Origin of the sequence: Bradyrhizobium sp. ISRA436 (genome assembly GCF_029910015.1) — a bacterium.
Taxonomy (GTDB): domain Bacteria; phylum Pseudomonadota; class Alphaproteobacteria; order Rhizobiales; family Xanthobacteraceae; genus Bradyrhizobium.
In genome coordinates this window covers 6,610,737-6,841,422 of record NZ_CP094519.1, presented here as the reverse complement: position 1 = coordinate 6,841,422, position 230,686 = coordinate 6,610,737, and the positions used below count along the sequence as shown (strand labels likewise).

General features: G+C 62.8%; 211 protein-coding genes, 3 tRNA genes and 6 pseudogenes (2 of these 220 only partly in view). 134 read left to right on the top strand and 86 right to left on the bottom strand.

Going from position 1 to position 230,686, the window contains the following annotated elements:
• Together MTX23_RS31790 and MTX23_RS31785 are read right to left on the bottom strand one after the other, a co-directional pair.
• A protein-coding gene (locus MTX23_RS31790) for an RNA polymerase sigma factor (protein ID WP_280974033.1) crosses the window boundary here: on the bottom strand, positions 1-640 show its 5' portion. 50 nt of this gene lie to the left of the window's left edge; only the first 640 of its 690 coding nucleotides appear in the window; it begins with the start codon at positions 638-640; its stop codon lies beyond the left edge, outside the window.
• Positions 641-742: 102 nt separating this feature from the next.
• Positions 743-1,666, bottom strand: a complete 924-nt coding sequence (locus tag MTX23_RS31785; RefSeq protein WP_280974032.1) for a LysR family transcriptional regulator — start codon at positions 1,664-1,666, stop codon at positions 743-745.
• Positions 1,667-1,758: 92 nt separating this feature from the next.
• Between MTX23_RS31785 and MTX23_RS31780 the strand changes: the two genes are divergently transcribed.
• Both MTX23_RS31780 and MTX23_RS31775 read left to right on the top strand, forming a co-directional pair.
• Positions 1,759-2,826 (top strand): aromatic ring-hydroxylating dioxygenase subunit alpha, encoded by a 1,068-nt coding sequence (locus MTX23_RS31780; RefSeq protein ID WP_280974031.1) that lies wholly within the window; start codon positions 1,759-1,761, stop codon positions 2,824-2,826.
• Positions 2,827-3,004: 178 nt separating this feature from the next.
• Complete coding sequence (locus tag MTX23_RS31775) at positions 3,005-4,153, top strand: alpha/beta fold hydrolase (RefSeq protein WP_280974030.1); 1,149 nt, start codon at positions 3,005-3,007, stop codon at positions 4,151-4,153.
• A 78-nt stretch (positions 4,154-4,231) separates the two neighbouring features.
• Here the strand turns inward: MTX23_RS31775 and MTX23_RS31770 are convergent, their stop codons facing one another.
• Entirely contained in the window at positions 4,232-4,582 is a 351-nt protein-coding gene (locus MTX23_RS31770) for a RidA family protein (protein WP_280974029.1), read from the bottom strand.
• A gap of 243 nt (positions 4,583-4,825) precedes the next feature.
• A complete protein-coding gene (locus tag MTX23_RS31765; protein ID WP_280974028.1) occupies positions 4,826-6,484 on the bottom strand; it encodes an FAD-binding dehydrogenase in 1,659 nt (552 codons plus the stop codon).
• Between the two features lie 277 nt (positions 6,485-6,761).
• On the opposite strand from MTX23_RS31765, the gene MTX23_RS31760 reads away from it, so the two are divergent.
• The 5 genes from MTX23_RS31760 to MTX23_RS31740 all read left to right on the top strand — a co-directional run bounded on the left by MTX23_RS31760 (position 6,762) and on the right by MTX23_RS31740 (position 11,235).
• Complete coding sequence (locus tag MTX23_RS31760; RefSeq protein WP_280974027.1) at positions 6,762-7,232, top strand: hypothetical protein; 471 nt, start codon at positions 6,762-6,764, stop codon at positions 7,230-7,232.
• 107 nt (positions 7,233-7,339) lie between these two features.
• Positions 7,340-7,591 (top strand): hypothetical protein, encoded by a 252-nt coding sequence (locus MTX23_RS31755; RefSeq protein ID WP_348637539.1) that lies wholly within the window; start codon positions 7,340-7,342, stop codon positions 7,589-7,591.
• A 19-nt stretch (positions 7,592-7,610) separates the two neighbouring features.
• Positions 7,611-8,201 (top strand): SCO family protein, encoded by a 591-nt coding sequence (locus MTX23_RS31750; RefSeq protein ID WP_280974026.1) that lies wholly within the window; start codon positions 7,611-7,613, stop codon positions 8,199-8,201.
• Between the two features lie 147 nt (positions 8,202-8,348).
• A complete protein-coding gene (locus MTX23_RS31745) occupies positions 8,349-9,359 on the top strand; it encodes a transporter substrate-binding domain-containing protein (protein ID WP_280974025.1) in 1,011 nt (336 codons plus the stop codon).
• A 235-nt stretch (positions 9,360-9,594) separates the two neighbouring features.
• Positions 9,595-11,235: a lysine--tRNA ligase gene (locus MTX23_RS31740; protein WP_280974024.1), complete on the top strand. Its 1,641-nt coding sequence runs from the start codon at positions 9,595-9,597 to the stop codon at positions 11,233-11,235.
• Positions 11,236-11,799: 564 nt separating this feature from the next.
• On the opposite strand, the gene MTX23_RS31735 is transcribed toward MTX23_RS31740, so the two are convergent.
• Positions 11,800-12,828 (bottom strand): IS110 family transposase, encoded by a 1,029-nt coding sequence (locus MTX23_RS31735; RefSeq protein WP_280973967.1) that lies wholly within the window; start codon positions 12,826-12,828, stop codon positions 11,800-11,802.
• A gap of 474 nt (positions 12,829-13,302) precedes the next feature.
• On the opposite strand from MTX23_RS31735, the gene MTX23_RS31730 reads away from it, so the two are divergent.
• On the top strand, positions 13,303-14,088 hold the full coding sequence (locus tag MTX23_RS31730) for a class II aldolase/adducin family protein (RefSeq protein WP_280974023.1): 786 nt from the start codon (positions 13,303-13,305) through the stop codon (positions 14,086-14,088).
• Positions 14,089-14,249: 161 nt separating this feature from the next.
• Here MTX23_RS31730 and MTX23_RS31725 read toward each other — a convergent pair whose 3' ends face one another.
• Positions 14,250-14,903: a helix-turn-helix transcriptional regulator gene (locus MTX23_RS31725; protein ID WP_280974022.1), complete on the bottom strand. Its 654-nt coding sequence runs from the start codon at positions 14,901-14,903 to the stop codon at positions 14,250-14,252.
• Between the two features lie 205 nt (positions 14,904-15,108).
• On the opposite strand from MTX23_RS31725, the gene MTX23_RS31720 reads away from it, so the two are divergent.
• Positions 15,109-15,453: a DUF952 domain-containing protein gene (locus MTX23_RS31720; protein WP_280974021.1), complete on the top strand. Its 345-nt coding sequence runs from the start codon at positions 15,109-15,111 to the stop codon at positions 15,451-15,453.
• Positions 15,450-16,547 carry a quinone-dependent dihydroorotate dehydrogenase gene (locus MTX23_RS31715; RefSeq protein WP_280974020.1) on the top strand — a complete coding sequence of 366 codons (1,098 nt, stop codon included), beginning with the start codon at positions 15,450-15,452 and terminating at the stop codon, positions 16,545-16,547. The genes MTX23_RS31720 and MTX23_RS31715 overlap by 4 nt, the downstream gene beginning before the upstream one ends.
• A gap of 5 nt (positions 16,548-16,552) precedes the next feature.
• On the opposite strand, the gene MTX23_RS31710 is transcribed toward MTX23_RS31715, so the two are convergent.
• The 5 genes from MTX23_RS31710 to MTX23_RS31690 all read right to left on the bottom strand — a co-directional run bounded on the left by MTX23_RS31710 (position 16,553) and on the right by MTX23_RS31690 (position 21,878).
• The gene (locus tag MTX23_RS31710) at positions 16,553-17,878 is read right to left on the bottom strand and encodes an MATE family efflux transporter (RefSeq protein ID WP_280974019.1); all 1,326 of its coding nucleotides are present in this window, start codon (positions 17,876-17,878) and stop codon (positions 16,553-16,555) included.
• 2 nt (positions 17,879-17,880) lie between these two features.
• Positions 17,881-18,615, bottom strand: a complete 735-nt coding sequence (locus MTX23_RS31705; RefSeq protein WP_280974018.1) for an MBL fold metallo-hydrolase — start codon at positions 18,613-18,615, stop codon at positions 17,881-17,883.
• A gap of 22 nt (positions 18,616-18,637) precedes the next feature.
• Positions 18,638-18,943 (bottom strand): DUF6460 domain-containing protein, encoded by a 306-nt coding sequence (locus MTX23_RS31700; protein WP_280974017.1) that lies wholly within the window; start codon positions 18,941-18,943, stop codon positions 18,638-18,640.
• Between the two features lie 98 nt (positions 18,944-19,041).
• Positions 19,042-20,841, bottom strand: coding sequence for an ATP-dependent DNA ligase (locus MTX23_RS31695; protein WP_280974016.1), 1,800 nt, complete (start codon positions 20,839-20,841; stop codon positions 19,042-19,044).
• Positions 20,838-21,878 (bottom strand): ligase-associated DNA damage response exonuclease, encoded by a 1,041-nt coding sequence (locus MTX23_RS31690; protein ID WP_280974015.1) that lies wholly within the window; start codon positions 21,876-21,878, stop codon positions 20,838-20,840. Before MTX23_RS31690 ends, MTX23_RS31695 begins: the two co-directional genes overlap by 4 nt.
• A gap of 163 nt (positions 21,879-22,041) precedes the next feature.
• Here MTX23_RS31690 and MTX23_RS31685 point away from each other — a divergent pair, with 163 nt between their 5' ends.
• The 4 genes from MTX23_RS31685 (at position 22,042) to pdeM (ending at position 28,233) form a co-directional block, all read left to right on the top strand.
• The gene (locus tag MTX23_RS31685) at positions 22,042-22,968 is read left to right on the top strand and encodes a methyltransferase domain-containing protein (protein ID WP_280978287.1); all 927 of its coding nucleotides are present in this window, start codon (positions 22,042-22,044) and stop codon (positions 22,966-22,968) included.
• A gap of 144 nt (positions 22,969-23,112) precedes the next feature.
• Positions 23,113-24,339 carry an ABC transporter substrate-binding protein gene (locus MTX23_RS31680; protein ID WP_280974014.1) on the top strand — a complete coding sequence of 409 codons (1,227 nt, stop codon included), beginning with the start codon at positions 23,113-23,115 and terminating at the stop codon, positions 24,337-24,339.
• 293 nt (positions 24,340-24,632) lie between these two features.
• Positions 24,633-27,386 (top strand): ligase-associated DNA damage response DEXH box helicase, encoded by a 2,754-nt coding sequence (locus tag MTX23_RS31675; protein WP_280978286.1) that lies wholly within the window; start codon positions 24,633-24,635, stop codon positions 27,384-27,386.
• A gap of 175 nt (positions 27,387-27,561) precedes the next feature.
• Positions 27,562-28,233 carry a ligase-associated DNA damage response endonuclease PdeM gene (pdeM, locus tag MTX23_RS31670; RefSeq protein ID WP_280974013.1) on the top strand — a complete coding sequence of 224 codons (672 nt, stop codon included), beginning with the start codon at positions 27,562-27,564 and terminating at the stop codon, positions 28,231-28,233.
• 830 nt (positions 28,234-29,063) lie between these two features.
• Here pdeM and MTX23_RS31665 read toward each other — a convergent pair.
• Positions 29,064-29,926 (bottom strand): annotated as a pseudogene (locus MTX23_RS31665) (LysR family transcriptional regulator).
• Between the two features lie 98 nt (positions 29,927-30,024).
• Here MTX23_RS31665 and MTX23_RS31660 point away from each other — a divergent pair.
• Positions 30,025-30,949, top strand: a pseudogene (locus tag MTX23_RS31660) (DMT family transporter).
• The gene (locus MTX23_RS31655) at positions 30,946-31,713 is read left to right on the top strand and encodes an MBL fold metallo-hydrolase (protein ID WP_280974012.1); all 768 of its coding nucleotides are present in this window, start codon (positions 30,946-30,948) and stop codon (positions 31,711-31,713) included. The pseudogene MTX23_RS31660 and the gene MTX23_RS31655 overlap by 4 nt, the downstream one beginning before the upstream one ends.
• A gap of 35 nt (positions 31,714-31,748) precedes the next feature.
• On the opposite strand, the gene MTX23_RS31650 is transcribed toward MTX23_RS31655, so the two are convergent.
• From MTX23_RS31650 to MTX23_RS31630, 5 genes are all read right to left on the bottom strand, one after another.
• Entirely contained in the window at positions 31,749-32,504 is a 756-nt protein-coding gene (locus MTX23_RS31650) for a TIGR02186 family protein (protein WP_280978285.1), read from the bottom strand.
• A 23-nt stretch (positions 32,505-32,527) separates the two neighbouring features.
• Entirely contained in the window at positions 32,528-33,457 is a 930-nt protein-coding gene (locus tag MTX23_RS31645; RefSeq protein ID WP_280974011.1) for a sulfite exporter TauE/SafE family protein, read from the bottom strand.
• A 256-nt stretch (positions 33,458-33,713) separates the two neighbouring features.
• Positions 33,714-34,550, bottom strand: a complete 837-nt coding sequence (locus MTX23_RS31640; protein ID WP_280974010.1) for a hypothetical protein — start codon at positions 34,548-34,550, stop codon at positions 33,714-33,716.
• 111 nt (positions 34,551-34,661) lie between these two features.
• Positions 34,662-38,087: a hypothetical protein gene (locus MTX23_RS31635; RefSeq protein ID WP_280974009.1), complete on the bottom strand. Its 3,426-nt coding sequence runs from the start codon at positions 38,085-38,087 to the stop codon at positions 34,662-34,664.
• A 309-nt stretch (positions 38,088-38,396) separates the two neighbouring features.
• Positions 38,397-38,984 carry a PadR family transcriptional regulator gene (locus MTX23_RS31630; RefSeq protein ID WP_280974008.1) on the bottom strand — a complete coding sequence of 196 codons (588 nt, stop codon included), beginning with the start codon at positions 38,982-38,984 and terminating at the stop codon, positions 38,397-38,399.
• 153 nt (positions 38,985-39,137) lie between these two features.
• On the opposite strand from MTX23_RS31630, the gene MTX23_RS31625 reads away from it, so the two are divergent.
• From MTX23_RS31625 to MTX23_RS31610, 4 genes are all read left to right on the top strand, one after another.
• Positions 39,138-39,554 carry a nuclear transport factor 2 family protein gene (locus tag MTX23_RS31625; RefSeq protein WP_280974007.1) on the top strand — a complete coding sequence of 139 codons (417 nt, stop codon included), beginning with the start codon at positions 39,138-39,140 and terminating at the stop codon, positions 39,552-39,554.
• A gap of 96 nt (positions 39,555-39,650) precedes the next feature.
• A complete protein-coding gene (locus tag MTX23_RS31620) occupies positions 39,651-41,441 on the top strand; it encodes an acyl-CoA dehydrogenase C-terminal domain-containing protein (RefSeq protein ID WP_280974006.1) in 1,791 nt (596 codons plus the stop codon).
• Between the two features lie 73 nt (positions 41,442-41,514).
• Entirely contained in the window at positions 41,515-42,723 is a 1,209-nt protein-coding gene (locus MTX23_RS31615; protein WP_280974005.1) for an acetyl-CoA C-acetyltransferase, read from the top strand.
• Between the two features lie 19 nt (positions 42,724-42,742).
• On the top strand, positions 42,743-44,968 hold the full coding sequence (locus tag MTX23_RS31610) for an FAD-dependent oxidoreductase (protein WP_280974004.1): 2,226 nt from the start codon (positions 42,743-42,745) through the stop codon (positions 44,966-44,968).
• A 235-nt stretch (positions 44,969-45,203) separates the two neighbouring features.
• Here the strand turns inward: MTX23_RS31610 and gstA are convergent, their stop codons facing one another.
• Positions 45,204-45,821, bottom strand: coding sequence for a glutathione transferase GstA (gstA, locus tag MTX23_RS31605; RefSeq protein WP_280974003.1), 618 nt, complete (start codon positions 45,819-45,821; stop codon positions 45,204-45,206).
• Positions 45,822-45,949: 128 nt separating this feature from the next.
• On the opposite strand from gstA, the gene MTX23_RS31600 reads away from it, so the two are divergent.
• From MTX23_RS31600 to MTX23_RS31590, 3 genes are all read left to right on the top strand, one after another.
• Positions 45,950-46,474: a helix-turn-helix domain-containing protein gene (locus MTX23_RS31600; RefSeq protein ID WP_280974002.1), complete on the top strand. Its 525-nt coding sequence runs from the start codon at positions 45,950-45,952 to the stop codon at positions 46,472-46,474.
• Between the two features lie 90 nt (positions 46,475-46,564).
• A complete protein-coding gene (locus tag MTX23_RS31595; RefSeq protein ID WP_280974001.1) occupies positions 46,565-47,935 on the top strand; it encodes a glutamate--cysteine ligase in 1,371 nt (456 codons plus the stop codon).
• A 159-nt stretch (positions 47,936-48,094) separates the two neighbouring features.
• Positions 48,095-48,649 (top strand): PAN domain-containing protein, encoded by a 555-nt coding sequence (locus MTX23_RS31590; RefSeq protein ID WP_280974000.1) that lies wholly within the window; start codon positions 48,095-48,097, stop codon positions 48,647-48,649.
• Positions 48,650-48,715: 66 nt separating this feature from the next.
• Here the strand turns inward: MTX23_RS31590 and MTX23_RS31585 are convergent, their stop codons facing one another.
• The 4 genes from MTX23_RS31585 to MTX23_RS31570 all read right to left on the bottom strand — a co-directional run bounded on the left by MTX23_RS31585 (position 48,716) and on the right by MTX23_RS31570 (position 52,444).
• Positions 48,716-49,282 (bottom strand): nucleotidyltransferase family protein, encoded by a 567-nt coding sequence (locus tag MTX23_RS31585; protein ID WP_280973999.1) that lies wholly within the window; start codon positions 49,280-49,282, stop codon positions 48,716-48,718.
• 199 nt (positions 49,283-49,481) lie between these two features.
• On the bottom strand, positions 49,482-50,252 hold the full coding sequence (gene lepB, locus MTX23_RS31580) for a signal peptidase I (protein WP_280973998.1): 771 nt from the start codon (positions 50,250-50,252) through the stop codon (positions 49,482-49,484).
• A complete protein-coding gene (tldD, locus tag MTX23_RS31575; protein ID WP_280973997.1) occupies positions 50,252-51,676 on the bottom strand; it encodes a metalloprotease TldD in 1,425 nt (474 codons plus the stop codon). Before tldD ends, lepB begins: the two co-directional genes overlap by 1 nt.
• Before the next feature lie 231 nt (positions 51,677-51,907).
• On the bottom strand, positions 51,908-52,444 hold the full coding sequence (locus MTX23_RS31570; protein ID WP_280973996.1) for an invasion associated locus B family protein: 537 nt from the start codon (positions 52,442-52,444) through the stop codon (positions 51,908-51,910).
• A 487-nt stretch (positions 52,445-52,931) separates the two neighbouring features.
• Between MTX23_RS31570 and coxB (MTX23_RS31565) the strand changes: the two genes are divergently transcribed.
• The 8 genes from coxB (MTX23_RS31565) (at position 52,932) to MTX23_RS31530 (ending at position 59,613) form a co-directional block, all read left to right on the top strand.
• On the top strand, positions 52,932-53,771 hold the full coding sequence (gene coxB, locus MTX23_RS31565) for a cytochrome c oxidase subunit II (protein WP_280973995.1): 840 nt from the start codon (positions 52,932-52,934) through the stop codon (positions 53,769-53,771).
• 69 nt (positions 53,772-53,840) lie between these two features.
• A complete protein-coding gene (gene ctaD / locus MTX23_RS31560; RefSeq protein WP_280973994.1) occupies positions 53,841-55,457 on the top strand; it encodes a cytochrome c oxidase subunit I in 1,617 nt (538 codons plus the stop codon).
• 62 nt (positions 55,458-55,519) lie between these two features.
• Complete coding sequence (locus MTX23_RS31555) at positions 55,520-56,458, top strand: heme o synthase (RefSeq protein WP_280973993.1); 939 nt, start codon at positions 55,520-55,522, stop codon at positions 56,456-56,458.
• 38 nt (positions 56,459-56,496) lie between these two features.
• Positions 56,497-56,661, top strand: a complete 165-nt coding sequence (locus tag MTX23_RS31550; RefSeq protein WP_066512975.1) for a CoxF protein — start codon at positions 56,497-56,499, stop codon at positions 56,659-56,661.
• A gap of 5 nt (positions 56,662-56,666) precedes the next feature.
• The gene (locus tag MTX23_RS31545; protein ID WP_280978284.1) at positions 56,667-57,320 is read left to right on the top strand and encodes a cytochrome c oxidase assembly protein; all 654 of its coding nucleotides are present in this window, start codon (positions 56,667-56,669) and stop codon (positions 57,318-57,320) included.
• A 58-nt stretch (positions 57,321-57,378) separates the two neighbouring features.
• Positions 57,379-58,275: a cytochrome c oxidase subunit 3 gene (locus MTX23_RS31540; protein ID WP_280973992.1), complete on the top strand. Its 897-nt coding sequence runs from the start codon at positions 57,379-57,381 to the stop codon at positions 58,273-58,275.
• 193 nt (positions 58,276-58,468) lie between these two features.
• A complete protein-coding gene (locus MTX23_RS31535) occupies positions 58,469-58,855 on the top strand; it encodes a DUF983 domain-containing protein (protein WP_280973991.1) in 387 nt (128 codons plus the stop codon).
• Entirely contained in the window at positions 58,852-59,613 is a 762-nt protein-coding gene (locus tag MTX23_RS31530) for an SURF1 family cytochrome oxidase biogenesis protein (protein ID WP_280973990.1), read from the top strand. Before MTX23_RS31535 ends, MTX23_RS31530 begins: the two co-directional genes overlap by 4 nt.
• A gap of 73 nt (positions 59,614-59,686) precedes the next feature.
• Here the strand turns inward: MTX23_RS31530 and MTX23_RS31525 are convergent, their stop codons facing one another.
• Both MTX23_RS31525 and MTX23_RS31520 read right to left on the bottom strand, forming a co-directional pair.
• A complete protein-coding gene (locus tag MTX23_RS31525; protein WP_280973989.1) occupies positions 59,687-61,270 on the bottom strand; it encodes a DHA2 family efflux MFS transporter permease subunit in 1,584 nt (527 codons plus the stop codon).
• The gene (locus MTX23_RS31520; protein WP_280973988.1) at positions 61,267-62,538 is read right to left on the bottom strand and encodes an HlyD family secretion protein; all 1,272 of its coding nucleotides are present in this window, start codon (positions 62,536-62,538) and stop codon (positions 61,267-61,269) included. The genes MTX23_RS31525 and MTX23_RS31520 overlap by 4 nt, the downstream gene beginning before the upstream one ends.
• A 207-nt stretch (positions 62,539-62,745) precedes the next feature.
• Between MTX23_RS31520 and MTX23_RS31515 the strand changes: the two genes are divergently transcribed.
• Positions 62,746-63,462 (top strand): TetR/AcrR family transcriptional regulator, encoded by a 717-nt coding sequence (locus tag MTX23_RS31515; RefSeq protein WP_280973987.1) that lies wholly within the window; start codon positions 62,746-62,748, stop codon positions 63,460-63,462.
• A 51-nt stretch (positions 63,463-63,513) separates the two neighbouring features.
• On the opposite strand, the gene MTX23_RS31510 is transcribed toward MTX23_RS31515, so the two are convergent.
• Complete coding sequence (locus MTX23_RS31510; RefSeq protein ID WP_280973986.1) at positions 63,514-64,230, bottom strand: RibD family protein; 717 nt, start codon at positions 64,228-64,230, stop codon at positions 63,514-63,516.
• A 353-nt stretch (positions 64,231-64,583) separates the two neighbouring features.
• Between MTX23_RS31510 and MTX23_RS31505 the strand changes: the two genes are divergently transcribed.
• The 6 genes from MTX23_RS31505 (at position 64,584) to MTX23_RS31480 (ending at position 72,629) form a co-directional block, all read left to right on the top strand.
• Positions 64,584-66,146 (top strand): glycosyl hydrolase family 17 protein, encoded by a 1,563-nt coding sequence (locus MTX23_RS31505; RefSeq protein ID WP_280978283.1) that lies wholly within the window; start codon positions 64,584-64,586, stop codon positions 66,144-66,146.
• A 177-nt stretch (positions 66,147-66,323) separates the two neighbouring features.
• Positions 66,324-67,307 carry a hypothetical protein gene (locus MTX23_RS31500; RefSeq protein WP_280973985.1) on the top strand — a complete coding sequence of 328 codons (984 nt, stop codon included), beginning with the start codon at positions 66,324-66,326 and terminating at the stop codon, positions 67,305-67,307.
• 1,090 nt (positions 67,308-68,397) lie between these two features.
• On the top strand, positions 68,398-69,816 hold the full coding sequence (gene thrC, locus MTX23_RS31495; RefSeq protein ID WP_280973984.1) for a threonine synthase: 1,419 nt from the start codon (positions 68,398-68,400) through the stop codon (positions 69,814-69,816).
• Positions 69,813-71,102 (top strand): pitrilysin family protein, encoded by a 1,290-nt coding sequence (locus tag MTX23_RS31490; RefSeq protein ID WP_280973983.1) that lies wholly within the window; start codon positions 69,813-69,815, stop codon positions 71,100-71,102. The genes thrC and MTX23_RS31490 overlap by 4 nt, the downstream gene beginning before the upstream one ends.
• A gap of 171 nt (positions 71,103-71,273) precedes the next feature.
• Complete coding sequence (locus MTX23_RS31485) at positions 71,274-71,861, top strand: GNAT family protein (RefSeq protein WP_280973982.1); 588 nt, start codon at positions 71,274-71,276, stop codon at positions 71,859-71,861.
• Between the two features lie 123 nt (positions 71,862-71,984).
• The gene (locus tag MTX23_RS31480) at positions 71,985-72,629 is read left to right on the top strand and encodes a hypothetical protein (protein WP_280973981.1); all 645 of its coding nucleotides are present in this window, start codon (positions 71,985-71,987) and stop codon (positions 72,627-72,629) included.
• 86 nt (positions 72,630-72,715) lie between these two features.
• On the opposite strand, the gene MTX23_RS31475 is transcribed toward MTX23_RS31480, so the two are convergent.
• The 5 genes from MTX23_RS31475 to MTX23_RS31455 all read right to left on the bottom strand — a co-directional run bounded on the left by MTX23_RS31475 (position 72,716) and on the right by MTX23_RS31455 (position 75,310).
• On the bottom strand, positions 72,716-73,201 hold the full coding sequence (locus tag MTX23_RS31475; RefSeq protein ID WP_280973980.1) for an ATP F0F1 synthase subunit B: 486 nt from the start codon (positions 73,199-73,201) through the stop codon (positions 72,716-72,718).
• Positions 73,202-73,205: 4 nt separating this feature from the next.
• Positions 73,206-73,772 carry a F0F1 ATP synthase subunit B gene (locus tag MTX23_RS31470; RefSeq protein WP_280973979.1) on the bottom strand — a complete coding sequence of 189 codons (567 nt, stop codon included), beginning with the start codon at positions 73,770-73,772 and terminating at the stop codon, positions 73,206-73,208.
• Positions 73,773-73,829: 57 nt separating this feature from the next.
• Positions 73,830-74,060: a F0F1 ATP synthase subunit C gene (locus MTX23_RS31465; protein WP_016847054.1), complete on the bottom strand. Its 231-nt coding sequence runs from the start codon at positions 74,058-74,060 to the stop codon at positions 73,830-73,832.
• A gap of 56 nt (positions 74,061-74,116) precedes the next feature.
• Positions 74,117-74,866, bottom strand: a complete 750-nt coding sequence (locus MTX23_RS31460) for a F0F1 ATP synthase subunit A (RefSeq protein WP_280973977.1) — start codon at positions 74,864-74,866, stop codon at positions 74,117-74,119.
• A 72-nt stretch (positions 74,867-74,938) separates the two neighbouring features.
• Positions 74,939-75,310, bottom strand: a complete 372-nt coding sequence (locus MTX23_RS31455) for an AtpZ/AtpI family protein (RefSeq protein ID WP_280973976.1) — start codon at positions 75,308-75,310, stop codon at positions 74,939-74,941.
• Between the two features lie 275 nt (positions 75,311-75,585).
• Between MTX23_RS31455 and MTX23_RS31450 the strand changes: the two genes are divergently transcribed.
• The 3 genes from MTX23_RS31450 (at position 75,586) to MTX23_RS31440 (ending at position 77,335) form a co-directional block, all read left to right on the top strand.
• Complete coding sequence (locus MTX23_RS31450; protein ID WP_280973975.1) at positions 75,586-76,215, top strand: 2-hydroxychromene-2-carboxylate isomerase; 630 nt, start codon at positions 75,586-75,588, stop codon at positions 76,213-76,215.
• 76 nt (positions 76,216-76,291) lie between these two features.
• Positions 76,292-76,813 (top strand): hypothetical protein, encoded by a 522-nt coding sequence (locus tag MTX23_RS31445; RefSeq protein WP_280973974.1) that lies wholly within the window; start codon positions 76,292-76,294, stop codon positions 76,811-76,813.
• A 45-nt stretch (positions 76,814-76,858) separates the two neighbouring features.
• The gene (locus MTX23_RS31440) at positions 76,859-77,335 is read left to right on the top strand and encodes a secondary thiamine-phosphate synthase enzyme YjbQ (protein ID WP_280973973.1); all 477 of its coding nucleotides are present in this window, start codon (positions 76,859-76,861) and stop codon (positions 77,333-77,335) included.
• Between the two features lie 89 nt (positions 77,336-77,424).
• On the opposite strand, the gene MTX23_RS31435 is transcribed toward MTX23_RS31440, so the two are convergent.
• Positions 77,425-79,053: an MFS transporter gene (locus tag MTX23_RS31435; protein ID WP_280978282.1), complete on the bottom strand. Its 1,629-nt coding sequence runs from the start codon at positions 79,051-79,053 to the stop codon at positions 77,425-77,427.
• A 310-nt stretch (positions 79,054-79,363) separates the two neighbouring features.
• Between MTX23_RS31435 and MTX23_RS31430 the strand changes: the two genes are divergently transcribed.
• Together MTX23_RS31430 and MTX23_RS31425 are read left to right on the top strand one after the other, a co-directional pair.
• Positions 79,364-80,038, top strand: coding sequence for a response regulator transcription factor (locus tag MTX23_RS31430; RefSeq protein ID WP_280973972.1), 675 nt, complete (start codon positions 79,364-79,366; stop codon positions 80,036-80,038).
• A 194-nt stretch (positions 80,039-80,232) separates the two neighbouring features.
• On the top strand, positions 80,233-81,411 hold the full coding sequence (locus tag MTX23_RS31425) for a YncE family protein (RefSeq protein WP_280973971.1): 1,179 nt from the start codon (positions 80,233-80,235) through the stop codon (positions 81,409-81,411).
• A 365-nt stretch (positions 81,412-81,776) separates the two neighbouring features.
• On the opposite strand, the gene MTX23_RS31420 is transcribed toward MTX23_RS31425, so the two are convergent.
• The 3 genes from MTX23_RS31420 to MTX23_RS31410 form a co-directional block, all read right to left on the bottom strand.
• Complete coding sequence (locus tag MTX23_RS31420; protein ID WP_280973970.1) at positions 81,777-85,286, bottom strand: hybrid sensor histidine kinase/response regulator; 3,510 nt, start codon at positions 85,284-85,286, stop codon at positions 81,777-81,779.
• Between the two features lie 115 nt (positions 85,287-85,401).
• Positions 85,402-86,631: a 5-aminolevulinate synthase gene (gene hemA / locus MTX23_RS31415; RefSeq protein ID WP_280973969.1), complete on the bottom strand. Its 1,230-nt coding sequence runs from the start codon at positions 86,629-86,631 to the stop codon at positions 85,402-85,404.
• Positions 86,632-86,819: 188 nt separating this feature from the next.
• A complete protein-coding gene (locus tag MTX23_RS31410) occupies positions 86,820-87,881 on the bottom strand; it encodes an MBL fold metallo-hydrolase (RefSeq protein WP_280973968.1) in 1,062 nt (353 codons plus the stop codon).
• Positions 87,882-88,132: 251 nt separating this feature from the next.
• Between MTX23_RS31410 and MTX23_RS31405 the strand changes: the two genes are divergently transcribed.
• Positions 88,133-89,161: an IS110 family transposase gene (locus MTX23_RS31405; RefSeq protein WP_280973967.1), complete on the top strand. Its 1,029-nt coding sequence runs from the start codon at positions 88,133-88,135 to the stop codon at positions 89,159-89,161.
• 450 nt (positions 89,162-89,611) lie between these two features.
• On the opposite strand, the gene MTX23_RS31400 is transcribed toward MTX23_RS31405, so the two are convergent.
• The 3 genes from MTX23_RS31400 to MTX23_RS31390 form a co-directional block, all read right to left on the bottom strand.
• Positions 89,612-91,756, bottom strand: coding sequence for a HAMP domain-containing methyl-accepting chemotaxis protein (locus MTX23_RS31400; protein ID WP_280973966.1), 2,145 nt, complete (start codon positions 91,754-91,756; stop codon positions 89,612-89,614).
• Between the two features lie 222 nt (positions 91,757-91,978).
• Positions 91,979-92,719: an outer membrane beta-barrel protein gene (locus tag MTX23_RS31395; protein ID WP_280973965.1), complete on the bottom strand. Its 741-nt coding sequence runs from the start codon at positions 92,717-92,719 to the stop codon at positions 91,979-91,981.
• Between the two features lie 233 nt (positions 92,720-92,952).
• Positions 92,953-93,273: a hypothetical protein gene (locus MTX23_RS31390; RefSeq protein ID WP_280973964.1), complete on the bottom strand. Its 321-nt coding sequence runs from the start codon at positions 93,271-93,273 to the stop codon at positions 92,953-92,955.
• Between the two features lie 268 nt (positions 93,274-93,541).
• On the opposite strand from MTX23_RS31390, the gene MTX23_RS31385 reads away from it, so the two are divergent.
• Genes MTX23_RS31385 through MTX23_RS31360 form a run of 6 tightly spaced genes read left to right on the top strand, consistent with a single transcriptional unit; the run spans position 93,542 to position 97,427 of the window.
• Positions 93,542-93,910 carry a DUF2282 domain-containing protein gene (locus MTX23_RS31385; protein WP_280973963.1) on the top strand — a complete coding sequence of 123 codons (369 nt, stop codon included), beginning with the start codon at positions 93,542-93,544 and terminating at the stop codon, positions 93,908-93,910.
• A gap of 58 nt (positions 93,911-93,968) precedes the next feature.
• Complete coding sequence (locus MTX23_RS31380; RefSeq protein ID WP_280973962.1) at positions 93,969-94,856, top strand: DUF692 domain-containing protein; 888 nt, start codon at positions 93,969-93,971, stop codon at positions 94,854-94,856.
• Entirely contained in the window at positions 94,840-95,622 is a 783-nt protein-coding gene (locus MTX23_RS31375; RefSeq protein WP_280973961.1) for a DNA-binding domain-containing protein, read from the top strand. Before MTX23_RS31380 ends, MTX23_RS31375 begins: the two co-directional genes overlap by 17 nt.
• A 2-nt stretch (positions 95,623-95,624) precedes the next feature.
• Positions 95,625-96,140: a DoxX family protein gene (locus tag MTX23_RS31370; protein WP_280973960.1), complete on the top strand. Its 516-nt coding sequence runs from the start codon at positions 95,625-95,627 to the stop codon at positions 96,138-96,140.
• Complete coding sequence (locus tag MTX23_RS31365) at positions 96,127-96,759, top strand: sigma-70 family RNA polymerase sigma factor (RefSeq protein WP_280973959.1); 633 nt, start codon at positions 96,127-96,129, stop codon at positions 96,757-96,759. Before MTX23_RS31370 ends, MTX23_RS31365 begins: the two co-directional genes overlap by 14 nt.
• A complete protein-coding gene (locus MTX23_RS31360) occupies positions 96,756-97,427 on the top strand; it encodes a DUF1109 domain-containing protein (RefSeq protein WP_280973957.1) in 672 nt (223 codons plus the stop codon). Before MTX23_RS31365 ends, MTX23_RS31360 begins: the two co-directional genes overlap by 4 nt.
• Positions 97,428-97,469: 42 nt before the next feature.
• On the opposite strand, the gene MTX23_RS31355 is transcribed toward MTX23_RS31360, so the two are convergent.
• A tRNA-Thr gene (locus MTX23_RS31355) sits at positions 97,470-97,544 on the bottom strand.
• Between the two features lie 539 nt (positions 97,545-98,083).
• On the opposite strand from MTX23_RS31355, the gene MTX23_RS31345 reads away from it, so the two are divergent.
• The 8 genes from MTX23_RS31345 (at position 98,084) to MTX23_RS31310 (ending at position 104,334) form a co-directional block, all read left to right on the top strand.
• On the top strand, positions 98,084-99,781 hold the full coding sequence (locus MTX23_RS31345; RefSeq protein ID WP_280973955.1) for an FAD-dependent oxidoreductase: 1,698 nt from the start codon (positions 98,084-98,086) through the stop codon (positions 99,779-99,781).
• Positions 99,782-99,937: 156 nt separating this feature from the next.
• A complete protein-coding gene (locus tag MTX23_RS31340) occupies positions 99,938-100,360 on the top strand; it encodes a DUF2948 family protein (protein WP_280978281.1) in 423 nt (140 codons plus the stop codon).
• Positions 100,361-100,495: 135 nt separating this feature from the next.
• Positions 100,496-101,791, top strand: a complete 1,296-nt coding sequence (gene hisD / locus MTX23_RS31335; RefSeq protein WP_280973954.1) for a histidinol dehydrogenase — start codon at positions 100,496-100,498, stop codon at positions 101,789-101,791.
• Positions 101,788-102,291, top strand: a complete 504-nt coding sequence (locus tag MTX23_RS31330) for a UPF0262 family protein (RefSeq protein ID WP_280973953.1) — start codon at positions 101,788-101,790, stop codon at positions 102,289-102,291. The genes hisD and MTX23_RS31330 overlap by 4 nt, the downstream gene beginning before the upstream one ends.
• A gap of 54 nt (positions 102,292-102,345) precedes the next feature.
• The gene (locus tag MTX23_RS31325) at positions 102,346-102,810 is read left to right on the top strand and encodes a low molecular weight phosphatase family protein (RefSeq protein WP_280973952.1); all 465 of its coding nucleotides are present in this window, start codon (positions 102,346-102,348) and stop codon (positions 102,808-102,810) included.
• Positions 102,811-103,181: 371 nt separating this feature from the next.
• Positions 103,182-103,811 (top strand): Maf-like protein, encoded by a 630-nt coding sequence (locus MTX23_RS31320; RefSeq protein WP_280973951.1) that lies wholly within the window; start codon positions 103,182-103,184, stop codon positions 103,809-103,811.
• A gap of 122 nt (positions 103,812-103,933) precedes the next feature.
• Entirely contained in the window at positions 103,934-104,116 is a 183-nt protein-coding gene (yacG, locus tag MTX23_RS31315) for a DNA gyrase inhibitor YacG (protein WP_280973950.1), read from the top strand.
• Positions 104,117-104,258: 142 nt separating this feature from the next.
• A tRNA-Phe gene (locus MTX23_RS31310) sits at positions 104,259-104,334 on the top strand.
• A 273-nt stretch (positions 104,335-104,607) separates the two neighbouring features.
• Here MTX23_RS31310 and MTX23_RS31305 read toward each other — a convergent pair.
• Positions 104,608-105,674 (bottom strand): IS630 family transposase gene (locus MTX23_RS31305; RefSeq protein WP_280971795.1). Its coding sequence is split into 2 segments (ribosomal slippage): positions 104,608-105,188 and positions 105,188-105,674, totalling 1,068 coding nucleotides; the frame shifts between segments, so codons are not numbered across the junction.
• 433 nt (positions 105,675-106,107) lie between these two features.
• Between MTX23_RS31305 and MTX23_RS31300 the strand changes: the two genes are divergently transcribed.
• The 7 genes from MTX23_RS31300 to MTX23_RS31270 all read left to right on the top strand — a co-directional run bounded on the left by MTX23_RS31300 (position 106,108) and on the right by MTX23_RS31270 (position 114,522).
• Entirely contained in the window at positions 106,108-106,776 is a 669-nt protein-coding gene (locus tag MTX23_RS31300) for a LuxR C-terminal-related transcriptional regulator (RefSeq protein WP_280973949.1), read from the top strand.
• 175 nt (positions 106,777-106,951) lie between these two features.
• A complete protein-coding gene (locus MTX23_RS31295) occupies positions 106,952-107,233 on the top strand; it encodes a circadian clock KaiB family protein (RefSeq protein ID WP_280978280.1) in 282 nt (93 codons plus the stop codon).
• Positions 107,230-108,723 carry a circadian clock protein KaiC gene (gene kaiC / locus MTX23_RS31290; RefSeq protein ID WP_280973948.1) on the top strand — a complete coding sequence of 498 codons (1,494 nt, stop codon included), beginning with the start codon at positions 107,230-107,232 and terminating at the stop codon, positions 108,721-108,723. Before MTX23_RS31295 ends, kaiC begins: the two co-directional genes overlap by 4 nt.
• A gap of 43 nt (positions 108,724-108,766) precedes the next feature.
• On the top strand, positions 108,767-110,671 hold the full coding sequence (locus MTX23_RS31285; protein ID WP_280973947.1) for a response regulator: 1,905 nt from the start codon (positions 108,767-108,769) through the stop codon (positions 110,669-110,671).
• 37 nt (positions 110,672-110,708) lie between these two features.
• Positions 110,709-111,014, top strand: coding sequence for a hypothetical protein (locus tag MTX23_RS31280; protein ID WP_280973946.1), 306 nt, complete (start codon positions 110,709-110,711; stop codon positions 111,012-111,014).
• 384 nt (positions 111,015-111,398) lie between these two features.
• Positions 111,399-112,598, top strand: a complete 1,200-nt coding sequence (locus MTX23_RS31275) for an ABC transporter substrate-binding protein (protein ID WP_280978279.1) — start codon at positions 111,399-111,401, stop codon at positions 112,596-112,598.
• Between the two features lie 121 nt (positions 112,599-112,719).
• The gene (locus MTX23_RS31270) at positions 112,720-114,522 is read left to right on the top strand and encodes an AMP-binding protein (RefSeq protein ID WP_280973945.1); all 1,803 of its coding nucleotides are present in this window, start codon (positions 112,720-112,722) and stop codon (positions 114,520-114,522) included.
• A 129-nt stretch (positions 114,523-114,651) separates the two neighbouring features.
• On the opposite strand, the gene MTX23_RS31265 is transcribed toward MTX23_RS31270, so the two are convergent.
• Entirely contained in the window at positions 114,652-115,164 is a 513-nt protein-coding gene (locus MTX23_RS31265; RefSeq protein ID WP_280973944.1) for a helix-turn-helix domain-containing protein, read from the bottom strand.
• 227 nt (positions 115,165-115,391) lie between these two features.
• On the opposite strand from MTX23_RS31265, the pseudogene MTX23_RS31260 reads away from it, so the two are divergent.
• Positions 115,392-116,024 (top strand): annotated as a pseudogene (locus MTX23_RS31260) (2-hydroxychromene-2-carboxylate isomerase).
• A gap of 98 nt (positions 116,025-116,122) precedes the next feature.
• On the top strand, positions 116,123-117,322 hold the full coding sequence (locus MTX23_RS31255; protein ID WP_280973943.1) for a CoA transferase: 1,200 nt from the start codon (positions 116,123-116,125) through the stop codon (positions 117,320-117,322).
• Positions 117,323-117,354: 32 nt separating this feature from the next.
• On the opposite strand, the gene MTX23_RS31250 is transcribed toward MTX23_RS31255, so the two are convergent.
• From MTX23_RS31250 to MTX23_RS31225, 6 genes and pseudogenes are all read right to left on the bottom strand, one after another.
• Entirely contained in the window at positions 117,355-118,032 is a 678-nt protein-coding gene (locus MTX23_RS31250) for a glutathione S-transferase family protein (protein WP_280973942.1), read from the bottom strand.
• Positions 118,032-118,775 (bottom strand): SDR family NAD(P)-dependent oxidoreductase, encoded by a 744-nt coding sequence (locus MTX23_RS31245; RefSeq protein WP_280973941.1) that lies wholly within the window; start codon positions 118,773-118,775, stop codon positions 118,032-118,034. The genes MTX23_RS31250 and MTX23_RS31245 overlap by 1 nt, the downstream gene beginning before the upstream one ends.
• 208 nt (positions 118,776-118,983) lie before the next feature.
• Positions 118,984-120,244, bottom strand: a pseudogene (gene fabF, locus MTX23_RS31240) (beta-ketoacyl-ACP synthase II).
• A gap of 37 nt (positions 120,245-120,281) precedes the next feature.
• Entirely contained in the window at positions 120,282-121,094 is an 813-nt protein-coding gene (locus MTX23_RS31235; protein WP_280973940.1) for an oxidoreductase, read from the bottom strand.
• Between the two features lie 93 nt (positions 121,095-121,187).
• On the bottom strand, positions 121,188-121,991 hold the full coding sequence (locus MTX23_RS31230) for an SDR family oxidoreductase (RefSeq protein ID WP_280973939.1): 804 nt from the start codon (positions 121,989-121,991) through the stop codon (positions 121,188-121,190).
• Positions 121,992-122,021: 30 nt separating this feature from the next.
• Positions 122,022-122,555: a tautomerase family protein gene (locus MTX23_RS31225; protein WP_280973938.1), complete on the bottom strand. Its 534-nt coding sequence runs from the start codon at positions 122,553-122,555 to the stop codon at positions 122,022-122,024.
• A gap of 53 nt (positions 122,556-122,608) precedes the next feature.
• Here MTX23_RS31225 and MTX23_RS31220 point away from each other — a divergent pair, with 53 nt between their 5' ends.
• Entirely contained in the window at positions 122,609-123,211 is a 603-nt protein-coding gene (locus MTX23_RS31220; RefSeq protein WP_280973937.1) for a TetR/AcrR family transcriptional regulator, read from the top strand.
• A 374-nt stretch (positions 123,212-123,585) separates the two neighbouring features.
• Here the strand turns inward: MTX23_RS31220 and MTX23_RS31215 are convergent, their stop codons facing one another.
• A complete protein-coding gene (locus MTX23_RS31215; RefSeq protein ID WP_280973936.1) occupies positions 123,586-124,350 on the bottom strand; it encodes an NAD(P)H-binding protein in 765 nt (254 codons plus the stop codon).
• Positions 124,351-124,746: 396 nt separating this feature from the next.
• Complete coding sequence (locus tag MTX23_RS31210; RefSeq protein ID WP_280973935.1) at positions 124,747-125,679, bottom strand: LysR substrate-binding domain-containing protein; 933 nt, start codon at positions 125,677-125,679, stop codon at positions 124,747-124,749.
• A 179-nt stretch (positions 125,680-125,858) separates the two neighbouring features.
• On the opposite strand from MTX23_RS31210, the gene MTX23_RS31205 reads away from it, so the two are divergent.
• Positions 125,859-126,686: a class II aldolase/adducin family protein gene (locus tag MTX23_RS31205; RefSeq protein ID WP_280973934.1), complete on the top strand. Its 828-nt coding sequence runs from the start codon at positions 125,859-125,861 to the stop codon at positions 126,684-126,686.
• 286 nt (positions 126,687-126,972) lie between these two features.
• On the opposite strand, the gene MTX23_RS31200 is transcribed toward MTX23_RS31205, so the two are convergent.
• Together MTX23_RS31200 and MTX23_RS31195 are read right to left on the bottom strand one after the other, a co-directional pair.
• Positions 126,973-128,133: an iron-containing alcohol dehydrogenase gene (locus tag MTX23_RS31200; protein WP_280973933.1), complete on the bottom strand. Its 1,161-nt coding sequence runs from the start codon at positions 128,131-128,133 to the stop codon at positions 126,973-126,975.
• Between the two features lie 104 nt (positions 128,134-128,237).
• Entirely contained in the window at positions 128,238-128,816 is a 579-nt protein-coding gene (locus tag MTX23_RS31195) for a TetR/AcrR family transcriptional regulator (protein ID WP_280973932.1), read from the bottom strand.
• A 243-nt stretch (positions 128,817-129,059) separates the two neighbouring features.
• Between MTX23_RS31195 and MTX23_RS31190 the strand changes: the two genes are divergently transcribed.
• The 8 genes and pseudogenes from MTX23_RS31190 to MTX23_RS31155 form a co-directional block, all read left to right on the top strand.
• Complete coding sequence (locus tag MTX23_RS31190; RefSeq protein ID WP_280973931.1) at positions 129,060-130,169, top strand: efflux RND transporter periplasmic adaptor subunit; 1,110 nt, start codon at positions 129,060-129,062, stop codon at positions 130,167-130,169.
• A 40-nt stretch (positions 130,170-130,209) separates the two neighbouring features.
• Entirely contained in the window at positions 130,210-130,704 is a 495-nt protein-coding gene (locus MTX23_RS31185; RefSeq protein ID WP_280973930.1) for a nuclear transport factor 2 family protein, read from the top strand.
• Positions 130,705-130,785: 81 nt separating this feature from the next.
• Positions 130,786-133,896, top strand: a complete 3,111-nt coding sequence (locus MTX23_RS31180) for an efflux RND transporter permease subunit (RefSeq protein ID WP_280973929.1) — start codon at positions 130,786-130,788, stop codon at positions 133,894-133,896.
• A 120-nt stretch (positions 133,897-134,016) separates the two neighbouring features.
• Complete coding sequence (locus MTX23_RS31175) at positions 134,017-134,526, top strand: TetR family transcriptional regulator (protein ID WP_280973928.1); 510 nt, start codon at positions 134,017-134,019, stop codon at positions 134,524-134,526.
• A gap of 374 nt (positions 134,527-134,900) precedes the next feature.
• Entirely contained in the window at positions 134,901-135,110 is a 210-nt protein-coding gene (locus tag MTX23_RS31170; protein ID WP_280973927.1) for a hypothetical protein, read from the top strand.
• A gap of 72 nt (positions 135,111-135,182) precedes the next feature.
• A complete protein-coding gene (locus tag MTX23_RS31165; RefSeq protein ID WP_280973926.1) occupies positions 135,183-135,350 on the top strand; it encodes a hypothetical protein in 168 nt (55 codons plus the stop codon).
• Between the two features lie 60 nt (positions 135,351-135,410).
• The gene (locus MTX23_RS36500) at positions 135,411-135,632 is read left to right on the top strand and encodes a Flp family type IVb pilin (protein ID WP_348637538.1); all 222 of its coding nucleotides are present in this window, start codon (positions 135,411-135,413) and stop codon (positions 135,630-135,632) included.
• Positions 135,633-136,178: 546 nt separating this feature from the next.
• Positions 136,179-136,341, top strand: a pseudogene (locus tag MTX23_RS31155) (NYN domain-containing protein); the annotation flags it as partial.
• Positions 136,342-137,329: 988 nt separating this feature from the next.
• Here the strand turns inward: MTX23_RS31155 and MTX23_RS31150 are convergent.
• Positions 137,330-137,614 (bottom strand): hypothetical protein, encoded by a 285-nt coding sequence (locus tag MTX23_RS31150; RefSeq protein WP_280973925.1) that lies wholly within the window; start codon positions 137,612-137,614, stop codon positions 137,330-137,332.
• A gap of 482 nt (positions 137,615-138,096) precedes the next feature.
• On the opposite strand from MTX23_RS31150, the gene MTX23_RS31145 reads away from it, so the two are divergent.
• Complete coding sequence (locus MTX23_RS31145; protein WP_280973924.1) at positions 138,097-139,920, top strand: EAL domain-containing protein; 1,824 nt, start codon at positions 138,097-138,099, stop codon at positions 139,918-139,920.
• Positions 139,921-139,974: 54 nt separating this feature from the next.
• Entirely contained in the window at positions 139,975-142,089 is a 2,115-nt protein-coding gene (locus tag MTX23_RS31140; protein WP_280973923.1) for an EAL domain-containing protein, read from the top strand.
• A 21-nt stretch (positions 142,090-142,110) separates the two neighbouring features.
• On the opposite strand, the gene MTX23_RS31135 is transcribed toward MTX23_RS31140, so the two are convergent.
• The 3 genes from MTX23_RS31135 to MTX23_RS31125 are packed head-to-tail and all read right to left on the bottom strand — an operon-like array spanning position 142,111 to position 144,230.
• Positions 142,111-142,395: a hypothetical protein gene (locus MTX23_RS31135; protein WP_280973922.1), complete on the bottom strand. Its 285-nt coding sequence runs from the start codon at positions 142,393-142,395 to the stop codon at positions 142,111-142,113.
• A gap of 3 nt (positions 142,396-142,398) precedes the next feature.
• On the bottom strand, positions 142,399-143,349 hold the full coding sequence (locus MTX23_RS31130; protein ID WP_280973921.1) for an MFS transporter: 951 nt from the start codon (positions 143,347-143,349) through the stop codon (positions 142,399-142,401).
• Positions 143,346-144,230: an ArsJ-associated glyceraldehyde-3-phosphate dehydrogenase gene (locus tag MTX23_RS31125; RefSeq protein ID WP_280978278.1), complete on the bottom strand. Its 885-nt coding sequence runs from the start codon at positions 144,228-144,230 to the stop codon at positions 143,346-143,348. The genes MTX23_RS31130 and MTX23_RS31125 overlap by 4 nt, the downstream gene beginning before the upstream one ends.
• Before the next feature lie 198 nt (positions 144,231-144,428).
• Between MTX23_RS31125 and pstS the strand changes: the two genes are divergently transcribed.
• The 5 genes from pstS to MTX23_RS31100 all read left to right on the top strand — a co-directional run bounded on the left by pstS (position 144,429) and on the right by MTX23_RS31100 (position 149,597).
• Entirely contained in the window at positions 144,429-145,247 is an 819-nt protein-coding gene (gene pstS, locus MTX23_RS31120; RefSeq protein WP_280973920.1) for a phosphate ABC transporter substrate-binding protein PstS, read from the top strand.
• Positions 145,248-145,331: 84 nt separating this feature from the next.
• Positions 145,332-145,652: a helix-turn-helix domain-containing protein gene (locus MTX23_RS31115; RefSeq protein ID WP_280973919.1), complete on the top strand. Its 321-nt coding sequence runs from the start codon at positions 145,332-145,334 to the stop codon at positions 145,650-145,652.
• A 47-nt stretch (positions 145,653-145,699) separates the two neighbouring features.
• Positions 145,700-147,067, top strand: a complete 1,368-nt coding sequence (locus MTX23_RS31110; protein ID WP_280973918.1) for an NAD(P)-binding domain-containing protein — start codon at positions 145,700-145,702, stop codon at positions 147,065-147,067.
• Between the two features lie 11 nt (positions 147,068-147,078).
• Entirely contained in the window at positions 147,079-148,266 is a 1,188-nt protein-coding gene (locus MTX23_RS31105) for an MFS transporter (RefSeq protein WP_280978277.1), read from the top strand.
• 425 nt (positions 148,267-148,691) lie between these two features.
• The gene (locus MTX23_RS31100) at positions 148,692-149,597 is read left to right on the top strand and encodes an MFS transporter (RefSeq protein WP_280973917.1); all 906 of its coding nucleotides are present in this window, start codon (positions 148,692-148,694) and stop codon (positions 149,595-149,597) included.
• A 138-nt stretch (positions 149,598-149,735) separates the two neighbouring features.
• Here MTX23_RS31100 and MTX23_RS31095 read toward each other — a convergent pair whose 3' ends face one another.
• The gene (locus MTX23_RS31095; protein WP_280973916.1) at positions 149,736-150,218 is read right to left on the bottom strand and encodes a TetR family transcriptional regulator; all 483 of its coding nucleotides are present in this window, start codon (positions 150,216-150,218) and stop codon (positions 149,736-149,738) included.
• Between the two features lie 227 nt (positions 150,219-150,445).
• Here MTX23_RS31095 and MTX23_RS31090 point away from each other — a divergent pair, with 227 nt between their 5' ends.
• From MTX23_RS31090 to MTX23_RS31080, 3 genes are all read left to right on the top strand, one after another.
• The gene (locus MTX23_RS31090; protein ID WP_280973915.1) at positions 150,446-151,168 is read left to right on the top strand and encodes a hypothetical protein; all 723 of its coding nucleotides are present in this window, start codon (positions 150,446-150,448) and stop codon (positions 151,166-151,168) included.
• 295 nt (positions 151,169-151,463) lie between these two features.
• On the top strand, positions 151,464-152,015 hold the full coding sequence (locus MTX23_RS31085; protein ID WP_280973914.1) for a methyltransferase domain-containing protein: 552 nt from the start codon (positions 151,464-151,466) through the stop codon (positions 152,013-152,015).
• Between the two features lie 5 nt (positions 152,016-152,020).
• Positions 152,021-152,242 (top strand): hypothetical protein, encoded by a 222-nt coding sequence (locus tag MTX23_RS31080; protein WP_280973913.1) that lies wholly within the window; start codon positions 152,021-152,023, stop codon positions 152,240-152,242.
• 38 nt (positions 152,243-152,280) lie between these two features.
• On the opposite strand, the gene MTX23_RS31075 is transcribed toward MTX23_RS31080, so the two are convergent.
• From MTX23_RS31075 to MTX23_RS31065, 3 genes are all read right to left on the bottom strand, one after another.
• The gene (locus MTX23_RS31075) at positions 152,281-152,586 is read right to left on the bottom strand and encodes a hypothetical protein (protein WP_280973912.1); all 306 of its coding nucleotides are present in this window, start codon (positions 152,584-152,586) and stop codon (positions 152,281-152,283) included.
• A 161-nt stretch (positions 152,587-152,747) separates the two neighbouring features.
• Positions 152,748-155,606 (bottom strand): EAL domain-containing protein, encoded by a 2,859-nt coding sequence (locus tag MTX23_RS31070; protein ID WP_280973911.1) that lies wholly within the window; start codon positions 155,604-155,606, stop codon positions 152,748-152,750.
• Entirely contained in the window at positions 155,603-157,984 is a 2,382-nt protein-coding gene (locus MTX23_RS31065) for a CHASE domain-containing protein (RefSeq protein WP_280973910.1), read from the bottom strand. The genes MTX23_RS31070 and MTX23_RS31065 overlap by 4 nt, the downstream gene beginning before the upstream one ends.
• Positions 157,985-158,801: 817 nt before the next feature.
• On the opposite strand from MTX23_RS31065, the gene MTX23_RS31060 reads away from it, so the two are divergent.
• The 3 genes from MTX23_RS31060 (at position 158,802) to MTX23_RS31050 (ending at position 161,077) form a co-directional block, all read left to right on the top strand.
• Positions 158,802-159,011: a DUF2945 domain-containing protein gene (locus MTX23_RS31060; protein WP_280973909.1), complete on the top strand. Its 210-nt coding sequence runs from the start codon at positions 158,802-158,804 to the stop codon at positions 159,009-159,011.
• Between the two features lie 12 nt (positions 159,012-159,023).
• Entirely contained in the window at positions 159,024-159,572 is a 549-nt protein-coding gene (locus MTX23_RS31055; RefSeq protein ID WP_280973908.1) for a DUF488 domain-containing protein, read from the top strand.
• 245 nt (positions 159,573-159,817) lie between these two features.
• Complete coding sequence (locus tag MTX23_RS31050; RefSeq protein ID WP_280973906.1) at positions 159,818-161,077, top strand: serine hydrolase domain-containing protein; 1,260 nt, start codon at positions 159,818-159,820, stop codon at positions 161,075-161,077.
• 96 nt (positions 161,078-161,173) lie between these two features.
• Here the strand turns inward: MTX23_RS31050 and MTX23_RS31045 are convergent, their stop codons facing one another.
• Complete coding sequence (locus MTX23_RS31045) at positions 161,174-161,458, bottom strand: hypothetical protein (RefSeq protein ID WP_280973905.1); 285 nt, start codon at positions 161,456-161,458, stop codon at positions 161,174-161,176.
• A 376-nt stretch (positions 161,459-161,834) separates the two neighbouring features.
• On the opposite strand from MTX23_RS31045, the gene MTX23_RS31040 reads away from it, so the two are divergent.
• Positions 161,835-163,136 carry a sorbosone dehydrogenase family protein gene (locus MTX23_RS31040; protein ID WP_280973904.1) on the top strand — a complete coding sequence of 434 codons (1,302 nt, stop codon included), beginning with the start codon at positions 161,835-161,837 and terminating at the stop codon, positions 163,134-163,136.
• 58 nt (positions 163,137-163,194) lie between these two features.
• Here the strand turns inward: MTX23_RS31040 and MTX23_RS31035 are convergent, their stop codons facing one another.
• From MTX23_RS31035 to MTX23_RS31025, 3 genes are read right to left on the bottom strand one after another with little or no spacing between them, the layout of a single operon-like run.
• Entirely contained in the window at positions 163,195-164,049 is an 855-nt protein-coding gene (locus MTX23_RS31035) for an alpha/beta hydrolase (RefSeq protein ID WP_280973903.1), read from the bottom strand.
• Positions 164,050-164,093: 44 nt separating this feature from the next.
• Positions 164,094-164,693: a TMEM175 family protein gene (locus MTX23_RS31030; protein ID WP_280973902.1), complete on the bottom strand. Its 600-nt coding sequence runs from the start codon at positions 164,691-164,693 to the stop codon at positions 164,094-164,096.
• Positions 164,694-164,726: 33 nt separating this feature from the next.
• Positions 164,727-165,422 (bottom strand): alpha/beta hydrolase, encoded by a 696-nt coding sequence (locus MTX23_RS31025; RefSeq protein ID WP_280973901.1) that lies wholly within the window; start codon positions 165,420-165,422, stop codon positions 164,727-164,729.
• Between the two features lie 152 nt (positions 165,423-165,574).
• Here MTX23_RS31025 and MTX23_RS31020 point away from each other — a divergent pair, with 152 nt between their 5' ends.
• The 4 genes and pseudogenes from MTX23_RS31020 (at position 165,575) to MTX23_RS31005 (ending at position 169,939) form a co-directional block, all read left to right on the top strand.
• Positions 165,575-166,198, top strand: a complete 624-nt coding sequence (locus MTX23_RS31020) for an ABATE domain-containing protein (RefSeq protein WP_280973900.1) — start codon at positions 165,575-165,577, stop codon at positions 166,196-166,198.
• Between the two features lie 269 nt (positions 166,199-166,467).
• Entirely contained in the window at positions 166,468-166,815 is a 348-nt protein-coding gene (locus MTX23_RS31015) for a hypothetical protein (RefSeq protein ID WP_280973899.1), read from the top strand.
• A 416-nt stretch (positions 166,816-167,231) separates the two neighbouring features.
• Positions 167,232-169,094 (top strand): annotated as a pseudogene (locus MTX23_RS31010) (DEAD/DEAH box helicase); the annotation flags it as partial.
• Between the two features lie 90 nt (positions 169,095-169,184).
• A protein-coding gene (locus tag MTX23_RS31005) for an IS5 family transposase (RefSeq protein WP_280972604.1) occupies positions 169,185-169,939 on the top strand; the annotation gives its coding sequence in 2 pieces (ribosomal slippage) (positions 169,185-169,518 and positions 169,518-169,939; 756 coding nt in all).
• A gap of 740 nt (positions 169,940-170,679) precedes the next feature.
• Here MTX23_RS31005 and MTX23_RS31000 read toward each other — a convergent pair.
• Positions 170,680-171,378, bottom strand: coding sequence for a flagellar hook capping FlgD N-terminal domain-containing protein (locus MTX23_RS31000; RefSeq protein WP_280973898.1), 699 nt, complete (start codon positions 171,376-171,378; stop codon positions 170,680-170,682).
• A gap of 10 nt (positions 171,379-171,388) precedes the next feature.
• Positions 171,389-172,981, bottom strand: a complete 1,593-nt coding sequence (locus tag MTX23_RS30995) for a flagellar hook-length control protein FliK (protein WP_280973897.1) — start codon at positions 172,979-172,981, stop codon at positions 171,389-171,391.
• Between the two features lie 354 nt (positions 172,982-173,335).
• Here MTX23_RS30995 and mnmA point away from each other — a divergent pair, with 354 nt between their 5' ends.
• The 8 genes from mnmA to MTX23_RS30955 all read left to right on the top strand — a co-directional run bounded on the left by mnmA (position 173,336) and on the right by MTX23_RS30955 (position 181,221).
• Positions 173,336-174,532, top strand: a complete 1,197-nt coding sequence (gene mnmA / locus MTX23_RS30990; protein WP_280978276.1) for a tRNA 2-thiouridine(34) synthase MnmA — start codon at positions 173,336-173,338, stop codon at positions 174,530-174,532.
• A gap of 145 nt (positions 174,533-174,677) precedes the next feature.
• Complete coding sequence (locus tag MTX23_RS30985; protein WP_280973896.1) at positions 174,678-175,313, top strand: methyltransferase domain-containing protein; 636 nt, start codon at positions 174,678-174,680, stop codon at positions 175,311-175,313.
• A 53-nt stretch (positions 175,314-175,366) separates the two neighbouring features.
• Complete coding sequence (locus tag MTX23_RS30980; RefSeq protein ID WP_280973895.1) at positions 175,367-175,738, top strand: hypothetical protein; 372 nt, start codon at positions 175,367-175,369, stop codon at positions 175,736-175,738.
• A 116-nt stretch (positions 175,739-175,854) separates the two neighbouring features.
• Positions 175,855-175,931: transfer RNA gene (locus MTX23_RS30975), tRNA-Met, on the top strand.
• Positions 175,932-176,998: 1,067 nt separating this feature from the next.
• Complete coding sequence (locus tag MTX23_RS30970) at positions 176,999-177,430, top strand: (Fe-S)-binding protein (RefSeq protein ID WP_280973894.1); 432 nt, start codon at positions 176,999-177,001, stop codon at positions 177,428-177,430.
• A 281-nt stretch (positions 177,431-177,711) separates the two neighbouring features.
• Complete coding sequence (locus tag MTX23_RS30965) at positions 177,712-179,103, top strand: MmgE/PrpD family protein (protein ID WP_280973893.1); 1,392 nt, start codon at positions 177,712-177,714, stop codon at positions 179,101-179,103.
• Between the two features lie 13 nt (positions 179,104-179,116).
• A complete protein-coding gene (locus tag MTX23_RS30960) occupies positions 179,117-179,938 on the top strand; it encodes a phosphosulfolactate synthase (protein WP_280973892.1) in 822 nt (273 codons plus the stop codon).
• A gap of 413 nt (positions 179,939-180,351) precedes the next feature.
• The gene (locus MTX23_RS30955; protein ID WP_280973891.1) at positions 180,352-181,221 is read left to right on the top strand and encodes a CheR family methyltransferase; all 870 of its coding nucleotides are present in this window, start codon (positions 180,352-180,354) and stop codon (positions 181,219-181,221) included.
• Between the two features lie 75 nt (positions 181,222-181,296).
• On the opposite strand, the gene MTX23_RS30950 is transcribed toward MTX23_RS30955, so the two are convergent.
• Positions 181,297-181,662, bottom strand: coding sequence for an HIT domain-containing protein (locus MTX23_RS30950; RefSeq protein ID WP_280973890.1), 366 nt, complete (start codon positions 181,660-181,662; stop codon positions 181,297-181,299).
• A 514-nt stretch (positions 181,663-182,176) separates the two neighbouring features.
• Positions 182,177-182,803, bottom strand: coding sequence for a uracil-DNA glycosylase (locus MTX23_RS30945; protein ID WP_280973889.1), 627 nt, complete (start codon positions 182,801-182,803; stop codon positions 182,177-182,179).
• Between the two features lie 917 nt (positions 182,804-183,720).
• Between MTX23_RS30945 and MTX23_RS30940 the strand changes: the two genes are divergently transcribed.
• The 10 genes from MTX23_RS30940 to MTX23_RS30895 all read left to right on the top strand — a co-directional run bounded on the left by MTX23_RS30940 (position 183,721) and on the right by MTX23_RS30895 (position 189,183).
• Positions 183,721-185,154, top strand: a complete 1,434-nt coding sequence (locus tag MTX23_RS30940) for an NAD-dependent succinate-semialdehyde dehydrogenase (RefSeq protein ID WP_280973888.1) — start codon at positions 183,721-183,723, stop codon at positions 185,152-185,154.
• Between the two features lie 269 nt (positions 185,155-185,423).
• A complete protein-coding gene (locus MTX23_RS30935; RefSeq protein ID WP_280973887.1) occupies positions 185,424-185,645 on the top strand; it encodes a hypothetical protein in 222 nt (73 codons plus the stop codon).
• 119 nt (positions 185,646-185,764) lie between these two features.
• Positions 185,765-186,082, top strand: coding sequence for a hypothetical protein (locus MTX23_RS30930; RefSeq protein ID WP_280973886.1), 318 nt, complete (start codon positions 185,765-185,767; stop codon positions 186,080-186,082).
• Positions 186,083-186,146: 64 nt separating this feature from the next.
• Complete coding sequence (locus MTX23_RS30925; RefSeq protein ID WP_280973885.1) at positions 186,147-186,992, top strand: mechanosensitive ion channel domain-containing protein; 846 nt, start codon at positions 186,147-186,149, stop codon at positions 186,990-186,992.
• Between the two features lie 263 nt (positions 186,993-187,255).
• Positions 187,256-187,816 carry a type 1 glutamine amidotransferase domain-containing protein gene (locus MTX23_RS30920; RefSeq protein ID WP_280973884.1) on the top strand — a complete coding sequence of 187 codons (561 nt, stop codon included), beginning with the start codon at positions 187,256-187,258 and terminating at the stop codon, positions 187,814-187,816.
• Positions 187,817-187,825: 9 nt separating this feature from the next.
• The gene (locus MTX23_RS30915; RefSeq protein WP_280973883.1) at positions 187,826-188,155 is read left to right on the top strand and encodes a four-helix bundle copper-binding protein; all 330 of its coding nucleotides are present in this window, start codon (positions 187,826-187,828) and stop codon (positions 188,153-188,155) included.
• Positions 188,156-188,188: 33 nt separating this feature from the next.
• Positions 188,189-188,533, top strand: coding sequence for a cupin domain-containing protein (locus tag MTX23_RS30910; RefSeq protein WP_280978275.1), 345 nt, complete (start codon positions 188,189-188,191; stop codon positions 188,531-188,533).
• 10 nt (positions 188,534-188,543) lie between these two features.
• A complete protein-coding gene (locus tag MTX23_RS30905; protein WP_280973882.1) occupies positions 188,544-188,714 on the top strand; it encodes a hypothetical protein in 171 nt (56 codons plus the stop codon).
• A 56-nt stretch (positions 188,715-188,770) separates the two neighbouring features.
• Positions 188,771-188,938 (top strand): hypothetical protein, encoded by a 168-nt coding sequence (locus MTX23_RS30900; protein WP_280973881.1) that lies wholly within the window; start codon positions 188,771-188,773, stop codon positions 188,936-188,938.
• Between the two features lie 56 nt (positions 188,939-188,994).
• Positions 188,995-189,183, top strand: a complete 189-nt coding sequence (locus MTX23_RS30895) for a hypothetical protein (protein ID WP_280973880.1) — start codon at positions 188,995-188,997, stop codon at positions 189,181-189,183.
• Positions 189,184-189,408: 225 nt separating this feature from the next.
• On the opposite strand, the gene MTX23_RS30890 is transcribed toward MTX23_RS30895, so the two are convergent.
• From MTX23_RS30890 to MTX23_RS30855, 8 genes are all read right to left on the bottom strand, one after another.
• Positions 189,409-189,840, bottom strand: coding sequence for a CBS domain-containing protein (locus MTX23_RS30890; protein WP_280973878.1), 432 nt, complete (start codon positions 189,838-189,840; stop codon positions 189,409-189,411).
• A gap of 85 nt (positions 189,841-189,925) precedes the next feature.
• Positions 189,926-190,630, bottom strand: a complete 705-nt coding sequence (locus MTX23_RS30885; protein WP_280973877.1) for an MgtC/SapB family protein — start codon at positions 190,628-190,630, stop codon at positions 189,926-189,928.
• Positions 190,631-190,811: 181 nt separating this feature from the next.
• On the bottom strand, positions 190,812-191,564 hold the full coding sequence (locus MTX23_RS30880; protein WP_280973876.1) for a DUF72 domain-containing protein: 753 nt from the start codon (positions 191,562-191,564) through the stop codon (positions 190,812-190,814).
• A 32-nt stretch (positions 191,565-191,596) separates the two neighbouring features.
• Complete coding sequence (locus tag MTX23_RS30875) at positions 191,597-192,844, bottom strand: DUF763 domain-containing protein (protein ID WP_280973875.1); 1,248 nt, start codon at positions 192,842-192,844, stop codon at positions 191,597-191,599.
• Entirely contained in the window at positions 192,754-193,020 is a 267-nt protein-coding gene (locus tag MTX23_RS30870) for a hypothetical protein (protein ID WP_280978365.1), read from the bottom strand. The genes MTX23_RS30875 and MTX23_RS30870 overlap by 91 nt, the downstream gene beginning before the upstream one ends.
• A gap of 302 nt (positions 193,021-193,322) precedes the next feature.
• Positions 193,323-195,443, bottom strand: a complete 2,121-nt coding sequence (locus MTX23_RS30865; protein ID WP_280973874.1) for an MMPL family transporter — start codon at positions 195,441-195,443, stop codon at positions 193,323-193,325.
• Positions 195,425-195,883 (bottom strand): hypothetical protein, encoded by a 459-nt coding sequence (locus MTX23_RS30860; RefSeq protein ID WP_280973873.1) that lies wholly within the window; start codon positions 195,881-195,883, stop codon positions 195,425-195,427. The genes MTX23_RS30865 and MTX23_RS30860 overlap by 19 nt, the downstream gene beginning before the upstream one ends.
• Positions 195,884-196,164: 281 nt before the next feature.
• The gene (locus MTX23_RS30855) at positions 196,165-196,578 is read right to left on the bottom strand and encodes a hypothetical protein (RefSeq protein ID WP_280973872.1); all 414 of its coding nucleotides are present in this window, start codon (positions 196,576-196,578) and stop codon (positions 196,165-196,167) included.
• A gap of 636 nt (positions 196,579-197,214) precedes the next feature.
• On the opposite strand from MTX23_RS30855, the gene MTX23_RS30850 reads away from it, so the two are divergent.
• The 12 genes from MTX23_RS30850 (at position 197,215) to MTX23_RS30795 (ending at position 209,017) form a co-directional block, all read left to right on the top strand.
• Positions 197,215-197,868, top strand: a complete 654-nt coding sequence (locus MTX23_RS30850; RefSeq protein ID WP_280978274.1) for a cytochrome c3 family protein — start codon at positions 197,215-197,217, stop codon at positions 197,866-197,868.
• Positions 197,869-197,874: 6 nt separating this feature from the next.
• A complete protein-coding gene (locus tag MTX23_RS30845) occupies positions 197,875-200,718 on the top strand; it encodes a 4Fe-4S dicluster domain-containing protein (RefSeq protein WP_280973871.1) in 2,844 nt (947 codons plus the stop codon).
• Positions 200,719-200,720: 2 nt separating this feature from the next.
• Positions 200,721-202,100, top strand: a complete 1,380-nt coding sequence (nrfD, locus tag MTX23_RS30840) for an NrfD/PsrC family molybdoenzyme membrane anchor subunit (RefSeq protein ID WP_280973870.1) — start codon at positions 200,721-200,723, stop codon at positions 202,098-202,100.
• Positions 202,097-202,621: a DUF3341 domain-containing protein gene (locus tag MTX23_RS30835; RefSeq protein ID WP_280973869.1), complete on the top strand. Its 525-nt coding sequence runs from the start codon at positions 202,097-202,099 to the stop codon at positions 202,619-202,621. Before nrfD ends, MTX23_RS30835 begins: the two co-directional genes overlap by 4 nt.
• A 68-nt stretch (positions 202,622-202,689) precedes the next feature.
• Positions 202,690-203,151: a cytochrome c gene (locus tag MTX23_RS30830; protein WP_280978273.1), complete on the top strand. Its 462-nt coding sequence runs from the start codon at positions 202,690-202,692 to the stop codon at positions 203,149-203,151.
• 116 nt (positions 203,152-203,267) lie between these two features.
• Complete coding sequence (locus MTX23_RS30825; RefSeq protein ID WP_280973868.1) at positions 203,268-204,203, top strand: hypothetical protein; 936 nt, start codon at positions 203,268-203,270, stop codon at positions 204,201-204,203.
• Complete coding sequence (locus MTX23_RS30820) at positions 204,193-204,672, top strand: hypothetical protein (protein ID WP_280973867.1); 480 nt, start codon at positions 204,193-204,195, stop codon at positions 204,670-204,672. The genes MTX23_RS30825 and MTX23_RS30820 overlap by 11 nt, the downstream gene beginning before the upstream one ends.
• Positions 204,673-204,698: 26 nt before the next feature.
• Positions 204,699-205,469, top strand: a complete 771-nt coding sequence (locus tag MTX23_RS30815) for an SCO family protein (RefSeq protein ID WP_280973866.1) — start codon at positions 204,699-204,701, stop codon at positions 205,467-205,469.
• Positions 205,466-206,428 (top strand): cytochrome c oxidase subunit II, encoded by a 963-nt coding sequence (coxB, locus tag MTX23_RS30810; protein ID WP_280973865.1) that lies wholly within the window; start codon positions 205,466-205,468, stop codon positions 206,426-206,428. The genes MTX23_RS30815 and coxB (MTX23_RS30810) overlap by 4 nt, the downstream gene beginning before the upstream one ends.
• The gene (locus MTX23_RS30805) at positions 206,425-208,101 is read left to right on the top strand and encodes a cbb3-type cytochrome c oxidase subunit I (RefSeq protein WP_280973864.1); all 1,677 of its coding nucleotides are present in this window, start codon (positions 206,425-206,427) and stop codon (positions 208,099-208,101) included. The genes coxB (MTX23_RS30810) and MTX23_RS30805 overlap by 4 nt, the downstream gene beginning before the upstream one ends.
• The gene (locus MTX23_RS30800) at positions 208,098-208,730 is read left to right on the top strand and encodes a cytochrome c oxidase subunit 3 (protein ID WP_280973863.1); all 633 of its coding nucleotides are present in this window, start codon (positions 208,098-208,100) and stop codon (positions 208,728-208,730) included. Before MTX23_RS30805 ends, MTX23_RS30800 begins: the two co-directional genes overlap by 4 nt.
• On the top strand, positions 208,727-209,017 hold the full coding sequence (locus MTX23_RS30795; protein ID WP_280973862.1) for an oxidase: 291 nt from the start codon (positions 208,727-208,729) through the stop codon (positions 209,015-209,017). Before MTX23_RS30800 ends, MTX23_RS30795 begins: the two co-directional genes overlap by 4 nt.
• Positions 209,018-209,132: 115 nt before the next feature.
• Here the strand turns inward: MTX23_RS30795 and MTX23_RS30790 are convergent, their stop codons facing one another.
• Positions 209,133-209,348, bottom strand: coding sequence for a peptidoglycan-binding domain-containing protein (locus MTX23_RS30790; RefSeq protein WP_280973861.1), 216 nt, complete (start codon positions 209,346-209,348; stop codon positions 209,133-209,135).
• A gap of 233 nt (positions 209,349-209,581) precedes the next feature.
• Positions 209,582-210,736: a bacteriohopanetetrol glucosamine biosynthesis glycosyltransferase HpnI gene (hpnI, locus tag MTX23_RS30785; protein WP_280973860.1), complete on the bottom strand. Its 1,155-nt coding sequence runs from the start codon at positions 210,734-210,736 to the stop codon at positions 209,582-209,584.
• 403 nt (positions 210,737-211,139) lie between these two features.
• Between hpnI and MTX23_RS30780 the strand changes: the two genes are divergently transcribed.
• On the top strand, positions 211,140-211,850 hold the full coding sequence (locus MTX23_RS30780) for a hypothetical protein (RefSeq protein ID WP_280973859.1): 711 nt from the start codon (positions 211,140-211,142) through the stop codon (positions 211,848-211,850).
• Between the two features lie 35 nt (positions 211,851-211,885).
• Positions 211,886-212,935 carry a hopanoid-associated sugar epimerase gene (gene hpnA / locus MTX23_RS30775; RefSeq protein ID WP_280973858.1) on the top strand — a complete coding sequence of 350 codons (1,050 nt, stop codon included), beginning with the start codon at positions 211,886-211,888 and terminating at the stop codon, positions 212,933-212,935.
• Here hpnA and MTX23_RS30770 read toward each other — a convergent pair.
• The 5 genes from MTX23_RS30770 to MTX23_RS30750 all read right to left on the bottom strand — a co-directional run bounded on the left by MTX23_RS30770 (position 212,875) and on the right by MTX23_RS30750 (position 216,215).
• Entirely contained in the window at positions 212,875-213,561 is a 687-nt protein-coding gene (locus tag MTX23_RS30770; protein WP_280973857.1) for a hypothetical protein, read from the bottom strand. The two genes, hpnA and MTX23_RS30770, sit on opposite strands and share 61 nt — an antisense overlap.
• Positions 213,562-213,634: 73 nt before the next feature.
• A complete protein-coding gene (locus MTX23_RS30765; protein WP_280973856.1) occupies positions 213,635-214,309 on the bottom strand; it encodes an AI-2E family transporter in 675 nt (224 codons plus the stop codon).
• Positions 214,224-214,769: a hypothetical protein gene (locus tag MTX23_RS30760; RefSeq protein ID WP_280973855.1), complete on the bottom strand. Its 546-nt coding sequence runs from the start codon at positions 214,767-214,769 to the stop codon at positions 214,224-214,226. Before MTX23_RS30760 ends, MTX23_RS30765 begins: the two co-directional genes overlap by 86 nt.
• Positions 214,766-215,890 carry a glycosyltransferase gene (locus MTX23_RS30755; protein WP_280978272.1) on the bottom strand — a complete coding sequence of 375 codons (1,125 nt, stop codon included), beginning with the start codon at positions 215,888-215,890 and terminating at the stop codon, positions 214,766-214,768. Before MTX23_RS30755 ends, MTX23_RS30760 begins: the two co-directional genes overlap by 4 nt.
• Before the next feature lie 52 nt (positions 215,891-215,942).
• Positions 215,943-216,215, bottom strand: coding sequence for an AI-2E family transporter (locus MTX23_RS30750; protein WP_280973854.1), 273 nt, complete (start codon positions 216,213-216,215; stop codon positions 215,943-215,945).
• Positions 216,216-217,119: 904 nt separating this feature from the next.
• Between MTX23_RS30750 and MTX23_RS30745 the strand changes: the two genes are divergently transcribed.
• Positions 217,120-218,148 (top strand): tellurite resistance/C4-dicarboxylate transporter family protein, encoded by a 1,029-nt coding sequence (locus MTX23_RS30745; RefSeq protein WP_280973852.1) that lies wholly within the window; start codon positions 217,120-217,122, stop codon positions 218,146-218,148.
• 68 nt (positions 218,149-218,216) lie between these two features.
• Positions 218,217-218,750 carry a hypothetical protein gene (locus tag MTX23_RS30740; protein WP_280973851.1) on the top strand — a complete coding sequence of 178 codons (534 nt, stop codon included), beginning with the start codon at positions 218,217-218,219 and terminating at the stop codon, positions 218,748-218,750.
• Positions 218,751-219,006: 256 nt separating this feature from the next.
• On the opposite strand, the gene MTX23_RS30735 is transcribed toward MTX23_RS30740, so the two are convergent.
• The 4 genes from MTX23_RS30735 to MTX23_RS30720 form a co-directional block, all read right to left on the bottom strand.
• Complete coding sequence (locus tag MTX23_RS30735) at positions 219,007-220,170, bottom strand: IS481 family transposase (protein ID WP_280973850.1); 1,164 nt, start codon at positions 220,168-220,170, stop codon at positions 219,007-219,009.
• A gap of 182 nt (positions 220,171-220,352) precedes the next feature.
• Positions 220,353-221,963, bottom strand: coding sequence for a glycoside hydrolase family 28 protein (locus MTX23_RS30730; protein ID WP_280973849.1), 1,611 nt, complete (start codon positions 221,961-221,963; stop codon positions 220,353-220,355).
• An 89-nt stretch (positions 221,964-222,052) separates the two neighbouring features.
• Entirely contained in the window at positions 222,053-222,337 is a 285-nt protein-coding gene (locus MTX23_RS30725) for a GYD domain-containing protein (RefSeq protein ID WP_280973848.1), read from the bottom strand.
• Between the two features lie 105 nt (positions 222,338-222,442).
• Positions 222,443-222,733, bottom strand: coding sequence for a hypothetical protein (locus tag MTX23_RS30720; RefSeq protein WP_280973847.1), 291 nt, complete (start codon positions 222,731-222,733; stop codon positions 222,443-222,445).
• 369 nt (positions 222,734-223,102) lie between these two features.
• On the opposite strand from MTX23_RS30720, the gene MTX23_RS30715 reads away from it, so the two are divergent.
• The 4 genes from MTX23_RS30715 to MTX23_RS30700 all read left to right on the top strand — a co-directional run bounded on the left by MTX23_RS30715 (position 223,103) and on the right by MTX23_RS30700 (position 227,527).
• Positions 223,103-224,575: an ABC transporter substrate-binding protein gene (locus MTX23_RS30715; RefSeq protein ID WP_280973846.1), complete on the top strand. Its 1,473-nt coding sequence runs from the start codon at positions 223,103-223,105 to the stop codon at positions 224,573-224,575.
• Positions 224,576-224,589: 14 nt separating this feature from the next.
• On the top strand, positions 224,590-225,621 hold the full coding sequence (locus tag MTX23_RS30710; protein ID WP_280973845.1) for an ABC transporter ATP-binding protein: 1,032 nt from the start codon (positions 224,590-224,592) through the stop codon (positions 225,619-225,621).
• Positions 225,622-225,691: 70 nt separating this feature from the next.
• On the top strand, positions 225,692-226,669 hold the full coding sequence (locus tag MTX23_RS30705; protein WP_280973844.1) for a sugar ABC transporter permease: 978 nt from the start codon (positions 225,692-225,694) through the stop codon (positions 226,667-226,669).
• A 6-nt stretch (positions 226,670-226,675) separates the two neighbouring features.
• Positions 226,676-227,527 carry a carbohydrate ABC transporter permease gene (locus tag MTX23_RS30700; RefSeq protein WP_280973843.1) on the top strand — a complete coding sequence of 284 codons (852 nt, stop codon included), beginning with the start codon at positions 226,676-226,678 and terminating at the stop codon, positions 227,525-227,527.
• Positions 227,528-228,142: 615 nt separating this feature from the next.
• Here the strand turns inward: MTX23_RS30700 and MTX23_RS30695 are convergent.
• Positions 228,143-229,309 carry an SMP-30/gluconolactonase/LRE family protein gene (locus tag MTX23_RS30695; RefSeq protein ID WP_280973842.1) on the bottom strand — a complete coding sequence of 389 codons (1,167 nt, stop codon included), beginning with the start codon at positions 229,307-229,309 and terminating at the stop codon, positions 228,143-228,145.
• A gap of 936 nt (positions 229,310-230,245) precedes the next feature.
• Here MTX23_RS30695 and MTX23_RS30690 point away from each other — a divergent pair.
• Positions 230,246-230,686: the beginning of a PQQ-binding-like beta-propeller repeat protein gene (locus MTX23_RS30690; protein ID WP_280973841.1), read on the top strand. 1,281 nt of this gene lie beyond the right edge of the window; only the first 441 of its 1,722 coding nucleotides appear in the window; its start codon is at positions 230,246-230,248; the stop codon falls past the right edge of the window.

The following is a 230,686-nucleotide window of genomic DNA, read 5'->3' as shown; positions in this document are numbered from 1 at the left end:
AGCGCCGACCGGCGAAGGGGAAGGCCTCCATCACCACCGGACCGATCCTCCGCTCGACATTGTCGCGCAGCATGGTTCGGGCCCGGTGCAGGCGCGTTTTTACCGTCTCCGGCTTGAGGCTGAGAATTGCGGCGGTTTCCTCGATCGTCATGCCCTCGATCACGCGGGTGATGAAGACGAGGCGGAATGCTTCGGGCAATTCATCTATGGCATGTTCGACCACATGCTGGATTTCGCGCTGGGCCATGGATTTTTCCGGATCGTCAACTGACGACAGGGGGAACTGGATGATTTGGGCCTCGAGGGCGGCTTGTGGCAGGTCGGACCACTCCACGCTGGCCGACTTGCGGCGCACCCGGCCGAGCGCTTCGTTGATCGCGATCCGCGACAGCCAGGTCGACAGGCTGGAGTCGCCGCGGAACTGGTCGAGATGGGTGAAGGCGCGGACGTAGGTGTCCTGCACGACGTCCTCGGCCTCGCCGTCATTGCGCAGGATGCCGCGCGCCAGCCGGAACAGGCGGCGATTGTTCGCCTGCATAATGGCGCGCACCGCGGCCTCGTCCCGCGCGAGTGCGCGCTGCACCAATCCTGCATCTCCTGCGGCGATCGGGGTGGTGGTCATTACCTGGGCCTGGCGCATGACGGCTCTCACTCTCACGGTTGACGTACATTCGATGCCGGCTGAGCAGATAGGTTCCCGAAAAAACTGCCGTTTCGGAAAGGCAAAGCATCCGGACAGGGTCTATGGCCTGATATAGGCCTCGGGATCGCCGCGCGCGTGGGCTTCCATCGCGTCGAGGAAGCAGCGCACCTTGGCGGGGACAAATTGCCGCGCCGGCAGCAGCGCGTGCACGTTCAGCGGCTCGCAAGCATGGTCCGGCAGCAGCCGCCGCAACTGGCCGGCCGCGACCGCCGCGCGGGTGTAGCTCGCAGTCACCCGCAGCACGCCGTGGCCGGCGAGCGCCGCCTGCAGCCGGACATGGGCGTTTGAGCTGGTGAGGCGCGCGCGATCGACCGCGAGATGCTCGACCGCCCCGCCAGGGGCGGTGATCGCCCACGGCGGATCGCTCGGGCCGGTCAGCAACGGGAGTTTCTTCAGCTCCTCGAGCGTGCGCGGCTCGCCGAATTTCTCCAGCAACACCGGCGCCGCGAACAGGCCGCGCTCGAGGGTGAACACGCGGCGGATCACGATGCCGGCCGACGGCAGCGGCGCCTCCAGCATGGCGAACACGATGTCGTAGTTCTCGGCGATCGGGTTGACGATGTCGTGCTCGACATCGATCCGGATCGCGAGCTCCGGGTAGCGGCTCATCACCGCGCAGGCGACCGGCCCCGCATGATGGGCGCCGAATTCGTAGGGCGCCTTGATACGCAGGGTGCCTGCGACCGCGCTGCTCATCGCCAGCGCCTCGTTGTGAGTGTCGTGCAGCGCAGCGAACAGCGGGCGCACTTTGCGATAGATGGTCTCGCCGACGTCGGTCAGCCGCAGGTGCCGCGTGGTGCGCTCAATCAGCCGCAGCCCGAGATTGGCTTCCAGTCGCTGCACCGCAGCACTCAGGCTCGATTTGGGATGCCCGAGCACGCGCGCGGCGGCTGTGAAGCCGCCGTGCTCGACAACTTCGCAAAACAGCTCCCAGTCGCGCCACTCCATGGTTGGATTGTCCATCCACCGGTACAGTGTGTCCAGCTAAATCGGATTATCCTGACCATCGGGATCACCTAACCTCGCTGCAACGAATATTGCACCGGGAGGGTGATTTGACTGATCACGACGGAATCTTCCTGCGCAACGCCTGGTATGTGGCGGCGCTTAACCAGGAGCTGATCGACGGCAAGAAGCTGGCGCGCACCATCCTGGAGCGGCCGATCGTGCTCTATCGCGGATCGAGCGGAAAGGTGGTCGCGCTCGACGACCGGTGCTGCCACCGCGCCGCGCCGCTCTCGATGGGGCGGGTCGAGGGCGATGACATCAGGTGCATGTATCACGGCATGAAGTTCGCAGCCGACGGCAAATGCATCCAGATTCCCGGCCAGGACGTCATTCCCGCCAAGCTCGGCGTGCGCAGCTATCCGGTGGTCGAGCGCTACAACATGATCTTCATCTGGACCGGGGATCCCGAGAAGGCCGATCCGAAACTGATCCTCGATTATCCGCCGCTCGAAGATCCGAAATGGCGGGGATTGCCGGGCTATATGCACTACAAGGCCAACTGGCTGTTGATCGTCGATAATCTCAGCGACTTCGCCCATCTCGCCTTCGTGCACACCAATACGCTCGGCGGTTCCGAGGAATATGCTTACAAAACCAAGCCGGTGGCGATCGAGAAGCTCGACGACGGTTTCCGCGTCGAGCGCTGGCACATGGGCGCCGAGCCGCCGCCGTATCACAGGAAGGTCATCGCGAACAAAACCGACGCGGTCGACCGCCGCAATATCGGCCGCATGCTTATTCCCGGCATCTTCACGCTGGACACCACATTTGCGCCAGCAGGGCAGGGGGTGGAGAAGGGCGTTCAGGTTCCGGGGACGCGGCAATACCGCAATGCGCAGTTCATGACGCCGGAGACCCGCTCGAGCACTCACTTCTTCTGGAACTACCTGCACGACTTCGACATCGACAACCCTAACATCGCGCTCTCCCTGCGGCATTCCCTCGAGGAGGGCTTCAACGAGGATAAGGACTTCATCGAGGCGCAGCAGAAGGTGCTCGATGCGGACCCGAACCATCAGCTCCTTGCCATCGGTGCGGATGCGCCGCTGACCTATTTCCGCTGGCTGTTCGCACGGAAGCTCGAGGCGGAACGAGGCGCTGCGCAAGCGGCATAGCCGCTTTCACTGCTGGGTCGCACTGCCATGCCGGGATCGCGAGATCGTGACGTCCCGGCGTGGCTGCCGCGCCAGCGGGATTGGCGTAGACTGATGGATCTGAATTCGTCGGATCTTGATCGGGGTCGAGGTTGCGACCCGTGCGGGCCGAACCATCCCGCCGGCGATCGATCGGTGAATGAACTTGATCGAAAAGGTGAGCCCACCGGAACGGAGTCCGAGCGTCGACCCGACGCAGCACGTTTGGTTATGGCCGTTTGAAGCCACACGATTGGTGCTGGACTCATACTGGCAATGGTACGCCAGGCGCGCGCCCGGAGGAGCGCCTGACGAGGCGCCGCTGCCCTGGACCACGTCCAACACGGTCGCGCTGCAATTGCCGTCGATGCGCCTGCTGGACTTCTCGAGTGCGGTCGAAGGCCAGCCGTTGCTGGTGTGCGCGCCCTATGCGCTGCACCGAGCGCTGATCGCCGATCTCGCACCCGGCCACAGCCTGATGGAGGCGCTGCAGAAGGCGGGCGTTGCGCGTCTCTATCTCACCGACTGGCGCTCCGCTACAGCGGAGATGCGCTATTTCTCGATCGACACCTATCTGTCTGATCTCAATGTGGCCGTCGATGCGGTCGGGCCGCCGGTCGACCTTGCAGGCCTCTGTCAGGGCGGCTGGCTGGCGTTGCTTTATGCGGCGCGCTTCCCCGGCAAGGTACGGCGGCTCGTGCTTGCAGGCAGCCCGATCGATGTCTCGGCGCCGTCGCAGCTTTCGAGAATGGCAGCCTCGCTTCCGCAACAGGGCTTCGAGGCGCTGGTGCATCGGGGAGACGGCATCGTCAGTGGCAAGCACATGCTGCAATTCTGGAGCATCCCCTTCGGCTTGCATGATGTGGAGGCCGCGCTGCAGCGGCAGCTCGACGACAAATCGGAGGATGCAAGGGCGCTGCTCGATCGTTTCGCGCGCTGGAATTGCGAGGTGCTCGATCTGCCGGGCACCTACTACCTCGAAGTCACCGACTGGATCTTTCGCCAGAACCGCATCGCCGAAGGAAGTTTTGTCGCGCTCGGCCGCAAGGTCGATCCTGCCGCGGTCAAGCTGCCGGTCTTCTTGCTCGCCGCGGAGAACGACATCGTTGTCCCGCGCGACCAGGCGTTGGCGACAAGGCGGTTGTTGGGCACGCCACCCGCGTGGTTGGAATGCGAGACCGAGGCAGGTGGTCATCTCGGCCTGTTCATGGGCAGCAAGGCGTTGACGAATTCGTGGCGCCGGATCGTGCGCTGGCTTCAGTCCGACCTCGGCGATGCCTCGGGCGAGCGGCCGCGGATCAGCGCCTGAGCTGCGCATGAAAAATGCCCCGAATTGCAGTCCTGCAATCCGGGGCATCAGACATCTGTCGCGGTTGACGTGTTGCGTCTACTTCGCGGCGACCGCCATGATCTCGACATTGTATTGCGGGGCCGCGAGCTTGGCCTCGACGGTGGCGCGGGCCGGCGTGTTGCCCGGCGAGACCCAGGCGTCCCACACCGCGTTCATCTCGGGGAACGTCTTCATGTCGGTGATGTAGATCGTCGCGCTGAGGAGCTTCGACTTGTCGGTGCCGGCCTTGGCCAGGTGACCGTCGATGATCGAGAGGATGTCCTTGGTCTGGTCGGTGACGCTGCCGCCGGCGGCCTTGCCGGCGACGACGCCGGCGAGATAGACGGTGTTGCCGTGCACGACGGCCTGGCTCATGCGCGGGCCGGTTTCGAAACGCTGAATGCTCATTTGGGTCTCCACTTGAATGGCGGCAGTTTTCTATAGCGTTTTCGGGCGACGCGGCTACCGGTCCGCGTGAAGAAAACGCGTCAAGACAGGAAGGCTAGAGGTTGGGTTCTGATTTGCTCAGAACCGAACCTCTAGCGCGCCGGCGCGTCCGCCGCCACTGCGCGATTTGCAAGCCGCTTCACGGAAATCGCCTGGAGAAGGGGCGGATCGTCCCGACGCCGTCGGGCCGCGCGTCCCCACCATTCATCCAATGGCCCTTGCCGCCGCGCGGCCCGCATTGCGGCCCGAGAACAGGCAGCCGCCGAGGAAGGTGCCTTCCAGCGAGCGATAGCCGTGCATGCCGCCGCCGCCGAAGCCGGCGGCCTCGCCCGCCGCATAGAGCCCGCGGATGATCTGGTGGTCATGCCCGAACACGCGCGAGTCGAGATCGGTCTCGAAGCCGCCGAGCGTCTTGCGGGTCAGGATGTTGAGCTTCACCGCGATCAGCGGGCCGTGTTCGGGATCGAGGATGCGGTGCGGCCTCGCGGTGCGGATCAATTTGTCGCCGATATAGCGGCGCGCATTGTGCAGGTTCATCACCTGCGCGTCCTTCACGAAGGGATTGGCGATCTCGCGATCGCGCGCCTCGATCTGGGCCTTGATGGGGGCGAGCTTCAACAGGTCGTTGCCGGCGAGCGCGTTCATGGCGTCGACGAGGTCGGCGAGGTTGTCACGCACGATGAAGTCGGCGCCATGCTGCTTGAACGCTTCCACCGGCGCCGGCGCGCCCTTGTTGGTGGCGCGCTTGATCGTCATGCGCCAGCTCTTGCCCGTGAGATCGGGGTTCTGCTCCGAGCCGGAGAGCGCGAACTCCTTCTTGATGATGCTCTGGGTCAGGATGAACCACGAATAGTCGTGGCCGGTGCTCATGATGTAGTGCAGTTGCCCGAGCGTGTCGGAGCCCGGGAACAGCGGCGCCGGCAGCCGCTTGCCTGTGGCGTCGAACCACAGCGATGACGGCCCCGGCAGAATACGGATGCCGTGGCGCGGCCAGATCGGGTTCCAGTTCTGGATGCCCTCGACATAGTGCCACATCCGGTCGCGGTTGATCACCCGTCCACCAGCGGCTTCCGTGATGCCGATCATGCGGCCGTCGACATGTTCAGGCACGCCGGAAATCATGAACCTCGGCGGCTCGCCGAGCCGCTTCGGCCAGTTCTGCCGCACCAGAGCATGATCGCCGCCGATGCCCCCGGAGGCGACGATCACGGCCTGTGCGCGAAGCGAGAACTCGCCGATCACCGTCCGCGAGGAACTCTTGCCGCGTTCGATAGTGGTCGGTTCCAGGATCGCGCCGCTGACGCCATCGATGACGCCATTGGTGACGCTCAGCGCATCGACACGGTGGCGGAACCTGAAAATCAGCCGTCCGTTCTTCGCCGCCTCGCGTGCCCGCCGCGCGAACGGCTCGACGAGGCCAGGGCCGGTGCCCCAGGTGACGTGAAATCGCGGAACCGAGTTGCCGTGGCCCATCGCGTCATAGCCGCCGCGCTCGGCCCAGCCGACGATCGGGAAGATGCGATGGCCCATCGCGCGCAACCAGTCGCGCTTCTCGCCCGCGGCGAAGGCGACATAGGCCTCGGCCCATTTGCGCGGCCAGTGATCTTCATCACGATCGAAGCCTGCGGTGCCCAACCAGTCCTGTAGCGCAAGGTCGAGGGAATCCTTGATGCCGAGCCGTCGTTGCTCCGGCGAATCAACCAGGAACAATCCGCCGAACGACCAGAACGCCTGTCCGCCGAGGCTTTGTTCCCCCTCCTGATCGAGCACGATCACGCGCTTGCCGGCATCGGCGATCTCGGTTGCGGCGACGAGGCCGGCGAGCCCCGTGCCAACCACGATCACATCTGAATCGTCAGCCATTCCAGCCCTCCCCCAGCCCTGCCGTGATTCAAGACCGCCTCATTGCGCGCGGTCAACGTCAAACGGCCCTTGCCTGTGGCGGCGAGGCACCAAGCGGTTGCGGCAAGTTGTTCCAGTTTGGGACCTTGCAGTCTTCGACTGCAGCGTGCGCGCAACACCCAATTTGAATTTGATTTGAGGGGCCGCGCTCGTCTGGACAAAAATCCGGTCTCGCAACACGCTCACGCCCATCTTGCATCACAAGACAAGCAGATTCGGTTTCGACTGGGGCAGGCCAATGAAGTTGATGACGGGGTTGCTCGCTGCGGTTCTGCTGCTGGCGGGGATGGGGGCGTCGCATGCGGTGGTCAGGATCGCCGATGATCGTGGCGGACGGATCGGAACCTATGTCGACAGATATCAAAACCTGCGCTCATCGGGCGAGACCGTAATCATCGATGGGCTTTGCGCTTCGGCCTGCACCATCGTGCTCGGCGCCGTTCCCCACGACCGCATTTGCGTCACCTCGCACGCCAGCCTCGGCTTCCATGCCGCCTGGGACTTCGGCGCCAATGGCCGCGCCGTCACCAATCCCGAAGCAACCCATATGCTGTATTCAATGTACCCGCGCGCGGTGCGCAAATGGATCGCGGCGCGCGGTGGCCTGACGCCGCGCATGATCTTCCTGCGCGGCAAACAGCTGCAGGCGCTCTACAAGCCCTGCTATCTCGACGCCCAGGTGTCGGCGGGCAGGCCGTTCTCGCACTGAGTCGTCGGCGGTTTGGTTGGTCCTCGTCCCGTCACCGCCACGAGGTGGACTGGGATGATGGGCTGAGAGCCGGGGCGTTCCCTCGGCGGGCGCAGCCTCCGCATGACGTGATCACGCCTGCACCCATCGTGCTTGCCGGCCGGCGGAGCTCGGCTTATCTGAAATATATGGTTCAGCCGATCTTCGCCCAGCCCCGTGATATCGCCGCCCCGGCGCAGGGCCGGGTGGCGTCCGTGATCCTATGGGGCGCGGCCAGTGTCGGCGGATTGGCCCTGCTTGCCGCTGCCGTGCTCTGGTTCCATTACGGGACTGCGGTGTTCTTCGAAATGATCACCGCCGGCATCTCCGCCTGCTTCTGATAGGGGACGTATCGCCATCATGCCTCGGACCACCCGCCCGCTGGTGATCTTCGCCGCCTTCGCCGCCAGTCTGGCTGTCGGCCTTGCGCTCATGCTGTGGGCGGTCGGCGGCTTGCGCACCGTCGCCGCGCCGACCGCGATCGGCGGCCCGTTCCAGCTCACCGACCAGTCCGGCCGGACCGTCACCGACAAGGACCTCAAGGGCAAGCCGACGCTGATTTTCTTCGGCTTCACCCATTGCCCTGACGTCTGCCCGACGTCGCTATTCGAGATGTCGGAGGTGCTGAAGGCGATGGGCAAGGATGCCGACCGCGTGAATGCTTATTTCGTTTCGGTCGATCCCGAGCGCGACACCGCCGCCGCGATGAAGGATTACCTCTCGAGCTTCGATCCGCACCTGAAGGGTCTCACCGGCGATCCCGCGGCGATTGCCAAGGTGCTGTCGGAATATCGCGTCTACGCCAAGAAGGTGCCACTCAAGGATGGCGACTACACGATGGATCACACCGCGCTGATCTATCTGATGGATCGCGACGGCAATTTCGTCTCGCCGTTCAACCTGAAACGGACACCCGACGAAGCGGCGGCCGATCTGAAACGGTATCTCTAAGCCCCTCGCTGGGCACGCCCCGTGCGAGCAGCCGGCCTTCGCTTGTCGCGTCATGCCGTAATTCCGGTTCAGAATTAACCCAATCGGCGCTCGCTTCGGGCGCCGGATGGTCTATAAGCCCATCCAATTTCTTTTAAATTGCCTGTTATGCCCGATCAGTCTGTCCAGTCCGTTGCCGTCTCGTCTCGCCCCGCCGTCCGGCTGGCCGGGTGGGTGGTCGGGGCTGCGCTGCTGGGTCTGACCGGGCCGGCGACCGCTCAGACGCCGCTGGCGCAAACGGCGCCCGCGCAGACCCCATCCGCCAAGCCGGCTCCGGCGCCGGCGCCCCCCACGCCCGCCGCCCCGGCACCAACGGCGCAGGCCCCGACGCCGAAGACCGCAACCCAGGCCGCGCCGCAGGCGGTGCCCGGCTTCTGGGACCCGCGGCGGCGGCCGGATCGGCCAGACCTGTCGCGCCTCACCGTGATCCGCTTCCTGACCGAGACCGATTACCCGCCATTCAACTTCACCGGCCCCGACGGCAATCCGGCCGGCTTCAACGTCGATCTGGCCCGCTCGCTCTGCGACGAGATCAAGGTCACCTGCACCATCCAGATGCGCCGCTTCGAGACCCTGATCGATGCGCTCGCGACCAATCGCGGCGACGCCATCGTTGCCTCGATGGCGGTGACGCCGCAGCTTCGCACCAGGGTCGATTTCACCGATCCCTATTACCGCGCACCGGCGCGTTTCGTGTCGCGCCGCGATAACGTGATGGCGGAAATCCGTCCCGAATATCTCGAGGGCAAGAAGGTCGGCGTCATCGCCGGGACCTCGCACGAGGCCTATCTCAAGGCGATGTTCACCGACGCCGAGATCCATTCCTATCCCAATGACGACGCGCTGCGTGCCGCGCTGCGCCGCGGCGAGGTTGACTTCATCTTCGGCGACGCGATCTCGCTGGCATTCTGGATCAACGGCACCGACTCAGCGGAATGCTGCGTCTTCTCCGGCGGTCCTTTCGTCGAGAGCCGCTATTTCGGCGAGGGCATCGGCATTGCCGTGCGCAAGGGCAATGACCTGCTCCGGCAGTCGCTGAACTGGGCGCTGTTCCGGATCTGGGAGAAAGGCCGCTTCACCGATCTGTGGCTGCGCTATTTCTCGATCAGCCCGTTCTGACGCGGAGGTCTTCACCTCGCCCCGCTTGCGGGAGAGGTCGGAATTCAAGCGCAGCTTGAATTCCGGGTGAGGGGGGCCATCCGCGATTCCGTCTGCTGCAGCCGATGCGGATCGAGCCCCTCGCCAACGCTCTCCCCGCAAGAGCGGGGCGAGTGAGGTAAGCGCCGGTGGCGCGTTTTGCAATTTGCCGCGAAAGCGTTAGTTTTGCGGCCTTTTTTGGAGAGAGCCTGAAGAAATGTCCGTGATTGATCTTGCCGCCAGCCTGAGCGACCTGCGTGCGCTCGCCGAACAATCCAACGCCTGGCCGTTCGAGCAGGCGAAAGCGATCGTGGCGCGGCTGAAGAAAAATCCGAAGGACGAGGTGCTGTTCGAGACCGGCTACGGCCCGTCGGGCCTGCCGCACATCGGCACCTTCGGCGAGGTCGCACGCACCTCGATGGTGCGCCACGCCTTCCGCGTACTCACCGAGGACAAGATCAAGACGCGCCTGCTCGCCTTCTCCGACGACATGGACGGCCTGCGCAAGGTGCCCGACAACGTGCCGAACAAGGAGCTGCTGGAGAAGCATCTCGGCAAGCCGCTCACCAAGGTGCCGGATCCGTTCGGTACCCATCCGAGCTTCGGCCAGCACAACAACGCGCGGCTGCGCGCCTTCCTCGATCAGTTCGGCTTCGATTACGAATTCGCCAGCTCGACCGAGTATTACACCTCCGGCCGGTTCGACGCCGCGCTGCTGCGCATGCTGGAGCGGATCGAGAAGGTGATGGCGATCATGCTGCCGTCGTTGCGTGAGGAGCGCGCAGCGAGCTATTCGCCGTTCCTGCCGATCTGTCCGCGCACGGGCCATGTGCTCTACGTGCCGGTGACGGCGCATGACGCCAAGGCCGGCACGATTTCCTACGAAGATCCCGAGACCAAGGAAAGCGTCACCGTCCCCGTCACCGGCGGTCGCTGCAAGCTGCAGTGGAAGCCGGATTGGGCGATGCGCTGGTACGCGCTCGGCGTCGACTATGAAATGGCCGGCAAGGATTTGATCGACTCGGTCAAGCTGTCGGGCAAGATCTGCGCCGCGCTCGGCGGCACGCCGCCCGAGGGCTTCAACTACGAGCTGTTCCTCGACGAGAAGGGCCAGAAGATATCGAAGTCGAAGGGCAACGGGCTGACCATCGACGAGTGGCTGCGCTATGCCTCGCCGGAATCGCTGTCGCTGTTCATGTATCGCGAGCCGAAGGCCGCGAAGCGGCTGTTCTTCGACGTCATTCCGCGCAACGTCGACGACTATCAGCAGTTCCTTGACGGCTTCCCCAGGCAGGAAGCGCGTCAGCAGCTGCAGAACCCGGTCTGGCACATTCACGCGGGGAAGCCGCCGCAGGCCGACATGCCCGTCACCTTCCAGCTCCTGCTGACGCTGGTGTCGTCGTCGAATGCGGAAAACGCCGAGACGTTGTGGGGCTTCATCGGCCGCTACCGGCCGGGCGTGACGCCGCAGAGCCACCCGAAGCTCGATGCGATGGTCGGCTATGCCATCAACTACTATCGCGACTTCGTGGCGCCGACCAAGCAGTTCCGTGAGCCCACCGAGAGTGAACGCGCCGCGTTGCAGGATTTGCGCGATGCGCTCGCCAATATGGCTCCGGACGCGACCGCGGAGGACATCCAGAACGTGGTCTACGAGATCGGCCGCCGCGAGCCGTTCCTCGACCTGAACAAGAAGGGCAGGGACGGCCGCCCCGGCGTCTCGCTCGACTGGTTCAACATGCTCTACCAGGTCCTGCTCGGCCAGGAGAAGGGCCCGCGCTTCGGCTCCTTCGTCGCGGTGTATGGCGTGACGAACGCGGTCAACATGATCGACGGCGCGCTGGCGCGGTCGTCGTAGTTTTCGGGCTGGGCGCAGTTCTCCCTCGTCCCGCTCTTGTGGGGTCGAGACGGGCGAAGCTCGCTCTTGGAGGGTTAGGGTGAGGAGCTCTTTCCGCAAAGACGGTGAGAGACAGACGTGCGGAAGCTCCCCCTCACCCGGATCGCATTCCGCTCTGCTGTATGCGCTCCGGCCTCTCCCCGCAAGCGGGGCGAGGCTAGCCGGGACCGGCTGCAGCGCAATCCGGGAATCTTGCAAGCGGTCTCAGTTGTCCCGGATTGCGCGGAGCCATCGGGCGCGCATTCGCGCTGCCCGTTGGCTCCATCCGGGCTTCTGTAACGGGCCTTGGTTAGTCAATCCCTTTTTGCGTGGTCCACTTGCCGGGCACTTGCTTCTGTACGGGATCGGCGCAGTGGCCGTCGCCTGATGGGGTGCATTGAGGAGCCGGCCGGCCAATCTACGGAAGCGTGGTTGTGAACCGACTTCCCGGATGGCGGCCTGACCGGATCCGTCGTCCCGGCAAAGGGACTTCGCTCGGGGAAGGCCTGGTGTCGTGGCCTGCCCAGATCGGTTGAGGCTCCTTCCTTAGGTTGCGTGGGCCATCGGATTGAAGGGTTTCGCATCAGCCAGCATCCGATGCAGGATGACTGCGAGCTTGCGCGCCAGCGCCACCTTGGCCTTGCGCATGCCCGCACGTTTGGCAAGCCGCATGGCCCAGCTCTTCAGCGCCGAGCAGTTCCTGACCGGCTTGGTCAGCATGACGTGGGCGGCCTGGTACAGCGCCTCCCGCACCGACGCGTCGCCGATCTTGCTGATGCGGGCAGTGTAGTCGGTTTGCCCCGACTGATACTTCTTCGGGGTGAGCCCAAAATGCGCGCCGGTCGCCTTCGAGGAACGGAACCTGATCGGATCGTCGATCGCGGCGGCATAGGTGAGCGCCACGATCGGGCCGACGGCCGGCGTTGTCATCAGAAGCCGGGCCGGGGGATGCGATCTGGCGAGCTTCTGGGTGTGTCTGTCCAGGCCATTGAACTCGCGCAGCAACACGGCATGGGCTTCGAGCAGGGCCTGCGCCACCAGCTCAAGTCCGGGGTGGCCGGCGACGAGCTCCCGGATCCGGTTGGCGAACGTGCGCTCGGTGGTCTTGCCGACCTTCAGGCCAAAGCCCCGCAGCACGCCACGTACGCTGTTCTCGATGTCGCGCAGCTTCGACTGCAGCAGCTTGCGGGCCGTCAGAACCGCCCGCGTCTCCTGCGCTTCAATCGACTTGCAGTGGACCGGCCGGAACCAGCCGAGCCGCATCAGTTGGGCGATGCCGCGGGCATCGTTGCGGTCCGACTTCACCGGCATCGCCTTGAAGGCATCGCGGACGTGCCGGGTCTCCAGCAGCTCGACGGCAAGCCCGGCCGCGCGCAGCGCCGTGGACAGCCATTGCGACAACGGACCGGCCTCCAGTCCGATCCGCTCCATCGCCTGGCCCAGCGATCGGAACCAGGCGATCAGCGCTTCCGGCTCGCTGGCAACCTTCGCCTCCCGCAAAATCTTGCCCGCGCCATCGACAACGCAAACGCTCGAGCTTTCCAAAGACACGTCGATTCCTGCATAGTGGTACATGGTCGTCCCTTAATGATGCTTGGAGCGGGCTCGCCCGACTCCGTTTGAACACCATCAGTTTGAGGGACGACCGCCTGCCCGAAAAGCCGCACGCGAGCGCGCTTCCACATCGCGCCGTCGCGACCGGGCGACTATATCCGTCGGCCCGTTACCCCATCTACGGCGGTACGAAGCCTACAACGGCTCGCCCCTCTTCGTCGTGAACTTGTACACGCCGGCGGCTCCGAGCGCGGCGTGCATGTCGACGTCGGGAGAGCTGATCTCGTCACCAGTGTTTGGCTGAGTGTTCCTATATCGGACCGCCAAAGCGGCCATCTTCGCAGTGCATCATCCCATAACCGTGGCGGGCCCGCAAAATCCGGATGGCAGGCCATCGGCAATTTCACCGGAGCTCGCGGCCGGATTGCGTTACAATTGTGCTTATAAAATCAACACGGCCGCCATCGAGGGGCCGGCATAGACGGGAGCACGCGCATGCAGTTCAGAGTTTCGCCGACATCGCTGCAGGACAGCTCGAGCGCCGAGGAGTGGCAGGCGCGGGTCGATCTCGCGGCGGCGCATCGGCTCGCTTACATCCACGGTTTCTCGGAAGGCATCTTCAACCATCTCACCTTCGTGATGCCCGGCCGCACCGATCGCTACTACCAGATCCCGTTCGGCATGCACTGGTCGGAAGTGACCGCATCGTCCTTCATGGAGGTCGGCATCGACGACGCCGAGGTGAAGCGGGGCGAGGGCGAGGTCGAGCGCTCCTGCTATTGCATCCATGCGCCGATCCACAAGGCGCTGCCGCAAGCGAAGGCGGTGTTCCACACCCACATGCCGTTCGCCAGCGCGCTGACGCGGCTCGAAGATCCGCGCATCAAGGAGATCGGGCAGACCGAGGTCGGACTGTCCGAGGCGATCGCCTATGACGATCTCTACACCGGTCCTGCGCTCGATCCGGCCGAAGGGGCGCGGCTCGCCAAGGTGATCGGCAACAAGAGCATTCTGTTCATGGCCAATCACGGCATCTCGACTGTCGGCGAAACCATCGCCGATGCCTATGACAGGCTGTATTACATCGAGCGCGCCGCACAGGTGCAGATCTACGCGATGTGGACCCACCAGCCGCTGAAGCAATTGCCGCAGCAGGTGGTTGAGAAGACCAAGCGCGATTTCCGCGACGATCACCTCTACAAGGGCCCGAGCCCGTCGCAGCGGCACTTCGATGCGCTGAAGCGGATGCTGGACCGCAGGGAGCCGGACTACGCGACATAAGGCAGGCTGCGAGGCGCACCGCCATCTCCGCCGTCGTCCCTGCTTTCGTGTTTGGTCCCGTGGGTCCCGGGTCGCGCGGAGCCTGTCATCGGGCGCGCATTCGCGCGACCCGTTGGCTTGCCCGGGACGACACCGGCGCAAGTGGCGTCTTGCGATGCCAATTACTGGCTCGCCCACACGATGCGTGCGATCCACTCGACCTCGTCTGCGTCGAGCGTGCGGTCGGGATGTGCCGGATTGAGGGAGGCGAGCTCCAGCACCTTGGCAGTGCGCCGCCTCAGCTCCTTCACCATTACCTCGCCGCCTGTCGTGCGCACGACAACACGATCACCGCGGCGGATCGGGGTGCCCGGCGAGACCACGATGATGTCGCCCTCGCGATAGGCGGGCTTCATCGAGTCGCCCTCGATCTCCAGCGCATAGGCATGCTCGTCATTGGTCGCCGGCAGCGCCACCTCGTCCCAGCCCTTGCCGGAGGGAAAGCCGCTGTTGTCGAAATAGCCGCCGGCGCCGGCCTGGGCGAAGCCGATCAGCGGCACCGACTGGCCGCCGCGCCCGCCGTCGCCGAGCAGCTGCACGAAGGCTTCCATGCTGGAATTGGTCGCGGCCAGCGCCTTCGACACCGATTCGGTGGATGGCCAGCGCTCACGGCCATCGCCGGTGATGCGCTTGGACCTGTTGAAGGTGGTGGGGTCGAGGCCGGAGCGCTTGGCGAGGCCTGAGGGCGACAGGCCAGCGCGTTCGGCGAGCCGGTCGAGGGCGGCCCAGACCTGGCTGTGGGTCAGCGGTCGAGCGGCTTTCGGCTGTTTGGCCATCGCGAGGATCCGGTGTGGGAGACCTAGGAATTATTACCCCAAAACAGGCGGCGTCTGCAATTCTGCTCCGGTGTTGCACCGCGCCGCTTGAGTTGCGCCGCCGCCGCCGATACGGTCGCTGGCTCGCCCGGTGGCGTCTGGGGCTTTTCGCCCCAATCCGGACAAAACCCCAAGAGACTCAAGGACAAAAAGGGAAGGCCGGCACGTGCCTATGATCTACAAAATCACCCCTGCCTCGGCCTGGCGCGAGGCCGAGCGGCAGGGCGTGTACCGGGGCAGTGCGGACGACAAACGCGACGGCTTCATCCACTTTTCCACCGCGTCCCAGGTCGCCGAGACTGCGCGCAAGCATTTCTTCGGGCAGACCGGCCTGTTCCTGGTCGCGGTCGATGCGGACGCGCTGGGCGACGCCCTGCGCTGGGAGCGGTCGCGCAACGACGAGCTGTTCCCGCATCTTTATGGCGAGCTCGACCTCGGCGCGGTCATCGAGATCCTCGAGCTGCGCGCGCGGTCTGACGGTGGTCACGACGTTCCGGAGCTCAAGCCGTGATCCGCGCCTTCGATGCCTTCTCGCTGTCGCTGCTCCGCTGGTTCGATCCCGAAGATGCCCATCGCATGGCGATCCAGGGATTGAAACTGCTGCCGCCGATCAGGCAGCGGCCGGATGATCCAAAGCTCGCGGTGCGCGCCTTCGGGCTCAACTTCCCGAACCCGATCGGGATGGCGGCGGGCTTCGACAAGAGCGCGGAAGCACCCGACGCCTTGCTGCGGCTCGGCTTCGGCTTTGTCGAGATCGGATCGGTGACGCCGAAGCCGCAGGCCGGCAATCCGCGGCCGCGGCTGTTCCGACTCGAGCGCGACGAGGCCGTGATCAACCGCATGGGCTTCAACAATGACGGCGCGGAGGCCGTGCTGCGGCGGCTCGCCTCGCGCGCCAGCCTCGGCGGCATCGTCGGCGTCAATGTCGGGGCCAACAAGGATTCGCCCGACCGCATCGCCGATTACGTGAAGCTGATCGAGACCTTTGCGCCGGTTGCGAGCTATTTCACCGTCAACGTCTCCTCGCCGAACACGCCCGGCCTGCGCAACCTGCAGCAATCGGCCATGCTCGACGACCTGCTGTCACGCGTCATCGACACCCGCGAGCGGGTGCGTAAAAACGCCGGCGATTCACCTGTTCTGCTGAAGATCGCGCCGGACCTCAGCCTTGCCGAGCTCGACGACGTCGTGCACATCGCGCGCTCGCGCCGGGTCGACGGCATGATCGTCTCCAACACCACGCTGGCGCGTCCCTCGAGCTTGCGCGAGGAGGGCCGGGCGAAGGAGCAGGGCGGCCTGTCGGGCCGTCCGCTGTTTCGGCTCTCGACGCGGATGGTGGCCGAAACCTATGTGCGCGTCGAAGGCGCATTCCCGCTGATCGGTGTCGGGGGCATCGACTCGGGCGGCGCGGCGCTGACGAAGATCCGCGCCGGCGCCAGCCTGATCCAGCTGTATTCATCGCTGGTCTACAAAGGCCTCGGGTTGGTCGATGATATCAAGCGCGACCTGTCCTCGACCTTGCTGCGCACCGGGCGCGACTCGCTGTCCGAAATTGTCGGCGCCGATGCCGCGACGATCACGGCCGAGGACTGGCCGGTACGGTAGCTGATCTATACCGCCTTGAACGACTTCCGGAATAGCGCCGCATAGCGCAGGCCCTGCAGGCCGCCGCGCGCAACGTAGAAGCCGAGCAGCGCCGTCCAAAGTCCGGCGTTGCCGAACGCGCTGAACGCCCACCAGCTGGCGAGGAAGATCGCAAGCGACAGCAGCATCAGGTTGCGCATCTCGCGCGCCCAGGTCGCGCCGACATAGATGCCGTCGAAGCCGAACGCGAAGACGCCGGGCAGCGGCGCCAGGATCACGAACAGCAGGAAGTCGCGCGCGCTGCGGCGGACACCGTCGCTGGTCGTCATCAGGTCGATCAGGACGGGCCCGAACAGCGCGAACAGCGCGCAGACGACCAGCGCAAAGCCGATCCCCCACAGCAGCACCAGTCGGGTCGAGTCGGCAAAGCCTCTGGCGTCGCGCGCTCCGAAGGCGCGGCCGCAGAGCTGCTGGGCGGCGTTGGCGAGGCCGTCGAGGAAGAAGGCCGACACCAGCAGGAAGTTGTTCAACACGGAATTCGCCGCCAGCGTCACGTCGCCTTCGCGCGCGCCTTTCGCGGTGAAGAACAGAAACACGATGATCAGCGCCGCTGTGCGGATCATGATGTCGCGGTTGACGGCCAGCATCCGCATCAGCTTGGCGCGATCGAACAGGGTGGCACGCGGCACCGCGAAGCCGCCTCCGGCGAGATGCCACGCCACCACGACGCCGAGCGCGAAGCCGGTCGCCTCCGCCAGCACGGCGGCGATCGCAGCACCCGCGATACCTGCGCCATAGACCAGCACCAGAAGCACAGTGGCCGCCATGTTGATCAGGTTGATCACGATCTGCAGCATCAGCGCCAGATTGGGACGGGCCTGTCCGACCAGCCAGCCGAGGATCACGTAATTGGCGAGCGCCAGCGGCGCCGACCAGATCCGGATCATGAAATAGGTCCTGGCCGCGTATGTCACGCCCTCGCTGCCGCCCATCACGCTGAACGTGACAGCGGCCAGCGGCAGTTGCAGCGCGATCAAGGCTGTGCCGATCAGGCCGGCGACGATGAAGCCGCGCACCAGGATCGCGGCGAACTCCCGCGTCTCCCCGGCGCCTTGCGCCTGGGCTGTGAAGGCCAGCGTGCTCATGCGCAGGAAGGCGAACAGCCAGAACAGGCAGTCGAAGATCGCCGAGGCCATCGCCACGCCGCCGAGCAGCGCGGCGTCGTCGAGGCGGCCGACGGCCGTGGTCGAGACGATACCGATCAGCGGCGTCGTCAGGTTGGCGACCATCGCGGGGCCGGCGATGGCGAATACCTGCCGCGTCGTGATCCTGGGATGAATGGGCGCGTGCATGGTCAGAGTTTGATCGTCATGCCGTCGCTGGCCGCGGTATAGGGCAGGTCACCGACGCGGCCGAGCATGTCGTCGCTCATATGGGTGAGTACGACGCGCTTCGCGTTGATGGCGGGGAGATGCGTTTCCAGCGTTTTCAGGCTGAGATGATTCTTGACCATCCTGTCGTAGGTATAGGCTTCCGCGATGAAGAGATCGGCATTCGTTGCGGCCGGGATCAGCGCGTCGGTCCATTCGGTGTCGGCGCTATAGGTGATGACGCGGCCTTCCGCTTCGATGCGATAGGCCAAAAACGGCCCGCCGGACTCACCGTGTACGACCGGGTAGGGCGTCACGGTCACAGCACCGAAGCTGCTGGTATGCAAAGGTTCGAGCGTGACCACTGAGAGATCGAAGCGCTGCTTGGTCTTCGACGAATGCTCGAACATCACCTCCATCACCTGCGGCAGCTTGGTCGCGATGCCTTTCGGCCCTGCGATGGTGAGCGGCCGGGTGCGCCGAGAGAACTGCGCGTCGAGCAGCAGGAACGGCAGGCCGGCGAAATGGTCGCCGTGGAAATGCGTGATCAGGATCAGGTCGATCGTGTCGCGGTCGATCCCGAGCCGCTTCATCGCGGGAAGTGAGGACGCGCCGCAATCGATCAGGACATTGACGCGCTCGCCCGTGACGTGAAAGCAGGTGTTGAAGCGGCCACCGGAGCCGAACGCGTCGCCGCAGCCGACAAATCGCAATTGCATCGGCTGCCAGCGCTCCTCTGGGTCAGCGGCCGCGCGGCGCGCCGAACAGCCGCGACAGCAACCAGACCGGAATCACGACCACGGCACCGAGCAGGAAGTAGCGCCAGGCCCAGTTAATCGCGTCGAAGCCGAAATCCCAGATGTTCTGGAACAGCTTGCGAATGCTGTAGAGGATATTCCAGGGATCGAAGCCGATCGCGGCAAGCACGACGCCGACGAGGATCGAGAGCAGGATCAGCCGGAACGCCACCGAAAGCGGCGATCCGCCGAGGAAGCGGTACAGGCCGTCATTCTGGCTGGCCGGCAAATCCCGGACGTCATTTGGCATCTCTGTCTCCTTGCGGAATCGCCGCGCATTATATGTCACGGCCGGGCACGTGGGGAACCCGGGAACCGCGATCAATGGCTGCCATGCATCGGCGGGATTTAATTTCCTGTCATGCTCATTAACAGCCGTTCAAGCGTCTCCAGCCGGTCGGCCTCGCGCGGCTTCTTGTCCCAGCGCAGACGATTGATGCGCGGAAAGCGCATCGCGACGCCGGATTTGTGACGCGGCGAGCGCTGCAATCCCTCGAACGCGACTTCCAGCACCAGGCCCTGGTTCGGCTCGTGCACGACATGGCGCACGGGGCCGAACTTCTCCGTCGTGTTGCGGCGAACGAAGCGGTCGATCTGCAACAGCTCCTCGTCGGTGAAGCCGAAATAGGCCTTGCCGACCGGCACGAGCTCGTCGCCATCGGTCCAGACGCCGAACGTGTAGTCGGAATAATAGGACGAGCGCTTGCCGTGGCCGCGCTGCGCATACATCAGCACGGCGTCGATGATGTGCGGATCGTGCTTCCACTTCCACCACGGTCCCTTCGGCCGCCCCGGCAGATAGGGCGCATCGCGCCGCTTCAGCATCACGCCTTCGACCGCGTCGGCATCATCGCCCGCGCCGGCGCTGCGCGGATCGGCCCGCGCCGCCGCGAGCTCCGTCCAACTCGCGAAGGGAATCGTCGGCGACAGGTCGATGCGCGGGTCGTTCAGTTTCGCGATGAAGCTCTCGAGATGCGCGCGGCGCTCGACGAAAGGCAGCTCGCGCAGATCGTTCTCGTCGTCGCCGAGCAGATCGTAGGCGCGCAGATGGATCGGGAATTCCTTGATGAGTTTTGGCGAGACCACTTTGCGGTTCAGCCGCTGCTGCAGCACGTTGAAGGTCTGCACCCGTCCGTCGCGCAGCACCAGCAGTTCGCCGTCGATCGCGCCGGGCAGATGCAGCGACGGTACGAGATCCGGGAAGCCGGCGGTGATGTCCTCGCCGGTGCGCGAATAGAGCCGCGCCTGGACGTGGCCGCGGTCGTCGCGGCCGGACACCGCCTGCACACGGATGCCGTCCCACTTCCATTCTGCGCTGAAGTCGGCGACGTCGAGATTGGCGAAATCCGCATCCTCGATCGCATGCGCCAGCATCACCGGGCGGAATGGCGCAGGATCGCGGTTGATCGGCTTGTCGCCGCGGCCTTCCAGCCAGGCGAACAGGTCGAGATAAGGCGGCGACAGGCCCGGCCACATCAGCTCGATCTCGTGCGGGTCCTTATTCCCGAGCGCGGCCGCCGCGGTCTTCGCCAGCCGCGCCGAGATCCCGATCCGCATCGCGCCGGTGACGAGCTTTAATAGCGCCCAGCGCCCGGTTTCATCGAGCTCATCCAGCCAGCGCGCGAGCTGCGCGGGCAGTTCGGTTTTGCCCAGCGTGCGCAGTGTGCTGACGACTTCGGTCAGTGTCGGAGGGGGCGGGTTGTTGTGGAGGGAGCTGTGTAACGGATTTTCTTCACCTCTCCCGCTTGCGCGGGAGCTCGGATCGTTCGGCGGCGGGTAAGCGCGGTCGAGCGATCCGGGTGGGGGCTCTCCCCGCTTGTCCATTGGGTGGAGAGACCCCCACCCCGGCCCTCCCCCGCAAGCGGGAGAGGGGGAACTCTTCGGCCACATCAGCGCGACCGTCTCCGAGAGGTCGCCGACGTAATCGTAGGAGTATCCGAACAGCACAGGATCGGCGCGCTCCGTAATCAGGTCGCGGATCAATCCGGGCTTGGCGTGCTTGAACGACAGCGCGCCGGTCAGCGCCGCCAGCGCGTAGCCGCGGTCGGGATCCTCTGTCCCCTGAAAATAAGCGACCAGCAGCTTGATCTTGTTGTTGCGGCCGGGCTCGTAGGCGAGGCGGTCGAGCAATTGAGCGAAGCGGTTCATGCACCGGCCTCGCCGGTCAGTGCCGCCGTCTCGCCTTCATCCTCATCGCCATAGCCGACGAGATCGAGCGGCCGCGCCGCGAGTCCCCTGGTCGTGCACCAATGCACCAGCGCGTCTTCCTGGCCGTGCGTGACCCAGATCTCGCCGGCGCCGGTCGCGGCAATCGTTGCCGTCAGCCCGTCCCAGTCGGCATGATCCGAGATCACCAGCGGCAGTTCGACGCCGCTCTGGCGGGCACGGGCGCGCACGCGCATCCAGCCCGAGGCAAAGGCAGTGACCGGATCGGGGAAACGCCGGGTCCAGATATCGGAGGTCGCGCTCGGCGGCGCCACCGTGATGGTGCCGGCAAGATCCGCCTTCTTCATGCCACGCGCGGGTCTGAGCTCACCGAGCCGGATGCCGCGCTCCTGATAGTAGTAAGTGATCTTCTCCATCGCCCCGTGCAGATAGATCGGCGCGTCGTAGCCGGCCTCGCGCAGCAGCGCCATGACGCGCTGCGCCTTGCCGAGCGAATAGGCGCCGACCAGATGCGCGCGCTCCGGAAACAGCTTCACCGAGGCCAATAGCTTTCTCACCTCGTCGGCCGCGTCGCCGTGGCGGAACACCGGCAGCCCAAACGTCGCCTCGGTGATGAAGACGTCGCAGGGCACGAGCTCAAATGGCGCGCAGGTCGGATCCCGCGTGTCCTTGTAGTCACCGGAGGCGACGATGCGGGTGTCCTTGCAGGTAACGGAGATCTGCGCCGAGCCCAGCACGTGGCCTGCGGGATGGAACGAGACTGTGACACCGCCGAGCTTGATGGTCTCGCCATAGCTGACCGCCTGGGTCGAGCCGGCGAAATTGTCGCCGTAGCGCAGCCGCATCATGTCGAGCGTCTCTTGCGTCGCAAGCACGGCGCCATGGCCGGAGCGCGCATGGTCGGAATGGCCGTGGGTGATCAGCGCACGCTCGACCGGCCGGACAGGATCGATATGGAAGCCGCCGGGCTTGCAGCAAAGCCCGGCCGGGACGGGCATCAGGATGTCTTGCGGGCGCATTGCCCCTATATAGGCGCTCGATCCGCCATGTTTAGCCGTCACGCGCAGGCTTGACCCGCACATCCATCTCCGGAAAAAGTCGCTGCTTTGATGGCTGGCCGGGTCTCCCCGAACGGGTGTGGACCGGCATCAGGCCATGGCAAGATTGGTTTCTTTAGACGAAATGCCTCTGCGCCTGTTCCTGACCTCCGGCGATCTCGTTGCCGACCGCCGCTTCGAGTTCGCGCGTGACCTGCAATTGAAAGGCGATCTGCCCGCCGCCGCCGAGCTTCTCGAGCAGGCGATCGAGATCGCGCCGAAATTCGCCTCCGCCTGGTTCACTCTGGGCGAGATCCGGCGGCAGCTTGGCCGCGATGAGGCGGCGATCGCAGCCTTCCGTGCCGCGCGCGATGCCGACCCTGAGGATCGCCACGGTGCCGGCCTGCGTCTGATGCATCTCGGTGCGGAGGCGGTGGCGCCGATGCCGCCGGCCTATGTGCGAACGCTGTTCGACCAGTATGCGCCGCGCTTCGAGGCCGCGCTGGTCGGTGATCTCGGCTATCGCGGCCCGGCGCTGTTGTTCAAGGCGGTGCTCTCGGTGCGGGCGGCCGCGAGGAAGCCCGCCTTCTTCAAGCGCGCGATCGACCTCGGCTGCGGCACCGGGCTCGTGGCCGGCGCCTTCGCGAAGAACGTCGACCGCTTCATCGGCATCGACCTGTCGCCGCGCATGATCGAGAAGGCGCGGGCCACCGGGCACTATGCCGAGCTCGAGGTCGACGACATGGTGCAGGGCATCCGCAGCAAGCCCGATGCCAGCGCCGAATTGGTCCTCGCCGCGGACGCGATGATTTACCTCGCCGATCTTGCGCCCGTGCTGGCCGAGGCGAGACGCGTGCTGGTCGCTGGCGGCGTGCTGGCCTTCACCACCGAGACCCATGACGACGAGGGCGTGATCGTCGGCGAAGGCCTGCGCTACGCGCACAGCGCGGCCTACGTGCGTGCGTCCGTTGCCGCCGCCGGTCTGACATTGGTGCAGTTCGAAGATCTCTCCGCCCGCAACGAAGACAATATTCCAGCTCCCGGACTCGTCGCCGTCGCGATCAAGCCGTGATGTCCTCCCCTCGTATGCTCACAACTTGAGTCTACACGCTACGTATTTGCCGTCGCGCGGCATTGCGTCGCGAGCTTGCGACTTCCCGCTTGCCCGGCGCGAAGCGGAATGCGAGAGCTTTCGCTCCAGGGAGAGAAAACCAAAATGAAGAAGCAAACACGGCGCGAGTTCGGCGCCACCACGTTGTCGGCCATCGCAGCCTCCGTCCTGCCGGCGCCTTTCGTCCGGGCCGCGGACAAGACATACGATCCCGGCGCGAGCGACACCGAGATCAAGCTTGGCCAGACCGTGCCGCATTCCGGCCCGGGCTCGCTCTATGGCGTGTTGGGGCGCGTCGGCGAAGCCTATTTCCAGATGCTGAACGAGAAGGGCGGCATCAACGGCCGCAAGATCAAATTCCTCACCATGGATGACGCCTACAGCGCGCCGAAATGCGTCGAGGCGACGCGACGGCTGGTCGAGCAGGAGGAGGTGCTGGCGCTCTACGGCTCGCTCGGCACCGCGCCGCAGACCGCCGTGCACAAATACCTCAATTCCAAGGGCGTGCCGCAGCTCCTGCTCAACACCGGCGCCTCGAAATGGAATGATCCGAAGAACTTCAGATGGACCATGGCCGGCCTACCGCTCTATCCGACCGAGGCGCGCATCCTGGCCAAGCACGTCGTCAGCGTGAAGCCGAACGCCAAAGTCGGCATCCTCTACCAGAACGACGATTTCGGCCGCGACTTCCTTGGTCCCTTTAAGAAGGTGCTGGCCGATGCCGGCGGCACCGCGAAGGTGATCATGGAGCAGACCTACGATCTCACCGATCCGACGGTCGATTCCCAGCTCATCAATCTCTCGAAGTCGGGCGCCGACGTCTTCTACAACATCACCACCGGCAAGGCGACGTCGCAGTCGATCCGCAAAGTCGCCGAGCTCGGCTGGAAGCCGCTGCAGCTCTTGTCGGCCGGCTCGACCGGCCGCTCGATCCTGAGCGCCGCAGGATTGGAGAATGCCAAGGACATCGTCGCGATCCGCTACAACAAGGAAGTCGGCGTGCCCCGCTACGAGAAGGACGCGGACGTGATCGCGTTCGAGGAGCTGCGCAAGAAGTATTTGCCGAACATCGATCCCGACAACACCATCGCCTTTGCGGGCTACGGCCAGGCGGCGACGATGGCGGAAATCCTGCGCCGCTGCGGCGACGACCTGACCCGCGCCAATGTGTTGAAGCATGCCACCACCTTGGCCGGCTTCCACTCGCCCTATTTCCTCGACGGCATCAACTATGCCTACACGCCCGACGACTACACGCCGATGAAGACGCTCTACATCGCGATCTTCAACGGCAAGGATTGGGACCTCTCCGGCCAGCCGATGACGGAGTAGGGAGCGGCACTCTCTTCCCCGTCATTGCGAGCGAAGCGAAGCAATCCGTCGATCCCCTCGGGGAAAGATGGATTGCTTCGTCGCTTCAGCGCAAAATTGCTTTGCAATTTTGTCGCGAGCTCCTCGCAATGACGGCGGAGACGGCCCCATAGGCCGGCCGGCTGCCGCGAGGCGGTTACTGCCACCTGCTGCCATCCAGCCCGCCCCTCGACGAAGCCGCCTGAACCGCCTACCTCTTGGGCGTGTCGACGCTCGATCTCTTCTCCGTCACGCCGTCGGAAACGGCCGACCCGCTGCCGCGCCGGTTTCGCGACTGGTTCACCGCTCGCGGCTGGTCGCCGCGCAAGCATCAGCTTGCGCTGCTGGCGAAAGCGCGCGAGCAGCGATCGGCGTTGCTGATTGCGCCGACCGGCGCCGGCAAGACGCTGGCGGGATTCTTGCCGACATTGGTGGAGTTGTCGGGGGAGGGCGAGGAGAGAGGCGGAAAGCTGGCGACGCATACTCGATCGTCACCTCCCCCCTTGCGGGGGAGGTCGACGCCCTCTGACGCGCAATCGCGCGTCGGGGGGCGGCGGGAGAGGGGTATGCCGCTTGCTCCGAACGATACGGCCTACCCCTCTCTCCAACCTCGAGAGCGAGCTTTGCTCGCCTCGGACCCCGCAAGGGGGGAGGGAGCCCTACCGGCGAGCGCTACGGAGCCAAGAAACAATCTCATATCCACGGGCCGCTCGGTCCGCCGCACCGGCGGGCTGCACACGCTCTACATCTCGCCGCTGAAGGCGCTGGCCGTCGACATCGCGCGTAACCTGGAAACGCCGGTTGCCGAGATGGGGTTGCCGATCAGGATCGAGACCCGCACCGGCGATACGCCGGTGTCGCGGCGGCAGCGGCAGCGGCGATATCCGCCGGATATCCTGCTCACCACGCCGGAGCAACTCGCGCTGCTGCTGGCCTCCGACGATGCGCCCTATCTGTTCTCCTCGCTGAAGCGCGTCGTGCTCGACGAGCTGCATGCGCTGGTCACGTCCAAGCGCGGCGATCTGCTCTCGCTTGGGCTCGCACGTTTGTGGAGGATCGCTCCGCAGGTGCGCGCCATTGGGCTCTCGGCGACGGTCGCCGAGCCCGAGCAGCTCGCACGGTTCCTGGTGCCGCAACCTGGCGGTGCGAGCGCATCCGCCGACGTCGTCACCGCCGGCGGCGCCGCGCCGCCGATCGTCGAGATGCTCGACACCAGGGAGCGGCTGCCGTGGTCCGGCCACAGCGCGCGTCATGCGCTGCCCGAGGTGTACGAGCTGATCAAGCGCAACAAGACCACGCTGGTGTTCGTCAACACGCGCAGCCAGGCTGAGATGCTGTTCCAGGACCTCTGGCGCATGAACGACGACGGGCTGGCGATCGCGCTGCATCACGGCTCGCTCGACGTCGGGCAGCGCCGCAAGGTCGAGGACGCGATGGCTGCCGGCCGCCTGCGCGGCGTGGTCTGCACCTCCTCGCTCGACCTCGGCGTCGACTGGGGCGACGTCGACCTCGTCATCAACATCGGCGCGCCGAAGGGCTCGTCGCGGCTGATGCAGCGGATCGGGCGCGCCAATCACCGCTTCGACGAGGCTTCGCGTGCCGTGCTGGTGCCGGCCAATCGCTTCGAGGTGCTGGAATGTTCCGTCGCGATCGACGCGATCGCCGAGAATGCGCAGGACACGCCGCCGCTGCGGTCGGGCGCGCTCGACGTGCTGGCCCAGCACGTGCTCGGCTGCGCCTGCGGCGAGCCGTTCCTGTCGGACGAACTTTATGCCGAGGTGTTGACGGCAGCGCCGTATGCCAATCTCGCGCGCGCGGATTTCGACGACGTCGTCGAGTTCGTCGCGACCGGTGGCTACGCACTGAAGACCTATGAGCGCTTCGCCCGCATCAAGCAGGACAAGCAGGGCCGCTGGCGCGTCGCCAATCCAAAGGTGCGGCAGAGCTATCGCCTCAACGTCGGCACCATCGTCGAAGAAACCATGCTGAAGGTGCGGCTGGTGCGCTCGCGCGCCGGCGGCCAAGGAAAAAGCAAAGGATCGACCGGTGCGATCGCGCGCGGCGGCCGCCTGCTGGGGCAGATCGAGGAGGTCTTCATCGAGGGTCTCGTGGTCGGCGACACCTTCGTGTTTGGCGGCGAGGTGGTGCGCTACGAGGCCCTGGTCGAGGACCAGGTCTATGTCTCGCGCGCCAACGACAAGGATGCCAAGGTGCCGTCCTATATGGGCGGCAAGTTCCCGCTCTCGACCTATCTTGCCGAACGCGTCCGCAAGCTGCTCGACAACAGCCGCGCCTGGAGGGCGCTCCCTGATCAGGTCCATGACTGGTTGTCTTTGCAGCGGAAGTTCTCGCGCGTGCCGGCGGTGCGCGAGCTCCTGGTCGAAACCTTCCCGCGCGGCGGCAGCCACTATCTGGTCTGCTATCCCTTCGAGGGCCGGCTCGCGCACCAGACGCTCGGCATGCTCTTGACGCGCCGGCTGGAGCGCGCGCGCGCCCGTCCGCTCGGCTTCGTCGCCAATGAATATGCGCTCGCGGTGTGGGGCGTCGGCGATCTCTCCCTCATGATCAGGCAGGGCAAGCTCGATCTCAACGCGTTGTTCCATCCGGATATGCTCGGTGACGACCTCGAGGCCTGGCTGGAAGAATCCGCGCTGATGAAGCGTACCTTCCGCAACTGCGCCATCATCTCCGGCCTGATCGCGCGCCGCTTCACCGATGAGGAGAAGTCACGCCGTCAGGTGCTGTTCTCTACCGATTTGATCTATGATGTGCTGCGCAAGCACCAGGCCGACCACGTGCTGCTGCGCGCTGCGCGCGCCGATGCGGCCACGGGCCTGCTCGATCTTCGCCGCCTCGGCGACATGCTCTTGCGCATCCAGGGCAGGATCACCCACAAGGATCTTGACCACGTTTCTCCGCTTGCCGTCCCCGCGCTGCTGGAAATCGGCCGCGAGTCAGTTTATGGCGAAGCATCCGACGAGCTCCTGGCCGAAGCAGCCGAGGAACTGGTGCGGGAGGCGATGACATAACGCTGAAGCGTTTCGAGCGAAGCCTGTCCCGGACTTGATCCGGGATGGATACCGGTTCGCGTGAAGAAAACGCGGCTAAACAAAAAGGATACGAGTATGATCCGATTCAATCGGATCATACTCTGGGGAACAGGACGTGACGGCAGGCGCGCAGGCTTCGGGAGATAGTGACGACATGCGCGTTTCGAGGGTCACCGTCGCGGACGTTGCCTTTGTTGCTGATTTCTCCGGCGCGCTGTTCTGGGAAGAGCAGCGCCTTCTTGTTGTTTCTGATCTGCATCTGGAAAAGGGCTCGAGTTTCGCCGCGCGCGGCGTGCTGCTGCCGCCCTACGACACGGTGGCGACGCTGAGCCGGCTCGCCGCCGTGATCGCGCGCCACGATCCGCGCCAGGTGATCGCGCTCGGCGACAGTTTTCACGATCGCGATGCCCATGAACGGCTGTCGGAGGCTGATCGCGAGGCGCTGGCGGCGCTGCAGGCGCGGCGCAACTGGATCTGGATCTCGGGCAATCACGATCCGGTGTTGCCCGCCGATCTCGGCGGCGTGGTCGCAACCGAGGTCGCGATCGGTCCGATCGTGTTCCGGCACGAGCCGACTGGTTCGAGCGGCGAGATCGCCGGGCATCTGCATCCCAAGGCGCGCGTGCCGACCCGCGGCCGCTCGATCGAGCGCCGCTGCTTTGCGAGCGACGGCGAGCGCGCGGTGATGCCGGCCTTCGGCGCCTACACCGGAGGCTTGAGCATCCGCGACGCGGCGTTTGCCAAGATCTTCGGCTCGCCGGGCTTCATGGCGCATGTGCTCGGCGACAACCGCGTGCACGCGTTTGCCGCATCGCGGTGCTATTGAGCCCTTTCGTCATTCGGGGGCACGCCGCAGTTCGTAGGATGGGTAGAGCGAAGCGAAACCCATCATCCGTCCTCGCGGCGACAGCGATGGGTTTCGCTACGCTCTACTCATCCTACGTGAGCGAATGTAACGGAGAGGGAGCGTCGCCCTGCGACAAATCACCCCGACGGGCAAATGAGCGCTTCCGTCGTCGGGCAAATCAGTGGCACGAATCCGCCCGTCTCACCCGCTTGAGGGGCGCTTCGCGATCGTCACGAGTGTTGCGGTGAGATGCGGTGGACGCCGAGCGTGTGACTGACGAGCATGCGTGAGGCGGACGGTGAAGTCGTGCAGGCCTGGCGCCCTAGTGGCAGGTGTCTCCTCGCAAGATGCGGAACGCGTCTTTGCGAAGACGGTGACAACAAAGCCCAGTCTCGCCGGGGCGAGCACGTATAAGCCGTAAACCATCGCGCAGGGAAAGCCGGGATCGCTCCGGTTTCACCTGTGGTCCTACCTCCCGTGCTTTCCATTTGCACGGGACCCATGGGTGCGATCGGCACCCGGCTTTCCCTGCGCCCTCTGATCGAAGGGCGGCGAAACGAAATGCAAAGCTCGGACAAATCCTGTCGCGAGAGTGTAGACGCGCGTCATACACAGTCGTCATGCCCCGCGAAGGCGGGGCATCCAGTACGCCGCGGGCCCTCGGCTCATGCACCGCCGTCCCTGGAATACTGGATCACCCGCATGCGCGGGTGATGACATCGAGAGCTTGGATGCTTGATCTTGAATCGGGAGCGATCTCCGATGTCGTCTTCGCGGTTCGCCGGGACGATCGACGGCATCACCTCCGCCTACGCCGCCTTCGCCTGCACCGTGTCGCAATACTGCGCGAGCCGGTCAGCCAGCCGCAATGTCGCGGGGCTGGCCTCGGGGGCCGCGACAAGGGCGACCTCGGTCCTGTCGATCGGCGCAAACCCGTCTTTCGCCGTCAGCACGCGATGCTCGGCCTGGATCGACATCTCCGACAGGATGCTCAGCCCCAAGCCTGCGGCGACCGCGGCCTGGATGCCGGCGAGGCTGGAGGAGGTGTACGCCATGTGCCAGTTGCGGCCGGCGCTCTCCAGCGCGTGGATGGCGCGGGCGCGATAGAGACAGCCCGAGGCGAAGCCGATCAACGGCACCGAGCCGGTCCTCGTGTCGCGCGGATGGCTCCTGCTGGTGACCAGTGCACGCGCTCCGGCCACACCGCGATGCCGCCCTTCTCGCTGGCATCGCGCTTGATCAGCGCGAGATCGAGATCGCCGCGCTCCAGATCGCGGTACAGAAAGAGGCTCTGGCCGGTATGCACGTCGAGCCGCAGGTTCGGATGGCTGTGCGAGAAGGTCGCGAGCAATTTTGTCAGCCGATACGCCGCAAAATCCTCGGTGATGCCGATCCGGATCGCGCCTTCGCTGCCGGCACGCGACACCACGTCGCGCGCTTCTTCGGCGAGCGCCAGCAGCCGCCGCGCATAGCTCAGCAGCCGCTCGCCGGCTTCGGTCGGAGTCACGTCCTTGCCGCGGCGGATCAGAAGCAGCTGGCCGACATCCTCCTCCAGCCGCTTGATCTGCTGGCTCACCGTCGATTGCGTGCGGTGGACGCGCTCGCCGGCGCGGGTGAAGCCGCCGGCATCGACCACCGAGACGAAACTGCGCAGCAGCTCAAGGTCGAGCATCGCAGCCTCCATTCGAAAATCAACTGGGATATCGGTCTATCATTTAATTTCCAAATACCAAGGCGCGAGCCTAGATCGTGGGCAAAGGAGACCCTCCCATGTCAGTCGCCCCCGCCGTCGCGATGCCCCGCACCCGCTTCAACACGCTGCCGTTGCTGATCACCTTGTTCTGCCTGCTCTGGAGCTTCGCCTTCGTCGCCGGCAAGATCGGCGTCACCGATTGCCCGCCGCTGATCCTGCTCGCCGCGCGTTTCTCGCTCGCCGGCGTGCTGATTCTCGCCATCTCGTTGCTGCGCAGGGACGAATGGGACCTCAGCTGGCGCGATGTTGCCGTGTTCGCCGTACTTGGCGTCGCCAACAACGCACTCTATCTCGGCCTCGGCTACACCGGGGCTGAAGACGGTCTCTGCCGGTCTCGGCGCGTTGATCGTGTCGGCCAATCCGGTGTTCACCGCCGTCCTGGCGGCGCTGTTCCTCGGCGAGGCGCTTACCTGGCGCAGGGTCACGGGCCTGCTGCTCGGCATTGCCGGCGTCGCTTTCATCGTCTGGCATCGCATGTCGGTTGGCTCAGACAGTCCGCACGGCATCGTGTTCACCCTGGCCTCGCTCGCCTCGATCGTCGGCGGCACCATCCTGTTCAAGCTGCTCGCGCCCAAGGGCAGCCTGTGGATCGGCAACGGCATCCAGAACATCGCCGGCGGCCTTGCGGTGATGCCGTTTGCCTTCGCCAGCGTCGGCGACATCGTGCCGAGCGCGCGGCTCGCCGCCGCCTTTGCCTTCCTCGTGCTCGGCGGTTCGATCCTGGCCTATTTGCTCTGGTTTCATCTCCTGAAAGTGTGTGGCGCCACGGCTGCAAGCGCCTATCACTTCCTGATGCCGCCGCTCGGTATGCTGTTCGCCTTCCTCGTGCTCGGCGAGCACGTCGAATTCCACGACCTGCTCGGGATCGTTCCGGTGGCACTCGGCATTTATCTGGTGACCCGCCCTGCAGCTGCCGCATCGTCCAAGAGGAGTGTGACATGAGCATCACCATCACCCTGATCGGGGGACCCACGGCATTGATCGAGATCGACGGGTTCCGCCTGCTGACCGATCCGACCTTCGATGCGCCCGGCGACTATCAGCTGCCGCATGTGAGGCTGGAGAAGTTGACCGGCCCTGCGCTCGGCGCGCGCGACGTCGGTGAGATCGATGCGGTGCTGCTGAGCCACGACCAGCATTCCGACAATCTCGATAATGCCGGCCGCGATTTCCTGAAGCAGGCGAAGCGCGTGCTGACCACCGAGGCCGGCGCCAAGCGCCTCGGCGGCATGACCGAGGGCTTCGTGCCGTGGGGCTCGACTGTATTGAAGAAGGGCGATCGGTCGCTGACCATCACCGCGACGCCGGCGCGGCATGGGCCCGCGGGGATCGAGCCGCTGTCCGGCGATGTCATCGGCTTCGTGGTGGAGTCGAGCAGGGCAGGCAGCCGCCCCATCTATGTCAGCGGCGACACCACCTGGTTCGACGGCGTCGCCGAGGTCGCGCGGCGTTTCAATTGCGGGGTGGTGCTGCCCTTCGCCGGCGCGGCGCAGACCCGTGGTCCGTTCCATCTCACCATGGACAGCAATGATACGATCGAGACCGCGCGCGCCTTTGCGGATGCGGTGATCGTGCCGGTCCATACCGACGGCTGGGCGCATTTCCGGCAGAATGCCAACGATCTGCGGATGTCCTTCGACACCCTCGGCTTCGGCCGCCGGCTGCGCATCCTCGAGCCCGGTGTCGCCACCGTCATCGAGCCATGATGAGGAATCCGATCTGAGGATTCATGGAAGGAGCTTTAATCCTTGCGGAACACGATCGAGGCCATCCAGCCCGTCATCAGCGCCATGAGCGCGGTGACGAGACCGTAGGCGAAGCCGTTCTGTCGCGCGGTGGTCGCGACGAACTGCTCGAAACCGACCTTGACGATCTCGAAAGCGGTCTCGGTTTTCGTCACCAGTTTGCCGTCGGCGAACAGCTTGATCTCGACATTGTAGATGCCGATCGGCACCTCCGCCGGCAGCGGAATGCCGGTGCGGAACAGGGTCGGCGTCAGGAATGTCACGGCCGAGGTCGCCTCGCGATAGAGCCCGTGCTCGGAGCGCAGCCGCACGAAGGCGCTGCGGAAGGCGTCGTTCGGCACCACGTCGGCATAGTCGGAGCCGACGCGCTGCATCAAGAGCACGTTGTTGAGCCCGAGCTGCTGGCGCCGCTGCACGTCCGGAGACGCAATCGCGTCAAACGGGCGATTGGAGAACAGCGCCAGATAGCCGGGCACCTGCAGGAACTGCCGGGAGTCGGTGTTGATCCAGATGCCGAACCTGCGCTCCTTGCGGCGCGTGACCATGTCGGCGCGCGGGCCGGAGACGGTGACGACGAGGTCGTAGCTGCCGCGATTGGGCGGCGTCCTGGCGTCCTTCTCGACCGAGCCGAACAGCACGAGCTCGCCGCCGGAATAGTTCGGCGTCACGGTGACGCGGTGGTTGGAGACCGACACGATCAGCCGCTCGGCATGGGCCGGCGCCGCCGCCAGCGCGACGGCGAAGAGACCCATGAACGCAAGCCGCGCGCACAGTCTCATGGCGGGACTCCGCCGCTTTCGCGGATGCTGTAGAGGTCCTGAGGCCGGATCACCAGCTCGACCGCGAAGCGGATGCCGACCGCGAGCACCAAGAGGCCGAGCAGCAGGCGCAGATGCTCGCCGCGGATCTTCTGACCGGCGCGCGCGCCGAACTGCGCGCCGGTGACGCCGCCGACCATCAGGATCAGCGCCAGCACGGCGTCGACCAGATGGTTGGTCACGGCATGCAGCATGGTGGCGATCACCATGGTGACGAAGGTGAGCACCATCGAGGTGCCGATCACGGTCGAGGTCGGCACCCGCAGCAGATAGATCATCAGCGGCACCAGGATGAAGCCGCCGCCGATGCCCATGATCGCGCCGATGAAGCCGATGACGAGGCCGACCACGATGACGGGAATGACCGAGAGGTAGATCTTGGAGCGCTTGAAGCGCAGCTTCAGCGGCAGGCCGTGGATCCAGCCATGGCTGCCGGGCTTGCGCAGCGTGACCGCGCCGCCGCGGCGAGCGCGCAGCATCGCGCGCAGGCCTTCCCAGAACATCAAGCTGCCGACCGTGGTCAGCAGGATGACATAGGACAGCGCGATCATCAGGTCGAGCTGGCCGAGCGAGCGCAGATAGGTGAAGGTCCACACCCCGAGCGCGGTGCCGAGCGTGCCCCCTATCAGCAGGACCGTGGCCAGCAGCGGGTCGATCGCGCGCCGGCGCCAATAGGAGATCGCGCCCGAGAACGACGAGGCCGCGATGTGGCTCGCGACGGAGGCGACCGCGACCGCAGGCGCAATGCCGACGAAGATCAGAAGCGGCGTCATCAGGAAGCCGCCGCCGATGCCGAACATGCCGGAGACGAAGCCGACCGCCGCGCCCATCGCCAGGATGAGGAAGACATTGACCGGAATGTCGGCGATCGGGAGGTAGAGCTGCACGCGCGTCGCTTCTTCTCGGTTCGCCGCGGTCAGCCGCAAGACTGCGCCACGGCGTGGTGTCCTGGTCGGGCATTCTCCGGCAGAACAATCCGCTCGGCGCCGAGGAGCAGGGCGAACGCCGGTCGAGTGCCGGTTCCTGCATAACCGAAATCGGCCGGAGGCGGGACTAAAGAATCCGATTCCAGCGGCTTTTTTGCCGCATGTCGTCGCGGTCCCGGCGACGTGGTTGACGTTTCAGATTAATGACGGCCTCGATTCAGGGCCGATCGACCGGTGTAGTGATGAGATTCATCGCAAACGCGTCTTTCGGACTGAGCCAGCGAATATCCGAGGTCTGCGACATCAGTTCGACGATTCGGGAGGAGACGCCCATCTTGGTCATGTAGCCGAGCAGCCTACCTTGGGTACGCTGGCCCTCTGCAAGGGGATCCTCCACCGGTCCGTCTACAGTGAAGCGGTGGACCCCAAGTAGCGATCCAAAAATGCCGTAACGGGTTTTGCCGCCGGCGTAGACCAGCACGCAGGCGCTGGCGCAGGACGCCGCATACACTTTGCCGGAGGCGTCCACCGTGCCGACCGCGGTGGCGAGCCCGCGCGAACGGATGAGCCCACCCATGATCGTGCCCTGGGCCAGATCGCCGCCATCCGACGACAGCAGGATCACATCACCTGGCGATAGTTGTGCCTGCTTGAGTTGGTCGTAGAACCAGCTTGCACTGGCCCGGCCTATGTCGCCACTAATCGCAAGTATCCGCCGCCCTCGGCCCGAGCCGTCGAGATCGACCCTGGCAATGACCGCAGATTTCATGCTCGGCTTCCCAAAGTTTTCCCGCGAATAGTCCCAGGCGGCGCCCGGCCGCGACAGATCGCGATAGGCACGAATCCCGACACCTGACAGCAGCAGGACGAAGATCACCACGGACCAGACGGAAGGTCTGAAGATGCCGTGCTGAGTGGGAATGTTTGCGCGGCGAGGCGCGGCTGCGCGCGACAGCCCGTCGCGATACGGCGCTTGCGGCGGCGTGACCCGGGGACCGGTTGGCGGCGAACGGTGCACTCCCGTTCCTTCGTCCTGGCGGTCATCGGCAGACAAAACGCGATCCTCCCGGCGGCAACCGCTGTTCGCGCGGCGCGTGCCTGTCTACACGGTTGGATTGCTGAGGGATAGGACCGCCAAGCCGGGATGGTGCCCGGCTGAGCTGCGTTAGTGGGCGACCAGCGCGGCGGTTCGCTTCGCTGGCTGCCTGACCGATTTCGCTGCTGCAGGCCGTGCGGGGGCGGCGTCCCAGCCGCCGGGCGGGGCCGGCACGTTGACCGCGTCGCTCGGCTGCTGCTCGGGCGTAAAGGTCTGGATCGCGAGCTTCGCCGCCGCCAGCGACTGCGGGTCGAGCCGCTTGGCGATGTCGTCGCGCTTGTGGCCGGCGTCGGCGTCGCCCTGCGCGGCCGCCAGGCTGAACCATTTGAAGGATTCGGCGAGGTTCTGTTCGACGCCGATGCCGCGGGCATAGAGGATGCCAAGGTTGAACTGGCTGTCGGCGACGCCGCGATCGGCGGCCTTGCGGAACCACTGCGCCGCGCTCTTGTAGTCGGCGCCCTTGCCGCCGCCGTCGGCGTCGAGCACGGCGAGATTATGCATCGCCTTGGCGTTGCCGCGCTCGGCGGCCTGCACATAATAGCGCCGTGCCATATCGACGTCGCGCTTCACGCTGAGGCCCTTCTCGTAGAAGGTGCCGAGCCGGAAGATCGCCGGCACCAGGCCGGCCTGCGCCGCGCGACCATACCATTTGGCGGCTTCGTCGAGATTGGCGGCGACGCCCTTGCCCTCGGCATAGCGCACGCCGACCTCGTAGGCCGCGGCCGGATCGCCCTTCATCGCGGCGGCACGCAGCGCCGGTCCGCCGATCGCGTCAGGCAGCTTCTCGCCCGCCGGAATCTGGATCGTGCCGAGCTTGCCGGGAATAGCCGACGGCGCCGAGGTCGCCGGAATCGTGCCGGTGACGTCGTTGTTGACCGGCGGCGTCACTGGAGCTGCGGCCGGGGTAGGCGCGGGCGCCGGCGGGATCGTCACTTGCGCGCTGTCGAGCGTGTTCGGCGCGGAGCTGTTGTTGGACTGGCGGCCGAGAGGGGTCGGCGAGGTCATCGACGGCCCGGAAGCCGCCGATGGCGCGGCGGGCGCCGGTGGGGCGAGGTTTTGAGGGGGCCGCTGCACCGGGGCTGCGGCCGGCTCGCTGCTTTCCATCGCAGGCAGCTGCGGCGCCGAGCTGGTGTCGAGCAGGTTCATCGCGATCTTGAAAGTGCCGAGCACGATCACGACCACGCTCGCACCGACCAGCAGCGAGCGGATCTTGGAGGTGATGGTCGACGGCTGGCCTTCGGGCGAGCCGGCCTTGATCGCGGCCTTGGCCTTCTCGGCCTTGTCAGCCTTCTCCTTGGCCTTTGCCGCAGCCTTGCTGGCGGCGCGCGCCGCCTTCTCGTTGACCGGCTGAGCGGCGGCAGCCTGCGCGGCGCGGCGCGCGGCGGCGATGAAGCTCGATGTCGAGACCGGCTCCTTCTTGCCGGCGGGAAGATCGCTGATCGCGCTTTCGGACGCGGCGATCCGCTCCGACGGCGACGACATGCGACCCGCCGGACGCGTGCCCGGCTCGAGCGGATGATCCGGCGGCAGTTCGGGCGCGATCGCGGCGCGTGCCGCATGCGGCTCGAGGATCTCGCTGATGGCGCGCGGCGGGGTCGGCGGCAGCGGGGGCGGCGCGGCTGCGGCCTGGGGCTCCGCGGCGTGGAAGTCGCGCGGCGCTGCGGCAAAGTGCTCCTGCGCGAGGGCAGGATTGGGCAGCTCGGGCTTGTACGGCTCGGGCTTATATTGTTCAGGCTTATATTGTTCAGGCTTGGGCTGCGCGACCGGCTGCGGCACCGCCGCGCGCGGTTCGGCCACAGCGGGCGCCGGCGGCGCGGTGCGAACCGTGCGCAAATCGTTCTCGATCATCGCCAGGCGATCAACGACATGACCGAGCGTGCTGTGGACCGTCTCCAGCGAATCCTGAGTGCGGCGATCGGTCTCCGCCTGGCTGAAGCGGATGTCGGACAGCTCGCGCTTCATCATGTCGACGATACCGCTGTCCATCGTCGGCTGCGGGGCGGACGTGGCGCTGAAGTTGCGGGTGGCGTCGGCGAGCGAGGCGATGTGGGCGTGCTGGGCCTCGAGGTGCCGCATGATGTCATGCAGCCCTTCCTCGACCCGGCCAAGGTTGCCGGTGCGCTGATCGGCGGCTTCGAGACGCTCGAGCAGATACGACACGCGCTGTTCGAGATGGGCGAAGGCCGATGCGCTGTCATTGCCGACCTGCAAGCGGTCGATCCGCTCCGACAGGGCGCGCACCGCGTTCTCGATCGCGTCGCTATTGTCGTGACCGGCCGGCCGTTCGCGGCCTTCCAGCGTCGTGGCCAGCGCGGCGATCCGTTGTTCGAGCATCGCGAAGGCATCGCCCTGACCGTCGGCGCGCGACATCTGCGAGAGCTGGTCGACCTTCGCCGACAGCGCGTGGACGTCCTCGGAGAGCCGCAGCAGCGCGTCGTTGGAGGCGACGTTGGAGACGATGGCGCGCAGCGCCGCAATCGCGCCCTCGAGCTGATGCACCGTCGACGGATCGTCGTTGGCGCGCAGGATCATGTCGAGCTTGGCGCCGAGATTGCGGATAGCTTCGTCGTAGCCGGTGAGCTGCTCGGCCGGGGTCAGCGTGCGCAGCACCTCGCGGATCTCGGACAGGGCACGCTCGATACCGGCGATTGCCTGGCCGTTACCGTTGTTGCTTTCGAGCCGGATCTCGTCGATCCTGCGGTGCAGCGAGCGGATCTCGTTCTCGATCGATTCGATCGCCCGGCGCGGCATCGCCTCGGTGATGGCCTGGCGGATTTCCGCAAGCTCGCCACGGAAGGCAGCGATCGATTGCTCGATATGATCGGGACGCTGCAGCGCCTCGATCTGGCTCGTGATCTTGAGCAGGTGTCGCTCGAGCGAAGAGAAGTCCGGTCCGCTGGGCGCGGCCTGCGGCGGCGCATTGCGTGGCGGCGTCTGCGCGGGCGCGGGAGCGTCGAGCTCGTTCTGACGCGCGGCGATCTCCGCGATCGCGGAATCGAACGAGGCCGGGCTCAGCGGCGGCGAGGGGCGATAGATCTGCGCGGCGGCACGCTCGACCGCCTCAGCCTGGCGCTGCCGCTCCTGCTGCGGGCGGTCAGGCATCTGCGGCTCGCGGGCCGGTTGCGGCCTGGAAATCTGTGAGAGGCGAGCATCGAGACGCGAAATGGCGTCGTTCAATTGCCGAGCGACGGCCGGCTGGCCGCGCGGCACCTCGGCGCGCACGGCCTCGCCGCGCGACACGGGCCTCGCAATCTGTTCGATCTGGCGGGTGATCGCGTCGAGTCGCTGGTGGATGTCGGCGACCTCGCGGCTCTCCCGGCTCGGCATCGGCGGCCGTTGCTCGTAGGACGCGCGCCAATCCGGCGGCGTTGCATCGCCGACGGTTGAATTCAGCCAGTCGTTCAGCGACATGCCGGCGCGGCGCGCTGCCGCCTCCGCCCTCTCGCGGACGGAGGGATCGATGCCGTCAACACTCCACGATACGCGCGAATTCATGATTCCGTCCGGTCCCGACTCCGGCGCCACAACCTGCGCCCACAGCCTCCCCGCGCATTCCGGTTAAGAGACAATCGAATTCTGCGCGGGTCGTCTGCCTCAGCTGCCGACTTTTTCCCGTCACGGTAAATAACGGGTTAAGGAATGGGGCTAACGAACCTTAAAGTTCGGGAATCGCGGAACCAGTTGCGCCGGATCAGGACAGCGGAGCGGTTTCGAGCGAGGCAGATACCGGCTCGCGTGAAGAAAGCGGGTCAAACAAAAAAACTTGAAGATCGGTTCTGATTCAATCAGAGCCAATCTCGGCCGTCAGCCGCCGCTTTCGCGCTTGCTGTCGTCGAGCTGCAGCACATTGCCGCGACCAGCGATCGCGGACAGCGCGTCGAGAGCTTCCTCGCACCATTCCACCACCACGCGCTCGTGCCGCATCCCGATGCGCAAGCCGAGCATCTTGCCAAGATCGGCCGGCGGCGCGCTGCCATCGGGAAAGCGCTTGTTGAGCAGGCGTTCGTAGCGCTCATAGCGGTCGCGGTGATGCTCGAGCCGCGCCATCAAATCGGCGCGCAGTGGCTCGATGTCGACGCTGTCCAGCGCATAGAGCCGGACCAGCAGGTCATCCTTGATCGACGGCGGCATGCTCGGCCGCGCCGCCCAGTGCTTCAGCGCCGCGCGGCCCTCCGGCGTCAGGGTGTAGACCAGCTTGTTGGGCTTGCCCGATTGCACCACCTCGCGGCCCTGGACATGACCCTTGTCGCGCAGCCGGGACAGCTCGCGGTAGATCTGCTGGTGATCGGCCTTCCAGAAGAAGCCGATCGAGGCATCGAACGTCTTGGCGAGCTCGTAGCCCGTCATCGGACGTTCCGTGAGGCATGCGAGGATTGCGTCACCGAGCGCCAACGCCCACCTCCATCTCAGTTCCCAGACCGCATTCTGAAGTCCGCTTGACTTTATGCATTACTGTGCATATGCGTCAATATGCATATGCAGATCCTGTAGCCTTATGAGCGCGGATCGAGCTTCAGGCTCCTAACCCACCGCAGGAGACGTCCGATGAAGAGACCGGGCCTCGACAAGTGGTACGCCTACATGAAGTCCCACGACACATCGGCGCTGTTGGACCTCCTGCATCCCGACGCGGTGTTCGAAAGCCCGGTGGTGCACACGCCGCAGCGCGGCCGCGACATCACCTTCAAATATCTGACCAGCGCCGCCAAGGTGCTCGGCGGCCCGACTTTCAAATATCTCGGAGAATGGACCAACGACACCGGCGCCGTGCTCGAATTCGAGAACGAGATCGACGGCATCAGGATCAACGGCGTCGATATCATCAGCTTCGATGCCGACGGCCGGATTACGCATTTCAAGGTGATGGTGCGCCCGCTCAAGGCCATCAACATGCTGCATCGGCTGATGGGAGACGAACTGATGAAGCAGGGCGGCGCAACGTCGCAAGCTCAGTCTCGATAGTGTCACTGCCGCGGACCTCCGGAAGCGGATAAGGTCCATTCAAGGGAACCCCAGGGAAAAGCTGCGCTGCCAATGCCAGCCAGCCGGGAGAACATCATGCCGACCTACAAAGCCCCCGTCGAAGACGTCAGCTTCCTGCTCAATGACGTCTTTCAGATCGATCGCTACGACAATCTTCCGGGCTTCACCGATGCGTCGGCCGATGTGCGTGAAGCGATCCTCGGCGAGGCCGCGAAGCTCAGCGAGGAGGTGCTGCAGCCGCTGAATCGCACCGGCGATCTCGAAGGCTGCAAGCGCAATGATGACGGCAGCGTCACCACGCCGAAGGGCTTCAAGGATGCGTTCAAGCAGGTCGCCGAAGGCGGCTGGCTCGGGCTCTCGGCGCCATCAGAATATGGCGGGCAGGGCCTGCCGGTGGTGCTCAGCCAGGCGGTCAACGAATTCCAGATCTCCGCCAACATGGCGTTCTCGATGTATGGCGGCCTGACTATGGGCGCGACCGCAGCGCTGCTGGTGCATGGCACCCCGGAGCAGAAGAAGACCTACGTGCCGAAGATGGTCGCGGGTGAGTGGACCGGCACCATGAACCTGACCGAGCCGCATTGCGGCACCGACCTCGGTCTCCTGCGCACCAAGGCCGTGCGGCAGGCCGACGGCAGCTTCAAGATTTCCGGAACCAAGATCTTCATCTCCGCCGGCGAGCATGACCTCGCCGAGAACATCATCCATCTGGTGCTGGCGCGTATCGAAGGTGCGCCGGCCGGCATCAAGGGCGTCTCACTCTTTGTCGTTCCCAAGGTGCTGGTCAATGCCGACGGTTCGCTGGGCGCGCGCAACGGCGTCAGCTGCGGCTCGATCGAGCACAAGATGGGCATCCACGGCAATTCCACCTGCGTGATGAACTACGACAACGCCACCGGCTGGCTGATCGGCGAAGAGAACAAGGGCATGCAGGGCATGTTCGTGATGATGAACGAGGCCCGCCTCGGCGTCGCCGTGCAGGGCCTCGCGCAGTCGGAAGTCGCCTATCAGAACGCGGTCGCCTATGCGCGCGAGCGCCTGCAGGGCCGTTCGCTGACGGGACCGAAGGCGCCCGACAAGCCGGCCGATCCGATCATCGTGCATCCCGACGTGCGCCGCGCGTTGCTCTCGATCCGCGCTTTCAACGAGGGGGCGCGCGCGATGGTGATCTGGACCGCGCTGAAGAGCGACGTCGCCCACCGCTCCAACGATCCGAAGGATCGCCAGGAGGCGGACGATCACATGGGCCTGATGACGCCGGTGCTGAAGGGCGTGCTCACCGATACCGGCTTCGCCAACACGGTTGCCGCCCAGCAGGTGTTCGGCGGCCATGGCTACATCGCCGAGCACGGCATGGAGCAGTTCGTGCGTGATGCGCGCATAGCCATGATCTATGAGGGCGCCAATGGCATCCAGGCGCTGGATCTGGTCGGCCGCAAGCTGCCGCGCGACGGCGGCCGTGCCGCGATGGCGTTCTTCGGCGAGGTCGGCGCTTACGCCAAGGAGCATGGCGGCGACGAGGCGATGAAGCCGTTCATCACCCCGCTCTCCACCGCGCTCGGCCATCTGCAGCAGGCGACCGGCTGGCTCATGCAGAATGCGCTCACCAAGCCCGACAATGCCGGCGCCGCTGCGACCGATTACATGAAATTGTTCGGCCTCGTAGCGCTCGCTTATATGTGGGCGAAGATGGCCAAGGTGGCGCAGGACAAGATCGCCGCCGGCGCCGCGACGCCGCACCTGACCACCAAGCTCGTGACCGGACGCTTCTTCATGGAGAAGCTGCTGCCGGAGACCGCCGTGCACCTGGCGCGCATCCAGAGCGGCAGTGCGACCGCAATGGAACTGGCCGCGGAAGCGTTCTGAAAATTGTCGCCGCCCCGCTCGCGGCGGCGCTCCGTTTCGTTATATATTATGATCCTCATATAAGGAGGGCGTCATGCCTGAGGCATATATCTACGATCACGTTCGCACCCCGCGCGGCCGCGGCAAGCCCGATGGCGCGCTCCACGAGGTCACCGCGCTCGCGCTCGCCACGGTGCCGCTGAAGGCGCTGAAGCAACGCAACAACCTTCCCGAGGACTCTGTCGACGACGTCGTGCTCGGCGTGGTCGATCCGGTCGGCGAGGCGGGCTCCGACATCGCGCGTTTCGCCGCGCTGAACGCCGGCCTTGGTGAAAAGGTGCCGGGCGTGCAGATCAGCCGCTTCTGCGCCTCCGGTCTCGACGCCGTGAATTTTGCCGCAGCCCAGATCATGAGCGGACAGCATGAGCTGGTCATCGGCGGCGGCGCGGAATCGATGAGCCGCGTCGGCATCGGTGCCTCCGGCGGTGCCTGGCCGATGGACCCCTCGATGGCGGTGCCGGCCTATTTCATGCCGCAGGGTGTCTCGGCCGATCTGATCGCGACCAAATACGGATTTTCGCGCGATGACGTCGATGCCTACGCGGTGCAGAGCCAGCAGCGCGCGGCCAAGGCCTGGGACGAGGGCCGCTTCAAGAATTCGGTGGTGCCGGTCAAGGACGTCAACGGGCTGACCATCCTCGCCAAGGACGAGCACATGCGTCCCTCGACGACGATGCAGTCGCTCGCGCAACTGCAGCCGTCATTTGCGGCGATGGCGGCGATGGCCGGCTTCGACGCGGTGGCGGTGCAGTCGCATCCCGAGGTCGAGAAGGTCAACTACGTGCACCATGCCGGCAACTCGTCCGGCATCGTCGACGGCGCCGGTGCGGTGCTGCTCGGCAGCAAGGAGGCGGGCGCCAAGCACGGCCTGAAGCCGCGCGCAAAGATCCGCGCCTTCGCCAATATCGGCTCGGAGCCGGCGATGATGCTGACTGGCCCGGTCGACGTCACCGAAAAGCTGTTTGCGCGCTCCGGCATGACAAAGTCGGACATCGACCTGTTCGAGCTCAACGAGGCCTTCGCCTCGGTGGTGCTGCGCTACATCCAGGCCTTCGACATCGACAATGCCAAGATCAACGTCAATGGCGGCGCGATCGCGCTCGGCCATCCGCTCGGCGCGACCGGCGCGATGATCCTCGGCACCGTGCTCGACGAGCTCGAGCGCACCGACAAGGAGACGGCGCTGGTGACGCTGTGCATCGGCGGCGGCATGGGCACCGCCACCATCATCGAGCGGGTCTGAGGCGAGGGGAGCGAGCAATATGGCTTACAAGAATTTCAAGTTCGAAACCGACGCCGACGGCATTGCGCTCGTCACCTGGGATATTCCGGGTCGCTCGATGAACGTGCTCGACGAGACCTCGATCCTGGAGATCGAGGAGATCGTCAAGCAGACCACGAATGATCCCGCTATCAAGGGCGTCGTCATCACCTCGGCCAAGGACGCGTTCTGCGCCGGCGCCGATCTTTCGATGCTCGAGGGCATGAGCCGCACCTATTCCGATCTCCTGAAGGAGAAGGGCGAGGAAGCCGCCAACCAGGTGCTGTTCGACCAGAGCCGCCGCTTCTCGCAGGCGTTCCGCTCGATCGAGATCTCGGGCAAGCCGTGGGTCGCAGCGATCAACGGGCTGGCGCTCGGCGGCGGCTTCGAGATCACGCTGTCCTGCCACTACCGGGTTGCGGCGGAGAATCCGAAGACGCGGCTCGGCCTGCCCGAGATCAAGGTCGGCCTGTTCCCCGGCGCCGGCGGCACCCAGCGCGTGCCGCGCATCGTGCCGCCGCAGGACGCGATGACGCTGTTGCTGAAGGGTGAGGCGGTCAATCTCGCGCGCGCCAAGGCACTCAATTTGATTCACGCCATCGTTCCCGCGTCCGACCTGATCAAGGCCGCGAAGGACTGGATCAAGGGCGGCGGCAAGGCGGTCGCGCCATGGGACGAGAAAGGCTTCAAGCTGCCCGGCGGTCCGGTGTTCTCGAAGGCCGGCATGCAGATGTTCCCGGCCGGCAACGCGATCTACCGCCGCGAGACCTACAACAATTATCCGGCCGCGCGCGCCATCATGAGCTGCGTCTATGAAGGCCTGCAGCTGCCGATCGACGCCGCGTTGCGCGTCGAATCACGCTACTTCGCCAAGATCCTGCGCTCGAACGAAGCGGCCGCGATGATCCGCTCGCTGTTCCTGTCGATGCAGGAATTGAACAAGGGAGCGCGGCGTCCGGCCGGAGTGCCGCCGACCAAAGTGAAGAAGCTCGCCGTGATCGGCGCCGGCTTCATGGGCGCCAGCGTCGGCTATGTCTCGGCGCAGGCCGGCATCGACGTGGTGCTGGTCGATCGCGACCAGGAGAGCGCCGACAAGGGCAAGGCCCATGCCAAGGCCGTGATCGACGGGCAGGTTGCCAAGGGACGCATGAAGCAGGAGGCGGGCGACGCCGTCCTGTCGCGCATCACCGCAACGGCTGATTACAACGCGATCAAGGAATGCGACCTCGTCATCGAGGCCGTGTTCGAGGACCGCAAGGTCAAGGCGGACACCTTCGCCAAGGCGCAGCCGCTGTTGAAGGAAGGCGCGATCTTCGCCTCCAACACCTCGACGCTGCCGATCAACTCGCTGGCGGAAGAGTTCAAGGACCAGGGCCGCTTCCTCGGCATCCATTTCTTCTCGCCGGTCGAGAAGATGATGCTGGTCGAGATCATCCTCGGCAAGAACACCGGCGATGTCGCGCTGGCGACCGCGCTCGACTATGTGCGGGCGATCGGCAAGACCCCGATCGTGGTCAACGACTCGAGAGGCTTCTTCGCCAATCGCTGCGTGATGCGATACATCGCGGAAGGCAACGAGATGCTGCTCGAAGGTGTGCCGCCGGCGATGATCGAGAACACCGCCAGGATGGCCGGCATGCCGGTCGGCCCGCTTTCGCTGCAGGACGAGGTCGCGCTCGATCTCGGCCTGAAGATCACCAAGGCGACCGAAGCCGATCTCGGCCCCAACGCGGTCAACCAGGCGCAGAAGAAGCTGATGGTCGAGATGGTCGAGAAGCAGGGCCGCTTGGGCCGCAAGAACGGCAAGGGGTTCTACGACTATCCCGAGAAGGGCAAGGGCCAGAAAAGCCTGTGGCCCGGGCTCGCCGGTCTGCAGCCGAAGCATCTCGACCCCGACACGCTCGACGTCGAGGAGCTGAAGCAGCGCTTCCTGGTGGCGCAGGCGGTGGAGGCCGCGCGCACCGTCGAGGACCGCGTCATCACCGACATGCGCGAGGCCGATGTCGGCTCGATCCTCGGTTTCGGCTTCGCGCCGTTCACCGGCGGCACGCTGTCCTATATCGACTTCATGGGCACCAGGAAGTTCGTCGAGCTGTGCCACGCATTCGAGAAGAAGTACGGGTCGCGCTTCACGCCGCCCAAGCTGCTCGAGGAAATGGCCGCCAAGGGCGAGACCTTCTACGGCCGCTTCCCGCCGAAGAAGCCGGCCGAACAAGCCGCGGAGTAATCGCACGGCGTTGCTCAGGGGGAAGGAGAAGGGCTTCGTAGCCCGGATGGAGCGGAGCGAAATCCGGGACCGGATTATCCGCGGATGGGCCTGCCCCGGATTGCGCGGAGCTTGCCATCGGGCGCGCATTCGCGCGACCCGTTGGCTCCATCCGGGCTACGCGTTTTGCATTGCTGCAAACACAAAGGGCCGGACCGTCGATCTGGCCCTTTCGCTATGCCTGCAAATTGCGGCCTCACGCCGCCTTCAGCAGGCCTTCCTTCTTCAGGGCTTCCTGCACCTGCGGGCGCGCGGCAACGCGGGCCTTGTAGGCCATCACATTGGGCAGGCCGGAGAGGTCGAAGCCGAGGCGGTCGGTCGCCCACATGATCATGGTAAAGAGGTAGCCGTCGGCGACGGTGAACTGGTTGCCCATCAGGTAGTCGTGGCCGGCGAGCTGGCTGTCGACATATTTGAACTTGCCCATCGCGCGGTCCTTGAAGAACGCCTTGGCGTCGTCGGACAGCACGGGCGAGAACATCGGGCCGAGATTCTTGTGCAGCTCAGTCGTGATGTAGTTCAGCCATTCCAGCAGCTTGTAGCGCTCGTTGGAGTCACGGGCAGGCGCGAGCTTCTTGTCCGCGACCTTGTCGGCGATCATCTGGATGATGATCGGTCCCTCGGTCACCAGTTCCCCGGAATCGAGCGCCAGCGCCGGCACTTGGCCCTTCGGGTTCACTTTCAGGAAATCGTCGCCGTTTTCGAGCTTCTTGGCGCGCAAATCGACCTTCACGAGGTCGTAGGGCAGGCCGGCCTCGAGCAGCGCGATATGAGGCGAGAGGGAGCAGGCAGCGGGGGTGTAATAAAGCTTCATGGGTATTTCCTTCCCTTGTTCTTGGCGGCGGGAGAGGGATTGCCTACATGCACCTGCATGAAATAGTCAAGATTGATGCAGGTGCATTTAGTGCGGTAGACTTTGTTCCGGGAGTTATGGGCTAGACCATGAAACGCAAGCTATCGAGCGAGGCGACTGCCGCCTGGATCCGCCTGATGCGGGTGCCGAGCCGGGTGCTCGACTGCGTCGAGCATGATCTGAAGAAGGCCGGCTTTCCGCCGCTGGCCTGGTACGACGCTCTGCTCGAGCTGTCGCGCGCGCCGTCCGGCGAGCTGCGCCCGGTCGAGCTCGAGCGGCAGATGCTGATCCCGCAATACTCCACCTCGCGTCTGATCGACCGCCTGGTCGACGAGGGGCTTGCCGCCCGGCGCGAATGCAAGATCGACAAGCGCGGCCAGTTCGTCGAGATCACCGAGGCGGGACGCGAGCTGCAGAAGCGGATGTGGAGCGCGTATTCCGCCGCGATCGACAAGCATGTCGGCTCCAAATTGTCCGACACCGAGGCAGCCAAACTGTGCGGCCTGCTCGACCGGCTGGGTTGCTCCTGCAGCGACGCCAAGAGCGAAACTAAGGGCGAAACCAAGAGCGAGACCAGGGCGGCTCCCGCGCGAGACGGCGTGGTCGCCCGATGATATTCTTGATCCCACCAACCGCGGCCCCTCGGGCCTGCGGACCCTGCCACCGCGCGCATTCGATCGAAGCGCCCTTGAGTTGGATTTCGTATGGCGCGTGACCAGATCGATATGACGCCGCTGCAGTCGCGCGACGAACTCGTGGCGTGGCTTGAAGCCGGCGTGAAGCCAGAGTCCGAATTCCGGATCGGCACCGAGCACGAGAAGACACCGTTCACGCTCGAAGGCCACCACCCCGTGCCTTACGAGGGCGCCAAGGGCATCGGTGCGCTGCTGGAGGGCATGAAGCTCCTGCTCGGCTGGGAGCCGATCATGGAGCGCGGCAACATTATCGGCCTCTATGACGTTACCGGCGGCGGCGCGATCTCGCTCGAGCCCGGCGGACAGTTCGAACTGTCGGGCGCTCCGGTCGAGACCGTGCACCAGACGCAAGGCGAGCTGATGGCGCATCTGGCGCAAGTGCGCGAGATCGCAACCCCCCTCGGCATCGGCTTCCTGGGTCTCGGCATGACGCCGTCCTGGTCGCGGGCGCAGATCCCGGTGATGCCGAAGGGCCGCTACAAGATCATGACCAACTACATGCCGAAGGTCGGCAAATACGGCCTCGACATGATGTACCGGACCTGCACGGTGCAGACCAATCTCGACTTCTCCTCCGAAGCTGACATGGTGAAGAAGCTGCGCGTATCGCTGGCGCTGCAGCCGGTCGCGACCGCCTTGTTCGCCAACTCGCCGTTCACCGAAGGCAAGCCCAACGGCTTTTTGTCGTTCCGCTCGGAGATCTGGCGCGACACCGACAATGCGCGCAGTGGCATGTTGCCGTTTGCATTCGAGGACGGCATGGGCTTCGAGCGCTATGTCGACTACGCGCTCGACGTGCCCATGTATTTCGTGAAGCGCGGCGACGAATATATCGACGTGTCCGGCACCTCGTTCCGCGATTTCTTCGCCGGCAAGAACACGGCCTTCCCCGGCCAGCGGCCGACGCTGTCGGACTGGGCCAATCACCTCTCGACGATCTTCCCCGAGGTGCGGCTGAAGCGTTATCTCGAAATGCGCGGCGCCGACGGCGTGCCGTGGGGCCGGCTGCCGGCGCTGCCGGCCTTCTGGGTCGGGCTGCTCTACGATAACGACAGTCTCGAAGCCGCCTGGGACATCGTCCGCCACTGGACCGCGCCGGAGCGGCAGGCGTTGCGCGACGACGTGCCGCGGTTCGGCTTCAAGGCGCGGATCAAGGACCGCTACCTGTTCGAGATCGCCAAGGAGTGCCTCATCCTGTCGCATGCCGGATTGCGGCGGCGTGGCCGTATAGATCACCTCGGGCGCGACGAAAGCCGCTATCTCGAACCGCTGGAGCGGATTCTTGAGGCCGGCCGTTCGCCCGCGGAAGAGATGCTGGAGAAGTTCAACGGTCCCTGGAATGGCTCGGTGGAACCCGCGTATCAGGAATACGCCTTCTAGGAGTCTCTCCAGACTAGGCCGGCCTCAATCAATTCCCGGCGGTGCCGGACGTCGCGTCCCGGCTCGCGGTTCCGCGCCGTTCATCCGCCATACAGGTTCATGGCGCTCAAATGATTGCCCGCGAAAGTCGCGGGGCTGCGCAAATTTGAAAGCAATCTCATGGGGATAGGCCGCCTCTTTCGGGCGTGTGTGGTGACGTTCGCCGTTTTGGCGGCAATTGCCGGGACGCGCCCTGCGCTGGCGCAGACCAATTTCGACCGCCCCGGTGGTGACTATCTGAACTCGCCGGTGACGTCGGGCGACCCCGCCGATTGTGCGCTCGCCTGCGAGCGCGACCGGCGCTGCCGCGCCTGGAGCTTCAATTATCCGACTGACGCCAACAATGGCGCGGTGTGCTGGCTCAAGAGCACGGTGCCGCCGCGCGTGCAGGACGCCTGCTGCGTCTCCGGCGTTCGCGGAGCGGGCGTGGTCGAACCGCGCAACGGCGCGATCGAGACCTCGATCGACCGTTCCGGCGGCGACTACAAGAACTTCGAATTGAAGAGCAGCGACGGCGTCGAAGCCTGCCAGGCTGCCTGCACCGCCGACAACAAATGCCGGGCCTGGACCTATACCCGACCCGGCTATGCCGGCCGCAACGCACATTGCTTCCTGAAGAAGGAGATCAAGCCGCCGCGCAGGAGGGCGGGGTACATTTCGGGTGTGGTGCGCTGAATCCGCGCCCCGGAGGAGCCAACAGGTCGCGTGAATGTGATGACAGGGTCCGCTACGACCGTGCATTCACTCCGCTTGCAGCACCGTGATCTCCGGCCACAGCGCCTTCCAGCGCGCGGCCTTCTTCGCATAGTTCGCCGCCGAGAAGTTCGCAGTGTGGTGCGGCCGTACGGTCATGCCGGCGACATCGTCGAATCCGTTCGGGGCATAGACGTTGTAGCCGTTGATGGTGCGGCGGATGCCGATCTGTGTGGTCGCGGTGAGGAAGCGGTCGATACCGTCGGTCGAACACGATAATGGCGGGTAGGGCACGCCGTTCTTTTGGGGGTACCAGAGATGGACGCGCGCCTGGTTGCGCGCCTCGATCACGACGCGGAGGTCGCCGAGACGCGCCTGCAACTTCCGGATCACGGCATCCTCGGCATCCCATGAAGTGTCAGGGTCGAAATAGAAGATGTCGTAGTCGCTGATGCCGTAATCGACCGGCCGGTTCGTCTGCATGTTCCACACGCTCTGCACCAGGCAGCCGGAGACGAGCCACGCGTCGGGCAAAGCGAGGCGAAACAATTCGTCGGCGATCATGCGATTGGCCGGATTGCTGAGCGCTGCGGCGAGGAATTGGTCTTGGGTCATAAAGAGAATCGCAGGTGCCGCAGGGTAGGTTAGCGCAGCGTAACCCGCCATCTTTCGTCCCGCGCACGGTGGGTTACGCCTTCGCTAACCCACCCAACGATCCCCGCGCATCGTAGTCCTTGACCGTCTTCTTCGGTAGCTCGACCTCCGGCCACGCCAGCGCAATATGTCTGACGTCGTCGAAGGTCATGCGATCAGCTCAATGTACCGAGGTGAAGAAGCGCGCGAGGCGGAAGCCGGAGAGCCAGGTCCAGACTGGCTGGCTGCGCATCCCCATGTCCCAGGAGCCGACCACCGCGTCGGCACGGCCGATCAGATTGTCGATCGGCAGCAGGCCGACGCCGCCGTCGCGCACCGGCACGCGGCTGTCGGCGGAATTGTCCCTGTTGTCGCCGAGCACGAACAGCTTGCCCGGCGGCACGGTCACCTCAGGCGTGTTGTCGAGCGGGCCGTTGTCGCGCATCTTGAAGATCGCGTGGCTGACGCCGTTCGGCAGCGTCTCGACATAGCGATACGCGTCCTCGCCGCCGCCGCGGTCGTCCTCGGCGAAGCCAGTGCCGTCCGCCTTCAACGCAGCCGGATGATCATTGATGAAGAGCTGGCCCTGCCGCATCTGGATGCGGTCGCCGGGCAGTCCCACCACGCGCTTGACCCAGGCCTGCGAGCGGTCGCCTGGCCAGCGGAACACCACGACATCGCCGCGTTTCGGCGTCTCGCCGAACAGGCGGCCGGTTTCCGGCAGCGTGATCTGGATCGGCAGCGAAGCCGCGCCGTAGCCGTAAGGGTATTTCGAGGCGACCAGCGCGTCGCCGATCAGGAGCGTCGGCTCCATCGATCCCGACGGCACGTAGAACGGCTCGGCGATCGCACCCTTGGCGAGGAACACGACGGCGACGATCGCGGCCAGCTGCGTGGCTTGTGAGCGCCAAGTCGACGGCTTGGCCGTCACGGTTTCGTTTCCGCTGCTCACTAGCCTGTACCTCCGACCGTAATCCGTTCCATTCGTAGCGTCGGCTGGCCGACGCCGACCGGCACGCCCTGACCGTTCTTGCCGCAGGTGCCGATTCCAGTGTCGAGCGCAAGATCATTGCCGATCATGGTGATCCTGTGGAGATCGGTCGGCCCGTTGCCGATCAGCATCGCGCCTTTCAGCGGCGCGCCGAGCTTGCCGTTCTCGATTTTGTAGGCCTCGGTGCACTGGAACACATATTTGCCCGAGGTGATGTCGACCTGGCCGCCGCCGAAATTGGCGGCATACATGCCGTTCTTCACCGAAGCGATGATCTCGGCCGGATCGCAATCGCCGGCCAGCATGTAGGTGTTGGTCATGCGCGGCATCGGCACATGGGCGTAGCTCTGCCGCCTTCCGTTGCCGGTCGGCTTCATGCCCATCAGCCGGGCGTTCTGGCGGTCCTGCATATAGCCGACCAGGATGCCGTCCTCGATCAGCACGGTGCGGTTGGTCGGCGTGCCCTCGTCGTCGATCGAGAGCGAGCCACGCCTGGATGCCATGGTGCCGTCGTCGACCACGGTCACGCCCTTGGCGGCGACCTGCTGGCCCATCAATCCGGCAAAGGCGGAGGTCTGCTTGCGGTTGAAATCGCCCTCGAGCCCGTGGCCGACCGCCTCATGCAGCATCACGCCGGGCCAGCCGGCGCCTAGCACCACGTCCATCTCGCCGGCAGGCGCGGGCACTGATTCGAGGTTGACCAGCGCCTCGCGCAGCGCGCCGTCGGCGGCGTCGCGCCAGGCCTTGGTCTCGATGAAGCGGGCATAGCCCTCGCGGCCGCCATAACCCTTGCTGCCGCTCTCCTGCCGGTCGCCCTGGCCGGCGACCACGGAAATGTTGACGCGCACCAGCGGGCGGATGTCGCGGTAGCTCTCGCCGTCCGGCCGCAGGATCTCGACGACCTGCCAGGTCGCGGTAAGGCTGGCCGAGACCTGCCGCACTCGCGGATCCTTGTCGCGGATATAGGCATCGATCTCGCCGAGCAGCTTGACCTTGGCCTCGAAGCCCGGCGCATCCAGCGGGTTCTCGTCGCCGTAGAGTTTGATGTTGGTGTGGGCCGGCGCCGCGGCGAAGGTCCCGGCGTAGCCGCCGCGGACCGCCGCAACCGCATCGGCGGCGCGGATCAGCGCCGGGATCGAGACGTCGGAGGAGTGCGCATAGCCGACCGCGTCGTCCTTCACCGCGCGCAGGCCGAAGCCCTGCGAGGTGTCGTAGGTCGCCTGCTTCAGCCGGCCATTGTCGAACACCAGCGCCTCGGTCTGCCCGAACTCCAGGAACAACTCGCCGTCGTCGGCGCCCGCAAGTCCACGCGCTACCTCGCGGCGGACGGTATCGCGGTCGAGATTGGCACGGTCGAGCAGGGAGGTCGTGGCGGGATTGGTCATGGTCACTCCAGCGAACTGCGAATTCTCGCCCTCCCTGCCTTCGGCGCAACTAAATACCAGCGCAACGGGAACCTGCAGCCAGCATTTTTGCGATCTAAGCAGAGATGAGCACGAAATTCATCTTACATCCCGGAAACCTGCGGCTGCCGGTCCCGGGTCGGCCCGGGGCGCTTGTGATGAAAGATAGTGCTTATGGCTGCAAACCGGGAGAGCCTGCGACAGTGCGGTCGATCACGGCAACTTGTCATATCCTTCCGCCAGCCCGTTCAGGCTGAGCGGAAAGCCGATGCCCTCTTCCGGGGTCTCGAAGATGATGAAGGTGGCGGTCTTGGCGGCCTTGAGCTGGCCGAGCAGCTTGTCGTCCAGCACGACCTCAGCCACGCAGCCATTGGGCAGGCAGCGAACGAAGCCGGCGCGGCCGACATCCTGGTTGTCGAGCTTCAGCCCGAGGCCGGAGGGCAGCAGCACGCCGAGCGGCGCGACCACCCGCATCAGGCGGCTCTTCTGGTCGGCGGTCTTCAGCACGATCACGGTCAAGCCGGCATTGGAGCGGTCCTCCGCCACCACGCTCTGGATCAGTGCGCATTGCTCGGCCTGCGCGCCTGGCGGTGTGTCGCAACGGATCTGCCAATCGCCATGGACCGAGCGGACCGCCCCTTGCGCGTTCGCCGCTTGGGTCAGGCCGAGAAACAGGGCCGCCGCCAGCAGACCTCCCAGCCAGCCTGCCTGCGCCTTTCGCCTTGTTGCCTGAATGTTCGAAGCGCCCATCCGGGTCGATCCTTTAGAATGTTCGGTCGGGCCGGCCGTCCGTTCGGCCGCCGGTCGCACGCACCCGTCGACTGTATCGCAATGACGGCGCCTTGAAGGCGATCTTGAAGCCATTTCCGCGCCGGATCGGGGCATCCACGAGCGAATCAGGTTCCTGTGGAGCGCCCGCCTGTGGGTACATCCGGCAATCCCCCTGTCAAGCAGCGTCGGTGATCGACCCGGCGACTTTCGCTTGATTTTGCGGGAAAATTCGCGGTCGGCAGATTAGTCGCAGGCGCATGGCGTTCGGCCTTACTACTGCATTGCGAGCGCCTGCGAATTATGGTTTGAGAGGCTGGATTTCGACGCGTTCTAGCGATCTGGCTCCCGTACCCTCCTTGACTTGAACACGGGTACGTCCGGTAGGCCGTTTGTCAGGGCGGATCGTGCCGCATTTCCGGCAAAGCGCCGGGGTGCGTTGGGGAAATATCTAGGGAGCGCGAGCGGCATGAAGATGTCGATTGGCCGGATTGGCCGACAATTGCTGGGATTTGCGGTGGCGGGCATGGCGTCGATCGCCGCAGGATCGGCCTTCGCCGAGATGGGACAGCCGGCACCTTGGGAGCACACGCTGCAGGAAGGCGCGACTCCAGTGATGGAAAACATCATCTGGTTTCACAATTTCCTGCTGGTGCTGATCACCCTGATCACGCTGTTCGTGCTGGCGCTGCTCGTGATCGTCGTGGTGAAGTTCAACGCTCGCGCCAACCCTGTGCCCTCCCGGACCACCCACAACACCCTGATCGAGGTGGCTTGGACGCTGATCCCGGTGCTGATCTTGGTCGGCATCGCGGTGCCGTCGTTCCGCCTGCTGTTCCTCGAGCTCGACGTGCCGAAGCCGGATCTCACCGTCAAGGTCACCGGCAAGCAGTGGTACTGGTCCTACGCCTACCCGGACAACGGCAAGTTCGAATTCGATTCGCTGCTCGACAAGGACAAGCAGCCCCGCCTGCTCGGCGTCGACAACGAGATGGTCGTCCCGGTCAACAAGGTAGTGCGGATCCAGACCACCGGCGCGGACGTGATCCACTCCTTCGCGGTGCCGGCTTTCGGCATCAAGATCGACTCGATCCCCGGCCGTCTCAACGAGACTTGGTTCAAGGCCACCAAGACCGGCATGTTCTACGGCCAGTGCTCGGAACTGTGCGGCAAGGACCATGCTTTCATGCCGATCGCGGTGCGGGTCGTCAGCGACCAGGAATTCGCGGCCTGGGTTGACGGCGCGAAGAAGAAGTTTGCGGCCAACCCGGCGAATACCTACGCGTCGGCTGGTCAGGCGGCGCAGTAGGCGCGATTGGAAGAATAAGGGCGACGGGACCGCAGGGTCCGAGAGGGACTGCAAGGCAGGATTTGGAACATGGCTACAGGCGCAGCGACACACGACGATCACGCCCATGATGATCACGCCCATCATCCGACCGGATGGCGGCGCTACCTCTACTCCACCAACCACAAAGACATCGGTACGATGTACCTGATCTTTGCGGTGATCGCGGGCATCATCGGCGCCGCGATGTCGATCGCGATCCGCGCCGAGTTGATGTATCCGGGCGTCCAGATCTTCCACGAGACCCATGTCTACAACGTGTTCGTGACCTCGCACGGTCTGATCATGATCTTCTTCATGGTCATGCCGGCGATGATCGGCGGGTTCGGCAACTGGATGGTGCCGCTGATGATCGGCGCGCCGGATATGGCCTTCCCGCGCATGAACAACATCTCGTTCTGGCTGCTGCCGGCGTCCTTCGCGCTGCTCATCATCTCCACCTTCGTCGAGGGTGAGCCGGGCGCCAATGGTGTCGGTACGGGCTGGACCATGTACGCACCGCTATCGACCTCGGGTCATCCGGGGCCGGCGGTCGACTTCGCGATCCTGTCGCTCCATCTGGCCGGTGCGTCGTCGATCCTCGGTGCGATCAACTTCATCACCACGATCTTCAACATGCGGGCGCCGGGCATGACCCTGCACAAGATGCCGCTGTTCGTCTGGTCGATCCTGGTGACGGTGTTCCTGCTGCTGTTGTCGCTGCCGGTGCTCGCCGGTGCGATCACCATGCTGCTGACCGATCGCAATTTCGGCACCACCTTCTTTGCGGCCGATGGCGGCGGCGATCCCGTGCTGTTCCAGCACCTGTTCTGGTTCTTCGGTCATCCCGAGGTGTACATCCTGATCCTGCCCGGCTTCGGCATGATCAGCCAGATCGTCTCGACCTTCTCGCGCAAGCCCGTGTTCGGCTATCTCGGCATGGCCTACGCCATGGTCGCGATCGGCGGCATCGGCTTCGTGGTCTGGGCGCACCACATGTACACCGTCGGCATGTCGTCGGCGACGCAGGCCTACTTCGTCGCCGCCACGATGGTGATCGCGGTGCCGACCGGCGTGAAGATCTTCTCCTGGATCGCCACGATGTGGGGCGGCTCGATCGAGTTCAAGGCGCCGATGCTGTGGGCGATCGGCTTCATCTTCCTGTTCACCGTCGGCGGCGTCACCGGCGTCGTGCTGGCCAACGCCGGCGTCGACCGCGTGCTGCAGGACACCTATTACGTGGTGGCGCACTTCCATTACGTGCTGTCGCTCGGCGCCGTGTTCGCGATCTTCGCGGGCTGGTACTACTGGTTCCCGAAGATGACCGGGTACATGTACTCGGAGACCATCGCCAAGCTGCACTTCTGGGTCACCTTCATCGGTGTGAACTTGGTGTTCTTCCCGCAGCACTTCCTCGGTCTGTCGGGCATGCCCCGCCGCTATGTCGACTATCCGGATGCCTTCGCCGGCTGGAACCTGGTCTCCTCCTGGGGGTCCTACATCTCCGGCGTCGGCGTGCTGATCTTCATCTACGGCGTGATTGATGCCTTCGTCCGCAAGGAGCAGGCCGCGAACAATCCGTGGGGTGCGGGTGCGACCACGCTGGAGTGGACGCTGACCTCGCCGCCGCCGTTCCACCAGTTCGAAGTGCTGCCGCGCGTGCAGTGACCTGAGACGACGCGGCGCACCCTAAAGTGCGCCGCGCTTTTTGAGAGAAGTGAGACCTGATCTTGTCGGTTGTCGATCACAACGCCATTGAGTTGCCTCGGATTTCCGAGGCCGAGGTGGGCGACTACATCGCGCTCCTGAAGCCGCGCGTGATGTCGCTGGTGGTCTTCACCGCGCTGGTCGGGTTGATGATCGCGCCGGTTCACGTCCACCCGGTGCTGGCGTTCACGTCGATCCTCTGCATCGCGGTCGGCGCTGGCGCCTCCGGCGCGCTCAACATGGCCTATGAGGGCGACATCGACGCCCTGATGACACGGACCGCCAACCGGCCGATCCCGCGCGGCCGCATCACGCCGCCGGAGGCAGCGGCGTTCGGCATCACGCTCGCCTTCTTCTCGGTGATGACGCTCGGCATCCTGGTCAACTGGGTGGCGGGCGCGCTGCTCGCCTTCACGATCTTCTTCTATGCCGTGATCTACACGATGTGGCTGAAGCGCTGGACCGCGCAGAACATCGTGATCGGAGGCGCTGCCGGCGCGCTGCCGCCGGTGGTGGCGTGGGCCGCGGCGACCGGCTCGCTGTCGGTGGAGCCGATCCTCCTGTTCCTGATCATCTTCTTCTGGACGCCGCCGCATTTCTGGGCGCTGGCGCTGTTCCGCAGCGACGACTACGCGCGTGCCGGCATCCCGATGCTGCCCGTCGTCGCCGGTCCCGATGCGACGCGGCTGCAGATCCTGCTCTACACCATCGTGCTGGTCGCGATCGCGCTGGCGCCGTGGCCGCTCGGCTATTTCGACTGGATCTACGGCATCACGTCGCTGGTGTTCGGCGCCGGCATGCTGTGGCTCGCGATCCAGGTCTATCGCCGCCGCGAGGGCGTTGCGGCCAATCGCGCCACGCGACGGCTGTTCGCTTTCTCCATCCTTTATCTGTTCGCGCTGTTCGCCGTCCTCCTGGCAGAGGTTGTCGTCCGCGCGATCGCGCCTATCGTCTTTGGGTAGGGGCGCCAAGGGGCGAGATGGGGGCGCATGGGTTACAAATGGACGAGAAGCAGGAACCAGAAGGAATCGTCCTCACCGAGGCGCAGCTCAAGAGCCGCCGCCAGCGCTCGATCGCCACGGCGCTCGCGCTCGGCGTGCTCGTTCTGCTGTTCTTCGCTGTCACCCTCGTCAAGGGGCCAGCCGTGCTGGTGCGGCCGCTGTGAGTGAGATGGCGAACCAGCCGACCAACCAGGATCCGCAGGGCCGGGATCTGCGGGACGATGGCGCCAAGGTCACGCGGCGCGTGCTGACGCGCGACGCGATGGTCGCTTCGATCTGCGGCGTCATCGTGGTGCTGATGGTCGGCGCGTCCTACGCCGCGGTGCCGTTCTACAACTGGTTCTGCCGCACCACGGGCTTCAACGGCACCACCCAGGTCGCAACCTCGGCCCCGACGGCCGCGCCGCTCGACCGCACCATCACGGTCAGCTTCGATTCCAACGTCGCGCCGGGCCTGCCCTGGAAGTTCGAGCCGGAGCAGAACAACATCGACGTCAAGATCGGCCAGGTCGTCACCGTCTACTACACCGTGACCAACCAGTCGGCGCGGACCACCACCGGACAGGCTGCCTACAACGTCGCGCCGCTGACGGTCGGCGCCTACTTCCAGAAGATCAACTGCTTCTGCTTCACCGAGCAGACCATGGCACCGGGCGAAAAGCGCGAGATGGCCGTGGTGTTCTACGTCGATCCGGCACTGGCAAAAGACAGCGAGAACGACACGCTGAAATCGATCACCCTGTCCTACACTTTCTTCCCCGTGCGCGATCCGGCGCCGAAGCCCGTCGCGGCGGGCGAGGCGGAGCAGCGCAAGGGCGGCTAGCGATTTTTGGAATTTGAGACGAATACGTGCCTGACGGCACGCGAATGGAGAGACTGCAATGGCTGAGGCGCAAGTCAAGCATCACGACTATCATCTCGTCGACCCGAGCCCGTGGCCGGTGGTCGGCTCGATCTCGGCCTTCATCATGGCGTTCGGCGCGATCGGCTGGATGCATCACATGTACTCGGCCGCTCCGATCGTGTTCGGCGTCGGCACCGTCGGCGTGCTCTACACGATGGCGAGCTGGTGGGGCGACGTGATCAAGGAAGCCCAATACAAGGGCGACCACACCCGCGTGGTGCAGATCAGCCACCGCTACGGCATGATCCTGTTCATCGCCTCCGAGGTGATGTTCTTCGTCGCCTGGTTCTGGGCGTTCTTCAACTCCGCGCTGTTCCCGGCCGATGCGGTGCATGCCACCCGCGACGCGGTGTTCGGCTGCGGTCCCGGCACCGCGATGGGCGCCTGCAATGTGCCTGGCACCTGGCCGCCGAAGGGCATCGAGACCTTCGACCCCTGGCATCTGCCGCTGCTCAACACGCTCTTGCTGCTGACCTCGGGCACGACGGTCACCTGGGCGCACCACGCGCTGCTCGAGAACGACCGCCAGGGCCTCAAGCAGGGCCTGATCCTGACCGTGATCCTCGGCGCCTGCTTCACCTGCGTGCAGGCCTATGAGTACGCACACGCGACGTTCTCCTTCGCTGGCAACGTCTATGGCGCGACTTTCTTCATGGCGACCGGGTTCCACGGTTTCCACGTGCTGGTCGGCACCATCTTCCTGCTGGTCTGTCTGTTCCGCGCCTATGCCGGTCACTTCACGCCGAAGCAGCATCTCGGCTTCGAGTTCGCCGCCTGGTACTGGCACTTCGTCGACGTGGTGTGGCTGTTCCTGTTCATATGCATCTACGTCTGGGGCCACGGTGCCGAGACCATGGCCCACGGCGCGCACTAACCGCACGTCCCATGTGCTAAAGAGGGGGCGGCCGGACTGGCCGCCCTTTTGCTTTCAAGAGCATGGTCTGGAAAATCAAGGACCGGTTTTCCCTCGCGACAAACGCGGAACGTTTGCGCGGAGATCATGCTCCAACAAGGAGATGAGATCATGATGCGGTTCCCTGCAATCGTATCATGATCGAAGAGAACCGATGACGGATACACCACCCACCGTGACCGAGAGCGCCTTGCGCGGCATCGCCTGCAAATGTCCGCGCTGCGGCAAGGGCAAGCTCTACTCAGGTTTCCTCACGCTCGCGCCGCGCTGCGAGAATTGCGGCCTCGACTACGCCTTCATCGATTCCGGCGACGGCCCGGCGATCTTCATCATCATGCTGGCGGGTGCGATCGTGGTCGCGGCCGCGCTGATCGTCGAGGTGAAGTACCAGCCACCGTTCTGGGTGCATGCGGCGCTGTGGCTGCCGCTGATCGTCGTCACCACGATCTTGCCGCTGCGGTCGATGAAGTCGCTGCTGATCGCGCTGCAATTCCATCACAAGGCCGCCGAAGGCCAGTTGATCCGCCGCGACCCGTCATGAGCAGTACAGCTATTCGCCGGCCCAGCGCCGCCGGCTTCGGCATCTTCACGCTGATCCTGATCGTGGTCTTTGTCGGTCTCGGCATCTGGCAATTGCAGCGCCGGGTCGAGAAGCATGCCCTGATCGCGCAGCTCGACGCCCGGCTTGCGGCGGCGCCGGAGGCGCTGCCGCAGCCGTCGGTGTGGCCCACACTGACCTCGGCGAAGGACGAGTTCCGTCGCGTCATCTTCACCGCAACCTATACGACACTGCCGGACGCGATGGTCTACGGCTCCGGCTCCGCCGTGCGCGCCGATATCAGCGGGCCCGGCACCTGGGTGTTCCTTCCGGCGAAGCTGCCGAGCGGCGAGACCGTCGTGGTCAATGGCGGCTTCGTGCAGAACACGATGCAGGATCGTTCTTTCGAGGATCGCGTCGTCGGCCGTCTCGTCACCGGTCAGCCGGTCACACTCACCGGTTACATCCGCTTTCCCGAGCGTCCCGGCCGGCTGACGCCGGCGGAAAACGTGCCGAAGCGGCTGTGGTTCGTGCGCGATCATCGCGGGATGGCCCAGGCGCTGGGCTGGGGCGAGGTGGCGCCGTTCTACATCGACCTGGAAGCGCCGGTACCGGACAGCGGCACGCCGAAGCCGGGTCCGCTGCAGGTGCATCTCAGGGATGACCACATGCAGTACGCCATCACCTGGTTCTCGCTGGCCGCGGCCGTCCTGATCGCGTTCGGCGCGTGGTGGCGCGGCCAGCGGCGCAGGGGCGCTTGACGGCAGGCGGCACGAAGCGAGCGCGTCGCCGCTCCAGGCGACGCGCCTGCTATCCGCCTATCGCGGGCCATGCTCAGTGTCCGACATGGACGGCGCCGCCGAGCTTGACCTTGCGCAGCGTCAGCGCGAGCGGCACGGCCGAGAGCGAGATCAGCATCAGCACCCAGAACGCGTCCATGTAGGACAGGAACGACGCCTGGGTCTGCACCTGCTGGCCGATCCACTGGATCGCCTGGTCGTGCGCTTGCACCAGCGAGCTGCCCTGACCGACGAAGAAGCTGGTGATCTGATGCAGCGTGTCCTGATATTGCGGGCTGGACGGCGTCACCTGCTCGACCAGCCGGCTCTGGTGGAACTGCTCGCGATGCGTCAGCACGTTGGAGACGATGGAGACGCCGATCGAGCCGCCGGTGTTGCGCGCCGCGTTGATCAGGGCGGAGGCCTGGTCGGTCTTGGCAGGCGGAATGCCGTCATAGGAGGCCGCCATGATCGGCACGAAGATCAAGGGCAGGCCGACCCCGAGCAGCATGCGCGAGCGCGCCATGAACCAGAAGCCGAGATCGCCATACACGTTGGTCATGCCGTACATGGAGGCCGCGATGACCAGTGCACCGGCGACGATCAGGTATTTCGGCTGCACCTTGGCGGCGAGGCGGCCGACGGCGAACATCATCAGCATGGTGACGACGCCGCCCGGCGACAGCACGAGGCCGGCCCAGGTCGCGGTGTAGCCGAAATCCTGCTGCACCAGTTGCGGCAGGAACTGGGTGGTCGCGAGCAGGATGGCGCCGGTCGCCAGCATCACCAGGAAGCAGGCGCCGAACTGGCGGCTTGCCACCATTCGCAGATCGATCATCGGATTGGGGCGGGTCATCTCCCACGGGATCATCAGCACGAATGCTGCGCCACAGATGACCGCTGAGGTGACGATGAAGGGGGAGGCGAACCAGTCGTACTCCAGGCCGCGGTCGAGCACCACCTCGAGTGCGCCGAGGAAGGTCGCGACCAGCGCGAAGCCGATGAAATCGAACGTGTTGTCCTGCCGCTCCTTTGCCTGCTTGGCCGGCTCGTGCAGCACCGCCGCGATCAGGGCGATCGCAAAGGCGCCGACCGGGGCGTTGATCAGGAAGCACCAGTGCCAGGAGAGATTGTCGGACAGCCAGCCGCCGAGCGTCGGCCCGACCACCGGCGCGACCACCACCGCAATGCCGAACACCGCAAAGGCTTGGCCACGTTTCGCTGGCGGAAACGCATCGGCCAAGATCGACTGTGCAACCGGCACCATGCCGCCGCCGCCGAGGCCCTGCAGAATGCGGAACAGCAACAGCGCGTTCAGGCTCGGCGCGAACCCGCACAGGATCGAGCTCACGGTGAAGATTCCGAGGCAGATCAGGAAGAACGTCTTGCGTCCCAGCATCCGCGCAAGAAAGCTGGAGGCAGTCAGGATGATGGCGTTGGCGACCAGATAGGTCGTGACCACCCACGAGGCTTCGTCCTCGCTCACGCCCATGCCGCCCGCGATGTAAGGCAGCGCCACATTGGCGATGGTGGTGTCGAGCACTTCCATGAAGCTGGCGAGCGCAACCACGATGGCAATCAGCCAGGGATTGGCGCTCGGAGCAGGGACACTTCTGGCGTCGATCGCAGCGGCACTCATGGCAGCCTCCCCAGGCGCTCGAGCAGCGACGGCGAGGAATCGATGCGCACCGTCGGGACCACGGACATGCCCGGGCCGAGGGCCAAGTCGGTCGGTGGGTTGTCCATCACGATCTTGACTGGCACGCGCTGCACGATCTTGACGTAGTTGCCGGTGGCGTTCTGCGCCGGCAGCAGCGAGAACGCGGTGCCGGACCCGGGCTGCACGCTCGCGACATGGCCGTTGATCGTGCGTCCCGGATAGGCGTCGATCTTCAGCGTCACCTTCTCGCCGGGCCGCATCCGGTCGAGCTGGATCTCCTTGAAGTTCGCGGTGACCCAGATTTCGTCAGGCACGAACATGGTGAGGTTGGTGCCGGTCTGCGCGAACTGGCCGACGGCGGCCGTGAGGTTGGCGACACGACCCGGCTGGGCCGCCGTCACCGTCGTGTAGGACAGGTTGAGTTGCGCCTGGTCGCGCTGGGCCTCGGCCTGCGCGAGGTTCGCAACCGCGCTCTTGCGCTGCGCCTTGAGCGCCTCGACCTGGCGTTGCGCCAGGTTGAGCGTCGCCTTCGCGCTGAGCAGCGCGGACTGCTGCTGATGCAGTTGCGAGGTGTACTGCTCGGAGTTCTGAACGGTGCCGTAGCCGGTCTGCTCCAGGTGCTGATAGCGCGTCGCCTGCTGCCGGGCGAACACCAGCGCCGCCTGGCTCTGGTCCACCTGCGCCTGGTTGGCGGCGATCTGGGCCTGCTGCACATCGAGCTGCGCGTCGATGTTCTCGATGCTGGCGCGCGCCGCCGCGACCTGGGCCTCGGCCTGCGCGAGCGCGACGCGGTAGTCGCGGTCGTCGAGGCGGGCGATCACCTGTCCGGCGGCGACGTGCTCGTTGTCGGTCACCGGAACTGCGGTGATGTATCCGGACACTTTCGGGGCGATCGCGGACTGCCGCGCCGCGATGAAGGCGTCGTCGGTTGATTCGAAATGCCTCGAATAGTCCATGTAGAGATAGCCGCCGCCGATCGCCGCGGCGAGCAACACGGCGCCGATCGCGGAGACCACGGGGCGGCGGCGCAGGACATTGTCCCGGCGCGCCTTGCCGCTGGCCTGCGGCTGGGCCGTCTCGGGCTGAGGCGCCTTGCCGGCCGGGCCTTCATTCGGGGCGGGAGCGCGCGCCGCGGGCTCCGGCTGGTGGGATTTGACGCTGGGCTCAGGCGAGGTCGCGGCGGAAGGCGGGCTTTCGACATCCTCGAGCGCTGGTGCGCCTCGTTCCAAAACACTGTCTTCGAACATGATCGCTGCTCCTGCGGCCGGCGAGGTCCGCAAGGCGGGCCTCGCTTAAAGGAACGGAACCGTTCCGTTCTGTGCGACAGATAGTCCCATCTCGCAGGTGCGTCAATAGGAACGGAACTGTACCGTTCTATTTACAAGCAGATGTGATATGGCTAGATTGACCCGCAACGCTGCCCTGTCGGCGGCATCGAACCCGGTACGATCGCGATGAACACCCGCACTCTGAAGAAGACACCGTCATCGAGGCCCAAGCGCGCCGAGGTGCGCCTGGGTCGGCCGCCGAAGGAGCTGATCGGAGAGGTTGACGAGCGCATCCTCGATGCCGCCCGCATGGTCTTTCTGCAGCGCGGGTTCGAGGGCGCGAGCATCGACGAGATCGCCGAGGTCGCCCGCTCCGGCAAGCGCACGATCTATGCGCGCTTCGCGGACAAGCGGGCGCTCTTCACCGAAGTGGTGACGCGGGACATCCTTGTGCGTATCGCCGAGTACAAGGTCGAGGCGCCGACCGGCGCCACCGTCGAGGAGCGCCTCACGAGCGCTGCGTCCACCATGCTGCACTGGGGTCTCGATACCGAGAGGATCGGACTGATGCGGCTCGCCATCGCGGAGGCGCGCCGCTTCCCGGATCTGGCTGCCACAGTCAACCGAAGGGCGCGCGAGCTCAGCACCGAGCTGGGGGTTCACCTCCTGCGCAACCTGACGCAGTCGGACGAACTCGGGACGTTGCCGGCCTTCGCGCCGGAGCACCTTGCGACCACGGCGCGGCTGTTCCTCGATCTCGTCGCGGTGCCGATGCTGCTCAGGGCGCTGTATGAGGTGGACCTCAAGGTGCTTGACCCGGAGATCGACGCGCACGTGGCGCGCGCGGTTGCGTTCTTTCTCGCGGCCTGCCGCAACGGATGGGTCGAGGCTCACGCGCGATAAATACCGTCATCTCGACACAGTGAAGCGAGGCCGCATGCCGCGCGAGGTCGATCATCCCGGCGCGCGCTCGACGGCGTGACGCAGCCAGACCATCCCGCCCTCGAGCGTTTCGCAGTGGGTCAGCCGCAGCGACTGCCCGGCGCCCGGGCGATCGCCGTCCGGCCCGTGATAGTCGACGATGCTTTGCGTGCCGGCCACGCCGTCGACGGCCGGGTGGATCAGCGTGCTGAACTCGTCGATCAGCCCATGCTTGAGGAAGGCGCCGTTGATGCCGCCGCCACCTTCCAGCAGCAGCGTCTTGGCGCCGAACAGGTCCGCAAGCTGCGCCATCGCGCCGGTCAGGTCATCGCCCTTCGGTCCGGCAAAGATGTAGGACACGCCGTCCTCGCGCAGTTCGGCGAGATGGGCATCGGAGACCTGCTCGCCCAGCACCGCAACGGCGTGATCGCCGCCGACATTGTCTTTCCCGAAATGCACACGGCCCGACGGATCGATGCCGACCGCGAGCTTGCGGCCGTTGCGGTTAGCGACATGCGCCTCGCGCGGCAGCTTCGGCGCATCGGCGATCTGCCGCTCGGATCCCTTGGCCATCTCGCTCATGGTGACGCGGCCGATGATCCATCCGTCGGCATCGAAGTCGTCGTGGATCCGTTCATAGTGGGAGCGCAGCACTTCGGCGGAGATGCCCGCGGCCGGCTTGGTGAAGCGGCTCGGATGAAGCTTGCCGTCGATGGACGTGCCCATATGGCAGATGATGTGGGGTCGCATGAGTGTACTCTTCAGTGGAACGTTGCAATGACGAGCCGCTGTCGCGGATTGGGGGCCACGGTCTCATCTAGAGGGCCGCTGGTCTATTCTCAACTTCACTAACGGGGCGGTGCTTCAACCTTGCGGCGCAGTGCTTTACGTCCTCAAAATCCGCCACGCCGCTTTCCTCTCGAACGTGCGCGCCAGATCCCGGCGAGGACACACTTGCGGCGTGATCGCGTGATATATCCTTAGCAAACACGTACTTCTTCAACCTGCCAGCCTCGCGCATTGAGGACGCCCAGCAAGTCATTCCTGCAAGGAGGACGGAACTGGTTTCGCTCAGGACCCCGCTGACGTTCCTCGTGATCTCGCTGGGCGCTATTGCCGCGGTGTGGTGGTGGCTGGGTATACCAGCCAACTTGGCGTACGCACCGATCGATCCAAATCATAAAGTACAATGCATCTCATACGCTCCCTTCCGTAACAATCAGACGTCGCTTTCGTCGGCGACGCAGGTGTCGCGGGAGCAGATCGCGGAAGATCTCGCCCAGCTTGCGAAGATAACCGACTGCATCCGTACCTATGCGACCGATCTTGGTCTCGATCAAATTCCCGAGCTTGCGGCCGAGGCGGGGCTGAAAGTCATTCAGGGCATTTTTCTTGATAGGGACCGGCAGAAGAATTCAACTCAGATATCAACGGGGATACGTCTCGCCAGGAAATATCCGGAAACCATCATCGCGCTCGTGGTCGGCAACGAGGTCTTGTTGCGTAAAGAAATGACAGCTTCCGACCTCGCCGCCACGATCCGCTCGATCAAGGCGCAGGTCGCTGTGCCCGTCACCTATGCCGACGTTTGGGAGTTCTGGCTGAGCAATCGCGAACTTTACGACGCCGTCGATTTCGTCACGATTCACATCCTGCCATATTGGGAAAATGTTCCAGTCCGGGCGGAATTTGCTGCCGCTCACGCTGACACGATTCGCCGGCAGATAGCGTCGGTTTTTCCGGGCAAGGAAATCGTGATCGGAGAAATCGGCTGGCCGAGCGAGGGGCGAATGCGCGAGTCAGCTCTACCGTCGCGCATCAATCAGGCGCGGGTGGTCTCGGAGGTCCTCGACCTTGCTCGGCGCGAGCATTTCCGCGTCAATCTGTTCGAGGCCTATGATGAATCGTGGAAGCGAGAGATCGAGGGTACGATCGGCGGATCTTGGGGCTTGTTCGATTCCGAGCAGCGCAGGCTGAAATATCCGCCCGGCGTCCCCATCAGCAACTTTCCGCTCTGGAAGCTGCAAATGTGCAGCGGAATGGCGCTTGCGATCCTGGTATTCGCTGCGGCGTGGCCGACTTTACGGCGCAAGCCCAGGGAGTCCGGGTTCGTCTTGTGGTTTGCGGTGGGAATATCGGCGACCACAGCCGGAATCCTGTTTGGGGTAGCCGCTCAAAAAATGTTCTATGAGAGTTACGGAGCGGGTGGCTGGCTTCTGTGGGGCTCACTTCTGGCGGCGGCGACTGCTTCGCCGGTGCTTGGCGCCAACGCCCTTATGTCGGGTCGCGCATCCCCCAGCTTTTTGGAATTGTTGGGTCCGAAGGGCTACCAGACTGAATCGGCGCTGGCGACCATGCACGGATTGGTCTTGATCGTAACCTGCGTGATCGGTACGGCGACCGCAGTCGGTCTTGTGTTTGACCCGCGCTTCATTGATTTTCCTTTTGCGGCTCTCACCATGGCGGCGGTGCCTTTTGCGGCTACGACGCTGCTCAATCCTCCCAAGAAAGGAATCCGCCTTATGGCGGAATCGCTATTCGCGGGCATTTTTTTTGTAGCGGCGATCTATATAGGGTTCAACGAAGGGCCGGCCAACTGGCAGTCGCTGTGGACTTGCGCGGCCTTCATGCTGCTTGCGGTTACGCTGTGGCGGGCGCGTGCCTGAGAATGGCAAAACGGTCCGATGATGGCCGAGCCGGACAACTTGCTGCCTTGCCCCCGGAACACGCTCAATCCCCCTGCCTGGAAAAAAACAGTCCACCCCAAACCAAATGCGCGAGCAAATACACAAACCTAAGAAGGTAACTACGCCTTGTGCATCGCAGAGCTGGGGAGTTCTGTTATGGCTAAACCTCCGATGCCTGCTTCAGCCGCTGACCGAGCCGCGTGGCGAGCGGATGCCATGTTCATGCAGGCGATAGAGCATATCAACCGAATTTACGACACGCGTATTCTTTACGTCTACGGGCTCGGGCTTGTTGCGACCGCTGTTTCAGATTTGTTCAACCACTTTTTGCATTTGAGGCCCGCCCCCGTGCCCGAGAAGGATACAGGGGAAATGGTATTCAAGGCCGTGGGGTTATTGGAAAAGCTTCCGGAGGTTGGGGAGGTCCTTGCAATACCCCTGGAGGTCGCCGAAGGGGCCTACGATCTGGCCAAGAAAATCTCTCCCAATTCGTCGTCTCCAGCTGCGGATATCGAGCTCGATGAGACCTTGAAGCACGAGGAGATGGCCATCCCGCTATTCCAGCGAATTCTATGGAAGCGCTGGGACTTAGAGCAGCAGAAGTCCGATGCAATTGACCAGTTTAACGCAGCTATGATCGAGAAATCGCAGGACAGCAAATTCTCTGGAACGCCACTCCTTTTGGCGAAGGAGATGTTCGGGGAAGCACCTGCGAAGCTGAATAGAGATGCAATCTATAAACTGTTTCTGCAGGAGCGAGATCGAGTATTCAAAAACGTTATCATGCAATACGTCAAAAAGTACGTGTCGATATTTCGAACAGAGAAGCAGTTTAGGCCAAGCGGGCCCACCAACGAGATGGTGTATTACAGTCTCCGAGGGGGATTAAATGATGCCCAATGGCGATTTATCTACAGCCGATTTGGTAAGCAACCCGATCTGAAAGTGAAATTGGCGATCCTCGTCCGTATGTACGGTTTGTCGCTCCCAACATCCAAAGTTTCAAAAGATGCTTACAATTTTAGCCCTGCTCCCGACCCGATCCTCACCGACCTGAGTGATCTTTGGAAGCTATGGGGTGCCAAGCTCGTTGTTTGGCAACAGACTTGGTATGGCTCAAACTCAGTTTCGGAGTGGTAGAAACAAAATCAGTTCGCGGCATTGTCGGGGCCGATGACCGGGATGGCAGCAAACCCGACGTGCGCCAGTCGTCAATTCCTCGCGCGATCTGACCAGTCGCCCACCTGTACAGTTTCAGCACCTACCGACCTCCCTGCATGGGTCTGCGGACAATGGCGATGTCCGGAAAGCTGTTCCATGCATCCGACTGATGCTCGCCTGTTTAGGCGCGCCCATGCCACTGAGTTGCCCGACGGCGCAAGTGTCCGTCGCAAAAATATTTCTGTTTTTCAGAATAGCAACTCAGTGTATGAATCGCCCGTCTCACCCGCTTGAGGGGCGCTTCGCGATCGTCACGAGTGTTGGGTCGAGATGCGGTGGACGCCGATGTCGCGGCTGACGAGCGTGGCAGATGGCGGACGGTGAAGTCGTGCAGGCCTGACGCCCTAGTGGCAGGTGTCTCATCAGCAGGAGGCCAAGCCTCTCGCCGATGACGGTGACAACAAAGCCCAGTCTCGCCGGGGAGAGCACGTATAAGCCGTAAACCATCGCGCAGGGAAAGCCGGAGTGTTTTCCGGTTTCACCTGTGGTCCTACCTCCCGAGCTTTCCATTTGCTCGGGACCCATGGGTGCGATCGGCACCCGGCTTTCCCTGCGCCCTCTGATCCTCAGAGTGGCGAAGATGGCACCAAACCTCGGACGCATCGCGCCGCGAGAATGCGAGCGTATGACTCACAAGCGGTGCGACACACTCGATGTCGTCCTGGCGAAAGCCAGGACCCATTACCCCAAATGCTCACTGTTGAGCGACGCTGGGGCCACGTTCCCGTTCACAATCAAATGCGATGGTTATGGGTCTGGCTTTCGCCGGGACGACAGCGGTGGATGTGGTGCAACGTCGGCTCAGGCCTTCGCCGGAACGACGAGGCGGAGAGAGCCATCCCCGCATGCCGCGGCCGCAGGGCCGTTTGAGCGGCGCCCGGAGGCATCGTTCGGGCTACCCTTTGTCAGTCCGATCTTCTATGGTGCCCGCTCGGTTCGCAGGCGGCGAACATGATAATTCCATGATATCAAAGGCTTATGGCTCGGATAAAAGCCTTTGGAGGGCAGTTTGACGCGGTATATTTCGACTAGGGGCGAAGCCCCGAGTTTAGGCTTCTGCGATGTGATGCTGACCGGGCTCGCCCGGGACGGCGGGCTTTACGTGCCCGAGACCTGGCCGCAGCTCACAACCGAGACCATCGCCGCCTTCTTCGGCAGGCCCTATTGGGAGGTCGCGGTCGAAATCATCCGTCCGTTTGCCGCCGGCGAGATTTCGGATGCCGATCTCGGCCGCATGGCGAACGAGGCTTACGCCACCTTCCGCCACCCCGCGGTGGTGCCGCTTGACCAGATCGGGCCGAACCATTTCCTGCTCGAGCTGTTCCACGGACCGACGCTGGCGTTCAAGGACGTCGCGATGCAGCTGATCTCGCGGCTGATGGATCACGTGCTCGCCAAGCGCGCGGAGCGCACCACCATCGTGGTCGCGACCTCGGGCGACACCGGCGGCGCCGCCGTCGAGGCATTTGCCGGTCTCGACAATGTCGACCTCGTCGTGCTGTTCCCGAACGGGCGCATCTCCGACGTGCAGCGGCGCATGATGACGACGACGGGCGCCGCCAACGTGCACGCGCTCGCGATCGAGGGCACCTTCGACGATTGCCAGGCGATCGTGAAGGCGATGTTCAACAATCACCGCTTCCGCGACGCGGTGGCGCTGTCGGGCGTCAATTCGATCAACTGGGCGCGCATCGTGGCGCAGGTGGTCTACTACTTCACCTCGGCGGTCGCGCTCGGCTCGCCGCAGCGTACGGTCGACTTCACCGTGCCGACCGGCAATTTCGGCGACATCTTCGCCGGCTATGTGGCGAAGCGGATGGGACTGCCGATCCGCTGGCTGCGCATCGCCGCCAACGTCAACGACATCCTGCCGCGCACGCTGAAGACGGGCAATTATGAGGTGCGCGAGGTTCACGCCACGACGTCGCCGTCGATGGACATCCAGGTGTCCTCGAATTTCGAGCGGCTGCTGTTCGAGGCGAGCGGCCGCGACGCCGACAGCGTTCGGCGCCTGATGGCCTCGCTCAAGCAGTCCGGCCGTTTCGTGCTGCCGGATGCGACGCTTGCCGCCGTGCGCCGCGATTTCGACGCGGGCCGCGCCGACGAAACCGAGACGGCGGCGGCGATCCGCGCCGCCTGGCGCGAGGCGGGCGATCTGGTCGATCCCCACACCGCGGTCGCGCTTGCGGTCGCCGACCGCGACACCTCGGACTCGAATATCCCGAACATCGTGCTGTCGACCGCGCATGCGGCGAAATTCCCCGACGCGGTCGAGGCCGCCTGTGGGGTGCGCCCGCATCTGCCGGCCTGGCTCGGCGGCCTGATGACCAAACCCGAACAGATGACTGTCATGAAGAACGATGCCGCCGAGGTCGAGCGCTTCGTGCTGTCGGTCAGCCGTGCCGCCAAGCAGGGAGCTATCGGATGAGCGTTGAAGTCACCAAACTTCCGAGCGGCCTGACCATCGTCACCGACACCATGCCGCATCTGGAAACCGCCTCGCTCGGCGTGTGGGCCGGCGTCGGCGGTCGCGACGAGAAGCCGAACGAGCACGGCATCTCGCATCTGCTCGAGCACATGGCGTTCAAGGGCACCGCACGGCGCTCCTCGCGCGAGATCGTCGAGGAGATCGAGGCGGTCGGTGGCGACCTCAATGCCGGGACCTCGACCGAGACCACCGCCTATTATGCGAGGGTGATGAAGGCCGACGTGCCGCTGGCGCTCGACGTGCTCGCCGACATTCTCGCCAACCCGTCCTTCGTGCCTGATGAGCTCGAGCGCGAGAAGAGCGTGATCGTGCAGGAGATCGGTGCGGCGCAGGATACGCCCGACGATGTCGTGTTCGAGCACCTCAACGAGCTCTGCTATCCGGACCAGCCGATGGGCCGCTCGCTGCTCGGAACCGCCAAGACGCTGAAGAGCTTCAACCGCGACATGCTGCGCGGCTATCTCTCCACGCATTACCGCGCGCCCGACATGGTGGTGGCCGCCGCCGGCGCCGTCGACCACAAGCGCATCGTCGAGGACGTCGCGCAGAAGTTCGCCGGCTTCGACGCCACGCCGGCACCGAAGCCGCAGGCGGCGATGTTCGGCAAGGGCGGATCGCGCGTGGTGCATCGCGAGCTCGAGCAGGCACATCTGACGCTGGCGCTCGAGGGCGTGCCGCAGACCGACCTGTCGCTGTTCTCGCTGCAGGTGTTCACCAACGTGTTGGGCGGCGGGATGTCGTCGCGGCTGTTCCAGGAGGTACGTGAGAAGCGCGGGCTGTGCTACTCGATCTATACGTTCCACGCGCCCTACACCGACACCGGCTTCTTCGGCCTCTACACCGGGACCGATCCCGCCGACGCGCCTGAAATGATGGAGGTCGTCGTCGACGTCATCAACGACGCCGTGGAGACGTTGACCGAGGCCGAGGTGGCGCGCGCCAAGGCGCAGATGAAGGCCGGCCTGCTGATGGCGCTGGAAAGCTGCTCGGCCCGGGCCGAACAATTGGCCCGCCATGTGCTGGCCTATGGCCGGCCGCAGACCGTAGAGGAGCTGGTGACGCGGATCGATGCCGTCAGCGTCGAATCGACCCGCAACGCGGCCCGCGCGCTGCTGTCGCGCAGCCGCCCTGCGGTTGTTGCATTGGGCAGCGGCAGGGGTCTGGACACGGCGGTATCTTTCGCGGAAGGATTGACGAAGTCGAAGGCAAAGACGCTGCTACATTAGGGATTCGGTCCACTTCGCTCCGCTCTTGCGGGGAGAGGTCGAAGCCGAAGGCTTCGGGTGAGGAGGGTCCATCCGCAAATTGCGTCTGCGGAGATGGCCCCTCAGCCCAACCCTCTCCCCGCAAGAGCGGGGCGAGGGAGAAGAGGTGGTCCGGCGGGGGAGTATTGGGCCATGGCCCTGTTTCGTTTGCCATCCAGCGGGCCGGCCGCGCTGATGCCGCGCGGCCACGGGCTGCTGCTGCGGGCGCCGCAGATGTCGGATTTCCCGCAATGGGCGCAATTGCGGGAATTCAGCCGGGCCTATCTGACGCCCTGGGAGCCGATCTGGCCCTCCGACGATCTGACCCGTTCGGGCTTTCGCCGCCGGCTGCGCCGCTACGCCGAGGACATCGCCGCCGACCGCTCCTACCCGTTCATCATCTTCCGCGAATCGGACGGGGTGATGATCGGCGGCATCACGCTTGCCAATGTCCGCCGCGGCATCGTCCAGGCCGGGACTATCGGCTATTGGGTCGGCCAGCCCTATGCGCACCGCGGCTACATGACCACCGCGCTGCGGGTGCTGCTGCCGTCGCTGTTCGGCGAGCTCAACCTGCACCGCATCGAGGCGGCCTGCATCCCCTCCAACGCGCCGTCGATCCGGGTGCTGGAGAAGTGCGGCTTCACCCGCGAGGGCCTGGCGCGGCGCTATCTGTGCATCAACGGGATCTGGCAGGACCACCTGCTGTTCGGCCTGCTGCACGAGGATTTCCGCGGTTGATATCAGCCTTTTGGCTGATGCCGCGGCCGTCCCGGCGCCTCTCAAGATGCCTTGGGTTCGCCGCCATTGCCTTGCTATAACGCCGCGCAACAGGAACCCCGGTTGGAGGCATTGAGGATATCGATGGGTGACAGGGTGATCAGGCTCGCGATCGCGGCGGCGGTATCGATTGGTCTCGGTGTAACCCTGCTGCCCCCGGCGTCGTCGGCGCAGTCCCTGAGCGACCGCTTCAAGAGCCTGTTCGGCGGCGGCTCGTCGGACTCCAAGCCGGCCACGCCTGCCGCACCGCCCGCGCTCAATGAAAACGATGCCGAACTGACCTGCCCGCCGGTCCAGATTCGCTCAGGCGCCTCCACCTATGCGGTGGCCGCGCCCGGCAAGCAGCCGATTGGCAACGACATCAAGTTCCTGGCCTCGATCTCGCGCATGGCGCGGCAGTGCAGCCTGGACAATGGTCAGATCACCGCGAAGATCGGCATCCAGGGGCGGGTGATCGTCGGACCTTCGGGCGCGCCGCCGACCGTCGAGGTGCCGCTGCGCGTCGCCGTGGTGCAAGGCGGCGTCGGCGAGAAGACGATCATGACCAAGGCTTACACGACCACGGTCCAGATCGACGAGACCGGCAGCGTGCCGTTCAGCCTGGTTGCGGAGGATGTCGTCTATCCGGCGCCGTCGCCTGCGGACAACGACAACTACGTCTTCTATATCGGCTTCGACCCGCAGGCCTTGAAGCCGGAGCCCAAGCGGCGCGGCCACAAGAAGAGGTAATGCGCCGCGGCCGAGAGCTGATCGCGCAAACAAAAAAGCCGGCGCGATCATCTCGCGCCGGCTGTTTGTCGTGAATCGGGGCGGCTTCAGTTCAGCTTGGAGCGGACTTCCGCGATGCCCTTGCTGACGAGGTCGTCGGCGACCGAGCCCTTGACCGACTGCGACAGGATGGTCGAGGCGGCGGTGACCGCAGCGTTCGCTGCGGCGGCGCGGACATCGGCCAGGGCCTGAGCCTCGGCCTGGGCGATCTTGTTCTCGGCGGTCTTGGTCCGCCGCGCAACAAAATCTTCCATCTTGGTCTTGGCCTCGGCCGCGATTCGCTCGGCTTCGGCCTTGGCGCTGGAGATTATCTCCTCGGCCTCGCGCTCCGCGCTGGTCCGGCGGGCCTTGTACTCGCCGAGCAGCTTGGCGGCCTCCTCCTTCAGACGGCGGGCGTCTTCGAGCTCGGCCTTGATGCGTTCGGCGCGGTGGTCGAGCGCCGTCAGCAGTGTGCGATGGACACCGAAATAGCCGAACACGATCATCATGATGACGAACGCGACCGCAACCCAGGTTTCCGGTTCGTAGAGCATCGGTCTATCCCTTCAGCGAAGCGTCGACGGCGCTGTTGACCGCATTCGCGTCCGGCGTCATGCCGGCCAGCCGCTGGACGATGGCGCCTGCCGCATCCGCCGCAATCCCGCGGACGTTGCTCATGGCGCTCGCCCGGGTCGCCGCGATCTGCTTCTCGGCGTCGGCAAGCTTCACCGCCAGTTTGCCTTCCAGCGCCTTGCGTTCGGCTTCGGAGGCCGCGTTCAGCTTTTCGCGGGTCTCGTTGCCGATCGCCTGCGCGCGGGCGCGAGCGTTGGCCAGTTCGCTCTCATAGGCCTTCAGCGCAGCGTCGGACTCGTCCTTCAGCTTCTGCGCCGCGGCCAGGTCGCCCTCGATCTTGTTCTGGCGTGCATCGATCGTCCCGCCGACGCGCGGCAGGGCGATACGCGACACGATCAGATAGAGCGCGACGAATGCGATCGCCAGCGACACCAACTGCGAGGGGAAATTGGAGGTATCGAAGGGCGGAAAAGCTCCGCCGTGATGTCCGCCATCGGCCTCGGTGTGGGCGCCGGCATTCTGGCCTTTTGCCTCGCCATGACTCTCAGCCATGGTGTTCTCCTGTAGCTGTCATGCGCGCCGCCCGAAGGCGGCGCGAAGGGGTGCCGCTCAGAGCGGAACGAACAGCAGAAGCAGCGCGATCAGCAGCGAGAAGATGCCGAGCGCTTCGGTCACGGCGAAGCCGAAGATCAGGTTGCCGAACTGGCCCTGCGCGGCCGACGGGTTGCGGACAGCAGCGGCGAGGTAGTTGCCGAAGATGATGCCCACACCGACGCCCGCACCGCCCATGCCGATGCACGCGATGCCCGCGCCGATAAGTTTAGCTGCTGCCGGTTCCATTTGTAGCTCCTTGAGGAAAGATAGACAGATTGGTGGGTGGAGATTCCCCGGACCGCTTAGTGTCCCGGATGAATGGCGTCGTTGAGGTAGATGACGGTCAGGATCGCGAACACGTAGGCCTGCAGGAACGCGACCAGGATTTCGAGGGCGTACAGCGCAATCGTGAGTGCGAGCGGCAGCACGCCGCCGACCCAGCCGAGCGCGCCCAGCGAGAAGCCGAGCATCGCGACGAAGCCCGCGAACACCTTCAACGCGATGTGGCCGGCCAGCATGTTGGCGAACAGTCGCACGCTGTGCGAGACCGGCCGCAGGAAGAACGACAGGACCTCGATGAATATGACCAGCGGCAGGATGTAGATCGGGATGCCGGAGGGAACGAAGATCTTGAAGAATTTCAGGCCGTTCTTGTAGAGGCCGTAGATCAGGACCGTGAGGAACACCATGATCGCCAGCGCAAAGGTGACGATCAGGTGGCTCGCGACCGTGAAGCTGTAGGGGATGATGCCGACCAGGTTCGAGACGCAGAGGAACATGAAGATCGAGAAGATCAGCGGGAAGAACTTCATGCCTTCCGCGCCGGCATTGCCGCGGATGGTCGAGGCGACGAATTCGTAGGAAATTTCGGCTATCGACTGCAGCCGTCCCGGAACCATCTCGCGGCCGGTTGCCAGCATCAGCAGCACGGTCAAGAGAACCGCGATGAACATAAAGAGGGACGAATTGGTGAAGGCGATCGCGTGATTGCCGATGTGGCCGAGCGTGAAGAGGGGCTCGATGTTGAACTGATGGATCGGGTCGATTTTCATCCGCGCGGCTCTTGGTCCACCGGCCATCCTGCCGGTTATCGAATTTCAAATGTCATGACTTCCCGCCAGCGCTCAACGCTTGCCCGAGGCCACGCCCGCAGACCTCACCACGTTGACCACGCCGGCGACGAAGCCGAGCAGCATGAACACGATGAAGCCGAATGGCGATGTCGACAGCCAATGGTCGATTCCCCAGCCAATCGCCGCCCCGACGACAACGCCCGCGATCAGCTCCGAGGAAAGACGAAAACCGAGCGCCATCGCCGAAGCTCTGGCCGCACTGTCCCCGCCTTCAGTACCGGATTGATCAGTCTTGCTCTTCCGGCTGTCACGAATTTCAGACAACCGTTGATCGAGACTTCCGAGCCTTGCGGAAAGCGCAGCTTCGTCGGGAGGCGATTGATCGCGATTTCCATTTGCGCCGTGGTTAGTGTTCTCAGCCATGCTGCAAACACTAACCGATGCCGCGGATGATGGAAATTGCGCCCGTCCCCGTCAAAAGCCGCGCGGACCATACTTACCGCGTCTAATCAAGTCAAGATTGCGTCGTCACGGGTTATTGCTTTGATTTCACTGGATTTATTGGAAGATATTCACGGTCAGAGTGACGCAGTGATCGCAGCGCAACAGCTTGTATGCAATGAAACGATCTTGTGCCGGTTTCGCCGCTCTGTTGGGATGGCCGAAACTCTCCTCCTCGTTCGCAGCCGGGAATCCGCATGCCACGCCAGATCGACTACTACTTCTCGCTGCAATCGCCGTGGGCCTATATCGGCCATCGGCCGTTCGTTGAGCTCGTAAGTGCCTATAATCTCAAGGTAAATTATCGGCCAGTCTTGCTGATCGACCTGTTCTCGGAGACCGGCGGGCTGCCGCTCGCCCAGCGCCATCCGGTACGCCAGCGCTACCGGATGATCGAGCTGCAGCGCTGGCGCGACAAGCGCGGGCTGAATTTCCATCTGCAGCCGGCGAACTGGCCGTTCAATCCACGCCTGGCCGATGGCGTCGTGATCGCGGCGCTCGAAGTTGGCCTTGATCCCCAACCTTATCTGCAGAGGGCCTATCCCGCCGTCTGGGAGCTCCAGCTCAATCTTGCCGATCCTGCGACTCTGGTGAAACTCGCCGATGATGCCGGCCTGCCCGGCCAACAGCTCGTGGAGCGTGCCGGCACGGAGGCGATCAGCGCGGCCTATGAGCAGAATCGGCAGGATGCGCTGAGCGCCGATGTCTTCGGCTCGCCGGGCTATGTGCTCGACGGCGAAGTGTTCTGGGGGCAGGACCGGATCGAATTGCTCGAAGACGCGTTGAAGTCAGGCCGCAGGCCCTATAGCTCAAACGTTGAGGCATGATCCGCAAGAATGGGCACCGGTTTTTCGAAAGGACCATGCCAAAGGACCGCAGGATCAGGTTGAGGCGGAGCAAGCCATGCCCATAGCGACGTCTTCCTGGAAATTATCCATCGCGATTGCGTCTGCCGCATTGCTCCTTGGCAGCGCGGCGGCTGCGCAGCCGGCTGCGGCGCCCGACACCGAGAACGGCCGCTACGCGCTGTCTCCGGCGGCTGACGGCTTCCTGCGGCTCGACACGCGCACCGGTGCGGTGTCGACCTGCACCAATTCCAGCGACGGCTGGGCCTGCTATGCGGTGCCGGACGAGCGCGCCGCGATGGATGCCGAAATCGGGCGGCTGCAGGCCGACAATGAGAAACTGAAGGCCGAGCTAGCGGCGCGCGAACCGACCACATCAGGCAAGACCGACGAGGCGTTGCCGAAGTCGGAGTCGCAGAAGGCGGAGCCGAAGACGGCCGAGGGCGAGCGCAAGATCGAGATTCCGCTGCCGAGCGATCGCGACATGGATCGCGTGATGTCGTTCCTGGAGCGCGCGTGGCGGAGGCTGATCGAGATGGCCAACCGCGTGCAGCGCGACGCCAACGGCGGCAAGATTTGACGTGCCGTCTTCGCGGCTTCGGGACGACGGATTGAAGGAGTGCCGATGACCCCCTCAAAAGTGGCCACGCGTTCGACGTCATCTGCCGTCGCCGCGACAAGCATCGTCTCGTCGCGTCTGACGGTCGAGACGTCGCGCCCGGGCTTCACGGATATTACGACGGAGGCGGCCAAATTCCTGCGCGAGGCGCACGCCGGCGAGGGCGCGTTGACGCTGTTCATCCGTCACACCTCGGCGTCGCTGACGATCCAGGAGAACGCCGATCCCACCGTGCTGACCGATCTGATGACGGCGCTTGATCGCGCCGCACCCGAAGACGGCGGCTGGCGTCACGACACCGAAGGTCCCGACGACATGCCGGCGCACATCAAGACCATGCTGACGGGTACCTCGCTGCAGATCCCCGTGCTCGATGGCGAGATGGCGCTCGGCACCTGGCAGGGTATCTATTTGATCGAGCACCGCGCGCGCCCGCACCGGCGCGAGATCGTCCTGCAGTTCATCGGCGCCACACGTGCATGATGCCGCCAGACCGCGACGCATCGCGCCGCAAATGACATCGGCCGCGGATTGCTCCGCGGCCGATGCGTTTGGATCGTGACGTCGATCGATCAGGTCTTGGTGATGTCGACGTCCTTGGTCTCGGGCAGGAACAGGAAGCCGATCACAAGGCTCATCAGAGCGACGCCGACCGGGTACCAGAGACCGGAATAGATATTACCGGTCGCCGCCGCGATCGCGAACGCAGTGGCCGGCAGGAAGCCGCCGAACCAGCCGTTGCCAATGTGGTACGGCAGCGACATGCCGCTGTAGCGGATACGGCTCGGGAACAGCTCGACCAGCCAGGCTGCGATCGGCGCGTAGACCAATGTCACGTAGATCACGAGAATCCAGAGCAGAACCGTGGTCATGACGTAGTTGATCTCGTTTGGATCCGCCGAAGCCGGATAGCCGTGCGCCTTGATCGCGGCCGACAGGGTCTTGGCGAAGTCGGGACTTTCCGCCGCGAGCACCTGATCGCCGATCTTGACCTTCGCTTTGGTGCCGGCCGGGGCGGCTTCATTGTTATAGTTCACCGAGAGGTTGACCAACGCCGACTTGGCGACGTCGCAGCTGGTCGTGAACTTTTCCGTACCGGTTGCCTTGAACTGGAAGGAGCATTCATTCGGGTCGGCGATGACCGTCACCGGCGAAGAGGCGAGGGCCTGTTCCAGCTTCGGATTGGCGAAATGGGTGATCGCCTTGAAGATCGGGAAGTAGGTCAGCGCCGCGAGCAGGAAGCCGGCCAGGATGATCGGCTTTCGGCCGATCTTGTCGGAGAGCCAGCCGAACAGAACAAAGCCCGGCGTGCCCAGCGCCAACGCGACCACGATCATGATTTGCGCGGGAACGGCAGGCACCTTGATGGTCTGGGTCAGGAAGAACAGCGCATAGAACTGTCCGCCGTACCACACCACGGCTTCACCAGCGGTGGCGCCGAGCAGCGCGAAGATCGCGACCTTGGCATTGGACCATTCGCCGAAGGCCTCGGTCAACGGTCGCCTCGAGGTCTTGCCTTCCTCCTTCATGCGCTGGAACACCGGCGACTCGTTCAAGCTCAGCCGGATCCAGATCGACACGACCAGCAGGATGCCGGACAACAGGAACGGCACGCGCCAGCCCCAATCGCCAAACGGCCCTTCGCCCATCCACGAGCGGATGCCCAGGATGAGCAACAGCGCGAGGAACAGACCGAGGGTCGCGGTCGTCTGGATCCAGGACGTATAGTAGCCCCGCTTACCCGCCGGAGCGTGTTCGGCCACATACGTTGCCGCGCCGCCATACTCGCCGCCGAGCGCGAGACCCTGAATGAGGCGAAGCGCAATCAGGACGATCGGAGCCGCGATACCCCAGGTGGCGTAGCCGGGGAGCAAGCCGATGAAGAAGGTGCCGACGCCCATCAGGGTCATCGTGACGAGGAACGTGTACTTGCGGCCGATCATGTCGCCGAGACGGCCGAAAATCAGCGCACCAAACGGGCGAACGGCGAAACCTGCCGCGAACGCGAGCAACGCGAAGATGAACCCGACATTCGGAGGCACGTTCGAGAAGAAGTACTTCGCCAGGAACGCGCCGAGAGTTCCGTAGATATAGAAGTCGTACCATTCAAATACGGTGCCGAGCGAAGAAGCGAAAATGACCTTCCTTTCCTCGGCGGTCATCCCACCTGTACGGGCGCTTCCGCCCGCGGTTGCAGCCATCGTCATTCGTTTGCTCCCCAGTGCTTATACGATCCTTTCCCACACGCCCGGCCGTGCCGGATCGAATATGGGGGACTGAGCCGAAGGTAACATCGCAGTGAAACCCGCCCAAATAAGACTTTTGGCTTTTGCACGCCTACGTCTTATCTTCCGGATAGTGAATGGGATGAAACGCTGCCGCATCTATTGCAGCGCACAAGCTACGGGTTAACCGCGTTGGCATCTGGCATTATCGAGCACTTGCGTGATACTGCCGCGCGGGAGACAACCGAGGTGCGCGGGTTGGCCAACACCCGCTTGTGGGATTGAGATGACTGCTGTTGCCAATTCTCATCTTGTCATCGCCGACGACCATCCGCTGTTCCGCGATGCGTTGCGTCAGGCGGTGTCGAGTGTCGTGAGTTCGGCCATGATCAGCGAGGCTGGATCGTTCGAGGATCTGACCGCGCTCCTGGAGCGCGACTCCGACGTCGACCTGATCCTGCTCGATCTGACGATGCCGGGGATCAGCGGCTTCTCCGGCCTGATCTATCTGCGGGCGCAATATCCGGCGATCCCGGTGGTGATCGTTTCCGCCAGCGACGATGCCGGAACCATTCGCCGTTCGCTCGATTTCGGCGCCTCCGGTTTCATCCCCAAGCGCTTCGGCGTCGAGACGCTGCGTGATGCCATCATGAAGGTGATGGAGGGCGACGTCTGGGTTCCGCCGGACACCGACCTCTCCGCGGCCGGCGATCCCGACATGACGCGGCTGCGCGACCGCCTGGTGACGCTGACCCCGCAACAGGTGCGGGTGCTGATGATGTTGTCGGAGGGGTTGCTGAACAAGCAGATCGCCTACGAACTCGGGGTCTCCGAGGCGACCATCAAGGCGCACGTCTCGGCCATTCTGCAGAAGCTCGGCGTCGAAAGCCGGACGCAAGCCGTGATCGCCGCCGCCAAGATCGCCGGCGGCCAGTGGCGCCAGGGCACGCCGACGACGTAGTCCCGAGCAACTCCAGCTGTGAATGCCGGGCTCGAACCACGGCATTGCGAGCCAATGAGTGGCGCGAATGCGCGCCCGATGGCAGGCGTCCGCGAAGCCATCCAGCTCTCCACTCAAAGTGCGCATCGGTCGAAAACCGAGTATCCTGCCCAGCATCGGCCCGTGAGAGGCCGTGTGCTTTTGGGGAGAACGCCATGATCTCTGCAACTCGTGTCGCCGGATTGTCTCTGGCTGCGGCAATCCTTCTCGGTGCCGGCTCTTTCAACTGCGCTCACGCCAAACCGTTGATGATCGTCGGCCTCGACGAGAAGCTGTTGTGGGACGACGACGGCAAGCCGGTGCTGTCAGCGCCCGGCAAGGATCAAGTGCTGATCGTCGATCTTGCCGATCCCGAGAACCCGAAGATTGCGGCTTCTCTCCCATTGAAGAACTCGGTGGTCGGCCCCCCGGTCAACGTCGCTATCGATCCGACCGGGACAGTGGCGCTGGTCGCGGACTCGGTCGACGTAGTGAGGCAAGGCGACGCTCTGAAGCAGGTGCCGGACAACAAGATCTATGTGATCGATCTCAAGGCGACTCCGCCCAAGCTGGCAGCGACCATTACCGGCGGAAAGCAGCCATCGGGGTTGAGCTTCAGTCCCGATGGCAAGATGGCATTGGTTGCCAACCGCGGGGACAATTCGATCAGCGTACTTTCGGTCAGCGGCACTGACGTCAAGATCACCGACACGATACCGATGCCTGACAGTGTAGCGCATGTCGCGTTCGCGCCAGACGGCAAGCGCGCGCTGGTCGCGCGTTTTCCCGCGCACAAGGTATCGGTGCTCGATATCACCGGCGACAAAGTCACCTACACCAAGATAGACCTGCCGGCCGGCCAATGGCCTTACAACGTCGCAGTGACCCCGAACGGCAAGGTCGCGTTGACGTCGGACAATGGCAACGCAGGCGCGTCGGACGGCAGCGTCGACACGACCAGCGTCATCGATCTCGAAGCGAAGCCGCCGCGCATCATCGATCGCGTGGTGGTCGGCGATGGACCGGAGGGGCTTGCCGTCAGCCCGAAGGGGGATCTCGCAGTCTCGGTGATCCTGCGCGGCTCGAACATGAAGAATGCGTTCTTCCATGAGAAGAACGGCAGCGTCTCGGTCCTGAAGATCGACGGCAAGAAAGTGACCAAGATCCGAGATATCGAAGTCGGCGGACTGCCTGAGGCTGCGGTCTTCACGCCCGACGCAAAATACATCCTGGTCGGGAACTACCTCAACCAGGACTTCTCAATCCTCAAGGTCGACGGAACGAACGTCACCGACACAGGCAAGCGCTTTCAAGTGCCAGGGCACCCGGCGTCGGCCAGAATGGGACCGAATTGAACCAGCGCTTGATGATCTTGCGCTGGAGCATGTGATTCTTGGTTGAGTCGGCCCGTCCGCAGGCTCGCTTCACCTCTCCCGCTTGCGGGCAGGACGAGTTTGTGGGGAGACTGACCGAACCGCAGGCACCGAACCCGCAGCATGACCAGCATATGCGATTGCCCTGCACTTGGGGGAGGGAGCGCAGCGCCCTTTGCGGTGCCAATTCAACCTGATCACATCGCGCTTTAGAGCATGATCCGGAAAAGTGGAAACCGGTTTTCCGAAAAGATCATGCTCAAAGAGAGAGACGAGATCATGATGCGATTCGATCTAATCGCATCATGATCTAGAGCGAGATGCGCGCCCGGATTGCGCCGCTGCGCTCACTCGGCCGCGACCATCTGCTGGGTGCGCCATTGCCCGAGCAGCGCGCGAAGTGAGGCCGGTTTGACCGGCTTGTTCAGCACTGCGATACTCTCCTCGCGCGCCGCGGCGCGCACCGCGGGACTGCGATCGGCGGTGATCAGGATCGCCGGGATGTTGTCACCGAAGCGGCGGCGGATCTCGCGGATCGCCGCGACGCCGTTACCGCGGTCGAGATGGTAGTCGACCAGCACGCCGGTGACGCGCCCGCCCGCGGCCTCGATCGCGCCGATGGCGGCCTCCGAATCGGTCAGCGCGATCACCTCGGCGTCCCACGCCGTCAGCAGCGTCCTCATGCCGTCGAGGATGGCGGGATCGTTCTCGATGCAGACGATCCGCGCGCCGCTCATCGGCGTCTTCGACAGCGGCGTGACGCTGGTGACCGCCGCGGTATAGTTGATCGCGGTCGCGATCGGCACGGTAACCGAGAACACCGAGCCGCCGCTCGTATTGGCATCGATCGCGATGCGGTGGTTGAGCACCCGCGCCAGCCGCTCGACGATCGACAATCCAAGGCCAAGGCCGCGCGCGATCCGCGCGCCCTGTTCGAGGCGATGGAACTCCTTGAAGATCTCGCCGCGCTTCTGCACGGGGATTCCGACGCCGGTGTCGTAGATGCCGATCTGGAGCCGATCGCCGCGGCGGCGGCAGCCGACCAGCACGCGGCCGCGCGGGGTATATTTGATCGCGTTGGAGATGAAGTTCTGCAACAGCCGGCGCAGCAGCGAGCGGTCGGATTCGACCGGCAGCGAGCAGGGGACGAAGCGGAGATCGAGGCTCTTGTCGCGGGCGATCGGCGCGAATTCGATCTCCAGCGACCGCATCAGGTCGGCCATCCTGAAGCTCGAGATCGACGGCGTCATGGCGCCGGCATCGAGCCTGGAGATGTCGAGCAGCGCGCCCAGGATGTCCTCGATCGCCTCGAGTGAATCGTCGATATTCTCGACCAGGCGCGAATCTTCCCCGCCGTTCTGGCGCTCGACCAGGCTCGTCACATAGAGCCGCGCCGCGTTGAGCGGCTGCAGGATGTCGTGGCTGGCGGCGGCGAGGAAGCGTGTCTTGGACGCATTGGCGTCTTCGGCCGCGCTCTTGGCGAGCGCAAGTTCCGAATTCAGCTGGGTCAGCTCCTCGGTACGGTCGCGCACCCGCTTTTCCAGAGTCGCGTTGGCGCGCTCCAGTGCCTCGGCGGCCTCGAAGCTCGGCGTGACATCGGAGAAGGTGATGACGAGCCCGCCGCCCGGCATGCGATTGGTGCGCACCTCGATCACCAGATGGCGATCGGTGAAGCGTTCCAGATAGGGTTCGCCCTCGGTGGTGTAGGCACGCAGCCGCTGCTCCAGCAGGCCGTCGTTGTTGCCGGCCGCCGGCGGGTTGACCGCCCCCATGCATTCGAGGATCTCCGGCAGCGGGATGCCGAGCTGCACCAGATGCGGCGGCAGCGCCAGCAGCTCGCTGAACTGGCGGTTGGAGCAGATCAACTGCAGGTCGGCGTCGAACACGGCGATGCCCTGGCGCACATGGTTGAGCGCGGTCTGCAGGATCTCGCGATTGAAGTGCAGCGCGGCATGGGAGTCGTCGAGCAGCTTCAGCGCGGCCTTGGCCGATACGGTGCGCCGCTGCAGCAGCAGCGACATCACGAGGCGCGACGACGCCGCGCCGATCGACGAGGCGATCAGCCGCTCGGCATACTGCAACAGCTCGAAGTCCGCCGGCGCCGCCGGTTCGAGCACGCCGTTGCGATCGGCAGCGAAGGCGGCGAATGCCTCCCGGGCGCGGTCGGGGCCGAGATACTGCGCCACCGTGCTCTGGATGTCCTGCACCGTCACGGTGCTGCGCCAGCGCCGGAAGGTCGGGGCGATCGGAGCCAGCGCATTGGGCACGAACACGTCGGCCTGCAGCAGCTCGATCGATGACGGCGCGTGCGCCAGCGAGAACAGGACGTAGGTGAGGATGTTCAGCCCGAGGCTCCACAGCACGCCGTGCAGCAGCGGCGGCAGATCGGCGCCGAACAGCGCCTGCGGCCGCAGCGCTTCGATCCCGAACGGCCCGTGCTGCAGCAGCATCAGGCCCGCGGTCGAGGTTTCGAGGAAGCTCGGCACGAACAGCGTGTAGAGCCACATCGCGAAGCCGACCAGCATGCCGGCCATCGCGCCGCGGGCAGTGGCACGGCGCCAGAACAGGCCGCCGAAGAACGCCGGCGCGAGCTGGGCGATTGCGGCAAAGGACAACAGGCCGATTGCGACAAGCTGGGTGTTGCCGAGCGCGCGATAGTAGAAATAGGCCATCACCATGATGGCGAAGATCGAGAAGCGGCGCGCCTTCAGCAGGAAGTCGCCGAAATCCCTCTGGCCGGCACGGGCATCGTCGCTGCGCGGCAGCACCAGCGGCAGCACGATGTCGTTGGAGACCATGATCGACAGCGCGACACATTCGACGATCACCATCGCGGTCGCGGCCGACAGGCCGCCGACGAACACGGCGAGGCTGAGCAGCGGCGAATTGCCCTCGATCGGCAGCGCCAGCACGAACATGTCGGCGTCGACGGCGCCGAACGGGAACACGATCAGGCCCGCGATCGCGATTGGAATGACGAACACGTTGATCGCGATGAGATAGAGCGGGAACAGCCAGCGCGCCCGGCTGACATCGGCGCTGGTCGAATTCTCCACCACGCTGACATGGAACTGGCGCGGCAGTAGCATGACGGCGACGAAGGACAGCAGCGTCATGATCAGGAAGTTGCCGATCGAGGGCACATATTCGATCGCGCGCACCGCCTCCGGCGTCTTCAGGGCGCGCTCGTAGAGCTCGACCGGCGAGAACATCCAGAAGGTGACGAAGGCGCCGGCGGCAATGAAGGCGACCAGCTTGACGATGGATTCGGCGGCGATCGCCAGGATCAGGCCGTGCTGGTGCTCGGTCGCGTCGGTGTGGCGGGTGCCGAACAAGACCGCGAACACCGCCATTGCGAGCGTCACCATCAGCGCGATGTCGCCGATGATCGGAACCTTGGAGAAGGCCTGGTCCTCGCTCAGGATCGTCTCCAGCGAGGAGGCCATCGCCTTCAGCTGCAGCGCGATATAGGGCACCGAGCCGATGATCGCGATCAGCGCCACCGTCGTGGCCACCGCCTGGCTCTTGCCGTAGCGCGCGGCGATGAAGTCGGCGATCGAGGTGATGTTCTGCGACTTGGCCAGCGCGATCACGCGGCGCAGCAGCGGCGTGAACAGCCCGACCATGATGATCGGGCCGACATAGATCGCGAGGAAGTCGACGCTGGTGCGGGTCGCGAAGCCGACCGAGCCGAAGAAGGTCCAGGAGGTGCAGTAGATCGCGAGCGACAGCGGATAGATCCACTGGCTGGCACGGCCGCGCTCGTCGGGCGACATCCTGTCGCCGCGGCTGGCTACGAAGAACAGCAGTCCGATGTACGCGAACGCCGTGACGATCACGCCCCAGTCGTGCAGCATTGGCTGCTCATCTCCCTTCCCGGCCCGGGAAAGGGCCGCGTGCGGGATTATAGACGCAATGGGCCGGCCGCGCACTGCGCGACCGGCCCGATTTCGGGATCAGGACAGGATAGGGTTACTCGGCCGCCAGCGCCTTCTTGCCGAGGGGCAGGCCGAGCCGTTCCCAGACCTGCAGCAGCGCGTCGGCCAGCGCGTCGATCAGGCCGTCGTCATGGTAGGGCGAGGGCGTAATGCGCAGCCGCTCGGTGCCCTTGGCGACCGTCGGATAGTTGATCGGCTGGATGTAGATGCCGTGGTCCTCAAGCAGCAGGTCGGAGGCGCGCTTGCACTTCTCGGGATCGCCGACGAACAGCGGCACGATGTGGGTGCCGCTCGACATCACCGGCAGGCCGGCGGCGGTCAGGATCGCCTTGGTGCGGGCGGCGCGGTCCTGGTGGCGCTCGCGCTCCCAGTTCGAGGTCTTGAGATGGCGGATCGCGGCGGTCGCGGCCGAGCAGATCGCCGGCGGCAGCGCGGTGGTGAAGATGAAGCCGGGCGCGTAGGAGCGCACCGCGTCGATGATCTCGGCCTTGCCGGCGATGTAGCCGCCGAGACAGCCGAAGGCCTTTGCCAGCGTGCCCTCGAGGATATCGATCCGGTGCATCACGCCGTCGCGTTCGGCAATGCCGCCGCCGCGCGGACCGTACATGCCGACGGCGTGAACCTCGTCGACATAGGTCATGGCGCCGTATTTCTCGGCGAGGTCGCAGATTTTGGCGAGCGGAGCGACGTCGCCGTCCATCGAATAAAGGCTCTCGCAGGCGATCAGCTTCGGCCGGGCGGGGCCCGCGGCGATCAGCAGTTCCTCGAGATGCGCGACGTCGTTGTGGCGGAAGATCTGGCGTTCGCAGCCGGCCTGGCGAACGCCCTCGATCATCGAGTTGTGGTTCAGCGCATCCGACAGGATCAGGCAGTTCGGGATCAGCTTTGCGATCGTCGAGATGCCGGTCTGGTTCGAGACATAGCCCGAGGTGAACAGCAGCGCGGCTTCCTTGCCGTGGAGATCGGCGAGCTCAGCCTCGAGCTGCACCAGCGGATGGTGGGTGCCGGCGATGTTGCGGGTGCCACCGGCGCCGGTGCCGACCCGGGTCGCGGTCTCGACCATGGCGCCGACCACTTTCGGGTGCTGGCCCATGCCGAGATAGTCGTTGGAGCACCAGATCACGACATCGCGCTGGCCCTTGGGCGAATGCCATGTCGCGTGCGGGAAGCGGCCCGCGATCCGCTCGAGGTCGGCGAAGACGCGGTAGCGCCGCTCGTCATGCAGGCGGTTGAGGGCGGCGTTGAAGAACTGGCTGTAGTCCATCGGCGAACCTGGAACCTGACCGGAGTTGCTCCTTCTTCTTAGAGCTTTTCCAGCTCCAATGTCCATGCGCTCGCCCACATTTGGCCGCGCGGGCGCATTGGGCAAATTGCCCTAGCGAGCCGGTCAGGCTTGATTTCGATCAAATCGGCGCGATGCGGGGGGCCAATTTGCCCGCATTGCGGGCGCGCTCAGGTGGTGCGGAAGCGCAACACCCCGTCGGCCGCCTCGGCCGTCAGCCGTCCTTCGACCAGCATGTAATTGACGTGGGCGATCAATTCGCCGGCGGCAAAGCCCATCTGGTGAGCGTCCAGCACGTGCTTGTGGAACACCACCGGCACCAGCTCCTTGGAGGTCTGCGGCACCTCGCGGCAGGCGTCCGCGATCAGCCGGCAGCGCTCCTCATGGTGATCGGCGAGCTGCTTGATCCGGGTCTTCAGCCGGTAGAACGGCACGCCATGGCCGGGCAGCACCATCACGTCGTAGGGCAGCGTCGTGGTGAGGCTCGCCAGCGAGGCCAGATATTCGCCGAGCGAATTCTGCTCGGGCTCGACCGCCCAGACGCTGACATTGGGCGAGATCTTGCTCAGCACCTGGTCGGCGGAGAGGAACAGCTTGTCCGCCGCGCAATACAGCGTCACCTGGTCGAGCGCGTGTCCGCCGCCGGTGATCACCTTGAAGCGCCGCGCGCCGATCACGACCTCGTCGTCATGGGTGAGGCGGTGATAGGACGGCGGCAGCACCGACACCCGCTTGAGATAGTCCTGGCCGCGGCCGAGCAGCTTTTCAGTCAGGTCCTCGTCCATGCCGTGGCGACGGAAGAACAGCCGCTGTGCGTTGCGCCGTTCCTCGGTGCCGCGGTTCTGGTGATAGACCGACTGCAGATACTCGACCTGCGACATGAACAGCGGGCAGTTGAAGCGCTCGGTGATCCAGCCGGCGAGACCGACATGATCGGGATGCGAGTGCGTCACGATCAGCCGGGTGACCTTGACGTGCTTGAGCGGTCCCTCGAACAGCGTGGTCCAGGCCGCGATCGATTCCTCGTTGCCGAAGCCGGAGTCCACCATGGTCCAGCCGTCGCCGTCGGCGAGCAGGTAGATGTTCACATGGTTGAGGCGGAACGGCAGCTTCAGCCGCGCCCAGAGCACGCCGGGCGCCACCTCCACGACCTGATCATGGCCGGGATGGTTCTCCCAGGGGTATCGCAATGCCTCTGCCGAGGAGTGGATGCTGTCGATCTTCGAATGCATGCTACCGGCTTAGCGGGACACGGCCGGCCGCGCCAGCCGAAAAATCAGGATGGCGATCCGGGGGAATCGGATGGCAGGAGCCGAAATTCCGTAGATGGGGTAACGGGCCGACGGATATAGCCGCCCGGTCGCGACGGCGCGATGTGGAAGCGCGCTCGCGTGCGGCTTTTCGGGCAGGCGGTCGTCCCTCAAACTGATGGTGTTCAAACGGAGTCGGGCGAGCCCGCTCCAAGCATCATTAAGGGACGACCATGTACCACTATGCAGGAATCGACGTGTCTTTGGAAAGCTCGAGCGTTTGCGTTGTCGATGGCGCGGGCAAGATTTTGCGGGAGGCGAAGGTTGCCAGCGAGCCGGAAGCGCTGATCGCCTGGTTCCGATCGCTGGGCCAGGCGATGGAGCGGATCGGACTGGAGGCCGGTCCGTTGTCGCAATGGCTGTCCACGGCGCTGCGCGCGGCCGGGCTTGCCGTCGAGCTGCTGGAGACCCGGCACGTCCGCGATGCCTTCAAGGCGATGCCGGTGAAGTCGGACCGCAACGATGCCCGCGGCATCGCCCAACTGATGCGGCTCGGCTGGTTCCGGCCGGTCCACTGCAAGTCGATTGAAGCGCAGGAGACGCGGGCGGTTCTGACGGCCCGCAAGCTGCTGCAGTCGAAGCTGCGCGACATCGAGAACAGCGTACGTGGCGTGCTGCGGGGCTTTGGCCTGAAGGTCGGCAAGACCACCGAGCGCACGTTCGCCAACCGGATCCGGGAGCTCGTCGCCGGCCACCCCGGACTTGAGCTGGTGGCGCAGGCCCTGCTCGAAGCCCATGCCGTGTTGCTGCGCGAGTTCAATGGCCTGGACAGACACACCCAGAAGCTCGCCAGATCGCATCCCCCGGCCCGGCTTCTGATGACAACGCCGGCCGTCGGCCCGATCGTGGCGCTCACCTATGCCGCCGCGATCGACGATCCGATCAGGTTCCGTTCCTCGAAGGCGACCGGCGCGCATTTTGGGCTCACCCCGAAGAAGTATCAGTCGGGGCAAACCGACTACACTGCCCGCATCAGCAAGATCGGCGACGCGTCGGTGCGGGAGGCGCTGTACCAGGCCGCCCACGTCATGCTGACCAAGCCGGTCAGGAACTGCTCGGCGCTGAAGAGCTGGGCCATGCGGCTTGCCAAACGTGCGGGCATGCGCAAGGCCAAGGTGGCGCTGGCGCGCAAGCTCGCAGTCATCCTGCATCGGATGCTGGCTGATGCGAAACCCTTCAATCCGATGGCCCACGCAACCTAAGGAAGGAGCCTCAACCGATCTGGGCAGGCCACGACACCAGGCCTTCCCCGAGCGAAGTCCCTTTGCCGGGACGACGGATCCGGTCAGGCCGCCATCCGGGAAGTCGGTTCACAACCACGCTTCCGTAGATTGGCCGGCCGGCTCCTCAATGCACCCCATCAGGCGACGGCCACTGCGCCGATCCCGTACAGAAGCAAGTGCCCGGCAAGTGGACCACGCAAAAAGGGATTGACTAACCAAGGCCCGTTACAGAAGCCCGGATGGAGCGAAGCGCAATCCGGGATCTGTCGATCTCCAAGAGCAGCCCCGGATTGCGCTTTCGATTCATCCGGGCTACGGCGGCGTCGCCGATATCGCCGGTCATTCCGGGGCGCCTCGAAGAGGCGAACCATCTCGAGGTTCCGGGTCTGGTCCTTCGGACCATCCCGGAACGACGGATCGGCGCTGCTCTTACGCCGCGCGGATATTCGACAGGAAGCTGTCGATCTCCGAGCGCAGCACGTCGGCCTCGCGGCGCAGTGCGTCGGAGGCGTTCAGCACTTCGCCCGCCGCGGCGCCGGCTTCCGAGGAGGCGTTGCTGACGCCGACGATGTTGCTCGACACCTCGCTGGTGCCGCCGGCGGCGTGCTGGATGTTGCGGGCGATCTCGCGGGTCGCCGCGCCCTGTTCTTCGACCGCGGCGGCGATCGCGGTGGTGACGTCGTTGATCTCGCCGATCGTGCTCGAGATGTTGCGGATCGCCGAGACCGCCGTGGTCGTCACCTCCTGCATGCTGACGATCTGCTGGCGGATTTCCTCGGTCGCCTTCGCGGTCTGGCTGGCGAGGTTCTTCACCTCGGAGGCGACCACGGCGAAGCCGCGGCCGGCTTCGCCGGCGCGCGCCGCCTCGATGGTGGCGTTGAGCGCGAGCAGGTTGGTCTGCGAGGCGATGGTCTGGATCAAATCGACCACGACGCTGATGCGCGCGGCGTTGTCGGCCAGCCCCTGCATCGTGGAGTCGGTGGCGCGGGCTTCTTCCACCGCCTTGCGGGCGATCTCCGCGGAGGTGACGACCTGGCGGCCGATTTCCGAGATCGACGACGACAGCTCCTCGGTGCCGGCCGACACCGTCTGCACGTTGACCGAGGTTTCCTCTGCCGCAGACGCAACCGCGCTCACCAGCGCGCTGGACTGGTCGGCGGTCGCCGACATGCTCTGTGCGGTCGACTGCATCGAGTTCGCCGCGGACTGCAGGCTGCCGAGCGCGGTGCGGACCGTGGATTCGAACTCGGTGATCTGCGTCTCCATACGCGAGGCGCGTTCGGCCTTGGCGATGCGGTCCTTGTTCTGGCTCGCCGAGAGCTCGCGGCCCTCGAGCATGCTCTCGCGGAACACCTGCAGCGCGTCGGCCATCACGGCGATCTCGTCGCGCTGGCGGCTCTGCGGGATCTCGGTGTCGAGGTCGCCGTCGGACAACAGCTGCATCGAGCGCTGCAGGCCGCGGATGCGGCGCAGGATGTTGCGCCCGACATACAGCCAGACGAACAGGAACGAGCCGACCAGCGTCAGCGCGCCGAGCGCGATCATGACCATGGTCGCGAACGAGACCTGCTGCCGCGCCTGGAAGGTCGAGGTGTCGGTGTCCTTCTGAACGGCATCGACCAGCTGCTGGACGCTGATGCCGAGGCCGACATTGAGCTTGCGGGTTTCTTCCAGGATGGTCTGGCCGTAGTCGATCGAGTCGAGCTCCTTCTGACGGATCTTGAACACGCCGGTCTTGCCTTCGCCGAGCGCCAGCAGCTTCTGCGCGGTGTCGCGCACAGCGACGATCGCCGGATTGTTCGGCAGGTCTTCCAGATTGGACTTGATGCGCTCGCGCCCGGCCTTGAATTCGGTTTCGATCGCATCCAGCGTCTCGCTGGAATTGGCCGAGAGTGCCGCGGTCATGTCGGCCGCCATCAGATTGCCGGCGGCGAGCACGTTGCTGATCTGGCCGACGGTGCGGGCCGCCGCGGTGGCGTCATCCGCGGACACTTCGGCCGACGCGAGGATCGCGTTGAGGCGCGTCTGCGCGTCGAGCATCGCGGGATTGGCGGCCGAGACGAAGGCTGCCTGGGCCTTGCGCAGCGTGTTGTATTGCTTGTCGCGCAGCGCGCCGATGTCGAGCCGCTCGCGTGCCGCCGAGATCAGGCTCTTGGTTGCATCGTCGGTGTTCTTGACGTTGTCCTGGAGCGCGCTGACGACGGATTTGTCGGCGCCGAGCTTGATGATCTCGCCGAGCTTGGCGTTGGTGAGCTGGGCGACTTCCTGCACCTTCTTGGTGCGCTCGGCCAGCGCATCGTCGGTCTGCACGGCGAGCAGCCCGGGTCCCTGGGCGGCGAGCGCGGCGCTCTGCGCGGCGAGTTGCAGGCTGGCGGCAAGCCGCGGAATGTCGCGGCCGCTGAGATTGGTCATCGTGCTGCCGAGCTGGTGCAGCACCACGCCGGCCCCGGCGCTGATGACCAGCGCCATGCCTGCAATGACAGCGAATGCCGCGAACAGGCTGCCCCTGACGCCCATCTGCGGAAGGCGAATACGCTTGAGATTGAGTTTGCCGAGCTTGAACCGAAACGCCATTGCCCCCGTGTCCCCCGTGGTCACTGCCCTTGGATGTTCCTCGCGCGGCAGTATCGTTGTGGCCGGTTAACAAAATCGGGCAAATTGCGGCGCGCTGCGCGATTTTTGGGCGTCGGAGGCCCGCTGCCGCTTTCTTCCGCGTACCGGAATCGATGCACGTATTCGAACGCAAAAAGGCCGGCGTGAGCCGGCCTTTTCCACGCCTGGTTGTGATGCGTGTTCTCAGTAGCGGGCGACCGCCGGGCCGCCGAGGTTGAAGCGGTAGTTGAGGCCCGCCTTCACCGTGTGCTCGTCATTGTGGAAGCTGCCGAACGGCACCAATGCAGCCGGGCTGGTGAACCGGCTGTCGCCGAAGTCGTAATACTGGTACTCGACCTTCGCCGACCAGTTCGGGGCGAACATGTATTCGGCGCCGGCGCCGATGGTCCAGCCGTTGCTGTGATTGTCGCTGAGCGCGAAGGCGACCGGCACGCCGCCTGATGTCACGGACTCGTTGTTGTCGGAATAGGCGTAACCGCCCTTCACGTAGATCAGGCCCGGACCCCAGGTATAGCCGACGCGGCCGGTCACCGACGCGATGCCGCGCTGGTTGTTGTTGTAGACGAGGCCGTTCGGGAAGATCGCGTTGAGCTGGTGGTTGCCGACCCAGGAATACTGGCCTTCGAGGCCGATCACCCAGTTCGGCGACAACTGCCAGTCGTAGCCGGCCTGCACGCCGCCCATGAAGCGGGCGCTGGAGTCGGTGAGCGCGAGCCCGTTGAAGGTGTTGTTGCTCGAGAACACGCCGCCGAGATGGCCGCCGATATAAAAGCCGGTCCAGTTGTAGAGCGGTGCGGCGTAAACGGGCGCCGGCGGCGCCTTCTGATAATAGGAGCGGGCGCCGAGATCGGCAGCCTGGGCGGTCGCGCCCAAGGCGGCGACGGTGGCTGCGAGGGCGACGGTTGCGAGCAGGAACTTCTTCATTGGGGGTCAGTCTCCGGACAAGTCATGGGGAGACGCCGCTTGTCGGCGCCATCCTTAGGCCGCGCAGTTAGGCCCAATTTGAATAAAATGCTGTCACCCGATGACGACAGCGGCCGCTAACCCAACCCGTTGGCACGGAAACGCTTTCTTGTGCCTAACGGACGCTTAACGAGGGCTGAAGGGAGGCTTAACGCGAGACCGCGTGAAGGCTTTCTTAACCAGGTAAGCCTTGCTTAACCAAGCCGGCGGCGCACGTCGTCGCGCATCTGTTCGCGAAATGCGAGCCGGCGCGCCGGGCGATCCTTCTCGGCGACGTCGTGGCGATTGAACACGTCGAACTTCTCGAGGATCGGATAGCGCTCGCTCGCCATCGCCAGCACGCGCAGCAGCTCGGCGGCCTGCGGGCTCGGGCCAGAGACCTCCCATCGGCGGATCGTGTCGGCGCCGCCGACGTCCGGCAATCCGCACAGCTTCGCCATGTCGGCCGCCGTGAGCTTCCGCCCGATCGCCTCGCCGAGATCTTCGCGCAATTTCTTGAGTTCAGGACCGGTCAATTGGGTTCCGCTCCGGAGCAGTGAAGTGTGAAGTGAGTCACGTGAGCTACGATGCTGTCAACGATTCGATCCAGCATTATCTCCCTCCAGTTGGTCACGGGTGCACACGCAACGTCGCGCCAATACGGGGGCTGCTTGTGGCGCCGCCGAAAATCTTCCTTGCCAGGTAACCTTTCTGCCCTTCGGCCGAACCTTCCTTAGGCGGCCGCCTCGGCGCGCCGCAAGCAACCTTGCACAGGCTCGCAAAGCAAGCCCCGGAGGAACACATATGTCCAATCGCATGCTATCGGCACTTGTTACCGGCGCCTTCGTCACGGCCATCGCATCGCTCACCGTCACCCCGGCCACCGCAGAGATGAAAGGTGGCATGGAAAAGATGGGGAAGGGCGACATGGAAAAAATGATGAAGGAAAATCAGGCCAAGACCATGAAGGCGCTGAAAGGCGGCAAGATGGAGAAATGCTACGGCGTGGCGCTGAAGGGGCAGAACGACTGCTATGCGGGGCCGGGTACGACCTGCGCCGGCACCAGCACGGTGAACTATCAGGGCAACGCGTTCAAGCTTGAGCCGAAGGGCACCTGCACGACGGTCCAGACGCCGAGCGGACCGGGAAGCCTGACCCCGAAGAAGGCTTGAGAGTTTGGCTTGGGCGGACGATGGCGTCGTCCGCTCCCTCTCCGATTGGAGGTCTGCCGTGCCGCTTCCATCGTCAAGCACCCATGACCGCATCCCGGCGCGTGGCGGCGTCGGGCTGAAGGCAGAGCATTACCGCACGATCGTCGAGCAGCGGCCCGACATTGGATTCTTCGAGGTCCATGCGGAAAACTACATGGGTGCGGGCGGCCCGCCGCACCGCTATTTGTCGGCCATTCGCGAGCGATATCCGCTCTCGCTGCACGGCGTCGGGCTTTCGATCGGCGCCGATCGGCCGCTTGATCAAATGCATATCGAGCGTGTCAAGCAACTGGTCAGGCGCTACGCGCCGGGACTGTTCTCCGAACACCTGGCCTGGTCATCGCATGACAGCGCATTTCTCAACGATCTGCTGCCAGTCCCTTACACCGGCGAAGCACTCGCCCGCGTCGTCGAGCACATCGAGCAGGTCCAGAATGCTCTTGGCCGGCAAATGCTTCTGGAGAATCCATCAACATATCTCACCTTCGCCGACAGCACCTACTCGGAGATCGACTTCATCGCGGAGGTGGTGCGGCGCACCGGGTGCGGCCTGCTGCTCGACGTCAATAACGTCTACGTCGCCTCGGCCAATCAGCAGTGGGATCCGTTCACCTATATCGACGCTTATCCGCTCGCTCATGTCCAGGAAATTCATCTCGCCGGCCACACGAGCGATGCCGATGACAAGGGCCGCCCCCTTCTGATCGATACTCATAATCGCCCGGTCGACGACACGGTCTGGGATCTCTACGCCCATGCTGCTGCGCGTATGGGGCCGATTCCCACGTTGATCGAGTGGGATGCGGACGTGCCGCCCTGGCCCGTGCTCAAAGACGAAGCCGATCGCGCCGAGGCGATCATGGTTGCAGCCCAAGCCAAGGCCGTCTGTCATGCGACCGCTCGCTGAACGACAAGGCGACTTCGCGGCGGCTCTGCTGAACCCTGCGCTGCCGATTCCCCATGGTCTGGTCGGTCCGGATGGCGAGCCGAGTCTGAAGCGCTTCGCTGTCTATCGAAACAATGTCGTGGCCAGCCTGATCGAGGCGCTCAAGGACGGGTTCCCGGCCGTGCGCCGACTGGTCGGCGACGAATTCTTTTGCGCGATGGCGCGGGCCTATGTCGCAGTCGAGCCGCCGCGCTCGCCGATCCTGCTCGAGTATGGCGCCGGCTTTGCGGATTTCATCCGGACCTTCGAGCCCGCCGCCGCGCTGCCCTATCTGGCCGATGTTGCACGCATTGAGCGCGCCTGGGCGCAGGCCTATCACGCACCCGAGGCTTCGCCGATTGCCCCCGAGGTGTTCACAACGATAGCGCCCGACCAGCTTCCGGCGATCCGGCTTGCGCTGCATCCTTCGCTGCGCCTCGTCCGCTCGCAATTCCCGGCTCTGACGATCTGGTGGATGAATGTAGGCGACGGCATTCCGGCTCCGGTCGATCTAGCGGCCGGCGGCGAGGATGTGCTGATTGTTCGACCGCTCGCCGATGTTGAGGTTCGGTCAATTCCGCGCGGCAGCTTCGAATTCATTCAGGCGTTGGCTGACGGGGAACCGGTTCTCCCGGCGCTGCAAGCAGCCCTGATCGCCGATCCTCGTTTTGACCTGGCCGCCAACCTGACTGATCTGATGTGTGCAGGCGCCCTGGTTGGCTACGGCCTCGCTCCGGATCGGAGGTGAACATGACCGGGGCGGCCATCATCGCAAATTTCGACAGTGCAGTACGAGCGATCGCGGGATGGCTCGCCCGCGTCGCCCTGGTCATCGCACCTCCGGTGCTGCGCGTCGCGCTTGCCGTGCCCTTCTTCAAATCCGGGCTCACCAAATGGGTTGGCTTCCTGTCCCTTTCGCCAGCCGCGGAGTATCTCTTCGAGGACGAATTCAAGCTACATATCTTCGGTCAAGCCTACGACTTTCCTGTGCCGACCGTGTTCGCCTATGTCGACAGTATTGCTGAGATCGTGCTCCCCGTTCTGCTCGTGCTGGGGCTTGCGACCCGCTTCTCCGCACTCGGGCTGCTCGTCATGACCGGCGTCATCCAGCTCGTGGTGCCGGAAGGCTGGGCAAACTTTCACCTGCCCTGGGCGGGCCTCGCGCTCGCCATCATCGCGCTCGGCCCAGGCGCGTTGTCCCTTGACCATTGGCTCGATAGGTTATGGTCTTCCAGGAAGCGGGGAGGCGCGCATGATGTCGCCTGATCCCCGCGGCAGCGGACCATCGCTTCGGCTCGTCGGGAAAGACGAGGGCGGCCGCCAAACCGCACCGGTCGCGAGAGATGTCGATTGGTCCATCCTGATGGCCCATGCTCAGGATGGTGACCGAGCCGCCTATCACCGGCTGCTGCAGGAAATCACACCCTATCTGCGCTCGCTTGCGGCACGAAGACACCGGGACTCCAGCGACGTCGAGGATGCCGTCCAGGACGTGCTGCTGACCGTGCATTCGATCCGGCAGACCTACGATCCTGCCCGCCCGTTTGCGCCATGGCTGGTCGCGATCGCCAACCGGCGCTTCATCGACCGGCTGCGCCGCCAGGGCCGTCGGCGCGAGCGGGAGGTCGCCTTGACTGCCGAGCATGAAGCCTTTTGCGAGTCTCAAACGAACTTCGAGGAGAGCCCGGACCGTAAGGAACTCGAGGGGATCGTCGACAATCTTCCACCTGCGCAGCGACATGCCATCCGCTTGCTCAAGCTCAGGGAGATGTCATTAAAGGAGGCTGCGGTCGTGAGCGGCATGTCCGTCACGTCGCTCAAGGTGAACGTCCACCGCGCCCTGAAGAGCCTCAAGAAGATGCTGGTCGATCGGAGCGAGCCGTGATCAAGACATCCGATCTTATTGCTTCGCTTGCCGCGAACGCTACGCCGGTCCGGCGGTTGCGACCACCTGTGATGCGGGCAGCCTGCTGGCTCCTGCTTGCGGCCGCGGTGTTGATGCTCCTCGCCGTTAATCAGGGCGTCCGCCCCGACCTCGTTCAGAAGCTGCATCAGCCGGCATTTGCTGTGTGCATGGCGGCCTCGGCTTTGACCGGCGTGCTCGGTGCCGTCGCCGCCTTCCTTGTCAGTCTTCCCGATCGATCGCGCTTCTGGCTTCTTCTGCCGCTCCCGGCGCTGGTTCTGTGGCTATCGAATATCGGCTATCAGTGCCTGACAGAGTGGGTCTCGATTGGGCCCGAAGGTATGAGCTTTGGCGAAGCCGCACGATGTTTCGCAACTCTGGTGCTGACCAGCTTGCCTTTGTCGCTCGCCATGCTGGTCATGCTGCGCTACGCGGCGCCGCTCCGCCCGACCGCAGCGACCATGATGGGTAGTCTGGCGGTGGCTGCGATCACGGCGACGGCGCTGTCGCTATTTCATGTGATCGACGCGAGCGTGATGATCCTGATGTGGAACTTGGGGACGGCAATCTTGTTTGTCGGGCTGTCAGGCGCCTTCGGCCGGAGAATGTTCCGCTGGGTCGCGCCACGAACGCTCTACCCGCGGGATTGACCCAGCGTATCGCCGCAACAGCCGCCGGTGTCGAGGAAAGCCTGGTGCTGCCAGACAGGATTGAACTGTCGACCTCTCCATTACCAATGGAGTGCTCTACCACTGAGCTACGGCAGCATGCCCGGGAAATAGAATCGGCCCCAAGGGCCCGTCCAAGCGGGCGGTTCTTGCCACAGGCCTCCCCTTGGCGCAAGCGAAAGAGCGCCCCGGAAACCGGCGAAGGCGACCGAAAATGGCATTTTGTGCCGCGATCCGCTGCAATTCGGTCGATTCCCTGCCGATTTGGTTCCCAATCCCGCTGATCGGGCCACTCTGCGCCAACCAAAGCCGAATCGTACCCTAGCCGGCCGGGTGGGTGCGCAGCGTCGGAGCATTGTTTACTATTGGGCGTGAAAGGCATTGGCGACGAGCGTTCAGAGGATGACGAGCAATCAGGATAAGGGCGCTGGACAGGCCGGAGCCCGCGCGAAGGAGTCACGACAGGACCGGTTGAAGTTGGCGCTGCGTGAAAATCTGAAACGGCGGAAATCGCAGGCGCGTGGCCGGGATGGGGCCGCTCCTTCCAGAGCGGCCGATGGCTCCTTAGATGACGCGGGTGGAAACGGGCGCGGGCACTAGCCGGCGCGTGAAGCGCTACGGGGAAGCGGGTGGCTGAGATGGCTGCGGCCGAAGCTACGATCGATCGACTGAACGCCACCGCCTACGCCTTTCCACGTCATGAGCAGACCTTCCCGACGCTAACGCCGCACGAGATCGAGCGCATGCGCCGCTTCGGCGAGTCGCGTTCCTACAAGGACGGCGAGGCGCTGTTCGAGACCGGCAAGCCCGGGCCCGGCATGTTCGTGGTGCTGTCGGGCTCGGTCGCGATCACCCAGCGCGACGGCCTCGGCCACGTCACGCCGATCATCGATCAGGGCGAAGGCCAATTCCTTGCCGAGATCGGCCAGCTCTCCGGGCGCGCCGCGCTGGTCGACGGCCATGCCGATGGCGACGTCGAGACCTTGCTGCTTCCCCCGGACAAACTGCGTGCGCTGCTGGTCGCCGAGGCCGATCTCGGCGAGCGCATCATGCGCGCGCTGATCCTGCGCCGGGTCAGCCTGATCCAGGGTGGAGCCGGCGGGCCGGTGCTGATCGGCTCCGCATCGCTCGGCAACATGGCGCGGCTGCAGAATTTCCTGTCGCGCAACGGCCAGCCGCATCACTTCCTCGATCCCGAGACCGACAAGGACGCCGCCGACCTCGTCGCGCGCTATTCGGCCTCCCGCGCCGACCTGCCGCTGGTGGTCTGTCCCAACGGCGCCGTGCTGCGCAATCCGTCGGAGACGGCGCTTGCGATGGCGCTCGGCATGATCGGCAGCCATGCCCACGACAAGCTCTACGATGTCGCCGTAGTCGGCAGCGGCCCGGCGGGGCTTGCCACCGCGGTCTATGCGGCGTCCGAAGGGCTGTCGGTCGCGGTGTTCGATTCGCGCGCCTTCGGCGGCCAGGCCGGCGCCAGCGCGCGCATCGAAAACTATCTGGGATTCCCGACTGGCATCTCCGGCCAGGCGCTTGCCGGGCGCGCCTTCAACCAGGCGCAGAAATTCGGCGCCGAGATGCTGATCCCGGTCTCCGTGAAATCGCTCGACTGCTCGAAGACGTCGGGCGTGTTCGCGCTCGCCACCGAATGTGGGCACACGCTGCGCGCCAAATCGATCGTGATCGCGAGCGGCGCACGCTATCGGCGACCCGCGATCGACAATCTCGATGCCTATGAGGGCCGCGGCGTCTGGTACTGGGCCTCGCCGATCGAGGCGCGGCTCTGTGCCAACCAGGAGGTCGTGCTGGTCGGCGGCGGCAATTCCGCGGGCCAGGCGGCGGTGTTTCTCTCTGGGCATGTCCGCAAGGTCACCATGATGATCCGCGGCGGCGGGCTGGGCGCCAGCATGTCGCGCTATCTGATCGAGCGCATCGAGGCGACGCCGAACATCGACTTGATGTTCAACACCGAGGTGATCGGGCTCGAGGGTGCCGAGACGCTGGAGCGCGTGCGCTGGCGCAGCCGGCTCGCGCCCGACGAGTTCACGCTCGACATCCGCAACCTCTTCCTGTTCGTCGGCGCCGATCCGGCCACCGGCTGGCTCGACGGCTGCGGCGTACAGGTCGATCGCGCCGGCTTCGTGCTGACCGGCGTTCAGAACGGCGAGGGCGCGCGGTCGGTGCCGCAGCTTGAAACCTCCGTGCCTGGCGTGTTCGCGGTCGGCGATGTCCGCTCCGGCTCGATCAAGCGCGTCGGTGGCGCGATCGGCGAGGGCGCACAGGTGGTCGCCGCTCTGCACGGCTATCTCGCCGACGATAGCAGCCCGACGCTGTAGCAAAGCGGATGCAGGCTGCAACGCGTTGAGTGCGACGTCTCGCGCGTGAAGACCCTCGGGAAATCGGGTTCCGCTACGGCGACGTCATCCGGCAGTTTTTTGTCCCGGGCGCCGGTACTTCCCGCGCGGGGAGCCACTATATCTGTCGTCATGTCGCTGACCGCCCCGTTGAAACTGATTGCGCTTGACGCCGATGACCTTGCGGTCATCTCCGCCCATGTGCAGGACGCGCGCGTCCAGGCCTGTGACATCGTCTGGCGGCAGTGCGAGAAGCGCCTCGTGGTCGGCATGAACAGGCTGGACTGGGAGCAGACCCTGTCGGGCGGGGCCTGCTCGCGGCGGCTGCTCGCCGCGCTGCGCTTCGACCGGGTGCTGGCCTGCAAGTCGCGCAACATAGACCTGGCGGCCCCGGAAGCCACCCTGGAACTGCTCGGGATCGAATTCTGTGCCACCGATCCGCCGGGCGGCAGCGCGCTGCTGATGTTCAGCCACGGCGCGGCTCTGCGGCTGGATGTCGAGTGCCTGGAGTGCGAATTGACCGATCTCGGGACCGACGATCTCGGGACCTCGCGCCATTAGAGCCCGGGACGCGGCATTCCGTGCCAATCCGCCGCACCGGGTCCGGAATGAGGAGCCTCGAAGGGTTGACGGCCATAATCCGCCGCGCCATTGAGCAGTGGACGTGATCCCTCGAGTCATCCTTAGAAAGCCGCCATGCCCGTTCGCCTGGACCGACAGAGCGCCGATTTCGACCAGCGATTCCGCGATTTCCTGGCAGCCAAGCGCGAGGTATCGGCCGACGTCGAGCGCGCCACCCGTGCCATCGTCGACGACGTGGTGGCCCGCGGCGATGCCGCGCTGATCGAGGCGACGAAGAAGTTCGACCGGCTCGACATCGACGCATCCGGCCTGCGCGTCACCGCGGCCGAGGTCGATGCCGCGGTAAAGGCCTGCGACCCAAAGACCGTCGACGCGCTCAAATTCGCTCGCGACCGGATCGAGACCTTCCATCGCCGCCAGATGCCGAAGGACGAACGCTTCACCGATGCCGCCGGCGTCGAGCTCGGCTGGCGCTGGAGCGCGGTGGATGCGGTCGGGCTTTACGTGCCCGGCGGCACCGCGGCATATCCGTCCTCGGTGCTGATGAACGCGGTGCCGGCCAAGGTCGCCGGCGTGCCGAGGGTGGTGATGGTGGTGCCGGCGCCGGACGGCAGGCTGAACCCGCTGGTGCTCGCGGCCGCCGATCTCGGCGGCGTCTCCGAGATTTACCGCGTCGGCGGCGCGCAGGCGGTGGCCGCGCTCGCCTATGGCACCGCGACGATTGCGCCGGTCGCCAAGATCGTCGGCCCCGGCAATGCCTATGTCGCCGCGGCCAAGCGCCTGGTGTTCGGCAAGGTCGGCATCGATATGATCGCCGGCCCTTCCGAGGTGCTTGTGATCGCCGACGACACCGGCAATGCCGACTGGATCGCGGCCGACCTTCTGGCGCAGGCCGAGCATGATGTCAGCGCGCAGTCGATCCTGATCACTGACAGTCCGCGGCTCGCCACCGATGTCGAGCGCGCGGTCGAGGCGCAGCTTGCGACGCTGCCGCGCGCCGCGATCGCGCGCGCCTCGTGGAACGACTTCGGCGCGGTGATCCAGGTGGCGAAACTCGAGGACGCGATCGAGCTCGCCAACGCGATCGCGGCCGAGCATCTGGAGATCATGACCGCGGACGCCGAGGGCCTGTCGCAGAAGGTCCGCAATGCCGGCGCGATCTTCTTGGGCGCACACACGCCAGAGGCGATCGGCGACTATGTCGGCGGCTCCAACCATGTGCTGCCGACCGCGCGCTCGGCGCGGTTCTCGTCGGGCCTCGGGGTGCTTGACTTCATGAAGCGAACCTCGATCCTGAAGTGCGGGCCGGATCAGCTCCGCGCGCTCGGGCCCGCCGCGATGACGCTCGGCCAGGCCGAGGGTCTCGATGCCCATTCACGTTCCGTCGGATTGCGCCTCAACCTCTCATGACCAAGCCACCTGCCGACGAGGATTCCAACAATCGCATCGTCGCGGTGACGCTCGACGAGGAATCGATCGGCCGTTCCGGGCCCGACATCGAGCATGAGCGCGCGATCGCGATCTACGACCTGATCGAGCAGAATCTGTTCGCGCCCGAGGGCACCGAGCCCGGCCCTTACACGGTGCACATCGCCATCACTGGCAACCGGCTGATGTTCGACATCCGCAAGGAGGACGGCACGCCCGTGGTGGCGCATCTGCTGTCGCTGACGCCGTTCCGCCGCGTCGTGAAGGATTACTTCATGATCTGCGACAGCTACTACCAGGCGATCCGCACCGCGACGCCGGACAAGATCGAGGCGATCGATATGGGCCGCCGCGGTATCCATGACGAGGGCTCGCGCACGCTGCAGGAGCGGCTCAAGGGCAAGGTGCGCGTCGATTTCGAGACCGCGCGGCGGCTGTTCACGCTGATCACTGTGCTGCACTGGAAGGGTGAGGGCGCGTGATGGGGGACGCCAAGCTTGACGGGGGCGTGCCCCGGTCGAAAAAAGCCTGATCGCATGGAGGCGCCGCGCGCGCGCAATCCGCAGGCCGTGCTGTTCGCATGCGGCCACAACGCCGTACGCTCGCCGATGGCCGAGAGCCTGCTGCAGCACATGTTCCCGCAAGGTCTCTATGTGCGCTCGGCCGGCGTGAAGAAGGGCGAGCTCGACCCGTTCGCGGTCGCCGTGATGGCCGAATACGGCCAGGACATCTCCGGCCACAAGCCCGTCACCTTCGAGGAGCTCGAGGATTGGGAAGGGTTGAACTTCGACCTGATCATCACGCTGTCGCCGGAGGCGCACCACAAGGCGCTCGATCTCACCCGGACGCTCGCCGCCGACGTCGAATATTGGCCGACGCAGGACCCGACCGGCACCAACGGCAACCGCGAGCAGAAGCTCGCCGCCTATCGCGAGGTCTGCGACAGCCTGTTGCTGCGCATCCGCCGCCGCTTTGCGCAAGCTGGGGCGGCAAGCATATAGTGAACTCGACAGTGACCGCACACTCCGCTTCGCCTCTCCTTGTGGGAGAGGCCGGATTGCATCGCCAGATGCAATCCGGGTGAAGGGTCCCGGTCTTTCAAGGGACGGCGGTCGACGGACAGACCTGAACCCCTCACCCGGAATTCAAGCTCCGCTTGAATTCCGACCTCTCCCACAAGGGAGAGGTGAACAGGCCTGCTTATCCGACCGACGAATTTGGGGCTTGTCGCCAGAGTGACAAACAGCTGTGCTTATGGGGCCTTGTCTCCATCGGGGAGCGCGATTCGCGGCCGGTTCCAAGGTTGTGCAAGCATGCCCCATCCGATAGGTTCCGCCCGCGTTCGTCCCCCCGATTCCAGCCCAAAACCCGCATGCTAGGCCGTCCCAAATTCGTTCTTGCTTCCGGTTCGCCGCGGCGGCTGGCGCTGCTCAACCAGGCCGGCATCGAGCCCGATGCGCTGCGCCCGGCCGATGTCGACGAGACCCCGCGGCGGGGCGAGCTGCCGCGCGCCTGCGCCAACCGTCTGGCGCGCGCCAAAGCGGATGCCGCGCTGAAGTCGGTGCATCTTGATGATGATCTGCGCGGCTCGTTCATCTTGGCGGCCGATACCGTGGTCGCGGTCGGCCGCCGCATCCTGCCGAAAGCCAATCTGGTCGACGAGGCCGCGCAGTGCCTGCGACTGCTCTCGGGCCGCAATCACCGCGTCTACACCGCGATCTGCGTGGTGACGCCGCGCGAGGCATTCCGCCAGCGCCTGGTCGAGACGCGCGTCCGCTTCAAGCGGCTCAGCGAGGACGACATCCAGGCTTATATCGGCTCCGGCGAATGGCGCGGAAAGGCCGGCGGCTATGCCGTGCAGGGCATCGCCGGATCCTTCGTGGTCAAGATGGTCGGCTCCTATACCAACGTGGTCGGCCTGCCGCTCTACGAGACCGTGACGCTGCTCGGCGGCGAGGGCTTTCCGATCCGCTACGGCTGGCTTAACTCCGTCGCGGTGTGAGGGCCGACAGGTATAGAGCTTGGCGCCGCATCCACAGTGCACCTCTCCCCTTGTAAGGAGGAGAGGAACCTCGCGGCCATCGCGCCCTTGAATCGGCAGTTGGTGTAGGCTCTGTCTCAGCCATGGATGACCAAGCACGAAAACCCCTCGGCCCGGCGCGGCCCTGCCCGATCTGCGGCAAGCCCGCCGAGCAGGCCTTCCGCCCGTTCTGTTCCTCGCGCTGCCGCGACGTCGACCTGAACCGCTGGCTCAGCGGCGCCTATGTCGTCCCCGGCCGCGAGGACGACGAGGAGGACCCGGAATAGCCCCGATTTCCCAACGAGTTGGGGAAATCTCCAGTCCGGGGCAGCGCCCGGCGAAGCCAATGGCGAAGCCGGGTGGACACAGCGCTTCGACCTCTCTATAAACCGCCCGCTCGCTTCGGCCTTTTCGGCTCAAGCCGGGTATGCCCAGGTAGCTCAGTTGGTAGAGCATGCGACTGAAAATCGCAGTGTCGGTGGTTCGATCCCGCCCCTGGGCACCATCACTTCGCTTTTGTGCGCTAAACTACGATTTGGTGCGGGGGCATTGCGTGAGCCTGGATTGCGGATAACCGTCGTTCCGACAGCGGCGCCCCACCCGACCCCCTCTACATCATCCTGCTTGCACTCATCGCGCCCGCCATAGCCGCGGTCGATCCAGCAACCGGCTCGATCTATCCGGGCAACGCCTCAAGAGACGCCGACCGGTGGCAGAGGGCCAGTTTTCGAGCGACAAAACTTCCTTTGCGAAATGCGTCCCAATAATACCAATGACCCTAAGGATTGACTGTTGCCCAAGTGCGGCTTGTGATTGAGGCGATGCGACCTGGATCATTTGCGAAGAAGTTCCAGGCTTCGCAGGTCTTGGCGACGATATCGTCGTAGTCGTCGAAGACGGTGATGGCGAGCTTGTTGGCGCGCAGGTACTGCCAGACGTTTTCAATCGGATTGAGCTCGGGCGCATAAGGCGGCAGCTGTAACAGAGTGATATTTTCCGGAGCTCGGACGGTGCCGGCACTGTGATAGCCGGCGCCGTCGAAGACGAGAACGGCATGTGCGTCGGGTGCAACTTTGCGGCTGATTGCCTCCAAATGCAGTGACGTCGCCTCTGCATTTGCCGTCGGCATGACAAGACCCGCGGCGACGCCCCGTTGAGGACAGGCGGCACCGAAGAGATAAGCCCAATCGTAACGTCGATCGCGCGGCGCGCGAGGCCGTGAGCCACGCTTGGCCCACACGCGTGTCAGCGTGCCCTGCTGGCCGATCCGCGCCTCGTCCTGGAACCAGATTTCGATCGGCTTGCCTTGGGCGTGAGCGGGGAGCGTTGTCGTGAGGGTCGTAGCAAAGTTTTTTTGAACGCTTCCTGAGCCGCTTCATCGGCTTGCGGATGGCGCGGCCGCACCGAGAGCCGGCGGTACCCGAGCTTGGCCAGAACCTTGCCGACCGAACGTTCGTGCAGTTTGACGCCAAACCGCCGCTCAAGCTCGTCGCGCAAATCCACCCGCCGCCAACGTACGACCCCATGCTGCTCAGGATCGGGACCGGCCTCGACCAACGCGGCCAATTCGGCCTGCTGCTCTGTCGTCAGCCGCGACCGCGGTCCCGTCGGTTTGCGCGACCGCAGTCCCGCCAAGCCTTCGGCGTTATAACGATGCACCCAGTCCCGCAGGGTCTGACGATCCATCCCGCAACTTTCGGCTGCCTTCTTGCGGTCCGCGCCCTCCAGCACAAGCGCAAGCGCCAATATCCGCCGCGCTACCGTACTATTCTTCTCTCTGCGCGCCGCCTTCCGAAGCTCGCCCGCGGTCAAATCAAGCCGCGTAATCGCTACCGCTGCCCCCATCGATATTGCTCCTGTCTACGCAGCAACATCGATTCAGAAACTCACTGATTTGGAAATCCCAAATGTGAGTCAAATCCGGGGGCCGTTGGTATAAGGTCGCGATCCAAACGAAGGGCCCGCCAATGTTGGGCCTAGCCCGGATACCTGGAAGTCTGGCGTCGAATTTCGGCACAGGGAAGGGCGTGACTCGAGTCGACCTCCTCGGCGACAGAAGCTCTATGAGCTTGTAGCGACCAATCAACCATCCAACCCCGGATGCCGCCCAAGACGGCTTCAAGACTTACCAAGGAAGCTCCAGGTCATTTCAACCGAAATAGTGCTTTTTTACTAATGGCTTGGCCCAAGGGAACGACATTTCTCGCCCGGCGTTATCAGAGCGAACGAACGTTTCACAGTTGGTCAGCCCTCACATCGATCGCAAAGGGGGAGCGCCATGGACAAAGTGGCGAACGATCATTCGTGTCTAGAGGAACGCCTCGCGCGCGTCCTGTCCGCGCTCGGCACGGGCGCGATCCTGCTTGATTCTAATCGCGAGATTGCGTGGATGGATGAGCGTACGCGCGCGCGTCTGAACGGCGGCATCGAACAGTTGGCGGCGACATTGCGGGGGCTCGATCCTGGCCTGGGCGTTCACTGCTGTCTCCATGTCCAGGAATTGATGATCAATGGCGAGGCGGCGACGTTGTGCCTGATCCGGGAGTACGAACCCCTTCAGGACGTCCAAGGATACGATGCCATCGCGGCGGTCGAGGCAGCAATGACGGATGCGTCCTGGTTTACGCGCGCCTTCATCGAAAAGCTCAAGGCGTTCCGTCCAACCAAACGGGCGGTGCCAAGGCTCTCGGATTTGGACATTCTCTCGGATCGAGAGTGCGAAGTTTTGGGCCTCATCTGCGAAGGCCGCAGCGATGCCCAAATGGGTACCATGCTGAATCTTTCACAGAATACGATCCGCAACCACATCGCTTCACTTTACCGAAAGATCGGCGTCAATCGTCGGAGCGCCGCGATCATCTGGGCCCGTGAGCGCGGGGTCACCAGCCATGATGCTCTGCCGCCGCGGCGGCTAAGGCCGCCGCGTCGGAATGCTCCGCAGGAATGAGCCTTACTAGTATCTTGGTATTTCTCTCTCTCTTGCGCGTGCCGCCCGAACGCTGTTCTTACTCTTCCATCTATCGCATGCGCGGATGAATGGATCGTCCGCTTTGAAAGGGCGGCTGCAGGTCCGCACAGTGCCTGCTAGCGGCGCGCGATATGCAACGAGGCTATGCCCCGTGATGGATGCCATCCTCCGCCTTTATGTTGCCGGAGCGTCCGCGACTGCGCGGCGTGCCGAGAAGCAGCTCGCAGGGCTCCAGGCACAGATCGGGCCCGAGTTGAAGATTGAGGTCATCGACGTGCAGGAAAAGCCGGAACTCGCCGAGAAAGCCGGCATCCTGGCGACGCCGACCCTTGCCTATGAACATCCCGAGCGTTCACGGCGAATCATCGGCGACCTCGGCGATATCAAGCGCGTCCTGGAGTTTCTTGGCCTAGAACCGAAAGGGGAGTCCGCATGATCACGCAAGAGGAGGCGGTGGAGGTCTCCGACGTTCTCGATCGAGTGAAGACAGGTGTGAATGCCTTCGATGAACTGGTCATGGGCGGTCTCCCGCGCGGGCGCACCACGGTCGTCGGTGGAACACCTGGCAGCGGCAAAACGGTCTTCGCCACGCAATTTCTCGCCCACGGGATCACCCACTACGGTGAGAACGGAGTGCTGGTGACGTTCGAAGAGCCGCCCACCGACATCGAGGCGAATATGCGTGGCTTCGGCTGGGATCTTCCGGCCTGGCGCAAGGAAGGCCGTTTGGCCTTCGTCGACGCGAGCCCTTCGGCGAGCGACGAACTGGTAGTCGGCGACTACGATCTGGCCGGTCTGTTGGCACGCATCGACCATGCCGTCAAGACCGTCCGCGCCCGTCGCGTGGTGCTCGACTCGCTTACGCAGCTTTTTGATCATTTCATCGGTGATCCAAAGATCCTGCGTCGCGAGCTGTTCCGCATCAGCAGTGCCTTGAAAAAATCGAAGCTCGCCGTGCTTATGACCGCCGAGCGCAACAATGAATACGGAGAGATCACGCGTCACCGCCTGGAGGAGTTCGTCGCCGATAACGTCGTCATCTTGCGAAACGTGCTTCATCGTGAAAAGCGCCGCCGCACGATCGAAGTGCTCAAGATGCGCGGCAGTCATCATGCTGAAGGCGAAGCGCCTTTTACCTTGCTGGAAAACAAGGGCGTCGTGGCCGTGCCCTTGTCGTCACTGCGCCTCGAGCAGCAATCGAGCATGGTCCGGGTGACCAGTGGCAATCCGGCGATCGACGAGATGTGTGGTGGAGGTTTTTTCCGCGACAGCGTCACGCTTGTCAGCGGCGCCACAGGAACTGGCAAAACTCTGCTAGTGACGAATTTCCTCGCCGGTGGGGTTGCCGCCGGAGAAAAGTCCATCCTGTTCGGTTACGAAGAGAGCCGAGGCCAGCTATTTCGCAATGCAAGCGGGTGGGGCGTGGATTTCGCGCAGATGGAAGCTGACGGCAGGCTCAAGATTGTCTGTCTTTATCCGGAGGCACAGGGATTGCCTGATCATCTCATCACGATCCAGAGCCTGGTTGACGAATTTCAACCGAGTCGGATCGCCATTGACAGTCTCTCCGCGCTGGAGCGGATCGCACCTGATACCGGATTTCGTGAATTCCTGATCAGCCTCACGTCATTCATCAAGAAACGAGAAATCGCCGGCCTTTGTACCGCAACCAGCAAGTCGCTGGTCGGTGGCGAAAGTGCCAGCGAGCAACATATTTCAACCCTCACCGACTCGATCATCTTGCTGCGCTACATCCAGGAACAGAACACAATGCATCGAGGACTCATGATCCTGAAGATGCGCGGCAGCGAACACGCCAAGGAAATTCGGCGATTCACCATCGACAATGCCGGCATGCATCTTGGAGCAGCTTTCGAAGCGGCGCCCAACGTGTTCACCGGGGGTAATGCCGAGTACGGACACTAAGGATTCGACTCCTCAAAATTCCAGGCCGATGCGAGAGACCACGATGAATGCGGCAGGTCCCCGCGGAAGGGACAGTATCGATCAGGCAGATATCAGATTCCTCGTCGAGAAGAATGCCGACGGTATTGTCGTGGTTGACGAAGACGGCACTGTGTTGTTCGTCAATCCGGCCGCGGAGCAGATTTTCGGTCGAACGCGGGAAGTGCTGATCGGTTCGCAGATAGGCATCCCCCTCATCGGGGGAGAAACGACGGAGATCGCACTGCATCGTCCGGGCGGCGATTCAGCCGAGGCCGAGATCCGGGTTGTGGAAACGACATGGGATCGGCGACCTGCCCTTCTGGCGAGCCTGCGTGATATATCGGCACGAAAGGCGACGGAGGAGCGCCTGAGGCAGTCCGCCAAGATGGAGGCCGTCGGCCGGCTGACGGCCGGCATCGCGCATGATTTCAACAATCTGCTAACGGTCGTTCTTGGAAATCTGGAGAGTGCGCGCCGGCAGTCCTCTGCAGCAACCGCGCGGATCCAGGCCCTTGACAACGCGACGCGCGGCGCACGCCGCGCGGCAGCTCTCACTGAACGGTTGCTCGCCTTTGCGCGCCAAAAGCCGCTAGCGCCCGTCACCATCGATGTCAACGAACTCGTGTTGGGGATGTCCGATTTACTCCAGCGCACACTGGGCGAGAGCATTAATGTCCGCTCCGCGCTCGATCCTGCGGCTTGGAACATAGAGACAGATCCGACCGAACTTGAAGCCGCTATCCTGAACCTCGCAGTCAACGCACGCGACGCGATGCCGAACGGCGGCGAGCTCATGATCGAGACGGCGAATGTCCAGCTCGACAGGGTCTATGCCGCGGCAAACGCGGAGGTGACGGCCGGACCGCATGTAATGATTGCGGTTGCCGATACGGGCACCGGGATGAGTCCGGACATCCTTAAGAAGGTATTTGAGCCGTTTTTCACCACCAAACCCGATGGACGCGGCACTGGCCTCGGGCTCAGCCAAGTCTATGGCTTTGTCAAACAGACCGGCGGGCACGTGAAACTCTACAGCGAGCCTGGAATCGGAACGACCGTCAAGGTCTACTTCCCAAAGGTAGCAGAATCGCGCCGCGCCCTTCAGCCAAGCGACTGCCAGAAAATGATCGACCAGGTTCCGCTTGCCGGCGAGAGCGAAGGCATCCTCGTCGTTGAGGATGACGAGGATGTCCGCAATTACACCGTCAGCAGCCTGTGCGAGCTAGGCTACGTTGTCTTTGCGGCGATCGATGCGGCTTCGGCTCTTGAGATTTTGGATCGCGAAGATGGAATCCACCTTCTGTTCACCGATCTCGGTCTGCCGGGCGCCATGGACGGCAGAGCCCTCGCCGACCGCATCCGCGCGATCAAGCCCTCCGTGAAGATATTGATCACAACGGCTTATGCCGGTAGCGTCCTAGTACGCGAAGGACGGCTCGCTCCCGGCGTTGAATTGCTCAGCAAGCCTTTCAGCTTTGCAGCTCTGGCCTCACGCATTCGGGAATTGCTGGATCGTCGCCAAGAAGGTCAAGAAGGCGATCGCATTCTTGTCGTTGATGACGAAGTTCTCATTCGCATGTTGGTGGTGGATGCCCTGGCGCGAGCAGGACTGGAGGCCGAGGAAGCTGGCAGCTTCCACGAGGCCCTCGCAAAGATCCGCAGCGTCGGCGACAAGCTAGCCGCCGCAATAGTGGACCTTGGACTGCCCGACAAACCGGGCGATGGACTCGTCGCCGAGATCAGGGCCCTTTGGCCAGATTTGCCAATCGTCTTGGCAACTGGCTATGTCAGTGAGGATCTCCGTCGCCGGTTTGAGCAAGATGTGCTGCTGCATATAGTCGCGAAGCCCTTTGATCTAGAGGCGCTCATGGCCACGCTGGAAAGGTTGGGGTTTCGAGCTCGCAGACGTGGCCAGCCTTCGTCCTGATGTGTGGATCGTTTCCTACAAAGTCTGATCAATTCGTATGCCCGACGCTGTCGATGACGTGAAGCTGGGCGATTGGCCGCAGTTCTTCACAGAAGACGCTCTGTATCATGTGACGACGCGCGAAAACCACGAGGCGGCCCTTCCGATCGGTATCGTCCGTTGTCTGGGCCGGGGAATGATGACGGATCGGGTGAAGGCGTCTTATTCAGCCAACGTCTTCGAACCTCATGTCTACAACCACATCATCGGCCGTCAGGCTTTATCGGACACGCAGTCGTCCGGCCCGGGTGTTGTGCTGCCGTTCGAAGCCATCTCGTTTGATCGCATCTCCCCAGATCAATAAAGTTCAATAATGGAATTTACATATTGGTTGGAAGAGGCGCATCACGCGTGCCCTTCTCGGTCGACATTCCAGCGCGTGAGTGTATCCCGCGCCTCGCTGACTGACGGACCTTCCGCTCTAACGCGTAACTTCCCGGCACGCAGAAAGCGCGCCGCTCACTGCCAATGGACTGTCATCTAAGTGCTTGACTAGTTCTAAAACAGAACTGTATCTTGAGGACAAGACGGCCGATCTCAACGACCGCAAGGCTTGCCGCGCGCTGGGCCAGTCCGCGCTTGGATAGCGAGGCGCTCAGTTTCGCTCGGCGTGACGCCGGGCGAGCAGCCGGTGACGCAACAAAACACAATGACGTACCGGAAGGGTGCGCATGAGGGAGGACGAGCAATGTTGGTGAATCCGAAGATCGTTGCGGCTCTGGCGTTGCTTTTGAGCGGACCGGCATTCGCGGCCGACGAGCCGGGGGTCACTGAGACCGAGATCAGGATCGGCGGGGTGTTTCCGTTCAGTGGACCGGCGTCATCGATCGGTCTCGTGGGCAAGGGACTGATCGCATACATTCAATCGCTGAATGACCGCGGCGGCATTAACGGACGCAAGATCAACTACATCGCCTATGATGACGCGTACAGCCCGCCCAAAGCGGTGGAGCAGGTCCGCAAGCTCGTTGAGAGTGATGAAGTGGCGTTCATGTTCGGCCAGCTCGGCACTCCCGGCATTTCGGCGACGGCAAAATACCTGAAGACGAAAGGCGTGCCCAGCATCGCAATCGTCAGCGGATCATCGAAATTCACCGACGTCACCAGTTACCCGCTGACCACGACAGGCCTTGTCAGCTACGACACCGAAGGAAAAATCTACGCCAAATATCTGACGAAGACGCTCCCGAACGCCAAGTATGCGATCCTCTATCAAAACGACGATCTCGGCAAAGATTACGTCAATGCCTTCAAAGCGTTTCTCGGCAAGGAGTACGATCGAAAGGTCGTCAGCGCTTCCTATGAGGTCACCGAACCGACCGTCGATTCACAGGTCACCAATCTGAAGAACTCCGGTGCCGACGCCCTGATGATCGCAGGAACACCGAAGTTCGCCGCGCAGGCGATCCGCCAAGCCTCTGTGATCGGCTGGAAGGCGACGGTCATCATCAACTTTCCGTCCGGTTCGGTTGGAGGCACGCTCGCGCCGGCCGGTCTCGACAAATCAGTCGGTGTGATCGTCGGGACAATCAACAAGGATATCGTAGATCAAACGTGGAAAGACGACCCTGCCATGCAGGCCTACCGGGCGTTTCTCGGCAAGTATTTGCCGGGCGTCGACATCACCAACGGCAGCTATCTAACGGGCTATCAGCAGGGCATCCTGCTCGAGCAGATCCTGAAGCAATGCGGAAATGATCTGTCTCGCAAGAATATTCTTGCGCAGGCCAAGAACCTTAGGGATTTGGTCGTCCCGACCGCGCTGCCGGGGATCAAGGTCAACACCAGCGAAACCGAGAACATGATCTGGACGCAGATGCGCCTGCAGCGATGGACCGGCACGACCTGGGAAGCCTTCGGGGACGTGCTGGACGCCAGGTCCGAATGAGCGCGCAACGGGCAAGGTGGCGGATGGGGCATTAATTGTGCCGGCCAGCCGGCGCTGGGCACAAGAGGGTGCAGCGCGTGCGCGTGCGATCGCCTTTCCAGCAATTCAGGAGGTCATTTCGATGTCGACGAAGGCACTGACGTTTGCGCCAAGGGAGCTTTGCATCGAGCGTCGACCCGACGGCACGCTCATATTGAGCTCGCCTCTCGAATGGAAGCCGTGTGACTGGCGTATCACCGATTTTCTACCGAGCTGGGCAGACGCCGTTCCGGACCGAGTTTTCCTTGCGCAACGCAATGCACAGGGTGGATGGGACGAGATCACCTACGGGGAGGCATGGTCGCAGGTTCAGGCGGTCGGCCAAAGCCTGATCGATATGGGCGCAAAGCCGGCTGACAAGCTGGCAGTACTTTCAGGAAACTCCATCGAGAACGCGGTGATCTCGTTTGCGGCAATGTCGATAGGGGGCATCCTGGCGCCGATATCGCCGAACTACACGCTGATGCCCGGTGGCCTCGCTCGTCTCAAGGACATCGCGGAAGTGCTGCGCCCGAGCTTCGTTTTCGTCCAAAGCGGACGCGACTTTTCCGCTGGCCGCTCCATTGCGGAGTTGGCCGCCGCGACCTGGATCAGCGTCGACGGCACGCAGGATACGGTGCCTTTCCGCACCCTGACAGGCAGAGCCGGGAGCGAAGGATTTGCCCGGGCAGCACGGGCGGTCTCTTGCGACGCTGTTGCCAAGATTCTCTTCACGTCCGGTTCGACCGGCTTCCCGAAAGGGGTGCTCAACACCCACCGGATGATGGCGAGCTCCCTGGAAATGGGGAGTCTGCTCGTGTCTTCTCAGGCTGCGCCGGTCCAGGTGGAGTGGCTGCCCTGGCACCATACGATGGGCAGCAATATCATCCTTCACAGCATCCTCAAGAATGGCGGGACGCTCTATATCGACGATGGCCGGCCGCTGCCGCAGCTCTTTCACAAGACGGTTGCCAATCTCAGGGAGATTTCGCCGACCGCGATGTTCAACGTACCCGCCGGCTATAATCTCCTATGTGACGCGGTCGAGAAGGACCTCGATCTTGGCGCTCGTGTGTTCAAGCGGATGGATCGCTTGAGCTACGCCGGGGCTGCAATTTCGCAAGCCACGCTTGAGAAACTGTATCGGTTGACATCATCAATCACGGGACGGCGGATTCCAGTGATGTCGGGTTATGGCACGACCGAAACGGCCCCGACGATCAGTACGACCCATTGGGCAACGGATCAGCCGGGGGAGATTGGTCTTCCCGCGCCGGGGCTGCAGTTAAAACTGATCCCCGTTTCCGATACCTACGAGGCGAGGGTCAAGGGACCCAACGTCACGCCCGGTTATCTCGGACGGCCGGATTTGACGGAAAGGGCCTTCGATGAGGAGGGATTCTATCGCATCGGCGATACCGTCTCGTTCCTGGATCCAGAGAAGCCGGAGCTTGGGCTGCGCTTTACCGGGAGAATTTCCGAGAACTTCAAGCTCGCCAACGGCACCTGGGTCGCGATCGGCAACATGCGCGCGGCAATCCTGGCCGCGACACGCGGTGTCTTGCTGGACATTGTCGTTGCCGGCGAAAATCGCGAGGCGTGCGCGCTGCTCTGCTGGTTGAACCCGACCGAGGCGGCTCGGATTTCAAAGGCCCCAGCCGCAGATTTGACCGGCGATCCTCTCGTGGTCCAGTTTCTGAAGGATCGCTTGCAGGAATACAATGAGACCGTCGGAAGCAGCGAAAAAATCTGTTCCTTCTCTCTGCTGAAGGATCCGCCGTCAATGGCGGCCGGAGAAATCACCGACAAGGCCTACGTCAACCAGCGTGCGGTGCTGAAAGTTCGTTCTGAACAGGTTGAGCGTCTCTACACGAATGAACCGGCTCGAGATGTGGTCCGGGTGTAAGAGCGAGGTCAGCGTTGCGGGGCCGTTGCGGACATCCTGTGTCGGCTCGACGGCGCCCGCAGGCACTCGCTTGCGTAGCCATCTGCTGCTGCACGGCGCGGTCGATGCAGCATGCCGTGCGCGTCCATCTCAAGCGGCGCGTGAGCGCGCCTTTGTCTTCCGGATCTCCGGCGCGTTTGTCGCGGGGGTGCCGCGGGCACCCGGCCCCGGGTGAGTATGAACCTCCTTGGCCGACAGCGGCTCGCCGCATTCGGAGCACACCATGACCGGATCGAAGTCCTTTCCGCACTTGCGGTGCTGGTGCAGCAAAGGCCGGCCGCGCTCGTCGACCATGTGAGTATCGCCCCAATGCACGATCGCCATCATGATCGGATACAGATCGAGTCCCTTTTGAGTCAGGATGTATTCGTGGCGCTTGGGTGATTCCTGGTATGGAATGCGGCGCAGGATGCCCTGCCGAACCAGCTTTTTCAATCGCTCGGCGAGCAAGTGCCGCGTGATTCCGAGCGCCGACTGAAATCCCTCGAAGCGCCGCGTGCGCAGAAAGCATTCGCGCAGGATCAGGAGAGTCCAGCGATCGCCGATCACGCCGATGGTTCGGGCCATCGAACATGGTTCTTCCTCAAGTTCTTTCCACTTCATTCAGGCTCTCCAGTCATCCCGGCATGGGCCGTCTCGAATCGTCACGGAAGCCGGTGCAGGCCCTTGCATTCTAGATAGGTACTAAATTCCAAACAATACTCTTCCAGATAGGCCAAACCAGTAGATTTCAGCCACATTTGACAGTTCGATTTTAGAACTATAGAAGACAGTTGAGGCTGGCGATCGGATCACCAGTACCTGCCAATGCGCTCCGGGAGGAAGCCGAGATGACCCTGAAGGTTGAATTCCAGTTCGATTTCGGCAGCCCGAACGCCTATTTGGCGGAAGTGGTCATTCCGGGCATCGAGCAGCGCACCGGCGTGAAATTCGAGTATCTCCCGGTTTTGCTCGGCGGCATCTACAAGGCGACGGGCAACATGTCGCCGTTCGACTCGCTTCGGGGGATCAAGAACAAGCCGGAATACCAGGCGCTCGAGACTCAGCGGTTTATCCGACGCCACAACATCGCGAAATTTCGCCAGAATCCGTTCTTTCCAGTCAACACGCTGATGCTGATGCGCGGTGCCGTCGCCGCCTAATTCGAGGGCGTGTTCGAGCCCTATTTTCGCGCTGCCTACCGCCATATGTGGGAAGAGCCGAAGAAGATGGATGATCCGGAAATCTTCCGGAGGGCTTTCGTGTCCTCGGGAATCGATATCGACAGATTGATTGCGCGCGCGCAGCAGGATGACGTCAAGAAGAGGCTGATCGATCTGACCAACGACGCGGTCAGCCGCGGCGCATTTGGTTCACCGACGTTCTTCGTTGGCAAGGAAATGTTTTTCGGCAAGGATCAGCTCCGCGACGTCGAGGAGTCGATTGTCGAGCAGGCCCGTCAGCGCATTTCAAGAACGACTTGACGTCGGGAATTGCGGTCCGGAATATCCTGGCCACGGCACGCGGTGAAACGAAACGTGTGCGCGGCAACTTCGGCAGAACAAGATTCAGGGAGAGTGCAATGGCCGGCCCACTTCACGGCGTTCGTGTTCTGGACTTGACCGGCGTGGTGTCGGGCCCATTCGCGACCATGTTTCTGGCGGATCAGGGCGCCGACGTGCTGAAGATCGAGCCGATCGGAGGCGATATCACCCGCCGCAGCCGCGCCACCATCGACAAGGAAGGCGAGTTCTCCGCGCTGTTCATCTCGTCAAACCGCGGCAAGCGTTCGCTGTCGATCGACGTCAAGAGCACGTCCGGGCGCGAGGTGCTCACCAGGCTGGTCGCGCAGGCCGATGTCCTGGTGCAGAATTTCCGGCCCGGCACCATGGAGCGCCTTGGTCTCGGCGTCGAGGAATTGCGTCAGCGCCATCCGCGCCTGATCTACGTCTCGATCAGCGGCGTCGGAGATAGCGGCCCTTATGTGAAGAAGCGGGTCTATGATCCGATCATTCAGGGCCTGTCCGGCTTTGCCGATATCCAGTCGCAGCCGGTCACGAACCGGCCGCAGATGATCCGCACCATTGTATGCGACAAGACAACAGCGGTGTTCACCGCGCAGGCGGTGGCCGCGGCGCTCTATGCGCGTGAGAAGACGGGGCAGGGCGACCACATCCAGGTTGCGATGCTGGATGCGATGATCTCGTATCTGTGGCCGGAAGGCATGATGCAGTACACGGTGGTCGGCGCCGAGGCGGCCGCCGCCGATCCGAATGATCGGCCGGATCTCGTGTTCAAGACCAGCGACGGCTACATCACCGCGGGCACCATCTCCGATTCCGAATGGCAGGGTTTCTGTCAGGCCTCCGGCGATCCCGAGCTTGCCGATGATCCCCGCTTTGCGACCCCATCGGCGCGTTCGATCAACGCCACGGCGCGAATCAACAAGATGGCGGAGTACATCGGCCAGCGCACGACAGCCGAATGGCTGGAGCGCCTGGACGCCGCGGACGTGCCTTGTGCGCCAATCCTGCGGCGGGGCGAAATCATTCATAATGAACAGGTGGTCGCGCGCGGCATCATCGCCGAATTCGATCAGCCGAAAGTCGGTCGGGTGCGGCAGCCGAAGCCGGCAGCCCGCTTCGAGGTCAACCAGGCTGCGATCGGCGGACCGGCTCCCAGGGTCGGCGAGCACTCGCGCGAGGTGCTGCGCGAGCTGGGGTACGACGACGGCGCCATCGACAAAATGGTCGCCGAGCGCAGCGTGCGCGTGGCCGTGTAGGCGGAAGCGTTCGCGCAACCGGCGATCGGTTCTCAGACTTTCGCCGGCACCGCCGCAATAGGTGCTGCCGGAACATTCGCCGCGGCCGCTCGCTGATAGGCCTCGCGCCGCTGAATACGTTCGAGATAGGGCACCGCATTCTCGCAAATGCCAACGCCATAAGCGATGGCCCAGTCGAGGCACGTCGTAAGGAGGATATCCGCGCTGCTGAAGCGGTCGCCCATGAGAAACTGCCGGCCGTCGGCAAGGGCGACTTCAACATGGCGCAACTGCCCGCGAAAATATTCCGCGGCTTGAGCCACGACCTCAGGCGCAACGCCGTAGATGTGTCCCAGTGCATCCGCTCGGTGGCGGCGCATGACGTAAAGGCTCGTGGAATCAAGCTCGGCCACGATAAAGAAGCACCATTCGAGCCACGCGGCATAGTCGCGGGTGCCTTCCGGAATCAGCGAGCGGTCCGGCGTGGAATACATGCGCGACAGATAGGCAACGATCGCGGCGCTTTCGCCGATGCAGAAGTCGCCGTCCTGAAGCAGCGGGATTTTCTGGCGAGGATTGAGCCTGGTGTATTCAGCCGTCTTGGTCTCGCCCGTCCGTGGCCCGATCGGCTTGACCGTGTAGGACAAGCCAAGTTCGTGCATGGCCCAGTGTGCACGAATGGTGCGGCTTGTGCCGGCGCCCCACAGGGTGAGATCGGGCGTCGCGCTCATCACCACTTCTCCACAGACGGGCGAAGATCGAGTTCATGGGTCCAGCCGTCGCGGCTTTGCTGATGGGTGAACCAGTACGCTTCGGCAATAGAGGATGTCTTCGTCAGGCTGTCCGGCGGGATCCCGCTTACCTCGATCCCCTTCGCCGCTTTCATGCGCTGGTGAATGGCTTCGCTATCGACGCCGGCGTCGATGACGAGATGGACGACATGGATATTCTTCGGCCCAAGCTCGCGCGCCATGGCCTGTGCCACCGCGCGAAGTCCGAATTTCGCCGATGAAAACGCGGCAAAGCCCTGGCCGCCGCGAATGCTGGCGGTCGCACCGGTAAAGAAGATGGTGCCGCGTCCGCGCGGCAGCATGAATCGCGCGGCCTCGCGCCCCACAAGGAATCCTGCGTAGCAGGCCAGCTCCCAGGCCTTGAAGAAAAGCTTTTCTGTGGTGTCCAGCAGCGGCTTGTTGACATTCGATCCGGCATTGAAAAGGCAGACCTCGATCGGTCCGATATTGCTTTCGACCTCGGAAAAAAGCTTCTGGACTTCGGCTTCCTGACGCGCATCGACGCTGAAGGCGTGGATGCGATGGCCTGCCGCAGCCAGTTCGTCCACTAGCCCCTGAGATTTGGCGGCGTCGCGCCGGCAGATGCACACCGTATAGCCGCCTTTGGCAAAACGCCGTGCAACGGCAGCGCCGATCGCATCGCCTGCGCCCACCAGGATTGCCACGCCGCGACCCTGCACCATGCTCGCTCCCTAATAGGTTCTTTTTTGATACTTATTGGTAGCTACTCTCCGCCGCGTTGTAAACGAACTTTTCCAGACCCTCGAAATGGCAGCCCGCGGAACAACTGGTCTGATCGACGATCCGGCACTGCCGCACATGATCAGGCGATGCAGCGCGGCGAAGGCGCTGGCAGATCGGCGGTGACTTGCCAATCGCGGGCGCTTTTGGTCATTGCCAACGTCGAAAGATGACGCTGGCGTTGACGCCCCCGAAGCCGAATCCGTTGGAAATCGCATGCTCCATCGTCATCCGCCTGGCCTCGCCGGCGACGAGGTCGACGCCTTCCGCAGCCGGATCGGCATTTTCGAGATTGAGAGTGGGCGGTGCGACCTGGTCCCGTAGCGCGAGGATCGTGAAGATCGCTTCCGCTCCTCCGGCTGCGCCGAGCAGGTGACCGGTTGCCGATTTGGTGGCGCTCACGGCAATTTTTCCGTCGTGGCCGAACACGGCTTTGATCGCCTCCAGTTCGGAAACGTCGCCAACCGGCGTCGAAGTGGAATGGGCGTTGAGATGCTGGATGTCACTGGGCTTAAGGCTGGCCTGCCGCAAGGCGCCTTCCATGGCGCGGCGCGCGCCGTCGCCGTCCTCGGGGCCTGACGTGATGTGGTAGGCGTCAGCAGTCGTGCCATAGCCAGCGATTTCGGCGATCGGCTGGGCGCCGCGGCGGAGCGCGTGCTCCAGCTCTTCAATGACGAGGATGCCGGCGCCTTCGCCCATGACGAAGCCATCGCGGTCGCGGTCGAAGGGGCGGGACGCACGCGTCGGCGTTTCGTTGAAGCCCGTCGAAAGGGCCCGGGCGGCGGCGAAGCCGCCAAGGCTCACGAGATCAATGCAGGCTTCCGAGCCATCGCAAATCGCAACGTCGGCTTCTCCGGTCCGGATGAGACGTGCGGCATCGCCAATCGCCTGTACGCTGGCCGCGCAAGCGGTGACCGGCGTACCGATGGGACCCTTGAAGTCGTAGCGAATGGAGATATGACCGGCCGCGAGATTGGCGAGAAAAGACGGCACGGTGAACGGCGAGAGGCGCCGGACCCCGCGCTGATCCGTGGTGCGAACCGATTCGACGATGGCCGGAAAGCCTCCGATGCCGGATGCGATCACGGTCGCCGTGCGCTCAAGCGAATGCGCATCGGACGGAGTCCATGCCGCTTGTGCAATGGCCTCGGCCGCGGCGACCAGTGCGAACAGGATGAAGCGCCATCCTCCGCTGATCCTTGGGAGGAACGACCAGATTCGGATCGAAGCCCCCATCCGGATCATCGGCCTTCATCGGCACGATCCCAGCGACCCGTGCAGGAAGCGCAGCCGCCCATTCGGGAAGGGCCGCCAGCCCCGAACGGGCCGCGAGCAGCCGCGACCATGCCAGCTCACTGCCGCAGCCCAGCGGTGATACGAGTCCCATTCCCGTAACGACGATGCGACGCATGATCAGATGACTTTCGAGGTCGGCTTGGCTAGTCCGGTTAAGCCGGCAATCCCATCTGCTTGCGAAGGCTCTTGTCGAACATCCGTTCGGGGACGAAACGACGCAGGACGCTCACCTGTCGTGCCATCTTGCCGCAGGTGTATCGCAGACGGGGCGATTTGGTCGTCACGGCTTCTAGGACCCAGTCAGCGACAATGTCGGGACTGTCGGCTGTCTTCATGATCTCTCGCATGAGCGCGCCGGATCGCGTTCGCGCCGAGACGTACGCGTCCAGGCTCCGATCCGGCAGCACCATGTTTTGTTCGAACGAAGTTTTGGTATACGCCGGCTCAAGCAAGCAAATTCGAATGCCGAAGGTCCGCACCTCGTGGTCCAGGGACTCCGAATAGCCTTCGAGAGCATGCTTTGTGGAGGAGTAGAGGGCCGAAAATGGGGCAGGTATTAAGCCCATGACCGAACTTATATTGACGATCCGTCCCGCTTTTTGACTTCGCATCACAGGGAGAACCGCGTTGGTCGTGCGGATCACTCCGAAAAGGTTTACGTCGAACAACGCTTGGGCTTGTTGCACCGACGATTCTTCAGCTGCGGCAAGCAGGCCGGTTCCCGCGTTGTTCACCAGAACGTCGATCCTGCCCGCCGTATCGAGCACCTTGTCGACGACCGCCTTGACTGATGCGTCGTCCGTTACATCGCAGGGAATCATCGTAATGCCGTCCGCGATGCTTGCGGCGGCCCGCCGGCTCGTGCCGAAAACGCGGAATCCGGCTTGACGCAGCGCCTTTGCCGAAGCCTGCCCGATTCCCGTCGCGGCCCCGGTCACAATCGCTACCTTGCCATCTTGTCGCATAGAAAGCCTCTGTCGATGCTATTGAGCAGCCGATTTAGATGACGCTCGTTCTGACGGTCGGGAAATTGGCAGCAATCTCGGGAGCGTCAGTTGTTACCGAGTTCTTTCCGAATATCTCGTGGCCGGCCGACCTGACTGCGTGAGCGCACGGCTCAACGCAATGCGGGCGTCCTCAAACGCCGTCCAGAACGATGTATCCTCCAATGAGGGAAAGCAGACCAGCTCGCCCTGGTCCAATGCGTGGAGAGCGGTGTCGACCAATTCCTCCGCGGACATGAAGAGTTCGTCGGGGAAGGGCGCCTCAGTGAGACCGGATGCTTCAAAAAATTCCGTACGAACCGGGCCGGGAAGCACCGCCTGAACCGTGACGTTGGTCTTTGCAAGCTCCATCTGGAGCGAGCGGGTGAAATTCAGGACATATCCCTTGGTGCCGGAGTAGCCTGCGCCGGAAGGTGTTGGCATGACCGCGATGGTGGAGGCGATATTGATGATCGTTCCGGAATTGCGCCGCAGGAAACCCGGCAGGACTGCATGCGTCAGTCGTGTCAACGCCAGCACATTGATCTTAATCAGGTTCTCCAACGCAGCCGCAGCCACTTTCGACGTGGGCCCAAGAGCGCCAAGGCCGGCATTGTTGATCAGGACGTCGATGTCCTCCCGTTCGGTCAGTAACGCCTCAATGCGCAACAGGTCCGCCGGATCGCCGAGATCCGCAGTCACGATCTCGACGGCGCGCTTTGTCTTGGCTTGGATTTTGCTGGCGATCTCTTCTAGTCGGTTCCGACGACGGGCGACGAGAATCAAGTTGTAGCCGCGCTCCGCCATTCGTTCGGCATAGGCAGCGCCTATCCCCGACGAGGCACCGGTAACGACTGCAAAACGCTGATGGTTGCTCATCCTGATCTATGCCTCGGACAATCGGCCTGACTAAGCCGGCTCTTGAATGGGGTACGGCACCGGCTTGTTTTCCTCGAGCCAGCGCTTCTCGTCCTCGGAATTTGGCGGCGGCGGGGGCATGCCTTGGATCTGCCAGAGATCAAAAGGCGTTTCGTCGATGTGGATTTCCCAATCCCTGCCGCGATCCTTGATGTAGGGCGCCAGCGCCTTTTCCGCCCAGCCCATCCATTTGGCTTTCAGCTTCTTGGCGTCGGGCGGGAATGACCGGGCGATGTGATCCACCGAGATGCGAACGAAATTGTGCGCCTCCTCGCCGCCCATATAGAAGGACTCGGGGGTAACCTCGTGAAAAACGACGATGACGTAGAATTTTGGCAGTCCGCGATAGAGCTCGGTAATTCGTTGCGAAAGGGCGCGTTTGTCTTCAGCGGTGAAGGCGCCGACCGGATGATAGATTTTCCAAAAGGGCATTTTTCCTCCTGAAGCGGGACGCGGTTTGGCTCGCCAATGATGATCATCATCATTATTTGGGCGAGCATCATCATTATTTGGGTGTCTTGTCAATCATTAATAATGACATGTATCATCGTAACGGTGTGAGATTCGGGAGATTGGTCGTGCGGATTACTGAAAGTCAGGCCCAGAAAAACCGGCAGAAAGTTGTCGCGAGGGCATCAAAGCTCTTTCGCGAGGGCGGTTTCGACGGCATTTCGGTCAACGATCTGATGAAAGCCGCCGGCTTCACGCATGGCGGATTCTACAATCACTTCGAATCGAAGAGCGCACTGGCCTGTGAGGCCCTCGACTACGCATTCCGCCAGATGGATGGCGTGCGGGAACAAATGCCGAGCCTCGACGAGTTCGTTACGTCTTATCTGTCGGAGGAGGCTCGGAAGGCGCCTGGTTCCACGTGTCCGGCGGCGGCGCTGGCAGGCGAGGTCGCACGACAGCCGGATAGCATCAAAAGCGTTTTCGCCGAGGGCGTCGAGCGGATGATCTTGTCGATTGCAGATTCGTTGCCCGAGATGGCGTCCGCTCGCGAGGAGGCGGTGGATCTGGTCTGTCGTATGGTCGGAGCGTTGGTCCTGGCCAGAGCAATGCCGGCGTCGAGCAATCTTGGCCGTGAATTGCTCGCGACGGCAACAGAGAGCTGCCGGAAAAATGTGACGCGTTCAAACGGGCTGCGGCGAAGCGGGCGCAATTCAAAAGGTCCGGGCTGACCCTTCGTGTCGAGCCGTGGTCGCTGCGAACCTGCAGACGCGGGGCCCGGCTTGGCTGTGTTGCTCGGAGCAGCGATTCGTTCTGCCCGCAGGAAGTGCTATCCGCATTTCATACGCCCGGCCTCCAGCCACGTGCGTGGCCTCTCCGTCTGCGATCATGTGGCCTCCACTGCATTGCGAATTCGCGGATTTTGTTCAAGAGCCCATCGGACGGCCTTCGGAGCACGTCCAAGTAATCGTTCAAGCTCGTCGTTGACAACATCGTAACGTCCGCCTGCGACCAAGCGGGTGATGGTTTTCAGGTGGTCTGCAATGTGCGGATTGCGAGATGCCAGAGCATTGTTGATGTACGTCTCGATCCAGGCATCCAGGTCCTAGGGCACGTACGAAATCTTACGTCCCAGCGCGGCACCGTAATCCTCCGCAAACCCATGCATGTCCTTCAACTCTGGCCCGGTGAGCGCATATGACATCGATATATGCGCCGAGGGATCGATCAGGATTTTCGTGCAAATCTCCGCAACATCATAGGCGGCGATTGGCGCGATTTTCTGCGTGCCAAAGGGCAGGTGGAGTTCGCCCGCACTTAGCAATTGCTTTAGCGGAAACCAGGAAAGGATCGGGTTTTCGGCGAACATCGTCGCTTGGATGTTAACGACCGGGAGGCCGGACCACTGCAGCGCCTGCTCCGACGCCCAATGGGCCCTCTGTTGCGGCGACCACTCGGCGACGGATCCTCCGAGCCAGGCGAGTCGCGCCTCCTGCGCGGCGGTCATTCTATCGAATGTCATGAAGGTCTGCTCAAACTCCGAGATGTTCACGAAAACCTCGATGTCTCCTTGCGCGCGCGCAGCGGCAGCCATCAGGATGGTTGCGTCGCTATAGTAAGGGTTCAAGCTCATGCTGAAGTAGACCCTCCCACAACCTTTCAGGGCAGCCGCGACATCGGCGACATTGAGGAGATCGCCGACGAACACCTGGGCTCCGGCCCTTCGAAGCGCCTCCGCCCGCTCGTCGTCCCGCCTCACGAAGGCACGCACCGGATATTGCTTCTCCAGCAGCATGTCGATCATCGTCTTGCTTACGGAGCCAACTTCGCCGCCGGCGCCAGTGATCAGAATAGGGGTCCGCTTCGACATCGACTTGTCCTTTTGGCTGGGCGACTGGATCGTTCCTTGAACAGATGGCGGTTTTCGCGATCGAGGCGAGCGTGACCAGTCAGCTTCTCAGGAAGCGGAGGACGTGGTTCAGAACGGCATCGGGTTGTTCAAGATGCAGGAAATGCCCGACGCCGGGCATGACGCTCGAGTCCATTCGTGAACAGCGACTCCATGTCTTCGCTAAGCTGCGCGGACATGCAGCCGTCCTCCGTTCCATGTAGATAGAGCGACGGGACCGAAATTGGACCGCTTGCGAGAGCCTCAAGAGCTCGAGCAGTAATCCCAAATCGGAACGAAATTCATTGGCGAGCATCGCCCGATCAGTTGCGAAAAGCGTTCGGAAAGATCAGAAGTCGGGGTTGCCGGCCGCCGAGCCTAGACTCCCAACTTTGTAGATTCAGCTTCCAGGGTTTTTGCTATGACCTTCAGCCATTTGTGAACCGCTCTTATCTTCTCGGAAGAGCCGTCGACCTTCCGATACGTAAAATAGAAGTCTCTTAGCCCTATGTCCATCGAGCCCCAGAGCTTTACAACGCTCAGGGCACCGCCGGTGACCATCGGCGCTACCAGTGGAAACGGCGCTAGAATCATCCCCATCGCTGACCGCGCCATCTGTATCGCTGTCAGAAGGCTATCGCCGATCAACTCCGCCTCCTTCGAAGCGAGCTGCGGCTCATACTCGCCAAACCATTTCTGCCAGCTATCAGGCGCCGTGTTGAACCTGATCAGCGGCATTTTTGCCAAGTCATGCGAGTTTCGAATGGGTGCAAAGCGCTCCAATAGTGTCCTGTCGGCGCATGGCGCGACGCGCGACTTGAGCAGTCGATGAAAAGTCAAGCTGCTGAACGGAGGCTCGCCGAATTGAACGGCGGCATCGATGTTATCCCTCTCAAAATCTACCGGAGTGTTCTTGGCTTCCAGCCTCAAGTCGATTCCAGGATTATCGACGCGGAACCTTTCGAGTTGGGGAAGCGCCGCAAGCATTGCGAAGGTCGGAGTCACGCTAACTCTGACAATCCTGCCGCGCTTTCTGTCGTCCAAGAGGTCGCTCGCTCGAGACAATTCGTTGAATGCGCTTAGCACCGCGGCGGCATATATCGCGCCGCTTTCGGTGAGTTCGATGTTGCGGCCGCTGCGCTGAACGAGCTGGAGACCAAAATGAGCTTCGAGGGTGCGGATTTGATGACTGATCGCGGATGGCGTGAGATTCAAGCTTTCGGAGGCAAGCTTGACGCTGCCAGAGCGTGCGAGAGCCTCGAATGCGCGGAGGCTCGCCAGCGGGGGGAGGGTTGATTGTGCATTCGACATTCTTGCGGTGAGCCCAGTTCAACATTCCACAATCGATTTCAATTGTTTTCCTACGGCCGGCTGATCAATTTAGTGGAGGCAGCGGACGTTCCATAGCTGATTTTAACTCTTACCAAAGCGGTATCGAACCAATTCGGCGCCGTACCGCAGGCCGACCAGGGCGGAAACGAGACGAGGGCATGACGATGAACTCACCGCAGCGACACGATCACCATACGCAGGCCGCCACGAAGATCAATGCGGGGCTACCACAGCCGCCCGTCTTCAAAACCTTGGCCGAGGAGAGGCAACACAGAAAGGAACGGTTGGCCGCCGGCCTCAGACTTTTCGCCAAGTTCGGATTCGACGAGGGAGTCGCTGGCCACATCACCGCCCGCGATCCGGAGTTTACGGATACGTTTTGGGTGAATGGCTTCGGGATGAGCTTCGGCTTGATCAAGGCCTCAGATCTTATTCGGGTCAACCATAAAGGCGAAGTCGTCGAAGGCAGCTATCCTGTCAATGCGGCTGCTTTTGCGATTCACGCAAGCGTTCATGCGGCTCGTCCCGATTCCGTCGGTGCGGCGCATTCCCACTCCACGCATGGCCGCGCGTTCTCGACGCTCGCTCGGAAACTGGAGCCAATTACGCAAGACGCGTGCGCATTCTACAACGATCACGCTCTATACGAGGATTACGGTGGGGTGGCAGTCGAACTGGACGAAGGTCAGCGAATCGCCCAGGCGCTGGGGCCGCACAAAGCAGTCATCTTGCAGAACCATGGACTTCTGACTGTCGGACAGACCGTGGATGAGGCGGTCTGGTGGTTCATCACGATGGAGCGCTCGTGCCAAGTGCAGTTACTCGCCGAGGCGGCGGCGGCGCGAACCGGTCAACCTCTCAAGAACATTCCCGAGGAATCCGCAAAACAGGCGTTTGCTATTCTCGGCACGCCGAGGACGGGTTGGTTTCAGTTCCAGACCCTATACTCGAAACTCGTCAAGGAGCAGCCGGATCTGCTCAACTGATGTATCGAACCGCCAAAGCCGTTCGGAGAAGCGCATGAGCATGCCCAGTCGCCGGTACGCTTGCGCCAGTTGGGTTGGACGAACCCTTGACGGTATTTGCGCGAATTTCAGGGCCGCTCACGTACGGTGAAAACAGTGCTGAGCAAAGCCCTTCAGGGCGATTCAAGATATTTCCGGCCGAAAGACGACATGGCAATGACGTGTAAAACAGCCTCGCCTCCCGATTGGGCGGGAGGCTGGTCGCAGTTATCCCTCCATCATCGAACTCTCGCCCAACGCTGTTCCATTAAGCGGCCATTCGCAACAAACTGACGATCTCGGATTCGCCTGTGAAAGGCCGTGGATTAGCCTGAACGAAGCGATGATTGATTGCAATCTTGCTGATCTGCTCGAACTTGTCTTCACCAATGCCGACATCGACGAGTCGGCCAGGCAGTCCAAGTCTCCTGGCGAATTCCGCAAAGGCGTCTGCCGCTTCGTCGCCCGGAGCGCCCAGAGCCGTCGCCAAATGCTTCTGCGCTTCCTCAGTGAACGGCTTGTTGTAGCGAAGAAGGCTCGGCATCATGACAGGTGTGCAATAGTAGTGGGGAACGCCGAAGGTGCCTCCCAGCACATGGCCGATGCCGTGGCTTGCTCCCATCGGAATGCGTGCCTGCAGCCCAAACGAGGCAAGCCACGAACCATATTGAGAAAGCCGGCGTGCCTCAAGATCGTCCGGATGGTCTAAGGTCCGGAGCATTCCTTCACGCAGAATGCGGATGCCTGCCAGCACGACTTCGTCAGCCAAGGGAGTGCCCGCCGGCGAGCACAATGCTTCGATTCCGTGATCCATCGAGCGTGTGCCCGATCCCATCCAAAGTGTTGAAGGCGTATGAAGCGTGAGGGCGGGGTCGAGAATGATCGCCACTGGCATCATTTGGGGGTGAAAGAAAATTTGCTTCAGCTTATTGCGCTCATCTGTGACGAGCGCTGCCGCGTTGTATTCGCCACCATTCAGCGTGGATGGCACCGCGATCTGTCGGACTGTCGGCGAGCGGAAGGGAGAATGGCTCACGCCTGGACCCATGGGAAAGGGATCGAAGCCCGCTTCATCGCGGATATCGTGCTCCATGGCCATGATGACGATCTTGGCGAGATCGACGGCAGAACCTCCACCAACAGCCACGACTAAATCAGCTCGCGCGTCCTTTGCGTGGAGGGCAACCTCGGCAGCTTGCTTGCGTGTCGTGTGCTGCGCAATTCCATCGAAGGTCGCTACATGTTTGTCACCAAGCGTACGCCGGATTTGCTCGATCTCATCGGTCTTGGTGTTCAAGGTTCGACTGACGATAAGGAAGACCCGCTTTGCTTTAAGTCGCTCCGCCTCTTCATTGATAGCTTCAGACGCACCTTTGCCATAGATGACACGATCAATCGCTGGAAAGTTATGTGCACCAGTCCTGCGCATTTTTTCCTCCCATTGGGTTAGTGGCCGAAAGCCCGAGAAGTCGCCTGATCTCGAATTGGAGCGGTCAGTTCCTCAACGTGGAGAAACTGGCCGGTACCGACATCTCAGGCGGCGACGGCTTCGCGAACCTGTTCGACTGCTGCATCCAGTAACGCCTGTGCCAAATCGGGGTCGTTGACGACGCGCGATAGCGTCACCGCACCGACCATCGTCGAGAGAATGGCCATGGCCGTGCCGTTGAGCTCATCGCCGTCGGTTCGGGCAATGAAGCGGCCAATGACTTCGAGATGCGCCCTGATTCCCGCTTCGAATGCCGCTTTCACATCGGGCCCCTGTCTGGCGGCATCTGCGCCGAGCGCCACGATCGGGCAGCCGTCCATCTTTTCTTCGCGATGGTCGGCACTGAGGTAGAACGCAATCACTGCGCCAAGCGGATCATTGGGATTCTCCGTGGCCGCGTCCGACCATCGGCGGGAGGCGCTCTCCAATGCCCGCCTGGACGCCTCTACCGCCAAATCCTCTTTTGACGCGAACTGCTTGTAGAAGGCGCCTTGGGTCAGCCCGGCCCCCTCCATCAGATCCTTGAGCCCGATGCCATCAAAGCCGCGCTCCCGGAAAAGGCGACTTGCCACATTGATCACGTTTTGGCGGTTTTCCGCGGCCTGAATGCGACTCACTCGCATCGTGGACCTCCTTTTTAGATTGCATTCGAAATCTATATATCAGATAGAGGCTGAACGCAATCTATCAACAGGCACGAGAGGATCTGCAGGAGGTGGGCGGCTCCTGCATAAAGGCCGCCGCTCCCGAAAATGGCAGGCACCTTGCGCGGATCACGTTCTCGTCAATTCCGTTTTTTAGATTGCGATCGAACTCTATTATGGATATAGCGTTCGAATGAAATCTAAACGGCATAGGAGATGGGGATGAGAAAGAGAAGACTTGTGGTCTTAGCCGGTGTCCTGATCGCGGCGTCCGGGGCGGCCGCGTTCGCTACTCTTGCCATTCCCACTCGAAAAGCCTCTGCCCTGGGCGACCCCAGGCAGGAACCGCCGATCGTCAGCTTGGTGACAGCAGCACGAGTAACCGGATCCGAACGCGGCTTCACGGGCGTCGTCGGGGCGAGGGTGGAAAGCAATCTCGCTTTTCGTGTCCCCGGTAAGATCCTGCAACGGCTTGTGAATGTCGGCGACCAGGTCAAAGCCGGCCAGCCGCTGATGCGGATCGACGAAACCGACCTCCGCCTTGTGCTCACGGCGAAGCGCAATGCCGTCGCCGCAGCGCGTGCATCTGTCGTTCAGATGGACGCGGATGAACGGCGGTATGCCAACCTGGTAAGCGACGGATGGGCTTCCCGACAGCGCTACGAGCAGGCGAAGGCGGCGTCGGACACAGCCAACGCGCAACTCGCCGCCGCCGAAGCCGAAGCACGGGTCGCCGAGAACCAGACGACCTATTCCGTCCTGGTGGCGGACGCGGACGGAACGGTCATGCAAACGCTTGGCGAGCCGGGACAAGTGGTCTCCGCCGGCCAGACCGTGGTTCGGCTTGCCCAGGCCGGTCCCCGCGAAGCGGTGGTCGCGCTTCCCGAAACAATCCGGCCGGCGATCGGCTCGGTGGCCGAGGCCAGCTTGTATGGGAGCGATGGGCGCCGCTTTAGGGCGCATCTCCGGCAGTTGTCGGATTCCGCAGATGCCCAGACCCGTACCTATGAGGCCCGCTATGTGCTCGACGGTGAGGCTGCGGCGGCACCGCTTGGCGCGACGGTCACCATTCGGCTGGCAAGCCAGGAGACTAAGCCGGAAGTCCAGGTGCCGCTGGGAGCCGTGCTCGATGACGGCAGAAAGACCGGCGTTTGGGTCTTCGACAGCGCCACCTCGACCGTACACTTTCAGCCCATCAAGCTTGTGCGTGTGACCAGCGAAACCGCCGTGATCTCCGGGCTGAGCCCTGGTGATCGGGTTGTTTCGCTCGGCGCTCATCTCCTGCAGGAGGGCGCTCGCGTCAGGGCTGCCTCGGAGAATAGGAGCAGCTGATGAGCTTCAATCTTTCCGTGATCGCCGTTGGAGAGGCCAGATGCTTTACAGTTCCATTGTCAAGAAAGAAATCCGAAAGACTTTCGACCACGTCAACAATCATCGCTGGGATGAAGCGGTGAAAGCAGTCGCGCCGCATGTCCATCACCGCGTTTCCGGCGCCCATGCGCTTGGTGGTGAGCGCCGCGGCAAAGAAGACCTGCGCCGCTGGTTTGAGCGCCTCGGACGCGTCCTGCCCACTCTCCATCTCACGGTCAGCAACATCTCGGTGAAGGGCTGGCCATGGCACACCACCGTGTTTGCCCAGTGGGAGGGCACCGCGAAGCTGCTGAACGGCGACGCGTCGTACGTCAACCGTGGTCTCCATGTGTTCACTCTGCGGTGGGGTCGAGTCTATGCACTCGAGGAATTTCAAGATTCACAGGAAGCGGCCCGTGGGCTTGCTGCCCAGGCGGCTGCTGGCCTCAAAGAAGCTGTCGCCGAACCAATTGTAAGTCAGCAGCAGCGCAGTTACAGGCCGCGCTTTTTAGGTTGAGCGCGGTTCACTCGGCGCCCGCCGGCTGCAGGAGGGTGCGAGCGTCAAGACGAACGTCGAGGAAATTGGAGTGGCCAAGTAATGAATTTCAATCTTTCCGCGATCGCCGTTCGCGAACGGGCCATCACCCTGTTCTTCATCATCCTGCTGGCCGCCGCGGGCGCCTACGCCTTCTTCATGCTCGGGCGGGCGGAGGACCCCTCCTTCACCATCAAGACCCTGACTGTCACGACGGCATGGCCGGGCGCGACGGCGCGCGAGATGCAGGACCAAGTCGCCGAACCGTTGGAGAAACGGCTTCAGGAACTGACCTGGTACGACCGGGTGGAGACGACCACCCGGCCAGGTTACGCGTATATGACGGTGACGCTGAAGGACAGTACACCGCCATCCAGCGTGCAGGAGGAGTTCTACCAGGCCCGCAAGAAGCTCGGGGATGAAGCCCGCAAGCTGCCGTCCGGCGTGCTTGGCCCCTTCGTCAACGACGAATATTCGGACGTGAGCTTCGCCCTTTATGCCCTCAAGGGGAAGGGCATGCCCATGCGTGAGCTGGCTAGGAAGGCCGAGGTGATCCGCCAGGACCTCCTGCACGTGCCCGGCGTCAAGAAGATCAACATCCTCGGTGAACGTCCCGAACAGATATTCGTCGATTTTTCCTATGCTAAACTGGCGACCCTCGGCGTGTCGGCACAAGATATTGTTGCCGCCTTGCAGCGGCAGAATACGGTGACACCGGCCGGCTCGATCGACACTCAGGGCCCACAGGTCTTCATCCGGATCAACGGCGCCTATGACAGCATCCAGACGATCGCCGACACACCGATCGTCGCTGCGGGGCGGATGCTGAAGCTCTCCGACATCGCTGATGTCCGCCGCGGTTACGAGGATCCTCCCACCTACCTCATCCGACACCAGGGTGAGCCCACCATCTTGCTCGCGGCCGTTATGCAAGAGGGCTGGAATGGTCTCGCGCTCGGCAAGGCGCTGGAAGAGAGGTCTGCAGCTATCGCACGGACGCTGCCGCTCGGAATGACACTCGACAAGGTGACCGATCAGGCCGTCAACATCACCTCAGCGGTCGACGAATTCATGCTGAAGTTCGCGATGGCGCTCGGCGTGGTGCTGCTGGTGAGCTTGCTCAGCCTCGGCTGGCGCGTCGGTATCGTCGTGGCGGCTGCCGTCCCTCTGACGCTTGCCGTCGTGTTCCTGATCATGCTTGAAACCGGCCGGTTCTTCGACCGCATCACGCTCGGCGCCCTCATCCTTGCGCTTGGTCTTCTCGTGGACGACGCCATCATCGCCATCGAGGTGATGGTGGTGGAAATGGAAGAAGGCATGGATCGCATCAAGGCGGCGGCCTATGCGTGGAGCCACACTGCGGCGCCGATGCTGTCCGGAACACTCGTGACGATCGCCGGATTCCTGCCGGTGGGGTTCGCGCGCTCGACCGCCGGTGAATACGCCGGCAACATCTTCTGGGTCGTGGGGTTCGCCCTCATCGTCTCCTGGATCGTCGCGGTGGTCTTTACGCCCTATCTTGGCGTCAAGATGCTGCCGGCGATCAAACCGGTCGAAGGCGGTCACCACGCGATCTACGACACACCGAACTATCGGCGTCTGCGAGGGCTCATCACCTTCGCCGTGCGCCACAAGTTCGTAACCTGCGGCATCGTCGCCGTCGCTTTCGCGCTTTCCGGCGTCGGCATGGGTGCCGTCAAACAGCAGTTCTTCCCGACATCCGACCGTCCCGAAGTGCTCGTGGAGGTTCGCCTGCCGGAAGGCACCAGCATTGAGACGACGACCGCCACGGTCGAGAAGCTCGAACGTTGGCTGCACGACCAGCCCGAGGCCAAGATCGTCACGAGCTATATCGGTCAGGGCGCTCCCCGCTTCTTCTTCGCAATGGCGCCGGAACTGCCCGATCCTGCTTTCGCCAAGATCGTCGTGCTGACACCGGACGCCGAGGCGCGCGAGGCTTTGAAGCATCGGCTCCGAGAGGCGGTATCACAGGGGCTTGCGCCCGAGGCCTATGTGCGCGTCACTCAGCTTGTGTTCGGACCCTACACGCCGTTCCCGGTCGAGTTTCGGGTCATGGGACCTGATCCCACGCAATTGTCCGCTATCTCTGAAAAAGCCCTCGACATCATGCGGCACATTCCGGACGTGCGGCAAGCGAACCGTGATTGGGGCAATCGTACGCCCGTGCTACGCTTCATCCCGGATCAGGATCGGCTGAACCTCATCGGCCTCTCGCCAGCGGAGATGAGCCAGCAGCTCCAGCTTCTCCTCACCGGCATCGCCGTTACGCAGGTTCGCGAGGACATCCGCAACGTTCCGATCGTGATGCGCAGCGCCGGCGGCGAGCGGCTGGACCCGACGCGTCTGGCTGACTTCTCGCTGACGAGCCGAAACGGCCGGCAGATTCCGCTCGACCAGATCGGACATTCGGAAGTCCGTCTGGAAGAGCCGATCCTGAAGCGCCGCGATCGCACACCGGTCATCACGATCCGCTCGGACATCAATGAGGCGACGCAGCCTCCAGAGGTTTCCAAGGAGATCATGAAGGCCCTTCAGCCGCTGATCGCATCCCTTCCGGCCGGCTACCGCATCGAATTGGGTGGTTCGATCGAGGAGGCGGAAAAGGCCAACACCGCGCTGGGTAAAATCTTCCCAGCCATGATCGCCGCCATGCTGATCGTCATCATGCTGCAGGTACGATCCTTCTCAACGATGGCCCTGGTCATGCTGACGGCACCGCTCGGTCTCGTCGGCGTCGTGCCCATGTTGATCACCTTCAACCAGCCCTTCGGGTTCAACGCCATTCTGGGCCTGATAGGACTGGCCGGCATCCTGATGCGCAATACGCTGATCCTGACTGAACAGATCAAGGAAAACCTCGCGGCCGGACTTGACGACTATCACGCTGTAATCGAAGCCACGGTGCAACGCACGAGGCCCGTGATCCTGACCGCACTTGCCGCCGTGCTGGCCTTCATCCCCCTCACGCACTCCGTGTTCTGGGGATCGATGGCCTATACGTTGATCGGCGGCACGGCAGTCGGCACGGCGCTGATCCTGCTCTTCCTTCCCGCGCTCTATGCCGCGTGGTTCCGGATCAAGCCAACTGCAGATGGGATCCATGAGGGTTCGACGGAGGAACCGGAATTGCGAACAGCAATGGCTGCCGAGTAGGGCGCTGTTAAATCCATGAATCGTCCGGTCCGAACGGCAAATGATTCCGACGAGGCGCGCGCACGCATCCTGGAGGTAGCGGAGGAGCACTTTCGCCGCATCGGTTACCACAAGACATCGGTGGCGGACATCGCCTCCGAACTCGGCATGAGCCCGGCGAATGTCTACCGTTTCTTTCCCTCCAGGGATGCGATCAACGAGTCCATCTGCGGGCGGCTTGTGAACGAGGTTGCCGACCTTGCCTTTGCGATCGCGCGCACGAACGCGTCGGCCACGGAGAAACTCGACCAACTCCTGACCGCCGTTCACCGCCACAACAAGATGACGCTGGTCAAGGAAAGGTATATGCATGACCTGATTGCTGCCGCCACGCGGGAGAACTGGGCGATCATCAAGGCGCATATCGCGCGGATGGTGACGATCTTCGAGACGATCGTACGTGAGGGTATCGAAGCCGGCGAGTTTGACGTCGAAGACGCCGCGGAAGCCGCACGAGCTGTCAAGTTAGCGTTCATGCCGTTCTTCCATCCGATTCTGATCCAGCATTGCGTTCAGCACGGCGAAGATACCGAAGCAGGCCTGCGCGATCAGATCCGCTTTATCCTGAAAGCTCTCGGCAAGTCTGGCTAAGTAGTCTGCCCATTCAGGTCTGCGGTTCTGATTGAGCAGAGTGCTGATGCCATCCATGAGGAATCAGCTTTCGGAGGTGGTTTGCGCTCCCGTAATTTCGCGGTCTTGACGCGAATCGGTTTCAATCCAAAATTGGCTGGAACCTACGGTAATATTGCTGGAAACCGGCGTTGGGCTGTTCTCATGTTCGACGTTTACATTTGCGACCGTCGTTATTTGCTCGTGCTCCCGAAGGGCACACTAATTCCAAGAGATGGAAACCTGGCCCGCTCACCAAAGAGGAAGCGGGGCGTTGTGAGTGTGAGCGAAGAGATTAGAAGAGCAATCGGGAAAGATGGTTACTACCGGCGAAAGCTCGGCAGGTTTTGATCAATATGCGCCGCTTTCCGATCGACCAGATCATCGCAACTTCGTGGGAGAAGCTCGCAGACGACCTTGCGATCGAACTGGAAATATGCAGCGGAGAGAAGCGCCATACTATCGAAGAGATGCGTCTCCTTCTGGCGGTGAAGGGCTATCGAGCAATCCCGTGCTACTCGGAAGCTGATGCGATCTCCAGCGAAGAGCCGGCAATATCGATTTGATCGCCGTGGTGCCTGAATAGAGGTCACCTCAAATCGGGTCGCGGAATAGCTCGCGCCCGCAGGTCCTACATCATGACGGAAAGCAGCAATTGGCATGAAGTATCGGTGATGACAGTCGAGCAGCGCGAATTGGAGCGGTGCAGGCAAGAGATTGCTCGCCTCAAAGAGCTGGTCGTACGGCTTTCCGAAATTGCCTTACGCAACATCGTGGAAAGAGCTGAGCGTGGACAGAATAAGTGAGGCCGAAACGACGAACCGAACGAAAACAGGCTTCTTCAACAGCCGCGCTGGAAAGAAGGCATGGCAATGAAGTCATCTTCTCGTCTGCGATTTTGGCGGGACAAGCGCGGCGCGACCTTCATTGAGTACAGCCTGATCGCGGCCGCGATTTCGGTTCCTCTTGTCCTTGCCATGAACGGTCTTCATGCCAATCGCGGCATCACTTGTAGTTCTTCACCTTCGCTCAATGTGTCGACCGACCAGCTTGACAAGTTGGGCTCCACACGTGAAAGCCAGCAATGATGGTCCTCGCAAGTTCCTCGGAGCGATGAGATGATCGAGGTACGAATGCTGCGATGTCCGATGAATGAGTCGGGAATTGGCCGATGCTGTCTAAATTGCTCTGCCGCGTTGCCTTTGCCGTTAGGGAGCGATGATTGGCGACGAGTTGCGCCGCCAGGCTAACGTTTTCACCCACTTGGCGGAATTGGGGGCAGCCCAGATCCTTTCAAGTGGCAACCCCGCGGCAATGATCAGCGTCACCTTCCCGTTTTAAGCATCAGGCTGAGCGATGATCTCGCCAAAAAAGAGGAAAGCACTGCTGCAAAGAAGCCCAGCGGGGCTGCGGAGATTCGCCCCCCAAGGCGGCCGCGTTGTCCACCCTGAGCCTCGTTCGCGCTTGGAACAAGCCGTCTTACATTCCTGCTCAACCAAGTGCAGATCCGCGGCCCGGCGCATCTAAAACGCACACCCGCTTCATCTCAGAAGTGGGCAAGCGAGGCTGCCTTTACTCAAAGCGAATACGGATTCTCTTTCCTTCCGCCCGACCAAGCGTGACGGATTGCGGGAATCGACGCGAGTGGCCGGCGCAAGGTTGAGGGCAAGATGGACGTCGCCATGGAACTTGCCCGACGTATCGATCAGATGGTTCTGCTCTCCGGCGACGGTGACTTTTCGTTCCCTGGTCGAAGCTATGCAACATCGCGGCATCCGCGTCACGGTTGTCTCGACGCCGCGATTTACGCGAGCGACCTGTCTTGGGCGAGTCGCGCTGACCGATTTGGCTCATGTGGTCGCCGAAGCAGTGAAGCATCGCTTTGCAACTGGAGATGATCAATTCCGCGCTGGCGACCGGCTGCCGCCTGGTTAGAGCGCCCGGCGGGGAACCACTATCAAGGGTCTGCGTTTAGGAACGGAAGGAGGCTGTCGGCCGGCAATCCGAGCTCGGAGGCGTCCTTCGCGGAGGAAAACGGGATATGCTGTACTTTGGGCGGCTGATGGTTGCCTTCGCTGCTATCCTTCTCCTGGCTAGCGGTATCTGGGCAAATCTAGGCAAGGTGCCACTATCCGAAATGCGCGGCCATTGGGTCACGCAGGCCATGCGATGAGCTAGACAAGCGACATCCTCTGTCGCAAGCGCTTGCGGGACATGTGGAGCCCGAATCTGCAGAATGGATTTTCGCGACGGCGCCAACGCGTCGGCGTGGAAAGGATCAACACCTTTGACCCTTATCCGCTTATCGAGTTGAGCGCGAACGTTTATTTGCCCGAAAGCATCGGATGCAGATTTGCGTCGGCTTATCATGTTGTTCTGTAAGCCGATCGTGCCCGGCGACGTGATCCGGGACCCACCGGGTATCCGGCCCGCAAGACGGTGGTCCGTGAGAACCCCCGCCGTCGAGGAGAAAAATGCGGCGCGACGGAGATGACAAGGTCGAACGGTGGCTGCCGTCCGGCGGGGCTATGTTATGGTTCTGGTCCGTCGGCAGTTCTACGTGATGGCCATGCCTGCATCGGTAAAACGGCAGCATCCTTGCCCAATTGCGAGCGATGTTGCACGGGCGGCGAGCTGATTGTTACCGGATGCTGGATGCGCGCACTGGCGCAACGATGACAATGTTCCGTTGCAGAAGGTGCGGGTATACGACGTGGGACGATCACCTCGGCCCAAGCCGTAGTCCCAACGCTCCTACGTAGGACAATACAGGGTCGTATGAAAATCACGCCGCAGCAGCTTGAGAATTTCGGGACGCAGATCGCGTGCCCGGATCGACACCGACGACGGCATCAAGGAACTGATCGGCTACCTCAGCCGGGACGACTATGTTGATGTGCTGGCGCGCGTCGCCGAAATCGTGCGCGAGCTGAGTAGCGACGCTAGTCGTGAACTCGGCGGGATAGACAGCCCGCAATACAGCTTCGTCCCCGCTATTGCGGTTGCGCGAACATTGTCGACCATATGCCTTTACGGCCTCCGATCGAAATGCGTAGACCGTGCGCTTCATCAAGCTAAATCTTATCCACCGTCCCGATGCCATCGGTCAGGACGACGGCCTTGCCGAGAAGTTCAGCCTGAGCTTGTTCGAATTCGGCTTGACATTGAACCCCCGCTTCAGGAACGAGGCCATGGAGCTGTCCGGAAGCCCCGGGCCTTGCCGCCCACCGGAACGGCTCGGGCTGGTAAGTAGTTCTACGAGATCGCCTGAGGGTTGCGCTCATATAGAGCAAGCTATTGCGAGAAAATGCCCGGAGAACTACGGTCTATCTTTCGATCGTCCCAGATGTGCTCGCCGATGGCTGCGCATCGTGCATGTCGGACTGAATTGCAGCTTCTCGTTCGGCGGCGCTTGCACGCGCGACAGCTCCTTAGACTCAAGCGGGTTCCCTAAACCGAATGTTCACCAGCGTCGCAAGCCGAGCCGATGTTAACTCTGAGGTTGTATTCTGGTGCAAGGCTCGCGTCGTATACTGCGCGGCAGGAGGGAACATGCATAAACATTTGGCGGCACTGCCCGATGGGTTGGGGCAGCAGAGTGAGGATTTTCTGCCTTATGTCCGGCGCTTGGAGCTGGCGCTGGACAACATGAGCCAGGGTCTCCTGATGTTCGATTCAGCGGCGCGCGTGGTGGTTGTCAACGAGCGTTACATCCAAATGTACGGTCTTTCGCCAGAGATCGTAACGCCTGGCTGCTCGTTGCGCGAACTGATTCAGCATCGGAAGGACACCGGATCGTTTGTGGGAGATGTCGATCACTATTGCGCCAGTATCCTGAGCGCAGTGTCGCGCGGACGTACCGCCAGCATATTCGCCGACACGGCCGATGGGCGAACGATCAACGTCGTCTACCGGCCGATCGCCGATGGGGGGTGGGTCGTGACACTCGAAGACATCAGCGAGCGGCGGCAGGCAGAGGCGCAGATTGCCCACATGGCCCATCATGATGCGCTGACAGGCCTGCCCAATCGGGTATTTTTCCGCGCGCGGCTTGATGATGAACTGAAGCGGAGGCGGCGTAGAGAGCGTGTCGCCGTTCTCTACCTCGATCTCGATAATTTCAAGAGCGTCAACGAAACGCTCGGACACCCTGTCGGCGACGATCTCCTGAAGGCGGTTGCCAATCGACTGCGCGGATGCGTCAGAGAAATCGATACGGTCGCGCGTCTTGGCGGCGACGAGTTTGCAATTGCGCAGACCGGCGCCCGCCGGCCGCTGGATGTTGCCGAGCTCGCTGCGCGAGTTCGTGAAGCGGTGGCCGCGCCTTACGAGCTTGCAGACCATCAGATCATCGTCGATGCCAGCATCGGCATTGCGATTTCACCGTCGGACGGCACCAACCCCGACCAGCTCATCAAGAAGGCCGATCTGGCCCTGTATTGTGCAAAGACGGGTGGGCGCGGGATCTACCGGTTCTTCGAACCGGAGATGGATATCCGTATGACGGCGCGTCGGAACCTCGAGCTCGATCTGCGTAAGGCCTTGGCTCGTGGCGAGTTCGAATTGCACTACCAGCCGCTCGTCAATCTCGAGCGCAGCGAAATCAGCGGCTGCGAGGCCCTTGTCCGATGGCGACATCCGCGACGCGGTCTGGTCTCGCCGGCCGAATTCATTCCGATTGCCGAAGAAACCGGTCTCATCACCGGCCTGGGCGAATGGGTGATCAGAACCGCCTGTGCGGAAGCCGCGACCTGGCCCGATGATCTCAAAGTTGCCGTGAACGTTTCCCCGGTGCAGTTCAAGAACCAGAACATTGCACAAATTGTCATAAGCGCGTTGGCGGCGACCGGTTTGCCGGCTCAGCGGCTGGAAATTGAAATCACGGAAGCAGTCCTGATGCAACACACCGAGGCGACTCTCACTACTCTCAATCAGCTTCGTGAGCTGGGTGTACGAATCGCGATGGACGATTTCGGTACGGGCTACTCGTCTCTGAGCTATTTGCGCAGCTTTCCATTCGACAAGATCAAGATTGATCAATCCTTCATCAGAGACCTTTCGGATCAGACCGAGTCTGCCGCCATCGTGCGCGCCGTCACCGGCTTGGCTGCGAGCCTCCACATGACCACGACGGCCGAAGGTATCGAGACGGAGCAGCAATGCGAGATCGCCAAAGCCGCGGGTTGCACGGAAATGCAGGGCTATCTGTTCAGCCGGCCCGTTTCCGCCGACCGCATCGCCGAGCTCATGCGGTCGCCTGTCGTTGCCGCACCGGCGCTTCAACCGGAGAGTGAACCCTCTCTCAATAGGGCCGAGACCCAAGACAGCGCAAGAAGCGCTTCGCTTGAGCGTGAGGGTCGCTTAGGCAATCATTAAGCCTGTAGGCAAAAGCCTACAAAGATCAACCCGTCGTTGATACGCCTTCTCTAAATGAGTGGCTTCGTCCACGAAGGGCCTCTCTCGGCAATGACTCTCGCAGCAGCCTTGATCTATTGGGCCATCATCGCCCTATGGCTTGCGGTCTTCGCTGCAATAAGCGTCGCCTATATCCGCAATCCCAGAACGTTCGGGACCGTGCGGCTGCTCTTGTCGGTGCTCGTCATCGACACGACCCGCAACATCGCCGAGAATCTCTATTTCGGAATATATTTCGGGGGCCAGTACGGTTTATTTCCGAGCTCCCTGGTGTCCGTGCTCGGCAATCCCAGCTATCTCATCATCCCGAAAGTGCTGAACGTGATCGCGGCTCTGGCGGTCCTCGGCCTGCTCGTGTTTCGATGGCTGCCCCTGGCCGCCAAGGAGAGAGCGAAGGCTGACGCGGATTTCCGCTTGCAGGCGGATGCGTTAAGTCAGGAAACACGGGAGCGACAACGCCTTTTCGACACCTCGCTGGATCTCATTGTCGTCACGGATCCGAATGGAACCTTCGTCCGGGTCAGTCCCAGCTCGTTCGCCATCGTGGGATACCGACCAGAGGATATGATCGGTCGAAACGGTACCGACTTCATTTACCCTGAAGACTGGGAAAGCATTCGAAGGGAGATGAAGCTAGGGCGACTGAGCGGCCAGGGCACACGAAATTTCGACACGCGGTATGTCCACAAGAACGGGACGATCATTTCCTTGGCCTGGTCTGGTGTGTGGTCTGAGCCCGAGCAGAAGTACTTTCTCATTGGCCGGGATGTCACGGAGCGAAAGATCGCTGAGGAGAAGTTGCGAAGGCTCGCACATTACGACCAGTTGACTGGGCTCCCCAATCGCGCCAGCCTCAATAAAGATCTCGAGGAAGTCTTCGTTGACCTCGATACCCGCTCGGTATCGATTGCGATATTCGATCTCGATGGTTTCAAGGACATCAATGATACGCTCGGCCACACCATTGGCGATAAACTATTGCAAATGGTGGCCGACCGCGCGGCTGCCGCCGCGGCAGGGCGGCGCGTGTATCGGCTCGGCGGCGATGAATTTGTCTTGACGTTGCCCGACTGCGGAGATCCGCTTGTCGCAATGCAAGCCGTCAAAGCCATATTCAGCCGCCTGACCGAGTGCTTTGAAGTCGAGGGCCACAGGTTATTTGTTGCCGCCAGCGCGGGCGTTGCCGTGGCGCCGGCGCATGGGGCCACCATCGACGAGCTGGTCGCCAACGCGGACCTAGCGCTTTACGACGCCAAGAATGCCGGGGGGCAAATGCCTCGGCTGTTTATCCCGACGCTACGCGCAAAAGCCAGTGCCCGGCGCGAGCTGGAAGGTGAGCTGCGCCGCGCCTGCACAAATCATGAATTTGTGCTCCATTTTCAACCTCAGGTTCGCTCCAGCGATAAAGCGATTGTCGGGGCCGAAGCCCTCCTTCGCTGGCAACATCCGGACAAGGGCCTTTTGGCGCCAGCCGCCTTTATCGATGTTCTGTCGGAGAGCGCCGTTGCCCTTGAAGTGAGCCGATGGATATTGGCAAGTGCCTGCAAGGTCGCCGCTTCGTGGCGAAAGCCGGGAAGATCCGGCCTTCGCATCGGCGTGAATCTCTTTGCTGTCCAGTTCCGGCGCGGTACCCTGCTCAACGATGTGGAGGTGGCGCTGAGCGAGAGCGGATTGCCGCCGGATGCGCTTGAACTGGAAGTGACCGAAAACATTGCGCTTCGAAATGACGAGGCGATAATTGGATCTCTTCAGCAATTGCGTGCGAAGGGAATCGGTATTGCTTTCGACGATTTCGGCACCGGCTACGCGTCATTGAGTTCTCTGACGCGGTTCCCGCTCACGCGAATCAAGATCGATCGCGGCTTTGTAGCGAACATAGCGGGGCAATCGGGCGCCGAGGACGCTGCGATTGTGCGATCCATCATTGCCATGGCGCGAAACCTGAAGCTTGAGGTTACCGCAGAAGGCGTTGAGACAGCGGCTCAGGAAGCGTTTCTGGCGGCCGAAGGTTGTGACGAGCTTCAAGGATTTCGCTTCTCAAAGCCGCTTCCTGCGAAGACGTTCGAGATCTTCGCGTCTTCATATCCAGAGATGACCACGGAGGGGTGGGCGACCGGTGCGGCGACTTAATCCCGCTCACAGGAGGCCTGGTCAGACAGCCGATTGCTGAAGCCCCACGCGTTCCGGCTCGGTTGGCAACACGAAAGTGATCGCCCAGCAAAGCACAAGCATGACGGCGGATCCGATGAGGCAGCCTTCGATGCCGGCGAGCTGATAAAGCAGGCCCGAGAGAATGATCCCGAGCAGGCGCCCGACGGCATTCGCCGCATAGTAGAAGCCGACATCCTCCGCGGCCTTCTCGGACCCGGCATAAGCTAGAATCAGGTAGGAATGCAGGGACGAATTGACGGCAAAAGGCACGCCGAACAGTGCCAAGCCTCATACCAGCATAAGCTCCGGCCGTGGGATGTCGGGCGTGCGCATCAAAACAGCAAGCACGATTGGCACCGCTGCCAAGATCGCTGCCCACAGGCGTGCGGCAGCGATTTCACGGCTTAGCCCGTCCGGACTGCGCGTGACGAGCGAGGGCGCCACCGCTTGAATGCCGCCATAAACGATCGTCCACGTGGCAAGGAAGCCGCTGACCTGCAAGAACCACCAGCCATGCGCGTAGAGATACACCGGCAGACCGACCACGAACCACACATCGCGCGCGCCGAACATGAAAATGCGTTCCGCCGCCAGCAGATTGATGCTGCGCGTCTTGCTGAACAGCTCGCGCATGGACTTGGAGGATTTCGTCTTGCCGAGCTGCCTCGGCAGCAGGAGCAGCCCAGCCACAAAGATCGCAGCGATGAGCGCCGCCATCACCCATAGCGCTGGTCGGAAGCCGATGACCTCGAGCAGGAGTCCGCCAAGAAAGAAGCCAACGCCCTTCATGGCGTTCTTGGAGCCGGTGAACCATGCGACCCACTTGAAGAGCTGGCCGCTGCCTTCGGCCGACGTCGCCTTGATCGCGGACTTCGAGGCGGTTTTAGTAATGTCCTTAGCGACGCCCGCGATGCCTTGGGCCACCACGACCCAGGTCACCGATAGTGCCGCGCTCCATCCCTCGCCGAGCAGCGAAAGCATCAGGAGACCGGCAATCTGCAGGATTTGGCCGACCGCCAACATGCGCGGGATGCCGTAGCGCGAAGCAAAATAGCCGCCGCCGACATTGGCGACGATGCCGGCCGCCTCATACAGCAGGAACATGAAGGCGAGGGTGAATGGCGTGTAGCCCAAGCGGTAGAAATGAAACAGCACCAACATGCGCAGCGCGCCGTCGGTGAGTGTGAAGCCCCAGTAGGAGGCCGTAACGATCAGATAGTTGCGCGTTTGTGCTGTCATAGCCCGCGCTCCTCTACGATATTGGCCAGGTCCACCATCCGGCAGGCGTAACCGACTTCGTTGTCGTACCAGGCGTAGACCTTCAGCAGCGTTTCGTCGGTGACCATGGTGCTGGCGGCATCGACGATCGAGCTGCGTGAGTCATTGTTGAAGTCGGCCGAGACGAGCGGACGTGTCTCGAAGCCGAGAATGCCCGCGAGCTCGCCTTCGGCGGCCTGTTTGAAGAGCGCGTTGACTTCTTCGGGACTCGTCTTACGCGCAACTTCGAACACACAATCCGTAAGGCTGGCGTTGAGCACCGGCGCGCGCACCGCGTGACCGTTGAGCTTACCCATCAGCTCCGGATAAATAAGGGCGATCGCGGTGGCACTTCCGGTCGTGGTCGGCTGCAGAGAGAGCAGCGCCGAGCGAGCCCGCCGGAGATCCTTGTGAAGGGCGTCAACCACGACATTGGTGTTGGTCGGGTCGTGGATCGTCGTAATCTGACCGTGTCTGATGCCGATCGCCTCATGAATCACTTTCACAACCGGCGCGAGGCAGTTGGTGGTGCAGGACGCCGCCGTCAGCAGTTTGTGCTTCGGCGGGTCGTACAGCCTGTCATTGACGCCGACGACAATGTTGAGGGCGCTCTCATCCTTCACCGGTGCGGCGACAATCACGCGCTTGACGCCGCGGTCGAAATATCCCTGCAACTGCTCCTGTTTGAGGAACTTGCCGGTGCATTCCAGGACGATATCGCATCCGAGATCGCCCCAGGGGATATCGGCGGGGGATGCTGCCTCGGTGAAGCCGAGTTGCTTATTCGCGATTGTGATTGCCTTGCCAGAATCAATCCCGAGCGGCGTATTCCAGCGACCATGCAGACTGTCGAACTCCAGCAGATGCGCTGTCGCTTCGATGCCACCCTTCAGTTCATTGACGTGAACGACGTCAAGACGGTTGCCGGCCCGGGGATCGCTCTCAGGTCGATAGATGCCGCACGTTTGTTTTCCCGATCCCCTCGAAATGGGCGACGGTGTATCAGGCTAAAACCAGCGACAAGGTAAACTACCAGTCCAACGGCTCGGGCGCTGCAGCAGGTGAAAGCGGGCACAGTGGACTTTGGTGCATCCGACATGCCGCTGCGGCCTGACGAATTGGCCAAGGCGGGCCTCGGCCAATTCCCTTTGGTCATCGGCGGTGTTGTTCCCGTGGTCAATATCGACGGGATAGGTCCGGGACGACTGCGGTTCACGGGAAAGGTGCTCGCGGACATTTTTTTGGGAAACATCAAGAATTGGGATGATCCCGCGCTCATGGCTCTGAACCCCGATGTCCCGCTGCCCGCCGCGCCGATTACCGTAGTTCATCGCGTCGACGGCTCGGGCACGACCTTCAACTTCGCCAACTACCTTTCCAAGGTCAGTCCCGAGTGGAAGCAGAAAGTGGGAGAGGGCGTCGCCGTCGAATGGCCGGTGGGCGTTGGAGGCAAGGGAAACGAAGGCGTCGCGGCGTACGTGGGCATGGCAAAGAATTCCATTAGCTACGTCGAGTACGCCTACGCGATCAAGAACAGCCTGGCGTACGGCCTGGTGGAGAATAAAGCCGGCCGCTTCGTTCAGCCGGGCGCAGCGACCTTTCAAGCCGCGGCAGGGGCAGCCGGATGGCAAGACACAACGGACTTCTACCGGGTCATGACAGACGCGCCGGGCGACGATTCATATCCGATCACGGCTACCTCATTCATCCTGATGCCGAAGCAACCGAAGAACCGCGCCAGATCCAAGGTCGCCATCGACTTTTTCAGGTGGTCCCTTGAGACTGGGCGTGACGATGCTGCTGCACTCAACTACGTGCCCCTGCCAGCCGATCTGGTGGAACGAATCGAAAAATACTGGACGAGCGATTTTGGTACGTAGATTTGTTGATAGCGGGTCGAGAATCTAATTCGATCTTTCTAGAAATACCGTTGACGCGTTCGCGGCCGGTGGTAGGGTATCGGCATGAAGATCGACGATGCAGCGGCCCGCCTCGAGGCGCTGGGCAATTCGACCAGACTGAAGATCTACCGGACGCTCGTCCGGGCTGGCCGTCCGGGCATGCCCGTCGGGCGGTTGCAAGAACGGCTTAAAGTCCCGGCGTCGACTCTGTCGCATCACGTCAAGAATTTGGTCGCCGTCGGCCTGATCTCGCAGGTCCGCGAGGGGACCACTCTGGTCTGTCACGCAGAATACGACACCATGCAGGGGCTGGTGAATTTTCTCGTCGCCGAGTGCTGCGCTGACGAGACCGAATGCAAGGAAGCTGCCCAGTCGGCGGCCTGATTTTTTTGACTCATAATTCGATGATTCTAGAACGATGGGAGAAAGGAATGAGCGGCAAGAGGGTTGCTGTCATCGGTGCAGGTCCCGTCGGGTTGGCGGCAGCGGCGCATGTCTTGGAGCGCGGCATGACGCCGGTTGTCCTTGAGGCTGGCCCTGAGCCCGCGTATGGCGTGCGTCAATGGCAGCACGTGCAGCTCTTTTCGCCATGGGAATACAATGTTGATAAGGCGGCTGGACGGCTTTTGTCGCGGATGGGCTGGAACTCGCCCGATCCGCAGATCTATCCAACCGGGGCCGAGCTGCTGGAGCACTATCTCGATCCGCTCGCGGCCAGGACGCCCTTGAAGGATGTCATACGAACGTCCAGCCGGGTAACGGCCATCAGCCGGCTCGGCTTCGACAAGGCAAAAACGCGGGGCCGAGACCAAGTACCTTTTGAGATACGCTATCAGAATGGCAAGGGGCCGGAGACGCTCCTGGCTGACGCGGTCATTGATGCTTCGGGCACGTGGGGCTCACCAAACCCGGCGGGTTCGAACGGCCTACCGGCCATCGGAGAGCGCGAGGCGCAAGCGCAAATTTCCTACGGCATGCCGGATGTTCTTAGAAAGGACCGCGCACGTTTTGCCGGCAAGACGGTCGCCGTGCTCGGGGCAGGGCACTCTGCCATCGGCACGCTGATCGACCTGACGACGCTTGCTCAGCAGGCGCCCGGTACGAGCGTGATCTGGTTGTTGTGCGGCAATGATCCGGCAAAATCCTTCGGCGGCGGTGCCAACGACAAGCTGGTGGCCCGCGGCGAGCTTGGGACGCACTTCGCTTCACTCGTTGCCGGGGGGCAGGTGAAGGTCGAGGCTGGCTTTGCCGTCACCGCGATCGCTCCAGTCAACGACCAGTTGCGCATCGCTACCGGAACGGGGTGCTGCGGACGCCATGTGACGGTGGATGAACTCATTGTCGCGACCGGATTCCGGCCCGATCTTTCGATGTTGAACGAAATCCGTCTGCGTCTCGATCCCGCCATCGAAGCGCCGATCGCGTTGGCGCCTTTGATCGATCCGAACGAACACAGCTGCGGCACCGTGCGTCCACATGGCGCCCGCGAGCTGATGCAGAATGATCCGGGCTTCTACCTTGCCGGCATGAAAAGCTACGGTCGTGCACCAACCTTTCTGATGATCACCGGCTACGAGCAGGTGCGCTCGATCGCTGCCGATATTGCCGGCGACAAGGAAGCTGCTGCGCGTGTCGAGCTTGAGTTGCCCGAGACCGGCGTCTGCACGCGCGGAGGCGTGGAGGGCGGTGTGGCTGCATTGGGTTGTTGTGGCGGTCCGGCACCGGCCGGCGCCGCGGCTTGCTGCGCAGACGACGCCGCGGCGAAGGCAGCCGGGAAATCCGGCTGCGGCTGTTCGTAAGGGCTGGCGGCGTGGATCGACGACGATTGGGCGTAATCGCGGCGTTGGGCACAGCCCAGACGCTGGCGTGGGGATCGAGCTACTATCTGCCGGCCATTCTCGCCGATCCGATCGCGCACGATCTCGGGATTTCGAGCAACTGGTTCTTTGCGGCCTTCTCGGCATCGCTGGTGATCTCAGGATTGCTGGGACCGCGCGTTGGGCGTCAGATCGACCGGGTCGGCGGCCGCCAGGTCCTGTGCATCTCCAATCTGCTTCTCGCCGGCGGCCTCGCATTGCTCGGAGCATCGACCTCTTTGTGGACGATGTCGGCGGCATGGGGGCTGCTTGGCACCGGCATGGGTTTCGGTCTTTATGACGCGGCTTTCGGGGCCCTGGGACGCATCTATGGTACCGACGCACGGAGTGCGATCACCGGCATCACACTGATAGCAGGTTTCGCCAGTACGGTTGGCTGGCCTCTCAGTTCGCTTGGCCTCGAGACCATCGGATGGCGCGAGACCTGCTATGCTTGGGCGCTTGGGCACATCCTGATCGGCCTTCCGCTCAATCTTTCGCTGCCGCGGGCGAGGAGCCGGCAAGTCACGGCCGGGCCGATAGCTAAACCGCACATCTCAATCGACCGCACGATGGTGCTATTGTCCTTCGCTTTTGCAGCCGCCTGGACCGTCACTTCAGCGATGGCCGCACACTTGCCGCGGATCGTTGAATCTTTCGGGGCGACGTCGGCGCAGGCCGTATTTGCCGGCATGATGATTGGTCCCGCCCAGGTCGGTGCCCGGATCGTGGAAGCAAGCCTTCTCAACCGATTTCATCCGATACTCTCGACGCGGCTTGCCTGCGTCACCCATCCGATCGGCGCCTGCGTGATCGGGATCTTTGGAGGAGGGGCTGCCGCAGCCTTCGCGCTTCTTCATGGCGCGGGCAACGGCATCCTAACGATCGCACGGGGCACCTTGCCCCTCGCGATCTTTGGGCCGGAGAACTATGCCTACCGGCTTGGCCTGATCGGTGCGCCATCGCGCATCTGCCAAGCCTTAGCGCCGGTTGCCTTCGGTCTTCTGATCGAGCCGATGGGCAAGTTTGTGGTTGTAGTGTCGGCTGGCCTCTGTCTTGCGGCACTGGTCGCGCTGATGGCGCTACACCGCTCGACAGCGGAGCTGACGGCTCAATCCCAGCCCATAAAGAAGACGGCCTGAGGCTATGATGGGACTTTGTCGGGTGGTTGCGCCTTCCCGCAACCAAGCGTTTCGAAATCCGGATGAAGAGCCCGCCGTATGGCGGGCTTTTTCGTCGCTGGCGATATTCGCCTCGAGTGTCCGGCAGGACGATGATTGCATCCGGCGCGCACTTGCCCCCGGCGCTATCCTTCCGGCTCCCGCCTCCACGCGATTCAGTGCGCTGCTGACTGTGAAGCTCTGCTTCACGCCCCGTAAGCGCTATTGCGGATAGTCGCCCGCCGGAACGGCTGTATCGTCACTCGCACGGAGCAGCTCGTAGCGATCGATCGGCGCGTGCAGTCCGGACAGATTTAGCGGGCCTCGATCCGCGCGATCAAGTGCGCTCGGATCAGGCTGAACTTTCTGCCGCGCGATTGGCAAAGTTCTCGCGAGGAGGAGACAACATGACAGTCTCAGTCGTTCATGCCGATACCGGCTCCATGCGCCAGGGATGGCTTGGTCTGCTATGGCTTGTGCTGCTGACGGCGCTGTGGATTGTGTTGATCTACTGGCAGCCGATCATCCAGACCAGCGGCGTTCCGACCACGGCACACCAGTTGATGGCGCACGGGCTCATCGCGGTCGGATTGTGGCTCGGCCTCGAAGCCGCCGGCCTGACGCCGGACCAACGCCGCACGACCTGGCTGGCGGTCATGATCCCGGACACGCTCTGGTTCGCCGTCGCCTGGAGCGCTGCGATCAATGGTGCTTTCCGCACGGGCATCTCACCCTTGCCGACGCTGCCGTTGGCAATTTTCCTGCCGGTGATCATCGGCGCGCCGCTTTTGCTGTTGTCGAAACGGATGGGGCAGGTGCTCGATGCCATGCCGGCAACCTGGCTTGTCGCTCTTCAGCTTTATCGCGTATTCGGCAGTTGGGCTCTCGCTGCCGGACTGCGTGAGGTGCTGCCCGGCGTGCTCGCCTGGCCTGCGGGAATTGGCGATGTGCTGACCGGTCTATTCGCAGTGCCGGTGGCGATTGCCGTGGCGAGCGGTACTGCTCAGGGCCGAAGGGCGGCGATCATCTGGAATATGTTCGGACTCGCCGACTTCGCCGTCGCGATCACCTTGGGGATAGTCACCTCGCCAGGTCGGTTCCAGCTGATCGTTCCGAATGTGCTGAGCATCGGCGCCGGCGCTTATCCGGATGTGCTGACTCCTGCTTTCGTAGTGCCAAGCTCGATCCTGCTGCACGCGCTATCGCTGCGCCAGCTGTACCGCCGAATCCGGCCTCGGGCCCAGGTCAGTCATTTTCAAGAGGACTGCATTCACGAACCCAAGAACCAAACCAGACTGACTGAGGCGAACTGATGAAACTCAACATCCCGGTCGGACCCTTAATGCCATGCCGCTAATGGGATTGATCGGTGGCACGGGATCGCAGCGATGATTCGCCTCGCGATAGCGTTGCCGATATTGCCCGGGCTCTCTGCAGATCATTGCTGCGCATCAACGGCCGTTCGCGACGATTGCCCGCCCGATGCCTCGGGTCACCAAATGACGGAACATGTCGTTGATCTCGGAAGGCGCCAGTTTCGGCCGCTTCTCGAGGCACCATGTCAGGGCGGTGAGGAAGGTATCCACGACGAATTGCAGCATGAGTTCGCGTGGGACCGCAACATCGTCCCTGACTTCGGAGAGGTCTTCCTTGACCAACTCGGCGAGCACACGGCGAATTTCGTTACGAGCGATCATGCTGCCCTGTCCTCCCAACATGGCGCGATAAACGTCCCGGTAGACGCAGGCATGCTCGAACATCGCGAGGCTGAATGTCAGCGGCCGATCCCGCTCGCGCTGTCGCGCCTCTCGTCGTGCGGCTTTCAGCTCGCCGCGAAGCCGCTCGAAGCCGCCGCGCAGCAGATCGTCCTTGCCGCGGTAGTGGGCGTAGAAAGTTGCGCGGCCGATGTCGGCCTCATCGATGATCTCCTGCACCGTAAGGGCATCGTAGCCCTTGCGCTTGATCAGTCGGATCAGCGCCTCATGAAGCGTTCGCCGGGTGCGGGCGACGCGCCGGTCGATCTCTCTTTCCATTCTTCACCCCTGCTTTTCCGGACTCATGCCGTCGATCGTTCGGTAACGAACGGAAGTCGCGGGTCGTCTGTTGTCTCGAACATACTGTTCACTATCATATCGCGCGGTAGGTGCCTCGGGAGGTTACGATGCTCGATATCATCGCAGCGATTTTTGCCACCGCCTATTGCGCGGCGCAGGCGGGTCTGTTGATTGGCCCTGCGCCCCTTCGCGCAGGATCCAGGATCGCCCTCTTTGCAGCCACGGCGGCGTGGCTCGCCGCCGTCGTCGCAGTCTATGGGCTTCGCGTCCTCTCGCCGGGGACACTCGGTCCGTTTCCAGTCAACCTCGTGCCGTTCACGCTTTTGCTCGCGATCCTGTTTGGAGCCTGGGTGCTGATTCCGCAGGCACGTGACGCACTGCTATCGGTTCCAATGCCGGCCCTGGTGGCGGTGCACGCCGGCCGTGTCGCCGGCGTGTTCTTCCTGCTTCTCTATTTCGACGGGCGGCTGTCGGCGCCGTTCGCGCCTGTTGCCGCCATCGGCGACATGATTACCGGTGCGATAGCGCTGGTGTTCTTGGCCTTGTTCGGATTCGGCATCAAAGCACCGAAGCTATGGCTCGGCGCGTGGAACGCGTTCGGGCTGCTCGACCTGCTCACCGCGCTGGCGCTTGCGATGCTGTCGGTACCGGGCACCGCATTCCGCGTATTCACGGAAGGGCCGGGTACGCTGGTGATGGGGACGCTGCCCTGGATCTTCGTGCCTGCGATGCTGGTCCCGGTCGATCTCCTGGTTCACGTCGTGATCATGGTCAAGCTTCGGTCTGCCCCCGATGCGATCGGGACAATGGCCATTGAGAGCGTGCAATGACCGAGGCTGACGACGCGAGCAGCGCGATTCGTCGCCGGCCCCCGCCGCGCCGGCCGGACCGCTCTACCGCGCCAGCCTCGACAACCCGAACGAGAACCAAGGCTACAAGGGCACCGGCGGCTTCCGCGTGACGTGGTGAGATGGTTTGCCAGGCCACGGCCGATGAATATGGGTACTGCTGCGTCGACGCGGTGCTATGATGGCGTAGGCCAGCGTGCGCGCCAGTTGGTCGTTCTGCGAAAACCTGCGATTTGGCGGCTCGCTTGCCGATCTGCCGGATTGCTCGAGGACAGCCATGACCCAGGCAAGCTTTCCGGAAATGTACGAGCGATGGCTCGTAGGGCCTCTCTTCCGGCCGTGGGCCGAAGCGATCCTTGCACAGGTGGGGCTATCGCCCGGCGATCGCATCCTCGATGTTGCCTGTGGAACGGGAGTAGTGGCACGCGTAGCAAGAGAACGGCTCGGTGACGCCGGACACGTCGTCGGCGTCGATGTCAGTCCCGACATGCTTGCTGTTGCGCGAGCCGTGGCGCCCCGGATCGACTGGCGCGAAGGCAATGCCACTGCCTTGCCCCTGCGTGACGGGGAGCAGTTCGAGATTGTGGTGTGCCAGCAGGGATTGCAGTTCTTTCCCGATAAGCCGGCGGCGGCGGCGCAAATGCGGCGGGCCTTGGCGAAGGGCGGCAGGTTGGCGATCGCCACATGGCGGTCGGACGATGAAATCCCGTTCGTGCGGGAGCTGCGCCGCGTCGCGGAGCGACACGTGGGCGCCGTCGTAGATCAGCGCCACGGCTTTGGAGACGCGGCGCCGCTTGAGGTGTTGCCGGCTTCCGCGAGGTCCGGTTAAGGACGATGTCGCGTACGGTGCGATTCGCGGATGGCGCGCCCTTCCTGCGATTGAACACGATGGCGCTCGTCGGCATGAGCACTGCCGGCAAAGCCATGGGCGACCAGGAACGCAAGCGTGTGGTGGAGGTCATTGTGAGCGAGAGCGCGGCTGTGCTGGATCGCTACATCGATGGATCGGTGCTCGCATTCGAACTCAGCACCAACCTGGCGACGGCAAAAGGCTAGAGCATTTTCGGTTCTGATTGAATCAGAACCGAAGCTCCTTAGAGCATGATCCGGAAAAGTATGAAGAGGTTTTCCGAAAAGATCATGCTCAAACAAGGAGCTAAAGCGGGATGACGATTCAACCCAATCTCATCGCGCGTTAGATTCTTGTTTGACGCGCTTTGTTCACGCGAACCGGTGTCCACTTCGCTCGAAAACGCGCTAACGCGCCCAGCACGCTGCCAGCGGGAAGGGCGTGGGAATGCGGCCGGCTCGGCGGTGAAGGCCGCGACGACGCTGCTCGAATGGGCTGGGTCCTGCGGTCCGTAGCGTGAAGCGATATCCGGGTTCTGAATGACCGCCACTCCCGCATGTCGCGTCGCCAATGCAGGCTGTCGCTCAGGCGCCCTCGCGAAGAGCCTCAACGCGATCGATTGGGATCACGGGCAGGAACCCGGCAGCCCGCAGATCGTACTCACCAAGCTCGGCCCGGTCGTCATCCCGCAAGCGTGGCAAACACCACCATTCAACCCAAAGCTGCCACCGGGTGCCTGACCTCGGCGCGGCGACCGATCGTCTCCGCATAGTCCGCTATCGGGCGCGGGCGGCCAATGAGATAGCCCTGAACCTCATCGCAGGCCTGGCGCGACAGGAAGTCGAGCTGTTCATGGGTTTCGACGCCTTCCACGACCACAGGGAGATCAAGCCCCTTGGCCAACCCGATCACGCCGCGAATGATCGCCGCGGACTGGCCGTTACGCTCGACATTCGAAATGAACGACTGGTCGATTTTGATCTTATCGAACGGAAACGATTGCAGATACGACAGGGATGAATAACCGGTTCCGAAATCGTCCATTGCAATATGGACGCCGAGCGTTTTGAGGCGCCGCAGAGTAGCAAGCGCGCGATCATAGTCCCCGATCAGGACACCCTCGGTGATCTCGAGCTCCAACCGGTCGGCGGCGAGGCCCGTCTCCAGCAGCGTGGTGTACACCAGGGTCGGAAGGTCTCCATGCAGGAACTGTGCAGGCGAAAGGTTGACGGCGATGCGCAATGGTTGCTTCCAGGAAGCCGCTTCGCGACAGGCCTCCCGCAGAACCCAATTTCCGATCGCAAGGATCGAACCATTCTCTTCGGCAAGCGGTATGAATACGCCCGGCGAGACAAGTCCTCGAGTGGGATGCTGCCAGCGCACCAAGGCTTCGAAGCCGATGACCTGGCCGGCGATCTTCGCTTGAGGCTGATAGTACAGGACGAACTGCCCGTCGGAGACAGCCGCGTGCAGATCCTGGTGCAGCGCGCGTTTCTCGCGCAGCTGTCTGTCCAATTCCGCGTCGAAAAAGCGAACCCTACCGCGGCCTTCAGCCTTGGCGCGGTACAGCGCTGCCTCGGCATTCGCGACGAGCGTTCCGGGATCCGCTCCATCCGCCGGATAGATCGCAACGCCGATGCTGAGCCCCATGAACGTCCGATGGCCGTCGATTTCGAATTCGCCGCTGCTCGCCGCAAGGAGGCGATCGGCAAGGGCCATCGCGCCTGAAGGCTCCGGGCTGTCCGTAACGATGAGGACGAACTCGTCGCCGCCCAAGCGCGCCAGGAATGCTCCCTCCGCAGCTGCAGATACTCGTTCCGATACTCGACACAAAAGTGCATCGCCTACGTGATGCCCGAAGACATCGTTGACCTCCTTGAAGCGATCGAGATCAAGGAAGAGAACGGCAAACTCCTTGCCCGACGCCTTGGCCGCTTCGAAGGCCGACGCCAGATGCTCGTTGAATGCCGTCCGGTTGGGCAGGTCCGTCAACGGATCGTGGAGCGTCATGTGCTGGATACGTGCCTGCGCCTCCTTACGCTCCGTCACGTCTTCGATAACTGCTAGCAGGTACTGCGGGTCGCCCGTAGCACTGAGCACCGGGAAGCTGGTTGACTTGACGTTCCGCCTGCCGTTCCCCGGGGTATCGAGCCAATGTTCATCGAAGAACTGCTGGCGACGCGACTTCACGATCGCCCGATCTTGCCCAGTGATCGATTCGGCTTCTTCCTTGGAGTAGACCTCGAATGCTGTCTTCCCGATATAGCGGGTGCGCGGAACGCCCAGTAACCGCTCGGCGGCGCGGTTGAGCAGGATATATTTGAAGCGCTGCGCATCCTTCACAATGATAGGAGTTGGCGCGTTCTCGATGACCATGTCGAGAAATTCGCGGGTTTCTCTCAACTCAGTCTCGGCCCGCTTGCGCTGAGTGATATCAATGGCCGCAATCAGCGCTGCATCGCGTCCCTCATAGCGTAGCTTGTGGGAATAAATGGACACGTCGATCAGCGTTCCATCGGCCTTGAGATGCCGCCAAGACCGCTCTTGCCTAGCCTTATCCGACTCGTTCATTGCGATGGCCGCAAGCACATCGTCCCGCTCCTCTCGCGGCCTGATGTCGAGGATCGACATCGAAACGAATTTCTCGCGGCTGTAGCCATAGTGATCGACAGCCGCATTGTTGACGGCCACGATTCTCAAGCTCTCACGATCGTAAACCCACATCGGGATTGGATTTCCCTCGAACAGCAGCTTGAAAGACTCCTCGCGGAGCTTCAAATCGGTGATGTCGATCCGGATACCCACGCTTCCGCCGTCTGCCGTCCGCCGCTCCTCGATGCGCAGCCAGCGATCTCCGGGAAGGTGCTGCTCGTGCGCGCAACGGGGCTCGGCATGCCGGGCAAGACGAGCCGCCAGCCATTCTTCTTCGCGGCCGACCGCATCGGGATATTGGCCGCGGGCAAGCCCAGAACGCAACGTCTCTTCGAACTTCATGCCTCTTATTATCTCGCCGCTCTCGGCATAGAGCTCGGCGTAGCGCTTGTTCCACAGAACGTATCTGTCCTCGGCATCGAACACAGCGAGCCCCTCGGGGATCACTTCCAATGCATCCAGCAAGCGCGCGTGGGCTTCCTTGGCCTCCTGCTCCGCCTGTTTTGCAGTCTGTTGCGCTGCGCGCAGCGTCAGATGGGTCCTCACGCGCGCGAGCAATTCCTCAGGTTGAAATGGCTTCGTTACATAGTCGACGCCGCCCGCAGCGAAGGCCCTGACCGTGTTGTCGCTATCGGACAGACCGGTCATGAAAATCACCGGAATATCCTCGAGCCCTGTGATTCCCCGGAGTCGCCGGCAGGTTTCAAAGCCGTCGATCCGTGGCATCATGACGTCAAGCAGCACAAGGTCGGGCTGTACCAGCTCGGCCCGCGCCAGCGCCTCCTCGCCGTCGCGAGCAACTGTGACGTTGAAGCCGTCGCGTTCCAGATGCTCCGCGGCAACGCGCAGCATCGCAGGTGTGTCATCGACGACAAGGACGGTCCGACCCATGACGTCGCTGGCAAAGACTTCACTCATGCGGCAACTCCCCGCTTTCCCTCAACATGGCTTTCAACGAAGGCAACCAGCGCCTTGGAATCGTAGGCATCAGCAAGCTCTCGGAGCCGAGCGGCGAAGGCGCCGAATGTTGCGTTGCCAGCCACAAGATCGTTCGCCAGTTCCCTGATCACGCGCATGTTCCCAGTCTTCGCCACCTCGTAAAGGCGCTGCAGTTCTGCATAGGGCGGCGCGGCAATCGGTTCGCCGGCGTTTCCGCCGGTGCCCGGTCGATAGATCCAGCCCAGTTCGAGCAGCGTGCCGACTTCCCGGAACAGATGCTCCTGGTTGACCGGCTTGCTCAGGAATGCGTTCGCACCTGCCGCCAGACTCTTCGCCTGATCATCTGTGCCGACGCTGGCCGACACCGCGATGATTGGGGTTGCCTTCAGGACATCCAGCCGGCGCATCGCACGTATCGCTTCGAGCCCATCCATGACGGGCATCATGACGTCCGTCAGGATAAGATCGGGACGCGTCGAGCTGGCCTGCTCCAGCGCCTGCAGACCGTTAGTGGCCTCACGAACCTCAAAGCCAACGCCACCGAGCATGCTCGCCAACACCGAGCGATTCTCCGCAACATCATCCGCGATGAGAATGCTCCGGCGCGGTCCATGGTACGCCGCAACCACCTCTTTGGTCCGGTCTGCAGATAAACCAATTTCGAGTGCGGGCAGCGACACTTCGAACCAGAACCGGCTTCCCACGTCCGGCGTGCTTTCGAACTCGATCTCGCTTCCCATCAACCGCAGCAATTCTCGGCTGATACTCAAACCCAAACCCGTTCCACCGGACCGGCGGTGCGGATCACAAACCTGCTCGAACGGCTTGAAGACGACGGCATGCTTGTCGCCGGCAATGCCGACCCCGGTGTCCTGCACTTCAAAGCGGAGTCGCACCTCATCACTTGAACTTGCGACTCGGCTTGCGCGAAAGGTCACCTGACCACGATCGGTAAACTTGATCGCGTTGCCAAGCAGGTTGAGAAGCACTTGCCGCAGCCTCTTCTCATCGACTTGGACCCAGCGTGGCATATCCGACGGTGGCTCGAAAACGAATCCGATCCCCTTTTCGTCCGCACGCACGCGGATAATGTCAGCGACGCCGGTGAGGAAAGCTGGCAGCTCGACCGGCCCGGGAACAATGTCGAGCTTGCCGGCCTCGATCTTGGACACGTCGAGAATGTCGCTGATCAGCGTCAAGAGGTGCTCGCCGCTGCGCTGAACGGTATCGATCGCGCTGGCTTGCCATTTGCTCAAGCTCCTATCCCGCTTCAACAGCTGGGCATAGCCGAGCACTGCATTCAACGGTGTACGCAGCTCATGGCTCATATTTGCAAGAAACAGCGACTTGGCGCGATTTGCAGCTTCGGCCGCGTCCTTCGCCTGGCTTAGCTGCTCATTGGCATCGGCCAGTTCGCGTGCTTTCGCACGGTTGACCCACAGGGACCAGACCGCAACAGAAAACAGCAAGCTGACGAGGAGGCCGGCTGACAGAATGAGCCGGGGCTTCTGCACGTCAATTCCGGCATCGAACGCCGGCAATGCACTGAAGCGTATCGTCCAGGTGCGTCCGTCTATCGCCAGTGGTTCGATCACGGTGAACGCGGACGCAATCTGTGGGTGGGAGGGACCGGCGCTATCGTAGAGTTCGTTCTCTTGAAGCGTAGCTCCGTCGTAGATTTCCAGCCTGAGGCTGGAGAACTGTTCGGATCCCAGAATGCCTCGCATCAGGTCGCGCATACGAAACGGAGCATAGACATACCCGACGAGCCCGGCTCTCCGCTCCTCGACAGTGGCCGGCGACACGGCCGCTTGATACACCGGGAGGTACATCAGGAAGCCATTCTGCGCCTCCTGATCCGTCTCCTGCACCAGGGTGACTTTGCCGGAGATCGACGGTGCGCCAGTGTCACGCGCCGTGACCATGGCTTCCCGCCGCACCGGCTCGGTGAACATGTCGAAGCCGAAGGCGCGCCGATTACGCCAATCGAATGGCTCCAGATAGATGATCGACGTGTACTCATCGCGATCGCCGGCCGGCTTGATCTGATAGTCGGGGAATCCTTCAGAGCGGAGTTCCAGAACGTGTGCGTTGCGCTGCTGCGCGGCAATGTGCTTCGCAAATCCGATGCCCTGAATTCCCGGATAGTTCTTATCGATGGCAAGCGTGTTGACGTAGGCATGCCACGCCGCGCGCGTCACCTGATTACCAGTCGCCGCAAAGAGCCCAACGCCTCCGCGCAATACCTCCTGATAGGCTGTGAGCCTTTGGCGTATTGCAAATTGCGCCTGGCCAACCTTGAACCTGAATCGGACGTTGGCAATTCGAGCCGACTCTGTCGATGCATTTGACGACATCCAGAAAGATGCCGTTGCGAGGGAAACCAACGCAACGGCAGCCGGTAGACCGGCAGGATACCTTCCAACTGCAATACGCAGCAGCGAAGCAAACCGATTGCCTAGGTGAGCTCGCCCGCCGTCAGCGACGGATCGCAACTCCCGATTTCTTCGCCAAACAAGCCCAGGCATGTTGCCGTCCCTCTGTACCGGATCTGCGTCTCCGATCTCGCTGGCTTGCTCCAACGGACATCTGGCCCTCGCATAGCTAGCCCATCACCCGATTGCGACGACAAGCAATTGCGGTTGCGACGATCGCCTTGACCGGTTGCCCCACTTGTCTGCCCGACAGGCGCGTGATCAAACAGAGTGCAGCGTGAGCAAGGATTGCACAGGCTGGATTAGAATTTGGTAAAACCGCTCAACCGGTGCGAGCAGCAGATTGATGTGAAAGAAGTTGCACCAAGATTGTCTTTCTCAGATCATTAAACTTTTATCCAACAGCACCCGCGCCGAAGACGGCTCTTGCACCGGCGTCACCAAGACGCCATCCACCGGGTCTCCCGCAATCCGAGCGCGACCGTGCCGGCGATATTGCTTGCGATCTACATCGTTCCGCAAGGTGCAGCCGTCGCCGATTTAATGAAGCCGCTGGGGCTGATGGCGAGAACGAATTCAGCCCGGATGAGCCCAGCGACATCCGGGTTTTGAATGCGGGCCGCCCCTGCACGTCGCGGAACCTGGCAGGCCCCAGATCGTTTGAACGGTGGACGTTTGATTCCGTGCCGCCGTTTGCGCGGTATCATCGCCTCTATCCGCACCTGAAGGACGCCTCGACATGGCCATGAAATTCAAGGTCGGCGATCATGTGAGCTGGAATTCCGAGGCCGGTCGGGTCTCGGGCACCATCATCGCCGTGCACACCAGCGACTTCGACTACAAGGGGCATACGCACCGTGCCTCGGAGGCCGATCCGCAATATGAGATCAAGAGCGACAAGACCGATCATATCGCGGCCCACAAGGGCAGCGCCCTCCATCTGGCGTAGCGAAGGCGGAGCGTGACGCTTCCGTTCTTCACGATCGGTCATTCCACCCGGAGCCTCGAGGATTTCATCGCGCTTCTCGCCGGAGCCGGGATCGACCGCGTCGTCGACGTCAGAACGGTGCCGCGGTCGCGAACCAATCCGCAGTTCAACAAGGATGCTCTGCCCGAACCGCTGGCGGCGGCCGGCATTTCGTATGAGCATGTCGCCGATCTCGGCGGGCTTCGCGGCAAGGCACGAAGCCTGCCGCCTGTCGTCAACGGCTTCTGGACCAACGACAGCTTTCACAACTACGCCGACTACGCGTTGTCGGCGCAGTTTCACTTAGGTCTGCAACATCTGCGCGAGGAAGGGCACCGGCAACGCTGCGTGATCATGTGCTCGGAAGCGGTGTGGTGGCGCTGCCACCGTCGCATCGTCGCCGATTATCTCATCGCGTCCGGCGAGACCGTCTTCCACATCATGGGGCAGGGTCGGCTGGAGCCGGCCCGCCTCACCGAAGGCGCCGTCGTCCAGGGAGATGGGACGGTGGTCTATCCGGCCGCGGAGCGACCGGATACGTGAGATCGAAAGCGAAGCCACCTAGCGGTTGCCGCCTCGGGGCTTCAATTCAAGGAGCCTCAGGCCAGCGTCACAGCCGTGCTCAAGACGCTCGAGCATGAGGTCGAGCCGTTCTTCGCGGCAGGCATGCACGCCCGTGACGCTGCCGCGCGCGGCCAAACCTTGTCGCTCCTGCCGGCGTCATCTAAGCCTGCGGCCGGCGGGCAGTGCATCGAACAACAATCGCCCGCGATCCCTGGGGAGGAACGATGAGACGATTCTTGATGGCTGCCGCGGCTGTGCTTGCCGCCGGCGCGACCCACGCAGCCCCGTTGCCCGAGGCGAAGCCCGATCAGGTCGGCTTTTCGAAAGAGGGCCTCGCGCGGCTCGACGATTTCTTTGCGCGCGAGATCGCGGCCAAGCGGGTGCCCGGCGCCGTGGTGGCGATCGCGCGCGACGGCAAGCTCGTGCATTACAAGGCCTACGGCCAGCTCGACGCGGCGAAGGGCACGCCGATGCCGATCGACGCGGTGTTCGCGCTGGCGTCGATGACCAAGCCGATGACGGCGGTCGCGGGTCTCACGCTGATGGAGCAGGGCCGCCTGCCGCTGCAGGCGAAGCTCACCGAATATTATCCGGCGTTCGGCGAGATGAAGGTAGGCGTGCCGCAGCCGGACGGCTCGTTGAAGATCGAGCCGCAGGCCTCGCCGATCCACATACACGATCTCTATCGCCACACTTCAGGCTTGATGTATGGCGGGCGACCCGACAGTTCGAGCCCGCTGGTGCGGCTCTATCCCGACGGCACCGCGCCGGCGCTTGAGGGCGACACCGAGGCCTTCATCGAGCGCATCACCAAGCTGCCGCTGGCGCACCAGCCGTCGACCGCGTTCGAATACGGCTTCTCGATCGACGTGCTCGGCGCGGTCGTCGAAAAGGTCTCCGGCCAGCGGCTCGGCGATTACCTCGCGGCCAATGTCTGGGGGCCGCTCGGCATGAAGGACGCGACCTTCCATCCGTCGGAGGCGCAGCGCGCGCGTCTCGCACATCCGTTCGCCAACGATCCGCTCACCGGCAAGCCGCAGGCGATCAAGCTGCTCGATGCACAAACCAAGTTCGACTGCGGCGGCGCCTGCTCGTTTGCGACCGTCGGCGACTATCTCCGCTTCGGACAGATGCTGCTCAACGGCGGCGAGCTCGACGGCAAGCGCATCCTGAGCCCGAAGACCGTGCATCACATGACGTCGAACCATCTAGGGCCCGAGATCAAGAACAATGTCGCCAATGTCGAGCCGCATCGCGGCGGTTTCGGCTTCGGCCTCGGCGTCGCGGTGCGGACCAGCGAGGGCCTGTCGTCGGTGCCCGGCAATCCCGGCGAGTTCACCTGGAACGGCGCCTACGGCACGCAATTCTTCTGCGACCCGAAGGAGCGCCTCGTCCTGGTGGTGGGAACGGCGGCCCCGGGCCAGCTCCGCAAATATTATCGCGAGAACGTCCAGGACATCGTCTATGGCGCGATGGTGAAGTGAGTGACGTCACCGCATCGTGACATTACGTTCGCAGGAACAACGAAAAAGGGCCGCCGCTCGACGAGCGACGGGCCTCAATTCCACGTGGGTGTATCACTACCGGTAGAAGCCGGTCAGCGTGCCGTTGTTGTTGCCTTCCGGACCGACGTCGCCCTGGGGCGAGCTCGGCGTCGGATGGTTGGTGCCGTTGAGGGAACCATACCAGCCGGGTTGGGCCGGATAGTAACTCACGTCTGGCGGCACGGCTTCGTAGTGCGGGCCGCCCCTATATTGCCAGGCTCCGTAGTCCCCGTAGGGATAATAGCCCTGTGCGAATGCGCCTGCCGTCGTTGCGAGCAGCGTTGCTGCGGCCAGTGACACGACTTTGATCTTTGTTTGCATTCACGAGCTCCTTGCTGGTATCGCGACCAACGACCTCAAATGGGGGAGCGTTCCCGATTTTCCGATCAACTCCGATGTGAACGAGCCCGCTGCGCCATCATTCCGCGGCGGACGATCTGCACCGCGCGACGGGCAGCCGCACACGAGCCGCATGGCCGCGGTATCGGGAAAAGAAGCCCGCCACTGCGGCGGGCAAGGTCTCAGGGAGGAAGTGTTCACAAAGAACGTCACGCAGTTTCCCCGATTCGAAGAGGTCTGCGAAGATCGTATAATTACTGTCATCGACGCTGGCATTATGCCAATGCTCGCAGGGGCCGGAGGGCCGGCAAGCCTAGCCGCGACATTGGTTGCGCGCGATTGGAAATGGGGGATTTTGATGAGCATGTCCGGAATTTTTGCGCGCGTCGTTGCGGGGATCGGCGCTGTGGCGGTGGCGTGGCGGCGGATGCAGGGCGAGGCGCCCAAGCCGGCCTGGGGCAGCGCGCCGCAGATTCCGGCGGCGAAGTCGCAAGGCGCGATTCCGACGCTCAAGATGCCGACGGCGCGGGGCTGGGACGACGGCCAAAAGCCGACCGCGGCGCCCGGGCTTGAGGTCAACGCATTCGCCGCCGGGCTCGACCACCCGCGCTGGATCAACGTGCTGCCCAATGGCGACGTGCTGATCGCGGAGGCGACGCAGATCGCGGGCGCCCCGCGTACCGTGTTTCACTATGCGATGCAGGCGACGATGCGGCGCGCCGCGGCGCTCGGCGTCAGCGCCAACCGCATCACGCTGCTGCGCGACCGTGACGGCGATGGCATCGCCGAAGTCCGCGGCGCCTTCATGGAAGGCTTGAGCCAGCCGTTCGGCATGGCGCTGGTCGGCGACACCTTCTATGTCGGCAACACCGACGGCGTGGTCGCCTTCCCCTACACCGCAGGTGCGGACCGCATCACGGCACAGGGACGCAAGCTCGTCACCTTCAAGCCCGCCGGCCACTGGACCCGCAGCCTGTTGCCGAGCGCTGACGGCACGAAGCTCTATGCCGGCGTCGGCTCGCTCAGCAACATCGCCGAGAGCGGCTTCGAGGTCGAGCAAGGCCGCGCCGCGATCTACGAACTCGATCTCGCCGCGGGCACCAGCCGCATCTATGCGAGTGGCCTGCGCAATCCGGTGGGGCTCGCCTGGGAGCCGACCACCAACGTACTCTGGACCGTGGTCAACGAGCGCGACGGCATCGGCGACGAGACGCCGCCGGATTACCTGACCTCGGTGCGCGATGGCGGCTTCTACGGCTGGCCCTATTGCTACTGGGGGCAGACGGTCGACGACCGCGTGCCGCAGGATCCGGCGATGGTCGCCAAGGCGATCCAGCCGGATTACGCGCTCGGCGGCCACACCGCCTCGCTCGGCCTGTGCTGGATGCCCAAGGGTACGCTGCCGGGCTTTCCGGACGGCATGGTGATCGGCCAGCACGGTTCGTGGAATCGTTCGACGCTCTCCGGCTACAAGGTGGTGTTCGTGCCGTTCGAGCAGGGGCGTCCCTCGGGCCCTGCACGCGACATCTTGTCGGGCTTCCTCGCGCCCGACGAGAAAGTGTCCTACGGCCGTCCGGTCGGCGTCGCGCTCGGCCCGGACGGCTCGCTGCTGGTAGCCGACGATGTCGGCAACGTGATCTGGCGCGTGACGGGCGCGTAAATAGCACCCTTCGTCGAGAGCACGGGATCGCTCGGCATGAGCGCTTTTGTGCGCGGCATCAGCGCGGCACGACCTCGCGAATACTCGCGGCGATCTCGGCGGCATGGGTTTCCAGCGCGAAATGCCCGGTGTCGAGAAAGTGGACCACCGCGCGCGGATTATCCCGCTTGAACGCCTCGGCGCCCGGCGGCAGGAAGAACGGATCGTTCTTGCCCCACACCGCCAGGAATGGCGGCCGGTGCGTGCGGAAGTAATTCTGGAAAGCCGGATAGAGCGCGACGTTGCTCTTGTAGTCGCCGAACAGGTCGAGCTGCACCTCATGGGCGCCGGGGCGCGCCATGTAGAAATTGTCGAGGTTCTGGCCGTCCGGCGACACCGTCTCCGGATTGGGGACGCCATGCGTGTATTGCCAGCGCGTCGTTTCCGGCGTCAGCAGCGCGCGCAGCGCATCGCGGTTCGCCTGCGACGGATCCTGCCAATAGGCGCGGATCGGATTCCAGCCGTCGCTCAGGCCTTCCTCATAGGCGTTGCCGTTCTGCGAGATGATCGCCGTGATCCGCTCCGGATGTTTTGCGGCGATGCGGAAGCCTGTCGGTGCGCCATAGTCGAAGACATAGACGGCGAAGCGGTCGAACCCGATCACCTCGGTGAAGCGGTCGATCACGCCGGCAATGCTCTCGAAAGTGTAGCTGAAGGCGTCGCGCGGCGGCATGTCCGACTGGCCGAAGCCGGGCAGGTCCGGCGCCACGATGTGGAAGCGGTCGGAGAGCAGGGGGATCAGATCGCGGAACATGTGCCCGGCGCTCGGGAAGCCGTGCAACAGCAGCAGCTTCGGCGTATCAGGCGATCCGGCCTCGCGATAGAACACCTTGAAGCCGTCGACATCGGCAGAGCGGTATTTGACCTGGGACATCTGTCACTCCTTGTGGTCGTGATTTGGTGGTGAAGTCTCGGAGGTTAGGATTTGATCTGCCGGGCAAACCCGCTGATGGCTTCGGGCCGCAGATACAGCAGCAGGGCGCAGCAGACGGTGGCAAAGCCCAGCAGTGGCATGAACGGAGCGATGGCGGCGCCTGCCGCGAACACCAGTACCGCGAGCAGCGTGCGGACCTGTGTCCATCTGCGAACGCGTTCGGAGATCACGCTCTGGTCCGCCTGCGCGAGCACCGCGCGCTCGAAGGCAAGATAGGCGAGGTCGATCACGAGAAAGATCACCGCATAGACCACCACCGGCGCTGCGGCCATGTGCGATCGCGCGACCCACGCGGTTGCGAAGGGCAGCAGCGAGACTGCGAAGAGGTGGACGAAGTTCAGCCAGATCAGCCGCGGCGTCGGCTGCCGCACCAGATGCAGCAGATGGTGGTGATTGACCCAGATCACCGCAATAAACAGATAGCTCGCCGCGTAGCTGATCGCGGTCGGCCACAACGGGAGCAGGTCGGCGAACGCCGAGCCCTCCGGCGCCTTCAGCTCCAGCACCATCACGGTGATGATCACCGCGATCACCGCATCGGAAAACGCGCCAAGCCGATCCGCCGACGGACGTTTCTCCTCCATGGCAGCTCTCCTGTCCTGTGTGCGGAATGAGTCTCAGTGCTCCTCAACGCTGCGGATAGCTTCTCGGATGATGTCGGCGACGTGCGGCGTTGCTGTGACCATCGGGGTGTGATCGACGGCATGCGAGCGCACCGTGGCCTTCATCCGCGCGGCCATGCTGCGCTGGGTCTCCGGCACGATCATCCGGTCGTCCTCGGCGACCAGGAACCAGGCCGGCACGTCCTTCCACAGCGGGCGGCCGACCGGCACGGTGATGCAGGCCGGTGAGATCGGACGCTGCACCGCAGCGAGTACGGCAAGATCCTCATGTGTCGCGCATTGCGCGAAGGCAGATGCGAAGGCGGACTCAGGCAGCCAGATAAGCCCGTTGCCGTCGGGTGCGAGCTTCGATGCGAACGGATGCGGCGGCAGACGGTAGAACACGTCGGCGACCGTCTCGCCCTCGTCGGGTGCAAGGGCTGTCACATAGACCAGCGCCTTGACGCGCGGCGATCGGGCTTCGGCGATCACGGCGCCGGCATAGGCGTGACCGGCCAGCACGATGTCGCCGTCGACGCGATCCAGCGCGCGGTTCAGTGCCGCGACATCGTCGGCCAGCGAGGTGAGCGGCAGCGGCGCCGCCACGGCCCTTATGCCCTCCGCATCGAGTACCGTGATCACCCGCGCCCAGCTCGAACCGTCGGCCCACGCGCCATGCGCAAGCACTACGCTCAGATCCTTGCTCGCCATTGTTCGCTCCTTCGTCGGGTCCACCGGTCGTAACCTGTAAACTTGCATTTTGCAGGTTACGATGCTTGTGACTCATTGTGTGTAACTTGTCAACAGCAATTAATCAGGTTACTTCAAGACGACCTGAAAGACACCGCCAGGAGGACCTCGCCTTGCAATCCCATCCGCCGGCCATCTTCATCGCGGACGCCCTGGGCCTCGATTTCATCAATTCGATCGCGACCCCCGTCGACACGCCGGTCGACTGGATCGCCGATGGCGACGGCCTGTTGCGCTGGCTCGCGCAGGCGAAGCTGGTTCCGTCCGAGGTGCTGGACGCGCTCAAGGCGCGGGCGAAGCCCGGCGAACTGGACAGGGTGGCCGAGCAGGCCCGCGATTTGCGCGAGTGGTTCCGCGGTTTCGTGCGCAAGCACATGGGCCGGGCGCTGACGGCAAGGGCGCTGCGCGAGCTCGCGCCGCTGAATGATCTGCTCGAACGCGACGACGCATTCAGCCGGATCGTCGCGGATCGCCATGACCGCGGCGACGGCTTCATACTCGAACGGACGCGGCGCTGGCGCTCGGCCGAGTCATCGCTGCTACCGATCGGCGAGGCGATGGCCAGGGTCGTCTGCGAGGAGAGCTTTGCCGACATCAAGGCCTGTGAGGGCCCGGCCTGCACGCTGATGTTCGCCGATCACACCAGGGCGCGTGCGCGGCGGTGGTGCAGCATGGCGCTCTGCGGCAATCGCGCCAAGCAGGCCGCGCATCGGCAGCGGCAGAAGGAGAGGCGCTGAGACCCGCAACCACCAGGCCGCGGCAAGCGGCGTCGGCAATTCTCCACGATGCCGCCGACCGGCTGATCCGCGACAGCGCCAAAGCATGACGGTTCCCGCGTCGCACACCGCACGGAGAGGGAACCCGAAGCGCTCCGCCCGATGCTTCTGAAGCGCATAAAACCGGAACGAAATCCAAAACGATTTCCAACCCATATCCTTTGAGTGTTCGTCAACCTTCGCATCCGATGCTCGCCCGTGTCGAAGGGGGAGCCTCGAGGAGCTCGATCATGCCGGTCAAAGGACGAGCGACCGCGACCAACGACCAGACCCAGGTGCGCGAGGATGTTTTGAACGCGCAGGCCATCAGCACGCTGAGCGCGGGCGCCGTCAGCGCGATGAGCGCGGTCGGGGCCGCCGTCATCAAGAAGAACAAGGCTGCGCTCGGCGAGAACGCGGACTGGTTCTGGCACATGTTCGCGAAGTGCGAGGCCAAGGCCGCACGCGTCGCGGAGGAGGTCGCGCGCGATCCGCAAGCCTGCGGCGATGCGACCTTCATCGAGACCTATGCGCGGCAATTGCCGAAGCTGATGACGTCGGCCCTCGAGGCGCACGAGAAGGCGCTGAAGGAAAAGTGAGATTGAACCGCATAGCGAGTCGGACGCCCCCATCGAGACGTCCTGAGATAGGGCGAGCTGCCGCGTCGCCCGATGTTTACCTCTCCCTTGGGAGAGGCATAGGCCGCCTTCGGCGGCCGTCCTCAAGAGAACGCCGAAGCGCTGCTTCGGCTATGGCGTAGCGCGGGGTGAGGGGATACGGTCCCTCGTTCGAATCGCGGCCCTCACCCGATTTGCTGCGCAAATCGACCTTTGCCCGACGGGGAGAGCGAAAAGGATACTGGCCTCACACCCGGGCATGGTGATTTGGCCTCTCTTGGCGTAAAGCACCCCAAATCAAATCGCCATGCGTGCGGCTGTGCCGCCTGCCGGGCACGCAGTTTCATCTCATTCCGCTCGACGTTTCTGCGCCTGGTCCAACCAAGGTTTTCCATCTCGTGTCATTCCCGACCACAAGTCCGTCGCTCGCCCGAGCCCTGGCCGAGCGCAACTACGATCGGCCGACCCCTGTTCAGATCGCCGTGCTTGCGGATGAGGCCGTCGGCCGCGATCTGCTCGTTTCGGCCCAAACCGGCTCGGGCAAGACTGTCGCTTACGGCCTCGCCATGGCACGGAACCTTCTGGACGGGGTTGAGCGGTTCGAGCGGGCTGCCGCACCGCTTGCCTTGATCGTCGCGCCGACGCGCGAACTCGCCTTGCAGGTCCATCGCGAACTCGCCTGGCTCTATCAACATGCTGACGGCCGCGCCGTCTGCTGCGTCGGCGGCATGGATCCGCGCCGAGAACAGCGCGAGCTTGCCGCGGGCGCACACATCGTCGTCGGGACGCCTGGCCGATTGTGCGATCACTTGCGGCGCGGCCATCTCGACATCTCTGAATTGAAGGTTGTCGTCCTCGACGAGGCCGATGAGATGCTCAATCTCGGCTTTCGCGAGGATATGGAATTCATCCTCACGACCACGCCGGACACGCGCCGCACCCTGCTGTTCTCGGCGACGTTTCCGCGTGGCATCGTTGCGCTGGCAAAGCAATATCAGCAGCAGGCGTTTCGGATCGAGGTCGCAAGCGATGAAGGCGGTCATGCCGATATCGAATACCGCGCCCTCCGGATCGCTCCCGGCGATGTCGAGCATGCGGTCGTCAATGTGTTGCGCTTTTTCGAGGCGCCGAGCGCGCTGGTGTTCTGCAACACGCGAGAGGCGGTCAGGCATTTGCAGGCGGCGCTGCTGGAGCGCGGTTTCTCCGTGGTCGCGCTGTCCGGCGAATTGACGCAGAACGAGCGAACCCAGGCTCTGCAGGCGTTGCGGGATGGACGTTCGCGCGTCTGCGTGGCCACGGACGTGGCGGCGCGCGGCATCGATCTGGCGACCCTCGACCTCGTCATCCACGCGGATCTGCCAAATGACGCGGAGGTGATGCAGCATCGCTCGGGCCGCACAGGCCGCGCCGGCCGGAAGGGTGTCAGCATCCTGCTGGTGCCGCCCGCACGGAAACGGCGTGCGGAGGTGATGCTGGATCTTGCCGGCATCGATGCGGTCTGGGGCACGGCTCCTCAGGCCGATGAGATCCGCAAGCTCGATCATGAACGCATGCTGCAGGATGCGGTGTTGACCGAGGAGACGACGCCCGACGATTTCAGCCTGGCGCGGGCATTGCTCGCCGAGCGCTCGGCCGAGGACGTCGCCGCGGCGTTCGCGCGGCTTTACCGCGCGCGGCTGCCGTCGCCCGAAGAGATTCTCGATCCCGGCCCGGAGAGCGGCCGGCCTCGTGGCGATCGTGGTCGAGACGACGTCAGAGCGGCGCGCCGCGATGGCCGTCCCGCCGGACCGCGGTCGAAGACGGGAAAATCATCGTCGCGTCACGGCATGGCGGAAGCCAGCGTATGGTTCCGGGCCGCCATCGGCCGAAGGAAGAACGCAGAAGCGCGCTGGCTCCTGCCGATGATCTGCCGTCGTGGCGGCATCGATAAGCGTGACATCGGCACCATCCGGATTCTGGACACCACCACCGAGTTCGAGATTTCCGAGCGGGTCGCAGAGTCTTTTGCAGTCAAGATCCGGCGTCCAGATAAGGAAGACAGCATCCGCATCGAACCGCTGGCCGACGCTCCCCGAGATCAAGCGCATTCGGAGAAGCGGTCGCGCGCGCCCTGGCGCGATGCCGGCGAGGCCGATCACCGTGCGGGTCGAGACGATCATTCGCGCGGCGAGACGGGGCCGAAACAACGCGGCAAGGCCCACCGCGAAGGCGGGTCGAAATTTGGCGGCGAGCCGGTGTTCGGGAAGAACAAGAAACATAGACAACCGGAGCGGACTAAGGTTTGTACTCAATCAGATGTATAATTTTACGTGGAGATATGATTCAAGCTCTGCATTTGCGGGGCTTGGATCATGGCGGGCGAGTTTTGGTTGAATGATCGGCAGTGGGCAGCAATCGAGCCCTTGCTGCCGCAAAATCAGCCCGGCGCTCGTCGAGTCGATGATCGCCGCGTGATCAGTGGCATCATCCATGTGTTGAAGTCCGGCTGCCGCTGGCGCGATTGCCCGGCAGTGTTCGGCCCTTACACGACCGTCTACAATCGCTGGAACCGCTGGTCGCGGCGCGAGGTCTGGCGCAATCTGTTCGAAGCACTTCGGGGCCTGTCGCCCGATGACGACTTCCAGGCCATCGATTCCACGACCGCCAAGGCGCACCGTGCGGCGGCCGGTGGAAAAGGGGGGCGGAGGCTCAGGCCATCGGTCGTTCCCGCGGTGGCAGGACCACCAAGATCCACGCCGTCTGCGACAGTCTCGGACGCGCCATCGCGCTCGAAGTAACGCCAGGTCAGCGTGGTGACATCCGCGCGGCGCTGCCCCTGCTCAGCTCTCTGCCACCACCGCGTTGCTGTGCGGCCGACACGGCCTATGACGCGAACGAACTGCGGCAATTCCTCATCGAACGGGGAACAACCCCGGTCATCCCAAACAATCCCACCCGAAAACGCTTCCATCCGTTCGACCGCGCCGCATACAAGCGGCGCAACCTCGTCGAGCGCATGTTTTGCAGGCTCAAGGACTGGCGGCGCATTGCAACCCGCTATGACAAGCTCGCCAGAAACTTCCTCTCGGCCGTCAATCTTGCTGCCGCTATCATTTGGTGGACCTGATTGAGTCCGGACCTTAGCGCGCCTGCGAAAGGCAAACCCCGAAAGAAGCCGAGGAAGAAGCGTCGCAGCTGATCGGTTCTCGTCGAGGCGGATCACTGAGTTGCCCGACGGCGCAAGCCCTCGCGGCAAAAATATTTCTGTTTTGCAGAAATGCAACTTGGTGTATGAATGGCCCGTCTCACCCGCTTGAGGGGCGCTTCGCGATCGTCACGAGTGTTGGGTCGAGATGCGGTGGACGCGGCGCGTGTGACTGACGAGCACACGTGAAGCGGACGGTGAAGTCGTGCAGGCCTGACGCCCTAGTGGCAGGTGTCTCATCAGCAAGGGACGAGATCTCTCACTGATGACGGTGACAACAAAGCCCAGTCTCGCCGGGGCGAGCACGTATAAGCCGTAGCCCATCGCGCAGGGAAAGCCGGAGTGTTTTCCGGTTTCACCTGTGGTCCTACCTCCCGTGCTTTTTTCACTGCACGGGACCCATGGGTGCGATCGGCACCCGGCTTTCCCTGCGCCCTCTGCTAGTTCAGAGAGCGAAACGAACGGCAAGACTCGGGCGTATCGCGCCGCGAGAATGCGAATGTATGACTCACAAGCGGTGCAATAAACTCGATGTCGTCCCGGCGCAGCCCGGGACCCATTACCCCGAATGTCAGTTATCGCACGACGCTGGGGCCACGATCCCATTCATCATCAAATGAGGTGGTTGGGTCCCGGCCTTCGCCGGGAGAGCCGGGCGCTAGCTAGCTCGTGGTGGTACGCACCACGCGCTTGATCTTGTCGGTGGTGTAGGTCTGCCCGCCAATGGAGAGCAGCGGCGGGGAGGCCGTGAGATCGACCGAATCGACCATGCCCTGAATCTCGGTCGTGATCGCGACGTCGTTGCCCTTGGAGTCCTTGCCGGTGGCGGTCAGCGTGTAGGTGCCGGGCGGCCACTGCGTGCCGTCAGTTCCCTTGCCGTCCCAGACGAAGCTGGCATTGCCCTGGTTCAGGTTGAAATTGCCGGAATAGGCGGTCTGGCCGGTCGAGCTCGTGATCGTGATTGTGGCGCTCGTAGCCTGCGAAGCCGTCAAATTCCAGGTCGCGGACTTGTCGAACTGCGCCTTGCTGCCGTCGACCGCGACCGTGTTGCCGACATAGACCAGCGCCTGTGTCGACTGCGCGCTCTTCTCGATCTCGATCAGCGACTTCAGCTGGTCGTTCGATTTGAGCTGCTGCTCGACGCCCGCGAACTGCACGAGCTGCTGGGTGAACTGGTTGGTGTCGAGCGGATCCAGCGGGTTCTGGTTCTGCAGCTGTGTCGTCAGGAGCGTCAGGAAGGTCTGGAAATTGTCGGCGATGCCCTTTGTCGTTGATGACGCCGAGTTGCTGCCGGAGCTCGATCCGGTGTTGGTTCCCGGCGCCGAAGTGACAGGCGTCGGCATGGTTGCATCGACTGACATCGTGAGCTCCCTACACTCGGATATCGACGCCGCCGAGTGCGCCGGATGCGCGCCCATAGGAACGGCTGGCGTTTGCGACGGGAACGCTCTCGTCCTCGCTGACGATCAGGCGGTGGGCGTTCGGATTGGACTGGCCGTTGTTGTTCTGGCCCGACTGCGACTGGTCGCGCAGGCTGAACTGCAATCCGCCGTTGCCGGTCGACAGGCCGGCATTGTCGAGGGCGCGCTGCAACTGGTTGGCATCCTGGCGCAACATCGACAGCGTCTCGGGCCGTTCGACGGTGAGATGCGAGGTGACCTGGCCATTGCGATCGACGTCGATGCGAACGTCGATGCGGCCAAGCTCGGCCGGATCGAGCCGGATCTCGAAACGGCTCTTGCCGCTCTTGGCGGAGGCGGCGATCTGCATCGCGAGCCCGCTGAGCGGCACGGCGGCATTCTGCGCCGCCGTCGCCACGGTGAGTTGCGGTGTCGCGACCTGCGTCGTCGATGTGGTCGTCAGTTGCGGCTGGATAGCGTTCGCGGCCTGTGTGCTTGCGTCGGGCGTATTGAGCAGCGTCTGTGCCGGCGTGTGGGCGTTGGTAGCAGGCGTCGGCGTGGCGTTGCCGTCAGCGTCGGCCTTGATGGCATCGGCGGCACCGTCTGCGGCCTTCGCCTTGCCGGCAACGGCGGCCGGCTGGGTCACCTGGGGAACGATGGTCGTCGGCGCCGTCGGGGCGGCGTTGTTGGATGCGGCCGTGCCGTCCTGATCGGCAGGCGCGGTGGCGGCCGCGTCCTTCGCAGCCGGTTGTGTCGTGGCTTGCTGTGCCGTCACCTTCATCGCGGGTGTCGCGGTGGCGACGGTTGCCGCAAGCGTTGCGCTGCCGGTCGCGGTTGCGGCGCCCTGGGCCGTTGCCGCATCGGCGCTGGCCACGACCCGCGCCTCGGTCTTCACGCCGGCCGCCTTGGCGACGTTGCCGGCATTGGCGGTGGTGGTCGCCGCGGTTGCGGTGTCGGCGCCATTTGGTGCACCCGTGCCGGCGATCGCCGAGCTTGCTGCAATCGCCGCGGCCGCGATCGCGAGCGGTGCCGCGGGCTTGTCGGACGAAGCGGCAGTCGCCGTCGCGGTCGCGCTGGTGTCGGTCGACGCGGCGGCAACCTGAAGCACCGTGGCGACGGGGGTGACCGCGTTGGCCGGCGTCGCATTCGACGGATTTGGCTGCGCGTCGGTCTGGGCGGTTGCCGGCTTGCTGTCGGTGGATTGGGTCTTCGCGGCCGAATTGGAATCGTCCGACTTCGATTTCGACTTGCTCTTGCGTGGCGCGTCGCTGCTGCCGGCAGCTTTGCTGTCATCCTGCGACGATCGGTCGGGTGCCGTGGTGTTGTCGCGCGCCCGCGCGTCGGTCGGCGATGGCGACGACGAATCGTCGGAGCGGCGCGTGGGCGACGGTTGCGTGTTCGAGGTGTCGTACTGGCGATTGTCGGTGCCGGTCGCCGTGTTGCTGTCGACCAGCGCGGCAAAGCTGTCGCGGCCCGCCTGCTGGGTCGGGTCCGGCCGCGCCGAGCGCAGCGTCGCGCCCTGAAAAGACGGGCTTGCCCATGCTTCCGACTTGACGCTGACCACCGCCGACCCTCGCAAAGAGACTTCCGGCCTTTTGTCAGCAAGGACCGGGCCAATCGGGGCGTTCATGGAAAATGTAATTATTTCAGCCTGTTAATGTGGATTGACGCAGGTCGGAACCGGTTCCCGGCGGGCCCTCTTTTTGCCCGGCGGCAAGATTTGCCCTCCGCGCGCGGCAACCCGTCGCTTCCCCTGATTGCCTCCCCGGAATCCGGCCTATATTAAAGAGGGTCTCCAACGCGTCCCGAACCGACCGATCCGGCCTTGGACGCGTTCAAGGCTCTCTGGACAAAGGCTTTTTAATCCCGTCGCGGAGCCCGCGAGGCGCGCCGCGACACGATCGATGACCCCTTGAAGATGCTCAACAACCTGGATCTCGAAGGTCGCCCTGAGGACACACGGATCGTGGTCGCCATGTCTGGCGGCGTCGACTCCTCGGTGACGGCTGCGCTGTTGAAGTCGCAGGGGTACGACGTGGTCGGCATCACGCTGCAGCTCTACGACCACGGCGCCGCGACCCATCGCAAGGGCGCCTGCTGCGCCGGCCGCGACATCCACGACGCGCGCAATGTCGCCGAGCGGATCGGCATTCCGCATTACGTGCTCGACTATGAAAGCCGCTTCAAGGAGCAGGTGATCGACAATTTCGCCGACAGCTACGCGCTCGGCGAGACGCCGGTGCCGTGCATCGAGTGCAACCGCTCGGTCAAGTTCCGCGACCTGCTCGCAACCGCGCGCGAACTCGGCGCGCAGGCGCTCGCGACCGGCCACTATGTCGCCTCGCGCAGGCTCGCCGACGGATCGTGCTCGCTGATGTGTGCGGCCGACGCCGATCGCGACCAGAGCTATTTCCTGTTCGCGACCACGCGCGAGCAGCTCGATTTCCTGCGCTTCCCGCTCGGCGACATGACCAAGCCGCAGACCCGCGAGCTGGCGCGGCGCTTCGGTCTCGAGGTCGCCGACAAGCAGGACAGCCAGGACATCTGCTTCGTGCCGACCGGCCGCTACACCGACATTATCGGTCGGCTGAAGCCGAATGCGATCGCGCCCGGCGACATCGTCGATCTCAACGGCAACGTCATCGGCCAGCACCAGGGCATCGTTCACTTCACCGTCGGCCAGCGCAAGGGTCTCGGCATCGCGTCGGGCAGCCCGCTCTATGTGGTCAAGCTCGATGCGGCGACGCGCCGTGTCGTAGTCGGGCCGCGCGAGGCGCTGCGCATGGACCGGATCGCGCTGCGCGACGTCAACTGGATCGGCGACGGCGCGCTTGATCGCGTCATCGGGGACGGCATCGAGATGTATGTCCGCGTCCGCTCGACCCGCGCGCCGCAGCCGGCGTGGCTGCGTGCCGCCAATGGCGGCTACGAGGTCGAGCTCGTCGCGGGCGAGGAGGGCGTGTCGCCCGGCCAGGCCTGCGTGTTCTACGACGCCCCGTCGGGGCAGGCGCGCGTGCTCGGCGGTGGCTTCATCAAGAGCGCGAGCGCCAGCCGCGCGGCGCGGGCAGGGATGCGGGATACGGTGGCACCGCTCGCAGAGGCGGTCCGTGGCTAGAGCATGATCGGGAAAAGTGGCAGCCGGTTTTCCCTCGCGACGAACGCGGAACGCGTTTGCACGGAGATCATGCTCAAACAAGGAGCTGAGATCATGGTGCGATGTCTTGTCGTCGCATGATGATCGAGTGATGTTGGGGCAGGCAATGGGGGACATCGACCGCGACGGGGTCGAAAAGGCGTATGGCCGCTGGGCGCCGATCTACGATCTCGTGTTCGGCAAGGTGTTCGATCAGGGCCGCCAGTCGACGATCGCGGAGGCCGACCGGATCGGCGGACGCGTGCTTGATGTCGGCGTCGGCACCGGACTGTCGCTCTCGGAATATTCGCGGACGACGAAGCTGTGCGGCGTCGATATTTCCGAGCCGATGCTGCGGAGGGCGCAGCAGCGCGTGCGGGCGCTGGGCTTGAGCAATGTCGAGGCGCTGGCGGTGATGGACGCCAAGAACCTCGCCTTTCCGGATGCGTTTTTCGACGCGGTGGTCGCGCAATATGTCATCACCGCGGTGCCCGATCCGGAAGCGACGCTGGACGACTTCATCCGTGTGTTGAAGCCGGGCGGTGAGCTCATCTTGGTCAATCACATCGGCGCCGAGAGCGGGCCGCGCCGCATCTTCGAGCTCGCCTTCGCGCCGCTGGCGCGGCGGCTCGGCTGGCGCCCGGAATTCCCGTGGGAACGGCTGACCAATTGGGCCGCCAGGCATGGCGGGGTGAGTCTTGCGGAACGGCGGCCGATGCCGCCGATGGGGCATTTCTCGCTGATCCGCTTTCGAAAATCGTGAGGTTGCGACGATTCTGACCAGGAACATCGGCGCGCCGGCGTCGTTGGCTTGCCATGCGGATCAATCGAACGCTCGCTCTGTCATGTGTGCTGATGGCGCTGCCCGTTGCCGCGGCAGCTCAAGCGCCGCCCGCGCCGACCACCCCGCCGGCGCAGACCGCGCCGCCGGCGCCTCCGCGGATCGCGAATTGCGCGCCGACGCAGCAGCCGGCCCATCCGGGCCCGAACCCGAACGCGTCGGAGGGAACCACGACCGGCCAGAGCGCCGAGTCGTTGGGCGACAAGCTCGCCAAATCCGATGGCGTGCTGTGCCCTCCGTCCGGCGTCGATCCCGAAATGCGTGCGCCGACGCCGGAAGGCGGCAACACGCCAGTGATTCCGCCGCCCGGCAGTCCCGGCGGCGACCAATCGGTCCGGCCGAAATAGCGCCTGTCTCCAATAAGTTGCAGGAGAGGTCCGGTTTGCTTGACAGACGCGGCCCCCGCTCTTTATATGCCGCGCATTCGCGCCCGCGGCACGCATGCCGCCGGCTGCGATACCGTGGCGGGGTAGCTCAGCTGGTTAGAGCACGGGAATCATAATCCTGGGGTCGGGGGTTCGAGTCCCTCCCCCGCTACCAGAAAGTTAAACCAAATCAATCGGCTACGTCTTCCGCGCGATGTGCCGTCGGTTCTGTAGCAAATCGGTAGCACTCTCATCCTCGCCGGACGGATAATCTAATCCTTGAAAGTCGTCCGCATTCGAATCCTTCGGCAATTGAGCGCTGACTTCGTTCTGACGCCGTATACGCCTCAGTCGAATAGCCGCTGCATTGTGATCGGTAGTGCAAACCCTGTCGGCGGCAATTTAATCTAGCGTCACCGTACGGACCGCGCTTGAACGCTTAGGGTTCCTTTGAGTACGTGGGTCGGCGCCGCCTACGGCAGGGATGCAAACGGCAAGCTTAAGGCGCCGCCTCTCACTCAATTCGCAGCGGAAATCGGCGTATCGTACAAGACCGTGTTGCGGATGCGTGACCTCATCAAGCGCGCAGCTTCGAAGTATAGGGGCTACAAGGACGGCTTCGGTCGGTTGCCGCGTAGTTTCATGAAGCACAGGAGCAGCCCGAGGTTGACGGCCGACTACCGTCACCGCAAGCGAACGCTGCTAGCGACCTAAAGCTGGCGCTGCATGACCTTCGCGAATTGTGGTCTCCAGCGACCCAAAGATGTGAACGCGGCCCTCCGGAACGCCATTTCCCACACCTCGAGAAAACGCCCAGATCGCGCCGCGACGTTAACCAAGTTGGGACCGTCGGCCTCATGGCCGATCGACCTCGAGCCGACGAGAATGTTCCTTCATGGGTTGGAGTCCAGTGCTCGCGTCATCGAGTCCAACGGACGCATCGGCTATGTCCATGTTTGGTGCTATGCCGGCTACGTCTATCAAGGGGCCTTGAACGCCCGCTGTCTCAAGGCGCGCTAAAAGACGAGGACGCGCTGATCTGGGATTTGCGGGATGGCTGGGGCGGTGCGCAACCCGAATATCTCGACCTGTTCAATGCCCGGGCGCCAACAATGCAGGTCACCGACCGAAGCGACACTAGCGAATTCGTGAACGTGAAGTGGCGCAGGCCCGTTGCCATGCTGATCAACGGCAGCACCCGCAAGGGCAAGGAGGTCCTTGCCTATGGCTAATCCGGGAAAGGTGATCGATCCCTTTCCGCCGACATTGAACTTGCGAATCGGCCCGAATTGTCAGCCGCCTGTTTTGCCGACGTATTTTTCCTACCAGGAGGAGCACAACAGCTTCGCGAGGGCGACACGCCGCTGCGTGGGCGCCTGCCGTCGCCGCGATAGCAACAAAGGCATCATGTGCCCGAGCTACATGGCGACGAATGAGGAGAAGCACTCGACGCGAGGCCGCGCGCGCCTCCTGTTCGAAATGCTGCATGGCGGGCCGATCGACGACCTCTGGCGTAGCGCGGAAGTGGAGGACACACTCGATCTCTGCCTCGGCTGCGAGGGCTGCAAGAGCGACTGCCCCGTGCAGGTCGACATGGCGACCTATAAGGCGGAGTTTTGCGCATCACTACAAGGGCCGCTTGCGCCCCACGTGCAGCCTATTCCATGGGCTTGATCCATGAATGCGCGCCTCGCAAGCTCCGCGCCTTGTAGGCGCCGTATGCTTTCTTGGCCACGGAACGGCGGCTTTGGTCAAATGCTGGCTCTATGATTTGGTTGCGACGCCGACTTCGTGGCAAACCACAGATCCCCCTTACTTCGCGTGCCCCGTGGCCGCCCGCAGCTCATTGTTTCCACCTTGCAACCCTTTTGCTGGAGTCACGTTGACCTGCATCGCAGCAGCGGGAGCGCTTGCCGCGAGCCGCGCCACGACGCCGCATTGATGGAGCCCGTGGTATGACTGAGGTGCAGGAACTCGCGAGGTTTGTAGAACGTGCCCGGCTGGAACACCTGAGCGAGCGGGCACTGGAGCAACTGAAGATCCGCGTGCTGGACACGATCGGTGTGGCCATTGGGGCGCTGAATGCGCCGCCCATTGCCGCGATACGCAGCCTCGTCGCCGAGCTTGGCGGTTGTCCGTTTTCGACGCTCGTTGGCGGTGGCCGCACCGCGCCGGACCGCGCCGCGTTCTACAACGGCGCTCTCAGCCGCTATCTCGATTTCATGGACAGCTATATCGCTGCCGATGAGACATGCCATCCATCTGACAACCTTGGCGCAGTTTTAGCCGCGGCCGAGATGCGACAGGCGAGCGGAGCCGATCTTCTCACCGCGCTCGCTGTCGCCTACCAAATCCACACCCGGTTGAGCGACGTGGCCCCGGTCCGCGACATGGGCTTTGATCATACCACGCAAGGAGCATACGCGGCTGCTGCGGGTGCGGCCAAGGCGTTTGGCTTGTCGTCCACGCAGATCGCGCATGCGATGGCCATCAGCGGCACGGCCAACAATGCGCTGCGTGTCACCCGTACTGGCGCGCTGTCTCACTGGAAGGCGCTCGCCTATCCAAATACGGCAATGTCGGCGACGCACGCCGCACTGCTCGCGCGCTGCGGAATCACTGGCCCCGAAGCTGTGTTCGAGGGCACCAAGGGATTCAAAGAGGTAATCAGCGGCCCCTTCGAGATCGACTGGCGACAGGAGGATCTGGAAAGCGTATGCCGAACGATCGTCAAGCAACACAATGCCGAGATCCACGCCCAGTCGGCACTCGACGCGACGCTTGACATTCGTGCGTGCCCGAGTTTCGAGGCGGCGGCGATCTCCGCAATACGGCTCAAGACATTTGCGGTAGCCCATCGCATCATCGGCGGCGGGGAGGAGGGCGACAAGCGAATCGTGCGAACCAAGGAGGAAGCCGATCACAGTCTCCCCTACATGCTGGCGGTCGCGCTGATCGATGGCGAGGTGCAGCCGGAGCAATACACGCCCGAACGGATCATCGCCGAGGATGTCCAGACGTTACTGCGGAAGGTAACGGTCACGCCAGATCCAAGCCTCTCGGCACAATTTCCGCAGCGGCTTCCTGCCGAGCTCGAAGTCGAACAGAAGGACGGAATTGTTCTTCGCGCGCGGCGCGATGATTATCACGGCTTCCATACCAGGCCATTCGATTGGGCCACGGCGCGCCGAAAGTTCGATCGCGTCACGTTTGCCTTCACGAACTCGTCCGAACGCGACGCACTGGCCGAGGTGACCGCAACGCTGGAGCGGCGTCCGGTTTCCGATCTCACATCGCTTCTGGGCAAGATCCATATCCCGCCCATGGAGATGCGAACAGGTTTCTGAGGAGGACGAAGCCATGGCAGAGACCACGTTTCCCTTTATTCCCCGCGCTGCGCGTTCGAGCAAGCCGCGCAAGATCGGCCTGACCGAGATCCGTGGCCCATATTATAGCGCTTATGGCCCGCGTCACCTCGCAGACCTGCTGGAAACCGTGGGCTTCTGGATCGACGGCCTCAAGTTTGCCGGCGGATCCTTTGCGCTGATGCCGCCCGCTGCGGTCAAAAGCATCAACAAGCTGGCACACGACCATGATGTCTATGTGTCCACCGGCGGCTGGATCGAGAACGTGCTGCGCTTCGGAGCTGATGCTGTTGATCGCTACATCCGGGAAGTCAAGGCGCTCCAGTTCGATGTGATCGAACTGTCGGCCGGCTTCATCAGCCTGCCCACAGATGCTCTGCTGCGCCTCATCGAGAAGGTCAAGGCGGCAGGACTGAAGGCCAAGCCCGAGCTCGGCATTCAATTCGGTGCCGGCGGCGCGACTCCGGCCGAAGAGCTGGAGAGCGAGGGGACCAAGGATGTGGCCTGGCTCATAGCGCAGGCGAGGCGGACCATCGACGCCGGGGCCGACATGATCATGATCGAAAGCGAGGGCATCACAGAGAACGTCAGGACCTGGCGTACCGACGTGGTGGCGAAAATCGTCGATCAATTGGGGCTCGAGAAGGTCATGTTCGAAGCCGCGGAGCCCGAAGTTTTCGAATGGTACGTCAAGAACTACGGCAACAACATCAACCTGTTCATTGACCACAGCCAGATCGTTCAGCTCGAGGCACTGCGCTCAGGGATCTGGGGCACCAAGAGTACCTGGGGTCGAATTCAGAACCTGTCCGGTTAACGGTGCGAACGGAGTTTAACGGCGGATTGGACATGAGCGCGCCGCGGCAACTTGCGGTCATCTTTCTAGGCACGTGCGGAGAGATTGGTGCCCGCTCACGCCAACACCGGCGGCGCAGCTCCGTGATCGTGGAGCGTGGTGACGCGCGGGTGATGATGTGCACGTGGGTGACGGCGCGACGATCAACCGCCCTATCGTCCGCCGACGTAGTCGAGCCGTGATCGGGCACACCTCGATCCGAACCCAGCTCAACTGCTGCAAAGCCGAGCAGGTCGGACACTCCATTTCCACTCACTGCGGCAGCGAGATCGTGACCGGTGGTGCGCGGCGGATCAGTCACGTGGTCCGCCGACTCGGGGCTGAGCGCGGCGTTGAGGCGCGTATCGCCCGTGACGGCCTTAGACTGGTTCTGGATGACCGCAACGTTCATTGTGCGGGCGCGGAACGAGGTTTTGGGAATGTCAGTCCCAGCCATGCGCGATGCTGAATGCACGGCATTTCTGCAATGGGCCTTGCCACAGCTCGACATGCATTGGCCTGGCTTCCGGAAGGTGCGGCATCAGGTCTGCAAGCGAGTGAGACGCCGCATCGCCACACTCGGCTTGAACGGATTCGCTGCATATCGCGAACGCCTGGAGAGCGACGTACAGGAGTGGCGGGCCCTCGACCAGTTCTGCCACGTCACGATGTCACGCTTTTTTCGGGATCGTGGTGTCTTCGACTGCCTGCGGACCGGCATATTGCCGGCCATTGCCGAACGTGCTCGGTCGGAACGGCGTCCGGCACGTTGCTGGTCGGCTGGCTGCGCATCCGGCGAGGAGCCGTATTCGATCAGGATCCTCTGGGATATCGGATTGAGTTGCGCCGTTCCCAATAAGGAAATGTTGATCGTCGCTACCGATATCGAGGACGTGCTTCTCGCGCGTGCCCGCTCCGGCTGCTACGATCGCGCCAGCCTGCGCGAGGTCCCGCCGGAGCTGATTCCGCACGCATTCAAGCGTGACGGATCACGCTTCTGCATCCACGACGAGTATCGTCAGGGTGTGATGTTCGTGAAGCAGGATCTACGATCGGAAGCGCCAGCGGGCCCATTCGATATCATTCTCTGTCGACACCTCGCATTCACGTACTTCGCACCGTCGCTGCGGCAGAAGGTCCTACGGATGATGGCCGAGCGGCTTACTCCAAATGGATTTCTGGTGGTGGGCTCCCACGAGCAGCTAGCCGATGCGCGGTTTGTTTCCGTAGCCCGCATGCCGCACGTGTTCACGAAGGTTGACTGAACTGCGCCAACGGCCCTGATCGTTCCAATAACGCACAGTATTGTTGTCACACGATCGTGCTGGCTCGCAGATGGTTTACGCGTCAAGCGCGTTGCGAATCTTCTTCGCGTTCACTTCAAAATCGTTCGGGTTGCCTGTTGCACTGCCTGGAGCTGGATAAAGCCAAATGTGCGCATGCGGCACCTCTTCGCCCAAAATCCGCGCGTGTATTTCCTCGCAGAATGCCTTTTGCATCGCCCGCGCGATCTTCTGCACGACCTCGAAGTATGCACCGCCATTCGGCACATCCCAGACCCAACGAACATGCCTCTTTGGGATGACCAGCGTGTGACCTGGGGAGCGTGGGCGAATATCGAGAAAAGCGAGATGTTCTTCGTCTTCATAGACCGTCGTCGATGGAATCGTGCAGCGGACAATCTGGCAGAATACACAGTCTGTCATCGTTCAGATCACCTCCGCATCCTGCTAGACGGCTCAAGGGAACGGCATCCCGGTGATCTGCGGAATTCGCTAGCGGGATGCATGCCCATAGTGCGCGCCGCTGACATCGTGACCCTAGGATACACTCGCTGATGCATCTGCCACACTTCGATCCGGCTCCTGCTTGAGCGAGAGGTACTGAAGCATATCGGACAGTGCCAGAACGCGGACCAGGCGTCCCTGGTCGACCCAGCGAGCGTCAGCATCTTGATGCGGTGCAGGAACATCGCCGTCTCGTATGCAGTGACCGTATTGGCAAAAACATGCTGCCGGTCGTACGAGTTCCTATTTTGCGCGACGCGTGGCTTGCAACGGCCCCAACTCCTCGGTCCTGCCGCGTGCACCGCTTAAGGTCAGTACGATGCGACCAGATGTAGTGGAACGCGCTTGAGCTTGGGTGGCGACGTATTCCGTTCTATCGACCCGCGGCAGACCCCGACGGGCCGACGCGTCGCCGGTGCGACCGCCGAGAGCCTCAAGCGTGCTTCGAATCCGCCGAGTCCTCCCAGGCGCGTCGCAGATCGGCGACCGCCTGACGCCAAATCCTGCCCTTACGCCCGCCAAAGCGGCGGGAGTAGGCAGGGTGGAAAGTGACGCGCAGCCGGCAGCTCTCAAATTGGAGCCTTGCCTTGCGCGCCGCCTGGATCGATTGCGACTCGCCGAACAGGCGGGCCGCTGTGCTGCCAAGGGCAATGATCATGCCTGGCTTGGAACGTCGGATATCGGTTAGCACTGCTGCGCCATAGCAGGCGACTTCCTCGACCGTCGGGCTGCGATTGCGTGGTTTCCGGTCTTTGGAATACGCAATCGGACGAAACGGAATGGCGTTGGCTAAACGGACTTGCTTGGGGTCGATCCCAGCCTCCTCCAGCATCTCGCGCAACGCTCGGCCGGCCGGACCGACAAATGGCTTACCTTGGGCAGATTCCTCGGCGCCGGGTGCCTCGCCAACGAAGTATAGGCGTGGCCGCCGGAACAGGCCCTCAGGGGCGACACGCCGGTAATCGAGATGCTTGCTGACGTCGCTTGTCGTGACCATCGGTTCCTGCGCCAAGCCAGAAGATGACATGCACAATGCAATGTGTTCCGGCTCTATCAACATGCTGTCGCGCCACCGATTTCCAAGAGCACGTCGGACTTCCGGCCGGCGAATCGCCTTGGAACTGACGATCGCTGACGCGAGTTTTCAATCCATCAAGTTAACTGCCGCGACGGGACGGAATCGGAAGAGCAGATGTCACTAACCGCCTATCGCAGGAAGCCCAATTTTCGGACGACGCCGGAGCCGCACGCCCGTGCACACCGGAGAAGCAAGGAGTTGATTTTCGTGGTCCAGAAGCATCGCGCTTCGCACGTGGACCACGACGTTCGCCTCGAGCTGGATCGGGTCCTCAAGAGTTGGGCCGTGCCCAAGGACCGCCCAGAAGATCGGCCGACAAGCGCCTCGCGGTGCAGGTTGAGGACCATCCCTATGCATACAAGGACTTCGAGGGCAGGATACCCGAAGGCGAGTACGGCGCGGGACTCGTGGAAAAATGGGATGGCGGAATCTACGCAGCCGAAGGCGCGCGTAGCGCAGCGGAGAGCGAGCGAGCCGTGCGAGCAGGATTGCGGCGAGGATGCGCGAGTTTCATTCTCAAGGGAGGCAAGCTTCGGGGGCGTATTCGCTCGTGCGATTGAAGCGACCCAAGCAATGGCTACTGATCAAGACGCATGCGAAAAAAGAATTATTGCAAGACCTCCGGCAAGACCGGAATCCACGTGCTGGTTCCGCTCGGCGGCCAATGCTACGGCCGGTCCTCAGGCAACGTACAGACCTGCGTCGCGCCGTTCGCAGCCTTGAAAGCGAGTTGCGCGATGCGGCCGCCAGCAAGTCGAGGTAAGTGCGAGTACAACTGCTTCCCCAGGTCCTTGCTGCTGCTTGACGCGACTAAGTATCGGCATCGCGAGACTGTGCCCTCGAAGCAACCGCGACCCGTCGATCTCGTCATTTCAACGCAAGAGAAATAGGAGCGAGACATGCCCAGGACAAAGACGCTGGCCGCGACAGCACCTCGTTCATTTCCGACCATCAATCCGGCGACCGGCGAGAACGGCCGCGTCTATCAGGGTCACACGATTGATCAAGCCATATTGATTGCGGCTGACGTGCATCAGGCGCAAAGCGACTGGCGGCGGACGCTCTTCAACGTGCGCGCGGATCTGATGAAGAACGCGGCGCAAGCCATTCGCAAGAATCGGGAACGCTATGCCAGATTGATGACCGATGAAATGGGAAAGACCGTTACCGATGGTGTGGCCGAATTAGAGAAGTGCGCCTCGACCTGCGAATATTTTGCGCAACACGCCGAGGAGTTTCTAAGACCCATCCCTCAGGATATGAGCGCCGGCCATGCCGGGCCCAAGCCGCCCCCTCGCGCTTTCGTGACATTCAATCCGCTCGGCGTCATCCTTGCGGTGATGCCCTGGAATTTTCCTTTCTGGCAAGTGATACGATTTGCGGCCCCGCATCTGATGGCCGGCAATGCCGGTGTTCTCAAACATGCATCCAACGTTCCCGGCTGCGCGCTTGCGGTTGAGGAGATCTTCAGGGAAGCCGGATTTCCGACCAACGTCTTCAGAACAGTGCTTCTGTCATCCAAGGACCTCAAGCCGCTGATCGAAGATCCGCATATCGCCGCGGTGACGCTGACGGGCAGCGTCGCCGCTGGCAAGTCGGTGGCTGCGACCGCAGGAGCCGTAATGAAGAAGGGCGTATTCGAGCTCGGCGGATCGGACGGCTATACCGTTCTGGAGGACGCCGATCCCGTTGCCGCGGCCAGGATCTGTGCGCGCGGACGGATGGTCAATGGCGGCCAAAGCTGCATTGCGGCCAAGCGGTTCGTCGTGGTCGAGAGTGCACGGGAAGCGTTCGAGCGCGCGCTGGTCGAAGAGATGCGCGCTTACGTGATGGGAGATCCGTACGATCCGAAGACCAGGCTGGGACCTATGGAAAGCGTGCACTCGCGGGATAAGATTGCAAGCCAGGTTAGGCAGAGCGTGAGAAATGGTGCCAAAAATCTCCTCGGCGGCGAAGTGCCGAAGCAACCGGGCGCATGGTATCCGGCCACTGTTCTGTCAAATGTGCTGCCCGGGCAGCCCGCGCATGATGAAGAAGTGTTCGGACCGGTTGCCGCTGTCATTTCCGCCAAGGACGAGGCGGACGCGATCCGCATCGTCAATGCCAGCCACTTTGGTCTCGGAGCGGCAGTGATTGCGGGTGACACCGCCCGAGGAGAGCGGATCGCCGCGGAAGAGCTGGATGCGGGCGCTGTGTTTGTGAACGAGAGCGTCCGCTCAGACCCACGGTTGGCGTTCGGCGGGGTCAAGGACAGCGGCTACGGACGGGAATTGTCCGAATTTGGAATTCGCGAGTTCTGCAACATCAAGTCAGTCTTGATCGAGCCGCTGTAGTTGAGCCGTTCAAACCTTCCGCACGGATGGTTGACGTAGGTAGCCTACGTCGCCCTGTTCGATTTCGCCGTGTGGCGGAGAAGGATGAGCCTCCTGTTTCAGAACTGCATACGTGAGATTTGGCCTTCGATCTCAAAGCGCGAACTCGTGTTCGTGTGGCAGGGGGACTCGGCCAGGCCGTAACGGCTCTCTCCGAGGTCAGAGGTCGCGCAGCATAGGAACCTTGGGTTCATGTTGACATTGTCACCGTAGCAGCGAAGGAGACCGCAATGGCAACGCTTTTAGTCATGGATCACACCGGCGACACCCGTCATTACTTCGATCCCGAAGACCGTGAGCAATTCGCCGGGGCGGAGGCGCGCTTCAAGCAACTGATCTCGGATGGCTATACGGCCGCGACGCGGCAGGCAAGCGGGAATACCGTGGTAGCGCGATCGCTGGATCCGAAGGCGGAAGAGACCTTGTTCTATCCGCGGCTGGTTGGCGGATGATGCGGTTTCGTCCGCGTGATGCGTTTATGCCGCTTGGGCGTGCAGCTGGAGCGCTTTACGCGACGGCGCTCGCGATACGGGAGCGGTGGCGCGCGTATGAGCAAATCGAGACACGCGGGATGGCATTATTGTTCCGCTGGCTCTCGCCGGAGCAGCGATCCGAGTTCGAGAAACACAAGCGCTTCGACGTCATCGGCTCCGAGTCCGGCAAGCGGTATCGCATTTGCTATGGAACCTCGACCAACGTCTACGAAATGGACGACAAGGGCCTTGTCGTTGTGGGTTGGTGCTTCCGACCTGTCGGTTCCCTGGTGGCAGGTGACGTTATGCTTGCGCAGAAGATTGCGCTGGAAATTGACGAGCGCGGAACCCTGATGGTTGCCAGACCATTCCCAGGTTCGATGCCGCCGCGGGCAGGCCTGCTACCGACCGGTTAGTTCAGCGCCGGCATCGCCGGGAACGCATCTTTCCCACGCGCGTTTCGCCCTGCGGCGCGGCGGGTTGGATCTGCCCGGCGGCGTTTGCCCTCATGACGGGAGTCCGATGGCTCTCAACTTTGAAACGCTCAAGGCGACGCTTGTCCTTTATGGGTTGAACGCGGTCTGCGCGATCGTGCTCATGATCGTCGGCTGGTATGCCTCGAGCTTGGCGCAACAATTCGTGTCGCGTACGCTCACTGCGACGCAGCATGTCGACGCGCTGGTGACCGTCTTCCTGTCGAGCCTCGCGCGCTACGCGGTTCTCGCCGTGGTCGGCATCGCCGTCTTGCAGTTGTTTGGCATTCAGACGGCAAGCCTGGTTGCCGTGTTGGGCGCCACCTCGCTCGCGATCGGTCTCGCCTTGCAGGGGACGCTGTCAAACCTCGCAGCGGGGGTCATGCTCCTGCTGTTCCGGCCGTTTCAGATCGGAGACGACCTCGAGGTCGCGGGAAAGGCCGGCAAGGTGCGCGCATTGTCGCTCTTCATGACCGAGCTTGTCGCACCTGACAATACGCAGGTGTTGTTGCCAAATGGCTCGGTGTGGGGCAGCGCGATCGTCAACCACAGCACCTATCCGGGCACCGGTGAGGTCAAGGTGTCCTTCCCGGTGAGAGCAGGGGATTCGATCGAGCGGATCACCGGGCAAATCCTGCAGCGGTTGCGCGGGGACACGCGGATACAGGCGCAGCCGGCGGCGGAAGTCCACGTGTCGAAGGTGTTGAACATCTCCGACGCGGCGGGCCCGTTCGTCGAACTGACGGTCAGCGCAAAAGTCAAACCGGCCGACACCGACGCGGTCAAACAGCGCCTGCTGGATGAGATCAGTTCCCTGCTTGGTGACGATGTCGGTCGTCCAGCGGCTGCCTGAACTGTCGAGTGGAGCCAATAGGAACCAAGCAAATTGCGCGGGCTTAAGCCAAATGATTCAGATAAGCGTGCTCGGCTAATCGACCAAACGCAAGCGTCCGACCGCGCTTGCCGGGATTGAGACGCTCCCGGAGGGCGGAAGCCTGCCGCGGCGAGGCAAGCCAAATACCCGCGATGCGCGCCGCGGAATCTCCGGCACGCGCTGCGAGCGCAGCCGGTGGGCCGGCGACCGCACCACTCACGCATGCGCCAACGGAGAAGCTCATGGACCTGAACGGCAAGAAAATCGCGATCCTCGCAACGCACGGTTTCGAGCAGTCGGAGCTTGAAGGGCCGCGTGATCGTCTGAAGAAGGCTGGCGCAGCGGTCGAGGTCGTCTCGCTCGCTTCGGGCGAGATCAAGGGTTGGGAAAAGAAGGATTGGGGGCGTCCGGTCAAGGTCGACAAGACGCTGGATCAAGCCGCGGCCGCCGATTACGACGCGGTGGTCCTCCCGGGCGGACAGATCAATCCGGACTTTCTGCGCGTCGAAGCCAAGGCTCTGAAGTTCATCAAGGATATTTTCGACGCCAAGAAGACCGTCGCGGCGGTCTGCCATGGACCATGGCTGTTGATCGAGACCGGAATCGCCAAGGGCCGCAAGATAACGTCGTACAAGTCGATCAAGACCGACGTGGAGAATGCCGGCGCGAGGTGGCAGAACGCCGAGGTGGTTGTCGATCAGGGCGTGGTCACCTCGCGGAATCCCGGCGATCTCGAGGCCTTCAGCGCCAAGATTATCGAGGAGGTCAAGCAAGGACGCCACACCCAACGCCGCGCGGCATGAGGGATCGTCATGCCGCCATTCTCGGAAGAGAATCGCTGCATCGAAAGCTGTCTTGCCTGCTACAAGACCTGTCTAGGCACGGCAATGAACCATTGCCTCATCACTGGCGGAAAACATGTCGAACTCACGCATTTCCGCCTGATGATGGCGTGCGCCGATATGTGCCGGACCGCGGCCCACTTTATGCTGATCAACACGCCACACCACAAGCACACGTGCCGCGAATGTGCGGAAATATGCGCCGAGTGCGCCGCGGACTGCGAACGCATTGGCGGCATGGACGAATGTGTCGCAATGTGCAGAGCCTGTGCGGAGGTCTGCCGGAAGATGGCCAGCTGACCCTTGCTGCGCACGATCGATTTGGAGAACATCATGCACGACAGCACTATCAAGAAAGTCTCCCAGGCCACGGCCCCCAAAGGCGCGATGGGACAGACTTATCTCGTATCCGGCAAGCGTGTCTCGATGCGGTTCTGGGACAACGAGCAGCCGCAGCAAGGTAGTCCCGAGCAGCGGGACTACGAAACCGTCGGATACGTCATCGCGGGTTTGGCAGAGCTCACGCTCGAGGGACAGACCATTCGGCTACAGAAGGGAGATTCCTGGCTGGTACCCGCCAGGTCTGAGCACAGCTATCGGATCCTGGAACCTTTCACCGCGGTCGAGGCGACGGCGCCGCCGGCGCAAGTCCACGGTCGGGACGAGCCCCAGTCGTAGGAGACCCAGGATGCTCGAAGAGAAACTAAGGGAGGCGATCATCGGCGAACTGATGCGTCAGGCGGCGGATCGGCCGGATGTTCTCCGCGTGCAGAACTCCCGAGAACTCTCCGTGGTGGGCGCGATCGATCTGGACGCGCTCGTGATGGTGATTGCAGGCGCGGTCGCGGGTGGTCCCTGACACGCTGCGTCAGCAACAGATCGGATTTCGCCGCTTCCGCTCTCGAGGAGATCGCAATGAATAGAGAGCCAATTACGCCGATGACGCAGGACCCCGGCCGCCTCAGCGATTGGGGGTCCCATGCGCAAACCGACGAGCCCTGGAAGGGTAACCCGGAGAAGGAGCAACGCTCCGGAGAGCACAAGCCCGACCTGGAAAAATGGCATGAATCGAACACGCAATGATCGGCGGGGAATGAAGGATGTCTCCATTTCACTTCAACATCGTAAGTGACGACCGCGTGATCGGCTCGACAGGCCAACCAGTCGTCGACCGCGATCAGGCCATTGCTGTTGCAAAACGCCTGGCCATCGATCTTGCGGAGGAACGGAAGGAGTTTCTCGGCCGAGGTTACTTCGTCTCGGTGACCGACGGCGACGAGCGCGAGATTCACCGCGAAAGCATCGATAGTGCCGAAAAGAGCGGCTGACCGGCGTCTGGCGTCGGCTCGCGACGGAGAAGAGAGGAATCCGGCTATGATCTAGTCGGAGGTGACATAGTCGGCGCGCGAGAACACCAACGTGACGACCAGCGCCGCGATCCCGCCGGTAATCAAGATCCAAGGCAGATAGTCCGCCACTGGCGCAAATCCATATGTTTGCGGCCCGCGAGGCTGAGCTGCGCGGAGCACGAGATCGATCTTCATCCCGAATGCCTACAGCTGCGCGTGCTGGCCGGTCGGTCGCGAGATTTGGCTCAGCGCCATGCCTGCGCCGTTGTTCCCGTGCGCCTGCGCGATGTCGCCGAGGGCAATGATACCGACGAGCCGCTTGTCGCGGCTAAGGACGGGCAGGCGGCGTACCTGTATCGCGCCCATATTCTGCGCGATCTGCTCGATGTCCTCGTCCTCGAAGCAGTACTTCACTTCGGCGGTCATGATGTCGCCGATCCGCGTGTCCGGGCCGCGCCCCATCCCGACGCCGCGTACCGCAATGTCACGATCCGAGATCATTCCGATGAGACGGTCGTTGTCGGTAACGGGCAGCAGCCCGACGGCGAGCGCTCCCATCGCTTCCGCAGCATCGCGGAGCGTGCTGTCGGGGGTGCACAGCTGAACGTCTCGTGTCATAGCATCGGAAACCTTCATGATCGGCCTTTCCGTTGGCTGGTTGCTTCAACCGCCTAACGATACACCCCGAGCTCCGTTCCTAAGTTTGTCCGGTTGGTCGCCATTATCTGCCGTTCTGCGTTGTCAGGTCGAAGGACTTGATGACGTAGTGCTGCTCAAGCAAGCGCAGGAGGTCGACCGGCGGACGAGAATTTTCGGGACGTCGCCAGAATACCTCGAAAGCATAATCCACGTTGGTCGAGTCGCCCCTGCGTCGCCGTTCCTGGAATCGCGCATGGTAGTGCAGCGGCTCGATCAGCTTCGGTAGCGTCTCGATCACGCTCACGTCGGCTCCACCAATCGTCAGGGCAGCGCGGTGGAGCCGGGGAATTCTGACATCGACCCATTTGAGGATCGAGAGCGTGACGACACCAATGGCGGTTCCGACGCAACCGAGGGCAAGTTGCCCACCGCCGAGACAGAGCCCGATGACGGTGATCAGCCAGAGCGTGGCGGCGGTTGTCACGCCGGTGATGAGATCGCCCTTCTTGAGGATCGTGCCGCCGCCGATGAATCCGACGCCCGTCAGGATACCGAGCGGAAGCCGCATCAGGTCCAGCTGGATGAAGGAGGTTGAACCCTTTCCGTCGACGGACAGCAGAAGATTGGCCTGAATCATCGACAGGGAGGCGGCGAGTCCGACCAGGATTGTGGTTCGTAAGCCCGCTGCATGTCCGCGCGCACCACGATCAAAACCGATGATCATGCCGGCCAAAATTGTCAGTGCGAGGCGGATGGCCATGTCGGACCAGGTCGGCTGAAGCGGCACGTTCCGCCCCGCACCTACGACGCGCCTACGGCTGCAGTCCGAACCGACATGTCGGATGATCGGAGATGGGTGATCGCGCAGCGGTCATCGATCGTTACCGCGTTCAGCGTTTCCGGCACAGCAGACTGCATCGCATCGGCTCCCTTCCAGGGCAATCAATGCCGCCGTGGAATGTTCGTTCCTATTTTCGAACCCGCCTGCGAGCCTTCGGCTCAAGGAGTTCGCAGAGCTTCCTGGCATCAGCCGGTGCCGCGCTCTTCTGATCGTTGTCGAAATAGACATAAACGTCGTGTCCTTGTCGCTTCCAGCCGCGTATTTGCTTCGCCCAATCGGCAAGCTGCGCTGACCGGTAGTGGCCACTATATCGCCCACCCGGCCCATGGCCGCGGACATAGACAAAATCAGCGGTGCGCTTCCAGGGAGCCGGCGCCTCGTGATGGTCGGAAATGCAGAGGGCAATGTTGCGCGCGGCCAGAAGTTTCAGGATCCGCGGTTCGTACCAGCTCGGATGGCGGAATTCGAAGGCATAGCGCCGGCGACGCTTCAGAAGCTTGAGAAACGCTGCAAGGCGATCAGCGTCGATGGTGAAGTTCGGCGGCAGTTGAAACAGGATCGGTCCGGCCTTGTTGCGTAGCAATGAAAGGCGATCCTCCAACAGTTCGAGGCTATTGGCCGAGGTCTCGGACAGTCGCTTCCAGTGCGTGATGAATTTCGAGGCCTTCCAGGCAAAGACGAACTCCGGATCGGTCGCATCGCGCCAACCGGCGACCGCGTTTTCCGTCGGAGTGCGATAGAAGACGCCGTTCAGCTCTGTCGTACGGAACTGCCCCGCATAGTAGTTGAGCTGGCGCTTCAGCGGCAATCCCTCAGGGAAGAATCGACCGCGCCAGGAGGGATAGTGCCAGCCGGACGTGCCAATCAGAACGCGCGCCATACACTCAACCGGGCTCGTGGATCAGGCATCCTCTACGACTTGGCGGTCCGGTCGCGCCGGGCAAGGTCAGCCTCCCAACCGAACACGGAGCGGCCATCGAGGGCTGGGGAGCGAGCGCGCTCGGTCGCCACAAAAGCATCGAATGACGGCCCGCTCGCCGTCCGCTCCAGCCGGCGCGCCTGATCATCAAGCCGCTTCAGCGCCTGCATCTGCTCGTCGCGGCCGAGCTTCGCCTGCTGCACAGCCGATTTCAGCACCCGAATGGTCTCGTCGTAGACCTTGACGGGCACGGGAAAGGGATGACGGTCCTTGCCGCCGTGGGCGAGCGAGAAACGTGCGGGGTCGCGAAAGCGGTAGGGCGTGCCATGGACGACTTCGGCCACCATGGCCAAGGATTGCACGGTGCGGGCACCGATGCCGGGCAAAAGCAGCAGTTCGGGAAAGTCCAACGGCCCGCGATCCGCGGCGGCGGCCAGCGTACCGTGCAGGCGTCGGATGAAAACATCGCTTGAACGGACATCATGATGGGCTGGCATGATCAGGTGCAGCAGGTCCGCTTGTGGCGCGGCCCTGTCCGTCAGTTCGGCATATTCGCGCGTGATGCCATCTGGCCCAAGCGCAGCGAGGAGGTCGAGCTGCGCTTGGCGGGAGGCTTCCGCACGGTGATCGATGAGGTTGACGATCTCGCCCTGCGAAGGACCATCGATCGCACTGTGTGGTTCATCGACAAAGCTGCGCAGTCCCTCGGAATGCCAATGATAGCGGCGTGCCTGTCGCTTGCGGTCGTTCATGCCTTGCTGGACCACGGTCCATTTACCGTCTTCGGTGACGAAGAAGCCGTGCAGGTAAAGCTCGAACCCGTCCTGGACCGCAGCGCTGTCGACCTTGGCCACCAGGCGGCTGGCGCGGGTCAGGGCAAGGCCGTCGAAGCCGATACGTTCACCAAGCGCCGATAGCTCTTCCGGGGTGCGCCGCGAATGCTTGCCGCGCCCGCCGCACACATAGATGCCGAGTTCGTCCTGCACCGGCGCCAGCCCGCGCTTGAGCGCGCCGATGACGCTGGTGGTGATGCCGGACGAGTGCCAGTCCATACCCATGACGGCGCCGAATGATTGGAACCAGAACGGATGCGAGAGTCGTTGCAGGAATGCATCCCGGCCGTAGTGATGGACGATGGCTTGCGCGATGATCATGCCCAGCGTCGCCATGCGTTCGGCGAGCCAAAGCGGCACACGTCCGCCATGGAGCGGAAGGTCGGCACTGCCAGTTCGTCGGGCCATTGCGTTCTTGATCCTGAATCGATCTGAATTTTAACAACAAATGAGAAAGCGCGCATACCGGCAAACGCAGGTCTGTCGCCGGAGAGCCGGATACGTGCCGGACGGTCCAATCGCTGAGACAGATGCACGGCGTCCGGTGCATAGCTGCCGCTTTCAGCCGTGAAATAAACTCCCACTGTGACGTCCGACCGATCCAGGTAGCCTGATTATCTTTGCAAGGGAGAATACCGTAAAGCAAAGCTTCCGTGGTCGGGTTCCCTAAGCGATTCTATGTGCCATTGGCGTTTCCCGGGGGCACTGGCGCGTTGGTGAAGAGGAGAGTGCCATTCGTTCTCAAATGATTGGACCCCCCGGGCGCGTTCGAGACGCCGAAGCACAAGCCTTGCTCGAGGAGCTCCTGTCGTCTGGTGAATACCGTGCATCGCTTTACGCTGCCGAAGCGGACTCGCAGCCGTGATCACAACACCCTAACCGGGAATCACTCCGCGGCCCGATCGAGGTTCGAGCTGAATTCCTCGAATTCGCTGACCTGTCGAGGTGGCCCCATGAGGACCGGCTGGAACAGCACCGCGGCGGCCATGGTACACAGCAGTGCCAGTGCCATCAGTTTTCCCATGCTGGACATGCCGGGGTAATTCGACGCCCACATACTTCCGAATGCAATGGCGTTTGTCATGGCGCTGAATACAACGGCGCGCGTCAATGCGGACTGCAGCAGGCCGGTTTTTCCGCCTCGCCATGCCATGATGTAGTAGATCTTGAATGCGACACCGACTCCGAGCAGCAAGGGAAGCGCGATGATGTTGGCGAAGTTCAGAGCCAGCCCGTCAAGGACGCAGATCTCGAGAGTGACGGCTCCCGCGAGTAGCAAAGGAACGAGGGTCAGCAAGACGTCTCCGAGCCGCCTCAGAGTGATAAAGAGCAGGACCGAAATCGCCACCAGAGCAAAGGCGCCTGCCTGGATGAAGGCGGTCGTAATGGTTCTTCCGCCCTCGTAGTAGGTGATCGCCGCTCCGGTGGCCGTGGGGTCTGCCTTGAGAACGGCTGTGGCAAATTTCTGCAGAACGTCGGCGTCGTTTGGATCGCCCTTGGGGAGCGCCTCAACGCGCGCCCTGCCATCGGGAAGCACCCAGTCGCCGAGCAGGTCGGGCGGTAACGTCTTGATGCTGATCGGCTTGGGTGACATACCCTGACGCAACTGTTCGAGGTCAAAGCGCAACGGTGAAATTACGGCAGCTTCGGCCCTCTGGCGCGTGCTCGCGTCTGCTTGGGCGAGGCGCGTCAGCAGGGCGGATACGTTCCGCGCGTCATCGGCGGCGGAGCCCTGTTGGTCTCCAGCAGCTACCGACAAGGCTGTTGCTGCGTCCTTTATCGAAGCTACGGTCTGCTCATCGGTTGGTGCGGTGCGATGCCTGGGCTCGAGCGCCGCTCGAAGCCTGCCGGACGCTGACTTCAGTTCAGCGATCTTGGAGTCCTGATCGCCGGGAACATAGTTGTTCACCGTGATGGTGCGGGACACTTCAGGGAGCCCATCGAGGCGCTTCGCTGTTGCCGCGGCCTGCTCGATGGACGGTGTCAATATCTCGGCATCGCTGCCGCTGGTCTCCGGGTCCTTTTGCAATTGACGGTAGGTGATCACGGCAGGCGAGCTCGGGCTCTGCAGGTCGACGGGGTTGAAGTCGAACGGCAGATGCACGAGCAACGGAGAAGCAGCGAGGACCAGCCCGATGGTTGCGACCACGACGGCGATGCGGTGGCGCTGGAGAAAGTCATCCAGCGGTCCAAGAAACTTGAAACCGATCGGCGCCGCTTCGCCCGGCGGATTGAGCAGTGCCAGCACCGCCGGCACCAGCGTGATGCTGCAGGCAAACGCAATCAGCATGCCACAACCGGCGATTAGCCCGAGTTCCGAAAGACCGCGATAGCTCGTGGGCAAGAATGCAAAGAAGCCAACAGCCGTGGCCGAGGCAGCGAGGGCGAGAGGGGTGCCGGCTTTCTTCGCCGCGCTTTCCAGCGCCGGGAGCAGATTGCCATGGTCGCGACGTTCGGCGCGGTATCGCACGCTGAATTGAATGCCGAAGTCGACGCCAAGGCCTACGAATAGCACGAAGAAGGCGATCGAAATCAGGTTGAACGAACCGACCATGGCGAGGCCTAGCGCCGCAGTTGTCGCAAGCCCGACCAACAGGCTGAAGAAGACCGCGGCGATGATTTTCCACGACCGCAGCGCCAGCCACAGGGCGATCAGGACACCTAGCGCGGCTGTGATGGTGTCGCGCAGTGCGCTGTCTCGGATGACCGAAAACTGCTGGTCATCCATGGGGACCTGTCCGGTCAACTTGACTATCGCGCCGAACCTTTGCTTCAGGTCCAATTGCGCCGCTACTTGGTGAATACCTCGATCCGCAACCGATCCAGGCTGCAGCTTGGTGAAATCAAGCCGCGGCTCGATCTCCAGGAAATGCCGCCGCTCCTCTGCGGATGAGTGATGCCCTTGCAGCAGTTCCTTCCAGGAGAAAGTAGCCGGCTTGCCGGACAGGACGTCATTCAGGGTTTCAGCGGCAAGCGTTAGCGGCCATTTCAATTGATCAGCGGCCATTTCAATTGATCGAGTTTGAGCCGCCCGCGCCGAACTTCGCCTGCAGCAAACGACAGAACGTTCATGACGCCGCGAAGGGTCGTGTCTCGCGAGAGCTCGCTCAGGACCGGTTCCGCTTGGATCAGGCCCGCAACGGTCCGCCTGACGTCGGACGTCGAGGCCAACAGAAGCTGGTTGCGATCGAAGAAATCTCCGCTGTCCGGCTGTGCGACCCGCGGAAAAAGGTTGGGATTCTTCTTCAGGGATTGCGCGAGCGCATCGGTGGCTTGCTCGGCGTTTTCGGGCGTTGGCGCGGTCACGACCGCTGAAATGCCCTTCTGCGGAAACGTCTGCGTGAAAGCGATCTGGCGCTCGTGCCAGGGCAAATCCTGGGCGATCAGTCGCTCGACGTCAGTGTTGATCGAGAAACGCGTCACGTCGAAGATGGCCGCCACTGCCATCAACACCGCTCCGGCGACGATCACAGCCCAGTGAAATTGGGCGCAGACGCAAACGATTCTGACGATCGCCGACCGGATCATTACAATTTGCTCAACACCACGAGAAAACGGGGGAACAGGGGCAAAACGCGCCGGACCACCAGATTGTTCGATACCCGGGCACTAAACTTCCGTTAGGAACAACGCACGGCGGCAGAAGGTTAGGCGACTGCGGCGGGGGATCCGAGCATGCGAAAGAGGCCTCCATGTGTGACTACAGCCTTCACTCCGTTCTGTCGCGATCAGCCAAAGCCGGCGACGAGCTCGTAACGACATGTTTTCCAGGCACCAGTACCCGCGGCTTTGCAGCCGTCAATGAGCCCGCGGTAGCGGTCTGTCTTCTGCCGGGCGCCGAACTTGCGTTTGAAAATGACGTCGAGTGGCGTCGCCCGCTCTTTGGTCTGTTCCAGAGAAGGCCGCACTGCGGTCGGCTCGCGCGCTTCCGGCAGGTGAACATGGAGCGCGCATCCCGACATCACGACGCCATCGAATTTCCGAACGGCCAGGTCGTGCTGTTGACGGACCTTCGCCCGGGACAGCGAGCGACCGTGCTGCAGTTGCCAGTCCTGGCCCGGATGTCGCGCGAAGATCGTTTGGCGAAACCCCACGTGACAGTGATCGACGCCGAGCCGATTCGGACCGACGAGCTCAACCATAGCTGATCGCCGATGCTTCAAGTGAGGCGTCCCGGCCGCACCGTTATCATCACCGGCGCTTCCGCTGGGGTTGGGCGCGCGATCGCCCATCGCTTCGCTATCGCCCATCGCTTCGCTTAGGAGGGCGATCGCGTTGGTCTCATCGCGAGACCCAACCGCGCTGAAGGATGTCCAACGGGAACTGCTGGCATCCGGCGTCAAGGCCGCGGAATGGGAAGCGGTGGATGGCTCCGACGCTGCGGCAGTATTCGCCGCTGCTGACCAACTCGAGCGTCGGCTTCCGAAATCGCGCGACATCGGTGGCGGCATGTATGGGTGACGATTTCCAACTTGGAATCGCGCCAAGACACTCGTGAGTGCGGTTGTTCCGGAAGTGAACGATGCCGAACCTGAGCAGTTGGCATGTCATACTAAAGTTCTTATCGGAGAAGTCGTCCCGATCGAGCTGGCTGGAGAGGATAACCGAAAGAAAGTCCAAGCAAGTCGAGCGGCTTAAACACGAACTCTTCCAGCCTTTGCAGGAGGCGTCCTTGTGTGGGCGCGACGCCGCTTAGGAACCATGGATTTGTGATCGCGTTAGAGGGGCGGGTTTCGTCGCCAGATGTTGGAGCGCGGTTTGGGGCCGGTGAGAACAGCATGCCGCACTTATTCCGACCTCTCGCGGATACGGTCGCGCGCAGCGTTCTGGTAGCCATTGTGGTCGTGCCGCTGATTGCTATTGGTCTCGCGTACTGGGTATCGGCCTCAGAGCATGTAACGGGTGAAGAGATCACGCTCGATCAGCCCGTACCCTTCAGCCACGCGCATCATGTCGGCGGTCTCGGCCTCGATTGCCGCTACTGCCACACCGGTGTTGAGTCGTCGCCCGTTGCGGGCATCCCGCCGAGCCACACCTGCATGACATGTCATTCCCAGCTCTACACGCAGGCCGCGATGCTTGCACCGGTCCGGCAGAGCCTTGCGGAAGGCCGCCCCATTCACTGGAATAAGGTGAATCGGTTGCCGGCCTACGTTTACTTCGACCACTCGATCCACGTCGCCAAAGGTATCGGCTGCACGACGTGCCATGGCGACGTCGCAAACATGCCGCTGATGCGGCAGGCCGCTCCGCTCACGATGGGATGGTGCCTCGATTGTCACCGCAATCCCGCAGCGAAGATGCGCCCGGCGTCCAAAGTGTTCGATCCATACTGGAAATTTCCGGATGATCAGGCCGAGCGCGGCGTCATCCTGGCGCATCAGTACCTCGACAACAAGCATCTCACGGACTGTTCGATCTGCCATCGATGAGGCACCATGAAAGTCGCTCGCAACATCAGGCATGACCTGCACGTGTCGGATCCCACCATGGATCGCCGTGCCGCATTGAAGCTGTTCATGACCGGCGTTGCGGCCACGCTGGCCTCCTGCGGGCGCCCTCCGGAGGAGATCGTGCCCTATGTGCAGATCCCCGAACGTGCGACGCCGGGCGTGCCACTGCGGTTTGCGAGCGCGTTGCCTCTTGCCGGCTACGGTCGCGGAGTCCTTGTCACCTCGGTCGAAGGCCGCCCTATCAAGATCGAAGGCAATCCACGCCATCCAGCCAGCCTCGGCTCAACCGACGTCTACGGCGAAGCAACGGTGCTGTCGCTTTACGATCCGGATCGCTCGAAGGCACCACATAGCGAGAGCCGGGTTCAGTCGTGGAGCGCATTCCATGCAGCGCTGGGCCCGCGACTGGATCAGCATCGCGCGAAGCAAGGCGAGGGATTGGCGATCCTGACCGGACGCATCACTTCGCCGAGCATGATTGCTCAGTTGGACAGGTTGAAGCGATCGATGCCGCAGACGAGATGGTATCGCTACGAAGCGATCGAGGACGACGCGATACGCAGCGGGGTGAAGCTGGCCTTCGGCCGTCTCGCGACCGCGCTGCCGCGTTTTCGCGATGCCCGTGTCGTGCTTACGCTCGATGGTGATCCGATTGGCGTTGGTCCGGAACAAATCCGCTATGCGCGCGAGATCGTCGATGCGCGCCGCCCGCAGGTGCCGGCGAACTCGCTGCGGCTCTATTCTGCCGAGCCGGACTGGAGCCTGACCGGAGCGCTGGCCGATCACCGCGTCGCCCTGCGACCCGAATTGATCCGCAACGTGGCGATCGAGGTGGCGCGCGCGATGGGGGCGCCGTTTGAGCCGGCTAGCCTGCCGGATCAGGCCAAGGGATTTGCCGCGGCGGCCGCGGCGGATCTCCAGGCGCGGCGCGGTGCGGCCCTGGTGACGGCTGGACCGCGGCAACCATCAGAGGTCCACGCGCTTTGCCACTGGATCAACGGGCAGCTGCAGGCGCCGGTGGACTTCATTGCGCCGGTCGACCCCGTTACGGAAGGGCACACCGAATCCTTGCGCAACTTTGTCTCCGACGTGAGTGAGGGGCAGGTCGAGACATTGATCATCCTTGACGCTAACCCAGTCTATGACGCCCCCGGCTCGCTCGGGGTAGACGAAGCGATCAAGGCGGTGCCCTTCAAGGCGCATTTTGGCGGCTTCCGTGACGAAACAGCGCAATACTGTACGTGGCACCTTCCGCTTACGCATGTGCTGGAGCGCTGGTCCGACATCAGGACCTTTGACGGAACTGCGAGCATTATCCAGCCGCTGCTTATTCCGCTCTACGACAGCCGTGATCAGCATCAGATTCTGGCAATGCTGCAGGGGGAGGCCGGGTCGCCGACGCTCGACATCGTTCGCAACCAATGGAGGTCGGCCGCTGCCGACAAGGACCGCGCGGATTGGTGGCGGCAAATCTTGCACGACGGAGTCGTTGCCAACTCGGCTTTCGAGAAGATTGCGCTGCCGCCGGTCAACCTTCCCAAGCTCGCTCCAGCCACTGTCGCGGGGCACCTCACACTGGCGCTCGCTCCCGATCCTTCCGTCTTCGATGGAGGAATGGCCAACAACGCTTGGCTGCAGGAATGCCCGAAGCCATTCACCAGCCAGGTCTGGGGAAACGCGCTGCACGTGGCGGAGTCCGATGCGCGGGAGCTCGGACTCCGTGATGGCGAGGTGGTACAACTCAAGCGCGGCGAAACGACGCTCGAAGTGCCGGCATTGGTGAGAGAGGGGCAGGCGGCCGGCGTGCTGGCGACGACGCTTGGCTACGGTCGAAGGAATGCCGGGACGATCGGGACCGGTATCGGCTTCGACGTTTACCCTTGGCGGAGCGCAGATTCGCCGTGGCTGATTGACAATGTCACGATTGCCAGGACGGGCCGCCGAACCGAGTTATTGCAGACACAACACTTTTTCGATCTCGAAAGCGAGGCTGAAAAGCTACAGCCGCGCTTGACGCTCGCGAACCTCGCCAGCGGCAACTTCCATTTCGAGCGGCCCGGCAGCGACCCGCCGACACTCTACCCGCCGGTACATGCCGACACTTACGAATGGGCCATGGCGATCGACGCTTCGGCCTGCATCGGCTGCAACGCCTGTATCGTGGCGTGCCAGGCCGAGAACAACGTTCCGGTTGTCGGTCCCGACGAAATCGCCATGGGCCGCGACATGCACTGGATGCGGATCGACCATTATGTGGTCGATGCGCGACCGGGCTTCAGTCCGACGCCGTGCATGCATTGCGAGCACGCACCATGTGAACCTGTCTGTCCGGTGGCGGCCTCGATTCACGATAGCGAGGGACTGAACGTTCAGGTCTACAACCGCTGCGTCGGCACGCGCTTCTGTGAATCGAACTGTCCATACAAGGTCCGCCGTTTCAATTTCGCGGGTTACGCCGATGGCCAGGAGTACGGCAATCTTGGCGAGGATATCGCCAAGGCCGTCTTCAATCCGAACGTCACCGTCCGCAGCCGGGGTGTCATGGAGAAGTGCACCTACTGCGTCCAGCGGATCAGCGTCGCCAGGCGCGCCGCCGAACGGGAAGGTCGCGCGATCCGGGAAGGCGAGGTGGTCACGGCCTGCCAGGCGGCATGCCCAACCAAGGCGATCCATTTCGGTGATATGTCCGATTCGAATTCACGCATCAATGCGTTGCGTGCCGACCCAAGGAGCTATTCGCTTCTAGGCGAGCTTGGGACACGTCCGCGAACGACCTATCTGGCTCGTCTGCACAACCCCAATTCGGACTATGGGAAGGCTCGCTCATGACCATGGCGCTGCCCATCCCTGTGGAGAAATCGGCTGAGTCGGAGCGATGGACGCTGCCGGAGGCGCGCAGCATGGAAGTCGTCAACGCAATCGTTGCAGCGCCATTGCTGGAGCGCTCGTCCTGGAGCTGGCGCGCATGGTGGATCGGCTTTTGCGTGAGCCTTGCGGCCACGATGGCATTTCTGGTCACCGTGTTTCTCGTCTTCTATCGCGGCATCGGCATCTGGGGTGTGAACTCAACAGTTGTGTGGGGCTTTGCCATCGCCGACTACGTCTGGTGGATCGGCATTGGGAACGCGGGAACCTTGATTTCCTCGATGTTGTTGCTGATGCGCCAAAGGTGGCGAGCGTCGACCAATCGCTTCGCCGAGGCGATGACGTTGTTTGCCGCCACGATCGCCGGAATTTTTCCCATCATTCACCTTGGGCGGCCGCTCTATTTCTACTGGCTCACTCCTTATCCCAACACGATGCATGTCTGGCCGCAGTGGCGCAGCGCGCTAATCTGGGATTTTTGGGCGATCCTGAGCTACATCCTCTTCTCGATCCTGTTCTGGTATGTCGGCCTGATTCCGGACTTCGCGACCATGCGGGACCGCGCGCAGAAGCGGGGGCAGGCGGCCTTCTACGGAGCGCTCGCCCTTGGCTGGTGCGGATCGTTGCGGCAATGGCAGGTTTACGAGAAACTTCATCTCGCGCTGGCCTGCCTCGGTGTTCCCCTTGTCGTGTCGCTGCACAGCGTGGTCGGGATGGACTTTGCCGCCAGCCTGATGCCCGGCTGGCAGGAGTCGATCTTCCCGCCGTACTTCGTGGTCGGTGCGATGTATTCCGGCTTTGCCATGGTTGCCTGTCTGGCGGCGCTGGTGCGGTGGGGCTTTCGCATGCACGGCCTGATCACGACGGCGCATTTCGACGTGATGGCCAAGATCATGCTGGCGGCGTCGATCATCATGGGCCTGTCATACGCCACCGAATGGTTCAATGCTTGGTACGGCGGCGAGCGTGCGGATCGCAGCCTCGTAATGTTCGAGTTCGCCGGGCATTACGCGCCGATGTTTTGGGCACTTCTGCTCTGCAATGTGGTGATACCGCAGGCATTCTGGTGGGCGGGCGTACGCCGCAGCGTGGTCGCTGTCTTCGTCATCGCCGTCATCATCAACATCGGGATGTGGCTGGAGCGCATCCTGATCATCTGGAACACGCTGTCGCATGACTATCTGCCGAGCTCGTGGCGGATATTCCTTCCGACTATCTGGGACTGGATGGTGACGTTCGGCTCGCTCGGCCTGTTCGCCTTGATGTTTCTCGTTTTCGTACGCGTCATTCCGGTCGTTTCAATGCATGAGGTGCGAAAGCTCGTTGCAGAGGGGCAATCGCCATGACGCAGCTGCTTCTCGGCGAGTTCACGGATCAGCGGCGCTTCGTCGAGGCGGTCCGCCGTGCGCGCGACGCACCATGCCGCGTGGTCGAGGCATACACGCCTTATCCGCTCGAGGAGCTCTCTGTTGCGCAGAGTCATCGGGAGAGCCGGATACGTCCGGTGATGTTTGCCGGCGGCGTTTTGACGGCCGCCCTGGCTTATGGCCTCGAATACTATTCGGCGGTCATCAACTATCCCTATAACAGCGGCGGACGTCCGCTCGACGCATGGCCGACTTTCATGCTGGTCCCGTTTGCGACCGGCATTCTCGTGGCGGCGGTTTGCGGCTTTGCAACGTTTCTTTTCGAGGCAGGGATGCCCTATCTCAGCAATCCGCTGTTCGCCTCGGGCGGCTTTGGAGGAGCGAGCCAGGACCGCTTCATGCTGGCGATCGAGTGTCCACAGGACAACGACGATCGGTCCGCCGCGGCTGAGATGCTCGCGGGCTTCGGTGCCATTTCGGTACGGGAGGTCCAGTCATGATGCGCGTGACCGCAAAGCTCCTGGCGATGGCGGCATGCGCCGGTCTGCTTGCCGGTTGCGATCTGAGCATGACGGAGCAGCGCAAGCTCACGACCTATGCACCGACCGCGCTGTGGCCGGACGGGACGACGGCGCGGCCGCTTCCGGACGGTGTGGTCGCGCAGGGCGACGTCGAGCGTGCCGCTGCTGCCAAGGATCCGCCGCCAGTCACGGAGGCGCTCCTGACGCGTGGGCGCGAGCGTTTCGGCGTCTTCTGCGCACCCTGTCACGGTCTAGCAGGAGACGGAGACGGTGTCATCGTCGCGCATGGATTTCCGGCGCCGCCGTCCTATCACGTCGACCGTCTTCTGGCCGCTCCGGCCCAGCACTTCTACGACGTCATCACCAACGGCTATGGAGTGATGTTTTCTTACGCCGATCGCGTGCCGCCCCATGATCGGTGGGCAATCGCCGCCTATATCCGTGCCCTGCAATTGTCGCGGCGAACCAAGGTCGCCGATGTACCCGATGCAGCGGAGCACCTCAGATGACCCCACGCAGCCGGAGCATCGCAGGACTGATCGGCGGCGTCGCGGCGCTGCTCGGCGTCGTTGGGTGTGCGATCGTTGATCCGGCGGCAGCCTCCGCAGGGTGGCTCGTCGGATTTGTGTTCTGGGCGCAGATCCCAGTGGGAAGTCTCTCCCTCATGATGATTCATCGGCTTACATCCGGGGACTGGGGCGAGATCATCGCGCCCGCCACAGAACCGGCCGCAGCTTCCATACCGCTACTTGTTCTTCTTGCCGTGCCGATCTTTGTGGCAATTCCGGCACTGTATCCGTGGGCGCAGCAGCCGCCGACGGTGAAGCCGGATGTGCTGTCGCTCTATCTCAATCGTCCGGCCTTTGTCGTGCGCTCACTGGTGGCATTGGCCGGTTGGTCGGCGTTGGCGTTTCTTCTTCCGCGAGCCGCCGGCGCGCGAGGCCAGCTGCTGGCGGCGTTCGGACTGGTGTTCCATGCCGCCATTATCAGCAGTGTGTCGATCGACTGGTATCTCTCGATGGAGGCGCCCTTTACATCCTCGTCGTTCGGGGCAAGCGTTGCAGTTTCCTCGCTTGTTGCTGCGTTGGCTTGGGCTGCGGTATGGATGCCGGCGCCGGACGACGAGCCGGCCGTCGGTGACGTCGGCGCGCTGCTGTTGGCTACGATTCTTGGTATTACCTACATCGACTTCATGGCGGTTCTCGTCATCTGGTATAGCGATCTTCCGCGCGAAGAAGTCTGGTTCGTGGCGCGAGGTGACTTGCCCTGGACCGCACTGGCGGTCGCCGCCTTCGCGCTCGGATCGCTGATCCCGACGCTTGCCTTGATTCAGTCGCGGGTGCGGAACAACCGACGCCCGCTGCGGGTGATCGGTCTCACAACGCTCGTCGGGATCGCTGCGAATGACGCGTATCTTATTGCGCCGCCGAGGGGCGTCGCCGTGCTTGCGAGCGCATTGCTGGCCATCATCGGCATCGGCCTCATCATCATCGGCGTGTCTCCTTTCCTTGCGCGGAGAGGACCACGGCCGTTCGCATGGGGGACGCTCGATGTCCGGTGAGCACCATCATATCCGCTACGTCCCCGAATCGCCGAATGTTGGCATGGCTTTCGTGGGCTGGTCAGCGCTGGGCGCGCTGCTCCTGCTCGTGGTGTCGATCGGCGGCCTCTACGGAATCTATCACGCCGTGGCGCCCCCAAGGGGTCTGCCGGCTCCTCAGGCGTTCCCACAGCCGCGCGTGGACACATCCGAAAGCGAGGAGCTGCGGCGCATTACCGATGCTCAGAGCAAGACGCTCGAAACCTGGCAATGGGCGGATCAGCAGCACTCGACGGTGCAGGTGCCAATCGAACGGGCGATGCAATTGCTCGTGAAGAAGGGCGGCAGCGCCTACGAGCCGCTGCTGTCCTCACCGGAGGCTGCGCTGTCGGCGCCTACCGCTGCGGGCGAGCGAACAACGATCCAGCAAGGGAAGTCACCTTCGGCTGCGCCCAAAGGTGCACAATCGACGCCGGAGCCGGGCAAATGAGAATGTCTTTCGCCCTTATCCTGCTCTTGATCTGCGCGCCGCTTGCGGCGTTGGGGCCGGCGAGAGCGGGGCTCGTTGATGCCGAGGTCAGGAAGGTCGAGGCGGCGCCAGAACCGGATGCAGCGCTGCCGCTCGACGTTGGCTTCATCGACGAAGCAGGTCGTGCCGTGACCCTGCGCACCGCTATCGGCGGCCTGCCAACGGTTCTCGTCTTCGCGGATTACATCTGTCGGACGTTGTGCGGGCCCATCCTGGAATTCACCACCAGCGGCCTGGCGAAGACCGGTCTCAAGCCCGGTGCCGATTATCGCCTGGTAGCGATCGGCATCGATCCCAACGATAAGCCGGCGGCGGCGCAGGCGATGCGCGTGCGGCACATCGACAGCGGAAGCTCGATCAACGCCGCTGCGGTCTTTCTGACCGGCGGCGAAGCGGCCGTCCGCGCCGTCGCGCAAGCAGCGGGGCTGCATTACTATTACGATGCGGAGCACGACCAATATGCCCATCCAGCCGCAGTCTATGTCGTTGGTGCAAATGGCAGGGTGCGGCGCGTCCTGTCGCCGCTCGGCCTGGACGGCGCTGATCTGCGGCTAGCCCTTGTGGATGCGGGGCGAGGCTCGGTAGGCACTCTCGCCGATCGCATCCATCTGCTGTGCTACGGCTACGATCCGGTGAAGGGAGTTTACACGGAACGCATCACCAGCTTGCTCGCGTTGGCCGCAGGTATCACGCTGGTTGTTCTGCTGAGCGGCATTTCCCTGATGGCGCTGCGTGATCGTCGGAGCTTGCCGCCATGAAGCTCACCGAGTTCACCACCGCTGCTTCGGACTATGCCGCGCATGTCGATGCGCTGTTCATACTACTGTCCGTAGTCTCGGGAGCCGTGGTCGCGCTCGTTGCGGGGCTGATCACCTATTTCCTGATTCGCTACCACAGGGGGTCCGGCGCACCGCGCGGTGAGACGCCCGAACGCCTCAATCGGGAGATCGAAATCGGCTGGACCGCGACGACGTTCTTTACGTTTCTGTTCCTGTTCTGGTGGGCGGCATCCCGCCAGCTATCGGCGCTGGCCACTCCCGAGCCTGCCCTGGAAATCCATGTCGTCGCCAAGCAATGGATGTGGCGCATCCAGCATCCGAGCGGGGCGCGTGAAATCGACGAACTGCACGTGCCCGTCCATACCAACGTGCGGCTGATCATGACGTCGCAGGACGCGATCCATGACCTCTATCTTCCAGCGCTCCGGCTGAAGCAGGACGTCCTGCCGGACCGTTACACCTATCTCTCGTTCAATGCGACCAAGACCGGCGTTTTTCATCTGACGTGCGCGGAATTCTGCGGCACAGATCACTCGGTCATGGCGGGGCGTCTTGTGGTCGTAACCCCGGAGGAATATTCGCGATGGAACGCCGCGCTGCCAGAGGGCGATGATCTTGCCCACCAAGGCAAGGCGTTGTTCCTTTCGCTGGGGTGCTCTGGATGCCACACGCCTGGCTCGACCGTCCACGCGCCGGACCTGAAAGGCGTCTATGGCAGCTCAGTCCAGCTTGCCGACGGCCGGACGGTCACGGCCGATGAAGCCTATTTGCGCGACTGCATCCTCCTGCCTGACAAGAACAGGGTGGCCGGCTTTCCGCCCTTGATGCCGAACTTCAGCGGCTCGGTCACGCCCGGGCAAGTCATCTCGCTGGTCGCGTACATCAAATCACTTTCCGGCCAATCGGCCGATACAGGGCAAGGAGCTCCGCCGCCATGAGCGAGATGACATTGCCCTATGCGCCGGCGGAAGAGCACGCGGCCGCCAGCTATCTCGACGAAGGTCACACGGTGCTGTCGTGGCTCTTGACCACGGATCACAAGCGAATTGCCATTCTCTATGCGGTTTCCATCACCATCTTCTTCTTCATCGGCGGCATCGCGATCGGCCTGGTGCGGCTCGAACTGATCAGCCCGACCGGCTGGTTCATGACCTCCGACGAGTACAATCGCGCCTTCAGCATTCACGGCATCATCATGGTGTGGTTCTTCCTGGTGCCGTCAATCCCCGCCACGATGGGGAACTTCGTCCTGCCCATGATGATCGGTGCGCCCGACGTCGCCTTTCCGCGTCTCAACCTGTTGTCGTGGTACCTCTACATGATCGGCGCCAGCTTCACGGTCTATGTGCTACTGAGCGGCGGCGTCGACACTGGCTGGACGTTCTATCCGCCATTCTCGTCCAGTTATTCGCACTCGAGCGTTGTCCCAGCTGCGGTCGGCGTATTCGTCGTCGGCTTCTCGTCGATCGCGACGGGCGTGAACTTCATGGCCACCATTCACCTGTTGCGCGCACCCGGTATGACGTGGTTTCGCCTACCGCTGTTTGGCTGGTCGATGTACGTCGTCAGCATGGTGATGGTGCTCGCGACGCCTGTCCTTGCCATGTCGCTGCTCCTGATCTGTGCAGAGCGGCTGTTCGGCCTCCCAATCTTCGATGCCCGCGTCGGTGGAGATCCGGTTCTGTTTCAGCACCTGTTCTGGTTTTACAGTCATCCCGCCGTCTACATCATGATCCTGCCGGCCATGGGCGTCGTATCGGAGGTGTTCGCCTGCTTCGCCAGGAGACGGGTATTTGGATACGCGTTCATGGTCTACGCTTTGCTCATGATCGGCGTGGTCGGCTTCATGGTCTGGGGACATCACATGTTCGTTGCCGGCCAGTCAGCGCTCGCAAACCTGATCTTCTCCTTTCTGTCCTTCATTGTGGCCGTCCCGTCGGCGATCAAGGTCTTCAATTGGACCGCGACGCTTTATCGGGGACAAATCGGCTTCGAGGCGCCCATGCTCTATGCGCTGGGCTTTCTGGGACTGTTCACCATCGGCGGCCTCACCGGACTGTTTCTCGCCTCGGTTCCGATCGATATCGCGACCACGGATTCCTATTTCGTGGTTGCGCATTTTCACACCATCATGGTCGGCGGAACGGTTTCTGCCTTTATGGCCGGCATTCACTATTGGTGGCCCAAGGTGACCGGGCGGCGCTACCACGAGTTTGCAGCTCAGCTCGCTGCCATCACCATGTTTCTCGGGTTCAATCTGACGTTCATCCCGCAATTCATCATGGGTTGGCTCGGCATGCCTCGGCGCTACCATTTCTATCCGGACGTGTTTCAGATCTGGCACGTGCTGTCGAGCGGCGGGGCAGCGATGCTCGCCGTCGCCTATCTTCTGCCGCTCGGATACCTCGGGTGGTCGCTGTTCAACGGCGCCCGGGCTGAGGACAATCCGTGGGGCGCGACAGGCCTCGAATGGCAGACGCCCTCACCGCCACCGAAGCAGAACTTTCTGCAACCGCCGCAGGTCACTTCTGCGCCATATCAGTATCACGACGTGGGCCGTGCGCGCGAGGACGAACAGGCGCCGATGGCGGGCCAGGGGAGCACGCGATGACTGATCTCTCCGGCGCTTTGCAGGAGCCTTGGCCTGACATTCGCTTACAGCGCGAAGCGGTCGGCCTCGGCATGTGGTTCTTCCTCGCCAGCGAGGTGTTGTTCTTTGCAGCGCTGTTCTGCAGCTATGCGATCTATCGAAGCTTCAATTCAGAGGCGTTTCGGATTGCAGCGGCACACACGGAGATCATCTATGGCTCCATCAACACGGCGCTCCTCCTGACCTCGAGTCTCACCATGACAATTGCGCTGCGCGCGGCGACGGCCCAACTGCGATGGCTAACGCTCGTCTGCCTCGGCGCAACAGCCGTTCTCGGCGTCGCGTTCCTGGTCACGAAGGGCCTGGAATATCGCGGTGATATCGACGAGCATCTGGTTCCCGGACCTGGCTTCCCTCTGACACCCCCGGCCACCGCGATCTTCTGGGGGCTGTACTGGATCATGACCGGTGTGCACGCCATCCATCTGACCGCCGGCATCGGTGTTGTCGCCGTGGTCATGACGCTGTTTTGGCGCGAGACCATTCCGGTGCAGGGCTCAACCGTGGAAGGTGTGGCGATCTACTGGCACTTCGTGGATACGGTCTGGATATTCCTCTACCCATTGATCTACTTGGCTGGTCGATCATGAGCGAAGCATCAGGCGGCCATAAAACTCTTTGGCGCGGACCCGTGCTGGCATGGGCCGCGCTGCTCGTTCTTGCAGCGATCAGTCTTGCTTCGGCCTACCTACCGCTCGGCGCCGGCAACGTTGCGCTCAATCTCATTATTGCGGCGGCGATGGCCGTTGTACTCGCGATCTTCCTGATGGATTTGAAGAGCGGGACGATGCTGGTGCGCGTCGTCGCGATCACCGGCCTGTTCTGGATGATGTTCATGTTCGCGCTGACTTTTAGCGATTATCTGTCCCGAATTTAGAAGCAGGGAACAGAGCCCGAAGCTCAGGCGCCGAGCTTGGGGCCCGCGACGCAATCCGGCGGGAGGAGGGGATCGCGTCGGGGAGCGGCCAGTTCGCTGAAGGGTTCCTGAGCCGCTACTTTTGCGCCTGCAGAAACTTGGAAGCATCCAACCCGAAGTCGGCGACCGTCTGCCGGTCAAGCTGTCCCGTCGCCTGTAGCTGCTTGCTCTGCTGGAACTGCTTCACGGCCGCCTGGGTTTCGTTGCCCCAACGCGCATCCGTTGAGCCGGCCTTGGACCCGTTCTTGTCGAGGGCCTGTTGAACTTGCCGCACTTCGCTGTCATTCGGCATGCAATTCCTGCATGCCGAATGACAATCCGGCTATTCCCGTTGAAAGTGCGCGCGCAAAAGCGCTGTTGGCCCGAGCGTGGCCAACGCCGGATGATGTGGCTGCCGGCCGAACGGGCTGCGGCTCGTGTACAAGCTCGAGTTGAGCCGCCTCATTGCGCGGTTCGCCCGCTGTAGACGGCGCAAGCTACGAAATGGGCGGTAGGGCGCTAGCCCGCCAAACGCCGCCCCGATTCTTAGTCGAGGCTATCCTTCTGGATCGTGCCGTCACGAAAGATCTGGTAGTTCTGGCCACGCCATTCGACTTCGGCGCCGAAGAAGCTGCACAGGAAAACCGCAAATGAGATCGTGTCATGAAGCGCTAGCAGCCATAGCCCGTGCGGTCGCAAGTTGAAGGTTCGTTCGATGCTGAAATTCAGGACGGCACGGCTGGCAAATGCGATGCTCAGCAAGGCGATCGGATGCTGCGCCCCTGTCAGGACGGCGATCAAGGCGAGCATCACCGGATGCATGAATATGGTTCCGACATAACCGACGGGATCAATCGAGCGGATGGTGCGCGACGAGCGCATATGGTGCTCCCAGAATGAGCGGAAGCTGCGATCAAAGCAGACGTGCCCAACCGCCCAAGGCGGGACACTGACGTCCAGCCCGATCGCGCGAACAGCTCGACCGATCGCGTAGTCGTCCGCGAGCTCGTCCAGAAACGGTTGAAAGCCGCCAATACGTCTCAGAACATCTTTTCGCATGGCGATCGCCGAGCCGAAGCAGGGTTTGGCTGCGCCGAACGTCAACGCGATAATCACGTTAGGGAGAAACTGTGCGTTGATGTTAAGCGCGGAGATCTTGGCCCAGACGCCGCCGGACGCAACTCCTTGGTATAAGCAGGTCACCGCTCCGATCTGGGAGTTATCGAGCTCGGCAACGAGGCGGCCGACGAACTGATCATCGACGACGATATCGCTATCGGACAAGACGACGATTTCGTGACGAATCTTCGCTTCCAGATTGACCAGATTTGCGATTTTTGGATTCTCGCCCCGCAAGCGGTCGCCGACAACAAGATCGATCTCCATGGCAGGATGCAACCTCTGCACGAGCCGGACCACCTGATTTGCGGGATCGGCGCACTGCTGCGTCCCGCAGATAAGCTGGATCTTTCCGCCATGCCGCTGCTTGCAAAGCGACGCGAGCCGCTGAAACAAGCCTGGCTCGCTTCCGTGCAACGGCTTCAATATCGTCACCGGTCGCGTCGAAAATCGGTCGAGCGTCGACGGTCTGTTAAAGCGAGTCGCCAGGATTGCAGCGAGAATATTGTAGACGATACCAAGAATCGCGCCGGCTATGCAGATCTCTCTCACGACATGGACAGTCTCGCTCAAACCGGGCATTTTCGAATGATCGCCTTTCTAAACAAAAGAGCTAAAGCAACGGGTCACCGTCAAATGCCGCAGTGCGACACGGACATTCGATGAGGTGCGCGTACGGCTCGCGCCGCCGGTTAGGTCTCCTCGCGGCTGCAGGGCGCGCAGCCCAATGAGGCGAACGTGAGGGCGCTCGGAGCGTTCCAGAGCGGTGCCGACCGGCCCCGTCCGATTAACGCATGTTAAAGCGCGCCGGGCTTGACCGGCTCAAGGGTGGTTGCTTTCCGCATGAACGGCTTATGTCGGATTGGCAGGTAGAAACGAAGCTGTGGCAGCGATGTTATCTCGACAAGCCACGATCAGCAGTGACTCGGAGAGGGACCGATCGCGCGCCGCGTGGGCACCTGCCTGTTCGTGAGCTATTTCCGCAATGGCGATAACCAGGCTCCATCGAGGTCCTAGAACAGCCGCTCAAGCCGGGCAGGCAATCGTCTGTGCGGCTCTCGCGATCGAGGCCGAGGTCGTTGGGCGTTATTTCAACAGGGAAGCGTGGGGGCCGGGCTCTGCTGACCTCTCGGAGTTCGTCGAGCACGCTGCAGCTGACGGTTGTCGCGGTATGGTCAGCTACGGTGTCGCGGGAGGACTGTGTCCCGACTTACGATCCGGCAGAATCGTGGTCGGTTCGGAGGTCGTCACGCCGAACGGAAGCGTCCCGACGGACGATGTCTGGTCGGCGTGGCTTCTTTCAGCGATTCCAACGGCCGTGTACGGTCCGATCATCGGAATTGATATGCCCATATTGGCTTGCGCGTCGCGAAACGAACTGCAGCTTCGATCCGGCGCATTGGCCGTCGATATGGAGTCTCACCTGATCGCCCGCCTGGCCGCAGCCAACTCAATGCGGTTCGTTGCTCTTCGTGTCGTGATCGACGCCGCAGGGCGTAACGTCCCGCCGACAGCCCTTGCCTGCGTTTCGAGTGATGGCGAGATCAGTCGATGGCGGCTCAGTCGTCTATTGCTTGGGCGCCCTTCCGACACGCTCGACGTCATCAAGCTTTCGGCAGACTGGTGGCTGGCTCGCAGAGCCCTTCTTTGCTGCTCTGAGGTCCTTGGCTCCAGCATCCGAGCAATTGAACTCTAGAAAGTAAGCCTCTTCGCAGGATGCGGAGAACATTCATGAATACGTCCGCAAACGTATTGCTCACCGGCGCCAGCGGCTTCGTTGGATCCGCCGTGCTCCGCGCGCTGCTGCGTGATGGTTTCCATGTCAGGGCCCTGATCCGACGAAACAGCCAATATCGGGATTTGAGTGTACGCGGCGTGGAATTTGTCGAGGTTGATTTGAGAGAGAACTCCTCGCTCCGACCGGCCTGTGCCGGGTGTCGATATTTGTTTCATGTGGCAGCCGACTACAGGCTCTCGGTATGGAATAGCGCCGAGATACTCGCTACCAATGTCACGGGTACGCGAAACCTCATGGAAGAGGCGTTGCGCAACGGCATGGAGCGCGTTGTCTACACCAGCAGCGTGGCGACGCTGAGCCCTCAACACGACGGCATCCCGGCTGACGAGGCGGCGAGTGTGCCGGTCGAACGCGCAATTGGAGCTTACAAGCAAAGCAAGATTGTCGCCGAGCAGTTGGTCGTCGACATGATCCGAAAACGAGAGCTGCCGGCGGTTATCGTCAATCCGTCCACCCCGATCGGGCCGCGCGATATCAGGCCAACTCCGACCGGAAAGATGGTCCTTGCCGCCGCAGCCGGGCGGATTCCGGCCTATGTCGATACAGGATTGAATGTTGTGCACGTTGACGATGTCGCGAGTGGACATCTGGCGGCGCTTGAGCGAGGCAGGATCGGCGAGCGCTACATTCTCGGGGGCGAGAATGTCCCATTCTCCCGGCTGCTCGCCGAAATCGCGGCGTCGGTCGGACGGCGATCTCCATCGGTTCGCATTCCATGGTATGCTGCGGTGCCAGCTGCGTTGGCGGGCGAGTTGGGGGCATATCTGACGGGCAACGAGCCGCTTGCGACGTGGGCTGGCGTTCGCCTCGCACGGCATAAGATGTTCTTTACGTCTGAAAAGGCCGAACGGGAGCTCGGATATCGCGCACGGTCGCATGTGGAGGCCGTGAACGATGCGATTTCGTGGTTCGGCAGCCACGGTTATTTGCGATCGTCTGCGGTGGGGCCGAAGCTCGGGAGCTTACGCTCGCCGCTCGGCTGATGTACGGATGCGGGTCCCTCGCGAACGCCGAAGCGTTTCAAGAGCTCGGCGCGGTGAAGATAGACCGGTACGCGGTCGCGCCGGAGGCGGTCGAGTCGAAACGCCGCCGGGTTGTGAGAGATCACGATCAGCGAGACCAGGATGTTTTCGCCCATCAGATGTAGTCTTTCTGCAATCGAGGAGCTTCGCGGGACGTCGAGTGCGCGGACAAAGCCATATCGTTCCGCAAAGTGCGCGACGAGCTGAGTTTGCTCGGTCGAGCCGAACATCATTTTCCCACCGACGGCCGTTATATCCTCGAGAGCGGGATTGCTTGCAACGAAGGTTGCAAGCTCTTCGAGGGATGTTTCGAAGTCACGACACATTCGTCGTGCCCAGCCGAGCGTTGGACCCTGGGCCGGAAATGGTGGGAGATGCTCATTCCAGAGATGGAGATTGATGAGGCGGCTGCCGGCGCAAAGGCACGTTCCATCCGTCAGAACGATGTCGCAGGTGACCGCCGCAAGTTGCAATCGAAAGACGCAGCGCGGGCAATTGCTGTACTCGAATATTCCCTGCCCGGCGCGAAGCGCGCTGTCGATGATCGAAACGAGGGGGCTCAAGATCATCATGCCGCCACCGCTCATCCGTTTAGTTCCACCCACGCGCGCGAGAAATACCCAGCAAACGACGGAGCGTCATTGTCGAACCGGGGTCGCGTCAGCTCAAGAATACGATCTCGCTGCATGATCCGTCTCCCGATGTCCGTCTTTTCGCAATGGAAGTCCGCTCGCGGGCATAGAGAGCCGAGAGCGCTGCCTTGATGATCAGTGCGACTGGAACTGCGGTGATCACCCCGACTACGCCGAACAGTGTGCCTCCGGCCAGGAGGCAGAAAATGACAACCGCGGGATGGACCCGGCCAGCCGCGCCAAGCACGGCGGGCCCGAACAGCTGATCGATCGAAAGCCGCAGTGCAGTGAGATAAACTGCGTATCCGATGATCGCTCCAAGTCCTGAATTGTACTGAATTGCCACGAGGCCGGCAGGCGCTGCCGCGATCGTCGGGCCGAGGATCGGCACCGCCTCAAGGAATCCGGTGATCAGGGCGAGGAACACAGCGTGCGGAACTCCGAGCAGGAGCCCCAATCCTGCGTAGGCGAACGCGGCGGCGAAACACACGACCGCGACGACGCCGATGAAGTAACGCCTCAGCACCGGATCGACCTGCAACAGAATATGGTCTTCGATCAACGGCCGTTCGCCTGGTGGGATGAGCCACAGTGGCCTCCGAACGATCGATGGACCGCTAACCATGAAGAAGAACAACAGAACCAGCGCTAGCAGGAAGCCGAACCCGGCTACAAAGGCGCTTCCCGCAATAGCCGAAAGCACTCGCGCATTGTCGATCCAGTCGCGGACGGCCTGGACCGACTGCGGCTGCGAGTTTGCGTGAATCCATTGGCTGGCCAAGCACATTGACCGTGTTGCCGTCGACCAGCGCTTCGGTGAGGTGATTGAGCATTCCCTGAAGGTCGGTGGCCGTGTGTGTCATCTCGCGAGCCAGGAGCGGAATTCCCAACCAGCCAATGACGGCGCCAAATGCCAGAATAACTAGGAATGCGGCGATCGAAACAGGCAGGCGGGGCAGGTGAGCCCTGGCGCTTACCCAGCCAATCGCGGGCGCGCAGATGTAGCTGACGACCGCGGCAACGACAAAGGGTATCAGGGCCAGTTGCAATTCGTAGACTGCAAGTGCCGTCGCGCTGATAATGAAAAGGATCATTCCAGTCGAGATCCGGCTGACATGCTCGTGGTCAGCTTCCGGCCGCGTGCGGAGGGCTCGCTGATTCACGGATAGCTCCGGCCCTTCCAGATGATGTTGCCGCGCCAGTGACGACGAAGGCTCTCGAGGGCAAGACACCCCCCGACCGCGTATCCGAGTGGAAAGATCAGGCCATACCAGAACGGAGCACGAAAATATAATGCGCCGGCAATATGCAGGCCTGTCGCGGCTGCTGTTCCAGCGAGGGCCGGGGCCAGCGCTACGCAATCCGCCGCATGTCCACTGGCGCAGCCAACGCCGTCGATGGTCGGAAGCAGGAGGCCAGCCGGCGGCAGCAGGAGCACGAGCAATGCAGTGACGAACGCAGCAGCGCGCCCGCCCAGCATTTCGACCGCATTCTTCGAAAAGCCCATCCAGAGGCTTTTCCAGCCCGTATACATTCGGGCGGCCAAGAGGAGTTTTCCGTCCTCTAACAGAACGCGGCCGCCGGCTCTCTTGATCAGCCGAGCCAATTCGAGATCTTCGCAAACGGCATCGTGGACGGCGGCGTGGCCTCCGACAAATTCGTAGGCGTGTCGCTGCACCAGCATGAATTGCCCGTTAGCAGTAACGTGGTTGCTGTGCGGCGACTGAACGGTTTCAAGATCCTGGCGGAACGCCATCAGGAACAACCCGCATGGTATGATGAGACGTTCAGAGAAGCTACCTAGCCGCTGACGTGGCGCCAGCGACAAGAGAGCCAACTGCTGCGAGCGAGCCGCCGTCACCGCGCTGCCGATCAGCTCCGGCCCGGCCTGAACATCCGCGTCCATGAAACAAACCCACTCATCATCGAGACGCGACATTCGTGCGCCGATCCAGCAGGCGTGCGGCTTTCCGCACCAGCGCGGCGGCAACGGCGGACACCTGATGGTCTTGAGGCTCCGGGATCTGCCGGCAAAGGAACAGCCCACGGCGAACGTATCGTCCGTGGAATTGTCGTCGACGACGATAATGTTGAGCCGATCTTGCCGGTAGTTCTGATGCAGCAAGCTGTGGAGACAGCGTGGAAGGTTATGACCCTCGTTTCGGGCCGGAACGATAGCCGATACGCTCGGTGGATCGTGAATGGGGACCGATACAGGGTACAGCACAGGCAGCAGACCGCGTTGGCCATGGGCGCGGAGAATCAACCAAAGCACGAGTATCATCCAACCGAAGGATAGGGCGAGTTCCATTGCTCACCGGCGGATATCCTCCGCGTCAATTGGGAGCAGACGAATAGGTTCCTGTTCGGCCTGTGCTCTCGCCCGGAAGGTCCGTGGGTTGTCCAAGGCCGTCGCACACATGGAGCTTTTTGACTGTAACGAAGGCGATGACGGTGATCGGCGCAGCGAAGATGATACCGATCATGCCGAATGTCTCGGTGACCGCGACGATGGTCAGAAGTAGGACAGCGGGCGGCAGGAATAACGACCTATGCTGGACCATCGGGACGATCAGATTGCCTTCGAGTTGATGGATGATGATGTACACGACGATGGTTCAAAGTGCGGGATAGAGTCCGCTGGACACGTACTGCCAGATAGACGCCTGCGGCAACGGCAAGGATCGTTGCCTCCAGTAGACGCGCGCTGACCGTTACGATGCTTCCGAGGAAACCGGTGAGAGAAAGGCCACCGCCTTTGAGATGGCCGCGCGCAAGAAAGCATCGAAACAACCAAGTTTGCGATAAAGTTAAATCCAAAAGATCACAGCATTTTGCCGCGCGGTAGACGGCCATCGGCGTGTGGTGGCCAAGCGCCTAGCGACGGCGATGCTCGTTTTAGTGATCTAACAGGCATATTGTCCTTGGCCTCGCGTCCGTCAGTCTCCCTTCAGGGTAAGCGTGTAGGTACCGTCATCTGTTCGAAGTCGAGTACCGCACGGAAAGATATCTTCGGTCACATAATGCGCAAACTCTCGAAGGCCGATTGAAGTCAAAAGATCTGCTTCTGCGCGTAGCGCTTTGGCGACAAGCCAAACTGACGTCGAAATGCAGCGTGGAAGCACTCTCCGAAGAATAACCGACGGATCGCCCGATGCCCCCTCAGGAGATGAAGCAGTATGAGCTGCGCAAGCTGAACCGAAGCCAGAGCGACACCAACTCGCGCTTCCTTGACCTCTGTTCCCAATCTTTCGATCAGCGCGCGCGCCTGAATCAGACCGGTTCGAAGCCCGCGCGATTCCCGCGGTGGCTATAAGGGACGACAACCGAATCGTTGCGGCGCGCCAAGGGGGCGTATCGTCCTTCTCCTGAAGTTTGCCTTCGAAGAAGAAGGTGAGACGCCGTCTCAATCGGGCCGCGCGGTTCCTGCTTCTTGCTTCAAGACACCTTGTTGTTTGTTGCCACACGCAGCCGCCCTATATCTTGCAATAAATTGGGAGGCGTTCGACCTGGGTGACTGTGGTGGAACATCTATCGCCCGCCTATTTCGCGCTCGTCATGGCGACTGGAGTCGTTTCGATCGGGGCTTGGGATTTCGAGTTCCCAATCCTTGCGGCAGGATTGTTTGCGTTCAATCTCGCCGCCTATGTCGTTGTGGCCTGTCTGACCGCGGTCCGGATGATCCGGTATCCGCGGCTATCTCTTGCCGACATGGCCGATCATCGACTGGGACCCGGCTTCTTCGCAGCGGTCGCCGGGTCTTGCATCCTTGGCGTTCAGTTTCTGCTCACGGTGGGTAGTCTGACGGCTGCGACCGCGTTCTTGGTTATTGGCACCGCGCTGTGGGTCGGCCTGACTTATACGATCTTCGCGGCCATCACGGTGAAGCGCGAGAAGCCCACTTTGGAGAAAGGGTTGACCGGCGCTTGGCTGATCGCAGTCGTCGCTGCGCAGTCGATCGCCGTCCTGGCGGCTTCGATTGCCGGTGAGTGGTCGCAACCGCTTCGGCTGGAGCTGAATTTCTTTGCTCTGTCGATGTGGTTGTGGGGTGGAATGCTCTACATATGGATTATTTCACTCATCTTCTACCGCGAAACCTTCTTTGTCTTCTCCCCGGGCGATCTCACGCCTCCTTACTGGATCAATATGGGCGCGATGGCGATTTCGACCCTGGCCGGCGCAGGGCTGGTGCATAACGCGCCGGATGCACCGTTTCTCGCCTCGCTGCTGCCGTTCATCGAAGGCTTCACCATCTTTTACTGGGCTACGGGCACATGGTGGATTCCAATGTTGCTCGTGCTTGAGGTGTGGCAACACGTGATCCGGCGATTTCCGTTGCGCTATGATCCGCTCTATTGGGGAGCCGTATTCCCATTGGGAATGTACGCAGTCGCGACAAAGCACATGGCGGCGGCGCTCTCACTTCCGTTCCTCGCACCCTTGGCACCAGCGTTCTTCGTGGTGGCGCTGGCTGCCTGGACGGTGGTCTTCATTGGCCTCGCCTGGGAGCTCACGCGCAGGCTTGTACGCCCAGGCGAATAGTCTTCCGACATATCTGCGCAACCGGCGCCAGCCACGTAACACCGGCGTGGCGCCTTGCTGGAGGCGCCGTGCCTTCTCTCGACGTGGATCACGTCAAGCAGTTCGATCAGGTCAACGTCGGTCAGATCAGACAGTCTCTTGTTTTGCCAGGCGACGAACTGGGGCTTGTCGAAGCAACCCTTGATGTCCGCGCGGGTGCTGGCCGGTTTGACGCGCTTCCCGCTCATGCGCTTGATTTGCCGCGAGGCCTGAAATTCGCGGTCGAGGTCGGCCCAGGTCCATCCCTTGGTGCGAGGGCGTCGGCACGACCGCATCGCATAGTCGCGCTCCCCAGCTTTGTCGCGCGCCTGTTTCACGGTGAGAAACTGCTTGTCGCCGGGCTCGCGTTTGGCGTTGCCGATCCGCCTCATCTGTCCTTGGGCCCGGACGAACCAGCCGGCGCGTGGCCCGCGTTGGCGCAGGATCAGGTAGCGTTGCGAGGTGTCGTGGTAGTCGTAGAGCTCGTTCGAATCCTTGGCACGCGCCGCACGTACCAGCGCCTCGGCCACGATGTCGCGGGTGATCTCAACCCGCGCGGACTTGTCGTCGTCCGGCCTCCGTGATTGTGACAGGGCCACCTCCGTGACTCCGCCCGTAGCAATATCGTAGCACGGAGGGGTGGGAAGGGGCGGAAAATCACCCTGCAAGTCCCTGACGGGGCGCGCTTTTCCCTGATGTTTCGGGCCGGATCGGCGCAAAATCGCTACCGTAAGGAGTCATCCCGTCAAAGCATGGGAATGATAATCCTGGGGTCGGGGGTTCGAGTCCGTCCCCCGCTACCAATCCTGCGAGGTCCGTTCCGGACACATGGGTTACGTTTCATTCCGAGGACATAGGTAACAGTTTTGGTCCGAAGGGATTTGCAAGGGGTTCGAGCCTGCAAGTCTCGTCGTCGAAGTAGCCGAGATCATATTCCATGAAGCTGACGAGCCAAATGCGGTCGTCGGTTTGCTTGATGCCGACGGTCTGGCCGGCGAAGACCTGACTGAGATTGATCTTCTGGTTATTGAAGCAGATGCGGCCGCAAGTGGTGACGGTGGCGGCCTTATCGTGAAGCGGATAGTCGAGGTCGGGCAAGCCGCGATATGGCCGGGACGAGGGCTGATAGCGCTCGGCTGGACACTGCATGTTGAGTGCCTGGTGTGGCCGCTCGTTGTTGTAGCCGTCGATGAAGTCATCGAACCTGGCCTGCTGCTGCAGGAAGTTTTGCGCGGCCGGCTTGGTGGCCTCCAGCTTCAAGGTCAGATGCATGCGCTCATGGCGGCCGTTCTGCTGCGGGTTGCCGGGCTTGATCCGCTTGATTTCGATACCGAGCCTGAGCCACCAGACCGACAGCCTGCTTAAACCGAACAAAGCATTGGGACTGGCAAACGGAACGCCGTTGTCGGTGCGGATGGCTCGCGGCAGGCCGAACTCCTTGAAGACGCTCTCGACCACCGGGAAAGCATAGACTTCCTTGGTGGTAGAGAGGGCTTCGCAGGCAATGAGATAGCGGCTGGCGAAGTCGGTGATGGTCAAGGGATAGCAGTATCGCCGGTCGGCAAGCATGAACTCGCCTTTGTAATCGGCGCACCACAGCTCGTTCGGCTGGGCCGGCCAAGAGAGTGCTGTGCCCTCAGCCCTGTTGCGTCGTCGGGTTCGGCGCTTGACCAGGCCATGGCGATCGAGCACCGCATGCACCGTGCTGATCGCGGGCGTGTGGACATCCGGATAGAGCCGGGCCAGTCGCTCCCTGATCTTTGGGGCGCCCCAGCTCGGCTTGTCCTGCTTCAGGCGTACGATCAGCGTTTCGATCTGGTCCGGAAGCTGATTGGCGTGGCGGTATGGCCGGCGTGAGCGATCGGTGAGGCCGTCGAGCCCGGTCTTGTTGTAGCGCGTGAGGATCTTGTAGCCGGTCTTGCGGGAGATGCCGAACTCGCGGCAAAGCCCCGCCATCTGCTCGCCATCCAAAAGTCTGGCAATGAACTTCAGTCGTTCGTCCATGGGCTTACACACCTTCCAGGGCATCTTGCGCTCCCCGCAAAAGGCCCGATTGTGTAACCCATGTCTCCGGAATGAACTGTCACCCCTCTCTCAGGAAGGGCACGATTTTGCACGCTAATCTACGATTTTCCACGCTCTGTTCGATTTCCCGTGCGGCACGGCCGACGTAAGGAGCCTTCTGTTCAGAGCTGCATATGTGAGATCGGACCTTCGATCGACACGTCCTTCAGTCCGCGGTTGGCGAGGGTGCGGAAATCGGAAACGTCATTGAGCGACACGGCCGGACCGATCCCGCTGGGCAATTTGACGTGCAGGAGGTCAGCGCTGCTCACGTCACCGAGCCAAAACGATGGGCGCGCGTCGACGGTGGCGGCTCGAAGCTCGACATTGCTGAATTCGAGATTGCGCGCGTGGCGTATGTAGAAGTGCTGCGCCGGCAGGGGGCCAAACAGAGCAGGCTCGGGATAGTCGTTCGGCCGCTCGACCGGTTGGCGCTCCGCCATCTCAGCCGTACCGCCACCCTTGTGCAGAAAGTAACAGCCGCTGATCTTGACGTCCTCGACCGCATGTCCCGGAACACCGCTGATGATCGATGGCATATCGTTTAGGGGCGCATTGCAGGTGACATTGCTGATCAGCACGCGCTTGAGTGTGCCAACTGGAATGCCAGTGGGGCCGCGCAGGCGTGATCCTAGACGCAAGAATAGCGGCGCGTTGCGGATGTCGCGCATGGTGACCCCTGTCACGGTGATGTCCTCCATGATTCCGCCATCGACTGTCTCGAGCGCAAGGCCGCGGCAGCTTTCAAAGACACAGTTTGCAATGGCAATGTTCCTAAATCCACCGTTCGATTCCGTGCCGAACTTGATGCGACCAGTGCGTTGCCAAGCGTGGTTCTCGTAAGTGTCGGGAAAAGGCTTGAAGCTGCCGTCGATCAGCGAGCCGACCTGGTAGCCGCCCGTGACGTAGCAATTGGCTATCGTGACGTTCTCGGTCGGGCGCGCATAGCCGAGAGCAAACGAGCTCTTCGGGCAGATTGCGTCGTCCCACGGCGAATTTACGCTACAGTTCGATATGCGCACGTTACGGCAGCAATCGATGTTGATTCCATCGCGATTGGTGTCAATCTTCAGATTGTCGATCGTCAGATTATCGACGCCCGTCGCCAGAACGGCGAAGTGTCCGCAAGCGAGCATCGACAGGTCGCGGAAGATGATGTTGTGACAGTTCTTCAAGGCTATCGCTTTGTTGCCCACGCCGGGTGCCTCGGCAATCGGCAGTTCGGGATCATCATGTCCGCGGGCAAGTCCACGTCCCCAGATCAAGCCGGACCCGAAGATTGCGACATCATGGATGTTTTCGCCCCAGATCAGGCTGTTGTGCCAATGATTGTGTCCGAAGTCCTGGAACGCCTCCCAGGGCTCGTTCGATTCTGCTGGATCGTAGCCTGAAGTTGTTCCCTCGCGCGGGGTGTCCGCGGCGATGATCACGCAGCCCTGATCAAGGTAAAGCGCAACTGCGCTTTTCAGGCGAAGCGAGTAGCAGGCATAGCGACCGGCGGGAAAATAAACCGTGCCGCCCATGCTGCCCGCTGCCTCGATGGTCCGATTGATCGCCAGCGAATCGATGGCTTTGCCGTCGCCCACAGCACCGAAGCTACGCACGTCGAAGACTGTACCCGCGCCGGAAGTCGAAGCAGCCGCTGCGCGTGCAGCATGCAGGGCCATCTCGCAGCCGACGGTCGCGGCGGCTTTGCCGGCCAGCGTGAGAAATTCTCTGCGGAGCCGATCCATGTCATGTGTGGCCGAGACGGGAGTCGGTGGCACGCCCGCCCTGCCTGAACTGCGGTGGCACTAACCAACCCTCCTGGCAACACCTGCGCTCAGCCTGCTGCTTCCTTGGTCGCAGTTTCGAAGGTCTTTGCGTTGAAGGCCGGCATACTCTGGATCCTCCCCAAACCCTGGGTGGAGTACCAGACGGAGAACGCGAGCATCGCTTCTGGATTCGGGGCATCGACGATGTCGACGAAATCGTAGTAGCCCTGCGTGTAGTGGATCGCCTCGATCTTGATACCCAGTTTGTCGAGCTTTGCTCTCGCTTTGCCGATCCGCTCCGATTGCTTGCCCGCCCACTCCGAGTTCAGATTTCCGAGCAGCACATATTTCATGGCCACCTCCACGTCATGTTGATCAATTTGCGCGAAGGACCCAGCAATATACGCCGTTTGACGAGCCGCGCCTATGCCGTTCCGCGTAATGGAACAACGGCCGAATCACGATTGAGAGAGGTAGCGTGGCAGCTCGCGCTCGAACTCCGAAAAGTAACGGGAGATCACCGTGATGTCGAAACGTCGCAAGATCGACTCCTTCGGCTCACGATCAAGCAGAAATTGGAACGCCGCCTCGATGCAACGCTCCGGCGTGTACGAGCCCTTCGTCAGCCGTTCGCAAGTGGTTCTTGCCATCGTGACGCGATAGCGTGTCTCGCCGCTTCCCACGCCCACGCGGACGATGACCTCGAATTCGAGTGGATCGCCTTCGCTGGTTGGCCTGACCTCGATCACGGGCGGCCTCTGTCGTTATCGCTGTCGGTTCATCTCGGCTCCCTATTGTGGCCGGGGCCACGGCATGGCGCAACCGGCAGCACCACTCGGGCGGGGCAGTCAAGCGACGAGCTTTGGAAGCTGTCAGTGCAACCGTGCGGTATGCGTTACCATCATCGCAATCGCGAGGTGCGGCGCTTCCGCGCCAGATGCGGCGGCTTAGCCCTTTGTCGCAGAAACTCCTGCTGCCGATTCCCGTTAATTGATGGTCCATCGGGCGCAGGGGAGCGCCGGAGGGCGGTCGAACAAAACGTGTACAAAGGTGCTAAGGAGCTAAGAAAATAAGAGTTCGATCCCGTCCAAGATGTTTCGGGCAAAGGGAGAGAAACCATGACCAAGCGGTGGAATAGCCCAGCGCTTCTAGCGGTGTCCGTCGCCGCTGCTGCGCTGTGTATGCTCGGAGCGAGCGCAAACCTGTCTGCGGCGGAAACGCCGAATGAACCAACTTCTGGCGTCAAGCCGTCGCCTATACAATTCCCGGTAAAATACGGGGCGCTGACCTTTCCCGAAAAATTCCCGGCTGGCACGACGCTGTCGATCACGCAATGGAGCCATTTCGTTCCACGCTACGACAAATGGTTCGACGCCTATGCTCAACAATGGGGAGCCGCACACAACGTCAACGTCACCGTGCAGCACATCAGTTACGCCGACCTGAACTCGACACTCGCGGCCGCGATTGCCGCCAACAAGGGGCCAACGCTGATGCAGATGAACGCGACGCCAGCCGCCTTCATCCAGGGTCTGCAGCCCCTGAATGATGTCAATGACGCCGCCAAGGCGGCGTATGGTAAGGGCGTCGCCCCGTGCACCCACCAGGCCTATCTCCCGGTCAAACAGGAATGGTACGCCTATTGCGTGGGCTGGGTCGTCGATCCCGGCGATTATCGCATCTCGCTGTGGAAGGATGCCGGCTATCCACAGGGACCGGTCACGTATGACGATCTCTTCAAGGGCGGCGAGAAAATCTACCAGAAGACGGGAATTCCGGTTGGCGTCGGCATGTCGCCTGAGATCGATTCGGAGTTCTATGCGCGTTCGCTGATCTGGTCGTTCGGCGGCACCGTGCAGGACGCTTGCGGCAACGTGACGCTCGATTCGCCGCACGTGCTCGATGCGGTGAAGTATCAGGCCAAGCTCTTCCACGCTGCCGAAACCCCGGAGGTGTTTTCCTGGAACGCGGCTTCGAACAATCAGGCGTTCGTGTCCGGTCGAGCCTCCTACATCCAGAACTCGATCTCCTTCTATCGGACGGCGCAGGAATCCAACCCGAAGAACGCGACCGACACAGGCTTCAGGCCGGGGCTGAAAGGTCCGACCGGCGACGTGCACCAAACCGCGCATGTCTGGTTCATCTACGTCCTTCCGAAATACGTGACTGACAAGAACCAGATTCTGGCGGCGAAGAAGTTCATGCTCGATCTCACTGCCAACTACAGCAGCGATACCTACTACAGCAAACTCTATGACTTCCCTGCCTATCCGTCGACGGTATCGCAGCTCGAGCAGAAGGGCGGCTGGATCGATCACGATCCGTGGGGCTCGGACCCACCCGACAAGCTTTCGGTGCTGAGAGGAGCGCTCGCCTGGACCGCATGGCTCGGCTATCCCGGCTACGCCAATCCAGCCACCAGTGAGGTCTACAACACGTTCCTGGTGTCGACGATGATGGCGCAGGCGGCGCGCGGCGAGAAAACGCCGGAGCAGGCCGTCAAGGATACCGCGGCCCAGATGCAGCAGATCGTCGAAAAATGGAAACGGCTTGGCTACGTCGGGTGCGGCCGCGAAGCCAGCAAGGACTAGCGAGGATCAGCGCCGTGGCCGTGTTGGAAGTCAGAGGGCTTACGAAACACTTCGGTGATTTCAAGGCCCTCAAGGGTATCGACCTGACGACGCGGGAGGGAGAGTTCCTTACCATCGTCGGTCCATCCGGCTGCGGCAAGACGACGTTGATGCGATCGATCGCGGGCCTTGAGAAGCCGACCGCCGGCGATGTCTTTCTCAATGGCCGGCCCATTACACAGCTGCCCCCGCGGGCGCGAAACATCGCGATGGTCTTTCAGAGTTATGCGCTCTATCCGCACATGTCGGCGGCCGACAATATAGCCTTTCCCCTCAAGGCGCGCGGAGTGGCGAGGGCGGAGCAAGAGCGCCTAGTTCGCTGGGCGGCGGGAATACTTGGCATAGAAACCTTGCTGCACCGCCGCCCGGCGCGACTTTCGGGCGGCGAAAAACAGAAGGTGGCGCTGGCGCGCGCAATCGTACGCAAACCCTCTCTCTTTATCTTCGACGAGCCGCTAAGTTCGCTCGACGCGCAGGTGCGGGCGCTGGCGCGCGCCGAGCTTCGCCAGCTGCACGACCGCACCGGTGTCACCACCGTCTACGTCACTCACGATCAGGTCGAGGCCGTTGGCCTTGGCGATCGTGTCGCGGTGATGCAGGCTGGCGCGCTACGCCAGATCGGCTCGCCCCAAGAGCTTTACGCGGAACCAGCAAACACGTTCGTCGCCGGGTTCATCGGTACGCCGCCGATGAACCTGCTGGAGCACGGCGCTGCAATCGTCGGCTTTCGCCCGGAGCACCTCACGCCGCGAGCGGCTGTGCCGGAATCCGAGGATGTTGCCACGTTCCAGGTGCATGTCGCGCGGATCGAGTTTCTCGGCTCCGAATGGCTCGCTTACGGCAGCGCGGATGGCGAATTCAAGAACGCCAAGGTGCTGTGCAAGCTGCGGCAGGAAACGATCGGCAAAGTGAAGGTAGGCGAGGTGCAGGAATTCGTGGTGTCGCGCTCACTGCTACGGTTTTTCGACATTCAAACCGGCATGCGCACGGCTGCCGCGCCAATTTGAAGCGCAGTTTTGCGACGTGGAAGGGCGCTGCGTCGCGACGTGCCAAGCGGTCCGCAGGGAGGAAGTGACCGTGGGAAACAAGGAAGGCTTCAGCGGACGCGGAGCAGGCGGATACAGGAAGCCGCCGCAACGGGAGGCACGTATCGGAATAGCCGATCGTGACGGTGTCGTCGGCGCGATCATGCTGGCGCCCGCCGTTATCTATGTGATCGCACTTGTCGCGGTGCCGTTTTTCCTTGCCATTGCTTTGAGCCTCAGTGAGGCGACCGTCGGCAATCCCGCTATTCAACAGTTTGTGGGCCTCGATAATTTCATCAGCGTCGTCCACGACGCCGCGTTCATGTTCGCTTTGCGTAACAGCATCATCATCACCGTGGCGACACTGGTGCTTCTCACGATCCTGACGATCCTCCAGGTGGAGTTGCTCGCCCGCGACTTTCCCGGCAAGCGGCTTGCGCAAATCCTGCTCATCCTGCCCTGGGCCATGCCGGTCGCGCTTGCCGCCGTCGGCTGGCTCTGGCTCCTTGATTCGGAGTTCAGCCCGATCGACTGGATCCTTCGCGCGGTCGGCCTGCTCGGCCCCGGCACCGTGCTCGGTCCGGCCAACAATCTCTTCTATCTCGGGCGCGAATGGCTTGGTATTGGCGCGGTCGTGATCATCAATGTCTGGCGCACGCTGCCGCTGTCCACGATCATCGTGCTGGCGGGCCGCACAGCCATTCCGAACGAATTGTTCGAGCAGGCCGAGCTGGACGGTGCCGGCTATTTCCGTATCTTGTTTCAGATCACCTTGCCGGCGCTGGCGATCCTGCTCACAGTCGCCATCCTGTTCACGGTTCTCGTGATCTTCGGTGACATGACCGTGGTGGCGCTAACCACCAGGGGCGGACCCGGATATACGACCGAAATTCTCCCTTACTGGGCCTATCTTAAAGGCATCCAAGGTGGAGCGTTGAGCCAGGGCGCCGCAATCGCGCTGTTTCTGTTCCCGGTGCTGCTCGCCGTCTCCATCCTGGCCTTGCGCATGGCCTATCGCAGGCAGGAGTAGCAACCGATGCGCACGGGACAAACGCTTCGCATGGTCGGCTTCTACGCTGCGCTGCTGTTGTCCTGCGCCTTCGCAATCTTTCCGGCGGCGTGGATGCTGATCACCGCCTTCAAGCGCAACGCCGATCTGTACGATCCGGCCAACAATCCGTTTCTGTTCAATCTTCCCCCGACGCTCAGCCACATCGGCTTCCTGTTCACCGAGACGAATTATCCGGTCTTTCTCTGGAATTCACTGTTCATCGGTGTCGTCGTCGTTGCCATCACGCTGGTGCTCGCGGTGCCTGCGGCCTACAGCCTGGCGCGGCTGATGGGGCATTGGGGCGAGCATTCGAGCATTGCGATCTTTCTCGTTTATCTCATTCCCCCTACGCTGCTCTTCATCCCGCTTTACGAGGTCGTGACCTTGCTCGGCCTCGCCAACACGGTGTGGTCGTTGATTCTGGTCTATCCGACGATTACGGTTCCGTTCTGCACTTGGCTCCTGCTCAGCTTCTTCCGTTCGATTCCGCGCGAGATCGAGGAGGCGGCCTTGACCGACGGCTGGAGCCGCGTCGGCGTCTTCTTCCGCGTGGCGCTGCCGCTGGCCGTCCCTGGCATCACGACCTGCATCGTCTTCGCTTTCGCGCTGTCGCTGAGCGACTACATCTATGCGGCCGTGTTCGTCAGTTCGACCGCGAGTCGCACCGTGAGCGCCGGGGTGCCGACCGAATTGATCCGCGGCGATATCTATTACTGGCAGGCACTGATGGCGGCGACAGCCATTGTCGGGCTTCCGCTCGCTGTCGTCTATGGCCTGTTGTTCGACTGGCTGGTCAAGGGCTTTCAGGTCGAGCTGCCGCGTTCACCACGGGCGTAAGGGTTGTTCGACCAACGCGTGTATGAAACCGACTTGGAATTTCCCGTTCGACCAATTGCAAGAACCGGCTGTTGCGAGCCCGGGATCTGAACCTACTCGATAGAAATCCACTCGGTGGATTCGAGGCGTAGTTGGATCGCGCACAAAAAGGCAACCGACAGGTTCTTCCCATGATCAATCGCTCAACCAGGATTCTCGCCGACGGGACGCACGATTTCCTCCATTCGCCGTCGTTGATCTTCGAGTAGCGCGCCGGGCAGCCACGTGACGACCGCTTCGGGTCAAGAGCGCCGCTTTGGCCATGCGGGTCTTCCCCGTTGGCCGACGTCGAGGCAAGTGTCGGTCACGGTCGGAAAGATTGGGAACAGCGAGTCACGAATGTGTGGGCTATAGAGGTGTATGGGGGTGGAGCAGCACGCGAATTTTCTGGCCCGCTCGGCGGTTCAGGGCGCAAGGACAAGGTCGTCAACCTCGTCCTCACGCTATCGCCTACAATCTCGTCCTCGCCTAGCTGACGCTTCGACCTTCAGGCCGACTCTTCGTCGGCTCGCCAGCGCTCAAATGGGTTTTCTTGACGGACGACTCCTAGGATTTGGCTGCCGATATTTGCCGGCCTCACGGCTTCAACGCGCCCACCGCACTCGTGTAGACCGCATAGAGCGACGTCGAGCCGCAGATGTAGAGCCGATTTCGCTGCTGACCGCCGAAGCACAGATTGGCGACGGTCTCAGGTATGTGGATCTTGCCGAGCAGATCGCCGCCCGGCGTGTAGCAGCGCACCCCGTCCTCGTTCGGATCCCCCCAGCCTGACGAGCACCAGACGTTGCCGGCGGTATCAAGGCGCATGCCATCCGTAATGCCAGGCTTGGGTATCTCCACAAAGACTTTGCCGTTCGACACCTTTCCGGTGGCAACGTCCACGTCGAACACGCGAATATGGCACGGGTTGCTCGGACTATCCGTGAATCCGGTATCGATCACATAGAGCTTCTTCTCGTCGGGTGACAATGCAATCCCATTGGGCTCGACGAAGTCATCCACCACGACCTTGATGTCGCCGGACTTCGGGTCGACACGAAAGACATTATGCTTCGCTTGCTCTGGCTCGGCCTTGATGCCCTCGTAATAGCCGCCGATCCCGTAGACCGGATCGGTGAACCAGATTGAACCGTCGGATGCGACAGCCGCGTCGTTCGGTGAGTTCAGCTTCTTGCCGTTGTATTTGTCGGCGATGATCGTGATCGAGCCGTCGAGCTCGGTCCGGGTCACGCGCCGCCCGCTATGTTCGCACGTGATCAAGCGTCCTTCCCGATCGATGGTGTTGCCGTTCGAGTTCATCGAGGGCTGGCGGTAGACGCTCAAGTGGCCGTCATCCTCGCAGAATCGCATGATGCGGTTGTTGGGAATATCGCTGAACAGCACGTAGCGGCCGGCCGGGAAATAGACAGGCCCCTCGGCCCAGCGCATTCCGGTTGCAACGCGCTCGACCGCTGCAGTACCGGCAAAGCCTGGGAAGCCGGCGGCACCGAACGAGATCTGCGGCTTTTTGGCATTCTCGACGTGGGGATCGGGATAGCGGCTTCCGGGCAATGGCCCCAACGGCAGCCGACCGGTCAGCCTGGTCGGCGCGCCAGTCTCTCCGAGCGGCGCCGCCATCTCAGCGGCGGAAGCTTTGGTTGCCGCGGTCGCAGCAAGCGCGGCCGCCGCGCCCTTCAGCAAGGTGCGGCGCGCGAGACCGCTGGCCTTGTTGTCATGGTCACGAAACGTAAGTGGAGTTGTCATGATTTCCTCCGCATGTTTGTGGTGGAAGGGAGATGATCTGACTGCAATCAGGCATCAGGCCGGCGAGTTCGATGGAGCAACTTCAGGTAGACCGCCTTTCATTCGCTTCGCTGGAATCCTCGCTGCCGCTGCCAAGCCGACGTCAGCCCGAAAGGATCGCCTTAAGCGATATCCCGCGTCGATCAGTTCGTTGAAGTACGCACGACGCGCCGGACGCCACACTGATCGCCGACGCGACTGACATTCTATCGGCAAAAATCGAGAGATGTTCAGCTGCCATCCACACGTCTCGATGCGAACGCGATAGCTAGAGCGTGTCCCATGCCGACAGAGCGAACGCGCTCTGCAAATCGCTCAGCGAATGCTTTTTTCGGTGATACCGTATGGGTATCTTAGTGCATTTTGCGCAACACCGGTATCCTCCTTCCGGCATAGTTGCGATCGTCCATTGACCTCGCTCAGAGCTCGCACGAGGCATCAGACTGGCAGGAACGCCGCTACCAGCGAATCCTCACCAACGCAATTATTTGATCTATGGGAAGGCCACGCTAGGACGTCGCTCTATTCGAAGCGTCGTACGTAGGTGCCGCGTTGTAAAAAGGCAGTGGCTTCGGGAAGAGCGCGACCTTGCGTATGCTCGCACTGTTGCTCCAGCGTCTGGCACATCAAGACTTTCCGGCGAATACTATTTGGCTTGCTCGGCCAGACGGTCAGCAATGCTGACAGTCTGGCAGTCATACCTCATCGACTTCACGATTGGCAGTCGATTCAATCCATCGTACGCTATCTGAGCGACGCGGTGCGCACCAGCAGCTGCGAAAGTAGTGAAACGGTCGTGCTGGCCCGTGTGTGATCGTGAGGAGCCGATACGCCTACTCGACCGTGGGCGCTGCTCGCGTCCAGCATCCAACATGATGGAAAAGCGGAGGAGTTCCCATGAAAAGGCAATGGGGATATTACTCTTTACCTGTCGTCGTGGCCATAAGCGCGACGCTTGCCGCACGACCAGCGTTAGCTCAATCGGTCGATACCGCTCGAATCGAGGCTGGCGGTCAGAACGACTGGCTGACTTATCACGGCTCCTACAAATCCTATCACTACAGTCCGCTTTCCCAGATCAACTCCAGCAATGTCGGCAACTTGAGCGTCGCCTGGATCCATATTCCGGGACGATCCACCCGCGGGTTACAGTCAATGCCGCTGGTGGCCGACGGCGTGCTCTACTACACGGGCTCCTATAGTCGTGTCTTTGCACTGAATGGCGCCACCGGCGAGGTGATCTGGTCCTATTTCCCGGAATTGGACGAAGCGTTGATCGCTCGGCAGACCCACTCCCCCTACAATCGTGGCGTCGCGATCGGTGAAGGCAAGGTCTAT

Bases quoted from the DNA above. Each gene is read 5' to 3' on its own strand.
- MTX23_RS31785 (WP_280974032.1), bottom strand. From the start codon at position 1,666: ATGGACAATCCAACCATGGAGTGGCGCGACTGGGAGCTGTTTTGCGAA.
- MTX23_RS31775 (WP_280974030.1), top strand. From the start codon at position 3,005: ATGAACTTGATCGAAAAGGTGAGCCCACCGGAACGGAGTCCGAGCGTC.
- MTX23_RS31770 (WP_280974029.1), bottom strand. From the start codon at position 4,582: ATGAGCATTCAGCGTTTCGAAACCGGCCCGCGCATGAGCCAGGCCGTC.
- MTX23_RS31765 (WP_280974028.1), bottom strand. From the start codon at position 6,484: ATGGCTGACGATTCAGATGTGATCGTGGTTGGCACGGGGCTCGCCGGC.
- MTX23_RS31760 (WP_280974027.1), top strand. From the start codon at position 6,762: ATGAAGTTGATGACGGGGTTGCTCGCTGCGGTTCTGCTGCTGGCGGGG.
- MTX23_RS31750 (WP_280974026.1), top strand. From the start codon at position 7,611: ATGCCTCGGACCACCCGCCCGCTGGTGATCTTCGCCGCCTTCGCCGCC.
- MTX23_RS31745 (WP_280974025.1), top strand. From the start codon at position 8,349: ATGCCCGATCAGTCTGTCCAGTCCGTTGCCGTCTCGTCTCGCCCCGCC.
- MTX23_RS31740 (WP_280974024.1), top strand. From the start codon at position 9,595: ATGTCCGTGATTGATCTTGCCGCCAGCCTGAGCGACCTGCGTGCGCTC.
- MTX23_RS31735 (WP_280973967.1), bottom strand. From the start codon at position 12,828: ATGTACCACTATGCAGGAATCGACGTGTCTTTGGAAAGCTCGAGCGTT.
- MTX23_RS31730 (WP_280974023.1), top strand. From the start codon at position 13,303: ATGCAGTTCAGAGTTTCGCCGACATCGCTGCAGGACAGCTCGAGCGCC.
- MTX23_RS31725 (WP_280974022.1), bottom strand. From the start codon at position 14,903: ATGGCCAAACAGCCGAAAGCCGCTCGACCGCTGACCCACAGCCAGGTC.
- MTX23_RS31710 (WP_280974019.1), bottom strand. From the start codon at position 17,878: ATGCACGCGCCCATTCATCCCAGGATCACGACGCGGCAGGTATTCGCC.
- MTX23_RS31705 (WP_280974018.1), bottom strand. From the start codon at position 18,615: ATGCAATTGCGATTTGTCGGCTGCGGCGACGCGTTCGGCTCCGGTGGC.
- MTX23_RS31700 (WP_280974017.1), bottom strand. From the start codon at position 18,943: ATGCCAAATGACGTCCGGGATTTGCCGGCCAGCCAGAATGACGGCCTG.
- MTX23_RS31695 (WP_280974016.1), bottom strand. From the start codon at position 20,841: ATGAACCGCTTCGCTCAATTGCTCGACCGCCTCGCCTACGAGCCCGGC.
- MTX23_RS31690 (WP_280974015.1), bottom strand. From the start codon at position 21,878: ATGCGCCCGCAAGACATCCTGATGCCCGTCCCGGCCGGGCTTTGCTGC.
- MTX23_RS31685 (WP_280978287.1), top strand. From the start codon at position 22,042: ATGCCTCTGCGCCTGTTCCTGACCTCCGGCGATCTCGTTGCCGACCGC.
- MTX23_RS31680 (WP_280974014.1), top strand. From the start codon at position 23,113: ATGAAGAAGCAAACACGGCGCGAGTTCGGCGCCACCACGTTGTCGGCC.
- pdeM (WP_280974013.1), top strand. From the start codon at position 27,562: ATGCGCGTTTCGAGGGTCACCGTCGCGGACGTTGCCTTTGTTGCTGAT.
- MTX23_RS31655 (WP_280974012.1), top strand. From the start codon at position 30,946: ATGAGCATCACCATCACCCTGATCGGGGGACCCACGGCATTGATCGAG.
- MTX23_RS31650 (WP_280978285.1), bottom strand. From the start codon at position 32,504: ATGGGTCTCTTCGCCGTCGCGCTGGCGGCGGCGCCGGCCCATGCCGAG.
- MTX23_RS31635 (WP_280974009.1), bottom strand. From the start codon at position 38,087: ATGAATTCGCGCGTATCGTGGAGTGTTGACGGCATCGATCCCTCCGTC.
- MTX23_RS31625 (WP_280974007.1), top strand. From the start codon at position 39,138: ATGAAGAGACCGGGCCTCGACAAGTGGTACGCCTACATGAAGTCCCAC.
- MTX23_RS31620 (WP_280974006.1), top strand. From the start codon at position 39,651: ATGCCGACCTACAAAGCCCCCGTCGAAGACGTCAGCTTCCTGCTCAAT.
- MTX23_RS31615 (WP_280974005.1), top strand. From the start codon at position 41,515: ATGCCTGAGGCATATATCTACGATCACGTTCGCACCCCGCGCGGCCGC.
- MTX23_RS31610 (WP_280974004.1), top strand. From the start codon at position 42,743: ATGGCTTACAAGAATTTCAAGTTCGAAACCGACGCCGACGGCATTGCG.
- gstA (WP_280974003.1), bottom strand. From the start codon at position 45,821: ATGAAGCTTTATTACACCCCCGCTGCCTGCTCCCTCTCGCCTCATATC.
- MTX23_RS31600 (WP_280974002.1), top strand. From the start codon at position 45,950: ATGAAACGCAAGCTATCGAGCGAGGCGACTGCCGCCTGGATCCGCCTG.
- MTX23_RS31595 (WP_280974001.1), top strand. From the start codon at position 46,565: ATGGCGCGTGACCAGATCGATATGACGCCGCTGCAGTCGCGCGACGAA.
- MTX23_RS31590 (WP_280974000.1), top strand. From the start codon at position 48,095: ATGGGGATAGGCCGCCTCTTTCGGGCGTGTGTGGTGACGTTCGCCGTT.
- MTX23_RS31585 (WP_280973999.1), bottom strand. From the start codon at position 49,282: ATGACCCAAGACCAATTCCTCGCCGCAGCGCTCAGCAATCCGGCCAAT.
- tldD (WP_280973997.1), bottom strand. From the start codon at position 51,676: ATGACCAATCCCGCCACGACCTCCCTGCTCGACCGTGCCAATCTCGAC.
- MTX23_RS31570 (WP_280973996.1), bottom strand. From the start codon at position 52,444: ATGGGCGCTTCGAACATTCAGGCAACAAGGCGAAAGGCGCAGGCAGGC.
- coxB (WP_280973995.1), top strand. From the start codon at position 52,932: ATGAAGATGTCGATTGGCCGGATTGGCCGACAATTGCTGGGATTTGCG.
- ctaD (WP_280973994.1), top strand. From the start codon at position 53,841: ATGGCTACAGGCGCAGCGACACACGACGATCACGCCCATGATGATCAC.
- MTX23_RS31550 (WP_066512975.1), top strand. From the start codon at position 56,497: ATGGACGAGAAGCAGGAACCAGAAGGAATCGTCCTCACCGAGGCGCAG.
- MTX23_RS31545 (WP_280978284.1), top strand. From the start codon at position 56,667: ATGGCGAACCAGCCGACCAACCAGGATCCGCAGGGCCGGGATCTGCGG.
- MTX23_RS31540 (WP_280973992.1), top strand. From the start codon at position 57,379: ATGGCTGAGGCGCAAGTCAAGCATCACGACTATCATCTCGTCGACCCG.
- MTX23_RS31535 (WP_280973991.1), top strand. From the start codon at position 58,469: ATGACGGATACACCACCCACCGTGACCGAGAGCGCCTTGCGCGGCATC.
- MTX23_RS31530 (WP_280973990.1), top strand. From the start codon at position 58,852: ATGAGCAGTACAGCTATTCGCCGGCCCAGCGCCGCCGGCTTCGGCATC.
- MTX23_RS31525 (WP_280973989.1), bottom strand. From the start codon at position 61,270: ATGAGTGCCGCTGCGATCGACGCCAGAAGTGTCCCTGCTCCGAGCGCC.
- MTX23_RS31520 (WP_280973988.1), bottom strand. From the start codon at position 62,538: ATGTTCGAAGACAGTGTTTTGGAACGAGGCGCACCAGCGCTCGAGGAT.
- MTX23_RS31515 (WP_280973987.1), top strand. From the start codon at position 62,746: ATGAACACCCGCACTCTGAAGAAGACACCGTCATCGAGGCCCAAGCGC.
- MTX23_RS31510 (WP_280973986.1), bottom strand. From the start codon at position 64,230: ATGCGACCCCACATCATCTGCCATATGGGCACGTCCATCGACGGCAAG.
- MTX23_RS31500 (WP_280973985.1), top strand. From the start codon at position 66,324: ATGGCTAAACCTCCGATGCCTGCTTCAGCCGCTGACCGAGCCGCGTGG.
- MTX23_RS31490 (WP_280973983.1), top strand. From the start codon at position 69,813: ATGAGCGTTGAAGTCACCAAACTTCCGAGCGGCCTGACCATCGTCACC.
- MTX23_RS31485 (WP_280973982.1), top strand. From the start codon at position 71,274: ATGGCCCTGTTTCGTTTGCCATCCAGCGGGCCGGCCGCGCTGATGCCG.
- MTX23_RS31480 (WP_280973981.1), top strand. From the start codon at position 71,985: ATGGGTGACAGGGTGATCAGGCTCGCGATCGCGGCGGCGGTATCGATT.
- MTX23_RS31475 (WP_280973980.1), bottom strand. From the start codon at position 73,201: ATGCTCTACGAACCGGAAACCTGGGTTGCGGTCGCGTTCGTCATCATG.
- MTX23_RS31470 (WP_280973979.1), bottom strand. From the start codon at position 73,772: ATGGCTGAGAGTCATGGCGAGGCAAAAGGCCAGAATGCCGGCGCCCAC.
- MTX23_RS31465 (WP_016847054.1), bottom strand. From the start codon at position 74,060: ATGGAACCGGCAGCAGCTAAACTTATCGGCGCGGGCATCGCGTGCATC.
- MTX23_RS31460 (WP_280973977.1), bottom strand. From the start codon at position 74,866: ATGAAAATCGACCCGATCCATCAGTTCAACATCGAGCCCCTCTTCACG.
- MTX23_RS31455 (WP_280973976.1), bottom strand. From the start codon at position 75,310: ATGGCTGAGAACACTAACCACGGCGCAAATGGAAATCGCGATCAATCG.
- MTX23_RS31450 (WP_280973975.1), top strand. From the start codon at position 75,586: ATGCCACGCCAGATCGACTACTACTTCTCGCTGCAATCGCCGTGGGCC.
- MTX23_RS31445 (WP_280973974.1), top strand. From the start codon at position 76,292: ATGCCCATAGCGACGTCTTCCTGGAAATTATCCATCGCGATTGCGTCT.
- MTX23_RS31440 (WP_280973973.1), top strand. From the start codon at position 76,859: ATGACCCCCTCAAAAGTGGCCACGCGTTCGACGTCATCTGCCGTCGCC.
- MTX23_RS31435 (WP_280978282.1), bottom strand. From the start codon at position 79,053: ATGGCTGCAACCGCGGGCGGAAGCGCCCGTACAGGTGGGATGACCGCC.
- MTX23_RS31430 (WP_280973972.1), top strand. From the start codon at position 79,364: ATGACTGCTGTTGCCAATTCTCATCTTGTCATCGCCGACGACCATCCG.
- MTX23_RS31425 (WP_280973971.1), top strand. From the start codon at position 80,233: ATGATCTCTGCAACTCGTGTCGCCGGATTGTCTCTGGCTGCGGCAATC.
- MTX23_RS31420 (WP_280973970.1), bottom strand. From the start codon at position 85,286: ATGCTGCACGACTGGGGCGTGATCGTCACGGCGTTCGCGTACATCGGA.
- hemA (WP_280973969.1), bottom strand. From the start codon at position 86,631: ATGGACTACAGCCAGTTCTTCAACGCCGCCCTCAACCGCCTGCATGAC.
- MTX23_RS31410 (WP_280973968.1), bottom strand. From the start codon at position 87,881: ATGCATTCGAAGATCGACAGCATCCACTCCTCGGCAGAGGCATTGCGA.
- MTX23_RS31405 (WP_280973967.1), top strand. From the start codon at position 88,133: ATGTACCACTATGCAGGAATCGACGTGTCTTTGGAAAGCTCGAGCGTT.
- MTX23_RS31400 (WP_280973966.1), bottom strand. From the start codon at position 91,756: ATGGCGTTTCGGTTCAAGCTCGGCAAACTCAATCTCAAGCGTATTCGC.
- MTX23_RS31395 (WP_280973965.1), bottom strand. From the start codon at position 92,719: ATGAAGAAGTTCCTGCTCGCAACCGTCGCCCTCGCAGCCACCGTCGCC.
- MTX23_RS31385 (WP_280973963.1), top strand. From the start codon at position 93,542: ATGTCCAATCGCATGCTATCGGCACTTGTTACCGGCGCCTTCGTCACG.
- MTX23_RS31375 (WP_280973961.1), top strand. From the start codon at position 94,840: ATGCGACCGCTCGCTGAACGACAAGGCGACTTCGCGGCGGCTCTGCTG.
- MTX23_RS31370 (WP_280973960.1), top strand. From the start codon at position 95,625: ATGACCGGGGCGGCCATCATCGCAAATTTCGACAGTGCAGTACGAGCG.
- MTX23_RS31365 (WP_280973959.1), top strand. From the start codon at position 96,127: ATGATGTCGCCTGATCCCCGCGGCAGCGGACCATCGCTTCGGCTCGTC.
- MTX23_RS31345 (WP_280973955.1), top strand. From the start codon at position 98,084: ATGGCTGCGGCCGAAGCTACGATCGATCGACTGAACGCCACCGCCTAC.
- hisD (WP_280973954.1), top strand. From the start codon at position 100,496: ATGCCCGTTCGCCTGGACCGACAGAGCGCCGATTTCGACCAGCGATTC.
- MTX23_RS31330 (WP_280973953.1), top strand. From the start codon at position 101,788: ATGACCAAGCCACCTGCCGACGAGGATTCCAACAATCGCATCGTCGCG.
- MTX23_RS31325 (WP_280973952.1), top strand. From the start codon at position 102,346: ATGGAGGCGCCGCGCGCGCGCAATCCGCAGGCCGTGCTGTTCGCATGC.
- MTX23_RS31320 (WP_280973951.1), top strand. From the start codon at position 103,182: ATGCTAGGCCGTCCCAAATTCGTTCTTGCTTCCGGTTCGCCGCGGCGG.
- yacG (WP_280973950.1), top strand. From the start codon at position 103,934: ATGGATGACCAAGCACGAAAACCCCTCGGCCCGGCGCGGCCCTGCCCG.
- MTX23_RS31300 (WP_280973949.1), top strand. From the start codon at position 106,108: ATGGACAAAGTGGCGAACGATCATTCGTGTCTAGAGGAACGCCTCGCG.
- MTX23_RS31295 (WP_280978280.1), top strand. From the start codon at position 106,952: ATGGATGCCATCCTCCGCCTTTATGTTGCCGGAGCGTCCGCGACTGCG.
- kaiC (WP_280973948.1), top strand. From the start codon at position 107,230: ATGATCACGCAAGAGGAGGCGGTGGAGGTCTCCGACGTTCTCGATCGA.
- MTX23_RS31285 (WP_280973947.1), top strand. From the start codon at position 108,767: ATGAATGCGGCAGGTCCCCGCGGAAGGGACAGTATCGATCAGGCAGAT.
- MTX23_RS31280 (WP_280973946.1), top strand. From the start codon at position 110,709: ATGCCCGACGCTGTCGATGACGTGAAGCTGGGCGATTGGCCGCAGTTC.
- MTX23_RS31275 (WP_280978279.1), top strand. From the start codon at position 111,399: ATGTTGGTGAATCCGAAGATCGTTGCGGCTCTGGCGTTGCTTTTGAGC.
- MTX23_RS31270 (WP_280973945.1), top strand. From the start codon at position 112,720: ATGTCGACGAAGGCACTGACGTTTGCGCCAAGGGAGCTTTGCATCGAG.
- MTX23_RS31265 (WP_280973944.1), bottom strand. From the start codon at position 115,164: ATGAAGTGGAAAGAACTTGAGGAAGAACCATGTTCGATGGCCCGAACC.
- MTX23_RS31255 (WP_280973943.1), top strand. From the start codon at position 116,123: ATGGCCGGCCCACTTCACGGCGTTCGTGTTCTGGACTTGACCGGCGTG.
- MTX23_RS31250 (WP_280973942.1), bottom strand. From the start codon at position 118,032: ATGAGCGCGACGCCCGATCTCACCCTGTGGGGCGCCGGCACAAGCCGC.
- MTX23_RS31245 (WP_280973941.1), bottom strand. From the start codon at position 118,775: ATGGTGCAGGGTCGCGGCGTGGCAATCCTGGTGGGCGCAGGCGATGCG.
- MTX23_RS31235 (WP_280973940.1), bottom strand. From the start codon at position 121,094: ATGCGACAAGATGGCAAGGTAGCGATTGTGACCGGGGCCGCGACGGGA.
- MTX23_RS31230 (WP_280973939.1), bottom strand. From the start codon at position 121,991: ATGAGCAACCATCAGCGTTTTGCAGTCGTTACCGGTGCCTCGTCGGGG.
- MTX23_RS31215 (WP_280973936.1), bottom strand. From the start codon at position 124,350: ATGTCGAAGCGGACCCCTATTCTGATCACTGGCGCCGGCGGCGAAGTT.
- MTX23_RS31210 (WP_280973935.1), bottom strand. From the start codon at position 125,679: ATGTCGAATGCACAATCAACCCTCCCCCCGCTGGCGAGCCTCCGCGCA.
- MTX23_RS31205 (WP_280973934.1), top strand. From the start codon at position 125,859: ATGACGATGAACTCACCGCAGCGACACGATCACCATACGCAGGCCGCC.
- MTX23_RS31200 (WP_280973933.1), bottom strand. From the start codon at position 128,133: ATGCGCAGGACTGGTGCACATAACTTTCCAGCGATTGATCGTGTCATC.
- MTX23_RS31195 (WP_280973932.1), bottom strand. From the start codon at position 128,816: ATGCGAGTGAGTCGCATTCAGGCCGCGGAAAACCGCCAAAACGTGATC.
- MTX23_RS31190 (WP_280973931.1), top strand. From the start codon at position 129,060: ATGAGAAAGAGAAGACTTGTGGTCTTAGCCGGTGTCCTGATCGCGGCG.
- MTX23_RS31185 (WP_280973930.1), top strand. From the start codon at position 130,210: ATGCTTTACAGTTCCATTGTCAAGAAAGAAATCCGAAAGACTTTCGAC.
- MTX23_RS31180 (WP_280973929.1), top strand. From the start codon at position 130,786: ATGAATTTCAATCTTTCCGCGATCGCCGTTCGCGAACGGGCCATCACC.
- MTX23_RS31170 (WP_280973927.1), top strand. From the start codon at position 134,901: ATGCGCCGCTTTCCGATCGACCAGATCATCGCAACTTCGTGGGAGAAG.
- MTX23_RS31165 (WP_280973926.1), top strand. From the start codon at position 135,183: ATGACGGAAAGCAGCAATTGGCATGAAGTATCGGTGATGACAGTCGAG.
- MTX23_RS36500 (WP_348637538.1), top strand. From the start codon at position 135,411: ATGGCAATGAAGTCATCTTCTCGTCTGCGATTTTGGCGGGACAAGCGC.
- MTX23_RS31150 (WP_280973925.1), bottom strand. From the start codon at position 137,614: ATGAAGCGCACGGTCTACGCATTTCGATCGGAGGCCGTAAAGGCATAT.
- MTX23_RS31145 (WP_280973924.1), top strand. From the start codon at position 138,097: ATGCATAAACATTTGGCGGCACTGCCCGATGGGTTGGGGCAGCAGAGT.
- MTX23_RS31140 (WP_280973923.1), top strand. From the start codon at position 139,975: ATGAGTGGCTTCGTCCACGAAGGGCCTCTCTCGGCAATGACTCTCGCA.
- MTX23_RS31130 (WP_280973921.1), bottom strand. From the start codon at position 143,349: ATGACAGCACAAACGCGCAACTATCTGATCGTTACGGCCTCCTACTGG.
- MTX23_RS31115 (WP_280973919.1), top strand. From the start codon at position 145,332: ATGAAGATCGACGATGCAGCGGCCCGCCTCGAGGCGCTGGGCAATTCG.
- MTX23_RS31110 (WP_280973918.1), top strand. From the start codon at position 145,700: ATGAGCGGCAAGAGGGTTGCTGTCATCGGTGCAGGTCCCGTCGGGTTG.
- MTX23_RS31100 (WP_280973917.1), top strand. From the start codon at position 148,692: ATGACAGTCTCAGTCGTTCATGCCGATACCGGCTCCATGCGCCAGGGA.
- MTX23_RS31090 (WP_280973915.1), top strand. From the start codon at position 150,446: ATGCTCGATATCATCGCAGCGATTTTTGCCACCGCCTATTGCGCGGCG.
- MTX23_RS31085 (WP_280973914.1), top strand. From the start codon at position 151,464: ATGACCCAGGCAAGCTTTCCGGAAATGTACGAGCGATGGCTCGTAGGG.
- MTX23_RS31080 (WP_280973913.1), top strand. From the start codon at position 152,021: ATGTCGCGTACGGTGCGATTCGCGGATGGCGCGCCCTTCCTGCGATTG.
- MTX23_RS31070 (WP_280973911.1), bottom strand. From the start codon at position 155,606: ATGAGTGAAGTCTTTGCCAGCGACGTCATGGGTCGGACCGTCCTTGTC.
- MTX23_RS31065 (WP_280973910.1), bottom strand. From the start codon at position 157,984: ATGTCGTCAAATGCATCGACAGAGTCGGCTCGAATTGCCAACGTCCGA.
- MTX23_RS31060 (WP_280973909.1), top strand. From the start codon at position 158,802: ATGGCCATGAAATTCAAGGTCGGCGATCATGTGAGCTGGAATTCCGAG.
- MTX23_RS31050 (WP_280973906.1), top strand. From the start codon at position 159,818: ATGAGACGATTCTTGATGGCTGCCGCGGCTGTGCTTGCCGCCGGCGCG.
- MTX23_RS31045 (WP_280973905.1), bottom strand. From the start codon at position 161,458: ATGCAAACAAAGATCAAAGTCGTGTCACTGGCCGCAGCAACGCTGCTC.
- MTX23_RS31040 (WP_280973904.1), top strand. From the start codon at position 161,835: ATGAGCATGTCCGGAATTTTTGCGCGCGTCGTTGCGGGGATCGGCGCT.
- MTX23_RS31035 (WP_280973903.1), bottom strand. From the start codon at position 164,049: ATGTCCCAGGTCAAATACCGCTCTGCCGATGTCGACGGCTTCAAGGTG.
- MTX23_RS31030 (WP_280973902.1), bottom strand. From the start codon at position 164,693: ATGGAGGAGAAACGTCCGTCGGCGGATCGGCTTGGCGCGTTTTCCGAT.
- MTX23_RS31025 (WP_280973901.1), bottom strand. From the start codon at position 165,422: ATGGCGAGCAAGGATCTGAGCGTAGTGCTTGCGCATGGCGCGTGGGCC.
- MTX23_RS31015 (WP_280973899.1), top strand. From the start codon at position 166,468: ATGCCGGTCAAAGGACGAGCGACCGCGACCAACGACCAGACCCAGGTG.
- MTX23_RS31000 (WP_280973898.1), bottom strand. From the start codon at position 171,378: ATGTCAGTCGATGCAACCATGCCGACGCCTGTCACTTCGGCGCCGGGA.
- mnmA (WP_280978276.1), top strand. From the start codon at position 173,336: ATGCTCAACAACCTGGATCTCGAAGGTCGCCCTGAGGACACACGGATC.
- MTX23_RS30985 (WP_280973896.1), top strand. From the start codon at position 174,678: ATGGGGGACATCGACCGCGACGGGGTCGAAAAGGCGTATGGCCGCTGG.
- MTX23_RS30980 (WP_280973895.1), top strand. From the start codon at position 175,367: ATGCGGATCAATCGAACGCTCGCTCTGTCATGTGTGCTGATGGCGCTG.
- MTX23_RS30965 (WP_280973893.1), top strand. From the start codon at position 177,712: ATGACTGAGGTGCAGGAACTCGCGAGGTTTGTAGAACGTGCCCGGCTG.
- MTX23_RS30960 (WP_280973892.1), top strand. From the start codon at position 179,117: ATGGCAGAGACCACGTTTCCCTTTATTCCCCGCGCTGCGCGTTCGAGC.
- MTX23_RS30955 (WP_280973891.1), top strand. From the start codon at position 180,352: ATGACCGCAACGTTCATTGTGCGGGCGCGGAACGAGGTTTTGGGAATG.
- MTX23_RS30950 (WP_280973890.1), bottom strand. From the start codon at position 181,662: ATGACAGACTGTGTATTCTGCCAGATTGTCCGCTGCACGATTCCATCG.
- MTX23_RS30945 (WP_280973889.1), bottom strand. From the start codon at position 182,803: ATGTTGATAGAGCCGGAACACATTGCATTGTGCATGTCATCTTCTGGC.
- MTX23_RS30940 (WP_280973888.1), top strand. From the start codon at position 183,721: ATGCCCAGGACAAAGACGCTGGCCGCGACAGCACCTCGTTCATTTCCG.
- MTX23_RS30935 (WP_280973887.1), top strand. From the start codon at position 185,424: ATGGCAACGCTTTTAGTCATGGATCACACCGGCGACACCCGTCATTAC.
- MTX23_RS30930 (WP_280973886.1), top strand. From the start codon at position 185,765: ATGGCATTATTGTTCCGCTGGCTCTCGCCGGAGCAGCGATCCGAGTTC.
- MTX23_RS30920 (WP_280973884.1), top strand. From the start codon at position 187,256: ATGGACCTGAACGGCAAGAAAATCGCGATCCTCGCAACGCACGGTTTC.
- MTX23_RS30915 (WP_280973883.1), top strand. From the start codon at position 187,826: ATGCCGCCATTCTCGGAAGAGAATCGCTGCATCGAAAGCTGTCTTGCC.
- MTX23_RS30910 (WP_280978275.1), top strand. From the start codon at position 188,189: ATGCACGACAGCACTATCAAGAAAGTCTCCCAGGCCACGGCCCCCAAA.
- MTX23_RS30905 (WP_280973882.1), top strand. From the start codon at position 188,544: ATGCTCGAAGAGAAACTAAGGGAGGCGATCATCGGCGAACTGATGCGT.
- MTX23_RS30900 (WP_280973881.1), top strand. From the start codon at position 188,771: ATGAATAGAGAGCCAATTACGCCGATGACGCAGGACCCCGGCCGCCTC.
- MTX23_RS30890 (WP_280973878.1), bottom strand. From the start codon at position 189,840: ATGAAGGTTTCCGATGCTATGACACGAGACGTTCAGCTGTGCACCCCC.
- MTX23_RS30880 (WP_280973876.1), bottom strand. From the start codon at position 191,564: ATGGCGCGCGTTCTGATTGGCACGTCCGGCTGGCACTATCCCTCCTGG.
- MTX23_RS30875 (WP_280973875.1), bottom strand. From the start codon at position 192,844: ATGGCCCGACGAACTGGCAGTGCCGACCTTCCGCTCCATGGCGGACGT.
- MTX23_RS30865 (WP_280973874.1), bottom strand. From the start codon at position 195,443: ATGGCCGCTGATCAATTGAAATGGCCGCTAACGCTTGCCGCTGAAACC.
- MTX23_RS30860 (WP_280973873.1), bottom strand. From the start codon at position 195,883: ATGGCAGTGGCGGCCATCTTCGACGTGACGCGTTTCTCGATCAACACT.
- MTX23_RS30855 (WP_280973872.1), bottom strand. From the start codon at position 196,578: ATGGTTGAGCTCGTCGGTCCGAATCGGCTCGGCGTCGATCACTGTCAC.
- MTX23_RS30850 (WP_280978274.1), top strand. From the start codon at position 197,215: ATGCCGCACTTATTCCGACCTCTCGCGGATACGGTCGCGCGCAGCGTT.
- MTX23_RS30845 (WP_280973871.1), top strand. From the start codon at position 197,875: ATGAAAGTCGCTCGCAACATCAGGCATGACCTGCACGTGTCGGATCCC.
- nrfD (WP_280973870.1), top strand. From the start codon at position 200,721: ATGGCGCTGCCCATCCCTGTGGAGAAATCGGCTGAGTCGGAGCGATGG.
- MTX23_RS30835 (WP_280973869.1), top strand. From the start codon at position 202,097: ATGACGCAGCTGCTTCTCGGCGAGTTCACGGATCAGCGGCGCTTCGTC.
- MTX23_RS30830 (WP_280978273.1), top strand. From the start codon at position 202,690: ATGACGGAGCAGCGCAAGCTCACGACCTATGCACCGACCGCGCTGTGG.
- MTX23_RS30820 (WP_280973867.1), top strand. From the start codon at position 204,193: ATGTCCGGTGAGCACCATCATATCCGCTACGTCCCCGAATCGCCGAAT.
- coxB (WP_280973865.1), top strand. From the start codon at position 205,466: ATGAAGCTCACCGAGTTCACCACCGCTGCTTCGGACTATGCCGCGCAT.
- MTX23_RS30805 (WP_280973864.1), top strand. From the start codon at position 206,425: ATGAGCGAGATGACATTGCCCTATGCGCCGGCGGAAGAGCACGCGGCC.
- MTX23_RS30800 (WP_280973863.1), top strand. From the start codon at position 208,098: ATGACTGATCTCTCCGGCGCTTTGCAGGAGCCTTGGCCTGACATTCGC.
- MTX23_RS30795 (WP_280973862.1), top strand. From the start codon at position 208,727: ATGAGCGAAGCATCAGGCGGCCATAAAACTCTTTGGCGCGGACCCGTG.
- MTX23_RS30790 (WP_280973861.1), bottom strand. From the start codon at position 209,348: ATGCCGAATGACAGCGAAGTGCGGCAAGTTCAACAGGCCCTCGACAAG.
- hpnI (WP_280973860.1), bottom strand. From the start codon at position 210,736: ATGCCCGGTTTGAGCGAGACTGTCCATGTCGTGAGAGAGATCTGCATA.
- MTX23_RS30780 (WP_280973859.1), top strand. From the start codon at position 211,140: ATGGCGATAACCAGGCTCCATCGAGGTCCTAGAACAGCCGCTCAAGCC.
- hpnA (WP_280973858.1), top strand. From the start codon at position 211,886: ATGAATACGTCCGCAAACGTATTGCTCACCGGCGCCAGCGGCTTCGTT.
- MTX23_RS30770 (WP_280973857.1), bottom strand. From the start codon at position 213,561: ATGAGCGGTGGCGGCATGATGATCTTGAGCCCCCTCGTTTCGATCATC.
- MTX23_RS30755 (WP_280978272.1), bottom strand. From the start codon at position 215,890: ATGATACTCGTGCTTTGGTTGATTCTCCGCGCCCATGGCCAACGCGGT.
- MTX23_RS30735 (WP_280973850.1), bottom strand. From the start codon at position 220,170: ATGGACGAACGACTGAAGTTCATTGCCAGACTTTTGGATGGCGAGCAG.
- MTX23_RS30730 (WP_280973849.1), bottom strand. From the start codon at position 221,963: ATGGATCGGCTCCGCAGAGAATTTCTCACGCTGGCCGGCAAAGCCGCC.
- MTX23_RS30725 (WP_280973848.1), bottom strand. From the start codon at position 222,337: ATGAAATATGTGCTGCTCGGAAATCTGAACTCGGAGTGGGCGGGCAAG.
- MTX23_RS30715 (WP_280973846.1), top strand. From the start codon at position 223,103: ATGACCAAGCGGTGGAATAGCCCAGCGCTTCTAGCGGTGTCCGTCGCC.
- MTX23_RS30700 (WP_280973843.1), top strand. From the start codon at position 226,676: ATGCGCACGGGACAAACGCTTCGCATGGTCGGCTTCTACGCTGCGCTG.
- MTX23_RS30695 (WP_280973842.1), bottom strand. From the start codon at position 229,309: ATGACAACTCCACTTACGTTTCGTGACCATGACAACAAGGCCAGCGGT.